We start from the raw sequence: 230,686 nt of genomic DNA, 5'->3' as shown, positions 1-230,686 counted from the left end.
GGCAGCGGCGGCTGCCTTGGCCCCATAGGTGTTGGGAACCAGTGCATACAGTTCTACTCCTTCATCGCCATGTGTTTCCAGTGTCCGGCAGACTACCTCCGCGGCATCCCGCATCTGCGGGATCGCTTTCGGCGAAACGAAAGAGGTCATTTCCATCCGCCGGACGCCGGCTGCCAACAAGTCGTCGATGAGTTTCACCTTGATATCCGCCGGGATATAGTCCTTCACATTCTGAAAGCCGTCCCGCGGACCGACTTCAATAAAATTTACATGCTGTGCCATAGTACCATCTCCTTTTTGCCAAATACGGGTTACCGGAAACAACGCGACGCCGCGTCGATTCGGATGTGGTGTCCGCTGTACACCCCAGTTGGAATGAGCTGCACCTCTTTCTTTGCCAAGGCCAGCACCCGGGGGAAATCAACCCCTGTATCATATCCCATTTCGTTCAGCATATAGACCATGTCTTCGGTTGCCAAATTCCCCGAAGCTCCCGGGGCGAACGGACAACCGCCCAACCCACCGAGCGTAGACTGGATTTTGGTAACACCGGCTTCGATTGCTGCCAGCGAGCAGGCTGCTCCCATATTACGTGTATCATGGATATGCACCTGCAGCTCCAGCTGCGGATAGGCCTGCTGTACGGCCCGCAGTATATCCCGCACCTGTCCGGGATTGGCGATTCCGATCGTATCGCACAGGCAGACTTCACGGATACCCAGATCTACATAGTCCTTTAAGAATTCCACGACCCGGGAGGCCGGGAATTTTCCTTCAAACGGACAACCGAACGTAGTCGCCAAATCGACGATGACATCGAGTTGTGGATAGGTTTCCCGGATTTCCTTCAGCGCCTGATAGGACTGTTCATGGGTCCGGTTAATATTGGCTTTATTATGGCTGGCACTCAAGGATACCACATATGCCACGCGGGTCATACCGACGGCGGCAGCCGTTTCGGCACCGCGCAGGTTCGGTATAAGCGCCATGAAGTCCACGTCCGGATACTGTCGCAGGCAGGATGCCACGATTTCCCTGGCATCCTTCAATTGCGGGATCGCCTTAGGCGATACGAAGGAGGTGACTTCTATATGCCGGATTCCGGCTTGGACCAGGCCGTCGATAATCGCCATTTTTGTTTCGGCCGGAATATATTCCTTGATGTTCTGGAAGCCGTCCCGCGGACCGACTTCATACATATCTATTGTTTTCATTGCTGTGCCTCTCTTTATATGATCTTCTTTTCTTTCAGCGCTTCTATGCCGGCAGCATCCAATCCCAGGAGCCGACCGTATATTTCTTCATTGTCTTGGCCCAGAGTAGGAGCCGGCGTCGACAGGTCGACGGGGGTACCGGACATCTTAAGCGGCGAGCCCGTGATCTTTATATCGCCGGCCTTGGGGTGATGCTGGGTAATGAACATCTGCCGGTCTTCGGCAATATGCGGATCCCGGACTACCTGTTCAATGTTGTTGATCGGTGCCGCCGGTACGCCGGCATCCAGCAAAGTCTTTACGACATCGGCTACCGTACGCTGCTTCGTCCATTCTTCGACGATTACTTTCAGTTCTTCATGGTGTTCGACCCGTTCCGGGGTATCTTTATAGATAGCCAGCTTTTCGATATCTTCATGGCCCGTCGCTTGGCAAAACAGCCCCCACAGCTTATTGTTGCCGACCCCGATAACGCAGCTGCCATCGCTGCAGAGGAAGGAATCATAGGGATAGGTCGATTCGTACCGGTTCCCGATCATTTTCGGAATACGGCCTTCTGTCAAATAGATCATGCTGATATTGGCCATCGTTGCCACCGCCGCATCAATCAGGGCGATGTCGACCTTTTGTCCCTGGCCGGTTACACTGCGTCCCTGAATAGCCCCCAGAATGCCGATGGTCAGCCACAATCCGCCCAGCACATCGCCCAAGGGGGTCCCGGTCCGCGTCGGACCCGTCTGCGGCCAGCCGGTAGTGCTCATGATGCCGCTCATGGCCTGTGCAATGATATCATATCCCGGACGCCGGCTGTACCGGCCGACATGGCCGAAACCGGATACGCTGCCATATATAATGCGGGGGTTCGTCTGTTTCAACACCTCATATCCCAGCCCTAATTTTTCCATGGTGCCGGGCCGGTAATTTTCCATGACGATATCCGCTTTTTTTACCATTTCCAGAAAAATTTGTTTGCCTTCCGGCGCTTTAAGGTTTAAGGTAACCCCTTTTTTATTGCGGTTATTGGTAATATAATAGACACTTTCCTCATTCTGAAATGGTCCCATATGTCGGGCATCATCCCCCTTGACGGGTTGTTCGATCTTAATCACATGGGCCCCCATATCCGCCAAAATCTGGCCGCTGAACGGTCCGGCCAGTACTCTTGTCAAATCCAATACTATAATACCCTCTAAACTACCTTTGCTCATTCTTTCACCTTCCCCTTTCTACAATACCTAATCTTTGCATCTGGGTACCTGTCCCGGATGCGTTATCCTTGAAACTTAGGATATTATATTTCAAGACGGGAGATTAGGCAAATTATATAGTATTTTTACATGGTTTACTTTTGTATTTATTTGTCTATTATTGTATTTTATATAAAGTTTATGTACTATTGATTATTATTAGAATAAGCTGTAATTTTTCATTTAAAAATATAAATTTTCAATAAACATGTCGTATATTGTGTATTTGTGTATTCATATATTTGTATAATTTAGTACACTTTATCTTTTTTACAAAAATATTTTTAAGAATAAAATACTTTCTAAAAAAACAAATGAAAGTCGTTTTATATACTAAAAAAACATAAATAAAAAGCTGTTTTTTTATCAATTACCTAAAAAAACAGCTTGAAGAAATATTGTATATGAACAAAAATAATGACTGCACTTTCTCTATTTATGCGTAATTTTTAACATTTTCTCCGCCGATATCGATTTTATATTGTTTTCCTTGTCTGTAACTGTTTGTTGTACAGGAGTTATCGGTTCCGATTGTACGGTATTTAATTCATATACTAATCGGTCTGTAAGTATTCCATGTAAACGAAATAATATATCCGCATCAGATCCACGAAAATACAACACATTGTTTTTCACAATTCCCTTAACTTGTCCATATGAACTAATTAAAATACCTTTTTCGGCATCCCAAATTAAATCAGATTTCACGGCGGTTGCTACTGCTACCGCCGGCAAATACACACTACCATCTTTACCAATTGCTTTTAAGTTTATACGCTTGCCATTTATTACTAACGTATATGCCTTAGCAATAAATGTAGGCTGTCCATCAGAGTCATTTATTTTTTCAGATATATGTTCATTACTTTCAAAATTGTCAACGCCATAACCGGCTAAAGCTTTTCTGACAGTATATATATCCAACGGTTGTCTTTTATATCCATCAGGATAAATATAATAAGAAATAGTATGATCCACATTACGATCAATTACAATCCGATCATAATAAATTTCAACCGGAGTACCCAGTGAAACTATATCATATAAATTTTCCACATCTTTTTCATACATTCGTATACATCCATTAGAAACATAACCACCAATGGAATCTGGATTATTCGTTCCATGAATACCATAATTTCCAAAAAGTCCAATCCATCGATATCCTAATGGATTTTCTTCTCCTGATTCAATCCGAAAATTTGTATTATCTGGATCAACCCATTCTGGATTCATTTCTTTATCTGTAACTTTATAATATCCAATCGGTGTGGGAGTTGAAATCTTTCCAACTCCCACAGGATACATGAGCACTTTGACATTTCCTTCATATACTGTTAATAATCGGCTTGCTAAGTTAAGTGTAACTTTTTTTCCTCGAAATTGCGAATCCGGCAACAGTATGGATGATACTGAGTTCTCATTCACTATTATAGTTGATTGATTTTTTTCTTCTGTTTGAGGTACCTGCATCATATTAGCTGCAAATATCAGTCCAGTCATCCATATAGTTGAAAAAATGCTTATACCCACTATTTTTAACATAAAATATCCTCATTTCTGTTTATATTTATCAACATTTATACATACAAGTGCTAAAAAATATTATATCATACGTATATTCCTTTTATCTATAATGTGTTGAATTTTCCATTTTCTCTTCTATTATCAATTAATTAGCGCTATACTGTAATAAAGTAAAATTGCCGTAAAAAATAAGAATAAAGGAATTTTTACATATGAAAAATCATAAAAAACTTTCCGAAAATGTAGTTGAAAATATTCTTGCCATGATTACCGTTAATAAACGTTTTACCATAGGTGATCAATTGCCCAATGAATTAGAGTTAGCTCGGGAATTAAATGTAAGCCGTACAACACTGCGAGAAGCTATTCGTATTCTTATTGCGTATGGTGTTCTCGAAGTGCGCCGCGGATGCGGAACCTTTGTCACAAGTGATGCCGCGGACTTAAAACGTAATCTAGAACCGCTTACAGGAATAAACGGAAATAGTGCGGATTTATTCGAAATGCGCCTTATTATTGAACCTGAAGCGGCATACTGGACGGCATTACGAGGCACAGCCGCTGAAATCAAACGGATCGAAGAATTACAAAATATTATTGAAAAAAACCAGAAAAGGCATCATATCCATTTCAAAGATGAATATTTATTCCATCAAACAATTGCACAGGCTTCCCACAATGAATATATGAAGGAAATTATTCCAATTCTTTATCAAGGAGTTTTAAAAGGGTTCAATCTTTTATTTAAGGATAGAAATGTTATTCCCAAAAATAATCAATACCATCGTTTAATCATTGAATTTTTAAAACTCCGTAATGCCGAAGGAGCTCGAAACGCAATGAAATTACATATGCTTCATACAATTGAATGGTATAATCAAAAAAAATAATTTTATAGAATAAAATACTTTAATATTTTTATATAGTTGTATGATGTCTCATTGACAATGAATGACTATCGTTTTATAATAAGGCTGTCAGATGGCATATCTATTCCATTTACAATTGTCAAAAAACCATCACAACAAAAAGCAAACGAATTTAAAATTCGTTTGCTTTTTGTTGTGCTAAATATTTTCATAGTATCTCAATGATCAGTATATGATGGAACTTCATTTTGTTTTACTCGTTCCTCTATTCCAGTAAGACCATGACGAGTTTTCATCTTAAGAAAAATCATAATTAACAAGGCTAACACAAAACACCCCGAAAAAAATTGAAGTGTAACCGCATAACTATTAGTTGTTTCCTTAATAAATGATAAAAGCAACGGACCAGCAACTCCCGCAGCTCCCCAAGCGGTAAGAATACGTCCATGAATTGCACTTAGCTCTTTAGTTCCAAAAAGATCACTGAGATATGCCGGCATACAAGAAAATCCACCACCATAACAAGTAATAATAAGAAGTACTACTAATTGAAAACTAAACGAACTTGTAATAGATGCCAGTTTAAAAAACGCTACTACTTCAATAGCAAAAAATAATATATACGTATTAGAGCGACCAATATAATCAGAAACTGTAGCCCATGCAATACGCCCAGCCCCATTCATAAATCCAATAATGCCAACCATAGATGCGGCCATTATAGGAGACATCTGAACAACTTCCTGTGCCATAGGAGAGGCCACTGCCAAAAGTGCAATCCCGCAAGTAATATTTGTAAAAAATAACCACCAAATCGTATATAGCTGCCATTTTTTCATAGCTTGCTTTACTGTAAACTGCGGCATTGCACCCGCATATTGAACTGCATTTGTTTCACTGGCTTCTTTGAGTATCATATCTGTTGCCGGAACTTCACCTAACTTAGGCGGGGTCAAATACAACGACGAAGCAGTCATAATAGTCATGTATACAATACCAAGAATAATAAAATTTGTAACAAGACCAAAATGTTGCACTAAAATTTGCATTGCGGGTCCAGCAATCATACTGGCAAACCCAAATCCCATAATTGCAAGTCCTGTAGCAAATCCTCGATTATCAGGAAACCATTTTACCAGTGTCGATACCGGTGTGATATATCCGGTGCCAAGACCAATCCCGCCAATAATACCATAAAAAAGATACATAAGAAATAAATTGTGAAAATACAAAGCAACGGCAGTGCCAAACATACCGGTACAAAAGAAACCCATTGACATAAGCCCTGACTTTTTAGGACCTATTTTTTGCACAAAACTTCCTAAAAATCCCGCCGATAACCCTAAAAATAAAATAGCCAAAGAAAATGTCCACGTTGTTTCTCTTAATGTAAAACCCATCGTTTCCATAATGGGTTTCGTTAATACACTCCACGCATATACACTGCCAATGCAAATATGAATACCCATAGCAGATAAAGCAATAAACCAGCGATTTTTTTTCATATGTATATCTCTCCCTATAACTATAAAGGCGAGCCGACACGAAAAAAACCGGCCGACTGGCCAAAGCATATTTATACTTTGCCCAGACGGTCGGCGCTTCTACACACAATACAGTCCACGTGGTTTTTCCACTTAATTCCGTCAGTTCTGTACTGATATATTCTAATGTAGTTAGATTATATCACAATGTAAATTTATGTCAATTAGTTATCCTCACATTTTTACACAAATAACATAACTCATCGTTGCCATCGTATAAGATATTCATGAAGATATATTTTATATTATAATGGATTGTTTACTGCAATTTTTGGCTTACGCGGATACTTTTTCGGACTCGTCCGATCCTTCTTTATATATAATACCGCTCGTTTATCTTCCATCCCAATCAGATGCACCGGCCGAATTTCAATAACAGTTCCGCCTAAAATTGAAATGGCAGACGAGGCTTCTGTAAGTTCTTCTTCATATTGTGCCCCTTTTAATGCTGCAAATACTCCACCTATTCGAACATAAGGCAATGCCCATTCCACCAATATATTCAGTCGGGCAACCGCACGGCTGGTAACAACATCGAAGTGTTCCCTGTATTCCGACCGATGTGCCTCATCTTCTGCACGCCCATGAATAAAAGCAGCATTAGAAATACCAATCTTCGAAACAACTGTTTTAAGAAAAATCAATCTTTTTTGTAAAGAATCAAAAAAAGTAACATGCAAATCCGGCCGTAAAATAGCCAGCGGAATACCGGGAAACCCAGCACCCGTTCCCAAGTCCAAAACAGACGCTCCTTTAGGAAAATACGTCTTATCATAGCAAGATAAACTATCCGCCATATGTTTAACTGCAATTTCTTGCGGCTTAGTGATTGCAGTTAAATTCATAACTTTATTTGTTTCTATTAATAATGCAGTAAATACACAAATTTGTTCATATTGTCGATCCGTTAATAAAATATTAAATGGATCGAGTACCGCTTTAAGGTCACGGTCAAACATACTATTTTCCCTCCCGTTGCCATTGTTCCAACACAATAAGAAGTGCTGTAATATCTGCTGGTGATACACCTGAAATACGGCTAGCTTGTCCCAAAGAATGTGGCCGGATTTGATCGAGTTTTTGCCGAGCTTCTCCTGACAACGTACCGATATCAGCGTATATTATATCTTTCGGCATAAGCTTGCGTTCTAATCTATTCATCTTTTCTACCTGTTCTTGCTGTCTTTGAATATAACCCTCATATTTTATCATAATTTCTATCTCTTCACGTACATCATCATCCAATTTTTCTAAAGAAAATTGAGTCCTCAGCATTTCATAATCTAAATCTGTTCGGCGTAATAAATCATAGGCCCGAAGTCCCGTACGAATAGGAGCTGTCCCTATATTTTTTAATTTTTTTTGATTTTCTTCCGTAGGCGTGATTGAAATAGCTTTCAATTTTTCAATCGCATTTTCTATATCATTTTTTTTCTTTAAAAACACCGTATACCGTTCTTGTGTCACTAACCCCAACTGATATCCTTTTTCTGTTAAACGCAGATCCGCATTATCCTGTCTTAGTATCAATCTATATTCTGACCGACTCGTCATAATACGATACGGTTCGTTGGTTCCTTTTGTAACTAAATCATCAATAAGTACTCCAATATAAGCTTCCGCACGAGTTAAGATAAATGGTTCTTTTTTTTGCACCTTGCGAGCCGCATTAATTCCGGCAATCAATCCCTGCGCTGCCGCTTCTTCATATCCACTTGTCCCATTAGATTGTCCTGCAGAAAATAATCCGCTGATTTTTTTTGTTTCCAAAGATAATGTTAGTTGTGTAGGATCAAGACAATCATATTCAATAGCATATCCTGGTCGCATAATTTTAACATCTTCCAGACCTGGAATAGTTCTTAAAAAATGATATTGTACATCCGTAGGAAGACTTGTACTCATTCCCTGCACATACATTTCTTCCGTCATTTCTCCTTCTGGTTCAATAAACAGCTGATGCCTCTTTTTATCGGCAAAACGGACAATTTTCGATTCAATAGAAGGACAATATCGCGGTCCAATTCCTTGAATAAGGCCATTACACATAGGAGCTCTATCAAGATTATTTCTTATAATACGATGCGTTTCCTCATTTGTAAACGTCAGCCAGCAAGATTGCTTATTGCATTCCGCGCGCTGAGAAAGAAATGAAAACGCATGACCTTTTACATCGCCTTTCTGTTCACTCATTTCACTAAAACGCAATGTACGCCGATCAACACGTGCCGGCGTTCCTGTTTTAAAACGCATTAATTGAATTCCATTTTTAAGCAAAGATCCCGATAAATCTTCCGCTGAACGCTGTCCTATAGGACCACCCGAATAGGCATAATTTCCAATGATAATTTTCCCTTTAAGATAAGTTCCAGTTGCTAAAATAACACACTGTGCCTGATATATCTCACCTAATTCTGTTTCTATACCCTTAATTCTACCACTTTCCACAAGCAGCTTAGTTACCATGATCTGCTTAACATCAAGATTTGTTTGATTTTCCAGCGTTTTTGTCATTGTCGATTGATATAACTTTTTATCAGATTGCGCCCGCAATGAATACACTGCCGGACCTTTTCCGGTATTAAGCATACGCATTTGTAAACAAGTTTTATCTGTATTGATTGCCATTTCACCGCCCAACGCATCTATTTCTCTGACAAGGTGACTCTTACCCGGTCCGCCGACAGCCGGGTTACAAGGCATAAGCGCAATATTATCTAAATTCAATGTTGCCATTAATGTTTTTACCCCCAGCCGCGCACTAGCAAGTGCGGCCTCACAGCCAGCATGACCCGCGCCAACAATAATGACATCATATGTATCTACAACAAACATAAACTTTCCATCCCCTTTTATTTTCCTAAACAAAATCTACTGAATATTTCCGATACAATATCATCATGTATTGTATCTCCCGTAATAGATCCGAGCAATTCCCAGGCTTCACGAATATCAACAATTGCACAATCAACGGGCATGTTGTTTTGTATGGTATCCAAAGCACGATTTATTGCCTCCCCGCTGCGCCGTACAAGATCAATATGTCTGGTATTAGTTAATAATGCACTTTTGCCTTCTATAATGCCTTTATCCAGCACTAAATCTATTATTTTATTCTGCAAGTCCTGTATTCCTGATCCATTGATAGCCGATACGGTGATCATCGGATGCCCATATTCGGATAATATTTTTTTATTCACATGGACAGGTAAATCTTCTTTGTTCATTACAATAATTGCATTTTGATAACGAGACGCTTCCAATATACCCACATCATCAGCCGTAAGTGGGCGAGATCCATCTACCATAACAATGACCATATCTGCTGTATTTAGATATTTTTTCGCCCTGCTGACGCCAATTTGTTCTACTGTATCGGCCGTCTCACGGATTCCTGCCGTATCAATCAAGCAAATCGGTACCCCTTTTAGGGTAATCCATACTTCAATACTATCACGAGTTGTCCCCGGAATTTCGGTAACAATAGCTCGATCTTCCTGAACTAATTGATTAAGCAAACTCGATTTTCCAGCATTAGGAGTCCCCGTAATAGCTATCATGACTCCGTCTCTGATCATTTTTCCACTACGTGACTCTTCAAGTAATATTTGCAATTTTTTCTGAATATTCTGTAAAGCCTCTACAATATCAGGTACTGTAATATCTTCCAAGTCTTCTTCCGGATAATCTACCATAACTTCAAGCCGTGTAATAAGTTCTGTTAAATGAATACGCATTTTCTTTACTAATTCAGATAATTTCCCCTCTAATTGGTTTACCGCATTTGTAAGGCCCGCTTTGCTTTTTGCTTGGATAATATCCATAACTGCTTCGGCCTGTGCAAGATCAATTCTTCCATTGATAAACGCTCTTTCTGTAAATTCACCAGGATTAGCTAATCGAGCCCCCTGACGTAGTATTAGTGCCAATATTTCTTCTAATGACTGGTATCCGCCATGACATTGAATTTCCATAACATCTTCCGCAGTATACGATTTCGGCCCTTTCATCAATAATACCAATACTTCATCAATACTATGTCCCTTTTCATCAATAATATGCCCATATTGTATTGAATGATCCCGGCGTTTTGCTAACGGAAAATTTGATTTACTCCGAAAAATTTTATCACCAACAGCATACGCATCCCGGCCGCTGATACGTATAATGCCAATACCGCTTTCACCGATAGGAGTGGCAATTGCTGCAATTGTATCCACTGTATCGTACATAATTTTAATTCCTCCATATGTCTAAAAAACCCGGCGCCTGCGCACCGGGTTTATTAAACCATCAATTATAATAAATCACGACATGACGATAAGGATCCTGCCCTTCGCTTTCAGTCCGGACATGCTCTTTATTTTGTAAAGCCATATGAATAATTTTTCTTTCATATCCATTCATAGGCTCTAACATAACCTTATCTCCTTCATGTTTTACCCGGCTTGCCAGCCGAACTGCCAATTGTTCTAACGTTTCTTTACGACGCTGACGATAATTTTCAACATCAAGCATAAGGAAATACCGGTTATCTTGTCCTTGATTCGTTGTAAGATTTGTCAAATATTGAAGTGCATCTAACGTTTGTCCATGCTTACCAATCAGTATTCCTAAGTTATTTCCGTGAAGATGAAGGATCACTTTATCACTTTTAATCATTTTTTCAATAAAAACTTCACCTATATCCATTTTTTTCAGGACATCCTGTAAAAACGCTTTTGCTTTTTCAGCTGCTTCTTCTGCGGTAAAACCAGCAGTAGTGACCTCTGCTTCTTTTGAAATAATCTTTTCTTTTACCTGCGTTTTTTCTTCAGCTGGTATTGTAACAGATTCTTGTTCTTCTATGACGGTCAATCGAACCACCGCCATTTTACTTCCAATACCAAGGAATCCATGAGATGGTTCTGTAACAACTTCAATCATCACTTCATCTTCCTTTTTTCCAAGCTGAAAAAGGCCCTTTTGAACCGCATCTTTTATCGTTTTGCCGGTAGATTCTATACTACTCATGCTTTCTCTCCTTTTTTATTACCATGGAACATTACCCATTGCTGTGCCCACTGGAAAACATTAGAAATAATCCAGTAAATAATAAGTCCACTGGGAAAACTCAAGCTGATCCAGCCGATAAACAAAGGCATTGCGACCTGCATAATTTTTTGCTGTTTTGCTTGTGCTTCCGATGTTGCAACAGTCGTACCCGTCATCTGTTTTTGAATTGCAAACGTTGAAACGGCTGATAAAAAAGGCAGAATATACATAGGATCAGGACTTCCTAAACTGGGCAGCCATAAAAAACTTTTAAAAGCTTCTTCATACGGATATTCACGAAGTGCATAAAATATTGCCATCAAAAAAGGCATCTGAATAATAATAGGCAAACATCCTGATAATGGATTGATCCCCATTTCTTTATACAGTTTTCCCATTTCTTCCTGAAGTTTCTTCTGATTCCCTTTATATTTCTGTTGTAATACTTTAATTTTAGGCTGTAATTCCTGCATTCCTTGCATACCATTAATCTGTTTTGCCGTAAGTGGAGCTAAAATCAGCTTAATAATAAGAGTAAGCACGATAATTGCGATACCGTAACTAGGATAGCCTATTACATTTGTAAAATTGTAGCAATATGTTAAAAAGACTTGCATAATGCCGCTTAACACATCCATGATACCACTAAAAAAACTCAATAATCTCAACTCCCGTTCGAATAAAAACAATATTTACCTACCAGACAGCCTTCATTTCATCTACCTGATAATTACGGCAGAGGATCATAACCGCCTTTATGGAAGGGATGGCATTTTAAAATACGCCGGATTGCTAAATAACTCCCTTTCACTGCACCATACTTTTGCAACGCTTCAATCGCATATGCTGAGCATGTGGGATAAAACCGGCAACAAGGCGGTTTTAATGGGGATATGCAAATTTGATAAAAACGTATCATAGCAATGAAAATTTTTTTCATAATGAACGCTTCTTTTTTAATACTTTCGCCCGTCTAAATAATTGTAACATACTTTGTTCCGCTTCTTTATATCCAACATGTTTCAAAAAGCTGCGGCCAATCAAAACTAAATCAAATCCATTTTCAATTTCCTGCTGATGCAATCGATATACTTCCTTCATCAATCTGCGACAGCGATTACGTTCCACTGCACAGCCAATTTTCTTCCCTGTAACAAATCCAATTCGGGTCTGATAACTAGATGATCTTGGTAAAACATGAAGGACCATCAATTTATTTACATAAGATTTACTATTATGATAAACAAATTGGTATTCCCGATTTTTGCGTAACCGTCTATTTTTACTTAACTCATACATACAATTTTATCCTAATAATGCCAGAAAAACAGAAAAATCCCTTGGGAACTTTTCTGTTTATCTCGTAATAATTAAGCAGAAAGTCTTTTTCTGCCTTTCATGCGACGTCTTTTCAAAACCATGCGACCGCCCTTTGTTTTCATTCTTTCACGAAAACCATGTGTTCTTTTTTTCCACAATGTATTTGGTTGATATGTCTGTTTCAAGCTAGACACCTCCTTCATCAATAGCGATAATAATTGAAATTACACCATAACAGTGTAATTATAGACAAAAAGATAGTTACTGTCAATGATTTAAGTTCATTGTAACATAAAATTAATGCACCTTTCCATTGCAATTTTTGAATAAAACAATATGTATTATTTAAAATTATGAAATATACCGTATATAGTTTTTTTTAATTATCTTTTTCTTTTGATGATTTTATTTGTGGATAACTTTTCACTATTGACTGATTTCTCTAAAAAGTATAGCATAAACTGTACACAATTTAGAAAATTTGGTGTAAAATATGTATAGATATTAACGAGTTATCCACAAGTTATAAACAATTTGTGGATAACTCGTTAATACACTCGGCTACAAGTTTTACATACTATATCTCTATTATTATCCACTTTTATTACCCCGTATTATAAACATATACACAAAGATAGGAAGAAACTAACATGGATCCAATGGAAATGGCTACTTTATGGGAGTCAATTTTATCAGAATTAAAAAATTATATCCCGGAAAAATTATATGAAGCTTGGATAAAATCTTCGATTATTCCATATTCATATGAAAATGATATATTGACATTAGATACAATTAATCAATTTGTATGTGGTTTTGTTCAAAAAAAATATTCAACGATTCTAACAAATTCTGCTAGTCATGTTATCGGCCGCCCAACTAAAGTCATATTAATCAGCAGTGAAGCTTCTTTACCTAAAAAACCAATTGTACCGGAAGCAGAAACTATTCAAATTAAAGAAGGAGAAAATGAAACTGATACTGTTACTATCAGTCAAAAACAGCAAAATATCTTATCTGAACAAGAAGTACCTGATTTTCCTATCACCGAAGCTCAACCTTTATTTTCTCAGGAAACGCCTTCTTCAACATCAGAAGAAGCAATAGAAGAACTAAATAGTAATTATACCTTCAATTCTTTTATTGTTGGAAATAGCAACCGCATTGCTCATGCGGCCGCTTTATCTATTGCTGAAGCACCGGCAGTCAAATATAATCCGTTTTTTATTTATGGAGGCAGTGGGTTAGGTAAAACACATTTAATGCATGCTATCGGCCATCGTATACGAGAAAAATTTCCAAATCTTCGATTGCGATGTATCACTAGTGAAGATTTCGCAAATGAATTAATTTCTTCTATTCAAGATAAAAATCCAGAAAGTTTTCGTCAACAATATAGAAATATAGATGTTTTGCTCGTTGACGATATTCAATTTTTAGAAAATAAAGAACATACGCAAGAAGAATTTTTCCATACTTTTAATAAATTATATAAAGATCACAAACAAATGGTATTTACCAGTGACAGACCTCCTCAAGATATAAAAAAAATGGAAGATCGGTTGCGGTCTCGTTTTCAGGGAGGTATGGTGACTAGTATTGATCCTCCGGATTTAGAAACAAGAATGGCAATTCTTCGTAAAAAAGCTGAATTAGAACATGTAGAAATAAAAAAAGACGCTGTTGATTTTATTGCTTCTAATGTAAATGAAAATATCAGGGAATTAGAAGGGGCTTTCGTACGTGTACTTATGCAGGCTTCTGAAGAAAAATCACCTATTACGCTAGAATTGACACAACGAGCTTTAAAAGATCTTGTACAATCGAAAGAAGAAAAAAAATATATTACAATAGATGAAATACAACGTACTGTTTGTCAATTTTATAAAATAAAAATTGATGATCTTTTAGGAAAAAAGAAAACTAAAACAATTGCATTACCACGGCAAATTGCAATGTATCTTTGCCGTGAACTTACTACAAATACTTTTCCTCATATAGGAAAATCATTTGGTGGACGTGATCATACTACAGTAATGCATGCTTGTGACAAAGTTATAAAAATGACAGAAAAAAATGAACAATTTAAAAGCATGATTGATCAATTAAACACTATGATAAAGGGTGTTGATAAATAGAGGTATAAGATGTGTATATCTTGTGGATTTTGTAAATATGTTCGTATGTGAATAACTGAATTTAAGTTATCCACATATTATCAACACCGGTGGATAAGCTAAATATACCTATTCACAGAACATATACACATTTTCACAGTCCCTATGACTATTACTATGATTTTAGTACACAACAACTAAAAATAATCATCATAAAAAGGAGATTTCCTATGAAACTTAAATTTAAAAAAGAAGATCTTACAAAAGGTTTGCAAACAGTTCAAAAAGTAGCTCAAAACAAAAGCAACAATATTTCTTATGAAAATGGACTCCTTATCAAAGCACTTAAGGATGTTATTGAAATACAAGCAAACGACTACGACATGGGTATCAAAGTAATTGTTCCAGGTATTATTGAAGAACCTGGAGAAGTTTTTATATCCAATCCTTTTTTAATTGAATTAACCCGTCGACTTCCTAGTGATGAAATAGAGATGAAAAAACAGGACGCTGATACTAAATTAACCGTTATTGGGGGAAAATCAAAATTTGAATGTCTTACAATGAATCCTGATGATTTTAATGAAGTAACACTTATCGATAGTGGATATAGTAATTTTTCTACCGATAGCATTACATTAAAAAATTTAATAGATAATACATCTTATGCTTGTTCTACTGATGATGCCCGTCCTATTTTTATGGGAACTTTAATGGAAGTTAATAAATCTACCTTAACGATGGTTGCTACAGATACCCATAGACTAGCTTTAAAAAAAGTAATATTAGAACAAGCTATTGAACAGCCGATCAAAGCTATTATTCCCAGTCGTCTTTTAGCAGAAATATCTCGTCAAATGCCGACAGACATGCCTCAAGTTGTAGAAATAACAGCTATTCGTAATAATATTGCTTTTAAATTTGCCAATGTGTATATAAAAACTCGTTTAATCGAAGGAGAATTCCCAAATTATAGACGAGTTATTCCTTCTGAATTTAGCTGTAATGTGATTGTTGAAAGAAGTGAATTTACAGGTTCGGTAGAAAGAACTTCTATTATTGCAAAAGATTCTCAATATGATGTTATAAATTTTATATTTGAAGATAACCAAATTAAACTAACCAGCCAACATCCTGATTATGGCACGGTAGAAGACTATGTTGCTTGTAATATGGAAGGAGAACAACTTAATATATCTTTTAATGGAAAATTTATTTTAGATATTTTAAAACATTGTAAATCAGATGAAATTATATTAAAATCAAAAGCAAATAGTCCTATGCTTGTACAGGAAAAAGGCGAAGATTCGTATATTTATGTGGTAACACCGATGAGGACAAGATAATGGAAAAAAAAATCATTATAAAGACAAAAAAAATACAATTAGACCAATTTTTAAAATGGGCTGATGTTATACAAAGTGGTGGTCAGATTCGAGAATTGCTTGATGAAAAGAAAATTTATATTAATGGTATTCTTTGTCTTGAAAAGCGAAAGCAGCTTCATATAAATGATGTTGTAGAAATAAAAAAAATTGGTATTTTCCGTGTTTCCGGAGAATGAAAAATGATAATTCAGTCACTGCGTTTGCATCAATTTAGAAATTATATTGATGAAGAAATTAATTTTCCTCAATCTATTATTATTCTTTATGGAAAAAACGGACAAGGGAAGACAAATATATTGGAAGCACTGTATCTTGGAGGTATGGGAAAGTCTTATCGTGGGATAGTTGATAGCGATTTAATCCATTTTCAATGTAAGGATGCTAGTATTATTATTTCTTTTATGAGAAATAATGTAGAACAGCAGATAAAAATTATATTGTCAACAATGGATAAAAAAAAATTATGGGTTAATGAAACAAAAGTTACGCAGAGAGAATTAGTAGGCACTCTTAACGAAGTTCTTTTTTCTCCTGAGGATTTACAACTTGTTAAAGGGAGTCCGGCACTGAGAAGGCATTTTATGGATATGGAAATATCACAGGTCAATCCTTCTTATTATCATACTTTAATAAAATATAATAGGGCTGTTTCTCAACGTAATCTTTTGCTAAAATCAATGAAATCTGTAAATAAAAATATACTCGAAGGATGGGATACACAAATTTCCGAGTTTGCTGCTTTTATCGTGAAAAAACGTTTAGAAGCACTCCATAAAATTGGATTTTTGTCTGGAATTATTCATAGACGTTTAACTGAAAACCAGGAAAAATTAGATTTATCATATGACCAATCTTATTTTTTGATGTCGCAGGATACTATACAGGATAGAGTAAGTCCTGCATGGTATTATAAGTTGTTGAAAAAAAAATTAGATCAGGATATATATCATATGTCTACTTCAGTAGGACCTCATCGTGATGATTTATCCTTCTTTATTAATGGGTATAATATAAAAAAATATGGATCTCAAGGTCAGCAGCGAACGGCTGCTCTATCATTGAAACTTTCGGAATTGGAGTATATAAAATCGGAAGTAGGTGAGTATCCGATACTGCTTCTTGACGATGTAATGAGTGAATTAGATGAATTTCGTAAAAAATCATTATTAAATTTTGTTCGTAATCGTATTCAAACCGTGATTACCACAACAAATCCTGATATGTTTAGATCAATTGAAGGATGTTCCTTTATTTGTCTCGAAGGAGGAAGAGTTAAATCCTATGGATAAGCGTATTAGTAGATTGGATAAGGCGGGTATATCAATTCCCGATGTGTTGGAAAAAAATAAACTATTATTTCCCTACAAAATGTATCAGATAAAAACTCATTGGAAATATATTATGGGACCACAGATTGCTAAATATTCCTATATCAGGGAATTTAAAAAAAATACGGTAGTTATTGGTGTATTGAATTCTGTATGGATGAATCATTTATTCCTTTATAAAAAAAAGATAATTGATAATCTTAATAATTATGCAAAGGAAAAAATAGTTCAGGATATTATTTTTTTACGCAGTGGAAAAAAAAATGATCTTCCTGTATATGAAATGGAAGATGGTGTTCAAGAAAAAGTATTTCCTGAAATAAATATAAAAAATATTGTTTTATGTGATGATGTTGTAGAAAAAATAAATCAAGAAACAGAATATTTACCGGATAATTTAAAAGAAAAAATGAGAAAATTACGTTTTTCTCAAGAAAAAAGAAAGACAGCGTATCGTTCAGAAAAATTTATTACATGTCCTAAATGCGGACGTTGGATAAAAGAGGAAGAAAAGCTGTGTTTTTTATGTCGTTTAAAAGAAAAACAGGCAATAAAGAAAGATATATATGATATATTGATGCAAATTCCCTGGCTGTCTTATAAAGATTTGCAAGAACAAATTTCTTGCAGTGAGCTATTGTACAATGAAGTACGACGGGATTGTATTTATCGTCTTATTGATAAAATATGTACAGATAGTGATACTAAGGAAGATGATTTATTTTTAGCATTATTTATAGTAAGAAAAGAACCTTCGGAGTTGACAGAGAAATTTATAAAAAATTTAACGGAGAAATATAGGAGAAATAAGAATGTATCTTCATATCGGTGATAATCAAATGGTAGATATAAAAAAAATTTTAGCTATATTTAAAGTACACCCGAAGAAAACGGAAAAATCTAATCCGTTAGAACATTATTATAAAAAATTGATTATACTTGGCAGTGGAAATATAAAAGATGTTAGATGTTATATTGTGACGGAGGAGTATCTGTATGGTACACCTATTACATTAGAAACTATTATATGCAGGTATAAACAGCTATTCTCTTCATAAAACTATATTAAAATACAGTAAAATATAGTATAATTAATATAATTTCCAGTTAATGGATAGGAGGAATTAATTCATGTCGGAAGACAAAAAAATAGATTATGGTGCGGAACAAATTCAAGTGTTAGAAGGATTAGAAGCTGTACGCAAACGCCCTGGTATGTATATTGGAAGTACTTCTTCCCGGGGTCTTCATCATCTCGTTTATGAAGTTGTTGATAATAGTATAGACGAGGCGTTAGCTGGATACTGCAGTCATATTGAAGTAACAATCGAAGAAGATAATAGTATTACTGTTGTTGATAATGGACGTGGCATACCTGTTGCTATGCATAAAGTTGGAAAACCGGCAGTAGAAGTTGTGTTAACTGTACTTCATGCTGGAGGTAAATTTGGTGGTGAAGGATATCCTATTTCAGGAGGACTTCACGGGGTAGGTATTTCTGTTGTTAATGCTTTAAGTATTTTTACTAATGTAGAAGTAAAAAGGGATGGATATTTATGGAATATTAGTTTTACTAGAGGTATAACGGATTCTCCATTGAAAAAAATACGTTTATTGGAAAAAGATGAAGAAACAGGAACAAAAGTTATGTTTAAACCTGATCATGAAATTTTTCCGGAAACAGTATATGATTTTAATACATTAAAGACAAGACTTCGTGAATTAGCTTTTTTAAATAAAGGGTTGCATATTACATTAACAGATAAACGCGGAGAAGGACGGCAGGAAATATATTGTTATGAAGGCGGCCTTATTTCATTTGTTGAATTTCTAAATCATGAAAAACAGGCTATTAATCCTACTGTAATTAATATTGACGGCGAAAAAGATAAAGTTATTGTTGATGTTGCTATGCAATATAACGATGGATATAGTGAAAATATTCTTTCATTTGTTAATGATATTTTTACAGAAGAAGGTGGAACACATCTAAGTGGGTTCCGTTCAGGACTAACTCGTACTATTAATGATTATGGACGTACAAATGGTATTATTAAGGATAATGAAGAAAACTTGTCCGGCGACGATGTTCGTGAAGGCCTTACAGCTGTTATCAGCGTAAAAGTGAGAGAACCTCAATTTGAAGGACAAACAAAAACAAAATTGGGAAATAGTGAAGTTAAAGGGATTGTTGATACAATTCTTTCCGATGGATTAAAAGAGTATTTGGAGGAACATCCAAATGAAGCTAAGAGAATTATTGAAAAAACAATAGCAGCATCAAGAGCTCGTGAGGCTGCTCGTCGTGCCAGAGAATTAACACGACGAAAAAATGCTTTGGAAATCAGCAGTCTTCCGGGAAAACTTGCTGATTGTTCAGAAAAAAATTCAGATTTTACAGAAATTTATTTAGTAGAAGGTGATTCTGCAGGTGGTAGTGCTAAACAAGGAAGAGATCGTAAATTTCAAGCAATTCTACCACTACGCGGAAAAATTATTAATGTAGAAAAAGCGCGTTTGGATAAAATATTGGCAAATGAAGAAATTCGTTCTATGATTACAGCGTTTGGAACGGGTATTGGTGAAGAATTTGATCTTAGTAAAAGAAGATATGATAAAATTATTATCATGACAGATGCTGATGTTGATGGAGCACATATACGTACATTATTATTAACCTTTTTTTATCGTTTTATGAAACCGCTTATTATAGAGGGACATGTTTATATTGCTCAACCTCCTTTGTATCAGGTTAGAAAAGGTAAATCTGTATGGTATCTTTATAATGATGATGCGTTGCAAGCTAAATTAAATGAATTGGGAAATGATAATAGTATTGTTGTTCAAAGATATAAAGGGTTAGGTGAAATGAATCCAGAGCAATTATGGGAAACAACTATGGATCCAGAATATAGAACAATGTTGAAAGTTCATTTAGAAGATGCTGTGGAAGCTGATCATATTTTCTCCGTTCTTATGGGAGATAAAGTAGAACCACGTCGTAAGTTTATTCAAGATAATGCTAAAAAGGTGCGTAATCTTGACTTATAAAGTTTTTTTATTTGTGACAAAGACGTCAGCTTATAGTAGTGACGTCTTTTTGATTTAAAATTAAAAAGGAGGAGAATAGTATGCCAGAGCTTTCAAAAAAAATTTCATTGTTTACTGATTCTGTTATTAGACGGATGACAAGAATTTCCGAAGAATATCATGCTATTAACTTATCCCAGGGGTTTCCTGATTTTTCACCGCCGCAAGAAATTTTAGATCGATTATCTGAAGTAGCTCAAAAAGGACCACATCAGTATGGTCTCACCTGGGGTGCTGAAAATTTTCGTAGGGCTTTATCTGAATATCATTATTGTTTTACGAAACAAAGAATAGATCCAGAGAAGGAAATTGTAGTTACATGTGGAAGTACAGAAGCAATGATGGCTGCTGTTATGACTGTTACGAATCCAGGTGATAAGATTATTGTTTTTTCTCCTTTTTACGAAAATTATGGTGCTGATACAATTCTTTCAGGTGCGGATCCTATCTATGTTCCTTTACATCCTCCTTTATTTGATTTTAATTATGAAGAGCTAGAAGAAGCATTTAAAAAAAAGCCTAAGGCTCTCATTTTATGTAATCCATCTAATCCTTGCGGTAAAGTATTTACAAAAGAAGAATTAGAATATATTGCTTTTTTAGCAAAAAAATATGATACGTTTGTTATTACTGATGAGGTATATGAACATATTGTATATAAGCCTTACGTACATACTTATTTTTCAACACTTCCGGGAATGTATGAACGGACATTGACTTGTGGTTCTTTGTCAAAAACATACTCTATAACTGGATGGAGATTAGGATATATTATGGCACCTCCTGCTATTATTAATGGGGCTAAGCAAATTCATGATTTTCTTACTGTAGCGGCTGCAAGTCCATTACAGGAAGCTGCTATAGTAGGGTTAAAGTTTGGAAAGTCTTATTATGATGATTTATTATCTATGTACACGCATAAGCGTACTATTATGATGGATGGATTAGATACATTGGGTATTTCTCATACTAATCCACAAGGTGCATATTATATTCTTTTAGATATATCAGAATATGGTTTTGATAATGATTTGGAGTTTTGTGAACTTTTGGCTCGTGATGTTGGTGTAGGTGCAGTTCCTGGTTCTTCTTTTTTTAAGGAACCGGTATATAATTTAATTCGTCTTCATTTTGCTAAGAGTGATCAAACATTATATGAAGCTTTAAATCGATTAGAAAAAATGAAAAAAATTATTCAAAAAAGAAAATAGCTTTTTTAAATATAGAATGATAGAATATCTTGTATTTATTCTATAAAGATATTATTTTGAAATTTTTCTTTTATGAGGTGACTTATTTTGGATATACAAAAGAGAAGACCTATGTGGGTTGAAATAGATTTGGATGCTTTAGATAATAACATGAAGGAAATTCGACGTATTGTTAGTCCTAATACGTTAATTACAGCTGTAGTAAAGGCAGATGCATATGGTGCTGGTGCTGTAGTTGCATCAAAGGAATTATTGTCCAATGGGGCCGATCGACTAGCTGTATCTGTATTAGATGAAGCAGTGGAATTACGACAAGCGGGAATTACAGCTAAAATACTTATTTTGGGTTCTACAACCGGTAAAAGAGCAGAAGAATTAATTAATTTTGGGGTAGATGCCGCTGTATTTCATTATGAAGATGCTCTGGCTTTCTCAAAAGAAGCTGTGCGTCAGAATCGTCCTGTTAGTTTGCATATTGCTGTTGATAGCGGTATGGGACGTATTGGGTATAGACCTACAGAAGAAAGTATCAAAGAAATAAAAAAAATAAGCAAATTACCTAATGTTATTTTAGAAGGAATATTTACACATTTTGCAGTTGCTGATATTCAAAATAAAGCATATACAAGAGAACAATATAAAAAATTTAAATGGATATGCCAACGGTTGAAAGAGGAAGGGGTGTCTATTCATATTCATCATTGTTGTAATAGCGCAGCTATTCTTGATTTGCCAGAATTTCATGATGACATGGTACGAGCTGGAATTATTATGTATGGTTTAGCACCTTCTGATGAAGTAGATATTAAAAGATTTAATCTTAAAACAGTTATGTCATTAAAATGTTGTGTAGATCATATAAAAATTATTGATGCAGGGGAAAGTGTCAGTTATGGTCGAAAATTTATTGCTGAAAAGCCTACGCGCATAGCTTCTCTTCCGGTAGGGTATGCAGATGGCTATACCCGTATGCTTTCAAATAAGGCGGAAGTATTAGTTCATGGAAAAAGAGTTCCTCAGGTAGGTAATATATGTATGGATCAATGTATGATTGATGTCACAACTGTTCCTGATATAAAGATAGATGACGAAGTTGTTTTATTTGGCAAACAAGAGGGGACAGAACTTCCAGTTGAAGAACTTTCAAACATATTGGGAACTATTAATTATGAAATTATTTGCATGTTAGCCAGACGTGTGCCTCGTGTTTATACGAGAAATGGAAAAGTAGTAGCTAATCGAGAATATTTGCAGGATTAATCAAAAATTTTAACATTTTTAATATGCAAGTAATATAAAAAAAAGACAGCAGACTATTAAAAATAGATACTGTCCTTTCTTTATATAGGAGATTGTATGTTATTGATACTATTTATTTTTTAATTTTTCTACAGCAGTTTGTATACGGTAACAAGCAGTTTTTATTTCTTTCATACTGTTTGCAAAAGACATACGGATATAACCGGCACCGTTGGAACCAAATACAGTTCCAGGGACAAGTGCTACATGTGCCGTATGAAGAAAATAACTTGCTGCTTCTTCAGAAGTCATTCCAAGTTTTTTTATATTTAAAAATAAATAAAAAGCACCTTGTGGATTGGTACAACTGATTCCTTCTATTTTATTTAAGTTTTGTACAAGATAGTCTTTTCGCTGTTGGTATGCAGCTACCATTTTTTCAACCTCGTCATGTTCTTCTGTCAGTGCGGTTATGGCAGCATCTTGTACAAATGTAGTGGCACAAGAATTCATATGACCATGCAACTTATTAATGTCCGGCATAATTTCTTTAGGTCCGGCAATGTAACCAAGACGCCATCCGGTCATAGAATATGCTTTTGAAAAACCGTTGAGTGTTAAGGTACGTTCTTTCATATGAGGAAAAGAAGCAATACTATAATGCGTTGCCTTATCAAACAAAATACGTTCATAAATCTCATCAGTAATAACTATTAAATTGTATTGTATTGCAAGTTGTGCTATATGTTGTAAGGAATCATAAGTAAGTATGCTTCCTAATGGATTATTAGGTGAAATAATAACAATAGCTTTTGTTTTTTTAGTGATTTTATTTTCTATTTCAGTTATATCCGGCTGATAGTTGTTTATTTCCAGTAAGGAATAATCTATGGTTTTTGCTCCTAATAAATGAGGAATATTTAAATATGGAGGATATACAGGATTTGGAATAAGAACTTCATCTTCCTTATCAAGTAGTGCAGCATATACAGTAAAAATGCCAGCAGATAAGCCAATGGTAACAACAATTTCATCTGTAGAATAAATAAGATGATTTTCCTTCTCTAATTTTTTTGAGATAGCTTTTCTTAAATCTAATAGACCGGCACCGACTGTATAAAATACATGTCCGTCTTTTATACTTTGAATACATGATTTTTTTATATATTCTGGTGTATCAAAATCAGGCATACCTATTTCCATATGGATAATGTGCTGGCCCTGTGATTCTAATTCTTTTGCCTCCGCTTGTACTTTTCGGATTCCTGATATGGGGAATGCTTTCATTCTTTTAGCTAATTTTTCTTTTAACACATATATACCTCCTTTTTATAAAAAAAACAAAGAAATTGTTATAGAATATCTCTCTTTGTTCATAGTTAAAATATATTATTTTATATAAAACAGTATCATGTTAAAGGATATTAGTCAATAAAAACAGTATGTATTGTATAAAAAATGTTAAAGTTGGTGATTAAAAACAGTAGAAATTAAAATCAAGTATTATATTTTTTATTGAAGGAGGAGTTGCAGGAAGAAGGAAAAAAAGATACTATACTATTAATAAACTATTTATATATCGAATAAGGATGTGATTTATAGTGGAATACTCCCTAGGTGAAGAAATATTGGTTATCTTATTGCTTATTGTTGCCAATGGGGTTTTTGCTATGTCAGAAATGGCTATCGTAAGTTGTCGTAAAACAAGGTTGGAATCTATGGCTGATGAAGGCAGCGGAAGCGCTGCTGTTGTATTGAAATTAAGAGAAAATCCTAATAAAATGTTTTCGACGATTCAATTTGGAATAACGCTTATTAGTCTTTTAACAGGGGTATATGGCGGAACGGCTATGGCTGGTCCTTTATCTCATTATGTAGAAAAAATTACTTTTTTACAAGGGCATGCATATACGATAAGTATGATTATTATTGTAACTGGCATCACATATTTTACTTTGGTTATAGGTGAATTGGTTCCAAAAAGGATTGCTATAGATAATCCAGAGCGTATCGCTTGTATTATTGCTCGTCCTATGTTGTTTTTTTCACGTGTATGTACACCTATTGTTTGGTTTTTATCTGCTTCTACCTCTTTTGTTACTGCTTTTTTGGGAACTAAAAAAGTTAAAGATATACCTGTTACAGAAGATGAGATAAAACTTCTTTTAGAACAAGGAGCAGAATTGGGAGCTTTTGAAAAAGAAGAACCGGAACTTGTTGACCGAGTATTTAGATTAGCGGATATGGATGCTAGTGATATTATGACTAACCGTACACAAGTTGATTGGATTGATATAGAAGATACTGAACAGGTAATTATGAAAGAACTTTTGGATGCTAATCATTTTCGGTTGCCTGTAGGCAGAGGTTCTCTAGATGAATTTCTTGGCTTCGTATCTATTAATGACATGTTTATTACGTATTATGATACGACAAAAGAAAAAAAAATAATACACATACATGCATTATTAGAAAAATGTGTTCATCGACCTATGTTTATTCCTGAATCTATGGATATAATGAAAGTTGTTCATTCATTTAAAGAACAGGGGGTACATGAAGCTGCCGTTCTTGATGAATATGGTAATTTTAGTGGCATATTAACTCTTCATGATGTATTGGAAGAACTTGTTGGCATTATGCCAGCAGGTGAGGAAGAAAAAAGAGAAGAACAAAATCGCATTATTCAGAGAGGACCTAATGAATGGCTGATGGAAGGATTACTTACAGTAGAAGAATTTAAGGATTTTTTTGATATTGATGAAAAATTACCAGAAGAAGATGAAGATCTTTATAAGACTTTGGCTGGATTGGTTACATATGGAATGGGGCGGATACCGAAAGAAACAGATATCTATATTTGGAAAGAGTTTACTTTTGAAGTTATGGATATGGATAATCTTCGGGTTGATAAATTATTAGTTACAAGAAAAGAAAAAGAAGAAGAATAAGAAAAAAAATTTCTCTGGGGACAATCCCAAATTTTGTGTAAACCTTCGTGTGGTGTAAAATAAAATTACATCATACGGAGGTTTTTATTATGGTAAAAAGAAAACGCAGTCTAGAAGAAAGGGAACGTCGTGCCAAAATTCGTGAATTGTTGCAAATGAGCAACATCACCAGCATGGATGATATCCAAAATTTATTCAAAGATACGATTGCTGAATTTATGGAAAACGGATTGGATGCTGAACTGGATGATGAATTAGGGTACAGCAAATATGACTACAAGAACAAGGATACAAGCAACAGTCGCAATGGGCATAGTCCTAAGACACTGCGTACCAGTTTCGGGAATGTGGACATTGCGGTTCCTCGAGACCGCAACGGAGATTTTGATCCGGTGATCCTGAAAAAGAATCAAACCAGTATCAGCCACGACGTAGAAGAAAAGATTATATCGATGTATGCTAAGGGCATGACGACTCGTGATATGGAAACACCTATTCAGAATATTTATGGATTAGAGGTATCGGATACCACCATCAGCCGTATTACGGATAAAATACTTCCCGTTGCCAAAGAATGGCAACAACGGCCATTGGAACCGCTGTATGCCGTTGTATTTTTGGATGCGATTCATTACCCTGTCCGCAGTGAAGGACAAATCATCAAGAAAGCAGTGTATATTGCCATTGGCATCAATCTAGAAGGCCGAAAAGAGGTACTTGGCATGTGGGTGGGTGAAAATGAGAGTGCCAAATTCTGGGCGACCATTCTCAATGGCATCAAACATCGTGGGGTAGACGATATTTTGATTGCGTGTACCGACAACCTGACGGGATTTTCCCAAGCCATCGAAGCCGTTTATCCACAAACAGAAATCCAGAATTGTATTATCCATCAAATTCGGAATTCGACAAAATATGTATCGTACAAAGACATCAAAGCGTTGATGCACGATTTAAAAGCCATTTATGCCGCAGTGGATGAACCGGCAGCGTTAGAAGCGCTGGAGCATTTTTCCGAAACTTGGGATGCTAAATATCCATCCATTACGTTATCTTGGAGGTCAAACTGGGCAAATTTAAGTCCTTATTTTAAGTATCCAGAAGAATTACGCCGACTGATTTATACTACCAATGCCATCGAAGGATTTAACCGGCAGCTGCGAAAAGTAACAAAAGCAAAGTCTGTATTCCCAACAGATGACAGTTTGCTCAAAAGGCTGTATTTAGCCATGATGGATATTACTAAAAAATGGACAGGCCGACGGCCTGATTGGAGCAAGATTCATGCACAACTCGCGGTGTATTTTGCAGATCGGATGCCGAATTGATTGACAGGGGCATGCCCTTGTTGTTATATTGAAAACGAGCCAACGATATAACCGCTGACTCGTACGTTCTTATTATTTTGCACCACTATATGGAGTTTACACAGAATTTGGCGCGCTCTCTTTCTCTGCGGTGTTTTTTACACCGCAGAGAAATTTTTTTCATTTATTCTGATTTAGTAGAACGTAAAAATAATTTTTCTAATTGTCTTCTAGGATCAGTATGATTGTAAATAATTTCATATACGGTCTTGCTGATAGGAAGTTCTACATGATATGTTTCAGAAAGATCCATTAATGCTTGAACAGTATATACCCCTTCAGCTAGTTTATGAAAAGGTTTTCCAAGAATTAAATCTTCACCAAAACGGCGATTATTACTATGTTCAGAAAATAAAGTTGCTTCGTAATCTCCTAGATGACTAAGTCCATAAACAGTCATAGGATTTCCTCCCATTGCTTCAATGAGACAGGATAACTCATGAGTTCCCCGAGCCATAAGAGCTCCTTTTAAACTACTATATCCAATACCATCTAGCATACCGGCAGCTAAACCAATTACATTTTTGGCTGCTGCACCGATTTCAATGCCTAATAAATCTTTTCCATAATAAAAACGAATAAGAGGACTGGAAAAGGCATGTATAAGATATTTTGTAAGAGTAGTATCAAGAGAAGACATAATCATACAATTTGGCATGCCAAATAAAAAATCCTGTACATGTCCTGGGCCAACCCAGACAGCAATGGGAGAGTTCATACCGATTTCTTCACTTAGGACCGTTGTAAGTCTTTTGCCGCTGCCGATTTCCAATCCTTTCATGCAGAGAACAAAAGGTACGGTTGACGTTATATTCGTAGAAGAAATCTGTTTTCCCAAAATTCTTAATTGTTGAGAATTAATAGAAATGACACAAATATCTGCTTCTTTTAAAGCTGTTTTTAAATTATGAGTTAAATGAATATCTGAAGAAAGTGTTAGATATTCATTTTTTCTTGTTTTTTCAAGTTCTTGATAATGGGGAGAATTTTCACGTCCCCAAATTAGTACATCGTGACCGATATGATGTGCATACCAGGCAATAAAGGTACCCCAACGACCACACCCTAATACTGAGATTTTCATAAAAAAAAACTCCTTAATGAAATATAATGATAATAAATGCATATATAGAAGAGTAAGAAAAATTTCAGTGAAAAAGATTTCCTTACTAAAATTTTTTAGATTAATAGAGAATTAACTCATTAATGTCTTTAGCAGTAATCCCATTCATATATTTTCCTATATCAAGCAGTGATAACGTTTCAAACAGATGTTGATCAAGGGGGAGTTCTTGCATAGCTTCTTCTAATTCTGAAAGATCTTCGTTTCCAAAAAAATCACCAAAAAATCGGATCGTTTTGATACGTGCTTTTTCAGATTGAATATAAACACTAACTAATCCTGCAGAAAATTTTTTTTCTTTTTTCATATTATATGAAGGAGACGTTCCATAATTCCATTCCCATGTGATATATTTTTTATTTCTTAATTCTTGTATTTCGTATAATTGCTTTTCTGTAAAAAGTAATGAATGCATAATATTTGCTGCAAAAACTTCACTTTTTAGCAAGTTTTTAAAATTGTCCATTGTAATAGGAGTCGTTGTATTGGCATTGATGCAAGTAACGCGGCTGTGTACAGATTTAATTCCTCTTGATTCATATTTTGCAGGTTTGACACGAAGAGCATCGGCTACATTCGTCAGATTGGAATCTAGCATAATACAGCCATGATGAAGTAATCGTCCTTTTTTTGCATATTGGGAATTACCAGAAAATTTCATACCTTCAATGGTCAGATCATTACGACCAGAAAATTCTGCTTGAATTCCTATTTTTTTCAAAGCATTAATAACCGGAATGACAAATACTTTAAAATTAAAATCCGGTGCTTGGTTTTGGTCTACAATAAACGTGAAATTAAGATTTCCTTTATCATGATATACGGCACCGCCACCGGAGAGACGACGGGCAACATGAATATTATGAGCATCAACAAAAGCTTGGTTTACTTCTTCTGCGGTGTTTTGATGTTTGCCTATGACAATGGTATTGTCATTTTGCCAAAGAATAAAATATTGTTTGTTTTTATCCATTTTTTCAAAAACATATTCTTCCATGGCTAAATTAAAATATGGATCTGTACTGGGTGATTCAATGAAATTCATATAATTAATACCCGCCTTTCTCTATATTCTGCATAAATTACAATTTTGATTATAGCATGTTAATTAAAAAAATAAAATAAATTTAGATGCTTTTTGATTTATGGTATATGGAATTGAGCAATATATTATGAAACCGTATATAGGCCGGTGTCCTCTTATTATACAAACTTCTATATGGGATGTTTTTTATGTAATAAGTAAAATTGTAATAAATATTTTCAATCTAATGGAATAAGTATGGTTATATTTTCGAAACTTATTTTATACGAGAAAATAACCTTTCGTAAAGGAGTATCTGCTCTAATAACAACGGTAGGAGTATTTTTATTGTAGGATTAGGGCAAGTTAATTAGGTTCTTTCATTCTTATTTCTGTTTTTATAAAAAAATACGTTTTAAGCGGATTAGGCTTAAAACGATTTTTTTATTTTAAATGCTCTATAACTGCATCCCTATATTGTTCAGTGGAAGCATTTCCACCTAAGTCAGGTGTTATGTATTGTTTTTCGGAGAGTACTTCGTCTACAGCCATACGAATATGAGCGGCGATATTATTTTTGCCGATATGTTCTAAAAGCATACAGGAAGACCAAAGAAGTGCTGTAGGATTAGCAATATGTTTTCCTGCAATATCAGGAGCGCTGCCATGAACGGCTTCAAACATGGCGTATCCAGTTCCAAGATTACTGGAGGGAAGCAATCCAAGACCACCAATGAGCCCGCTTGTAAGATCGGAGACAATATCACCGTATAAATTAGGCATTACCATGACATCAAACGATTCAGGATGCATTACTAATTGCATACATACGTTATCAACAATTTTATCATCACTTTCAATTTGAGGATATAAGGCAGCCATTTTTTTAAATATAGATAAAAACATGCCATCACTTAATTTAAGAATATTTGCCTTATGTACACAAGTGACTTTATGACGGTCATGGGATAAGGCATATTCAAAAGCATCACGAATAATACGTTCACTTGCCTTACGGGTGATAATTTTAATGGCGTGGACGGTATTTTCATCAATTTGCTTTTCTATGCCGACGTAAAGGTCTTCCGTATTTTCTCGAAAGGTAACAATATCTACATTAGGAAAAGGAGTGGATACAGCGGCATTTGCTTTAGCCGGACGGATATTTGCATAGAGATCATATTTATTGCGCAGCGTAACATTAAGAGAACGAAATCCTTTACCGATAGGAGTGGTGATAGGTGATTTTAAAAGAACTTTATTTTTTTCAAATGAAGTAAATGCCGCTTCTGGAATAAGAGCACCATTTTTTTCATATTCTGCGGCTCCAACATTAAATATTTCATATGTTATACCTGAATGAGCAGCATCTAATATTGTTAGGACAGCATCCGTGATTTCAGGACCTATGCCATCTCCTTTAAATACAGTAATTGTTGTCATAGTTATCGTTCCTCCATAGGAATATAATCCATTAAATCTCCCACATATTTTGTAGCAGGCCGTACGATACGATCATCATAGAGTTTATTTTCAATATTATGAGCCAGCCAGCCTACGAGACGGCTGATTACAAAAAGTGGTGTAAATAGATCACGCGGAATACCCAGCATAGCATACGCAAGACCACTATAATAATCTACATTGCTGCACATATTAGCACCTTTTTCCTCTGAAAGGATTTGGACGGCTATTTTTTCGAAACGTTGATAGAAGTGAAAAATATCTTCCATTTTTTTTTCTTTAGCTACGGTTCCGCAAAAGTGACGAAGAATCTCTGCACGTGGATCGGATAAAGTATATACGGCATGGCCGAATCCATAGACAAGGCCGCTATGATTCTGAAAATCTTTATTCAAAATACGATGAATAACATCGGTAATCTGAGAATCCGTAGCTTTTGTTCCTATCGTATCAATAACTCTTTCCATCATTTCAGATACTTTAACATTAGCGCCGCCATGACGTGGTCCTTTTAGAGCGCCGATAGAACTAGCCATGGTAGAATATAAGTCGGTATCAGTGGATGCTACAACAACATTGGTAAACGTTGAATTTGTACCACCGCCGTGATCGGCATGAAGAAATAACATTACATCGAGAAGACGGGATTCTTTAGCGGTGAATTTACTATCTGGACGAAGCATATAGAGAATGTTTTCTGCTGTAGAATAGTCTTTACGCGGATAATGGATAATCAGACTTTGTCGATTATAATAATGAATTTTCGACATATAAGCATAACAAGCAATAGACGGAAGTTTGCTCATAATATTAAGACCCTTGCGAAGTGTTTGATAAACATCTGTATTATCGGGATCCGGATCATAATTATATAATGTCAACAGTGCATGCTGCAGCTTGTTCATAAGATTTTTTCCGGGATTATGAAGTAAATTAGCTTCTAAAAAATCATCGGGAAGATCATATCCTTCTTGTAAAACAGTACAAAAGTGTTTCAATTCATTCTTTGTTGGCAAATAACCGAAAAGAAGCAAAAAGGATGCTTCCTCATATAAATATCCGTGATCGCGGTCATTTTTAACCAATTCACGGATATCAATGCCACGGTAATATAGTATACCGTCTATATCTACTTTGTGCCCATCTTCTGCACGTTGATATCCGACAACATCGGCAACACGCGTCAAACCGACTAATACGCCGGTATGATCTTCGTTGCGCAGTCCCCGTTTTACGCCATATTTTTTATACCATTGTGAAGGAATATTGGTATAATTTTGAGATTTGCCGTAAAACTGCGCTAAATAGATGTTTTTATCCATTGTACAGATGCCCCTCTCTTGTTATGTAATAAAAAAAATGAAATAGTTTTAATATTCGTGAAAATTCATAAATACTCAATTTAAAAATGTCTTTTCAGAGAAGATTAAAATGTGATGAATATAAGATATTATAGCATAATTTAGGTAAATGTAAAGAAAAATGAAAAAATAAAATCAGAAAATAGGTACAGAAACAGCCAAGTATAATTATGTTGTAATATGAACTTTATTACAATAAATTTCATATTATGAAAATGAATTACTGAAATTCGTAATTAGAAATAGATAATGCTGTTTAACAGTAGGAATATAGAGTATAAAGGACTGTTTTTCTTGCATAACTAAGATGGATTTGATAGACTTTATGGTAAGATATAAATTTATATTAAAGTGATTGATTACTATTTTATAGAGGATATATCAGCTTTTCAGTCTTATGTATATAACGTAATAAATAAATTTTAGTAGGGGGGATATACATGGTGAATTTGTATGAAGGCGGCGCGTATCTGATTAACGGGATTAAAATGATATCAGAGAGGGATACAACTAAGATACAGTCTCTTACAGGAAGAACGGTATCCAAGGAAAAAGCAAAAAAAGGTACAATCACATATTCTTTATTACAAGCGCATAATACATCAGATACTATAGATACGTTGAAAATAAAATTTGATGCAATGGCTTCTCATGACATAACTTTTGTGGGTATTATACAAACAGCAAGAGCTTCAGGGATGGAAAAGTTCCCATTGCCGTATGTATTGACGAATTGCCATAATTCGTTGTGTGCTGTTGGCGGAACTATTAATGAAGATGATCATGTATTTGGTTTATCTGCTGCTAAAAAATATGGCGGTATTTATGTTCCGCCTCATATGGCTGTTATTCATCAGTATATGCGTGAAACGATGGCTGGCTGTGGAAAAATGATCCTTGGTTCTGATAGTCATACACGGTATGGAGCACTCGGTACGATGGCTATGGGGGAAGGCGGCGGTGAGTTAGTAAAACAGCTTCTTGGTGATACGTATGATATTACCTATCCGGAAGTTGTTGCTGTTTATCTTACGGGAAAACCTAATCCTGGCGTGGGTCCTCAGGATATAGCGATTGCTATTATTGGAGCTGTATTTAAAAATGGATATGTAAAAAATAAAGTCATGGAATTTGTAGGTCCTGGAATAGCATCAATGACGACCGATTATCGTAATGGTATTGATGTTATGACAACAGAAACGACATGTCTTTCTTCTATTTGGTGTACGGATACTGATACAAAACAATTTCTTGCAAAGCACGGACGGGTGTCTGATTATCAAGAATTAACACCATCTGAAATAGCGTATTACGATGGGGTTATAGCCATAGATCTTTCTACGATTAAACCAATGATCGCTATGCCGATGCACCCCAGTAATTCTTTTGAAATAGATGAACTTAATGCAAATCTTGAGGATATCATGTATGAAACAGAAAAAAATATTAAATCTCGTTTTTCTAATGCAGATATTCATTTCAGTTTAATGGATAAGATTATTGAAGGTAAACTTCATGTACAACAGGGAATTATTGCTGGTTGTGCCGGCGGTTGTTATACAAATATCATGGAAGCGGCTCATATTCTTAAAAATGCAAATTGTGGAAATGACGTATTTACACTGGACGTATATCCATCGTCGCAGCCTCTTTTTATGGATTTGGTAAAAAAAGGAGCTATTTCTAAACTTATGGCTTCTGGTGCTATTGTTAAAACGGCATTTTGCGGTCCCTGTTTTGGAGCAGGAGATACTCCTGCAAACAATGCATTTAGCATACGCCATACAACCCGAAACTTCCCAAATCGAGAAGGGTCTAAACCTGGATCAGGTCAATTTTCTGCAGTTGCTCTTATGGATGCGCGTTCGATTGCAGCTACAGCAGCTAATGGAGGAGTTCTTACCGCAGCGACTGCATATGCAGACGAGTATAGTGTACCGGAATATGATTTTGATGATAGTTCCTATAAGATTCGTGTATATCAAGGATTTGGCAATGCACAACCACATAGTGAATTGATTTACGGTCCTAATATTAAAGATTGGCCTGAACAGATTCCTTTATCTGATAACATACTTCTCAAGGTTTGCTCAAAAATTATGGATTCTGTTACAACGACAGATGAATTAATTCCTTCTGGAGAAACATCATCGTATCGTTCTAATCCATTAGGTTTGGCAGAATTCACATTATCTCGCCGTGATCCGGATTATGTAAATAAAGCAAAAAAAATTGGTTTTGTGGAAAAAGAACGAAGAGACGGAAAAAATATTTTTGCTGCTGATGTTGACTTACAAAGAATATATACTAAACTTAAAGAAACGTTTGATACTATAGATATTGCTTCCATAGAAATAGGAAGCGTAATTTATTGTGTAAAACCGGGAGATGGCTCTGCTCGGGAACAAGCTGCCAGTTGTCAACGCGTATTAGGAGGCCTCGCTAATATTTGTGAGGAATATGCTACCAAACGATATCGTTCTAATGTGATTAACTGGGGAATGCTTCCTTTTCAGATGAAAGAAAGTCCTTCTTTTGAAGTGGGAGACTATATTTATATTCCGCATATCCGAAAAGCCTTAAATGGTGATATGAAAAGTATTAAAGCGTATAGTATAGGAGATAAAATCAAGGAAATATCATTATATATTACGGAAATGACAGCTGAGGAAAAGAAAATTGTAAAAGCAGGTTGTTTAATTAATTATAATCGGAATAGATAATGTAATATAAAAAATACCGCACTCTTATGTACTGATCCCCATAAGCTAGATTTCTAGGTCTAATTTTATGGGAACACTACAATCTTGAGTGCGGTATTTTTTATATAAAGTATAAGAATAATTCTTACTATTTTTTACATGAATATCCTAGTATATAGCAGTATAATTCCTATTGTTATGTTTCCTATAATTTTTGTTATAATATATATATAATATACATAAAATAGTAGAGGATTGTGCGTTATGAACAGAAAAGCAATATATATTGGCAGTATTATAGTTATAATACTGATACTATTAGGTTTTTGGGGATATTATACAAAACATAATACTATCATTGATTTTAATAAAACAGAAGCCATTCCAGAGTATCAAGTAAAAAATAAAGAAGTACCTTTACGAATTGCGATGGTTTCTGTTTTAAGTCATGCTGATACAGCTAAATATCAAAATCAGTTAGCAGATAGTATTGGTAGATTGCTTAATCGTCCGGTACTGGTACTGCGCCGCAAAAGTTATGCTGAAATTAATCAATTATTAAACAAAGGGGATGCAGATATTGGTTTATTATCAACGGGAGCCTATTGTGTATATGGCAAGAAAGAAGAATTGACACTGTTAGCGATGCAGCAAAGAAATAATTTACCATATTACTACAGTTATATTATTGTTCCAGCTGATAGTACGGATTATACTTTTGAAGATCTGCGGGGAAAAAATTTTGCTTATGTCGATCCGTTGAGTTATTCGGGATTTTTTTCAGTGCAGGCTCGATTGCAAAAAATAGGTATAACACAGGATGTATTTTTCAATTCTTATTCTTTTACCTATAGTCATGATGCATCTATTCGTGCAGTAGCTAAAAAATTTGTTGCAGGGGCAGCTATTGATAGTCTTGCTTATGATTATTTGTTGAAATATCGTCCTCAAATTGCCAGCAAGATACGTATTATTGAAATTCTTCCACCTAGGGGAACGGGACCTATTGTTGCTCGTAAAGGTTTGATCGACGAAAAAAAAATACAGCAGGTTTTGCTGCATATACACGAGGATAAAACTGCAAAAGATGCGTTGGATCATCTTTTGATCGATAAGTTTATTTTACCAGAACCGTCTCTTTATCCTACCATAGATTGGTATGAGAAGGAGGTGGGATAAATGGGATGGTTTGCCAAATTAAATATTGCTAGTAAATTAAGTGTGATGGTAGCAAGTGTTATTTTTGTTTTTAGTCTTTTATCGGGTTTTATTTTATGGAGTTCTTTGTCAGAAGTTATGCGTCAAGATTTAGAAGCTCGCGGAAAATCTATTGCTATGGAAATATCTCAGCTTAGCAGTGAGCCTATACAAATGGGTAATTTATATGCTTTGGAAGAATTAATTTATATGGCGAAAAATAATAATGAATTTGTGGAATATATATTTATTGTAGATCCTAATCAGAAAATTATGGCGCATACTTTTCGAAATGGTATTCCTGAAAAACTTTTTCCGATACATACGTATATTCAAAAAAACAGCACAGAAAATGATATTTTAGAGTTTGAAAGTAATATAGGACAAATTGATGACATCATTTGTCCTATTGAAGATGGTTCGTTAGGATATATAAGATTGGGTGTTAATGAAAAAGCGCTGATTATGATGTTGGCTAAGAATTTCTTTAAACTTGTATGTATTACGTTAGCCGTTGGATTATTGGGTGCTTGGTTTGTTTATAAGCTAGCTCATATTTTTACCCGTCCATTGGAAAAATTGATTCACCGGGCAGAAACTATTTCTGCAGGTGGATTTCCGAGTCATCCGTTAACGGTGCGTTCAGGAGATGAATTCGGACGATTGACGATGGCTATGAATAATATGGCAGGGTCATTACAAGCGGGGGAAATAGAACGTAAAAAATTATTAGGACATTTATTAAATGTTCAGGAAAATGAACGGAAACGAATTTCCATGGAAATTCACGATGAAAGCGGGCAAGCTTTAACTGCGCTGATTCTATCTATTCGGGCTTTGGCAAATCAAGTAGATGATCAAGAGCAGAAGGAATATATATTGGCTGTCCGAGATGAAACCTATCATATTTTACAAAAACTTCGGCACTTAGCCGTTGAACTTCGACCGCCGGCATTGGATGAATTAGGCATTGAAGCAGCTGTTCGAAATTTAATTTCCGGGTATCAAAAATTTAATAATTTAACAGTAACTTTTATTTGTCATTTGCAACAGCAGCCGGACGATATGACTAGCTTGGCCTTGTATAGGATTATTCAGGAATGCTTGACAAATATTATCAAACATTCTCATGCTACAAAAGCATCGGTTTATCTGGAAGGAACACAATGGATACAGTTAATTGTCAAAGATAATGGTATTGGTGTTACAGAAGAAATTATTAAAAAAGCACGGCAGACAAATCATTTAGGAATTTATGGCATGCAGGAACGTATACAGATATTGGGAGGAACGATGCAAATTACATCAGAAAAACCCGAATGGATGACAGTATATCGTATTCAATTAAAAGCTGTAACGAAAGGCAGGGATATGGATGTTTAACGTAATGATAGTAGATGATCATTCATTAATACGTAAAGGAATTCGATTATTATTAAAAAACAACACCGATTTTAACGTAACAATGGAAGCAGCTACAGGAGAAGAAGCTTTGCAGAAATTGTACATGGATAAAGTAGAGATTATGTTATTGGATCTTTCTATGCCTGGTGTTGGAGGATTAGCAATTATTGAACAAGCAAAACGAATGTGTGCCGACTTGCGGATTCTTATATTAAGTATGCATGAAGATGAAAATTATATTCGGCAGGCGATGCTGTTGGGAGCTAGTGGGTATATCCCAAAAGCTTCGGCGGATGATGAATTGTTGGATGCGTTGCGTACGGTAGCTTCCGGTCGTTTTTATCTTAGTAAAAATGCTGAACAATCTCTTCTTACATCTATGTTTTCTGGACTTGATGGAGATGGGCGAGATCCGGTAAAATGCTTGAGTCATCGTGAACTGGAAGTATTTGAATATATGGTGCATGGCTATACTATCACCGAGATTGGAAAGTTGTTGAATCTTAGTGTAAAAACTATTGATACACATAAGACAAAAATTATGGAAAAATTAGGCTGCAAAAAACGAAATGAATTGGTAAAATTGGCCTTGCAGTACAATCTTTTAAAAACAGAATTATAAAATATATATTATTATGAATATGGATAGCTTTAAGAAAAATTCTGATGTATACAGTGAAAAATCTTATGTAAATTGAGAATTACGCTGATAGTGCAATTTTAATAATTTTTTTATAATAAAAAAAGATAGAAAAGCGCGCTTATAAGGAAGTAAATTTTACTGTATATATTATAGTTACTATGAGGTGAGTCTATGTTCAACTTTTTACAACCAAAAAAATCTGCGGTACGAGTACCCGCAGATAAAGTAATGGACGTGTATAAAAAATACAGGCTATTAACTTTGATAGGTATTATTATTGGATATGCCAGTTTTTATGTAGTGCGAAATAATTTTGCGTTGTCTACTCCTTTTTTAAAAGCTGATTTAAATCTTTCAGCTACGAGTATTGGATTGCTGAGTAGTTATATGCTGATTTCATACGGTCTTAGCAAAGGATATATGAGCAGTTTGGCCGACAAGGCAGATCCCAAGAAATTCATGGCTCTCGGCTTAATTTTATGTGCATTAGTTAACGTGTTGATGGGATTTAGTATTAATTTTACGACGTTTACTATATTAGTTGTTATATTAGGGACTTTTCAGGGTATGGGAGTAGGACCTTGTTTTATATCTATGGCTAAATGGTATCCTAAAAAAGAACGAGGAATTGTAGGTGCTTTTTGGAATATATCTCATAATATTGGCGGCGGTATTGTAGCACCTGTTGTTACAGCTGGTTTTTTTATAGTTGGTGAAGATAATTGGCAGGCAGCGAGTTATATTGTTCCAGCTTGTGTAGCTTTAATCGGGGTTGTTGTTGTTTTATACTGTGTAAAAGGATCTCCTGTAAATGAAGGACTTCCTGATTTGCAGCATATTATGCCAGAAGATGACAATATTGAATATTCCATTCCTAAAGTGCAATCTTTCCGAAGTTTTAGTGCACCCCTTTCTAGAAATTTAGTGCATAGCTCCCGAAAATTCAGTGCAGTGCTCCCGGAAGCTATGCAGTCGTAAACCTTTTAATAACTTAATGTTTTTTGTTGTGCAGATTGTTTTAACCCGTGACGTTCGCGCATTGAAACCTGTCCGTCAATAAAGACTTCATAACTGTTGTGTACAATCCTGTCAATAATGGCTTCAGATACGGTGGCATCACTTTCTGTACCAATCCTGTTGTACCAGTCGCCTGGTTCAAATTGTGTGCAGAATATCACAGATCCCTTAACGCTTCTTGCTTCAATAATTTCTAGCAATTCTCTTGCCTGATCACTGGATAAAGGTGTTAACAAGAATTCATCTACGATCAGCAATCCAACTTTTTGGTAAGATTTAATGAGCTTTTCAAATGTTCCTTCACCATGAGCAATTGCCAGTTCATCCAGAAGCTCTGGCAACCTTATATACCGAACCTTTAAGTAGTTTCTGCAGGCAGCATTGCCAAGGGCACAGGCAATATATGTTTTCCCATTTCCAGATGCTCCTTTCAGAATAATATGGTGACTTTCACGAATGTATTGGCAAGTAGCAAACGAATTAATTAGTGCTTTATCAAGGTTCCTGTCAGGCTGGTATTCAATATTTTCAACGCAGGCATCTGGATAACGAAATGCTGCTGTATGAATAAGCTTGTTCATCTTCGTGTTTTGGCGTTTAGTCCATTCTCGATCAATCATCATCCCGATTCTGTCTTCGAAGGAGAGATTGTCGAAATATTTATCATTGCATTGTTCTTCAAAAACAGCGGCCATTTCGGACAAACGCATATCATGTAGTTTATCAACAGTGGATTGTTTTAACATTTTTCTTTACCTCCCCGGAAATATGCTGCACCGCGTGTTATGCCGTGAGATGTATCAGATTGTAAGGACGGGGGCTTTACCTTAACTTTGTCCAGACCGTTTTTAAGAATTGTTGCAATATTTTTAAGGCTGGGACTTGGGGTATATGTTAAAGCGGTACCGCATGCTTGTTCGAGCCTGTTTGTAGAATAGCGGTCTGCTAGTCTCATTAACGAAACACAGGATTTGTAGCCCTGTCTTTCTATCTTATGCATATATAGAAAGTTTTTAATAACAAGCAGCGCGTTATCCCCTATGTTTTCACCCCATTTAAGAAAATTCTCACTGTTGTATGCAAGATACTGCCTGTGGTTTGCCGGCATATGTTCAGGTACATAAATTGGTTCTTGGGAGTATGCTCTACGGATATGCGAAGCAATTCTTTGTCCATGGAAAAACATCTCTATTGTCTTTTCCGTGGTTCGTACCTCAATTTTTTTACCAATAAATTCATATGGCACAGAATACTTGCAATTCCCGACGGGTATGAGATAATCGGGTTGTATGGTGGCTTTCGACCAGATAGCCGTCTCATACGGGGAAGCAGGCAGTGGCATGAGGAAGTCCTTTTCTTCCTCTTCAAATGCTGTGAATCTGCTTCCTTTCTTCTTTTGAAACGGTTTTTTGTTGAATTCTGTAAGCTTTTCAAGGATTACGGCATTTACTTCCGTAAAGGAAAAACACTTCCTGTTGCGAATTGCTGCCAAAATCCAGGTTTCAATAACGCCAACGGTTCGCTCAGCATTAGCTTTATCTCGTGGAGTGAATGGCCTAGCTGGAATTATGGCGGTGCCATAATGTTCTGCCATCTCATGGTAGGAATGGTTTAAAATGAGCTCTGTGCTTGTGTTTTTAATCACTCCTGTTTTGAGATTATCTGGTACAAGAATGCGGGTTACGCCACCAAAGAAAGAGTAAGCATGAACATGGGCTTCAATCCAGTGATTGGACTTCATGTCTGGAAATGCTTCGGCATAACTGTAAAGGCTGCATGGTAGGCATGCCACAAAAACATAAGCTTTTATTTCTTCTCCTGTTGTTTCATCAATAACAGACAATGTATTTCCAACCCAGTCGACCTCCATGATTTCTCCCGGTTTTCTTGTTATCCTAAGGGTTGCCTTCTTTGAAGCAGCGTATGCATGGTACTTGTCACTGAATTGGGAATGCTGATAGGGAATCATTCCTTCATGTCGACATTTCTCACAGTATTCCGACCACAACAGGGAAAGCGTAACTCCTGGTTTCGCCAGCTCTTTGTAAATATACTCATAATCAGGGAGTTTTCGTCCTTGAGACGTGAGTCGTCCAGGGTAGAGAATAGCAGATAGATCCTTATTTGTAAGATTATTTGGAATTGGCCATGTTAACTCTTTGTCTTGAGCTAATTTCCATACTTCGGCGATAGTATTCCGGGAACTTCCACAACTGTTGCCGACACGCAAGTTGCTGTACCCCAGGCTTTTAAGCCTGATGATTTCTCGATAATTTAACATGATTATCGACCTCCAATAATGATAGTCACACGTATGTGTGCCATTTTCATTATATAGGGCATGCACTGTTATCGAAAATGAGTGCACTTAATTATCGGAAAGATACGCACTAAATTGTCGGCAAGACTGCACTATTTTGTTGGAATATACAAATATCGACATGATGGAGAAAAATCAAGATGAAGCTCCAGAAAATATGAGTGCATGGAAGTTATTTAAAACCTATGTTCTCCCAAATAAAAATGCTTGGTTTGTATCTTTTGTTGATACTTTTGTATATACCGTTCGTTTTGGTATGTTAACATGGCTTCCCATTTATTTATTACAAGTTAAAGGGTTTACTAAAGCAGAAATGGCTGTTGCGTTTTTATTTTTTGAATGGGCAGCTATTCCGTCAACGATTTTTGCAGGAGTTATTTCTGATAAATTCTTTAAAGGATATCGGATGCCGCCGGCTATTATTAGTATGATACTTATCTTTTTCTGTATTATTGGCTATTGGAAAAGTGAGTCTTTGGCGACAACCACAATTTTTGCAGCAATTGTGGGTTGTTTGATTTATATTCCTCAATTTTTAGCTTCCGTGCAGACTATGGAAATAGTCCCATCATATGCGGTTGGTTCAGCTGTTGGATTACGTGGTTTTATGAGCTATGTTGTAGGGGCATCTATTGGGACTAGTCTTTTTGGGGTGGCTGTGGATCATATTGGCTGGGATGGTGGTTTCTATATTCTTTTTGCAGCAGTTATTCTTTGCATATTGTTTTGTTTGCTAACGCATCATGGTGCAAAACAATTACATAAAGAAAGTTTAGAACGCCGTAAAGAAAAAGATGCAGTATCTGCCTCTCCTTCATTATCTCATTAATGTAAAAAATATTATATCATAGCAATTTATGTTTTATTCCATTGTCTATTCTGGAAAAAATAAAAGTTGCTATGATTTTTTTATATTGGCGAATTGTCAAGTGAAGTGCGACAGTTCGTGTAAAAAGACTTCAATCGCTTTTTGCATACTAGGAGCAATACGGTCAGACATTTTTAGAACTGTATACAGATAAGTTTTTCGCTCTACAAAAGCAGCAAAGCAACCTTTGTTTTTCCCACGGTTTGAAACCATAGAATCAAGTTCCCAATGTCCAACTATCTGTCGGCCTTTTACCTCTCTTGATCGATCAGAAATTGATAGACCTACTGCAAATTTGCCACGTTTTTCTAGCGAAAAGTGGTGTTTTTCTTTGTGCGGCAATAATTTTTTTGTTAAGGCAAAGCTTTCCTTGATATATCCAGTTATACATAGTTATCAAGATCTTAAAATAAGGGTACTACTATAATAGTTAGTTAAATTATTATATAAAACTAATGTTTAGATATAGAAATTAACTTATGTAATTGTCCGTATAATAAATCATACACTAAATAGGTTAATGCTAATAAATCGGCAGAACCTCCAGGACTTAAATTTAAAGAAATCCATTCTTTATCTAATTGCTGAATCGGATTTTGCCAATTTTCTTTTTCGAAAGTTTTATTATCTAATATATTTTTTGCTTGTTTTTTTACTTTTTTTAAAATATTAATATTAGGTTGTCGACATAATATTGTAGTATCATCAGTTACGCAAATTATAGTAAATAAAGTCTGTATAAGTACCTTATTAATCGGTTCTCCTGATTCCAATTCTTTTTTTAAAGTAGGAAGACCATAATTGAAAATAGCAGGAAATCCTTTTTCTGCTTCACCACGAATTCCTGTTATACCGTATAGTTTATAAAACTTTTCTCCTGAAGTTGAAGGAACTTTATCATTTTTTAATTCGACGGTAATCCCTGCCGATATTTTTTTTATCATAGAAATTATGGTGTATGATGACAACGGTTGATTTTCTTGTAATATTTTTCCAATTGAACCCAACAAAAGTCCCATAGAAAAGATAAGTCCTTTATGCGTATTTACTTGATTTGTTGCAGTATACATAGAATGTTCGGCATTTATTCCTACAATTTTAAGTAATTTAAAAAAAGCTTTAAGTGTTCCCCTATACTGGATACCGGCTTCTACAAAACAACCAAACCAGTCATATAAAGAACAACTGCTATTAATAAAAGTGTAAAAATCCATATCGTGATGCGAACCAGTATGAATGGGATCTACTAGTCCGGGAGAAGGAAAACTGGCTGCCTCATATAAGGCGGCGCGTGTTGCATGCTGTGCAATCAATTTTGCAACAGGAGATAAATTTTTGTAAGAATCTGCTTGAAATTGTAATAACAAGTCATCTACTTTATATAATATATCTTTCATAGTATGATGATGTTCACGCATGCATACAACTGCTTGTTGCTGACAAAGAAGACAACGACGTCCATTTTTTCGTTTTTCAGAAGAAATTTGTTGTTCATTTATATCATATACGTCAATATCCCATAAACGACTATACGTATATTTTTCTTCTAAATACACCGTTTGTTTTTTGACTTCAAGTGCATTAAGAGGAATTGCCATTAATCCATGAGGGCCTGTTTTTTCATAATAGTATGTGGAAGCGGTATGTTGCGGAAAAAGTTTTTGCAAATGAGTCATTGCTGATTGAAAAAATTTACGTAATAAGTCAGAATCTTTTATGGGTCCTGGAATATTTAAAGTTATACTGATAATACATGAATTTGGATATTTATGATGAAATAAATTTCTATGATTGCAACGTTGGTCCTTTGATTCTAATATATCTTGTAAAGTAAGCATTAAAATTCCTTTCTTATAGTAAGCATTTTATATTATTTATATATAAGCTGTGTATTTTTTTGCAGATACTGCAAGGTGTTTGAGGAAACGTAATTTTTGACTACTTGCCAATCCTGTTTTTTCCAAGCGGCACGTACTTTGGATGCACTGATAATGCTTCCATTGATATTTTTTCGTGGGATAAGGTGCAAATTAATATTATTTTTAGGTAATATTTCTTTTAAAGCGTTGTTGTATGCTCTGGTTGTTATATCAAAAGGTTCTTCCCCTATATAACGGTCTGTAATATGAAGTGCAGGTGCAATTTGTTTTGCAAATAATGTGGCATCTAATTGAGTTTCAGCTGATAATGCCTCAGTTTCTTTTAAAAAATATGCAGGGAAAGTAGCATTGGATATAATATATGGACCACTTGGCAAAACTATTACATTTTTTAAATCGGCAAGATCTTTTTTTGCCAAATTAAATCTATTTACAAAAGGAATAAGTGATTTGTTTTCTTCTACAATAAAAATGATAACAGAGCTATGTCTTTTTGCGGCATATTCTGCAAGATAGTAATGGCCAATTGTAAACGGATTACTGTTCATGATAAGGGCGGCATGTGGTTTTCCTGATGGAATTGATTTTTGGATTTGCTTTAACCAATAAAAAAAACCATTCATTCCGTATTCTAATAATGCTGCATAAGGAGGAGCGGTAGCTAAGAGATGAAAACCTATTTCTTTAAATTGTTCTATATAGGTTGGTTTAGTAAATATTAGAAAATAAAAAATATTTTTTGATGCAGCGTAAGATATAATATTGCTGATAAGTATACTGACAAGGCCTTCCCCTTGATAATCAGGACGTACGGCTATATTTCTTATGATAGATTGTTGCAGTGAAGCAGTTGCCATCAGTTCGTTGTGTTCATTATAAGCAGCAACACAATAGTCAATTGGGCCATTATAGGAGAGACCGAAAGATGCAACAAAATCTGCTATATTCTTTCGTTCTCCAGCTAGTTGTATAGGTACTGTCTGAATAAAAAACAATGTATGTCCCCTCCTTATGAACTCTTTTTTATATAAATTATATCAGAATTTATATAAATCATGTACTTACATTACTTACATAAATCTGACAATTATTACTATATATAGTATTATTAAAATAAGAAAAATATTACTGAGTATATAGGGGAATTTTAATGAAACTGCAAACAAAATTGGTATTGTTGGTAAGTGTTATATTACTTTCTTCTTTGTGTATTGCATTTATTTTTTTGAGTTCAAATGCAAACAAAACTGTACAAAATGAAATAGGAAACAGAGCAAAAGCAATATCTTCAATGGTAGCGATTTCTCCTGAAATAATTAATGCGATAAGTAATAAAGAGCAACATGCCTGTGTCCAAAAATTTACGGAAGCATTGCAAAAGGAAACGGGTGTAGAATTTATAGTTGTTATTGATAAACAAGGAAATCGATTATCTCATCCTAATGTTAATTTAATTGGCAAACATATTGTTGGGGGAGATGAAATTGCAGCATTGAAGGGATTTAGTTATACTTCATTAGGAGAGGGAACTTTAGGAAAATCTATTCGGGCATTTTGTCCTATTTATAAAGAGGATAGTGTCATAGGTGCAGTAGTTACGGGTGTATCTATGGATGAAGTTCAGCAAGCAATTTTAAAAAGAAATATACAATTTTTTTTAATTCTTATTGTTGTATTTGCTTGTGGAGTAGGCTTAGCCATTGTTGTTGCACTTCATATTAAACATACTTTGTTGGGGATGGAGCCTTTTGCTATTGCACGTCTTACCGTAGAAAGAAACACCGTTATACAATCGGTACGGGAAGGTGTTATAGTTGTTGACATGGAAGGAAAATTAATTGTTGTCAATGAAGAAGCAAAACGTATATTTCGTCAGGCAGGCATTGTTGGTGAATTAGTAGGAAAAAATGCGGCAGAAGTAATTCCCAATACACGGATGACAGATGTTGTATTTTCTGGTACTGCGGAAATGGATCAAGAACAAAAAATTAACGATGTATATATATTAACTAACAGGCGCCCATTAATTGTTGAAGGAAAGATAATAGGATCTCTTGCTACATTTAGAGACTTAGCGGATGTTAAAAAACTTGCAGAAGAATTGACCGGGGTAAAAAGGTATGTTGAAGCATTACGTTCTCAAACGCATGAGTTTAGAAATAAATTACATATCATAAATGGATTGATTCTTAATGAAAAGTATCAAGAATTGTCGGAATATATTCAGCAGTTATCGACCATGGAAGAGAATGAGATAAAATGGATACAAAAACATGTTGATGATTCTATTATGTCTTCATTCCTTCAGAGTAAACTAAGCCGCAGTCGGGAAATGGGAGTAAATTTAATTTTAGACAGTAAGATCATTATTCCTAAAATTAAGGATAATGATCTTAGAAATGGTTTGGTTACGGTTATTGGCAATTTAATTGATAATGCTATTGATGCAGTACAGTTTACTAAAACAAAAAACGTAAATGTTTTGGTACGACAGGAGGTGGATAAGTGGTTTATACAAATATCTGATACGGGCAGAGGAATTAGTACTCCTGATTTTAGTACTATTTTTCAGAAAGGGTATTCAACAAAAGGGGAAAATCGAGGGTTTGGACTATTTTTAGTGGGAAAAGTAGTAGAGAAATACAGTGGAACTATTAACTTTGATAGTGACGACATGTATAAAACGATTTTTGTTGTTACATTATTTCCGAGAAAGGAAGTATGAGTTTGATTCACGTATTGATCATTGAAGATGACCCTATGGTAGCAGAAATTAATAAAACCTTTTTAATGAAAATTCAAGGTTTTTCATTAGTTGGAAGTGTAAATAATGGTGTTGATGCCATGAGTTTTTTAAAGAAAAAATCCAATAATGTTGATTTGATTTTGTTAGATGTCTTTATGCCTCAAATGGACGGTATTGCTTTTTTGGAAAAAGTAAAAAGGGAATATAATCATATAGATGTTATTATGGTAACGGCAGCTCAATCAGCTAAAGATGTTAAATTTGCGCTTTCGCATGGAGTTGTTGATTATATTATTAAACCTTTTACTTTCGAAAGAATGGCTTTGGCATTAAATACTTATAAAAATAGGATAGAAATATTAAATGCCAGTATATCTATTGAACAATCAACATTAGATAAAAAGATATTTCCTAAAAACCAATCTGCCAATTTCTGTCCAAAGGGAATTGATAAACAGACGCTGTTGTCAGTGAAACAAATCGTAGCATCACAAGAAGGAATGTTTAGTATAAAAAAATTAACAACGCAGACAAGAATATCACGGATATCTCTAAAAAAATATTTAAATTATTTAGAAGAACAAGGTGTTATAAAAGGTACTTTGCAGTATCGTGCTGTAGGAAGACCGGTTTTGATGTACCAATATATGTTCAATAATAAAGAAAAGTAACATAAGTTACAAAAATAAAACATAAATTTCTAATTCTATTCACTTCTCCCATATACATCTATAATGGCGTTGTCAAAGACAGTTGTAAATTCGAGAGGAGTTGTTTTTATGGAAAATATTTCACATCAAACGGTAGTCAGCCAACCTGCAGGAAAGAAGAATCATCCATTGCTTTCTTTTAAAATTGGATCTCTGCCACTTCCTATTTATCTTATTTTGGCAGTTATTATTTTTGGTGCGGCTGTATGGGGAAAACTTCCGGCAGATATGATTGGCGGCATTGCTGTTATGATGATTATGGGAATGTTATTAGGTGATATCGGTTTAAAAGTACCTATTTTGAAAGATATTGGAGGACCTGCCATATTATCTATTTTTGTTCCTTCTTTTATGGTATTTTATAATTTATTAAATCCTGCCGCGATAAAAGCTATTACGGCTTTTACGAAAAATGCTAATTTTTTGTATTTTTATATTTCATGCTTGGTTGTTGGAAGCATTTTAGGAATGGTTCGCAAAGTTCTGATTCAGGGTTTTTTGCGTATGTTTGTTCCGTTGATTATAGGGACCTTTGTAGCTGTTGCTGCCGGTGTAGCGGTTGGAACGGTTATGGGAATAGGTACTTACAAATCTTTTTTTTATGTTGTTATTCCTATTCTTTCTGGTGGTGTTGGGGAAGGTATTCTGCCTTTATCGGTTGCTTATTCTGAAATTTTGGATCAATCGCCCAATAACTTTATTGCAATGTTAGTTCCGGCAGCTATGTTGGGAAATGTATTTGCCATTATGGCAGCGGGTTCTTTAAAAAAAATTGGTGAACGAAAACCTGAATGGACGGGAAATGGTACTTTAGTTAAATCTGGAGATGATATTGAACTTAAAAATCTCCAATCAGAACATCAAACCGTTGACTTGCAATTAATGGGAGCCGGTCTTATTATGGCTTGTTCTTTCTATATTTTTGGTCTTGTTCTTAATTTAGTTATTCCAATTCCAGCACCGATTATTATGATTCTTTCGGCAGCAATTGTAAAAGCGTTGGGGATAATGCCATCGCAGATTGAACAAGGTGCATTTCAGTTATATAAATTTGTATCGGGTAATTTGACATGGGCATTGCTCGTTGGTGTTGGTGTACTATATACACCTTGGAATCAGGTTGTGGAATCTATAACACCGGCATATGTTCTTACCGTATTGGCTACTGTTATAGGAATGATTTCTTCTGGCTTTTTTGTAGGAAAATTAATGAATATGTATCCTGTAGAATCTGCATGTGTTACATGTTGTCATAGTGGATTGGGTGGAACTGGTGATGTTGCCATTCTGTCTTCTTGTGGACGTATGGAGCTAATGCCGTTCTCACAAATTTCTACACGTATTGGTGGGGCTTGTACAGTTGTTGCTGCCGCTATTATTATGAAAATGATTAGCTAATCTAGGAGATGATAAAATGAATAAACAAGGACAAGCAGGAACGCTAGAGTCAAATGATATTCATATTGTAGTAAGCGAGACTATACCGGGAACCGGTATAAAAATAGAATTAACAAGTACCGTTTTATTGCAATATGGAACAGCGATTAAGCGGACAATTGAACAGGTATGTAAACATTTAAATGTAAATGATGTGGTCATTAAAGCTGTCGATAAGGGTGCATTGGACTGCACTATACAGGCCAGAGTAAAAACAGCATTACAGCGTGCCGGTATGACTAAGGAGGCATAAATATGAGAAGAACATTATTGTTTTTACCCGGTAATAATCCAGGTAATGTGCAGTCAGGCGGTGTTTTTGGTGCCGATGGTGTCATTCTTGATTTAGAAGATGCAGTATCACCATTAGAAAAAGATGCAGCCCGCAATTTAGTGGCGCAAGCTTTACAAACTGTGGATTATCATGGTTGTGAAACCGTTGTTAGAGTTAATCCGTTAGTAGCTAAGGGCGCTAAAGATATTAAAGTAATTGTACCCTGTGAGCCAGATGCACTTATGTTGCCTAAAATTGAAAGTGCAGCTGATGTAAAGGAACAAATAGCACTCATTAAATCCGCTGAAAAGCCAGGACAGAAACCCGTTTTAGTTATGCCATTGCTGGAAACACCTATGGGAGTTGCACATGCGTTGGAGATTGCACTCTCGGATGACCGTGTTACTGCCATTTGTTTAGGTGCAGAAGACTATACTGCTGGGCTGGGTACCGCTCGGAGTAAAGAAGGAACAGAGATATTTATGGCCCGTGCCGTTGTTGCCAATGCATCGGCAGCGGCTAACATAGATGGTGTAGATACACCTTTTACAGATGTTCAAGACGAAGCTGGGTTGATTAAAGATACCATGATGGCAAAAAATATGGGATTTAAAGGAAAATTATCTATTAATCCGCGGCAAATAGACGCAATTCACAACGTATATGCACCGACTGGAGCAGAGATTAGTTGGGCATTGCGGGTTTTGCAGGCTATTGAGGAGGGTAAAAATAGAGGGACAGGTGTTATTGCGGTAAATGGTAAAATGATTGATGCGCCAATTGTTTCTCGTGCTAATAGAACAATTGAATTAGCTAAATTGTTGAACTTATTGGAGGTGGAATAAACTATGAAAAATGCAGTTGGCCGAGATATACCAGATATAATTGAAGGATTTGGAAAATTGCAGCCTTATGCCGGGGCCTTTGCTGCTTTGCCGGACATGAAAAGACAAGCACCTCATATTAAGTACGTTAAACCTGGTACAAATAAAGTTATGAAAGATTTAGAGGCTGTTTTTAAAGCAATTCCGATTACAGATGGAATGACAATTAGTTTTCACCATCATTTTAGGAATGGAGATGGACTTCTTTTACAAGTTATAAAAACAGCTGATAAATTGGGAATTAAAAATTTGACGATAGCAGCAAGTGCAATTTTTCCAATTCATGAAGAGTTGATTGAGTATGTAAAAAAAGGCGTTGTAACATCATTAGATACAAATTATGCGTCTGGTCCAGTAGCTAAAGCAATTTCAGAAGGGTTGTTTAAAAAACCTGTCATGTTTAGAACACATGGAGGTCGCCCTCGAGCTATAGAGTGTGGGCAATTACATATTGATGTAGCTTTTGTTGCTTCTCCTACAGCAGATACTTATGGAAATATAAGTGGGAGAGAAGGGGAAACCGCATGTGGATCATTGGGATATGCCTATCCTGATGCAGAATATGCGGATTATGTCATAGCGGTAACAGACCATTTAGTTGAATATCCGGTGACGCCTATTTCTATTAATCAGAGTCGTGTTGATTATGTTGTCAAAATTGATTATATTGGAAATCCTAAAGGAATAGTCTCCGGTACAACAAAAATAACAAAAGATCCCGTACAATTGAAAATTGCTCAATATGCAGCAAAGGCAATTGCAGCTTCTGGGCTTTTAATTGATGGATTTTCTTTTCAGACAGGCGCTGGGGGAGCATCTCTTGCTGTAGCTGCTTACCTTAGCAATATTATGAAAGCGAATAATGTAAAGGGAAGTTTTGTTATGGGGGGGATTACGGGATATCTAGTCAAAATGTTCGAAGAGGGACTATTTACCACCATTTTTGATGTACAAGACTTTGATTTAGATGCTATTGAATCGTTAAGTAAACATGATCACCATATTGAAGTTGATGCTAATTTATATGCAAGCCCATATAACTCAGGGTGTATTGTAAATCAATTGGATTGTGCTGTTTTAGGTGCTACGGAGATGGATAAGCATTTTAATGTCAATGTTATTACGGGGTCTGATGGTACTATTATGGGAGGATCCGGCGGGCATAGTGATGCAGCCGCGGGTGCTAAAATGACGATTATTACGGCAAATCTTACACGTAGTCGCATGCCTATACTTAAAGATGAAATTCAAACTATCACTACACCTGGTGAAACAATTGATGTTTTGGCAACTGAGTATGGATTGGCAGTTAATCCACGGCGCCAAGATTTAGTGGAAAAATTTAAAAAGGTCAAATTACCTTTATTTACGATCGAAGAATTAACTGAAAAGGCTGAAAAAATTTGTGGTAAACCCCAACCTATTCGCGTTAGTAAAGATATTGTAGGAGTTGTGGAATATAGAGATGGCACTATTATTGATGTCGTCCATAAAGTTATAGTATAAAAAATTAGTTTTGTACATAGTTCTATATACATAATTTAAATATATCAAATAAAATTTTTGATGCATTTAAATTATTATATAGAACTTATTTTTTTACAAGTTTTTACATAACTATAGTATCCTTCTGCGGTAGTAATTATAGGCGGAGGAATTCATTATATTGTATCTTGTAAGAAAAACATATTTAATGTATATGCGCCGACAGAAGAAAATTATGCCATAGGAAAGGAGCAGTATCTTAATTGCCAGTAAGATCATTATTTGATTTGCATACCCATACCGTTGCCAGTGGATACGCATATAGCACGTTGAAAGAAAATTTGGCAGCGGCTAAAGCAAAGGGATTCATAGTAATGGGGACATCTGATCATAGTCCGGGAATGTCGGGCAGTGCAGAAAAAAACTTTTTTTTAAAACTATCGTATTCTATTTCCCGTTATTTAGAAAATATGAACGGTGTCTGGATTTAATCTACTATTTTAGGTTTTCCTATATCTCCCTTTGTTCCCTGTCGTGGAGAAGTTCGAAAAAGATTTTTCCAAGCACGATAAAAGGTAGAGTAATTTCGAAAACCACTGTCATAGCAGACTGTTGTAAGGGGAAATCCTTGTTGAATTAGATTGCGGGCAAGGAGAAGTCGTTTGGTAGTAATATAATTTGCCAAAGAATAGCCTGTTTCATTTTTGAACAGATGCATAAGATAGTCGGGACTGATATAAAAAAGAGAAGCAATGTCTGGAATAGAAAGGGTATTTGTCAGATGTGTATTTATATATTCTATAATAGTTTGTATTTTACTATTTTGGTTTCCTGTTTTGACGTAACCGATGTGATGTTCACGGACGTCTCGAGCCAGGAAAAGCATGAACTCCAGAAAAAGAGTTTGCTGTAAAATAGGACTATCTTCTTTTTTTTCATCAAAAGCTTGGCGTATGCGGCATGAAATTCCGTATATATTGCTGACCTCTTGAGGTTGCCGAAGTACATGGGAACGAGCTTCACTAAATATGCAGGATAAATCACAACCTTGCTTGCGGTACACCTCAAAAAACATAGGAGACAAGTAGGCTATTATGCGTTCATAGTTGGCCGTGTTGTGGACAATTGGACGATGCAGCTGCCCTGCTTGTACGAGAACAATATCATAAGGCTGGAGCGAATATGTTTTTCCTTCTATTTCATATTGCACATCGCCTTGAAAAAAAAGAGTAATTTTGTCAAAATCATGATAATGATAAGGAAATTTTTGATCTGTACGATCTGAAATATAAAATAAACGCAATTGTTCAGCAAGATAGCCTATTTTTTGATACATAACAGCCTCCTCAATATGACAGGATTTGCAATAATTATAGCATTATTTTCATATAATTACCAATTTCGGTTATGTATAATAGAAATCGTAAAGAAATTATGTCATAGCTGGTATGGAGGGAAACAGAGTAATGAAATTCGTTAAAATGCATGGCTTAGGCAATGATTTTGTTTTTTTTGAAGATAAAAATGGGTCTGGCAAAGATTTTTCCCAGTTGGCAGTACAGCTTTGTGATCGACATACAGGTATTGGAGCTGATGGTATTATAGTTATTGTACCAAGCGATAAGGCTGATGTACGAATGCGCATTATTAATGCCGATGGCAGTGAAGCTGAAATGTGTGGCAACGGAATTCGGTGTTTTGCTAAATATGTTTATGATCATCAGATTATTGATAAAAAACAATTTACCATAGAAACATTAGCAGGTATCATGAAACCGGAGGTTATTATTGGGAATGACGGAAAAGTTAGCCTTGTCACAATTAATATGGGGAAACCATTTACCGATCGTGCGCTCATTCCAATGAACGGACCTGCGGGTCCGGTTGTGGATGAACCGATTAATATTGATGGAGCAGTCTACAAAATAACCAGTCTCTTGATGGGAGTCCCGCATACGATGACATATGTGCGCAATGTAAAAACTGTTGATTTACCTGTATTAGGACCAAAATTTGAAACAAATCCACTATTTCCACGTAAAACTAATATGAATTTCATTCAAGTAGTTGATAATAAAACAATAAAAGTTCGCACATGGGAACGCGGAGCGGGAGCAACATTGGCGTGTGGTACGGGTTCTTGTGCTTGTGCTGTGGGGTCTTATCTCAATGGATTTACAGGCCGCAGTGTTGATGTAAATTTATACTTGGGGACTCTTCATATTGAATATAACGAAGAAGATGGCAACGTATATATGACCGGTCCGGCGGCAGTTTCTTTTGAAGGGGAATGGATGGATGAATAAATTTTTATCCGACAACCTGAAATATCCATTGGTTTATAAATTGTAGAATTTTCGTTAAGATTGTATCGGGGGAGTACGTTTGTTTTTGAGGGAACAGCTCATTGCCGGTAATAGTGTATGATGTTTCCCGGCCCTGTTCATCCGGAGCGGTACGTATTTTTACGTATAGCTCCGGCTTTTTGTTTTTTGGAATATATACAGCAAATGTTGCCAGTGTCTGAATTGCACGCGGGGTGCTGCCGGTACGCCAGATACTATTATCGGGACCGTCGTGGCGATCCTGGCTGAAAGCGATAAAATCTGACAATGTATAAGGTATTTTTCCTGTTTGGAGAAGTTCTTTGATGCGGGAGTATCGGGTAAAACTTGATTTTCCGATGGTTATATTGGATTTCTGTAAATCGGGGTCAATATAGTGATTGGTATGAGTTAATATATTATTTTTTTGTATGTTTATTTTATAGTTTCCGTTATCGGCAATTTCGATACTTGCTATTTTATCAGCATCTGCCAAAAGAATAAATTTTGGACCTAGAAATAATTCTGTATGAGATAAGGCTTCATCAACATTACTGCATTTTCCCAGCATTACCTTTAAAAGGGACTGTTTGGCATGAAGCATTTGATTTCGTTCTTGCTTTGGGATAGAAGAAGCAGAAGCAGAAAAAACGACAAGTCCTTTTTCATTTATACCCCCGCGGAGAGAACGTTTTTTCATATCACCGGCGAAAATCCCGTAATAACGATAGGGGTTATCTTCGATAATTCTCATTTCTTGCCATTGCGGCTGCCAATCTCGATTTTTAACGATAAGCGTGCCACTGCCCTTTACCCATGAATCACCGGTTGCGGCAAAAAGAGTACAAGCGGAGGCGGATACGGCATTTGCGATACAGATTATAAGACATATACTTGTTTTCCATATCATCTACATCACTCACTTTGCTAGGGGAATATAACAAGCTTATTTATACTATAAACCTTATTTTTATAGTATAAAATATAAGTGAAAAATAAAAAAGAAAATATATTATAAATGTTTAACAACCGCAATTGGTGTATACAATAAAACATATCAATTGCGGTTGTTGTATAAAAAGAAAAATATATTCGCGATTTTATGATATGTAGTATAATAAACGTATTGCAATAAGAACAACATAAAAAGTGTATGAGGGTATGTAAAATATGTTGAATGATATGTAGTATCAGCCGATATTTGACTTCGGGAGCATTTTATGAAATTTACTATGGTGCGATGATGTCAAGAAAAATAGAAAATCTGCTGGGTATTGGAAGACGTATTGCTATCAGTTTTATTTTGGAAACTCCCATACGGATACAACCGACTTGCGAGTATAGGTAAAACTGCAGGCATTGCAGAGGCATAGGTGAAAAAATATACAGGCAGCAGAACGCAGTTATGTAAGAAAAGCATAATAATAAATGTATGTTTATGATGGATATTTTAATAGGTAAGGAGAAGCTTTTATGTATTATGTATGTGTCGATATTGGGGGTACAGCTATTAAATATGGATTAGCAGATGAATCGGGAAAATTTTATGATATACAAAGTATTCCCACAGAAGTTAAAGAAAAAGGTACGGAGCAAATGCTGAAAAAAGTGGTTGATATTGTGTCGATATATCAAGCAGAACATGCTGTTTACGGTATAGCGGTTTCTTCCGCAGGAATTGTACAGCCAGATACGGGAGAAATTATTTATGCAGCAGACCATTTTCCGGGATATACAGGTACTAAATTAAAAACATTGCTTGAAAACATTTTTAATATTCCTTGTAGTGTGGAAAATGACGTCAATGCTGCTGGATTGGGAGAATATTGGTTAGGTGCAGGACGGAATGCTTCTTCCTTATTTTGCCTGATGGTGGGAACTGGTATAGGGGGTTGCATTATTATAAACGGAAAATTGTTCCATGGTGCATCTAACAGTGCCGGGGAAATTGGGTATCTTAAAATAGGCGGTTCGGCAACATTGGAAGCAGACGCATCGGTAACAGCATTGGTAAAGACAGTGGCAGCTGCTAAAAATGTCCCCGTATCGTCTATTGATGGTAAAAAAATATTTCACTTGGCTAAGTCGGGAGATAGTATTGCCAGTACGGCGATAGATCAAATGATAGATCATTTGTCAGCGGGTATTGCCAATATTTGTTATGTTTTGAATCCTGAAAAAATTATTATTGGAGGTGGTATTATGGAACAACGGCGATATATTAAACCGCGTTTAATTGATGCATTGCAGCATAAAATTTTGCCTCCGTTTTTTTCTCATACATATATATCTTTTGCAAGGTTACAGTGGAAAGCAGGTATGACGGGAGCATTATATCATTTTTTACAGCAAAGAAAAGAAGGGGTATTATGAAAAACACTAGTACCCTGTCTCAAGGCCTTTTTGTTGACAGGCTCAACCGGTTTGTTTGTCGTATTAAAATAAATCACGAAATTGTATATTGTCATATGCCGAATCCAGGAAGAATGTGGGAACTGCTGTATCCGGGGGCTGTTGTATATTTACGCAGAGCAGCACAGAAAGAGCGTAAAACAGCATATGATGTGATTGGAATTGAGCGGGATGGAGTCCCAATTTTACTCGATACGCAATATAATAATGATGTAGCAGCACGACTTATTACAGAAAAGTGTATTCCTGGATGGGAAAGATGGAATCTTTTACGACGAGAAGTAACTGTCGGTTCCAGTCGATTTGATTTATTGCTGGAATGCGGGGATGAACATTTTTATTTGGAAGTTAAATCCTGTACGTTATTTGGCAAAACGGCGGCAATGTTTCCTGATGCTGTAACGGAACGAGGGAAACGTCATGTGCTGCATTTGGCACAATTAGCAAAAGAGGGCATTCATGCGGGAATATTATTTATTGTTCAATGGGATAGGGCACAATGGTTTTTGCCGGATTATCATACTGATCCGGATTTTGCCGAGGCATTTTACGAATCGGCGCCGTATCTTGATTGGAAAGCATTATCTTTACACTGGGACAGAACTTTTATAACACCGCAGGTTGTCCGTGTTTTATCATATCCAGAACAAATATTAAAGCAAGAAAATCATGATCAAGGCGACTATATGTTGATTTTACAATTAAAGGAAGATACGGATATTGTTATAGGTGCGCAAGGGGAGCGCCAATTTCTTAAAGGATATTACGTGTATGTTGGCTCGGCTCGGCGCAATTTGTCAAGACGTCTGGCCCGGCATAGACACTTGCGCAAACGAATGCATTGGCATATTGATTATTTGCGGCAAAAAGCATTGGTTACAGCGGTGGTTCCTATTCGTACAGCTGATGATTTGGAACATGATATAGCATATGCGGTAGAAAAGATTGCTGATTGGCGGATTGATCGTTTTGGTAGTACGGATTGTTCTTGTTCGTCGCATTTATTTGGGTTTGCTGATAACCCAGTGCATCGTCCTGATTTTATACAAGTCGTCGAAGATTTTCGAATGAACAGATTGGAGAAAAAAATCTCTTTTTAGACTTAAAATCTTAATATAGTATTGTATAATTTTTATATAATATAAATTTTAAATATGGTATAATAAAATATATCAGATGTAGGGGGAGTTGGTAATGTGGAAAGATCGGAAGCGGTGACACTACTTCAGAAATATAATAAAGAACCGTTTCATATCATGCATGCGTTAACTGTTGAAGGCGTCATGCGCTGGTATGCCCAAAAACTCGGATATGGTGATAATATGGATTTTTGGGGCCTTGTCGGATTGTTGCATGATGTGGATTTTGAACAGTATCCGGAACAGCATTGTAAAAAAGCTCCAGCCCTTCTTGCGGAAATTGGGGCTGACGATGATTTTATTCGTGCTGTTTGTTGTCATGGATATGGTATTTGTGTTGATATTGAACCACAACATCAGATGGAAAAAGTATTGTTTGCAGCAGATGAACTGACAGGCCTTATTTGGGCGTCAGCAAAAATGCGGCCATCTAAGAGTACTAAGGACATGGAAGTAAAGAGTTTAAAAAAGAAATTTAAAGATAAAAGTTTTGCTGCGGGTTGTTCTCGAGATGTTATTACACAGGGAGCCCAACTTCTTGGATGGGAATTGCCGGAATTATTTGAAAAAACGATTCTTGCCATGCGCTCTTGTGAAGATTCTGTGCGTACAGAATGTTTAGTATTAACGGGTCAGAATGAATAAAGAAATGGAAATTAACAAATACTTTGTAATATAAGGAGGGACTTCAAATGAATTTGCGTAGAAAAATAGTAACAATGGCCCTAGCTGGAGTGATGACTTTTGGTGTTTTTGCAGGGGCAATGGCGGCTGGTTTAGGTGTTGTTGATATGGGATATTTGCTTCAGAAACATCCTGGTTTTGCAAAAGCTTCGGCAACTTGGCAGTCTGATGTGAAGAAGGCGAATGCTGACTTTGCTTCCCAAGTTAAAGGACAGGCGACGGATAAGGATAAACAGGAATTGGCCCGAAAGTTCAACATACAATTGAACCAGGATCGCATTAATCTCTTTGGTCCATTGGAAAAAGACATTATCACTAAGACACAGGAAGTTAAAGATGAAAAAGGGTTAGATTATGTTGTACTTAAAGGATCGGTCGTATTCGGTACTGCACAAGATATTACTAATGATGTAGAGGCTAAGTTAAAATAGTCTGGATATATGCAGTCTTGAGAGGGTGGTATGGATGTTAAAAAAAGCGGTATTGGCAGTGACTGCGTTTTCCATTATAGCAGCAGGAACTGCATTTGCGGCGGCAGTTCCGCAAAAAACACCATTTGCAGCAAATGAACAATGTTATAAAGCAGAACAGTTGATTACTTTGGATAAACAAAAAGTTGCAGGTGGACAAGGTACTCTGTATGGAAAATTTGCTTTTATTCGCACAACAGCTGCACCAGAACAAGCTATTAAGGAAATCGGATGGATGACATTAAAACCGGGTGCATCCATTGGGTTACACAAACATTATGTTAATGAAGATACTTATATTATTATATCTGGACAGGGTGTTTTTACCGATGAAAAAGGTGTGAAAACTAAAGTTTCCAAGGGTGATATTACCATTGCCAGGCCCGGTCAATCTCATGCACTTGCCAATAACAGCAAGGAACCGCTTGTATTCCTCGATGTCATTGCACAAAATGATTCTTATCAGCAAAATCATCCCAATGCCCAACCTAAAAAGTAATAAGCTGCCGTATGTGGATGAACGACCGGGATTACAATAAAAGCTCTGCGTATTTGCGCAGAGCTTTTATTGTAATTCCGTCCGTATGAAAATACATATAGTAAAGTAAATATCTGATTATCGTTTTATTAGTATTGATCATCGTCGTCATAATATTTAACTAAAGCTTGTGTTCCTAGATTTCCTTCACCGTCAGCCATAAGTTTTAAATACATATCAAGAACTTCGTTAAGAACATTTAGGTGTAGACCTCGTGAGGAACTTTCTTCATCAGCAATTCGCATATCTTTAATAAAATGTTTAATGTAAAAACCAGGCTGAAAATCTCCCTGTAGAATTCGCGGAGAGAGTGAATCCACCTGGGCGGAACCAGCGGCCCCTTTGCTAACGCCATCAAGTACACGCTGTAAATCTAATCCCGCTTTTTGTGCATAGCAAAGAGCTTCACACATTCCGGCGACAGTACCGGCAATCATAATCTGATTTACCATTTTTGTATGTTGTCCGGCTCCGGCAGGTCCTTCGTAAACAATATTTTTTCCCATGGCTTGAAAAAGGGGCAGACAATCTTTGAATGCCTTTTCATCACCGCCAACAAGAATGGAAAGTGTTCCATTTTTAGCGCCGGTATCACCACCGGTAACCGGAGCATCAAGTGCAAATACATCGCGTTTAGCGGCTTCTGCGTATATTTTTTCCGATAATTTGGGACTTGTTGTCGTCATGTCAATGAGATATGTTCCCCTTTTAACGGTTGTAAAGATTCCGTTTGTTTCAAAATATACCTCTGCTACGTCTTTAGGATACCCAACCATCGTAATTACGATATCTTTGTTTTTTGCGCATTCTGCTGGAGAGTCACACCAAACAGCACCCTCTTCCGTCAAAGGCAGCGCTTTTGAACGAGTTCGATTATATACATATACAGTATATCCATGCTTAATCAGGTTACGGATCATGCCGCATCCCATAATGCCTGTGCCGATAAAACCAATTTTTTTCATATTATAGGGCCTCCTTTTACAGCATCTCCCCAAGTACTTGTTATTTTGTAAATATAGGTAATGTTTTTAAAAAGTAATAAGATGGCAGGCTGGCAAAATTAGATTCTTTTACAGAATCTTCGTTGAAAATTGCAAAAAAATCAGCCTTTATTCCGACTTGGCCGAGTAAGCGGTGGATTGCAATGAAGGTTTCGCCGGTACTGGCTACGTCATCAAGAACTAATACGCGTTTATTTTTCATTAGAGTTGCTTTTTCTTCCGTTAAAAATAAATTTGAGGACTGACTAGATGTCATCGATTTACATTGAACAGACCAATATAAGCCCTTTTCTTCGTAGGTTTTCAAGGCTTTGCGCAACATGACGATTTTGCAGCCGTTCATTAATGCTAAAGCGGTAACTAACGTGATAGATCGGCATTCGGGTGTAACAATAATATCAATATCATTACCGATATTTTTATTGATATATCGATTTGCTTCTACGGATACATCACGCATCATTTGCGGTTGATGTATCAAATCGATAAGAGCAATACCAAAGGTATCGTCTAACTTGTGTATTGGTAATGGATAATCGTTGTGATTAAATGTTACTGTATAAATTTGATCCATAAGAACGGTCCTCCTGTAAAATACATATCTACAGATACTAGTATAATGCCTTTTTAAAAAATAGGATAGCATAAATTTTTAAAAATATGGAATTTCTATGGTATATAGCCTATAATAATGTACAGATATTATTATAGGATTAAGGGAGGAAGTATGAGGAAGAAGGTAATTTTTGGTTTTGATTATACAAACAATGAATATATAAAGTTATCGTTATATCTTGTAGTTGGTGGCTCCGCAGCACTTTTAGAATGGGGACTTTTTTATTTATTCTTAAAAGGATTTTCGGGCATGTTTCTTTTTTCATTGCAGACGGAAACTATTTTGGCGGCCACTACAATGGCATTTGCTTTATCAACATTATATCATTACATTTTGTGTAATGTCTTTGTCTTTGAGAGTGGCAGCCGTCACCAACGGGGAACTGAACTTTCGCTGGTGTTCATTGTTAGTACGATTGGATTATGTTGGAATTTGCTGCTGATGTATTTTTTTACATCACCCGCTTTTTTGGGATTAAACCCGATGATATCTAAAATTATGGCCAGTGCGATTGTTACCGTTTGGAATTATTTATCACGTAAAAAATGGATTTTTAAATAAAATATAGGAGTGAGGGTATGGACAGGGAGAAACGTGTGTTGGAATTATTGCATCAAATGATAGCAATCAATAGTGAAACTGCGACAGAAAAAGAACAAGCAATGGAGGTATATTTGCTACATGTTTTGTCGGGGATAAAGAAAAATGTATGGTGTGGTTCTCTGCCTGTTAGGAATGATTCACTTGGACGTTCAGTCGTATATGGTTTTATTGAAGGGAAAAGAGCGGATACCCTTGTTTTTATGAATCATCATGATGTAGTCGGGTGCGAAGCATATGGCAAACTTGCACCGTATGCATTTTCTCCGGAAATATTGGCAGAAAAGTTACGCCATAGTGAAATTGATTTAGAAACAGAGGCGGATTTAGATAGCTGCGAATGGCTTTTTGGCCGAGGGGCTTGTGATATGAAAGGTGGAATTGCAGCTCAGATGACCGTTTTTGAAGAATATGCGGCACATCCTGGAAATGTGAATTTATTGTTTTTATCGGTACCTGATGAAGAATCTTATTCAGCCGGGATGCGATCAGCACTGCCTTTTTTGCAGCAACTGCAAAAAGAACGAAAGCTGCGATATCGTCTTTTAGTGAATTGTGAACCTAATCATAAAGAGCAAGATAATTTAATCGCGTATACAGGATCTGTAGGAAAAATATTGCCGGTTATTCTTGTGCAGGGAAAAGTGGTTCATATCAGTAAATATGCTGAAGGAATTAATCCATTAGGTATTTTAGCACGTGTTGTTTCGCGAACGGAGGGTAATTGGAATCTGGCAGATCAATGTGAGGGTGAAAGTACACCGCCGCCATCTTGGATGTATCTGCGGGATGCAAAAAAAAATTATGATTTTTCTTTGCCTTGGCGGGCATCGGCCTATGCTAATTTTCTGACTTTTAAAAAGACCCCGGAGGCAGTGCTGCGTATTCTAAAAAAAGAAACACAAACCAGTATAAAATCAGCTCTAGCGCAAGCGAGAGTACAATATGAAGTACCTGTATTGTCTTATGGGGAATTATTAAATAAGGCAAAACATATACCTGGTTTTTTTACATTTTATAATACATTGCAGTATATAGAAACAGAAAAATTGAAACAAGGGGGAAACTATCCTTCCGTTACGATTGATTTAATGGCACAGATTTTGGATTTTATGGAAGAAAGAGAACCGGTTGTTATTATCGGCTTTGCCCCGCCTTATTATCCGGCAGTAGACAGCAGAAGCATGGGGGATAAGAGTTTTTATTCTGTACTGCAGGCAGTAACAACTTGCCTGACCGTACGGTTTGATCAGTATTTTACAGGGGTTTCTGATTGCAGTTATTGTGGATTGGATTCAACTATGGATGGTACTGTTTGTCAAGATAATATGCCTTTATGGGGAACGGCGTATCAATTGGATTGGCAGGCTTTGTCAGATATTCGTGTCCCGTTTATATTATTAGGCCCTTGGGGAAAAGACTTGCACTGTAGGACAGAACGCGTTCATATTTCTAGTGTATCACGGGTATTACCAGGCGTTTTACGGAAAATTTTAGCTTATTTAGAAAAAAATTATTAACCTAATTTTGCGTATATTATAGTTTTAAGTATTTTATTGTGACATAAATAACTTGTTGTGATAATAAAAATATAGTAATATATTAACATATAATTTACATATATTAACGTAATTTATTTAAAATTTTTTTCTTTTAATAAGGAGGAAAGAAAATGGATTTAATTAGAAATTGGCGGATTCATTTATTTGCGTTATGTATCGTTGTTGTGGCAGATTTTGTTGGTATTCAAAAATTTGGGCTTGTTGTTTTTCTGCCGCTGTTTTATGCATTAGTTTTGGGAGGTATTATCAGTTATCCGTCTTTTCATATTATGAGTGATAAAATGATGGAACGTGCTGGTGAATTTATGCCAGTTGCCATGTTATATCTTATTGTAAAAATTGGGTTAGGCATCGGCCCTAACCTGCATATGCTCATGAATTCAGGTATGGCACTTATTATGCAGGAGTTTGGGCATTTTTTTGGAACACTCATTTTTGGTTTGCCGATGGCTTTATTTTTAAAAATGGGCCGTGAAGCGATAGGAGCGTGTTATTCAATTGACCGGGAAGCGAATGTAGCAATCATTGCAGAAAAGTACGGAATATTTTCTCCTGAAGGCCGCGGTGTTATGGGAATGTATATTTGTGGGACCTTGTTTGGTGCATTATGGATCTCTGTTCTGGCAGGAATTATTGCACGTACGGGACTTTTCCATCCATATGCGTTGGCTATGGGAGGCGGTATTGGCAGTGCCAGTATGATGGCAGCTTCCGTGGGTTCGATTGTTGCTGTTTTTCCTGAAGAAGCCCAGAAAATTACTGCTTATGCGGGTGCAGCTAATTTAATGACTTCTGTTTTAGGTATTTATTTTGCTTTGTTCGTTTCTTTGCCTGTTACTGTTAAAGTGTATGATTTTGTAACTGGGCGCAAACGCCAAGAAGAAGTAGGAGAAATAACTGATACCAATGAATTAAATCGGCAGGAGGCATTGGAAAATCAAGTTGTTGATGAAAATGCTGCCAGTGTAACTGAATTAATAGAAGATACGAAAGATAAAGAAAATAAAGTTAAAGAAACATTATTGGATTGTTTGTTTATTCTTTGTGTTACAGGGGTGCTTGGTATTGTGGCAAATGTCGTTGGTTATAAGGGAAATCCAATTGCTGATTTTACAGGATCGGCATTGTTAGTTATCATTGCTTTTATTGGAATCTGTATTGCACATTTACCCGGCTTAAAGAAACTTCCTATTGTTTTCTGGGTATCTATTTTTGCTGTTATTTGTTCTGTTCCAGAAATACCGGGTACCGCTTGGATTGTGGAGCAGACCAATCATATTAATTTCTTGGCTACGACGACACCTATATTAGCGTATGGCGGTCTGTCTCTGGGAAAAGATATTCCTGCTTTCAAGAGATTGTCATGGCGTATTGTTCCGGTTGCCTTGATGGTTGCCTCGGGATCTTTTATTTGTGCAACAATTATGGCAGAAATCATGCTTCACTTGGAAGGTATTTTTTAATTAAAAGAGGTTGATAGTATGACAAAAGAAGAATTAAAGCAACGTATATGTGATGCTGTGGAAAAACGAGCTGATGATATTATGGCTTTTGGTCAGTCTGTTTTTACGGAACCCGAATTAGGATATAAAGAAGTAAAAACGTCGGCTAAAGTACAATCTGCATTTGAAAAACTTAATATTCCGTATACGACAGGATGGGGAATTACAGGTGTAAAGGCACGCTTGAAGGGGAATACTTCTAAGAGAACGGTTGCGGTACTGGGAGAAATGGATTCGATTATTTGCCGGAGTCATCCGTCGGCTGACGAAAATACAGGGGCGGCGCACTGCTGTGGTCATTATGTTCAAATTTCAGATATGCTGGGTGTTGCAATGGCTTTTTGCGATACGGGGGCAATGGCCCAATTAGGCGGTGATGTTGTGTTTTTTGCAGTACCGGCAGAAGAATGTATAGAAATTGAATATCGCAATACATTGCGTGAACGGGGTAAAATAAAATACTTAGGTGGCAAGGAAGAGATTATTCAGCAGGGCGGGTTTGATGACATTGATGCGGCGATGCAGATGCATGTTACTACCACAGCCGATTCATCAGGATCTATCCAGATTGGTGGCTCCAGCAGTGGTTTTATTAGTAAGCTCATAGATTATCATGGCAAAGCGGCTCATGCTGCGGCGGCACCCCATTTAGGCATTAATGCGCTGAATGCTGCGATGCTGGGCATTATGGGAGTCAACGCATTACGAGAAACCTTTCGTGAACAGGATTATGTGCGTTTTCATCCTATTATTAACAGCGGCGGAGATTTAGTCAATGTTGTACCGGATTATGTACGGATGGAAAGTTATGTTAGGGCTGCGTCAGCCGAGGCTATGGTACATTACAATGCACGTATTGATCGTGCATTGAAAGCGGGTGCCGATGCGGTAGGGGCAACTTGCGATATTCATAATTTGCCGGGATATCTGCCATTATTTCAAAATGAAGAAATGACAACGCTACTGGAAAAAAATTGTCATATTATTTTCGGTATGAATCATGTTGAATATCCGCCACATGACGCAGCCAGTACTGATATGGGGGATGTTTCTCAACTCATGCCGGTTATACATCCGTGGGTGGAATGCATTCACGGTGCACTGCACAGTGCCGAGTATGAATTAGTGGATCCACGTACGGCTTATATCAAAGCTACACAGGTAATGGCAATGACACTGATTGATTTGTTATACGATGATGCGCAAGGTGTTGAAGATATTCTTGCTAAATATAAACCGCGCATGACAAAAACCGAGTATATAAAATTTATGGATTCAATACATTAAAATAATTATCTAGTAATGATATCCCTGTTTTTTGGTGCCAGCCTTATATAAGTTTAAGGCTGGCGTTGCTGTTTTCATATGGTAAAAAAGCTTGATATTTTTTTGTTTTTGAGCTATAATTACATAGCTAACTTAACAAGAGTATTGGTGTGTGGTAATCCGCCGGGGCTCGTGCAATAGGAAACTATGAACCTCGTCAGGTCCGAAAGGAAGCAGCGATAAGTAGAAAGTCTTATGTGCCACGAGGGTACCTGGCGGGTTATCATACACGAGTACTTTTTAGTTGGTGGAAAAGCAGCGGTTAGCTGCTTTTTTTGCTATGGAGGAAGAAATATGGCATATATTGCGTTGTATCGTAAATGGCGCCCGGCGCTGTTTGAAGATGTAGTAGGGCAACAACATATTACGGAAACTTTACAAAAAGCTATTGATACAGATAAAGTGGCACATGCCTATCTGTTTTCCGGACCTCGTGGTACAGGTAAGACCAGTACTGCAAAAATTTTTGCTAAAGCGATGAACTGCGTTAAAGGGCCTACTTCACATCCTTGTAATACATGCGAAGTTTGCCGTCATATTACAAATGGAGAGTCATTGGATGTGGTGGAAATTGATGCAGCTTCAAACCGCAGTATTGAAGATATTAGGACACTTCGGGAAACAATCAAGTTTATGCCGGCTGAAGGTCATAAAAAAATATACATTATTGACGAAGTGCATATGTTGACAACGGAAGCTTTTAATGCTCTCTTAAAAACCTTAGAAGAACCGCCGGGACATGTTATTTTTATTTTGGCAACAACAGAACCGGAAAAAATTCCCATGACGATCCTTTCACGATGTCAGAGATATGAATTTCGACGTATTACTAGTCATGACATTGCAGAGCGCCTCATGTACATAGCTGAACAGGAACATGTAATGCTTACAAAAGGGGCTGCACATATTTTAGCAGTTCAGGCAGACGGAGGCATGCGGGATGCGTTGAGTATGTTGGATCAATGCATTAGCAATACATCAGAGTCTATTGATGAAGCATTAGTACGTAATTTGTTGGGATTAATCGGAAAAGATTGGTTGTTTAAGTTAAGTGAAGCAGTGTTTAACGGACAAGGAGACATTATTATCAAAAGTGTGGATGACATCGTCCGCCTCGGTAAAGAGCCAAGGGTTATTTTGATAGAATTGGTTGCTCACTTGCGGGCACTTATGCTATATCAAGCGGCGCCAAAGTCAGATACATTAGCAGCGTATGCAGATTCCATGACAGAATTGGCTGATCAGGCCGCGCAAGTTTCTCCCCGCAAAGTATTTGCTGTGTTGTCGGTATTACAGCAAGCGATGCTTACGGCACGGACATCTCCCACACCTCGTGTGGCGGTAGAAATGGGTCTGCTTATGGCCGGACAGACCGAACAGTCAGGCTGGCAAAGCGATTTAACGGAGAGAGTGGAAACCTTAGAAAAACATGCTTTTCGTGTACCGCAGATTGTATTGGATCGTATTTCAAAATTGGAAAATGTAGTTATAGAGCATCATATATCAACTGCAGATATGTCGGCAAACTCTTCTCATGAGGTACCTGTGCCGGCAGACGAAAATAATATAACAGATATGCATTTATCAGAATCTATTATCAATATTTCATCTAAAAATGACATGACGCAAGAAAAGCCGCCAATATCAGACCATTTGGCAGCAACACTCCATACACCAGAAACATCACCTGAAATCGGGGTATCGCATAGTTCAGCGGAATATGATACAATTTGGAAAGGCGTTTGTGAGGTGCTGGAAAAAGGGAAGAAACGAGCAGTTCTATCTTGTATGCGGCCAGGACGGGTTGTGTATATAGGAGAAGGGCGTGTTATTGTTGTTTTTAAGACAGCATTTATGGCTAAACGTGCTAATAAAAAAGACTATTGTCAATGCGTAGATGAAGCATTAAAATCTGTTACCGGTGATATCCTCCATATGCAGGGTTTTTTGGAGGGAGATAGTGAGCTTGCTGTTTTTGAGAAAAAAAAAACAACATTCTTGAAAAAGGAAACGGATGTTGAAAAAGAAACTGTAGAAAAAAAAGCAGATTCTACAATGCTGCAATCCGTTGCATTGGCGGATATTTCTGAAGAAGCACGAACAGTGCTGGATCCATTGTTGAAAACAATGGGTGACTGTGACATATATATAGAAAATAAATCATAATAACACAGGAGGAATTACTATGTTTGGTGGAAATATGCAGGGAATGATGAAAAAAGTACAAAAAATGCAGAAAGAAATGCAGAAAATGCAGGAAGATTTAAAAACACGGACGGTAGAAGCTACGGTTGGCGGAGGAGTACTTACTATTGTCATGAATGGCGAAAAAAAAGTTGAAAGTGTTCATATTGATCCCAGTATTATTGATCCGGAAGATGTAGATATGCTGGAAGATTTAGTAGTTGCAGCTGTTAATGAGGCTAATCAAAAGGTGGATGATATGATGGCTCAGGAAATGGGAAAAATTACAGGCGGGATGAAACTGCCGGGGATGTTTTGATGGATACGCCTTTGGATAGACTGGCGGAACAGTTTCGCCGCTTGCCTGGCATAGGCATAAAAACTGCTCGTAAGTTAGCCTATTATATGGTTCAGCAGCCGCCGGAAAAGATAGAAGAATTTATTGCTGCCATACGGGATGCAAAGCAAAAGATGTGTTTTTGTTCTATTTGTTTTAATTTGTCATCCCAGAATCCTTGCCCTATATGCAGCGATGACCGCCGGGATCATGGGGTGATATGTGTAGTAGAAACTCCGCAGGATGTGTCAGCTATTGAACGCAGTGGCGATTATCATGGTTTATATCATGTTTTGCAGGGAGCGTTATCACCGTTGGATGGCATCGGGGTGGAAGATTTACGTATTAAAGAACTATTGCAGCGTCTTCAAAACACGGAAGTTCAGGAAATAATTCTGGCTACGGATCCTGATGTCGAAGGAGAGGCTACCGCTTTATATTTAGCGCGGCTTCTTAAGGCTACGGGCATTCGTGTGACCCGTATTGCACGAGGGCTCCCTATGGGAGGAGACATTGAATATGCTGATGAAGCGACACTGGCAGGAGCGGTGGCAAATCGGCAGGAAATGTGAGGTGCCTGATGGATTATATTTGGATAGGTGTAGGTATTGCCGCACTTTGGATTTTAAATAAATTTGTGCTGGCTCCGGTTCGGCATTTGGCTTTCAATGTTATTATTGGGCTCATTGCCTTATACTTTATCAATCAATTCGGTGGTGCTATGGGTTTGCATTATGTACCGATTACTTGGATAACAGGTATTATTATTGGTATTTTTGGCTTACCCGGAGTAGCTGTCTTGATGTTATATTTTACTTTTTTTTGACGTAGAGAAGGGATATTGTGAAAGTAAAAAAATGGACGGTACTTGTTGTAACTGCTTTGGTTGCAGTGTCAGCTCTTTCCGGCTGTGGGAATGGTGTGAAAACTAAGGTGGAGACAGTTACAAAATCAGATCATCCAGTTGCGCTGACGTTGGATGCTAATGTGACGGCTCTTCATATGACAAATATTGTTCCTAAGCTATCAGGTAAATTGATATCTGTCCCATTGACAGTTGGGCAAGATGTTAAGGCGGGGCAGATATTGGTTCAGGTTGATCAAATCCCCTATCAGCAAAGTGTGGCATCTGCTGAATCAGCACTGGTGACAGCATCTATGGGAACAAATCCTTCACGGGATATGTCGGGAGATGCTGATAGTGGTGACAGGCGGGCAAAACTTGATGTTTGGTATCGAATGGGGGCTATTTCTAAAGTTGAATATAATCAAATGATGTCTAAAGAAAATGAGGCGGCTGCTGGTACTGCTGCTACAGCGGCGGGATCATCTGCAGCTCCGGCCATAGACAGGGAACGGATTGCTCAGCTTCAAGCCTCTATTCAGGCCGCACGGGATATGTTAGGAAATACAACGATTTATTCTCCTATAGATGGAAGAATAACAGCAGTTTCTGATAATCCTTCCGTAGCCGTAGCGGGAATGGTTCTGGCTACAGTGCAGCAGATGACGCCGTTAGTAGCGACATTTGCTATTCCTGAGACATATATTCAGGCATTAAATATGGCAAAGCAGAATGGATCTATTAGTGTAGCTGTATTGGCTCCTTCGGGAGAATCGCAAGCAGGCGAACTGACGTATCTGGCAACGGGTAAAGACCCCGCAACAGGCAGTTATATGGCGAAGATTACTTTTAATAATGATAAAAATCTTTTTGTCCCGGGTGAATTTTATCATGTGCGTATATCTACACCGCAGGAAGTATCACAAATTACTATTCCGAAAACGGCGGTTAGGACAAAAGATTCCGGTGATTTTGTTTATATTGTAAATGATAGCGGATTGGCGGATGTTCGATCTATTCTTACTGGTGACGAAGAAGCGGGACGTGTTGTTGTACTTGATGGTCTTAAGGACGGAGACCGTGTTGTTGAAGATCCACCGCAATCTTTGGAAATTGGTATGAAAGTGACGACATAGCGTTTTAAAATGGTATAGCTTTTAGCAAAGCAGGTGAAGGCATTGAAGACGATGGAACCAGAGCAATTAGATCGGCAGAATAGTTTATTAAAGTCATTGGAAAAGAGTCTAGACGTTTTGGATATATTTGTGGAATGTAATACTGGGATGACATTAAAGGAAATTGCGGCTCATACGCACCTAAATACATCTACAGCTTTTCGTATTGTTAATACGCTGGAGCGGCGGCAGTATTTAACGCGTAATGAAACTTCCAAGCAGTATCGTTTAGGACCTAAAGCGTTAGCACTTGGGTATTCTTCTCATTGGACAGAGAATGTTGTTACGTTAGCTAAACCCTATTTGCGGCGATTGCAGCAGCTTTTTAATGAAACTGCCAGTATTTATATTGCAGAAGGGGATAATCGCATTTGTTTAGATCATGTGGAAAGTACGCATTCGCTTCGGCGAGTCATTCCGATTGGGGAATCTTTGCCTATTTATAAGGGGGCGGCAGGAAAGGTATTATTAGCATGGTGTAATAAAGAAGAGCGAAATCGGGTTATTTTGCAATATGGTAATTTATCAGAAGCAGAATTTTCACAAATTCGGCATACCGGATATGCTGTTACACAAGATGAAAGTGAGCATGGTTTATTTGCTCTGGCTGTGCCGGTTTTTAATTTTGAAAGTCAAGTTATAGCCTCTTTGACAGTTGCCGGTCCGTCTATGAGATTTTATGACTCTATACGGCAGAAAATGTTATTTACCATGGGACAGTATGCTTACGAAATTTCATATTCGCTAGGCTACCGTAAGAAATCATGATAGAAAATAAATGGCAACAGCACGCATATGCCGCTGCTGCTCGTGATATAGCTCCGGCTTTGCTGGGACGATATCTTGTCCATAAGATGGGGAAGAAAACACTGGTAGGCCGTATTGTGGAAACCGAAGCGTATGGAGGAGTGTATCGTCGGCAGCGGGATGATGGTTCGCATGCTTTTCATGGTCTTACCTCTCGGACAGAACCTATGTTTTGGGCAGGAGGATGGAGTTATGTTTACTTAATTTATGGCATGTACTGTTGCATGAATATTGTTACGGGATCAAAAGGAGATGCACAGGCGGTACTGATTCGTGCAGTTGAGCCTATTTCCGGGTTGGATGAAATGTTGAAAAATAGAGGAGCATCGTCACTATGTAAAAATTTAACAAATGGTCCCGGCAAATTGTGTCGAGCTTTGGATATTGATTTGCGGCAGAATAAATTGAATCTCTGCGGGGATGAACTTTATGTTATGGAACCAATGAATACAAGTCAAATTTGTACTTGCCGTTCAACACGCATTAACATTAATTATGCTGTTAAAGGAAAATATTTTCCTTGGCGGTTTTATATAAAGGGAAATCCGTATGTTTCGAGATTTTAAATTTTAAGGGGGAGTCCTTATCATAGAATTTAAAGAATTAAGATTGGAAGATAAACCAGTCATCGAGGATTATTTTCATCAGAAGCGATATGAACAGGCTGATTCAACGTTTATGACATTGTTTGCTTGGCAGAAACCGTATGAAATACAATGGACTGAAGAAGATAATGTAATGTATATTCGTTCTGGGCGCGGGAAAAAGCAGTTTTGGCTGCCCCCTTTTGCTCGGAAGGACGGAAGTTTTGTCAAAGGGTTAGACCGCATGAAAGAATGGTTTTCTGAACATGGATATCCTTTTCTTATGAAGGGTGTTGTGCCAGAAGTAGTGCAGCGTATACAGGAACTTTGCCCAGACTGTTACCATATTAAGCCGGATCGGGATAATTATGAATATGTGTATTTGACGCAGGATCTCATTAATTTGTCTGGAAAGAAGTTTAGGCAGAAGAAAAATAATTTGAATCATTTTCGTAATCAATATATGGGATATGAGTATGTTCCCATTACTGAAAATTTGTTTGATGCATGTTTAGAGGCCGAGCGCACCTGGTATGATGAGCATGATGAAGGAGATTCGGAGCTTGATGCGGAAAGATATGCCATCCAGACGGTATTTGACAATTGGAGTATGCTGCAGCCGACAGGCGGAGCCATTTGTGTGTTTAATAAGGTCGTTGCGTTTTCTATCGGAGAAATGCTCAATGATGATACGGCTATTATTCATTTTGAAAAAAGTGATCCGTCTATGCGGGGATTATATCAAGCGATCAACTATGAATTTGTCCGACATGCTTGGAGTCATACGAAATATATTAACCGGGAAGAAGATATGGGAATCCCCGGCCTACGAAAATCAAAGGAGTCTTATAATCCAGTGCGGTTCATCGAAAAATATGATGTTACATTAGCTGACTTATAGCAGAAAGGTATAGTTATGGAATTTCGTTTAGCTGGTCCTGAAGATCGGGAAATTGTAGAAAATTTATGGGCATATTGTTTTGAACCAAAAAATGATCCTTTTTTTCAATGGTATTTTTCTCGTTGTTATAAATCGGATAATGTCTTAATGGGTTTTATGAAAGGGCAGATGGCTTGTTTGACGCATTTAAACCCATATACAGTACGGTTGCGGGGACAAGATATCGCTACCTCATATATTGTGGGGTTGGCAACACATCCGGCGGCAAGGCGCGGTGGAGTAGGAGGGAAATTACTGTTGGCTGCGCTGGAAGAAATGAGGCGGCGTGGTCATTATGTGAATATTTTGATGCCTTCTAAGGCGGGATTTTACCAGCCATATGGCTATGAATTATATTGTCATCAATGGCGGGAGACAATGTTATTAGATATGCTGCGCCCTCTTTCAGATCGTACTGTTCATTATGGTATGGTTACTACTCCGGATCAGTGGGAGTTGTTGGCTGCTGTTTATGATGTATATACCAGCAAATTATCTGGATATGCGGTACGGGATGAATTATCTTGGCGGTGCCATATTGAAGGACAACTGGCTGAAGGTAATATTGCTGTAGTATTTGATGGTACACATCCTATAGGGTATTTGTTTTACCAGTTAGGGGATCCTACTATTCGTTGCGGAGAATTCGTATATACATCCTATAAAGGTAAAAGGGGATTATTAGGATATATGTATAACCATCGCTCTCAGGGTAAAGAAGTCCAGTGGAATGAAGGCATGCAGGATCAGTCATATCGATTGTATCCGGATGGCCGTGCAGGGCATGAAACTATGCCGTTTATGGCGGGACGTATTGTTGATGTTTGCGGTATTTTATCGTCTATATCATATCCAGTTGATATTCAGACTGAAGTTCAGTTTTCCGTAGAGGATCCTCTTGCATCGTGGAATAATGGCATATTTTCTTTACAAGTAGCAAACGGAAAAGGAAAAGCTGTTCCCAGGGAAACAACGGAAGTTTCTATAAAAATGGGAATTGGGGCATTATCTTTACTTGTCTTTGGTACGATGTCAGCAGCGGAACTTGTATATTATGATAAATTATCTGGCAGTGATGCATCAATCCGGCAGTTAGAGAAAATTTTTCCTGTTTGTTCTTGCTATATTAATGAATGGTATTGAAATTTTTTATATTGTAGCATAAAAATCAACGATAGAACTTTTCCTTTATTTGGTATCAGTACCATTGCATAAAAAAGTTAGATACGATACAATCACTATAGATTGAAAATAGTCTAAATGTAATGTATATGTTGTTTTTTTAAACTGGGACAAAAAACGAACCTACCGGAACGAATTATTGCTATGACTATGTTGTGCATGTTTTAAATAAGGAGGCAGATTATGGAAAAATATGTTGCTCTTATTGCTCATGATGCCAAAAAGGATGACATTGTGCGGTTAGCAACAGAGTATTCTCAGGTATTGTCCAAGTATCCGCTTGTAGGAACAGGTACTACGGGAAAACGTATTTGTGATGCCACTGGACTTTCTGTGAAGCGTATGCAATCCGGTCCTATTGGCGGTGATCAGCAAATAGGGGCTATGGTTGCTTCTGATATGGTGTTAGGTGTTATATTTCTACGAGATCCGTTAACGGCACAGCCGCATGAACCCGATGTATCGGCATTCCTGCGCCTTTGTGACGTTCACTCAGTTCCGGTTGCTACTAACGTGACAAGTGCTCGTATATTACTTACTGCGTTGGTGGATAAGCCGGAATTATTCAATAAATGATAAGTGAGGAGATATGCTATGTTGAAAAAGACAAAAATTGTATGTACATTAGGACCAAGTTCTGATAGTCCGGAAATTCTGGATGATATGCTTCGGTCGGGCATGAATGTAGCTCGATTTAATTTTTCTCATGGTTCACATGAAGAACATAAAACAAGAATAGATGGGGTTCGTGCGGCTTCAAAGCGCACCGGAGTTCCGGTGGCACTTATGCTGGATACAAAGGGGCCAGAAATTCGTTTGGGATTTTTTGAAAAAGGATCTATTCAGATGGAAGCAGGGAAAGAATTTATACTTACGGCTAGAGATGTAAAAGGTACAGAAACAATTGCATCCATGTCTTATAAAAATCTTCCCAAAGAGGTAAAAGCGGGAGATCATATCTTGCTGTCTGATGGCTTGGTTAATTTAGAAGTTATCTGTGTTGAAGGTGACGATATACATACAAAGATTTTGAATAAAGGGAAGATGAGTGATCGCAAGCGTGTTGCTGTTCCAGGTGTAGCAATCAATCTCCCCGCGGTATCAGATACAGATGTCAAGGATATCGAATATGGTATTTCCATGGATATGGATTTTATAGCGGCTTCTTTTATTCAACGAGGAGAGGATGTCGTCTCTATTCGTAAAATATTGGAAAAACATGGCAATCATATGCAGATCATATCTAAGATTGAATGTCAGGCGGCTGTACAGAATATAGATGAAATAATTAAAATGTCTGATGGATTAATGGTAGCTCGCGGAGACTTGGGTGTAGAAGTGCCAGCTGAAGAAGTGCCTATGCTGCAAAAAATGCTTATCAATAAATGCCATGCAGCAGGAAAACCAGTAATAACAGCAACGCAGATGCTTGAATCTATGTGTACCAATCCGCGTCCGACTCGAGCGGAAACCAGTGATGTGGCAAATGCTATTATAGATGGAACCGACGCCATCATGTTAAGCGGAGAAACTGCAGGTGGAGCCTATCCGGCAGCTGCTGTTCAAACGATGGAACGAGTGGCATTGTTTACGGAAAGTCATTTTGTGCCACAGGAAACACGACTTGCAGCTTCAGCAGGGGGTACCTCTACGACGGATTCTATTGGCAGAGCAACGGTTACTATTGCAGATAATCTTCACGCAGCCGCAATTATTGCTTCAACCGAAAAAGGCGGCACAGCACAGATTATATCTAAGTATCGTCCTGCATGTCCCATTATTGCTGTATCACCGCACAAGCATATTGTTCGGCGCTTACTGCTGAATTGGGGAATTCAACCCGTTTTAGGAGAAAAAGCGGCTGATTCAGATGAATTGGTAGATAAAGCGATATATGCAGCATTAAATAATGATTTAATAAAAACAGGGGACCTTGTAGTGTTGACGGCAGGAGTTCCCGTGGGTATCGAAGGAACCACTAATATGGTTCGTGTCCAAGTTGTAGGCGATGTCGTATTGCGTGGAACGGGATTGGGTAAAAAAACATCGGTAGGAAAGGTTTGTGTAGCTTCTGATGAAGCAGAAATAGCAGATACGTTTGAAGATGGATGTATTTTGGTGATTAAATCAGCTGAAACGGGATATATGAAATATATAAGCCGTGCAGGTGCACTTATTTCGGAGGAAGAAGGCCTTACCAGTCCGTCAGCAGTAGCTGCATTGACGTTAGGTGTTCCTTGTGTTGTAGGAGCTAAAGACGCCGTATCGAAGTTGAAAAATGGTGAAATTGTTACTGTTGATGGTACGCGTGGTACGATTTACCGCGGAGTCACCAATGCTAGATAGTTTTATGCAAGGGTATGACTTTTATAAAAGATTAATTTAACAAAATACATAACCGGCAGCTAATAAAAATACTAGCTGCCGGTTATGTATTGTTAAAAAATATTTGGTGCATACTTTGTTATTATTTATCCTAGAATTTTTTTCAAATCTTCTTCTGGAGTACTAATAGGTGTAAGATGAAAATTTTCTACAAGATAATTCAATACATTAGGTGATACAAATGCTGGTAATGTGGGGCCAAGGTATATGTTTTGGATACCTAGGTACAGCAATGTCAAAAGGATGCAGACAGCTTTTTGTTCATACCAGGAAAGGACGATAGAAAGTGGTAACTCGTTGACGCTGCAGTCAAATGCTTTGGCGAGTGCAATTGCGACTTTAATTGCACTGTAGGCATCATTGCATTGTCCCATATCCATAATACGGGGTAAACCACCGATAGTACCAAGATCGAGATCATTAAAACGATATTTGCCGCAGGCCAATGTAAGAATTACTGTATCGGCAGGCGTTTTTTTGACAAAATCTGTGTAATAGTTACGTCCGGGACGAGCACCGTCGCAACCGCCGACAAGGAAGAAGTGGCGGATAGTACCCGCTTTCACTGCATTAATAACCGTATCGGCAACAGCAAGAACAGTGCCATGGCCAAATCCAGTCATGACGGTGGCGCCTCCGTTGATACCTGTAAAATGTTGCGCTTCTGCATAACCACCAAGTTCTAATGCTTTTTCAATAACAGGTGTATAATCTTTGGTATCGCCAATGTGAACTATTTCAGGGTAAGACACCACCTCTGTTGTAAATACACGGTCAGCATAACTGCTGCGAACCGGCATAAGACAATTGGTAGTAAAGAGAATAGGGCCAGGAATATTATCAAATTCTTTTTGTTGATTTTGCCAAGCCGTACCAAAGTTACCTTTAAGGTGAGAATATTGCTTAAGCAGTGGATATGCATGAGCCGGTAGCATTTCGCCATGGGTGTAGATATTAATCCCCTTATCTTTTGTTTGTTCCAAAAGAAGTTTTAAGTCGTGAAGATCATGACCGCTGATGACAATAAAGGGACCTTTTTCAATAGTCAAGGGAACAGAGGTTGGTTGCGGGGTACCATACGTTTCGGTGTTGGCTTTGTCAAGTAATTCCATGCAGGCAAAATTTGCTTTTCCTGTTTCCATAACAATAGGAAGCAGTTCATTCATGCCCCAGTTTTCTCCCAAAGCAGTTAATGCTTTTAAGAAGAATGCATCGACTTCTTTATCGGTATAGTCCAGCATAAGAGCATGATAAGCATATGCAGCAATACCGCGGATGCCGAATAAAATAAGAGACTTCAGAGAACGGACGTCTTCATTGTCGTTCCAAATTTGTTCAACATCATAGTTGGCGGCACTATTTGGAGAAATAGCATCTTTTTCTGCGTTTACTTTATCGATCATCAACTGAATAGTTGCTACATCGAAATTTACATTTGTGATAGTGGTGAATAAACCTTCCAAAATAATGCGATTTGTTTTGCTTGTAGGTGCATTGGCTGCAGCGGTACGTGCTAATCCTATGAGGGCACCTGTTAATTCATCTTGCAATTTAGCCGCGGGAGCAGATTTTCCGCATACACCGGCACGTCCAGTACATCCGGTCCCCCCCATTGTCTGTTCACATTGAAAACAAAACATCTGTTTTTCCATTTAGAATACCTCCTATAAATTTTACCTTACGACGGGAACACTACAATTAATATCATTTTAAAATCATCCATAGCATAAACGGCATGGGAAATTTTAGCCGGCATAACCAGTGTTTCCCCGGTATGTACAATATGTTCTTTTTCTCCAACAATAAAACGGCCGGTTCCATTTAGAACAGTAATCATGGCATCACCTGTGGATTCATGCGTACTGATTTCTTCCCCTTGGGCAAAGGCAAACAGAGTAATGCTTACTGCTTTATTTTGTGCTAATGTTCGGCTGACAATCTGGCCGGGAGACACAGTAACCTGATCAGCGAGAGAGAGAACCATTTCATGAGAAAGATTTTTGATATAATTTGTTTCCATTATTTGGCTCCTTTGTTAAATTTCTTCAATTGCTCCGGCAGGACAGCTTGTTAAAGCTTCTTGGGCGGAATCTTCCACTGAGGTTGCGACGTCTCCTTCAACAGCAACAGCGATACCTTCTTCAGTCATAGAAAAAACGTCAGGACAAGTATTGGCGCAAAGGCCGCAGCCAATACAATTTTCATTAACTTTAAATTTCATAGTAAAGACTCCTTTCTTAAAAACAATAGTATATGCGTTGCGGGAATTAATATCCCGCCAATCCTTTTTATGAACTTATTATAGAATGAATTTTTTATTAGGTATGTTGTATATGCAACATAAAGAAAAAATTTTAAAATAGCAAAAGAGTTTAAAAAAAATAAAATATTTAGTATACTGTTACTATGAAGTATATATATAATCTATTATCAATAAAATACGCGATATATATGTATACAATAAAAGGAGGAAATATATATGTCAGAACAAAAGAATGCATTATATGCTGTTTTTCATACGAATAATGGCGATTTTTCAGTGGAGTTATTTCCTGAAGCGGCCCCTGCAACAGTGGAGAACTTTAAAAAATTGGCAGAATCAGGATTTTATAATGGTACAATATTTCATCGCATTATTTCAGAATTTATGATTCAAGGCGGTGATCCCGAAGGAACTGGACGCGGTGGCCCTGGTTATGTCATTGAAGATGAATTTGGATCAGGATTAACTTTTGATGAACCGGGGGTATTGGCGATGGCTAATGCAGGTCCCGATACGGGTGGTTCACAATTTTTTATTACCGTTGTTCCTACTCCTTGGCTTCAAAATCATCATGCTATATTTGGCCAAGTTATTGATAATTATGACATAGTACAGAAATTAAGCAATGTTCCAACGGATCAATTTGACCGTCCCGTAAATAAGGTAGTCATTGAATCATTGGAAATAAAGGATACATTGTAAACAGAGGAAGACGTGCATATGACATATTATACATATATGGTGCGCTGTGCCGACAATACACTTTACACTGGCTGGACACTAGATGTAAAAAGACGTGTGACTGTGCATAACAACGGTATGGGGGCCAAATATACCAGATATCGGCGGCCGGTGCAGCTTGTCTGGTATGAAGCTTTTTCTACTAGGCATGATGCAATGCATTGGGAACAATTAATTAAACAATGGCCGCGAAAGAAAAAAGAGCAATTGTATAAGGATGGTATATGCCGGGTGGAGGAATAAGAATTGGTTTAAGGAGATGGCAACATGAAACGATGTAAAAAGTGGATTGGGACTCTTCTTGTCAGTGTCTCATTGACAACCGTTCCAGTAGGAGCAGTAATGGCGGCTAATTCTTGGCAGATATTGGCATACGGTACAATGGCTATGGTTATTGTAAAACAACAGTTGGTTCAATTGGATGCCGACAGGCAAAATCAAATGCTGGCAGAAACGCAGAAAAAAACAGGGGTGTCTCATGATGAGGCGGCCAATCAGCGATTAGATAATATCCATGCAAATTTGATGAAAACGGGTATGATCAAAAGAGACTATAAGATGTATGTCAACCCTTCACCGGATATGAATGCATTTGAAACTATCGGCGGAGTTATTTCTATTAATCAGGGTATGATGAATGCTCTTAATGATTCTGAATTGGCGTTTACTTTAGGCCATGAAATGGGACATGGTGAGCATCGTCATGCTGTTAACGGCATTCTTAAAGGGATAGCCGTATCGACGGCGGTAGATTTGGCTTTTGGCGGTAATGGAGACTTGCTGGATATTTTAGTTGGCGGTCTTGCAGTAAATTACATTGACAATGAAGTAATTACCATGGATCAGGAAAAAGAAGCGGATGCAACGGGGTTCAATATTTTAAAAAATACACAATACAATGTAGGTGGAGCACCGGCATCCATGGTACTGATTTATGAAAAATACGGGAATCTATATACGGAAGGCTGGAAACGTGCTATCAACCCCAATAATCATCCTAAAATGTCGAATCGTATTGAACGGTTAGGAAACCGGATGACACTGTGGTCTGGCAATCGCGTTCAAGTTGGCGGAGCAACAGTATATGTTAACGCGTTTCCTGTTGTGACTCCCGTTTCTTTTGGAGACTATTCCTCCTGCCGTCGGGCATATCTTGTCGCTGGAAATTTGGCGCGGCTGACACATGAGGTTTATGGCGAAGCGGTGCAAAAGAATGTACCTCAAGTGCGTTCAACTTCTAAAACAGCGGATTGGCAATGGAATATAGCACGGGATGGCAGTGATATTGCTGTTAATGGGACAACCATTATGACTTGTGCTGTGGGAGATGACCAAGCATCCATTATAAAGAATTTAAAATTGGCGTTATCTGCCAAGGCAGATATGCTGAATGAAAATAAAATTTCTTCATTACAAGAAGAATGGCTTAAAACACATGGTTATAAGGAAAAGACAAAAGAAACGTTAAAAAATAAGAATACATCAACACCTGCAGTGGGAATATCTGAGCATGTTGCGGGATGAACAATAAGCCGTTACATAAATGATTTATGGGATCATTTATGTAACGGCTTGTTTAAAAACACTTGACATTAACGTATCTTTACGCTATACAATATATAAGTGCTTTTACTTAAAAAAATTTCTGCAAGGAGGCGGTAAATATGAGAAGAGTTGCATATATTACGATGTTTTTGTTTTGTTTCACCGTAAGTTTTGCATTCCTTTCCTTGGCTCGCCCAGGGGCTGTGCAGCGCCATATTATATCACCGCCGATGGAAAAAGTACGTAAGACCTATGAAGTCAGCAATAAATTAGTGTCATCGGATTTACAGCAGGTAAAACCGCAAGTCATGGCGCAAACTCCGGAAAAAAGTTCTTTGATGCCGCTTTTACGATGGTCCCGCGTTGATACGGCGGTAGCATATGAAGTGGATATTTTGAAAAAAAACGAAGATGAACAGGATTCATATGAACCAATTATGCCAACAAAGCGAGTATATGTGACCGGATATATGTTTTATCTTCCGAAGGATTTTGATGGTGATGTGTTTTATTGGCGTGTTCGGGGAATTGATTTGGATGGTAATGGAGTAAGTGATTATTCTGATGTTGAACCAGTATATGTAAACCGAGCGTTGCCAATAATTGAAAAGCCGGTGCCATTATCTTATTATGATCAAGGAAATGGAACGGTTCTTCTTTACCCTGTCTATGATTGGATACCTATTCCTGAAGCAGATAAGTATGAAATAGAAATTTTGGATGCAGCACCAGAGAATCCTAACGGTACAGAACCATCTGTTCATCGTATAGATTTACTTACTTGTGAAAGTTCAGAACAATACGACCCTAAATCTCGAGTATCAGATACGGTTTTATATTGGCGTGTCCGCGGTATGGATAATTTGGGGCATACTATAGGTGTGTACTCTGATGCAGTTCCTTTTAAGACGAGTCCGGAAGATAATTATGAAGTAGCTACACTGGGGGATAGTATTAGTCATGGCGGCGGCAGTATTTCTTATTCGCCAAGTGATTGGGCGTTCAGTTATCAGTACTATCTTGATTTTCCTACTATCAATTTAGCTCAAAGCGGAGATACAAGCAATATGACAGCGGAACGGTTTGAACGAGATGTTTTACCTTTTCATCCGAAATATCTAATTATTCTTATGGGGTCTAATAGTTTGCGAGCTGGAGAATCGCCCTATTCTGTGATTTACGACATGAAGAAAGTCAAGGAAGCATGCCTGGATCATGATATAAAACCCGTGTTTTTAACGGTACCGCCAATCAATCCTGCCAATATCAAAAAAGCATTTGATCAAGATACGGCAGAAGATTGGCAGCAGCGTGTAGCCATAGTAAATGCTTGGATTCGCACGCAGGTTTATATTGATATTACGCCGGGAATGTCAGATACAGATGGCGATTTATTTACCTACTTAGCGTTGGATGGATTACATCTTGATCCGCAGGGAAAACAGATGATAGCAGGAGCCATTAACGCTGAATGGAAATATATTTTATCTTTGCCAGACGATGCATGGGAAAAGGAGTAATGGTCGTTGACCACTACTCCTTTCCAGGCACCAGAAATCCAGGTGTTGTGAGATAACGATCTCCGGTATCAGGAAGAAGTGCAACTATTGTTTTGCCCGAATTTTCCGGTTTTTTAGCAAGTTCTGTTGCGGCATAGAGTGCTGCGCCAGAAGAAATACCAATGAGAATACCTTCGTGCTTGGCAAAAATATTAGCTGTTTCATAAGCTTGTTCTGTGGTAATTGTAAAAATGTCATCGTAAATAGCGGTGTTTAAGGTTTTGGGAATGAAATTGGCGCCAATACCTTGAATTTTATGAGGACCTGCATGACCTTTGGATAAAAGCGGAGAATCTGCTGGTTCAACCGCAATGATTTGTACAGAAGGTTTTTTATCTTTTAAATACTCACCAATACCCGATAACGTACCGCCAGTGCCAACACCAGCTAAAAAGATATCAACGTCACCCTTTGTATCTTCATATATTTCAGGTCCTGTAGTTGCTTTATGGGCCGCAGGATTGACCGGATTGGTAAATTGTCCTGGAATAAAGCTGTTGGGGATGGTTTTCGCTAATTCTTCTGCTTTATCAACTGCTCCTTGCATTCCTTTAGGACCTTCAGTAAGAACAATTTCTGCACCATAGGCAGACATTAAATTTCGTCGTTCAATACTCATGGTTTCCGGCATGGTAAAGATTGCCCGATAGCCTTTTGCAGCGGCAACGGATGCAAGGCCGATACCAGTATTGCCGCTGGTTGGTTCGATAATAACTGAGTTTTCTTTTAAAATACCTTGTTGTTCAGCTGTTTCAATCATAGCTTTGGCAATACGATCTTTGACAGAGCCTGCTGGATTCAAATATTCTAATTTTACTAATATTTTTGCGGTTATTCCAGATTCTGCATTGTATCGAACTGGTTCTAGCAAGGGAGTATGACCAATTAATTCTACTACATTTTTATAAATTTTTCCCATAATATTCAGATCCTTCCTGGATGGTATCCATTAAAAATAAAATGTTTTTACAATGAGTATCTACTACATCGAAATACCCATAAATATGTAAATATAGGTAACATATAGACCTCCGTATCATAAGTAAAAAGAATACAAAAACAGTGCAGTTTATCCTTGCATTGAACTACTCTGAAATTTCCTTTGTATAAGAAGAACATAAAAAATTATGCTTGTTTATGTAGTGCAAGATGTATAGCAGTAGTATCGTCTATGGCATCAAGACGGTTTTGGAGCAAGGTGACTTGTTGTTTTAGTGCCGTAATTTGATCTTCTATGGGATCAGGAAGCCGATTATGATTTAAATCAATATCTTGTTCTGTATGATGTGCCTGCAGACGTTTTCCTTTTTGAACAACAATGCGTCCGGGGATGCCGACAACTGTCGAATAGGGAGGCACTTCATGAAGAACCACAGATCCAGCTCCAATTTTAGCTCCTTCACCAACGGTAAAAGAGCCAAGAACTTTGGCACCACAAGCAATGACTGCATAATTACCAATAGTAGGATGTCTTTTCCCTTTTTCTTTTCCTGTACCGCCTAGTGTTACTCCTTGATAAAGAGAAACATCTTTGCCGATAATCGTTGTTTCACCGATAACGGTACCCATACCGTGGTCAATAAACAAACCTTCACCGATTTGTGCTCCTGGATGGATTTCTATGCCCGTTATAAAACGGCTGATAGTAGAAATGATGCGAGCGATAACAAACCAATGATGTATATAGAAGAAATGAGCAATACGGTGATTCCAAATAGCATGCAGACCGGAATAGCATAAAATTATTTCTAAACTATTTTTAGCAGCGGGGTCCCGATTTTTGATAACGCGTATATCGTTACGTACTTGTTTTAACATAGATACAACCTCCATTTATATAACAAAAAATCCATCGTCTCTAAACAGAGACGATGGATCGCGGTTCCACTCTGATTGTAGCATATAAATACACTACCCCTCAAATCCGATAACGGTGGTAACCGGAAACAGCCTACTTATATTTTCAGCTGCTCTGCTCTCAAAGGCATTCCACGTATTTCGTCTGGGTGTAAGCTCTCAGCCGGTGGCCTACATTTTCTGTCAAACGGGGGGATTCGTGTACTTGTTTTGATCATTGCATTTTTATATTGATTGATATCATACACTTTAATTTTTTTTTTGTCAATAGAATAATAAAAATATATATCTATAAATTTGTAGGTTTACCATAGATATGTTACAAAAACAGAAAAGAGAGAGCACCATTTTGTGTTATGCTTAAGTTGTCTATACCAAACCACAACAGAAAGGGTGCTCTCTCATGAACAGCATAACACAAGATGTAAAGTATCGTCTATCTATTCTTTCTTACGCCAGAAAATATGGTGTGACTATTGCTGCTATAAAATATCGTACGAATCGCCAGTTTATCTATCGCTTGCAATGGCGCTATGATGGGACCCCGGCATCGTTACAGCCCCGATCCAGACGCCCTCACCATCATCCCAATCAGCACACGTCTCAAGAGATAACGTTTATTCAGAATATGCGACGACGAAATCCGCATGCCGGGCTGGTCGTGTTTTGGATCAAGCTAAGAAAACGGGGATATACACGATCCATCACTGGCCTATATCGCTGTTTAAAGCGTATCGGACTCACACGGGAATCCGTACCGAACCCAAAGTACATCCCCAAGCCCTATCAACAAGCACTGTTCCCTGGAGAAAAAGTGCAGGTAGATGTCAAAGTAGTTCCTTCTGCTTGCATCGTGGGGCAGGCACATGCGCTGGGTGAAAGAATGTACCAATACACGGCTATCGATGAATGTACGCGCGTTCGGTATTTGGAAGCATTCCAAGAACAGAGCACCTATTCTTCCACGATATTTCTCCAACACTTGGTACGAAGATTCTCGTTTCCCATTTGTAAAATCCAAACCGACAATGGCTTTGAATTCACCAACCGATTTGGTCGAAGTAAGACAGCGGAACTCACGCTGTTTGAACGACAATTGGCAGCCTATCACATTATCCATCAAAAAATACGGCCGTATACGCCGCGGCATAACGGAAAGGTAGAGCGCTCTCATCGAAAAGACAACGAGTACTTCTATGCGGAGCATCGTTTTTATTCTTTTGCAGATTTCAAAAAACAGTTAGCAGTACGTAGTAGAGAATACAATAATTTTCCTATGCGTCCTCTGGCTTGGAAATCTCCTAACGAAGTCCTTCGTTCTTTTCTTGCTACTGTGTAACATATGTTTGACAAACCTACAATAATAAAAATATATATCTATAAATTTCTATTATTTTTGTTTATTGTAGGGTGTGTAATATCATAGTCAACATAGAGGGGAATAATTGAAATAAGCAAGGGACTACGGTATAATATAAGAGAATATGAAAAATAAAATTTATATAGATATAATGAAGTTTGTAATTGGAAATGTAAATTTGAACAAAACATATGGCATGGTGGAAATATCTTACAAATTGTTTTTTATCAGGTGGACAGTTTTCGAGGTGGGTAACAAGGATTGGATCGTGCTGCTCGATGAGAAATAAAAGAAAAAATACACGCGCGCCGTTACCTTTGTGCGGAAGAAGCTGTGGAAACAGCTTTTCTGATTGATGAGGAAACGGCTTATTATTATAATAAAGCAGTATTAGTTTTGGCCTTAAGAAAAAATATAATAAAAATGGAAAACATAATTTAAGTAAAATATATTTTTATTTAAAAATCTTTTGATAGAAAGTTTAAAATAAATAAGGAGGAGATGGCAAATGGCGGCAGCATTAAAGTTGAGCTATTTAAATCATAGTGGATTTACCGTAGAAACAGAAAGTAAGGTGCTTGTGTTTGATTATTATCAAGATCCAGCAGGCATTGTTTCGTCATATGCAGTCGGTACAAAACCTTTATGGTTTTTTGTAAGTCATTGGCATGGAGATCATTTTAATAAGCATATTGCTGATTTTGAGCAGCAAACGTCACAATATATTGTAAACAAGGATGTGAAGTTGCAACAAGTTACAGCAGAAAAACTGCATTCTTTGGATATATATGATACAATATCTATCGACGGAGTTAACATTACGCAATACGGTTCAACAGATGAAGGTGGTTCCTTTATGGTGGAAACAGATAACTGCCGTATCTTTCATGCCGGTGATCTAAATTGGTGGCATTGGATGGGAGATACAGATAGTAATAATGCGGAAGCCAAAAAAATGTATGATAAAGAAATGTCTCATCTGGAGGGACAAATTATAGATGTAGCTTTTTTCCCGGTAGATGCGCGATTGGAAGAAGCACGTGAATGGGGCGTTTTGGGTTTTCTTGATAGAGTAAAAATTACAAAATGCCTTGTTCCTATGCATTATTTTGGAACACCGTGGCAGCCATCTATTGATTTTCAAGCTAAACACGATGACGTGCCGCTTTGGATTCCGCGAGAAGGCGGTAATTCTATCACTATTTTGCTTTAAGCATATTGTGTTGATAGATATTAATATCTGGCATATAGCCGGAGGAGGAATACATACATGGATCAATTGGAGATGACAAAACAAAACCGCAGCTATATAGCTAATTATATATTGATTATTGCTGCTGTTGTGTTGCTTTTGGTATATCCGTTCCGAGATTTATTTGCGGGCGGGTTACTGACACATTTGGCAGGAGCGGCTTTAATTGGCGGACTCGCGGATTGGTACGCGGTAACTGCTTTATTTAAGAAGCCGTTGGGAATTTCTTTTAAGACGGCGCTTATTCCGCGAAGTAAGGAAAGAATAGCGGAAACAGCCAGGCATATGATTGAATGTGAAATTTTGACAGTTCCTAATATGTATAATGTGTTAAAAAGTCATCCTGTTCTCGATGCTGTGTTAGATTATCTTCATAGTGAAAAAGGTTTTAAATCGGCTGAACAAATTTTGGGACAAATACTTAATACCTTTCTTTATACCATCGATATGCAGACAGTAGTTCGGAATACCGCCGGTATGGGCCGTCAAACTATTGAAAAAATTGAAATAGCACCGATGTTAAGTGAATCGTTAAAAGTTAGTTTTGCCGGAGTTGCAGGCAAAGACTTTCTGGATTTTTTGCTTATGACATTGGAAACAGCAACAAAAAGTGATACGGCAAAAGTTTATTTAGGTGAAATTTATCGTGAATCGCTGCGTCAATATGAAAAACGAAATTTTGTTTATGCCCTTGTCATCAAGGCAGCGTTATCCAGTGAGCTTTTTAGTCCGGAACATGTTGCTGGAGTATTACAAGGAAAATTTATTGAAGTCTTAGAAGAAACGAAACATACTGACTCAGCTTATCGGCGTAAAGCTATGCAATTTTTGTGGCAACAGGCGGAACGGTTGGAAATGAATAAAGATTGGCAAAGTCGAGTAGAAAGTTATAAGATGATGTTGTTTGATTATACATTATCCCGTCCCGATTTAAGTGAATCTTGGCTGCGGTATATTCAAAATCCATCGCGGCAGTATCGTTTGTGTCATATAGCGGCTGATTATACAGTTGAGCGATTAGAAAAATGGCGTCAAATGGAAACTTCTGTTGAGCAAATAAACCGAGCTGTCCTAGCTATGGCAGTTAAATCGCTGAAGCGTCTTCAGACTTGGTTTGGAGCTACAGCAGAGCAGGAAATTATGAAATATGACAGTCAAGTTTTGGCAATACAACTGCAAGACAAAGTTTGGTATGATCTGCAGATGATTCGCGTGAACGGGTCTCTTGTTGGAGCACTCCTAGGTGCGTGCATATTCCTGGCAATGTATGCTTTGAAAGGAGGCTGGTAATATGAGCTATCGTCAACGTGCCAATAGTATCTTGGTGTTATCTTTTTTTTGTTTTGGCCTTGTGTTTTTTTGGTGGTATACACATGAAAACGGATTTTGGGAAGAACTAGTATTTTTTGTTGTGCAGTCAGCGCTTATTGGCAGTATTGCGGACTGGTTTGCCGTTACTGCATTATTTGATAAACCTCTCGGCGTTCCTTACCATACCGAATTAATCTATAATCATCGAGAACAATTGATCAATGCAATGACTACAGTTGTATCAGAAAAATTATTGAAACCACACATGTGGGAAGAGAAACTTGATAAATTTTCCTTAACATCTAAAATTTCAGCGTGGTTGTCTAGTGAGCATGGTCATAAAAAATTTCGTTCTTTTTTATATGAAATTGCAGAGAAAATTTATAGTTATGCACGAAAAGGGGAAACTCAAAAAGCAATTGCAGAAAATATCCGCAGCTATTTAAAAAAACAACCAATTATGATGTTTATGCAAGATCGAATTATAACTATGCTGGAATCACCTGATGGAAAAATACTGAATGAATTGATTAAAGTGTTTTCTGAATGTGTTCGCAGTAAGGATTTTGAGGATTTTTTGGTGAAAATTTTAGATAGTTGGATGGAAGATACTAAGCGAGGAAATATACTAAATACGGTAACGAAATTTACCGGATTGATGGATAACCGTAAAATAGCAAAAGATATTCAACAAAGTATTGTGACATGGCTGGAACGCTGGCAGCATGCAGATGCTAAAGAACGAGAATGGCTTTGCAGTCGTTTGGAAATTCAGATATATGCAATGAGTGGGCAGCTGACATATACGATTCAAAATGGACAAAATCGCTTTATTGACACACTTCCTATTGAGGCATGGCTAAATGGAATGCTTCGCTCTGGTACCTATTATTTTACGACAGGAGTAGAAGGTAAAGAGAAGTTGACAAACTTCATGGAAGATGAAGTGATGCGGTATGTTCGGTATTGTGGGCAATATCCAGAAGTTAAGGATTGGCTTGATGAACAAATTCGTAAAACTTGTACGGTTATTCTGGAAAATGAACATGCATTAATTGGTGTCGCGGTTCGGCAGGTACTTTCAGGATTTGATAAAAAAAGATTTAATGATTTTTTAGAAAGCAAAGTAGGAGAAGATTTAGCTTGGATTCGGATTAATGGGGCTCTTGTAGGTGCTTCTATCGGGTTTTTGGTATTTCTTTTTCTTAATCTTTTTTATGAACCTTATATGGTACCTTTTATGCGGGGAATATTATCGTAATTATATTGTATGAGAACATGTACTCATAATAAATAAAAAAGACACTGACGTTGATCCGTGTCTTTTTTAGGCTATGTGCCCGGCATGGGTGCAGTCTAACGGGTGAAAGTCCCGAGTGCAGGTTAATAGTGCCAAGCACATATGTATTTGACATGTGGAGGGTAAGAACAAATCCGCAGACACCGTTCGAACGGTATGCAGATGATGCATTATTCACTGCAAAACGGAAATGGAAGCAGAAGCAATATTGGGACAACTTAAACAGCGCCTGGAAAAGTGCAGGCAGGAATTGCATCCGCTGAACCCCAAAATTATTTATTGCCAAGATAAAGATAGGAAAAGGACATATCCAAATACAGAGTTTGACTTTTTGGGTTATACAGTCCGAAGAATGTTCATAAAAAACAGACTTGGAAGATTACAGTTCAAATCAACTACACCGTTACACTGGAAGCAAAATTGAAATGCTGGCGGAACGTATGAATCCGATAGTTCGAGGATGGCTTAATTGCTTTACCAAATATAATCCGTCGGCAGTAAAATGTACAATGAATTGCCTCAAGCGACGATTAGTCAAATGAGCAATGTGCCAATACAAGAGGTTCCGGGGGCATCGAAAAAGAGCCCAATATGTTTCCACATTGGAATCTCGTATTTGTCTAACTAGTGATTGAATGATAGCCCGTATGCATTGAGAGATTCACATATGGTGTTTGTGAGAGCTTACAGGTGAAATTTCTATGGGCGGCTGACGGAGAGGTCGTTCACTCAACTAATGTGTGACCTCCTACTCGATCAGTATAGGACCTTTTTTATACACCAGTTCCGTCAAAAGACGGAATAAACATTTTACTAGCAGAATTTTTTTCTTGGACAAATCCATCTTCAATACCACTGTCAAAAAGATATTGCTCGGCTTTATTATATTCTCTAGCAGTTAAAGACCGGTTAATTTCTGGATATTTATAAGCATTTCCGTAAGGTGTGTATTGCCTCATAAGGCTGAATAATACTTGCCCTTCTTTAAAATGAGAAGCTACCCAATCAATAACACGCTTAGTATTATCCAGACAATTTGGCAAGATTAAGTGACGGATGATAAGTCCTTTTTTTAATATACCTTGCTCATCAAGTTCATAAGGTCCGACTTGTTTATACATCTGCAAAATTGCCTTTTCTGCTATTTCTGGATAGTCACTGACCATACTATATGTCGAGCCGAGAGATGTATCCATATACTTGAAGTCAGGAAGATATATTTGTATTTTACCTTGAAGTGCAGTAATAGTTTCCGTTGTTTCATATCCGCCGCAATTGTAAACAACAGGAACAGGAAGTGGGCTATCAAGACTTTTTATAATTGCTCGTATATAAGGTGTCGGTGTTACTAAATTAATATTATGGGCACCTTGGATAATCAGTTCTTTATAAATTTGCTGTAGGCGCTGTGTTGTAATTTGTTTCCCTTGTTTTCCGGAGCGGCTGATAGCCGTATTTTGACAAAAACAGCAACGTAAATTGCAGCCTGTAAAAAAAATAGTACCCGAACCTTTCGTGCCGCTGATGCAAGGTTCTTCCCAGTAATGTAAGGCAGCTCGAGCAACAATAGGCTGTAAAGGACTATGACAATAACCTGGAATGGTTTTTTCCGACGCATTAGTTTCAGGCCGCACGACATTGCAATGGCGGGGGCAGTCATTACAAGGGGATTGTATATTCATGATTTTCTCCTTTCATGCAATACAAGTTTATTTACAAGTATTATAGCACGGCGGGGAAGAAGAGAAAATGACATAAAAAAGAGAATGGATTTAACCATTCTCTTTTTCCTTATAGATATAGAAAATTATTTTGTTACTAATGTATCTGCTTCAAATTCTTTTACCGTAGCAGCATAATCTCCGCCAGCCGCTTCTTGTTCTTTTAAATGCTGCAATTCTTCAGCTTCATATTCTGCCTGTGTCTTATAATCAGGGGGAACTGTTTTGGAGAGTTCCATACATTTTTTGAGAGAACCGATGCTGACGATAATGACTAAAATTGCCATAACAGCACTTACGGTAAACAGGAGCCATTCTCCTTTTGGCAAGTAAATATTAAACATGTTAAGGTAATCTGCCCAGAAGATAACAACTGTCAGGAAGGCCCATGGAATCGCCGTTACCCAAACGTAGCGGGCTTTACCTATGCTGCAGATGACAACGGATGAGATAGCTAATGTGATAATTGCAAGTAATTGGTTGGATACACCGAATATCGGCCAAATTGTAGATAAATTGCCCTGCAGTACGATATACCCCCATGCACCGGAGATAAGAGCAGAAGCAATGATAGCGCCCGGCATCCAGTGAGCATCACCGAATTTCGGCCATACGCGGCCAATCAATTCCTGCAGCATATAACGACCGACACGGGTACCAGCATCAATGATTGTCATAATAAACAATGCTTCAAACATGATGCAGAAATGATACCAGTAATTCATTAATTGGTCTAAACCAGGAAGATTAGAGAAGATAAATGCCATGCCGACAGCTAAAGAAACAGCACCGCCGGGGCGATGTGCCACATTTTCACCAATCATTGCATTTAATTGAGGTAAATCTACTACAGACATATTTAATGCTTTAAATGCCGCTTCAGAACTATTGATTGCGAAGTAATCGGCAGGTACTAAGCTGGTGGCCGCAATTAAAGCCATCATGGCGACGAAAGATTCTGTTACCATTGCGCCATAACCGACGGGAAGTATAGACCGTTCGTTCATCAGCATTTTAGGAGTCGTACCAGTACTGATCATCGCATGAAAACCGGAAACAGCACCGCAGGCAATAGTAATAAAAACATAGGGAAGAACCGGACCGGTAATAACAGGACCGCCGCCGGATACAAATTGAGTAAGAGCAGGCATCTGAATCATCGGACCAACTATAATAATGCCAATAGCCAAAGCTCCGATAGTACCAATTTTCATATAAGTAGATAGATAATCACGCGGTGCGAGGAGCAACCATACAGGAAGAGCTGCAGCTACAAAGCCGTAGATAATAAGTGCTACACCAATACCCGTAGGTCCAATTGTGAAAAGAGGCGCTATTGTGGGAGATGCTTGAACCGCTGGACCAACAATAACCGCTAATAATGTCAAGGCAACACCTATAATTGTTCCTTCTTTAATTTTTCCCGGGCGCAGATACTGCATGTAAACACCGATGAAAAGAGCAATAGGAATTGTCATTGCAATTGTAAATGTCCCCCAAGCACTATCGTGAAGGGCATTAACGATAACAACAGCCATACCAGCCATAGCAAGAATGTTTAGAAATAGTACGGCAAAACTTGTTGCGAGTCCTACTTTATCACCAATCTGAGACTTAGCAATTTCGGCGATAGATTTGCCGTCATAACGCATTGAGCAGAACAGGATGACCATATCATGAACAGCACCGGCTAATACACCGCCGATGAGAATCCACAAAGCACCTGGCAGATACCCGAACTGGGCAGCTATAACTGGCCCTACGAGAGGACCTGCGCCAGCGATAGCAGCAAAATGATGACCAAATACTACATACTTGTTTGTAGGCACATAATCGTGGCCATCTTCAAAACGAAATGCCGGTGTTACCTTGTATTGGTTGACTGTGAGAACTTTGGCAGCAATGAATGCACCATAGAAACGGTACGCCAATACGAATACTAATGCACTAATAATAACTAAAAACAGACCGTTCATACAAAAACCTCCTTTTCGAAATTTGAAGAATACTAAGCTAGAAATAAGTCCTCTAAATATACCTTGTATAAGCATATAGTATTACATAAAATCGAAAAATTCAAGAAAATAAAAGTAAAATAACATTAGAAAAGCATTAAAAATGATAATGCATGATGCATCTATGCTTAAAATACATAAGTATTACGTTTTACTTAACAAATAATTTCACATTAAGAAATAAATAAAATATAAAATATTGTCAATAAAAATGCAACATATAGATTATTTTTGCTAATTAATAAAAGGAAATGTATTAAAGGCATTTATTGTTATAAAATAAAAAGTAATATAAAGTAATATAGTCAAAAATTATTTTTTCGTAAATATGGGGTGAGAAAATAGGCGAGGTTGATGATTAATGATATAATAAAATCAAATCATAATGTAAAATAATGGGGAGGGACGCACATGCATACGGTGCTGGAAGAACTCGTCGATCGGATTGAGCCGCTGCAGACAGCTGTTATGGCTCAATGCCATACCAAGTTAGAGGCATTGTCAGATAGAACAGACCCGACGTTGTGTTTTTTAGCAGAGCGGATTGCGGGGATTCAGGGGACAATTTGTCCGAAAAAATTAAAGAAAGCTGTAATTGTTTTTGCTGCAGATCATGCGGTAGATGGCAGCGAAAACACGACCAGAGGGAAAAATAGTAAAGCAGAAGCCTTGCAGGTAGCTCAAGGAACTGGAGTTATCAATAAGATTGCACATCGAATTGGAGCGGGTGTTTTATTGGTGGATATGGGATTGCAGCAGAATATTCCCGAAACAGAAGGGGTACAAGTTTGTAAAGTCAGAAATGGGAGTCGTTTTTTTGGCAGCGGAGCAGCTATGAGCACAGATGAAATGACGGAAGCCTTACTTTGCGGGGTGGAATTAGCGCAGCAATTAGCTGATGAAGGATATACGGCAATCGGTCTTGGAAATATAGGAGAACGAGGGTTGCTTACTGCTTTTGTTATAACGGCGGCGTTTTTTCGAGATAAAATGAATGAACTTCCTGAAACGGTAGAGGCTCAGGATAAGATAACTCGATTGGGTGTAATGTTGGATAAACTTGGTTTAAATCGTAAAAAACCAATACAATTATTGCGCTGTGCCGGCAGTCCGGATATTGCTGCAATGGTTGGATTTATTTTATCGGCAGCGCAGCGGCGGTTGCTTATTGTATTTGATAATGCGGTTACCGGTACGGCAGTTTTATTAGCACATACCTTATGTTCCGGTGTGGATGCCTATGTATATCCATCCGCTCGGTATGCAGAACCGGTACACCAGATGCAAATGAGAAAACTAGGACTTACTCCGTTTTTACGGTATGATGTGACGGGAGATCAAGGGATTGGCTCGGCATTGGGGTTATCCGTATTGGATGCAGCAATTGAAATGATAACAGAGAAAGTATCGTAATCTGTATTTAGTTACATAATCAGGAATGGAAGTGGCATATGAAAACATTATACTTAGATTGCTTTTCGGGGATTAGCGGTAATATGTTTATTGGCATGTTGTTACATGCGGGAGTTCCTTTTGAAGACATGCGTTCAATGATGGAAGAGCTGCATTTAGACGGGTATTCACTTATCTGTAAAACTGTATCTAAATTAGGAATCCAGGCAGTATATTATAATGTAGTATTGGCGAATGAACAGGCGCATGAAGAAACAGAACATGATGCACATGAACATCATCATTATAAAAATAACCAGATGGGAATAACGGCTGCCGGGCATCATCATCACGAGCATAGAGGATTGGCAGAAATTACAAAAATCATTCAGGATTCAGCGATTACTGATACGATTAAAGAAAAAAGCTTAGCTGTATTTGCAGTCTTAGCTGCTGCGGAGGCTAAAGTGCACGGTGTACCTGTTGAAGAAATACATTTTCATGAAGTCGGTGCTATTGATTGTATTCTTGATATTGTAGGTACTGTTTGGGCACTGGATTATTTAGGTATTGAGCAGATAGGAGCCTCCCCGCTTCATGTAGGCAGTGGCTTTGTTCAGTGTGCACATGGCGTTATGCCGATTCCGGCACCGGCTTCTGCAGAACTTCTGACTGGTATTCCGTACTATTCTACGGATGTTTGCGGCGAATTAGTTACACCTACGGGGGCGGCATTAATTAAGACACTGGCAACATATATAGGTCCTCGACCCAAATCTTTTGTTCACTCCTGTACAGCATACGGTGCCGGGACTAAGAATTTGTCTATACCGAATGTTGTTCGCGGTTTTATTGGGCAAGCGGAAAAATTTTGAAAAGTGGAAAACGGGTGGAATTTTCCATCTCATTCACGTTAATGTGTTGACATAAGATGTGAGATTTGATATTATATTAAAGCATTCAATTGAGAAGTTGAATTTTTGGTATTGACATCACCATCTATTAATGATAAAATATCTTTTGTCATGCGGAAGTAGCTCAGTGGTAGAGCACCACCTTGCCAAGGTGGGGGTCGCGAGTTCGAGTCTCGTTTTCCGCTCCATATTTTCTTGAAAATATCGGATAACATATTTTCACATTCCTCGATAGCTCAGTCGGTAGAGCAATCGGCTGTTAACCGATTTGTCGTAGGTTCGAGTCCTACTCGGGGAGCCATGTAGGGGTATCGCCAAGCGGTAAGGCAACGGACTCTGACTCCGTCATCGTTGGTTCGAATCCAGCTACCCCTGCCATTTTTTTTATGATCCACTAGCTCAGTCGGTAGAGCACCTGACTTTTAATCAGGGTGTCCCGAGTTCGAATCTCGGGTGGATCACCATATATTTCCATATTTATTATGGCCCCTTGGTCAAGTGGTTAAGACACCGCCCTTTCACGGCGTGAACGTGGGTTCAAATCCCGCAGGGGTCACCATTATATGGGCGATTAGCTCAGCTGGGAGAGCGCCTGCCTTACAAGCAGGATGTCAGCGGTTCAAACCCGTTATCGCCCACCAAAAAAGAATCTGCGTAGGCAGGTTCTTTTTATTTTGAGTCAGTATAGTTATTATAGAGGATGCTTGTTTCTATCCTTATGCTGTCCTGTTATACTTGCTATAAAAGTTTTATTTCAAAATATTGTTTTATTCATAAGAAAAATGTATTATAATAAAAGTTAGCTTAAGTGGAAATATTTCTAAATTTCCTAATATATTTAAGGAGTGGTAATGAATGGGTAGATTTACTGATGATTTGAAAAGTCGTGTTGCTAAAGCTCAGAAGAAAATTGTTCTTCCGGAAACCAACAGCCGTCGTGTCCTGAAAGCCGCAGAACGTGTTTTGGCAGAAGGATTTGCTAAAATTATTCTTGTAGGAAATTTAGAACAGATAAAAAAAGATGCTGCTAAATTCCAAATCGACTTAACTGGGGTTGAAGTTATTGATCCAGCTACATACCCTCGTCTTGACCAATTTGCTGCGTATCTTGCGGAACGTCGCAAGAAAAAAGGAATGACAGTTGAACAGGCAAAGGATATTCTGCTTCATAATAATACTTTTTTTGGTGCTGCTTTAGTAGCGTTTGATGTAGCTGATGGTATGGTTTCCGGTGCAGCTACAACTTCTGCTGAAGTTATTCGTGCAGGGTTACAGGTTATTGGTCCTCGTCCGGGCAATAAAACTGTATCCAGCGCATTTATTTTGATTACAAATACTCCACAATATGGCGATAATGGTATTTTGGTTTTGGGCGATTGTGGTGTTATTCCTGAGCCAACGGCAGAACAACTTGCTGACATTGCTTGCATTTGTGTAGAACGCGCACGTACAACTGTTCAGATTCTTGACCCTAAGGTTGCTTTCTTGTCCTATTCTACAAAGGGCAGCGGTTCTGGAGATTCTGTTGACAAAGTACGTAAAGCTGTAGAAATCTTGAAAGAACGTAATGTTGATTTTGATTTTGACGGTGAAATGCAAGCAGATGCAGCATTAGTTCCCGATGTTGGAGAAGGAAAGGCACCTGGCTCCAAAGTTGCCGGACATGCGAATGTTCTTATTTTCCCGAGTCTTGACGCGGCTAATATTGGATATAAAATGGTTCAGCGGTTTGCTAATGCTACGGCACTGGGACCATTGGTACAAGGCTTGGCGAAACCAATTCTTGATTTATCCCGTGGCTGCTCTTCCGATGATGTTGCTGATGTTGTAGCGGTGTGTTGTAGTGATGCGATTTCGACAGAAATTTTTTATAAAACTCACCAAGAAGATAAATAATATATCTAAATAATAAAAAAATGGGCATCTGTTAATAGATACCCATTTTTTTACGTTACGTTATGCAACTGAAAAATAAAGATTTACCGAAAACGCTGTCGTTTATTTCCTACGACCATATAACGGCTGACGCTTTTGTATACCATATACGTAAAAAAGAAAAAGCCGAAAAGAAATACAAGGGCATATTCTTGTGTAAGCGGTTCATCTTGTACATAATAATAGGCACAGACAAGTGTTAAAATAAGGCTGGCATACATAGAAATAGTGATACAAGCAGTACGTTGTCCGCGGTCGCGCATACTATAAAAATTTCTAAACTTTATATATAATCCAAGAGTAGATAAAATAAGAATTGTTGTGATCCCGCCGATAAGGATCATATCCATTTGCAAATATAAGGCAATCAGGAGAATGACCATAAGCATCATAGTCCAAAGAAAAATAAATTTTTGACGATTTAAGTCCAGTTTGTCTTCCTCAGCAAAAGGGTCATGCCGTTTACGATTTCGTTCTTTTACCATTATGACTCTCCTTTCCGTTAAGCAGATAATACTACATTATTATAGCATATTTTTGATTTGACAAGTTAACTTATTTTGTGATATCCTGAATTAGGATAATTAAATAAGTTAAATCAGCCCAATCGGTATCCCGTTTGGGCTTTTGTTATGGAAAGAGAGGTTCGTTATGAAAGCAATAAAAAATTATGATGTCATTATTATTGGAGCAGGTCCTGCTGGTATTTTTACAGCGTTAGAACTGGCTGATAAGGGACTGGATATTCTTATTGTGGAAAAAGGACAAGATATCCGAGAACGAATCGCTACAAGCCTTAATAAAAATGCGCTGACTAAAGACAAGGTTCGCAATGTTGTATGTGGATGGGGGGGTGCTGGAGCTTTTAGTGATGGCAAACTTACACTAACCACTGAGTATGGCGGAAACTTAGATGACTATATGTCAAAAAACGAATTAATGGAAAAAATTAATTATGTAGATACTATATATGGAAAATTTGGTGGAGCAGATCGTAAGGTATATGGTAATGATAATCTGGAGCGTATCCATCAAATACAACGTAAGGCTGCGGCTGCTGATTTGCGTTTTATTCCTGCACGTATCCGTCATTTGGGTACAGATGTCAATGCTCAAATCCTTACAAATATGCGGGATTATCTGGCAGGCAAAGTGGATATTATGGCGGATACGGATGTACAGCATATTCTCGTGGAGGCGGGAAAGGTAAAAGGTGTTCAAATTAAAGAACAGTTCTATACCTGTAAATATTTAGTCTGTGCACCGGGGCGTGAAGGATCGGAGTGGTTTGTGGATGAAGCTGAAAAATTAGGCCTTTCATTTACTTCTAATGCTGTTGATATTGGTGTTCGGGTGGAAATGCCGGCAGAGGTTATGGAACATATTACAGAAGTTGTGTATGAATCGAAATTAATTTATTTCAGCCGCTCTTTTGACGATCGAATCCGCACATTTTGTATGAATCCATATGGTTTTGTTGTTACGGAAAACAACGATGGACTGCTTACTGTGAATGGACATAGTTATGCTCATAAACGCAGTGAAAATACAAATTTTGCTGTTCTTGTTTCAAAATGTTTTACGGAGCCATTTCATGAACCTATCAAATATGGGAAATATATTGCACGTCTAGCTAATATATTAGGTGGCGGCGTCATTGTACAGCGTTTGGGTGATTTTCTTGACGGCCGTCGGTCGACACCGGAACGTATACGCCGTGGTTTGGTGCGACCGACGATGGCCAGTGCAACACCAGGAGATTTATCTTTGGTTTTACCATATCGCCATTTGCAGGATATTAAAGAAATGATGGAAGCATTGGATGTTATCGCACCGGGAGCTAATTCACGCCATACGTTGTTATATGGTGTAGAAGTTAAATTTTATTCAAGCCGCATGCAGCTTAATAATAAACTGGAAACGAAAATTCCCAATTTTTTTGCTATTGGTGACGGAGCGGGTATAACTCGTGGTCTTGTACAAGCTTCAGCGGCGGGAGTAACTGTTGGGCGTGAGATTCTTGTGCGAGAAGGAAAATAATATTACCATCTACCGAATACAGGGTTGATAGTGTATAATGATATAACTAAGATAAAAAATGCTGTCAAGTGAATACGACAGAGGGTAATTTTTTCAAAAAGGGGAGATTATAGTGATAGAACGCTATACGAAAGAAGAAATGGGTAAGATTTGGGCAGAATTCAATGAATGGGATACACTGAAACAGGTTGAAATACTGTCCAGTGAAGCACAGTCGAAGTTAGGACTTGTACCTGAGGAAGCAGCTAAGGACATTCGTGAAAAAGCAAAGTTTTCTGTAGATCGTATCCATGAAATTGAAGCGGAAACGCATCATGATATTGCTGCTTTCGTATCGAATCTCTCAGAAAACGTCGGGGAATCGGGGAAATATATTCATTTGGGTCTGACTTCTACAGATGTAAAAGACACCGCTATGGGCTATATGCTTAAGCAGGCTTCGGATATTCTCATTAAGGATTTGAAAACATTTCGTGAAGTTTTGCGCCGGCGTGCTGTTGAATTTAAATATACTCCTATGATTGGCCGTACGCATGGTATTCATGCTGAAGCTACGACATTTGGACTTAAACTTTGTGTATGGCTTGCTGAAACAGATAGAAATATCGAACGCATGAAACATGCAAAAAAAGCAATTGCTGTTGGTAAAATTTCGGGCGCTGTCGGGACCTATGCTGATATTGATCCTTTTGTCGAACAATATGTTTGTGAAAAGCTGGGCATTGAACCGGCTCTGATTTCTACACAAACCTTACAGCGTGATCGTCATGCGGAGTTTGTGTCGACACTTGCTGTTATTGCTAGTTCTATTGATAAATTCGCAACAGAAATCCGACACCTCCAACGGACAGAAGTTCGTGAAGCGGAAGAATATTTTAGTCCAAAGCAAAAAGGATCATCTATTATGCCGCATAAACGAAATCCTATTACGTGTGAACGCATGTGTGGTCTTGCGCGTGTAATCCGCGGTAATTCTCAAGCAGCATTGGAAGATGTGGCACTTTGGCATGAACGGGATATTTCTCACTCTTCTGTAGAACGTATTATTCTTCCGGATAGTACGATTGCGCTGGATTATATGCTCCAGACTTTTACAAACGTTATGGACCGCCTTATTGTATATCCAGATAAGATGCTCAAAGATTTAAATCTTACAGGCGGACTTATTTACAGTCCGATCCTGCTTAATACACTTGTGGAAAAAGGTGCTGTTCGCGAACAGGCGTATCGATGGGTACAGCGTAATGCGATGAAACGTTGGCTTGAAGGAGAAGATTTTTTGGAAAATTTAAAAAAAGACGAAGATGTTGCTAATTTTATGACAACGGAAGAAATCGAAAGTTGTTTTGACGTCAATAAGATGCTTCGTCATGTAGATACTATCTTTGCTCGATTTGGCCTATAAAAAATTCAACTAAAAGAGACCTCGAAAGAATACATTTTTTTTGAGGTCTCTTTTAGTTGAGCTTTATCTAGTAACATGATAAAATACAAATGACGGAGACCTATTGTTATAGTTATTGTGAAGGAGCATATGATGGAAGAGAACAAAAAAGAGTACGAAAAAGCCATAGCATATATTCGTTCATTAATTATAAAAAAAAAGATAACAATTGGCAGTCGGATTCCCTCGGAACGAAAAATTGCCGAGACATTGTTTATTAGCCGTAATTCTACACGGGAAGCCTTGAAACGGTTAGAAAATATGGGACTTATTGAGAGTCAGCAGGGACGCGGAAATTATTTAAGTGGTAATATTGCACAAAGCTTTTCTAATGCTATTGAAATGATGATTATCTTACATCAAACTAATGCAGCTGATATCTGCCAATTTAGACGAGGTATTGAAAAAACTATTTATGATTTGGCGTATAAAAAACGAGATGAAAATAAGTATCTTTTTAAAATGACTGAATTATTAGATGTTTTTCCCACTGCCGATTTAGAAATGCAAATTAAGATTGATGAAGAAATTCATTATTTACTAGTTCGTGCAACAAAAAACACGTTGTTGATTACCATGATGAATTCTATTTCTGCTGTGTATAGACAGTGGATTGGTACGGTATTGCGACATGCTTCGCCGGATATTATGAAGCAGTTGCATAATGCTCATATTGCTATTTATAAAAGTTTTGTGCAGGGAAATCCCAAACAGGGAATTCAAGCCATTGATCAGCATTATGATATAATAGATCGCATGTCATTGACGATACATATATAATTTTTAATAAAAATGGGAGCGGCAGTTCCCGAGCAGAGTAAGGTACTTTTTTATAGACTTTTTAGATTAAGTGTGGTATTATAACATCGTAAATTGGTAGTACCAGTGATGGCGGGTGTATTTATCTATTAGTTTTATTGTTGAAGGGAGTTTAGATTATGAAAATTGTACTGCTTGAATCTTTAGGAATTAGTAAAGAACTTCTTGAATCGTATGTTAAACCGTTAAGGGAAAAGGGATATGAATTTGCAGCTTATGAACGCAGTGATGACACGGCTGTTCAAATTGAAGAAGCAAAGGATGCAGATATCCTTATTATTGCGAATATGCCATTGAAGGCAGCTGTTATTAACGCCTGCCCGAAGCTTAAATATATTAATGTTGCTTTTACGGGAGTAGATCATGTTGATCTTGCTGCGGCAAAAGCTAAAGGAATTGCCGTCAGTAACGCTTCCGGGTATTCTACGGTGGCAGTGGCAGAATTGACACTGGCAATGATTTTATCACTTTTGCGTTATGTCCCTCAGGTGGATAGAGCATGCCGTGCTGGGGGTACAAAAACTGGTTTTATTGGCACGGAATTAGAAGGGAAAACAGTTGCACTGATTGGTACTGGCGCGATTGGTAACCGGGTGGCTCAGCTTGTACATGCTTTTGGAGCAAAGATTATTGCATATAATGGTTTTTCACATAAATCAAATACAGATATAATCACTTATCTTCCGATGAAAGAAATAATGGAGCAGGCCGATATTGTATCGTTGCACTGCCCTGTAACAGATAAATCTAAAGGAATTATTAATGCAAAAACTCTTTCTTATATGAAACCGACTGCAATTCTTGTTAATGAAGCCCGGGGACCTGTTGTCGATTCACAGGCTCTTGCAGATGCTCTTAATAAGGGACAAATTGCGGGTGCTGGCATTGACGTTTTTGAAAAGGAACCACCTCTTGATACGAACCATCCGCTTCTCCATGCAAAAAATACTATTGTTACTCCGCATGTTGCTTTTGCTACACAAGAGTCTATGCAAAAACGTGCTGTTATTGTTTTTGATAATATTGACACATATCTTACGGGAAATCAAAGAAACGTTATCTTGTAAAAAATACGTCTGAAGCAGATACATTGTTTTTATTGGTGTATCTGCTTTTTTGTACAAAAAAAAACAACCATTGTCATGGTAAATGGTTGTTTTAAGCAAGAAAAATAAATGGAAAGTCATTTATGTAATATACATATACAACAATAAAATATAAATTATTTCCCCGGTGATGACTGGGCAATAATTTTCTTGCCTTCTAAATAAATTGTTGCAGGGTGAGTAATTTTTTTTTCAATAAGATCAATCAGCAGATGCATACATTGGGCGCCGATCGCACCCATAGGGATATCAATGCGCGATAAGGATGGAACGGCATAATCATTTAATTCAGGCATGTTGATGCCGACTGTAAAGACTTCAAGGTCACGAGGGATAGACACGCCTAATTCATGACAAGCAAAAAGCATTCCGTGAGCTAATACATCTGATTCGCAAAACATTGCTTTAGGAAGGCGCTTTTCTGCATACAATTTTTTACAAACATCAATGGCGCTGGCAGAAGATGTATTGCAAAGTATGATTTTATCCTCTTGCAGCGGATGGCCTGCTTCTGCATATGTATCAAGAAAACCTTTCATCCATTTACGCATAATGGGAAATGTTGTGCCATGTGTGAGTACAGCAGCATCAAAAAGGTTTTTGCTGAGAAAATGATGAGCGACTTGTTTACCCACTTTATAGTTATCCATAGTAACGCTGCTGAATTTATCCATTTCACGATTAAAAAGTACAATTGGAAAAGAAGGTGTCCATGTATTTAAAAATTCTAAATCTTTATCAGACATATTGGCGATGATGATACCGTTGAAAAAAGTGTTCTGTGTAAGCGCCATTTGTTCCTTTAGCTGGTCTACTTTATATGGAACAACGGTTAAATGAATGTGTTTTTTCTGGCACAACATTTCTTCCTGGAGGCCTAATGTAATTCGAGCTAAATAGTTAATACGAAAATCTGTAGCCCAATAAAATGCTACAGCATAGCTGTCTTCCTGCATAGATCGCAACTTTTTTGCGGATTGATTTGGTACGTAATTTAACTTTTTTGCTATTTGATAAATCCGGGTCTGCGTATCCTGAGAGATTTTGCGTTCTTTTCCCTTGCCATTTAATACAATAGATACAGTGGCGATGGATACACCGGCATCTTTGGCGATATCTTTTATTGTAGACATAGTATGCACCTCAATTTCTATTATGTATTGTGACACAAATGTTAGTATTTTTCAATTCATTTTAGTAAAATCAATTATGATTTTACTAAAATGAATGTATGTATAAAGAGAATATATAGATAAGAATAACAAAATATCAAAAAAAAATGCAATATGAGAGTGTTGTGTTATATTGCTGTAAGGTAGAAGTTCTTGCTTATATGAGTTACAATAATAAACAGATGTATTTAATTTAGTGAAAGGATGAATATATATGGCAGAGGTTCGATTGGGTTGTGATGCACATATTTCAGCGGTGCATATGGTATTGGGAAAAGATTTGAATCCACATGATACGTTGTTTGCCGGACAGGCAGCCTCTTACATGATAGAATGTGGTTTTTTAGCCGTACAAAATTTTTTACAGACATCCCATATTGTGTGTGCTGGATTAGAGCGATTATCTTTTCTTCAGCCTGTACATAAAAATGATTCTATTCGTATTGCAAGTACGATTATTTATGCAGGAACAGCTAGTGTAGGAGTTTATATTTGCATGACAATTCTTCCTGTGAAAGAAAAAGCAGCGGAATGTTTTGTGACATTTGCACATATTGATGAAGCGTCCGGGAGGCCTTTGCCGCATTATGTAAAACTGGCTGCGCTGGAAACATCTGCGTTAGAGCGGCAGCAATTATATTGCCGATTGAAGGAGTGCTGCTAGATGAATTTTGCAGAAGAAGTGGAACAACGCATCAATAATATGGCAAAACCCCCAGGCAGTTTAGGTATATGGGAGAAGCAAATCCGTAAAGTGTTTTTGGCATGGGGACATTTTGAAAAAAAACTTAATCCGGTACATCTTATTTTTGCCGCTGATAATGGTGTTGTCCGATCGGGAATTGTTCAGCAGCTTCCTGAGATTACATATATGCAGTCAAAACATATGGTAGAAGGTTCGGCAGCGGTAAGCTGTTTTTGCCGCTGCAATAACATTCCATGGCAGGTTGTTGACGTTGGCATTGACCATGAAGAGGCGGTAGGGATAAATTATAAAGTGGCTCGTGGTACGAAAGATTTTTCTGTAGAGCCGGCGATGACAAAGGAGGAATTGAATAAAGCGTTGAAAGCCGGCCAAAATATGGTATATTGGGCCAAAGAAAAAGGATATAATTTTCTTTCCTTTGGTGAAATGGGAATTGGTAATACAACCACTTCTGCGGCCGTTTTAACGGCAATTGCACCACCTAATGCAGCCTTTCTTGTAGGCTATGGTTCCGCACAGGGGAACTATAGCCAGGTTCTGCAAAAACGTGAAATAGTTAGCAAGGGAGTAAAGCGATATGCACCGCAGATTCATACGGCGGCGGATGCGATCAGATATGTCGGTGGTTTTGATTTGGCTGCCTTGTGTGGTGCGATGCTGGCCTGTAGGGAACACCAGCTGCCGTTTTACATTGATGGCTTTATTACTGCCGTAGCATTAGCATGTGCCGTTCAGCTAAACCCTGAGGTCAAAAACTATTCCTTGCCGTCTCATATGTCGAGAGAATCGGGGATGGGCATGGCATTGCGTATGGCCGGCATTGATGAATATGAGGTGCCTATTCATGCAGAGATGGCTTTGGGGGAAGGAACAGGAGCTGTTTTAGCGACCGTTATTTTGAAGTCGGTGCTGTATGCAGTTACGAATATGGCTACTTTGTCCAGTATTAATCGTGAGGCAGAAGCAGTAGCGCAGGAAAAAACTGTTCCATAATAAATAAGGAGAAATAAAGATGGAAATCAGCATAGAAGAGAAAACACGAATGCAGGCATGTGAAATATTTAAAAAAATGGGAATTACAGAAGAAGAAGCCGTAGTACTGTTTTATGAACGAGTGATAGCCTGTGGAAGGATGCCGTTTGGACGGATAGAATCAAAGAAACAAGATAAGATAAAAAAAACTCGCATGAATGCACGTTTTGCTGAATGGGATGCTTTTTAAGCGATAAGCAGTATATTGTATACATGTAAAACTATATTTTCTTTTATATAATAATAGAGTATAATTAATATGCAATAAAGAGATAGTACCCTGCTGCAGGGTGTATATAGTATGCATTACGATGTACTGTATAAAGTAAGAACCCGGCTAACCAAGCCGGGTTCTTACTTTATACAGTATCGTAAAGGGGAAGAAAATAAGGAGGGATTTTACATGAGTAAGAGCATGGCGGCATCCCACGCAATGGGGAAAAAATTGAGTGATGCTATTTTTGGTGCTAGTGGAGCAGCAGTAGCAGCAGCTAGAGTGCATGGAGCAGAGCATGTGATAAATGCTACTATTGGAGCGTATATGGATGAAGAAGAAACATTAGCATGTATTCCAACCGTAGAAAACGTATTCCGCAAGCTATCAATACAGGATATTATCCAATATGCGCCTATTGCCGGACTCCCGGAATATTTGGAGGATGTTATTAATGTAACCTTTGCGGGACAACGGCCGGAGGGATATATGGAAGCAGTTGCTACTGCCGGAGGTGCTGGCGCAGTTCATCATGCTATTGCTAATTATGCGGAAACAGGCGATCAAGTATTAACTTCTGATTGGTATTGGGGACCGTATAGTGTATTATGCCGGGAAGTGGGTTGCAATTTGACGACATATTCTTTATTTGATAAAGATCGAAATTTTAATACTTGTTCTTTTTCTAATAAAGTTACAGAAATATTAAAAAATCAAAACTCACTGCTTATTATTATTAATACACCGGCACACAATCCAACGGGATATACTCTGTCTAAAGAAGATTGGGCTCAAGTTCTCGAGGTATGCCGTAAATGTGTGGAAAATGGCAAACGTATTTCTATTCTTGTTGATATTGCGTATATTGCATATGCTGGAGAAAAAAATGAAACACGACGTTTTATGAAGTTGTTCAGTCATCTCCCAGACGAACTTTTTATTATGTTTGCCTTCAGTATGTCCAAGGGATATACGTTGTATGGACAACGTATGGGGGCGCTTATTGGCTTGTCTGCTAATAAAGATATCATTAATGAATTTAGAGCTGTGAGCGAATACACAAGCCGGGCTACGTGGTCTAATACTAACCGAGCGGCAATGACAACATTGATACAGATCCAATCAGATCCGATATTGTTAAAAAAGTTTGAGACAGAACGGGAAAGTTTTTATCAAATTATCCGTCAGCGGGCGGCAGTCTTTATGAAAGAAGCAAAAAATTGCGGATTGCCGGCGCTTCCTTATAAAGCGGGATTCTTTTTGTCTATTCCGTCGAAAGATCCAGATGCTGTTTGTCATAAGCTGCATGATGATTTAATATTTGCTGTGCCGCTGAAACTGGGAGTTCGTATTGCTGTCTGTGCTGTTACAACAAGAAAAATGGCAGGACTGGCAGATAAAACGATGAAAGCACTGCAATTTGTGGAAGGGTAAGCTTTAATGGATGAAAGAAAGATCACAGCATTTTTTTGAGTTGATGTTTCGTGCCGCAGTATAAAAATTCTGATAGAAATATTGTTGTTTCTATTAGAATTTTTATACTGCGGTTTTTTTATTATTGATTATTTTGCATATTTTGAATTAGAAAGGGTCAGATACTGATGGGGGCACAATGTGATGGGCAGCGGTAGCTGCGTTAGCACGTTTTTCATGTAATTCAACACGGCGCTGTACCACATGCATCCAGCGTGGTGTGAACATACCGCGGTGGCCAATCGTGATATAATATAATGGAATAGCTGCGATGGCGATAAAACAAGCAAGGTAATAGACACTGGAAAAACCATAAGTAGGTACCAGTTCACCGAGCATGTAAGGGCCAATACCAACACCTAAATCAATTAAAACAAAAAAAGTTGATGTTGCAAGACCTATTTGATTGCTGGGGATACCGTAAATTGCCAGAGCTTGCCCTGCGGAAGTAACCGTGCTGTAACTAAGTCCGAGAAAGATACCACCTAAGATGAAATAAGTAGTTGACGAAGCAAGACCGAGTATAGCCATGCACAGAGCCAGAATGATCAATGTGGGATACATGACGATATTGCCGCCAAAACGGTCGAGCAAGTGACCTGTAATAGGACGGCTGAATAGAGACGTTAATGCATAGGCAAAAAAGAAAAGACTGCCGCCGGCAGCAAGTTCCTGCGCATCCGCATAAGCACCCATAAAGCTAAGTACGGCAGAATATGCTATACCGCAAAGGAACGATATGCACGAAATCGGTAACGCACGAACTGCGAAAAAACTGTTGAAAGAAACTTTACGAAGTGTTGTTTTCTCTTCTGCAGAACAAGTATGTTCTGGAGAATGCAGTAAAAGCGATAGGATTAAAGTGACTATTGCTAATATCATGCAGACGTAGAGATTGAGTGAAAAGTTTCCGCCGCTGCAGAGGGCAATACCTAGGAATGGACCGGCAGCGGAGGCTAATGTATTCCCGAGTGCATAATACCCAATTCCCTCACCTCTTCGGTCAGCCGGGACAATAGCGCCAATTATCGTGCTGGCAGCGGTGGCAGATATGCCATAGGCTATGCCGTGAAAGCATCGTACAGCAAAAAATGAAACAATAGTACTGGCAGAAAAATACAAGGGAATGGCTGTTAAGTATAAGACAGTCCCTATAATTAATAACTTTTTACGCCCTAATATGTCAATAATATGTCCCGTAATAATTCTTGAAAGAAGTGCCCCAATAATAAAAATTCCTGAGGCGAGTCCGGCTTCGCTGATAGAAGAATGCCAGGTGACGATAGAATAATTTGTAGACCATAGCATAAGCTGATAAAAAATAACATATAAAAGAAAATTGATGCTAGTGTCAAGAATAAAATTTCGTGTCCATAATTTACTTTTCATAAACTGGGTTCTCCTTCATTAATACGCGATAGCATTTTTTGTAATTGATGTTGTTCCTCTGCATCCAGCATCTGAAAAAAATCAATTTCAAGTTTTCGGATCTGCAAATTGATTACCGTAAAATGTTGTTGGCCTTTTACGGTAAGAGAAATACGCTTTTCTCTTTGATCGCGGCCCGTTTCTTCACATATCCAGCCTTTTTCCAGAAATTTATTTTTCATGGCGGTAATTGCCGGTTTTTTTATCATGTAGTAGCGGGCAGCAGCAACTAATGGAGTGGCAGTATGATGATGTAAATATACGATAAAAGCCCATTGAGAATAGGTAATACCAAAATTTTTTAATAGTTCATTTTCAGCCTTGATCATTCGTCGTGCGGCATAGGATAATTCTTGAAATAAAGGGTTCATTAGATACTCCTTAGTTTTAAAACAACAAATTAATAGTTAATTAAGTTAACCAAATTACAAGACAATAATATACACTTTTTTTATGAAGAAAGCAAGGAAGATATAAATTTTCATTGTATTATTAATGCAGAGATGAATACGATACATGTTTTATGCTGGTACCCGATTTTCATTACTTTCTATTTTTGCCAGTATAAAGTATAATTATCATAGTGCAATGTGTTGTATTATTTTCTTCATGCAAAGGACGTGATTTTATGCAATTCCGAATCTTGATAGGAGATATAACAAAATGGAAAGCCGATGCAATTGTTAATTCGGCAAATTCGACGTTATTAGGTGTCAGTGGAACGGACAGTGCGATTCATCGGGCTGGGGGTGTATCTTTAACTGCTGCTTGTCGAAACCTTCGCGGCTGTCCGGAAGGAAAAGCCAAAATTACGTATGGCTATCATTTGCCGGCACGGTTTGTAATACATACCGTGGGCCCCTTGTGGACGGGTGGTAAAAAAAACGAGGATAAAATTCTTATTTCCTGCTATCAACAAAGCTTGGCGCTGGCTAAAGAGCGAGAATTGCATCATATTGCCTTTACTTCTATAGCAACTGCGGATAAACGGTATCCTTTGGCAAAAGCAGCGGCTACTGCTGTACCTGTTATCATGACTGATGGTATGGGATTGGACCGGATTGATATGGTGTGCCCTGATAAAATGACACAAGATGCCTATACTAAGGCAACTGTTATATTCTGGTTGGAGTATCTAGCTACAGCTGATAAAAATGAAAAACTGGAGTGTATTGACGAAGCAATGTCGGCCTTAACGTTACTGCATATGAAGGAAAATGAGCCCGATCCGATTCTTTTATCTGAGGGAATACGGCAAATGAAAGGATTTTTACGACCTTTTCTCGATATACGAAAAAAAAATAGTATTATTGATATGGAAAAAGCGGCATTACAAATTATGGAAGCATATTGAAGTAATTTATATGAAGTAATTTATATATAGTAATATAAAGGGGGATAAAAATGACTGCAAAAGATGGAACCCATGCGGTTGAAATTGCAATTACATGTCCAAAATGCCAAGGTGAGGGGAGCTTTAAAACTTGGGATTGCATTGATGCGGATAAGAATCCCGAACTGAGAGAACGGTTGCTGCACGACCCGATGTTGTTTTTTTACTTTTGTCCGAAGTGTTTTTCTAGGATTCGTATTGATGCACCTTGTTTATATATTGATCGGGGCAGGGAATTTATGGTTTGGCTTGTGCCTGATATAAATATGGAAATGAGTCTTGGTGAACTTCGTGATTTTTTCGGAGTGGGCGATTATGAAAGTTACTGTTGCCGCACGGCACGTTCGTGGGGCGAATGGCGGGAAAAAATTATTGAATTGGAAAGTTCCTATGATGATCGCTTGTATGAATTTATAAAATATGGGGCGTTCCATCTTTTGAAAGAGGAAGAAAAAAAACAATTTTATCTTCCTGCGTATCATGTGGAATATGCAGAAGATAATGAGAAAAATGATGAATTAGCATTAATTTTTATGAAAAATGATGAAGATAAATCAACATATTCGTACCCTATTTCAAAAAATATCTTGGAAATCAGCAACGATATTTTCCAACCTCTTATGGATCGAATTCCCGAACTTTCCAGCAGAGGAACCTTTCAACGATATGATTACAATTGGGCAAAAATGGTGGTGGAACATCTTTTGACTACTGTCATGGGAGATGCTGGAAATGATAAAGATAGTTTAAAAAAAATTATTGTTCTTTGGTTTCAAGGCTTGGGAAAAGAAATTTTTGGAGCGGATATTGAACCGCATAAAGATTGACAAGCGGAGTATTTATATGATATACTTGTAAAAGTTAGGTGCTTGACACCTAGCTTTTTTAGTTGTGGAAAAATAATCTTGACTTTGATTGCTTGTTTGTGATAAAGTATTATAGCAATCATGCGCGAGTTAGGCTTGCGATTACTAATTTGATTATTACTGAGAGAGGTGTAAGGGATGCGTACTGCGATTACATTAGCATGCACAGAATGCAAACAGCGTAACTACCGGACAAACAAAAATAAGAAAAATAATCCGGATCGTTTGGAATTAAAGAAGTATTGCCCGTTCTGCAAAAAAGAAACATTACATAAAGAAACGAAATAATTCTGTGTATTAAGTAAGACTATCAAGGTCTAACTTAAGGATGTGAGAGGTCATATGGCAACACCGAGTGCGGCGTCGCAAAAAAAGAAAAAAAAGGGATCGGGCAATTTCCTACGTGAAGTAAAAGTAGAAATGAAAAAGGTAATCTGGCCGACAAAAAAAGAAATGATTACATACACCGTAATGGTGTTTGTTACGATGATTGTTGTTATGGCTGTTATTGCTGTGTCAGATGGTGTTTTTTCTCAATTGTTTAAACTGCTCCGCTTAGTAGTTGGATAGGGGGCCCGAGTATAGATGGAAACAAACAAAAAATGGTATGTCATCCATACGTATTCCGGTTATGAAAATAAAGTAATGGCCAACTTGGAACGCAAGGTCAAATCTATGGGTATGGAAGATATGGTAAGCCGTATACTTGTGCCGATGGAAGATGAAGTGGATATGAAAGACGGACAGAAACGCACGGTTAAACGTAAAGTGTTTCCGGGGTACGTCTTAGTGGAAATGGAAGTTAATGACCGTTCTTGGTATGTCGTTCGCAATACGCCGGGCGTTACCGGTTTCGTCGGTTCAGCTACGAAACCCATTCCGTTAGAACCGGACGAAGTTAAGCGCATTCTTAAATCGCAGGGTATGGATAATGAATCGCGTCCGCATATTTCGGTAGAAGTAGGCGAACAAGTTCGTATTACATCCGGTCCATTTGAAAACTTCATTGCCGTTATTACGGAAATTAATGAAGAAAAAGGAACCTTAAAAGGCCTTATTGATATGTTTGGCCGGGAAACATCGGTAGAAGTCGACTATTCTCAAATAGAGAAGAGTCTGGAATAAATGCTTCTAATGCGGTACTTGTTGCCGCGAGTGGGAGGATATTAAAATCCGTTTAACCACATCTTGTATTGTAAGGAGGTGTAACAACCATGGCAAAAAAAGTAGCAAGAATGGTAAAACTTCAATGCGAAGCTGGCAAAGCAACTCCGGCGCCTCCGATTGGTCCGGCATTAGGCCAGGCTGGTGTCAACATTATGGCATTTGTAAAGGAATTCAATGAACGGACTGCAAAACAGGTCGGCTATATTATTCCTGTTGAAATTACTGTTTATGACGATAGATCCTTTACTTTCATTACGAAGACGCCGCCTGCAGCTGTATTATTAAAGAAAGCAGCAGGTCTTGACAAGGCTTCGGGTGAACCGAATAAGAAAAAAGTTGCAAAATTGGGACGCGACAAAGTCCGTGAAATTGCGGAAACAAAGATGCCTGACTTGAATGCTAACACAGTTGAACAGGCAATGAAGATGATTGAAGGCACTGCACGCAGCATGGGCATTGATATCGTTGATTGATGCGTATCCCGTGGAAGGGGATATCCCCGTCATTACCACATAAGGAGGAAATTAGATGGCAAAAGTAGGCAAGAAATATGCTGAAGCTGCAAAACTGGTTGATAAAGCAAAACTGTATGAACCGGCTGAAGCAATTGATATCTTGAAAAAAATGGATACGGCCAAATTTGACGAAACCGTTGAATTGTCTGTTAATCTGAATGTTGATCCGAAATATGCTGATCAGCAGGTGCGGGGTGCTATTGTATTGCCGCATGGTATCGGTAAATCCAAAACGGTTCTTGTATTTGCTGAAGGCGATAAAGAAAAAGAAGCTCAAGAAGCCGGTGCTGATTTTGTCGGGGCAGAAGAGCTGATTGAAAAAATCAAAGGTGGCTGGACGGATTTTGATGTAGCGATTGCTACACCGAATATGATGGGAAAAGTTGGCCGTTTAGGTAAGATTTTAGGACCTAAAGGGTTGATGCCTAATCCGAAAATTGGTACGGTAACGATGGACGTAGCAAGAGCTGTCGAAGAAAGTAAAGCTGGTAAAGTAGAGTACCGTACGGATAAAGCAGGTATTATTAATTCTCCTATCGGCAAAAAATCGTTTGATGCGAAAAAGTTGATTGAAAATCTGACTACTCTTGTTGATACAATCGTCAAGGTTAAACCGTCAGGTGCAAAAGGTCAATATATCAAGTCTATTACTGTAAGCTCTACAATGGGACCTGGTATCCGTATTAATCAGTTCAGCGTTAAAGGGATTGTAAAAGCTGACGAAAATTAAATATCTTTCTTAGCTGTAGACTGAGGGTATGTATAATGGACGTAAGTCCGCCATCTGAGGCTATGTAACTAGTAGATATATAAATTGAAACTAGTTCGGCCTCATATTATTAATGAGGCCGTTTTTTGTTTGCTAAGACGATATAAATCCCAAATTAAGGAGGTGTATCGAATAATGTCTAATTATGAAAAAAAACCTGTTTCTGCAGAAAAAGCAGCTGTTGTTGCCGATATGAAAGAAAAATTGACAACATCAAAAGGTGCTGTCCTTGTTGGTTTTACAGGACTTACTGTGGCACAGGTAACAAAACTTCGCCGTAAATTCTTAGCAGGTGGTGTGGAATATAAGGTTATTAAAAATACTTTAACCCGCATTGCTGCTAATGAATCTGGATTGGAAGCTTTGGGTGAACACTTAGAAGGTCCGACAGCCTTGGCGTTTTCAACAGAAGATGCAATTGCTCCAGCAAAAATCTTAAAGGAATTCATCAAAGAAACCAAGACGCAGGCTTTAGAAATCAAAGCAGGTTTAGTCGATGGACAGGTAATTGACAGTGTTGCTGTGAATGCGTTGGCAGATTTACCAAGTCGCGAAGAACTTCTTGCAAAATTGGTTGGCAGTATGCAGGCGCCGATTTCCGGCATTGTCAATGTACTGCAGGGCAATATACGCAATATGGTATATGTGCTTAATGCTGTACGAGAACAAAAAGAAGAACAAGCTAGTGCTTAATTTTTAATTCACAAAAAAGATACTTGGAGGTATTTTAAAATGACTAAAGAAGAAATCATGCAAGCCATTGAAAACATGACCGTTTTAGAACTTTCTGAATTGGTAAAAGCTATGGAAGAAAAATTTGGTGTGTCCGCTGCTGCTCCGGTTGCCGTTGCTGCTGCTCCGGCCGCTGCTGCTGCTGAAGAAGAAAAAACTGAATTTGATGTTATTCTTAAAGAAGCCGGTGAAAAGAAAATCGGTGTAATTAAAGTTGTCCGCGAAGTAACAGGCCTTGGCTTAAAAGATGCTAAAGCTCTTGTTGATGGCGCTCCTGCTGCCGTTAAGGAAGGTGCTGCTAAAGCGGATGCTGAAGCTCTTAAAGCTAAATTGGAAGAAGCTGGCGCTACTGTTGAATTGAAATAATAATTTTCATATCAAATAGTGAACTGATATACGATATGCTTATTTTGTGGAACCATGATGAAATGAGGTAATTTACTTCATTTTTATTATGGTTCCATTTTATTTTACAATAAAATGGTTTTGGCGATATGTATGAAGTTCGTTACTGGAACCATTTTTTATTTTTGTGTGTTTTAACAAACTTGGTCAGATTTTGTCGAAATAAGTTTTCTATTTATGAGAGAAAAAAGCGGTATGCTAAATTAGCAGGGAAATGAGTTGTTTAGTAAAATATAGATTATTTTTGTGTAATGCATATGAAAAGTTGTTGTATTTTAAAAATATACAATAGCTTTTCTGTAAGTAGAAAATTCATAATTAAAATTCCTATTTGACTAATATAGGAAAAATATGGGAAAATATAAATATGTTGTAATAGGTATACCTCGTATGTAAAAGAAGGCATTGATATGGCTGATATTTCCCTAAAACTTCAATTAAAACCAAAAATGACGCAGATTCAAAGCTTAACGATCAAAATACTGGGATTACAAACACAAGATTTAACAGAGTTTCTCTATGAGCAGATTACAGATAACCCGCTATTAGATGTCCGCTATCCTGATGTGAAACGAAGCAATACCCATATAGCAGAAAAACCCATTGATAATATTCACAGCCGCGAAGATTCGCTGGAAGAAATGCTTATGAAACAGCTGCGTGTCCTTACTATCCCTAAAAAAATACAAATGGCGGCGGGATTGGTTATTCATTCGCTTGATGAAAAAGGTTTTTTTACAGATAATTTAGATAGTATTGGAATGGATTATGGCATTGCGTTAGCTGAGATGGAGCAAGGGCTGGCTGTTGTGAAAACACTGGATCCCCCGGGGATTGGAGCTTCTGGCATTAATGAAGCATTACTAATTCAGACACGTCGCTGTGAAAAGGTACCAGATCATACCTTGGAATTGCTGCAATACCATTACGAAGACTTTCTTAAAGGAAAATGGCAACGGCTGCGGACAGAAATGAATATTTCTGACACAGAATTGAAATGTATATGCGATTTTTTAAAAAAACTATCATTACAGCCCGCACAGCAGATTATACAAAAAGAAGAATTTGTCCGAGCTGATATGGAAATATATAAGGATGAAAAAGGAGATTTGGCGATACGGATGCTGGAAGACATTCCGGATGTATTTTTTCGGGATGATTTATATGCTTCATACGAAAAAGAGGGAGATCGTAAAACAAAAAAATATATTCATAAAGCACGGCGGGCTTTTATGGACTTACAGTCAGCATTGGCATACCGCAGACGATCGATTTTTGCTGTCGTAACGGCGATGACACAACATCAGAAAAGTTTTTTTTTGCAAGGGGAAGCACTTTGTCCGTTAAATCAAAAGGAATTAGCGGAAGAAACCGGGCTTAGTACGTCTACGGTCAGTCGTGTTTGTCGGGATCGTTATGTTTTGTTTGATCGAAGAATATATGCTATACAGGATTTTTTTGCTCAGTCGTATAGCCGGATTAGTGATAAAAACGAAACAGACTATATTTCAAGCCGGGCTATTATGGGGAAAATTGCTCGTTTTATTAAAGAAGAGGATGTTAAACATCCGTATTCGGATCAGCAAATTGCTGTATATCTACAGGGCCAGGATATATTAATTGCCCGGAGGACTGTTGCTAAATTCAGATTGATTTTAGGAATTGCCAATAGTAATATGCGTCGTCATATGCATGAATGATTTAGTACGATGGACAATAAAGGCGCTTGTAACATACAAATACCCTCCTGATTTTTCCGGAGGGTATTTGTATATACATAAAATTGCTATAAAATATGGCTTAGTCGTCCTATTTACTTTCAAAGAATGCCTTATAGGCCAAATAACCACAATAGGCATCGGTTTTGGCTACAATTTCCAGAGGAGCATGCATGCTCAGCATAGCGACACCGCAATCGACAACTTCACAACCCCAATCAGCCATAATATAAGCGATGGTACCGCCACCTCCTTGATCTACTTTGCCTAATTCACCAGTTTGCCAAGGAACATTGGCCGCATTGAATGTCTGCCGGATTTTTGACACAAATTCGGCATTCGCATCATTGCTTCCCGATTTACCGCGAGCTCCGGTATATTTGCAGATACATATGCCATAGCCAAGTTTAGCTGAGTTTGCTTCTTCATAGGCATCGGCAAATATAGGATCAAGAGCAGCGCTGACATCAGCGGAAAGAACTTCACTATGTCTCAATGTACGCCGCAGTGCAAGATCATCTGTATGCCCTTGCAAAGCAAGTACTTCTGCTAAAAAATCTAGGAAAAATGAAGATTGGACGCCGGTGTTACCAACGGAACCGATTTCTTCTTTGTCTGTAAAAAGTGATACTTGTGTGTGTGATCCTTTTTCCGCATTAAGGATTGCAGTAAGGCTGGCGTATGAGCAGACACGATCATCATGGCCGTAAGACATGATCATTGATCGATCGAGGCCGGCATCACGGCTTTTTTGAGTAGGAACAATTTCTAATTCAGCGCTAGCAAAGTCCTCCTCTTCAATTCCGTATTTTTCTTTTAATAAAGTTAGGATAACCGGTTTTGTTTTTTCTTCTGTGCTGTTGCAACCAAGTATGGGCATAAGCATTTCGCCCTGAATAGCTTCGCTGAGTTTTTTTTCACTTTGATCTTTTGCCAAATGGGGAAGTAAATCATTAATAAATAAAACAGGATCATTTGGATTTTCGCCCAGCGCTATATCTATTTTTTCTCCTGCAGTTGTATAAACAACACCAATGAGACTTAGTGGCATGCAGACCCATTGGTATTTCCGAATACCGCCGTAATAATGGGTTTTTAGATATACTATTTTTTTGTTTTCGACAACGGGGGCTGCTTTTAAATCAAGGCGGGGAGAATCAATATGTGATCCGACAATCTTTAAGCCTGCAGGTAGCGGATTTTCACCGATAACTGCAAGAATAGCTGATTTTCCTTTTTGATTCCAGTAAATTTTGTCGCCAGGAACCAGCGAAGCAACATCCTCTATAGACCGAAAACCGGCGGCTTCCGCCTGACGTATAATTTCCTTTACCGCAAGACGTTCCGTTCTGGCGGTATCAAGGAATTCTTTGTAGGTTTTATTGTATTCCTCTACCTCTATACGTTCTTCTTCAGAAAATCGTGCCCAAGCACTGTTTTCCATGTCATATGCTTTCATTGATAACACTCCCTATGATATAATGAGAAACAACATTAAATTGATATTTATATGTTTATAATAGTATTATAATCTGTTTTAGTAAAAATGGAAGGGGAAAACGAGGGAAAATGGCAGGAGAAGATAAATTGAGGGATCTTGTAAAGGCATATACAGACTGCGTAAGAACATGGCGGCGAAAGATTCATGAAATGCCGGAGTTGTCAGGAGAAGAAGTCAAAACGGCAGCATTAGTAGTCTCTGAATTGCAGGGACTACACGTGGAAGTGACGTCTCCGACAACTGGCGGTAACGGTGTTCTCGTTGTTTTGCATGGCAGCAATCCGGGAAGGACAATAGCGCTGCGGGCCGACATGGATGCGTTGTCGATTGAAGAAAAAACGGGACTTTCTTTTGCGTCACGACATCCGGGGAAGATGCATGCATGTGGACATGATGCACATACGGCAATGTTGTTAGGTGCTGTTCATGTTTTGCATGATATGCGGAATCAATTCGATGGTACAATAAAATTTATTTTTCAACCGGCTGAAGAAAAATCTCCAGATGGTGGTGCTAAAAATATTGTTGCGTCAGGATTTTTAGATGATGTGGATGCTATTTACGGTCTTCATGTCTGGCCGACCTTGCGTACGGGTGAAATAGGGGTTCGTACGGGCCCGGTGATGGCGGCGTCAGATCGCGTCAGTATACAGATTGTAGGAAAACCCAGTCATGCTGCCATGCCGCATAGAGGGATTGATGCTATTGCTGCAGCCGGACAGTGTATTACTGCGGTACAGAATATCATAAGCAGGCAAATTAACCCGCTTCATCCGGCGGTCCTTACTTTTGGGAAAATTACCGGCGGCAGTCGGTACAATATTGTTGCTGACACGGTAGATATTGAGGGAACTTGTCGTACGTATCATAAGGAGACACAAGATGCGGTTGAAATGCATTTAAAGAAAATACTGGAAGGTATTGATGCTGCTTTTGGGACAACCAGCCGCCTTCAGTATGACCGCGGATATGATGCCGTTGTCAACAGTACTGCACAGGCTGCATTAGCGGCCAAGGTAGTGACTGATAGATTCGGGGAAAAGGCTTTGGTAGATGTACCTGAACCGGCCATGACGGCGGAAGATTTTTCTGGATATTTAAAGGTTTGTACCGGTGCTTTTCTTTGGCTGGGAGTCACTGCTGAAGATGCTGAAATCTATCCTCTTCATAATGCGTGTTTTTCCGTGGACGAAAACAGTTTGCCTATAGGCGTAGAACTACTGTCGGCATTGGCATTATCGGCACTTAAACAAAAGTAGCGTATATATGCATATTTTAAATAGTTAAGAGTAAAAATCTCCTACTGCTATCGTGTTGCAGTGGGAGATTTTTTAAAAAAAGCATTGACTTATATTATAAGTATACATATAATATAAGCACGTATAATATAAAAGGAGGAAAATTCAATGACAGAATTAACATTTCAAACAAAAGTGCATGCAACTGCAAAAGAAATTTGGGAAATGTATGTTGATTTTAATAAACGCCGTCAATGGGAAACTGATTTGGAATATATGATACTGCAAGGAAATTTTTCAACAGGAACTTCCGGCAGGATGAAATTGCAGGGACAGCTGGAGATGCCGTATACTCTTACGACGGTTATACCTTATAAGGAATATTGGGATAAAAGCGAAATTCCCGGAATGGGGATTTCGCTTTGCTTTGGACACGAATTTAATGAAATAAATAATGAGACAACCGTGAAAATCAGCGTAAGACTTGAGAAGGAACACGGTGAAATGGCAGACGAAGATATTCAATTTCTGGTTCAAGTATTTTCAGATACGCCACAGGCGGTATTAACTATAAAGAAAGCTGTTGAAAAATAAATGTTTAACTCTCAATTTGAAAACGATTCTTTTGAAAGTCCCGGGTTTCTATTTATCAGAGCATATAATAACTGGCATACTCAAATACAAAAAACGCTGCGTCTTATTAATCTGACACATCCTCAATTTGTTATATTAACCGTTGTTGCGTATTTACAACACGAGGGGCGCAATCCAACGCAGAAAATGGTGGCGGATTATGCTTCTATTGATGTAATGACGACATCCCAGATAATAAGATTACTTGAGAAGAAAAAATATATACAACGGAAGCAGCATCCCCAAGATACGCGGGCAAAAATGATTTTCATATTAGAGGCCGGTTTGAAAAAAGTGAATCAAGGACTGCCGCTGATCGAAGCCATTGATGCAGCATATTTTGGTTCTCTTCGTTCGGATATGCCTTGTTTTATGGATTCATTACGCCGGCTTAGTTCTTTTAATTTTCTCTCAGATATCAATACATAGCACGATATTACTAACTATCATAGATAAAATTATAAAAACTCACTTATAAAAAAGGATTATCCTCATAACATCGCGAATATGTTTAATTAACGTGATTCATAGGAGGCGATTGTTTATGAAAGAGTATGCTAGTGATAAGATTCGCAACGTAGCTGTGCTTAGCCACGACGGTGCTGGAAAAACTGCCGTCGTGGAGTCCTTGTTATTCGTTTGTGGTGCTATCGATGCCGTCGGTACAGGGCAAGATAATAAGCATATTATGGATTTTGAACCGGAAGAAATTAAACGTAATGTTACTATTCAACTCGGAATTGCACCTTGTGAATGGGAAGGGTACAAATTGAACTTCCTTGATACTCCTGGATATTCGGAATTTTGCGGAGAAGTTCGAGCGGCCTTGCGTGCCAGTGATGGAATTCTGTTGGTTGTATCTGCCGAATCAGGTGTGGAAATAGATACGGAACGTGCTTGGGATTATGGGGTAGAGTTACAATTGCCGCGGATGGTTTATATCAATAAAATGGATGCGGAAAAAGCCAATTTTTTTGATACCTTGGAAAAAATGCGGGCAGCATTTGGTAAATCCATTATGCCACTGCAGATTCCTATAGGAGAAGGAACGGATTTTCGTGGGATCATCGATGTTTGCAAAATGATTGCGTGGGAATGGAAAAACGGGAAGCAGGAAGAAATTAAAGTTCCGCCCGAATATATGTCCAAGGCTCGGGAAGTTCGTGAAATGTGTATGGAAGCCGCTGCTGAAGGTGACGATAGTTTGTTGGAAAAATATCTTGAAGGCGAAGAATTGACACTGGAAGAATTGCGGCATGGGTTGCGGCAGGGGATGTTAACCGGTCGCGTTTGCCCGGTTATGTGCGGCAGTGCGATACGTCATATTGGTACGGCGGAATTACTGGGACGCCTCATACGATATATGCCGGATGCTTCACAAAAAATTATGATGGGGACCGATAAAAAAACCGGAGAACCGGTCATGGTATATCCCAATAAACCGTTTACAGGATTTGTTTTTAAAACTCTTATCGATCCTTTTTCTGGAAAATTAAGTTATATTCGCATTTTCTCCGGAGAACTCAAGGAAGGAGATAAACTATATAATGTAACACAGGACAAGGAGGAAAAGTTTGGCAAGATGTTTACTCTGATTGGTAAAAAACAGTTGCCTTTAGCAAAAGCAGTTGCGGGTGATATTATTGTTATTCCTAAGTTATCCAATGCTAGGACAGGAGATACGTTTGCGGCTGCTGAATTCCCTGTCGAATACGATTCTGTCCGTTTTCCTGCACCGCTTCACACGATTGCCATGGTTCCGGAAAAGAAAGGGGAAGATGAAAAACTAATGTCGGCATTATCTCGCATCAGCGAAGAGGACCCAACTTGCCAAGTGGAAAAAGATCCCGAAGGACGACAGCTCCTTGTGCGCTGTATGGGAGACGTGCATCTCGACCACATCATTAATAAAATGGAACGAAAATATGGTGTCACAGCTATTTTGCAAGATGTATATATTCCGTATCGTGAAACGATTCGGGGAAGTATTACCATGGAAGGGAAACATAAAAAACAAAGCGGTGGACATGGTCAGTTTGGACATGTATTCTTAAAAATCGAACCACTTACAGACGGTAACGAATTTGAATTTGTCGATGCTGTTTTTGGTGGTGCTGTTCCCAAACAGTATATCCCGGCTGTTGAAAAAGGAGTCAAAGAAACGCTGCAGAAGGGACTTATTGCAGGGTATCCGATGATTAATGTTAAAGTGACACTTACCGACGGTTCATACCATCCAGTAGATTCATCAGAAATGGCGTTTAAAGTAGCGGCTTCTATTGCTTTGAAAAAAGCGGTTCCTGAAGCAAAGCCAGTTCTTTTAGAACCTATCTATACTGTTGATGTCGTTATTCCGGAAGAGTATATGGGGGATGTCATGGGAGATTTCAGCGGTAGAAGAGGTCGAATTCTCGGAATGGAGCATCATCGCAACCGGGAAGGTATTATTGTTGTCAAAGCCCAAGTACCGCTTTCAGAGATGAAAGGATATGTCACCGCATTGCGTTCCATGACACAAGGTAAAGGAACCTTTAACATGGTGTTTTTTGATTATGAAGAAGTTCCAAAGAAAACGACAGATGAAATTATTTCTGACTATATAACTAGTAAAGAAGAATAAATCCTCCTCACGTTGCTCCCTCCACAAAATGGCGGGAGCATTTTTGTTGCATACATAGACATATAATTTGTATCACCGTATCGTTCTGGCATATAAATTTATACCACGTAGTTACTTGTATATTACGTGTAAAAGTTCTATAATAATAATTGTGAAATACGGAACATAATTATTACAGTAGTGAAAGGATTGGTGGAAACAATGTCTGAATGGACGGATATGTATCGTCAAAAGTTAACAATTCCGGAAGAAGCCGTAAAAGTAGTGAAATCGGGCGATTGGGTAGAATATGGTATGGCAACAACGCAGCCGATTTTGTTAGATGAAGCACTGGCTAACCGCAAAAATGAATTGAAAGATGTGAAAATACGTACATCTTTTTCTTTTGCACCTCGCCAGGTAGTCGAAAAAGATCCAAATCGTGAAGCTTTTACTGTATCTAATTGGCATATGAGTGGGTATGACCGTAAAAAATGTGCACTTGGACAGATGAATTTCTCGCCATTTTGTTATCGTAATGAACCCTCCTTGTATCGGAATATTCTTGATGTGGATGTTGCTATGATTCAAGTTGCACCGATGGATAAACATGGATTTTTTAATTTTGGATTAAATGTTTCTGCAACGGAAGCTATTACCAAAAAAGCGAAAAAAATCATTGTTGAAGTAAATGAATCCATGCCGCGTGCATTAGGCGGTCGTGGTGAATGTATCCATATTAGTGATATTGATGCTATTGTAGAAGCAGGGAATATACCACAGCCTATTATTCCTTTCAGTACAGGTGATGAAATTGATACAAAAATTGCGGAAATGATTGTTAAGGAAATTCCCAATGGGGCTACGCTGCAGCTTGGTGTTGGCGGATTACCCAATACAATTGGAGCTATGATTGCTGATTCGGATTTAAAGGATCTCGGCATGCATACAGAAATGCTTGTAGATGCTTTTTATCTTATGTATAAAAAAGGACGGTTGACTAATAAAGTAAAAGCTTTGGATACAGATAAAGCCGTTTGGTCTTTTGCTTTAGGGTCTAAGGAAATGTATGATTGGGTTGATAATAATCCGTTTTTAGCAGCATATCCGGTTGATTACGTTAATGATCCGTTTGTAATTTCTCAGATGGATAATTTTATTTCTATTAATAACTGTATTGATGTTGATTTATTTGGACAAGTATCTTCTGAATCAGCCGGTACAAAACAAATCAGCGGCAGCGGTGGACAGTTAGACTTTGCGGATGGTGCGTACCGTTCTAAGGGCGGGAAGAGCTTCATTGCTTTCCGTTCTACTTTTGCGAACAAAAAAACAGGTAAAACAGAATCACGTATTTTGCCGACATTAACACCGGGTACGACTGTAACGGATCCGCGTTCTCAGGTTCATTGGCTTGTTACGGAATACGGAATGGTTAATATGATGGGTAAATCCACTTGGGAACGTGCCGAAGGCCTAATCAGCCTGGCTCATCCGGACTTTCGTGAAGGACTGATCAAGGCAGCTGAAGATATGAAAATCTGGCGGTATAGCAATAAGAGATAATGATAATATGACATATCCTCCTCATCAACGGGGAGGATATTTTTATAAGTGCGCCCGGCATGGACGCAGTCTAACGGATAAAAGTCCCGAGTGCGGGAAATAGTGCCAAGTACATAGCGTAAGGCGAGGGTGTCCATGGCGAGGTAGAATCGGAAGGAAGCCGGCGGTAAATCTCCTGTCTGATGAACAGAAACCCATACAAGACAGGAGTAACCGGGTAAGGTTGCTTAACAAATTTAAAGCCCAAAACTATTCGAGGTTAATTCTGTACATATGACAGACAGAGGGAGAGAAAGACTGCGTTTTTACGTTGGGAGGTCTCACAGACGTGAGTAGGTTATCCAAAAATGGAGTATGTTTGCTGTGAGATGTCCGTCGTGGACATAATCCTTGAATTTTGGAGAAGGGCGGAATCATTGTAAATTTTAAATCTTTATAAGAAAAGAAACTAGTACGATGATTACAGAAAACCGAATGGCTGCCCGTAAACGGATAGCATGAAATGTGAAAGATAGGACGGTATATTATATTCGTGCGGTCCAGCAGGAAGTGAAGATATTCCTACGTGGCTGGTTGGGCTGCTATAACATAGCAGATATCAAAACGAACACCGAGGGCTTGGAACTCATGGTTGCGGCGATGAATACGGATGTATATCTGGAAACAGCGTGCAAACAATGGAAGTGCCGTATCCCGAGCGATAGGTACGGTGGTGGGAGAGGTCGATTCCTCAACGAATAGGTGACATCCTACTCGATTAATGTCAAACTTGTCTAGGAAAAAAAATAGTATAGTAGTACAATAAAATTGTCTATTTATCAGCTGCCAATTCTTGCTTATGGAAAAATGCCAATTATACAGAAGAAGGAAGGTATTTATTTATGGAGTTCACATTTATACAGGATATTGGTTTTATTGTGATGGGATATTTTATTGCAGCTTTTGGTACATTAGTTGGTGCGGGCGGAGGCATTTTTTTTGTTCCAATTTTTCTGTATGTTTTTGGTTGGGAACCAACCTTGGTTATTGGTACTTCACTGACCGTTGTCATGTTCAATGCGATGTCTGGATCCTATGCATATATCAAACAGAAGAAGGTATTATATCGAGCTGCTTTTGCTTTTAGTGTTGCTACACTTCCTGGGGCTGTTCTAGGAGCTGTCTGGTCTAATTATTTTACAGGTGTGACCTTTCGTTTTTCCTTTGGTATGCTGCTTTTGTTTATTTCCTTAGTTATTGGTTTCAAAAATTGGAATAAAGGAAAAGGTGATCCGGAAGTAGAAATAGACAAAGAGACATTTCATTTCAACATGGCAGGAGGGATTGCCGTTAGTTTTGTTGTAGGATTTATTTCCAGCATTTTTGGAATTGGCGGTGGCATTATTCATGTTCCGGCAATGGTATATCTGCTTGGGTTTCCGACGCATATTGCAACGGCAACTAGTCATTTTGTTTTGGCAGTTAGTAGCTTAGTGGGGGTTTTATCTCATTTTTTACAACATCATATATTATATGAACCAGCATTTTTTGCAGGAATCGGAGCTGTTTTTGGCGCGCAGCTGGGAGCTAAGTTATCTAAAAAAGTTAAAGCTCGGTTTATTTTAATGCTGCTTTCTTTTGCACTTTTGCTGCTAGCCGTAAGACTTATCGTTACATCTGGCTTTATAACGTTTTAAAATGCGTCTATTTATCCCGCTCAGCGCTTTTTGAGTGGGATTTTGACTTTTTTATCTAAAAACTGTCAAAAAGCTCGAAATTCGCTTGATGTTTTGGTATAATGTATAAGATAGTTATTAAATAGTATTAGTATATATTCTAATTATTTATATTGTTATATGAGGTGACATTGTGGACGAATTTCAATCTGATAAAGTTTTACCGGTTTGTCTGGAAAACGAAATGCAGACATCGTATATTGATTACGCGATGAGCGTTATTATTACACGAGCACTGCCGGATGTGCGTGACGGGATGAAACCTGTACATCGCCGTATTCTCTATGCTATGCACGAAGCGGGTATGACTTCGAATAAACCGTACAAAAAATCGGCGCGTATCGTTGGAGCAGTTTTGGGGAAATATCATCCTCATGGTGATAGTTCGGTGTATGATGCAACAGTCCGGTTGGCACAAGATTTTTCCACGCGCTATCTTCTTGTTGATGGACACGGCAACTTTGGTTCTGTTGATGGTGATTCTGCGGCAGCTATGCGTTATACCGAAGTTCGTATGTCCAAAATTGCCGGTGAAATGCTGGAAGATATTGATAAAGATACGGTAGATTTCATGCCAAACTATGATGGTTCTTTACAAGAACCCGTGGTTCTTCCTTCGAAAATTCCTAATTTATTGGTTAATGGTTCGGCAGGAATTGCTGTAGGTATGGCAACGAATATTCCACCGCATAATTTAGGTGAAGTCATAGACGGATGCGTGCTTCTGATTGATAATCCGGAGGCATCACTGGAAGAAATAATGACTAAAATCAAGGGCCCGGACTTTCCAACAGGAGCGCAGATCATGGGACGGGATGGTATTATTAAAGCATATTCTACTGGCCGTGGCAGTATTAAAATGCGCTCTTGTGCTGAAGTGGAACCAATGGGAAAGGGAAAAAATCGTATTGTTGTAACCGAAATCCCATATCAAGTTAATAAAGCACGTGTTATTGAAAACATAGCGGAATTATCCCGCAATAAAGAAATTGATGGCATTACTGCCTTGCGGGATGAATCAGATCGTAAGGGAATGCGTATTGTTATTGAGCTTCGTGCGGATGTTAATCCCGATATCACATTGAATAAACTGTATAAACATACGCAACTCCAAGAAACTTTTGGTGTTATTATGCTGGCACTGGTGGACGGACATCCCCGGGTTCTTACGCTGAAAGAGGTTCTTGTTTATTATTTGGAACATCAAAAGACGGTTATTACAAGACGCAGTAAATTTGAATTAGACAAGGCTTTGGCCCGCGCACATATTTTGGAAGGCCTGCTTATTGCGTTGGATCATATTGATGAAGTCATCAAGACAATTAGAGCTTCTCAGACGGATGAAATAGCTAAAACAGCGCTGATGGACAACTTTGGCTTAAGTGAAAAGCAGTCTATCGCTATTCTTGATATGCGGTTACGTCGCTTGACGGGTTTGGAACGTGAAAAGATTGAAGCAGAATATAAGGAATTGGAAGAACGGATTGCTTATTTGCGCAGCGTGTTGGCAGATGAACGTAAGGTTATGGAAATTGTAAAAGAAGAATTGCTGGACGCCAAGAAACGTTTTGCCGATAAACGCCGAACACAAATTGTAGGAGCTATATCGGATTTTGAAATTGAAGATATGATTCCCGACGAAAAAATGGTTCTGACACTTACTCGTCGCGGATACATCAAACGTATGAATGCCAATGTGTACCGTACTCAGAATAAGGGCGGCCGGGGAATTAAAGGTATGAGTACAAAGGATGAAGACGCAGTTAATCATTTATTATATACGTCTGCCTTACACACCGTTTTGTTCTTTACCAATTTGGGGCGTGTATACCGTTTGAAAACCTATGAAATTCCGGAGGCCAATACCCGTAACTCTAAAGGAGTAGCAGCGGTAAATCTTTTGCCCCTTGACCACCATGAAAAGGTAAATGCACTGATTGATATAGATCAGGTAGATCCTACTATGAATCTGTTTATGGTTACGGAAAAAGGACTTGTTAAGAGAACGGTACTTCATGAATTCCGTAATGTACGCCGTAATGGGCTGATCGCAATTTCCTTAATGGATGGAGATAAGCTTGCCAAAGTTTTGCTGACCAAGGGCGATCAAAATATTATTCTGGCGACAAAATTGGGTATGGCAATCTGCTTCAAAGAAGAAGATGTTCGACTTATGGGACGAAATACGCGGGGTGTCCGCGGTATTACTTTAGCCAAATCGGATATGGTTATCGGTGCCGATGTACTGGAACCAGGTTGTCAGGCGTTAACCATCAGTGAAGAAGGATTTGGCAAACGCAATAATATTGATGCTTATAAAGTACAACTTCGCGGCGGAAAAGGAGTAAAGAACTTTAAAATTACCCATAAAACAGGGGATATTGTAGGTGTTGAAGTAGTACGGGCGGATCAGGAATTAATACTTATCACAACGAACGGAATTGTTATTCGTACAGACATTGAAAGTATAGGAATCAAAAAGGGCCGTAATACATCCGGTGTAAAGATTCAAAAGCTGGAAGAAAATGATAAAGTAGCAGCCTTGGATACGATTACTGTCGATGGAGCAGAAGACGATACACCGCAGGAAAATTTATTTAAGGAATAATTATAAATAGACAACCTTTTTTAGTAAAAGGTTGTCTATTTTATATCAGTATACACAATCAGGAAAGAAGGGATAGTATATGCAGAATTTTGAATATTACACACCGACAAAAGTTTATTTTGGAAAGGGAGAAGAGAACCGGGCAGGAGAAATACTAACAGCATATGGAGCTACAAAAGTACTTGTTCTATATGGTGGACAAAGTGCCAAAAAGTCAGGAGTGCTGGATCGGGTTGAAAAATCGCTTTGTGAAGCCCGGATTCCATATGTTCTGCAGGGCGGGGTACATCCGAATCCCCGGTTGTCTCACGCACGGGCTGTAATTGAGTTATGCAAAAAAGAACACGTTGATTTTCTTTTGCCTGTCGGTGGCGGCAGTGTGATCGATGAAGCTAAATGTATCGGCATGGGATTGTGTTATGAAGGTGATGTATGGGATATTTACACTCGCAAGGAGCCTGACCATGGCTGTATTCCGCTTGGAACGATTTTGACTATTGCGGCAGCAGGCAGCGAAATGAGCTGGGCCAGCGTTATGACAAATGAGGATGGATGGTTTAAACTGGGGTATCAAAATGATGTACTGCGTCCGGTGTTTACTATTATGAATCCAGAATTGACCTATACGCTGCCGCCCTATCAAACGGCGTGCGGCGTAGTCGATATGATTATGCACATTCTGGAACGTTTTTTTAGTCCGCATGCAGAAGATGATTTGACTGACGAGATTGCTGCGGCTATTATTCGCAATGTCATCAAAAACGGTGAAATTGTTAAAATGACTCCTTGTGATTATAATGCCCGGTTTCAAATTATGTGGGCAGGCAGTTTGGCTCATAATGGGATTTTAGAGGGCGGAAACGGCAAGGGAGATTGGGGAGCGCATCATATTGAGATGGAAATCAGTGCTATTTTTGATGTTGCTCATGGGGCCGGACTGGCAGCTGTTTGGCCAAGCTGGGCTCGGTATGTTTGTAAAAAAGATATTGCACGGTTTGCTAAGTTAGCACGCAGCGTTTTTTCTGTTAACGAAGTGGAAGATGAAAAAGCAGCTTTAGAAGGAATAAACAGAATGGAACAATTTTTCCATTCGATTGATATGCCTACTTCATTAACGGAATTAGGTGTCGTTCCAACGGAAGAGCAGTATTGGGAAATGGCTGGGAAATGTACGCACAATGATACAAAACGCGAAGGGGCATTTGGACAGCTCACTGCAAAAGATATATATAATATATATAAAATGGCACAATAAAAATCAGAAAGCAAGGGTTTGATCTTTAAGAGATAAAATCCTTGCTTTTACTATTATAGTGCATTGACAAGGTGTTTGAATTATGATATCATATACAAGTTGTCCCGTGCGGGACACAATGCTAAACTGTTAGTTTTAAACATTTCGAAAAAATCCTCTTGACGGGATAAACGACTTGTGATAAACTAATCAAGTCGTCGTGATGAGGGCAAGGAAACGAGGCTCCATCAAGGCTGATAAAAAAAGTGTAGGTTTGTCAAACATATGTTACACAGTAGCAAGAAAAGAACGAAGGACTTCGTTAGGAGATTTCCAAGCCAGAGGACGCATAGGAAAATTATTGTATTCTCTACTACGTACTGCTAACTGTTTTTTGAAATCTGCAAAAGAATAAAAACGATGCTCCGCATAGAAGTACTCGTTGTCTTTTCGATGAGAGCGCTCTACCTTTCCGTTATGCCGCGGCGTATACGGCCGTATTTTTTGATGGATAATGTGATAGGCTGCCAATTGTCGTTCAAACAGCGTGAGTTCCGCTGTCTTACTTCGACCAAATCGGTTGGTGAATTCAAAGCCATTGTCGGTTTGGATTTTACAAATGGGAAACGAGAATCTTCGTACCAAGTGTTGGAGAAATATCGTGGAAGAATAGGTGCTCTGTTCTTGGAATGCTTCCAAATACCGAACGCGCGTACATTCATCGATAGCCGTGTATTGGTACATTCTTTCACCCAGCGCATGTGCCTGCCCCACGATGCAAGCAGAAGGAACTACTTTGACATCTACCTGCACTTTTTCTCCAGGGAACAGTGCTTGTTGATAGGGCTTGGGGATGTACTTTGGGTTCGGTACGGATTCCCGTGTGAGTCCGATACGCTTTAAACAGCGATATAGGCCCGTGATGGATCGTGTATATCCCCGTTTTCTTAGCTTGATCCAAAACACGACCAGCCCGGCATGCGGATTTCGTCGTCGCATATTCTGAATAAACGTTATCTCTTGAGACGTGTGCTGATTGGGATGATGGTGAGGGCGTCTGGATCGGGGCTGTAACGATGCCGGGGTCCCATCATAGCGCCATTGCAAGCGATAGATAAACTGGCGATTCGTACGATATTTTATAGCAGCAATAGTCACACCATATTTTCTGGCGTAAGAAAGAATAGATAGACGATACTTTACATCTTGTGTTATGCTGTTCATGAGAGAGCACCCTTTCTGTTGTGGTTTGGTATAGACAACTTAAGCATAACACAAAATGGTGCTCTCTCTTTTCTGTTTTTGTAACATATCTATGGTAAACCTACAGGCTCCATCAAGGCTGATAAAAAAAGTCTCTTGACAAACGGAAGAGATTTTGATATACTAATTAAGCTGTCGGACGACAGCAATGACCTTTGAAAACTGAACAATGTAACGAACAAACAAACGCCAGAGTGCGAGGTCTTGGAAACAAGACGTCAAAACGAGTAAGAAAACGAACCAAAAACAATAGCAAGAAGGAGCCGAATGGCTCTTCATATATCATGGAGAGTTTGATCCTGGCTCAGGACGAACGCTGGCGGCGTGCTTAACACATGCAAGTCGAACGAGGTCTTTCAAGAAGCTTGCTTCTTAAAAGACCGAGTGGCAAACGGGTGAGTAACGCGTAAACAACCTGCCCTCAGGATGGGGACAACAGCTGGAAACGGCTGCTAATACCGAATACGATCAAACGGCCGCATGGCCGGATGATGAAAGGATGGCCTCTATATATAAGCTATCGCCGGAGGAGGGGTTTGCGTCTGATTAGCTGGTTGGAGGGGTAACGGCCCACCAAGGCGACGATCAGTAGCCGGTCTGAGAGGACGAACGGCCACATTGGAACTGAGACACGGTCCAGACTCCTACGGGAGGCAGCAGTGGGGAATCTTCCGCAATGGGCGAAAGCCTGACGGAGCAACGCCGCGTGAGTGAAGACGGCCTTCGGGTCGTAAAGCTCTGTTATATGGGACGAACGTATCTATGGCCAATACCCATAGATAGTGACGGTACCGTAAGAGAAAGCCACGGCTAACTACGTGCCAGCAGCCGCGGTAATACGTAGGTGGCAAGCGTTGTCCGGAATTATTGGGCGTAAAGGGCGCGCAGGCGGCCGGTCAAGTCTGTCTTAAAAGTGCGGGGCTCAACCCCGTGATGGGACGGAAACTGGCAGGCTGGAGTGTCGGAGAGGAAAGCAGAATTCCTAGTGTAGCGGTGAAATGCGTAGATATTAGGAGGAATACCAGTGGCGAAAGCGGCTTTCTGGACGACAACTGACGCTGAGGCGCGAAAGCCAGGGGAGCAAACGGGATTAGATACCCCGGTAGTCCTGGCCGTAAACGATGGGTACTAGGTGTAGGAGGTATCGACCCCTTCTGTGCCGGAGTTAACGCAATAAGTATCCCGCCTGGGGAGTACGGCCGCAAGGCTGAAACTCAAAGGAATTGACGGGGGCCCGCACAAGCGGTGGAGTATGTGGTTTAATTCGACGCAACGCGAAGAACCTTACCAAGCCTTGACATTGATTGAACGAGGCAGAGATGCCTTTTTCCTCTTCGGAGGACAAGAAAACAGGTGGTGCACGGCTGTCGTCAGCTCGTGTCGTGAGATGTTGGGTTAAGTCCCGCAACGAGCGCAACCCCTATCTTCTGTTACCAGCACGTAAGGGTGGGGACTCAGGAGAGACTGCCGCAGACAATGCGGAGGAAGGCGGGGATGACGTCAAGTCATCATGCCCCTTATGGCTTGGGCTACACACGTACTACAATGGCTCTCAATAGAGGGACGCGAAGGAGCGATCCGGAGCAAACCCCAAAAACAGAGTCCCAGTTCGGATTGCAGGCTGCAACCCGCCTGCATGAAGCAGGAATCGCTAGTAATCGCAGGTCAGCATACTGCGGTGAATACGTTCCCGGGCCTTGTACACACCGCCCGTCACACCACGAAAGTCATTCACACCCGAAGCCGGTAAGGTAACCGCAAGGAGCCAGCCGTCGAAGGTGGGGGCGATGATTGGGGTGAAGTCGTAACAAGGTAGCCGTATCGGAAGGTGCGGCTGGATCACCTCCTTTCTAGGGAGACATGGGCAGGACCCCGACGGGGTGCCTGCAGTCATCTTTAGGTCGGCACTTTGGTACATGTACGTTACATTGTTTAGTTTTGAGAGGCCATTTTTGTATGGTATCTCACGCGTATCTTGACAACTGCATAGAAAAGTATTGAATAAGTAAAACCTCTTTAAATAAAGAGAGTCAAACTTAACGAACCGAAGAAACTCAAACATAGTAGGTGGGTACGAACGTACCAAGAGAAAGTCAAGTAAGTAAGGGCGTACGGCGGATGCCTAGGCCATGTCAGCCGAAGAAGGACGCGATAAGCTGCGATAAGCTGCGGGGAGGTGCAAGTAACCAGAGAGCCGCAGATTTCCGAATGGGGAAACCCGGCAGCAGGAGTGCTGCCACTCCACGCAAGTGAGAGAGGGCACCCGGTGAACTGAAACATCTAAGTAGCCGGAGGAAAAGGAATCAACAGAGATACCCCAAGTAGCGGCGAGCGAACGGGGCAGAGCCCAAACCGGGACGGGCAACCGACCCGGGGTTGCGGACTACCAACAAGCGCGCAAGGCGAGCCGAACCAGCTGGGAAGCTGGGCCAGAGACGGTGAAAGCCCGGTAGGCGAAACGGCGCGCGCGGGGTAGGATCCAGAGTACCACGAGACACGAGAAACCTTGTGGGAAGCAGGGGGGACCACCCTCCAAGGCGAAACACTGACATGAACCGATAGCGCATAGTACCGTGAGGGAAAGGTGAAAAGCACCCCGGGAGGGGAGTGAAAGAGAACCTGAAACCGTATGTCTACAAGCAGTCGGAGAGCGTATATATATCAGCTCGACGGCGTGCCTATTGAAGAATGAACCGGCGAGTTACTTCATCCAGCGAGGTTAAGCGGGAAACGTGGAGCCGCAGCGAAAGCGAGTCTGAACAGGGCGACAAGTTGGATGGAGTAGACCCGAAACCACAGTGATCTACCCATGTCCAGGTTGAAGCACAGGTAAAAATGTGTGGAGGACCGAACCAGTGAGCGTTGAAAAGCTTTTGGATGAGATGTGGGTAGGGGTGAAATGCCAATCGAACGTGGAGATAGCTGGTTCTCCCCGAAATAGCTTTAGGGCTAGCCTCATGGCGAGAGTACAGGCGGTAGAGCACTGAACGGGGTAGGGTCCTATCCGGATACTGAACCTAATCAAACTACGAATGGCTGTACTTATACATGGGAGTCAGACTGCGAGTAATAAGGCCCGTAGTCAAAAGGGAAACAGCCCAGACCAACAGCTAAGGTCCCCAATGCCGTACTAAGTGGCGAAGGATGTGGAATTTCGAAAACAACCAGGATGTTGGCTCAGAAGCAGCCACCATTAAAAGAGTGCGTAATAGCTCACTGGTCGAGAGACTCTGCGCCGAAGATGACCGGGGCTAAAGTACGGAACCGAAGCTTTGGCATGTGTCTGAGGACACATGGGTAGGGGAGCGTTCCTGCAGGGAAGAAGCCTGACCGGAAGGACAGGTGGACCGGCAGGAAGAGAGAATGCCGGTATGAGTATCGAAAAGAAAGGTGAGAATCCTTTCCACCGAAAGCCTAAGGTTTCCTGGGCAACGATCGTCGACCCAGGGTAAGTCGGGGCCTAATCCGAGGCGGAGAAGCGTAGGAGATGGACAACAGGTTGAGATTCCTGTACCACGACAGTCTGTTCGAGCGAAGGAGCGACACAAGAAGGAAAGCGCGCATGCGATTGGAAGAGCATGTCCAAGCTGGTAGGTTGGATGAGAGGCAAATCCCTCATCCGGAAGGCCGAGAAGCGATGGGGAGCTTCTGGAGACAGAAGCGAAGGGGCCGGACCTAAATTGTCAAGAAAAACTTCTAGTGAGGACTGTGGTGCCCGTACCGTAAACCGACACAGGTAGGCAGGAAGAGAATTCTAAGGTGCGCGGGAAAACCCTCGTTAAGGAACTCGGCAAAATATATCCGTAACTTCGGGAAAAGGATAGCCCAGAGTAGGTGAAGCGCAGAAGCGCGCGGAGCCGGAATGGGCGGCAGAAGAGAGGCCCAAGCGACTGTTTACCACAAACACAGGCGTCTGCTAAAGGGAAACCTGATGTATAGATGCTGACACCTGCCCGGTGCTGGAAGGTTAAGAGGAAGTGTTAGCGCAAGCGAAGCAGTGAATTGAAGCCCCAGTAAACGGCGGCCGTAACTATAACGGTCCTAAGGTAGCGAAATTCCTTGTCGGGTAAGTTCCGACCCGCACGAAAGGTGTAACGATTTGGGCACTGTCTCAACGAGGGACCCGGTGAAATTGAAGTACCTGTGAAGATGCAGGTTACCCGCGACTGGACAGAAAGACCCCATGGAGCTTTACTGTAACCTGAGATTGAATTTTGGTAAGAGACGTACAGGATAGGTGGGAGGCAGGGAAGTGAGTACGCCAGTATTCACGGAGCCGCTGGTGGGATACCACCCTTGTTTTACCGGAATTCTAACGAAAAGCGTAACAAGCTTGCGGACAGTCTCAGGCGGGCAGTTTGACTGGGGCGGTCGCCTCCAAAAGAGTAACAGAGGCGCCCAAAGGTTCCCTCAGCGCGGACGGAAACCGCGCGCAGAGTGCAAAGGCAGAAGGGAGCTTGACTGCGAGACGGACAGGTCGAGCAGGGACGAAAGTCGGGCTTAGTGATCCGGTGGCATCCGAGTGGAAGGGCCATCGCTCAACGGATAAAAGCTACCCTGGGGATAACAGGCTTATCTCTCCCAAGAGTCCATATCGACGGGGAGGTTTGGCACCTCGATGTCGGCTCATCACATCCTGGGGCTGAAGTAGGTCCCAAGGGTTGGGCTGTTCGCCCATTAAAGTGGTACGCGAGCTGGGTTCAGAACGTCGTGAGACAGTTCGGTCCCTATCCATCGCGGGCGGAAGAAACTTGAAAGGGGCTGCTCCTAGTACGAGAGGACCGGAGTGGACGGACCAATGGTGTACCAGTCATACCGCCAGGTGTGCAGCTGGGTAGCTACGTCCGGGACGGATAAACGCTGAAAGCATCTAAGCGTGAAACCAGCCTAAAGATGAGGTTTCTCATTACGCAAGTAAGTAAGGTCCCACAGAGACGATGTGGTTGATAGGCCGGGAGTGGAAGTACAGTGATGTATGGAGCGGACCGGTACTAATAGACCGAGGACTTGACTTAAGCACGAAACATCCGCTATGTAAGACCTTTAGTTCGCAGATACTTTTCTTTGTGGTTGTCAGGGTATGACCCTGAACGATTCAGTGGCGACAGCTGCGGGGATCCACCTGTTCCCATGCCGAACACAGCAGTTAAGCCCGCAAACGCCGAAAGTACTTGGGTGGAAGCGCCCTGGGAGGATAGGAAGCCGCTGATTGGAAGCCAGCATACTTTACCAGTATGCTGGTCTTTTTGTCGTATTGAGCTTTCTTATTTTTCGTGATATCCTTATATATATATTGTGGAAAGGAGTGGATTAAATGGCGACAAGTGAACTTAAACTAAAACGGGTATATACAGCCTGTGATGAGTGTGATGGGTACCGGATTTTAGTGGATCGGTTATGGCCGCGCGGCATTACCAAAGAACGATTGCATTGTGAAATGTGGGCTAAAAATATTTCACCTTCGCAAGAATTGCGAAAGGCTTTTCATGGAGGAAATCATTTTTTAGGTTTTAAAGAAGCATATGTGCTGGAATTAGAAAAAAATATGGAAGCATCTTCATTTATTGCTTTATGCCGTGAGAAACTTGCCAAAGGAAATGTAACGCTTGTTTATGCTGCAAAAAATGAAATATGTAATAATGCAGTCGTTTTGAAAGAATGGCTGCTAGAAAAAATAAACAAAAATAGTTAAAATTGCTTTAAAAGATTATTCTATCATGATATACTTGATATAAATATAGGTAAACCCGAAGATTCGTCTGACGGTAAACCAACATGGATAAATGCATCGTACTGAATTTGCAAAGGGCTGTCCCTGCGCAGAAAGTCGAGTGAATAGTTTTGTCATACGCTATCCCCGTACTTTCGTACGGGGTTTTAATTTTTTTAAGGAGCGTGTTTTCCTATGGAAACCAGAGTTGCGTTAATTGGAATTATTGTTAGCAGTCCAGAATCGGTCACTAAGTTAAACAGTATTTTGCACGAATATAGCCAATATATTATTGGACGTATGGGGATTCCTTACCAACAGCGGAAGGTATCCGTCATTAGTATTGTTATGGATGCACCGCAGACGGTAATTAGTGCTTTATCCGGAAAATTGGGGATGGTTCCCAATGTAAGTATCAAAACTACATATGCTAAACTGCCTGAATAAAACAGAAGGAGACTATTATGTTAAAAATTGCAATATATGGTAAAGGTGGCATTGGTAAATCAACAATAACGAGTAACTTATCGGCATCTTTTGCCAAATTAGGAAAACGTGTTATTCAAATTGGCTGTGACCCTAAAGCAGATTCTACATTTAACTTGTTAGGGGGAAAACCGGTACAACCTGTCATGAATTATATACGGGAATTTGATGAAGATCCGGAACGCATTGAAGATATTTCAAAAATTGGGTTTGGTGGAGTGTTATGCATTGAAACGGGAGGACCAACGCCAGGATTAGGCTGCGCAGGACGAGGCATTATTGCTACGTTTAGCTTATTGGAGGATTTAGGTCTTTTTGAACAATTTAAACCGGATGTTGTCTTGTATGACGTATTAGGCGATGTGGTTTGTGGTGGTTTTGCTGCACCTCTCCGAGCCGGCTATGCTGATGAAGTTATTATTGTTACTTCAGGAGAAAAAATGGCTTTATATGCTGCTGATAATATTAATACAGCTGTAAACAATTTTGCTGACCGAAGCTACGCCAGAGTACGGGGAATTATATTAAATCGCCGTAATATTGTTGATGAGGAATATAAAGTACGAAATTTTGCCGCAGAGCGCAACTTAGAAATTATTGGAGATATTCCGCGTAATGATGATATAACCCAGTTTGAAGATATGGGAAAAACTGTTATTGAAGGAGATGGCAGTTTGCCTATTAGTAAACGATTTTTACGAATCGCACGGTTATTATGGGAACATGAGGAAACAGAACATGAAGAATAAACCCTACTCTATCACTATAAAAGAATTAGTAGAACGAGGCCGTAACAATATTCCAGAAGAATGTATTTCTTCAACGCACCTTATTTATAATTCACCAGCGGCACTTGCATTTAATTCTCCCGGAGCAGAAGGATTTGGCGTAAAACGAGCAGGGCTAGCTATTCCGGGATCGGTTATGCTTCTTATTGGTCCGGGATGTTGTGGCCGAAATACCACTATACTTAGTGAAATGAGTGGGTATAGTGATCGATTTTTCTTTTATATTATGGATGAAACAGATATTGTGACAGGCCGTCATTTAACGAAAATACCGCAAGCCGTAAAAGAGGTATGTGAAACATTGGAGACGCCGCCAACGGTTGTTATGATTTGTATGACTTGTGTGGATGCCCTATTAGGAACGGATATGGAACGAGTCTGCCGAAAAGCTGCCGTGTGTGTGGGCATACCTGTTGTGCCTTGTTATATGTACGCATTGACACGGGAAGGTCGTAAACCACCTATGATTGCAGTACGTCAAGCTGTGTATTCTCTTTTGGAAAAGAGGGAAAAACAAGCAAACATGGTTAATATTTTAGGATATTTTTCGCCGTTGATGAATGAATGTGAAATATACCCTCTTTTACGGCAAATGGGGATTAAAAAGATAAATGAACTTTCCCGATGCAAAACAATGGAAGAATATAAAAATATGGCAGCGGCTAATTTTAATCTGATTCTTCATCCGGAATCACGCCTTGCGGCCCAAGATTTACAAGAGCGCTTGGAAATTCCCAGTATTGAACTGACACGTATGTATCAGATAGACAAAATTCAGAAACAGTATCATATTCTTGCAAAAACATTAGGAACAATGATTGATGATTCAATTTACGCTGCCGAGGCACGGGATACGGTAACGCAATTTGTACAGTCCCACAAAAATGTGATTTTTGCTGTGGGGGAAATGATGAATGGAAATTCTTTTGAACTAGCGTTAGCGCTTGTCAGATACGGCCTTTGTGTTGCTGAAATATACAGTAATTTAGGGACGGAAGATTATGTATTTCTTAAGCAACTCGCTGCATTGAGTCCAGATACCCGCGTATTTTCTAATATATCGCCATCTATGTTGTATTATAAGGACACAGGCAATCATATTCACGTGACACTGGGCAAGGATGCTGCTTATTATCATCCTCGGGCGATACATGTTTTATGGACAGAAGAAGAACAACCTTTTGGCTATGCTGGGGTAACGAAACTTTTCAAAAAATTGCAAGAAGCATTAGATACAGAAGGAGGAGATTTGCGATGAAAGGACTATGGAAATACATTTCTCCTTTTGCACCGGATCAGGCAGGTGCTTGTTCCGTATTTTATGGATTGGGCGGGATTGTTGTTATTGTGGATGCCGGCGGATGTGCCGGAAATATTTGCGGATTTGATGAGCCGCGCTGGTTTGGAAAAAAAAGTGCGATTTTTAGCGCGGGTTTACGAGATATGGATGCTATTCTTGGTCGGGATACGCTCCTTGTGGAAAAATTGTGTGCAGCAGCGGCGGATATGAAGGCTATGTTTGCGGTTTTCGTAGGTACACCGGTACCGGCTGTTATTGGAACAGATTATCAAGCGCTGCGACGCATGGCAAAAAAAAGACTGGAATTTCCCGTTATGGCGGTTGATACAACGGGTATGAATTTATATGATGTGGGAATGGAAAAAGCCTATCTGGAACTATTTCGTACATTTGCAGTTGAATCTGGACCGATACAATCAGGAACGGTGGGAGTTATTGGCGCCACTCCTCTAGATATGACCTGTTTAGAAGATTCTTTACATATTGAGAACATATTGACCGGACAAGGTTGGTCAAGAGTTCTTATATATGGAAAAAATGGGTTGAGCAATATACAGCAAGCTGGGACTGTGGCCAGAAATTTTGTCATAGCACCGGCTGGCATGGCAACGGCCGTGTATTTGGAAAAAAAATTTGGTACTCCTTATACTGCTGCATATCCACTTTTGAAAAAAAAATGGCGATGTGATTTCACAGGAAAAAAAGTTTTGATCGTTCATCAGCAAATTTTGGCCAATACACTGCGGCAGCAATTGTTAGAAGCGGGAGCGTCTGCTGTCACAGTGGCTTCTTGGTTTATGCTTAAAGAGACATTGAAGGAGGCCTATGATATAGCACTTCGCGAAGAAGATGATTTTATTCAGTTAGCAGATAATCAGACATATGATATCGTCATAGGAGATGATTTGTTCCGAAAGGCGTTAAAGCATTTTACGGGAACATACTTGGAATTGCCGCACTTTGCTGTATCTGGAAGGATGTGAAGAGCTGTGAGGACGACACAAATGATACGTGTTTTTGGTATTGTCCAGGGAGTAGGTTTTCGCCCTTTTGTCAGCCGAACGGCGGCAGCCAATCATATTCGGGGGTGTGTTTGTAATAAGGGTTCTTACGTGGAAATTATGGCACAAGGGGAAAAGAAAGCACTGCAATCTTTTTATGATGAATTGCAGTATAATCCACCGCCGCGCTCTGTAATTTTAAAAATCGATAAAGAAAAAGCAGAAGGGGCTAAGACATATAGTTCTTTTGATATTATAGAAAGTACGAAAGAGAAAGGAGACATTTTTGTTTCACCGGATATTGGTATTTGTGATGCTTGTAAAAAAGAACTTTTTGATAAAAAAAATCGCCGTTATCTGCATCCATTTATCAACTGTACAGCTTGCGGACCGCGGCTTACAATTCTTGACTCTATGCCTTATGATAGGGAACGGACCAGCATGGGAGAGTTTCCCATGTGTGCAGCCTGTACATATGAATATACACATCCGGAAACCCGACGATATGATGCCCAGCCGGTGTGCTGTAAGGAATGCGGCCCTGAAGTATATCTTATGGATCGCTGCGAACGCGGCTCATTTGCTATTACGGAAGCCAGACGCGTTATCAGCAATGGCGGGATTATTGCTATCAAAGGAATCGGTGGCTTTCATCTAAGTTGTGATGCCACAAATGCAGAGGCAGTCTGCCGCTTGCGCAGACTGAAAAAGCGTCCGGTAAAGCCGTTTGCTGTTATGATAAAGAATTTAGATGTTGTCCGGCGTGAATGTGTTATACATGCTGATCAAGAAGCTGTATTGACAGGGCATCAAAAACCTATCATATTATTAGATAAAAAAGCAGGAGGAAAACTTTGTCAGCAAATCGCACCAGGAAATCCCAAGATAGGAGTTATGCTTCCGTATGCACCCTTGCAGCTATTGCTGTTTACCTATGATGATAATATAATTATGCCGGACATTCTTGTTATGACCAGTGCTAACGAATCGGGAGCACCTATTTGTCGAACGGATACAGAAATACGTCATAAAGTATTAAATATGTGTGATCTTGTCATATCACACAATCGTAAAATTCGTCTGGGTGTGGATGATTCCGTAATGGATTTTTATGATGGGAAACCATACATGATTCGCCGGTCCCGCGGATATGCACCGCTGCCGTTTATACTTTCGCATCAGTATGAAGGTCAAGTTCTGGGGATAGGCGGAGAATTGAAAAATACTTTTTGTCTCGGTAAAAACAATTTATTTTACCCATCTTCTTATGTGGGAGATATGGCGGATGTCAGAACAATGAAAGCATTACGTGAATCAATAGTGCGGATGGAGACTTTGCTGGAAGCAAAACCAAGTATAGTAGCCTGTGATATGCATCCTCGTTATAATACGACAATTATTGCCGGGGAGTTAGGCCTTCCCGTATTTCCCGTGCAACACCATTACGCGCATATACTTTCTTGTATGGCTGAAAATAATTATTCGAAACCTGTTATCGGTATAGCCTTTGATGGTACCGGATTTGGTACAGATGGAACTATTTGGGGGGGCGAAATATTAACTGCCGATTATACTGGTTTTATCAGGCGGGGTGCGATAGAACCATTTATGCAGAGAGGCGGTGACATTGCTGTTAAAGAAGGGTGGCGTGTTGCCATATCCATGTTGTACAGCATTTTTGGAAATAGTGAAATTTTTGAGAAAAGTGTACGTCAATTAAATCTTTGTGATGAAAATAATCTTATGGCACAGCATTTCATGGCAGATAATCATATCAATAGTATCGGTTCTACTAGTGCTGGACGTTTATTTGATGCTGTAAGCGCCATCTTAGGTATATGCAGAAGTTCAACTTTTGAAGGGGAAGCTTCCATGGCTTTACAATTTGCGGCAGAGAGATGGAAAAAGAAGCATAAGGAACCGGAACTTCTTCATCGATATGATTTGAAATTGCAGAATGGGATATTTTATTTACCTACCAATGGACTAGTACGGCATATGGTCGAAGGAGTATTGGCCAGATGGCCGGTAGGATGCTTGGCGTATATTTTTCACAGGACATTGGCGGATATGATTATTAAGGCTTGTAAAAAAGTTCGTGCAGATACGGGAATTACAACGGCAGCACTAAGCGGAGGTGTTTTTCAGAACCGGTTGCTGCTGCGGATGTGTGACAAAGGACTGCAGGACTATGAATTTCGCGTTTTGAAGCATAGCCTGCTGCCGCCTAATGATGGAGGGATTTCTTTGGGACAAGCGGTTGCGGCAATGCAGTATATACAGAATATATAAAGGAGACGGGGACTATGTGTGTAGGATTACCAGCTCGTGTAATAAGAATAAAAGACGGAATTGCTTTAGTTGATGCATCGGGTGCCAAGCGGGAGGTTTCAGCGGAACTTCTTGATGAATTAGATCCCGGCGACTACGTTATGGTGCATGCAGGACTGGCTATTGCTAAAATAACCGACAATGATGAGGATGAAACAGATGGTATCATGGAGGAATTATGAAGGATGAAAAAAGGACAGCGCGAGAGATCATAGAAACATATAATGGATCTGCAATTCGTATTATGGAAGTTTGTGGTACGCATACGCATGAAATTTTTAGATTGGGAATACGCAGTCTTTTGCCGGATACGGTAAAGCTCATCTCCGGTCCTGGCTGTCCAGTCTGCGTTACACCTGTAGATTTTATTGATGAAGCTATTTTTTTAGCACAAAAGCGACACGTTACAGTTTGTACATTCGGAGATTTGGTACGAGTGCCAGGTACAGCCGGTAGTCTTGCGAAGGCACGCAGTGAAGGGGCTGGAGTAGAAATTGTATATTCTCCAATGGATGCATGCCTATATGCTGAAAAACACAGAACCGAGCAAGTTGTATTTTTATCAGTAGGTTTTGAAACGACAACACCGGCTAGTTGTCTTGCCGTAAGAAAAGCAAAGCAGGATCATCTTGACAACTTCTCCTTACTGACAGCTAATAAAACAATGCCGCAAGCATACCAGACGTTAAAAGGCAGTGCCGATGCATTTTTATATCCCGGACATGTTCATGCCGTTATGGGTACAACTTCTTGTGAAGAACTGGTAAAAGAAGGAATATCTGGTGTTATTACTGGTTTTACGGCAAAGGAGATATTGACGGCGCTGGCGGTTATTATCATAAAACACCAAGAAGGAAAACCATTTTTTAAAAACTGTTATCCGCGCGTAGTTACCGCTGCAGGGAGCAAAGCGGCACAACAAGTAATGAAAGAGGTTATGGAACCTTGTGATGCGGAATGGCGGGGATTAGGGACTATTCCAAAATCAGGACTTAAGCTGACGGCGGCATATGAAGCGTTTGATGCTAGAATTAAGTATACTATGCCGAAACTTGTGGGACATAGCAATATTGCTTGTCGCTGCGGTGAAGTATTACAGGGAAAATGCTATCCTGACAACTGCAAACTTTTTGGCAAGACCTGTACTCCAGAACATCCGGTAGGAGCCTGTATGGTTTCCCATGAAGGCGCTTGCTCGGCATTCTATCAATATGGAGGTTATACATCATGGATGAAATAATTACACTTGCACACGGCGCCGGCGGCAAAAAAACGGCAGAGTTAATAGAGAAAGTATTTAAAACTCATTTTTCAAATCCTGAATTTACCGGTGATGATGCAGCTGTTTTACAAATAGATGGAAATCAGTTGGCTTTTACTACGGATGGTTTTATTGTGTCGCCGCCTGAATTTCCGGGGGGGAATATTGGAAAATTAAGTGTTTGCGGCACAGTCAACGATCTGTCGTGCATGGGAGCGCAACCATTGTACTTATCTTGTGCTTTTGTTATTGAAGAGGGTTTTTCCTTAGCAAAGGTCGAAGAGTATGCGGTGTCAATGGAAAAAACAGCTAACGAAGCAGGTGTACGGATCGTAGCAGGAGACACGAAAGTAGCTGGAAAAGGACAAGTAGACCATCTTTTTATTACGACAACAGGAATAGGCCGCGTCATGGAAGGCTGCCATACTTCGGGAACCTTTGCTCGTCCGGGTGATGCTGTGATTGTAACAGGCGATGTAGGGCGGCACGGTTGTACTATTCTTCTGGCTCGGGATACCTATAGCATTAAAGCAGATGTAACAAGTGATTGTGCGCCTTTATGGGGAACCGTAAAAGCGATGTTCGATACGACTAAGAATATTCATGTTATTCGTGATGCTACGCGGGGTGGTGTGGGAACCGTGCTTTATGAAATAGCGGAACAAAGTAATGTAGGTATTCACTTGGATGCGGCAGCTATTCCTGTTGATAATGCGGTATCCGGTGTTTGTGGGATGCTGGGTTTGGAACCGCTTTATTTAGCCTGTGAAGGTCGTCTGGTAGTATTTGCGCCTAAAGAAGAGGCAGCGGCATTGTTGAAAACATTACATAAAGGGATATATTCAAAAAATGCAGCTATTATTGGTGAAGTAACGGCAGAAATGTCTGGGCGCGTAATCATGAAAACAGAAATAGGGACAGAGACGATACTTCCTCCACCGGGGGGAGAACTTTTGCCCCGGATTTGTTAAAGTAATCAATTGATGAGGATATAACTATGATAAAAATTGCAATTTATGGCAAGGGTGGCATTGGAAAATCTACGACGGCGTCCAATATAGCAGCAGCCCTTGCTGATAGAGGACTTCAAGTCATGCAGATTGGCTGTGATCCAAAGGCTGATTCTACAAATAGTCTGCATGGACAAGGTGCGATTCCTACGGTTCTTGATTTGATTCGTCATAAAGGGGATGCATTTTCTTTAGAAGATATGACGGTTAGAGGATATAAAGGAGTAGTGTGTGTCGAAGCAGGCGGACCTACTCCGGGGATGGGCTGTGCCGGTCGTGGAATTATTGCGGCGTTAGAAAAGTTAAAAGAAAAAGGAGCGTATGATACATATAGACCGGATATTGTTATGTATGATGTTTTGGGAGATGTAGTATGCGGTGGTTTTTCTATGCCGATGCGTAAAGGATATGCTGATGCCGTGTTCATCGTTACTTCAGGAGAAAATATGTCTATCCATGCGGCTGCTAATATTGCAATGGCGTTAGATAACTTTAAAGATCGCGGCTATGCTAGTTTGGCAGGTATTATTTTAAATCGCCGCAGCGTAAAACTTGAAACGGAAAAGGTCATGGAATTGGCAGCAGATATCCATTCTACAGTCATAGGGAGCTTAGACCGCAGCGCAGTGGTACAGGAAGCAGAAGAACTTCATAAGACTGTTATCGAAGCTTATCCGGAAAGTACCATGGCGGAAGAGTACCGGAAGGTGGCGGCAGCGGTATATAGGGAAGCACAGAAAAGGAGGTAGTCTATGTTAACGCGAATTGGCAAAGCTGTTGATCTGCGGGGAGCTGCGGTTCATATCAAGGAAGCCGCATATCCGAATCCGTTTGAATCTGGATTGGAATATACGCCGCCCGCACGAGGAACATGGAATATTGTTCATACGAATATGCTTGTGCCTGAATCGCATCAAGTTTATATTTGCGCTGCGGGTTGTCTGCGCGGAGTGGTACTTACTGCGGCGGAAATGGGAGCTATGGATCGGTTTTCTTCCATTTTGGTAGAGGAACATAATTTGATGGATGGTTCTATGGAGACCTTGATCGTAGATGGGGTGGGAGATATTTTGGAGCGCCTGCCGCGGCGGCCTAAGGTCATGTTTATATACCCAGCTTGTATTCATCGGTTTATGGGGTGCGATATGCAAGCTGTTTATGTCGAATTACAGCGCCGTTATCCGGATATCGGTTTTGGGGAATGCTGCATGGATCCTATTATGCGAAAAAGCGGACTTACGGCAGAAGCAAGGACTCGCTGGCAGTTATACCATTTTTTGACACCACAAAAGCATGATTTGAACTCTGTTAATATCATCGGTAATAATTTACCTACAAGTGAAGATAGTGAACTTGTCCGTCTTATTAAAGACAATGGATTTATTCTGAGAGATCTGACACTGTGCAGGACTTATGAAGAGTATTTGGAAATGGGAAAGAGTGCTGTAAATGTTTCTTATAATCCTCAGATGATATATGGCGGACGACAGATGGAAAAAGAACTAGGACAAAAGAATATATATATTCCATTAAGTTTTGATTGTTTGGAGATCCGTAATGGGTTATACCGATTAGCCGATCTTTTAGGAGTGGAACGTCCCGATTACAGCCAAAATATGCTGCAGAGTGAACGAAGTCTGGCCAAAGCCAGAGAAATTGTTGGAAATATCGCCATTGCTCTTGATTATACTGCTACTTTCAGACCGTTTAGTTTAGCGAGATTGCTTTTAGAGCATGGTTTTAACGTAACTCGCATGTATGTAGATATGATACCTGGCGAAGATAAAGCTGATTTTGAATATTTGCAGCAATACTATCCGAATCTTATGTTGTATGCTACCGTTCATGCTAAGATGCGAGTCCTGGATCGACATACGGCAGAACCCTTGTTGGCTATAGGGCAGAAAGCGGCATATTTTACAGGGACAAAACACTTTGTTGATATTGCTGAATGCGGCGGATTTTATGGATTTACAGGTATCAGTCATATGGCGACATGTATGGTAGAAGCTTTTTTAGAAGAAAAAGATGCCCGTGATTACATACAAATTAAAGGATGGAGGTGCAGGATATGTCGATGAAACAGACTATAGCGCGTGTGTCATCCTATTCAGCCGATGTTTTCGGTGCTTGCTCGGCTTTATTTGAATTGGGAGGTATGATCGTTATTCATGATCCATCAGGCTGCAACTCAACCTATGCAACGCATGATGAACCTCGCTGGTATGATATGGACAGTCTGTTTTTTATTTCCGGTCTGACAGAAATAGATGCAGTCATGGGAAATGATGACAAACTGATTCATGATATTGTTTCGGCGGCGCAAGACCTATCGCCGCGATTTATTGCAGTTTTGCAAAGTCCGATTCCCTATATGATAGGAACCGATTTAGAAGCTGTGGCGAAACTAGTGCAAAAGAAAACGGGGATTATGACATTTGCACTACAGACGAACAGCATGCATTCGTATGTCAAAGGAGCATCCATGGCCTTTGCGATGTTAGCAGAACATATGATTGAAAATCCCGAAGGAAAAATATTGCCGCCGCTTACTCCCAAACGCTGGAGTTGTAGCTGGCAGGCCGAGTATACTACTGACGGTTCGCTGGTAAAGGATATGCCCGCGGCAGCAGTGCCGCAATCGTTAGGAGTCAATATATTAGGAGTTACCCCCTTGGATTTTTCCTTCAATGGCAGTGATCAATCTATGGTACAAGTGTTGCGGGAGCGTGGCTTTCGCGTAATAAGCATCTGGGCGATGGGAAGTTCTCTTGAAAATATTGTGCAAGCCTCATTGGCAGATGTAAATCTGGTTGTCTCATATGCTGGATTAGAAGCTGCCAGAATCCTGCAGCGCCGCTTTTCGATACCGTATGTTATCGGAGTTCCTTTTGGGTCAGTAATGGCGGCACAAGTAGCATCTGATTTAAAAGAGTCCGCAGCATATAAAACGAATATAATTTCTTACAGAAACCGCAAAGTAGATGAGAGCGGTACCGTCATTGTTGGTGAAAGTATTTACAGTGCTTCTTTGGCATGGGCTATTGCAGAGAACGGTGGACCGGCGGCCTGTGTGTTTTGTCCCTTGGATACGGAAACGGCCTTGTTAGTACCGGAAGATCGGCATGGCATGTCTGAAGGTGAATTAGAAAAATTGCTGTTTTCGCATAATGTAATTATTGCAGATCCTTTGTATCACCCCATTTGTCCGGCAACGGCACGATTTGTTCCGTTGCCTCATGAAGCTTTTTCTGGACGGCTGTTTCGCAAGGAGATACCCAATTTAATTAAAAGCGCTGAAGCATTTGCAAAAAATATAAATGGTTAAGGAGAGATATATATGGGACTAAATGATACTCCTTCAGGTGAACGTATCCACATTGGTTTCTTTGGCCGGCGTAATGCCGGTAAATCCAGTGTAGTCAACGCTGTGACGGGTCAGGATTTAGCAATTGTTTCTGCTGCCAAGGGGACGACTACCGATCCTGTTTATAAAGCAATGGAACTGCTTCCGTTAGGCCCTGTGATGATTGTCGATACTCCCGGATTTGATGATGAAGGAACATTAGGAGAACTTCGTATTCGGAAAACCAGACAAGTACTGAATAAAACAGATATTGCTGTTCTGGTTGTGGATGCATCGGAAGGGATGACCGCCGCGGATGCAGGACTGCTGCAGCTTATTAAAGAAAAAAACATTGCGTATGTACTTGTTTTTAATAAATTGGATTTACTGGAAAATGCGGGTAAACCAGAAAAAGACCAAATATATGTTAGTGCTTTGTATCAGCAGGGGATTTCCGAACTAAAGGAAAGACTAGGTACCTTGATGTCTGATACAGAAGGAAAATTGACGATTGTTGGAGATTTAATTCATCCTTCTGATTTTGTCGTTTTGGTAGTTCCTATTGATAAGGCTGCCCCTAAAGGCCGTTTGATATTGCCGCAGCAGCAGACGATACGGGACATATTGGAAGCGGATGCAGCCGCTATTGTCGTAAAAGAATATGAATTACATGATACGCTGGCCCATCTTGGGAAAAAACCAGCATTAGTTATTACGGACAGTCAGGTATTTGCTAAAGTGTCTGCCGATACACCACCGGATATTCCACTGACATCTTTTTCTATACTTATGGCTCGCCATAAAGGATTGTTAGAATTGGCTGTTCATGGTGTGGCAGCAGTAGAAAAACTTCAAGATGAAGATATAGTTCTTATTGCCGAAGGCTGTACACATCATCGGCAATGTGACGATATTGGGACCGTTAAAATTCCGCGCTGGCTGCGGAATTATACGGGAAAGAATATAAAAATTCATACTGTAAGCGGTGTGGAATTTCCCGATGATTTATCTCCCTATGCGCTGATTGTTCATTGCGGCGGCTGTATGTTGAATGAAAGGGAAGTGCGATATCGTATGAAATGTGCGAGGGATCAGCAGGTACCCATAACAAATTACGGAATTATGATTGCTTACATGCAGGGGATTTTGAAACGGAGTCTGCAGTTATTTCCCTATCTGGCAGATAGTATTGCATAGGAGGATCCGGTACATGCGTATAGAAAAAGACAGTTTAGGAGAAAAACAATTATCTGGGTCAGCTCCTTATGGCATTAATACTTTGCGGGCGATGGAAAATTTTTCTCTCCATCATAAAATAACTAATATGCGGCTTATCTATGCGCTTGTTAAAGTAAAAAAAGCAGCGGCGCTCACTTATTGTTCTTTGCGGGTGCGGGAAAAGGGTATTTATGAAGCAATTGTATTTGCCTGCGATGAAATCCTGAACGGGAAATATGATGATGCTTTTGCAACAGAAGCACTGCAGGGCGGAGCAGGTACTTCAACCAATATGAATGTCAATGAAGTAGTTGCGAATGTGGCACTGAAGAAATTAGGAAAAAACTATGGACAATATGATATTATTCATCCTTTGGATGATGTAAACCGCGGCCAGTCGACAAATGATGTATATCCTACGGCACTGCGCATTGCTGCAATTGAATCATTAAGAAAATTGAGTCAAGCTTGTGCAGAATTGCAGACAGCCCTGCAGGAAAAAGAAAATGCATATGAACACGTTCATAAATTAGGACGAACAGAAATGATGGATGCAGTCCCGGTTACTGTTGGGGAAGAATTTGGTGCGTACGCTCAGGCAATATCTCGGGATCGTTGGCGTTTATATAAAGTGGAAGAGCGGCTGCGGCAGATCAATCTGGGGGGGACAGCAGTGGGAATTGCTACGAATGCTTCGCGGCAATATCGCTTTCGCGTTATTGAAGAATTGCGTCGTATTACGGATATGGGATTGGCCGCAGCAGAATATCCAATGGATATAACGCAAAATAATGATGTATTTGTAGAAGTATCTGGATTGATAAAAGCATTAGCCGTAAATATCATGAAAATTGCGAATGATTTGCGTCTTATGAACTCGGGCCCACAAGGTGGATTGCATGAAATACAATTGCAAGCTTTGCAGCAGGGAAGTACTATTATGCCAGGGAAAGTAAATCCGGTTATTCCGGAAATGGTTATGCAATGTGCCATGAAAGTTATTGCTAATGATACGGCGATTACTATGGCAGCGGCTCATGGAGAATTTGAACTTAATGCATTTTTACCTCTTATTGCCGATTCGCTATTGGAAAGTTTACAGTTGTTAACGGAAACAGTCATTATTTTTCGTACAAAATGTATTTCTCTTCTTACGGTAAATGAAGCGCAGTGTCAGTATTATTTAGATATATCAGCAGCTTTTGGCGCTAATTATATACAACGATTAGGATATGATACAGTTAGTCGGGTTATTAAGGAACAGGTACCGCAGGAAGCTAAACATATATTGGATCGTATGCTGGAGCAAAATAGCAGCAAGATACAAAAAAGGGATAGTGATAAGTAAATTGAGATACGGTGGCAGATACTTATCATATGTGGAAACAATATAAACAGTAGGAAGTAAGAAAGTGTGATACTATGCATAACGGAATTTCAGATAAAACCATAACTTCGATTTTGCAATTTTCAGAAGATCGAGATTGGAAAAAATTTCATAATCCTAAGGATCTTGCATTATCTATCAGTTTAGAGGCCGCAGAATTACTGGAGTGCTTTCAATGGACGGGGCAGGATATAGAGGTAAAAGAAAAACAACGACAGATGAAAGATGAATTGGCAGACGTTCTGATGTATTGTGTTTTGATGGCCGAGGCAATAGACGCGGATATAGAACAGATTATTTGCAATAAAATGCTGCAGAATGGTAAAAAATATCCTGCAGACAAAGCCTATGGCAACGCAAAAAAATATAATGAGTTGAAAAATCAGGGATAATGAACTATATTAAATATCGTTGAACGGAGGAGACATATAATACATGACAATAACACAACACCGGGTGCTTATTGATTTAACCCATTCGATGAAGCCGGGCATGCCTTCTTGGCCGACAGATCCGCCGTATAGACATAAAACCCTGGAGATAGATGGACAAGAAAAATTGTTTATGCATTATGAGATATCATTAGATGAACATAGTGGTACCCATGTAGATGCTCCGCGGCACCGCTATGCGGAAGGAAAATCGATAGATCGTATGCCTTTGCCTCATTTCTATGGACATGCGGTAAAAATAGAGGCGGCACAGATCGAAAACTGCGGATTGCTTACTAAAAAAGATATTGCAGAGTGGGAAGCTGCTTATATGCAAATTCGGTCCGGTGATATTGTATTAGTGCATTTTGGCTGGGACCAATTTTGGGAGGATAAGACAAAATTTTTAAAAAATTGGCCGGGCGTTTCAGAAGAAGCAGCAAGGTATCTGACGGGTAAACAAATCAAGGGAATCGGCACGGATGCATTGTCGATAGATCGATATGGATCTTTTAATTTCCCTGCGCATGAAATTCTGTTGAAGCAAGAAATAACAATTATCGAGAATCTTGCTAATTTGCAAAAATTACCGCCGGAGTTCTTCTTTATGGCATTACCGCTGAAGATAGATGCCGGTTCGGGCTCACCCGTGCGGGCAGTAGGCTGGTATAACGAGTAGAATGAATACGCTGTTTTAGGCAAAAAAAGAGATCCCTCCTGCGGTATAGATGATATACGGCAGCGACGGTTCTCTTTTTTTATTATAAAGGTGTTTGTTTTAATCTTCGTGAACGACTAATTCTAATATATCCGGCCGGGAATAATGCCCGGCCGCGTCAAATTCCATACGGCTCATAGGTACAGTATCCATATCAAGATCCACGTAAATGGTTTCTTCTCTATTCCAGACAGGCTCGTTGATATAATGTCCGCGAGGATCAATAACACAGCTGCCGCCAATGCAGATATTATTTTTTAAGATCGTAATTTCTTCAATACAGTGTAAATCGGTCGGATACATAGCTTTTGTAAAATATTGGTCCACATTGACAACATAACAATGTCCTTCAATCGCGATGTGCTTGATGGTATCCTGCCACTCCGGATTATCATTGGTATTTGGGGCTAAATAAATAGAAACTCCTTTTTGGTACAAGGCAGCACGGGCCAATGGCATGTAATTTTCCCAACAAATAAGACTGCCTACAGGTCCCCAGGGAGTATCTATGACAGGGAAATAGGTATCAGGATCATGGGAATCTCCCCAGATATACCGTTCAGCTCCGGTGGGTTTAATTTTACGGTGTTTAGCGATAAGAACCCCCTCGGGAGAAAAAATAAGATTCGTACAGTATAGTGTGCAGGAAATGGTGTCCCGTTCTGTAATTCCTATGCTGACATAGGCATGTACTGCGGCAGCGGCTTTGCCGATACGTTCAGTGTCGGCACTGGGTACAATAACAGAATTGTCGTAATACCGTTTCCAATCTGCGCGTCCTTCTTCCGTACGGCTGCCAACGGTAAAACCGAACGTCATGCCGTAAGGGTAGCAAGGAATATATGATTCAGGAAAAACGATAAATTGCGCTCCTTTTTTTCCAGCGTCCATAATTTTTTCTATAGTTTTATCTAACGTGGCAGTTTTGTCCAATATAATCGGTGCGGCCTGTATGAGGGCCATCTTACAGTTTTTTACAAGATTTTTCATTATGTCAACCCCTTTTATTAGTATGTAGCGATTTGTGTATATAGTATAAGTATGGAAGAATACCGTTACTTTAGAACTATCGTTTTTGCAGCACTCAGGCAGCTTTTTTTTGTGTGACAATCAGTGTGATTCCTATAAGAATAAGCGACATGCCTAATGTTGTCGTTATTGTCAAGGCTTCTTCCAAAAAGATGATGCCGCAGATGACGCCGACAACGGGAACGGCTAAAATTGCGACAGAGGCTTTGCTTGCTTCCATATGCGAAAGAATATAATTCCAGAGAAAGAAGGCCAATGCCGAAGCAAGGATACCATTATATAAAAGTATGGAGATAGACAGCGGTGTCCATTGTACAATACCTTGATCCGTGAATCCCATATAAATAAAAAGAAGTATCGTACCGGCGATCATCTGCCAAGTAGTATATTGAATAATAGTACAATCCGGTTTGTTTCCGCAGCGGCTACTTTGCTGCATAACTTGGTTTTGCTGCCGCATAATGATATTTGCTACGGCCCAGGCCACCGCACCGGCTAATGTAAGTAAAATGGCGGCGATGTTTCCGACTGTGTTAATATTCATAAGAATAAAAAGACCGGTCATACTAATGACAATCCCCAGGATTTTTCGCAGTGTCAGATGTTCACGAAGGAAAAAGTGTGCAAGAATAGCAACCCAGACGGGCATGCTGTAGTTTAGTACGGCGACCAGACCGGCTCCCAGCGATTGTATGCCAATTTGAGCGGCAACATTATTAACTGCGGTTTGCAATATACCTGTGAGAATGATCCATTTCCAATATTTTCGGGGTGGCGGCGGCAGACGAAGCCATATAGTTACCAGTAATAATATGGCAGCTCCCAAGGCAAAACGGTATGCCACAAATACAATAGGTGGGAAGAACAGATTGGCTTCTTTCATAACGACCCAATTAAAACCCCATATAAAATAAATGGCTCCTAAGGCTTTGATCACAATGAAACCTCCTAATGATAAAAACACTATCTTTATTGTCCATACATTATCAAAAATTGTCAAGATATAATTTTTAATGTATGTATAAAATTATTACAGATGCATTTAAATCATTTAACATAAAATATTTTCTTTTTTAAGTATATAAAAAACTCGCACTGACCGAGGATTGCAATATCCATGGCAGTGCGAGAAGCTGCAGAATCAATGTATGGAAAATTAGTTTTCAGGAGAAGGCATAGGTGACGAATGGTGGAAAAGTTCTTTTAATGTTTCCTTGGAAATTCCTGTTTTATCAGGCAGCTGATTCATAAATGTTTTCCATTTTGCCTGTTCTTTTTGGTGGAAATCATGTATGGCACTTTCTAACTTGTCTCCCTGACCACGCGTGATTTTTCCTTCTTGGACCATCGTATCTATGTGTTGTTTCATCCGCATCGGCGGAGTAGGAAAAACCTTCTGTAACGTTTCTTTGGAGATTCCTGTCTTATCCGGCAACTGCGCCATAAATTCTTTTCGTGCTGTCATCTGTTCTTCTTTCTGGCTTTGATGGAAATCACGAAGTGAAGTTTCTAAAGTATTGGCTTGGTCTTGGGTAAGGGTTCCCTGCTGTACGAGCTGATCCATGTGTTGCTTCATGTGACCGGGATGGTGATGGCCGTGCATGGGAGGAAGGATTTCTTTTAAGACAGCGGCATCAATCCCGGTTTTATCCGGTAATTGTGCCATAAATTTTTGATGATCCGCTTTCATCTGCTGATGAAATTCCTGCATAGCAGCATGGAGACTATCTGCTTGGTCTTGGGTAATTTTTCCTTCCTGGATCATGGCAGCCATGCGGTGCTGCATTGGGTTATGATGGGCAGGTGCAGTTGTGGTAATAGTAGGGGTATCGGAACCGGAAGCCATATCATCATTTGCCGAGACCGGGATAAATGAAGCAGTAGTTAATACGGCAACCGCAGTGCCGGCCAATAAAGTTGTTAAAAGTTTTTGTCGCAAAGCGAGCGTTGTTTTCATACTATTCACTTGTATGATAATTACAGAAGCAAAATTACATACTTTCCTTTCTTTTAATTGTAGGTGTATGTGACTATAATACATTCAGATGTTGTGGACTTTTCATAATTTTCTGTAGTTCAACTACTAAAAGGAGTGTATTGCCGTTTCATTATCTGAATTGTTTATAGTTGGATGTGCCATAGGCTGAAACCAGCGTACGAGTACTCATTTCAATCAAGTCTACGATGATAATCGTGAACGGATATCACATCATCAATAATAAGGAAAGGGGTGCATCCCATGATTTATGTCGGCATTGATATTGCCAAGCTCAATCACTTTGCTTCTGTATTATCTTCTGATGGTAAAGTCCTCGTAGAACCGTTCCAATTCACAAATGACAACGATGGCTTCTGTATGCTGCTCTCTGTCCTGAATCAGTATGACAAAGACAACCTCATCGTTGGTCTTGAGTCAACGGCCCACTACGGCAATAATCTTGTTGAATTCCTTGTTACCCGGCATTTTCCGGTCAGTGTGCTCAACCCTATCCAAACGTCTTGCATGCGGAAAAACAGAATCCGTAAGACCAAGACCGATAAGGTGGACACCGCCATTATTGCCCAAACGCTTATGACGCAGCCTTTCAGACGATTCACGCAGTACGATCTGGATCTGCTACACTTGAAAAACCTGGGCCGATTCCGTCGTAAATTGATGAAGCAGCGTACCCGCAATAAAATCATGCTGACTTCGTACCTGGATCAGGCGTTCCCTGAGCTGCAGTACTTCTTTAACGGAATCCATCATAAGTCTGTCTACGCTATCCTGAAGGAGGCGCCCTCGCCGGATACGATTGCTTCCATGCATATGACTCATCTGGCTCATCTTCTTGCCTCGGCTTCTCATGGCCGTTTCAAGAAAGACAAAGCTCAAGAAGTAAGAGTTCTCGCACGGAAGTCTGTCGGTTCCAGCGACAGTTCTATATCTATTCAGATAACCCAAACCATTGAGCAAATCGAGTTACTGGATAGCCAAATTGAAGATGTTGAATCCAACATGGAAACCATTATTCGTTCCATGGATTCAGTCATCATGACCATTCCCGGCATCAGTTGTTTAGAAGCCGGAATGATTCTGGGTGAAACAGGAGATGTGCATCGCTTTTCAGCACCCGGCAAGTTGCTGGCATTTGCGGGGCTGGATCCTTCCATCCATCAATCGGGAAACTTCAACGCCACTCATACCCGAATGTCCAAAAGAGGATCCCGATACTTACGATATGCCCTAATGTATGCAGCTCACAATGTGGTACGAAATAATGCTGTATTCAAACAGCTGTACGACAAAAAGCGTGATGCTGGTCTAAACCATTATGGGGCTTTAGGACACTGTGCCGGCAAGCTGGTTCGCATTATTTATAAAATGTTAACAGACAACGTCACATTTAATCTGTAAGCAGCTTACGAACATACCGTTGTGAAAAAGTTCCTGTTGGTGAGCTTTATTAAAGTTACCCTATTTTAAGAACCTGTAAACAAATTCATTTTTAGTTCAGAAAGTACTTGACTTTTCATAGTTGGTCTCCTTTATTATTTCTATACTTTAAGTACTATCTGTACTATACACGATAATTATTACAATTCAATGACATCCATGTTACGATTTACTTAATTTAGTATAGCAATTTTGACAAAAATAATATATTTGAAAAATAAAAATCTGATGGTATACTGAAAATATCAAAGGTACGCTATAAGATCATTCTGAGAGTATACCATTTTTAAATCCTTGTAGTAATCACAAAGAAGATGCCTGCGTGAAAAATGTACATGGATGAACATATGTACGTCTTTGGTTATTTGCGGTAAGTGGATGTTTTTAAAGGAGGACAGACATGAATAAAAAATTAGCATTAATCGGTATCATCGTCAATAATCGGGAAAATGTAGATCAATTGAATGAGCTTTTGCATGAATATGGCGATTACATTATGGGACGTATGGGTGTTCCGTATCATGAGCAACAGGTGTCTGTCATCAGTATTGTTATTGATGCACCGCAAGAGGTTATCCGGGAATTATCGGATAAATTAAGCATGCTTTCGTACGTCAGTACTAAGACTATTTACGCAAAAGAATAAAACAACATTTCAGGCTAAAGGTGTATGCACGTGTATGCCTTTCCCGCATATATAGTAAAAAGGAGAGGTTGATGGTGAAATCACAGGAAATTAAATGCATACAGACTGTAGTCGGCAGAAGCGGATGGATACATGTCTTGTTGGTAGGGATTTCCCGTTTTGGATATGTGCTGTATATCCTCTATGGGTTTGTTGAGTGGTTTCGACCAGCACCATTTCGTGAATTGCAGCAACGTCGGCATATATTGCTGTATTGCCTTTTTTCTGTCATCATTGGATCGGGAATTTCTTTTATTATCGGAAAAATATGGCCGCGGCAGCGTCCGTTTGTAAAAGAACCTTCGTTAGGACTTATAGTGCATTCGGATAATGCTTCCTTTCCCAGTAACCATACTGCAAATTCCACTGCAGTGGGGCTTCATTTGCTGTGCCACAGAGCTGTATGGGGACCTACACTGTTTTTTTACAGCATGGTTCTTGGTTTTTCCCGTGTTTATACAGGAGTACATTATATAACGGACGTTTTAGGTGGTATTTTCTTGGGTACTATAAGTCATTTTTTAGTAGCACGAAGCAAATGGGCAATACATTGGGCTGATTTCATATGTTATAGTTATGCTGTAATAGAAACTTTTGTAAAAAAATGGTGGCACCTTAAATGAAATTTATGCAATAAACTATTTAAAATGGGCTGTTGCCGGAATGATTTTTTACTCCGGCAACAACCCATTTCCGATATGATTATGTAAACCTTCCATTTGTTGGAAGGCTAAACTATATTATTTTTCAATCGTATATTTTGTATGCAGCACGTGACCGATAAATGACACGATAACTGCGGCAAATACGGCTAAGCCGATCCAGTCAGCTATGCCGGAAAAGTTTTTCCCGACTAAGGCTAAGGGATCTTCACTGCCGCCGGACGTAACGGAAAAGACAATAATCATAGCAATAATAACACCCATAAGGCTTTCCCCAACAATCAATCCAGAAGCAAAGAGTACGCCATGGTGATTACAAGCTTCCACATCTTCCTTTTCGTAGCCGGGACTGCGTTTAGCAGCGCGTTGACGGAGATACCGCTGAATGCCATAGCCCATCACAGACCCTATGACTAACGGAATTTCTAATGTCGGCGGCAAATAAATTCCCATGCCGACGGCAAGAGGCGGTAACGAAAGACGTTGATTTGTTGCCTTGGTAAGGATTAAGTTAATAATGATTGCGGCAATACCGATGCCGATGCCAAATAAAATAAAATTCCAATCCAGATTGGAACTGAAAATACCTTGTGCAATCGTGGTCATAAGTGTTGCCTGGGGAGCAGCTAAGGCTTGGGTAGGGTCCATGTCAGGTCGGGGCAATGCTCCTGTAAAACCATATGCTTGATAAAGAAGTGTTAAGACGGGAGCAATCGCAAAAGAGCCGATGACACTGCCTAAGATTAAAGCAACCTGCTGTTTCCAGGGGGTTGCGCCGACAAGATAGCCTGTTTTTAAATCCTGCAGGTTATCATTTGATATAGAGGCAATGCTGACAATGACACTGGTAATGAATATAGCTAGTGCAGTAGCAAATTTTGTTCCTTCGGGTGTTATAAAAATATTGTAGGAAGATCCAATTACTAACACGACTAAAGAAGAGACGATAATGCCTAAAATACCAATACCGGAAATAGGACTTGCTGAAGTCCCGATAAGGCCGGCCATATAGCCGCAGGCAGCTGCAACAAAGAAGCCCATTAGGACGGCTACGGCAATTCCAACTATAATATAGATGACCATTAACGAAGTCGGAATGGGTGCAGATGATACGAATGAATAAAAGGTCAAGGCAAGACCGATAAGAATTGCAATAAATACGATGGCAACGGATTTGGGAGTCATATCAATATCCGTATGATGCAGTTCTCGTTTTTCGGCAGAATCGTTGGAACGGATGACGGCCATCGACATTTTGATGCCATCGACAACCGGTTTGGCCAATGTAATCAAGGTCCAGATCGCTGCGATACCGATGCAGCCGGCACCAATAAAACGCACCTTTTGAGCCCAAATCATTTTGGCAAAGGCTGCCGCCGTCTGCCCATCAACCGGGGTCATTACACTGGTCAGATAGGGGACAAAAACAACCCAGGCCAATACAGTACCGACTAAGATGGCAATACCGCTGGTGATGCCAATTAAATAACCGGCTCCGAGAAGGGCCATGGAAAATCCCATGGGGATTTGTGTAATTGATTTTCCTATATGGATCCAGTAACTGAATTCTGCCGACATAACATGAAAGCCATTAGCACATAAACTAATAAATCCGGCTAAGGCCGTACCGCTGACGATATCCTTCATTCCGGAAGCCTGAGCCGTGCGTTTATGACCGGGAGTATTCTCCTCTTTCCGTAAATCACTGCCTACTTTTAATATTTCAGCAGCAGCTCGGCCTTCCGGATAGGGCAGTGTACTGTTGACAACCATAGCGCGCCGCAGCGGAATGGTAAATAGTACACCGAGAGAGCCGCCGCAGGCACATAGCAGAAATGTTTCCCAAAACGGGAAGCTTTGCCAGTAGCCAATCATGAGCAGCCCAGGTAAAATGAAGATAATAGCGGATAAAGTACCTGCCGCAGAGGCTTGTGTCTGTACCATGTTGTTTTCCAAAATATTGGAGTCCTTGAACATGCGCAGAATAGCCATGGAAATGACAGCTGCCGGAATCGACGAAGAAAATGTCAAACCGACTTTCAAACCTAAATATACATTTGATGCCGTAAAAATTACGGTAATCAGCATGCCTAGGAACATGCCGCGAAATGTTAATTCAGGTAATTGGGGGGGTGCTGTCAAATTTTGCATTGGTTTCATATAAAACACCTCCATGTAAATAAAATTAAAAATCCAAATACACTATTACTATTAAGTATATTATATATGATAAACGTTTTACTAATAAAAATCAAATACGATTAAATATCCAAATATAAGGAAGGTATAAACTATGATAACATACCGCGGATAGTTAAAATAGCCACTGCAGATACGAATTATTTGTGCTACAATGATAACGAATGAAAAAGGAGGAATGCAGCGTGAAGACAAATGAAGAGATTATACAAGGTGTATTGGCCGAATTTTCCGAATTGGCAAAATATCCTCGACCGTCACATCATGAAAAGAAAGTCAGTGATTATATTGTTCGCAGACTTCGTGAATTAGGGGTGGAGCCGATTCAAGATGAAGTCAATAACGTTATCGCCGATATTGCGGCGACAGCAGGATATGAGAATGTGCCGCTTACGATTATCCAAGGACATATGGATATGGTCTGTGTTGCGGAAACGGGAGTTGCCTTTAATCCCTTGACAGATCCTATCCGTATTAAAAGAGACGGGAATATTTTATCGGCAGAGGGTACCAGTTTAGGAGCTGACGACGGTATTGCCGTGGCGGTAGCGCTATATCTTTTGACGTGCAGCATTTCTCATGGTCCTTTGCGCTTTATTTTTACTGTGGACGAAGAAACCAGTATGGTGGGAGCAACACACCTCGATCCAGCCTATGTTCGAGATGCTAAGTATATCATTAATTGTGACTCGGAAGCCATTGACGTTCTGGTGGTTGGTTCTGCCGGCAGCCGTCATATTGATTTTTCCCGGATTGCGGCGAAGCAGAAGAATTCTTTTGATGCCGCATTGATACTATCGACAAAAGACTTTCTAGGAGGACACTCCGGAGAGACGATCAATGCAGGGAAAAGTAATGCCATAAAAGAATTGGCGTTACTGTTGCAGCGCCTCGCCGTTCAGGGTATTGCATATACGATTGCCCATATGGACGGAGGCGCAGCGGCTAATGCGATACCTTCTTCCGCACAGGTTGTTATTGCGCTTCATCATAAAGATATAGAAAGTGTAAAAAAAGTTGTGTGCAAGGCAAAACAAAATTGCCAGCTTATTTACGGTGAAATCGAAAAAAAAGCAGATTTTACTGTAGCAGAAACAGAAAATCCGGAATATGTATTTTCTTCTGCAGATACAAAGGCTGTGGTACAGCTTTTGAGCCTTCTTCATTGCGGAGTCTTGGCCATGAATCAGCATTTGCCGAAGCTGCCTGATTTGTCAGCGAATATTGGGACGGTAAGAACCCAAGATAATATAGTGACGATTCAATATTTTCCTCGCTCTTCAGCAGATGCAAGATTGGAAGAATTTATTCTTGCGCTGCCTATCTTGGCTGAGTTGACCGGATTTGAAATAACGATCGGTGGATTGGATCCGGCTTGGACTGAAAATCCGCACAGCACATTACGTCCGTTAATGGCAGATATTTATAAAGAACTAACGGGAAAACCGGCACGTGTAGAAGCTATGCACGGTGGTCTTGAAACGGGTTTTTTCTTTGCGGCAAATCCGGATTTGGATATAGTATCTATCGGGGCAACAACACATGATATACATAGTCCGAAGGAAACCCTGGAATTAGATACCGTCGCAATATTGGTACGTCTTATTGCCGATACGTTGAAACGGATGAAATGATTTAATTTGTATACCTATATTAAAAAAGAAAGCTACTTGAAATAGATGTGGCATTCAAGTGGTTCTAAATATTGTGCCACTCAAAATAAGGTGGATGAATGCGATAATGAAGGCATTTATCCATTTTATTTTTTTTAATAAAATTGTTTTAGCCTTAAAAAAAGTGGTTTTAACTTGCTAATACGTTTTACGTATCATACAATCGAAATAGAAATGTTTATATAACACATGAGAGGTGAAAGATAATGTCAAAAGTTAAAAAAATGTTTAAAACGATGGATGGGAATGAAGCAGCCGCATATGCAGCATATGCCTTTACTGAAATAGCTTCTATATTTCCGATTACACCGTCCTCCCCAATGGCGGAACATGTTGATGAATGGGCTGCCCATGGCCGCAAAAATTTATTTGGTACAACCGTAGAAGTTCAGGAAATGCAGTCTGAAAAAGGAGCTGCCGGTGCTATGCACGGGGCACTGAATACAGGTGCACTGACGACAACTTTTACATCATCCCAAGGTATGATGATTATGCTTTCCAATATGTTCAAAGTGGCAGGAGAACTGCTTCCAGGCGTTTTCCATGTTGCCTCTCGTACGGTTGCAACCAATGGTTACACGATTTTTGCCGGTCATGACGATGTAATGGCGATGCGTGGAACGGGGATCTGTATGATGGCGGAATCCAGCGTTCAGGAAGTAATGGATTTGTCGGCAGTCGTGCATGCTACTGCAATTTCTTGCCGTGTCCCTATTATAAACTTTTTTGATGGATTTCGTACCTCTCATGAATTACAAAAGATTGAAGTTATTCCGTATGAAGAACTTCGTCCCATGCTCGATATGGATGCGGTTGAAGCGTTCCGCAAACGCGGCATGAATCCAGATAATCCGGAAGCTATTGCCTTCTGCGAATCGGCAGAAGTGTATATGCAGCACCGCGAATCTTTGAATACGTTCTATGATAAAGTACCAGAAACAGCAGAATATTATATGGACATGATCCACAAAATCACTGGCCGTCAATATCATTTGTTTAGTTACACAGGGGCTCCTGATGCAGAAACCGTGCTTGTTTTAATGGGTTCCGGAGCACAGACGGTAGAAGAAACTGTTAAGCTGATGGTTGAAAAGGGCGAAAAAGTCGGTTGTATTAATGTACATATGTTCCGTCCGTGGTCTGAAAAGCATTTTCTGGCAGCACTTCCTAAAACGGTTAAACGGATTGCCGTACTGGATCGCACGAAGGAAACCGGCGCTAATGGGGAACCTTTATACCATAGTGTTGCGGCTACGTTTGCCCGCATAGATAATTCTCCGAAGATATACAATGGCCGTTACGGCATTGCTTCCAAGGAATTTTTACCGGCAGACGTCATTGCTGCTTTTGATAACTTGAAGGCTGCTGAACCAAAATATGACTTTACATTAAGCATAAACGATGATGTTACGTATAAATCACTGCCGCGCACTTGTGATCTTCATATTGGTGGCAAAGGGCTTAAAGCTTGCAAGTTTTGGGGTTTTGGTTCTGATGGTACTGTCGGGGCCAATAAAAGTGCAATCAAAATTATTGGGGATAATACCGATATGTATGTACAGGCATATTTTGCCTATGATTCTAAAAAATCCGGCGGGGTCACGGTTTCGCATCTGCGTTTCGGCAATACGCCGATCAAGATGCCATTCCTTATTGACAGTGCTGATTTTATCGCTTGTCACCGTCAATCCTATGTTCATTCCTTTAATCTTTTGAAAGGAATCAAGAGTGGCGGCACATTCTTGCTGAATACGGTTTGGACTCCGGAAGAATTGAGTGAAAAATTGCCGGCATCCCTGAAACGGGATATTGCAAAAAACAATGTACAATTTTATATCATTGATGCAGTAGGCATTGCTCGTAAAATCGGACTTGGCGGCCGTATCAATATGATTATGCAGTCAGCGTTCTTTAAACTTTCTGAAGTTATTCCGTTGGATTTAGCCATTGATAAACTGAAGGAATCTGTTGTTAAATCCTATGGCAAAAAAGGTCAGAAGGTTGTCGATATGAATAATGCCGCTATTGATGAAGGCCTGCAGGCTATTGTCAAAGTAGCAGTTCCGGCGGACTGGGCTGATGCAGCAGATGAACCGATTGATATGTCCGGTCATACAAAGTTCTATACAGAATATGCCGTTCCGACGAATCGTCTCGAAGGCGATGATTTACCTGTTAGTATATATGCCGGCCGTGAAGACGGCAGATGGCCTACGGGTACATGTGCAGAAGAAAAACGTGGGGTAGCCATGTTTGTACCTAGCTGGGATGTTGAAAAATGTATCGGCTGCAATCAGTGCTCTTTTGTTTGTCCCCATTCGGCAATTCGTCCCTTCCTTATGACGCCGGAAGAAGCGGCCAATGCTCCGGAAAGTTATACAAGCAAAGAAATCAAAACAGCACCGGGTTATAAATATAGCATCATTGTTTCTGTTATGGATTGTCTCGGTTGTACCAGTTGCACGAATATTTGTCCGAAACAAGCACTTACGATGAAACCTTTTGATGAAGAACAGCATAAAGCAGCATTATGGGACTATGCGGTAAATATATCTGGTAAAGAAAATCCGATGAGTAAATTTACAGTAATCGGCAGTCAATTCGAGCAGCCCCTCCTTGAATTTACCGGTGCGTGTGCAGGGTGTGCGGAAACACCGTATTGCAAAGTTGTCACACAGCTCTTCGGAGATCGTATGATGATTGCCAATGCTCATGGCTGTTCCAGTGTCTGGGGCGGCAGTGCACCGACTTGCGGCTATACGAAAAATGCCAAGGGACATGGTCCTGCTTGGGCGACATCTCTTTTTGAAGATAATGCCGAATATGGCTTTGGGATGATGCTGGCTGAAAAGTCGGAACGTAAACTATTGGAAAAATATATTCAGGAAGCCATGGATATAGTCAGTCCCGCACTGCAGACTGCTTTTAAAGAATGGGATGACAAGAAACTTGTCGGGGCAGGTTCCCGTGAACGTTCGGATAAAATTATTGCTCTTCTTGAACAAGAAAAAGCGGGTAAACCGGCTCTTGAAAAAGTGTATTCCATGAAACAATTTCTGGTTAAGCGGTCACAATGGATTTTCGGCGGCGACGGTTGGGCGTATGATATCGGGTATGGCGGTTTGGATCATGTATTAGCACAAAACGAAGATATCAATGTTCTCGTATTTGATACAGAAGTGTATTCCAATACGGGCGGACAAGCTTCTAAAGCGACTCCGACCGCAGCGGTTGCACAATTTGCAGCTTCCGGCAAAAAAACGAAGAAGAAGGATTTAGGTTTGATGCAGGCTACCTATGGATATGTGTATGTTGCGCAAGTTGCCATGGGTGCTGATAAGAATCAATTCCTTAAAGCCATTGCGGAAGCCGAAGCGTATCCCGGCCCGTCTTTGGTAATTGGGTATGCTCCTTGTATCAACCATGGGTTGAAAAAAGGACAAGGGTTCAGTCAGGAAGAACAAAAACGTGCGGTTGACTGTGGATATTGGCATTTATTCCGCTACAATCCGGCGTTGAAAGCGGAAGGGAAAAATCCGTTTACTCTTGATTCCAAGGCTCCTCATGAAAACTTCCGAGATTTCCTTATGAGTGAAGTCCGATTCTCTTCGTTATTGAAGACCTTCCCGGAAACAGCAGAAGCGCTGTTTGAAAAAACGGAACAAGATGCAAAAGAACGCTATGAAAGCTATGTTCGTATGCAGGAAGCCATGAAACCGGTAAAATAATTGAGTTTTGATGGTATATACAAAGAGGAGGATTCATGTAGAAGCTGTGAATTCTTCGGGGTCCCTGCATAGGATTGCGCGGATATAAATAGTCGTGTCACTAAACAAAAAAGGGATAAATGCGATATTAATGGCATTTATCCCTTTTGATTTTAGTGTGGGTTGACTGTAAACCTATATGAAAACAATGTGTTTTGCTGAGATACGTTTCCTGTTACACGGCCAAAATAGAACATAGTGAGCATAAGACAGGAACGATAATATGTTGTGAAGGAAAAGATTAAAAAAGATATTTCGTATCGTAACTGAGATCCATATATTGTTCTATAACATCATCATCGAAGCCGTATTGTTCTTCCTTGTTTAATATATGGCCGACACGCATCTTTACTTTTGTGGCAGCACTGACGGGAACTTCATATTCGATACGCAGTCGATGTGCCTCTTCTGCTTTGTCCTCGACATGCTGAAGCATACCGGCCTCAAATGTTAGTTCAAAAACTTTTTTAAATGCATGAGGCAGCTGAAATCCGAAGGGAACAAAATATTTCTGAATAAAATCGTTGGCAATCAAGAGAGAACCGGTATAGTTCAGGGGATGTTCTAATTCATATTTCCATTCTCCGGCAGGAGAGTGGAAGGATATAGGTTTTATACCATCGATTTCGGGCATTTCTTGATTGTTATTGTTAGTAAATAATTTATGCAGGGAAAGCTGTTTTTCATCATTGAAGCCAAATATACAAGAATACCCGCGAAGACAAGATTCATCGAACATAATGGGATGTATACCAAATTTTGCAATATTAAAAAAATCATGGACGTGTTCGATTGCAACGATACTGTATTTATATTTTGCAAAATCAAAGCCATCAAAAAACTGTGCTCTCATAAATTATCTCCTGTTCCTATCTATTACTTGGCCCGGTTGAATACAGGCCTGCCATTTTCGAATTTTTCAATCTGCGCCAGTGCTTCTACTCGGTAACCGGCTTCTTGAAGGCGCTGACGACCCGGCTGAAATGACTTCTCGATGACAATGCCGATGCCGGCAACGTTACATTGTGCTTCTTGGAGAAGGGAGGCAAGACCCAGCGCAGCTTCGCCGCTGGCGAGAAAATCATCAATAATAAGAACCGATTCCCCGGCGGGAAGAAATTGCTTGCTTATTGCCACTTCATAGGTTTCTTCTTTCGTATAGGAATAGACGGATGTATGATAGGTGTTTTCCATAGCGTGTGACGGCATTTTCTTACGGGCAAATACTACCGGGATATTTTTCATAGCCAAGGCGGCAGCATAAGCGACGGCAATACCAGAGGATTCTATGGTTACGATACGATCGACGGGGGTATCTGAAAAACGGCGTGCAAATTCACCTCCGATATGGCAAATCAAAGCCGGATCCAGTTGCTGGTTTAAAAAGCTGTCTACCTTCAATATGCGGTTATCTATTACCATACCATCATGGATAATTCGTTCTTTTAATTCCTTCATACAAGACCTCCTCTTATAATACTAATTCCAGTCTAATACGAAATTTTAGGCAAGTCAACATAAATTCGGCGGCTGACAAACAGTAACCAACAGACCGCTGAAATATATGCCTATGTTCGACAGAAAAATAAGATCAAGTCTGCTGTTTTTTTTTATAAAAAGAGGTGGGTTACCGCCCGGTACCTCTGTCTGCTTAGTATGACAGACGATAAATTTCCTTGTCTTATATCCTTAAAACAGGTATAATAACGTTGTATTTATATAGCATAATTTTTTAAGGAGGGGTCGCTGCATGCAATCTATTCGCCGTTTGTATGTCACCAAGAAAGGTCCTTTTGCCCAAGAAGCTAAAAGGATGTGTACAGATTTAAAGGAAAACCTACTCATCAAGGGGCTGACCCATGTCAAGATTTATCATCGCTATGATGTGACCGGTCTGGATGATGCGGCCTTTGAAGCGGCAAAAAATATGATTTTTTCCGAACCGCCTGTCGATGCGGTTTACGATGAAATACCCGTAACGAAAGAAGACACGGTTCTTGCTATGGAATATCTTCCCGGGCAGTATGACCAGCGTGCTGATTCGGCAATGCAGTGCTTGCAGATGCTGACGATGAAAAACGACAACCTTGTGCGTACAGCACAAGTATTTGTTTTATCGGGAACCTTATCACAGGAAGATCTGGAAGCCATCAAGCACTATTGCATTAACCCGGTCGAAGCGCGCGAAGCATCATTGGAACCTGTTGCCAGTTTGGAAATGGAATGGGAACAGCCGGAAGATGTAGAAGTATTTGACGGCTTTATTGCTATGTCCCGGGAGCAAGTGGATACCTTGCGGTGCCATCTGGGATTAGCCATGAGTCTTGATGATTTGCTGTTTTGTCAAACCTATTTCCGGGATGAAGAAAAACGCGACCCGACAATTACGGAAATACGTGTGATTGATACCTACTGGTCAGATCATTGTCGTCATACGACATTTATGACGGAATTGACGGATGTAACTATTGAAAACGGCACTTATGCGCAGCCTATCATGCGTGCCTATGAAACATATAAAACGACGCGGGAAGCGTTATATACGGTGAAAAAGAAACCGCAGACCTTGATGGATATGGGTACGATTACTGTTAAAGAATTAAAAACAGCCGGCATGCTCCAAAATCTCGATGCTTCGGAGGAAATCAATGCGTGTACTATTATTATTCCTGTTGACGTAGACGGTGTGGAAGAAGAATGGTTGCTCCTCTTTAAAAATGAAACACATAATCATCCTACCGAAATAGAACCTTTTGGGGGAGCCGCAACGTGTCTGGGCGGCTGTATCCGTGATCCCTTGAGCGGTCGTTCCTATGTATATCAAGCAATGCGTGTAACCGGCAGCGGTGATCCGCACCAATCGGTTAAAAACACATTGGCAGGTAAGCTGCCGCAGCGGACGATTACCAAAGGAGCTGCTAAGGGATATAGTTCGTACGGTAATCAAATTGGACTGGCTACCGGTGAAGTCAAAGAATATTATCACCCCGGGTTTGTTGCTAAACGAATGGAAATCGGTGCTGTTGTCGGTGCTGCACCAAGAAGTAATGTGGTTCGTGAGGTTCCTGTCCCCGGAGATGTTATCATCTTACTGGGGGGGAAAACCGGTCGGGATGGCATGGGCGGAGCGACAGGCTCTTCAAAAAAACACACGATTCAATCGTTGGAAACCTGCGGTGCAGAAGTACAGAAGGGCAATGCACTTACGGAACGCAAAATTCAGCGGCTTTTCCGCCGTCATGAAGCAACGGTCCTCATAAAGCGCTGTAATGATTTTGGTGCTGGCGGCGTATCGGTCGCCATTGGTGAGTTGACCGATGGACTGGATGTCGACCTTGACAAAGTACCGAAGAAATATGAAGGCTTAGATGGGACTGAACTGGCTATTTCCGAGTCACAGGAACGGATGGCTGTCGTTGTGCCGGCAGATAAAGCAGAAGAATTTATGAGATATGCGGATGAAGAAAATCTTGAATCGACACTTGTGGCCGTTGCAACAGATACGAACCGCTTAGTGATGCATTGGCGTGGTACCAATGTTGTGGATATTTCTCGTGCTTTTCTTAATACTGATGGAGTGACACAGCATCGGCAGGCGGTTGTTACGGCGCCGGAGGAAAAAGATTTCTTTACGGCAGCTCCGACTGCAGATATTGCAAGAACCTGGCTGGATACAATGGGTAAGCTTAATATCGCTTCTGAACAGGGACTTGCGGAATGTTTTGACAGTACGATTGGCGCTCGTACCGTATTGATGCCGTTTGGCGGCAAATATCAAAAAACGCCGGTAGAAGGCATGGTGGCTAAAATTCCGGTGCTCCACGGGGATACGACGACGGTCAGCATTTTTACTCATGGATATGATCCGGATTTGGCGGTATGGAGTCCGTTTCATGGGGCACTGTATGCCGTAGTACAATCGGTGGCTAAATTGGTGGCACTTGGCGGTGATAGAAAACAAGCGTATTTGACTATGCAGGAGTACTTTCAGAATCTGGGAGTCGATGAAAAAGCTTGGGGCAAACCGGTTAGTGCACTGATGGGAGCGTACACCGCACAACGGGCACTGCAAGTAGCAGCCATCGGTGGGAAAGACAGCATGAGCGGTACTTTTGAAAATCTTACGGTTCCGCCGACACTCGTTTCCTTTGCTATCGTTCCGGAAAAAACGCAGCATATTGTTTCACCGGAATTTAAACAGCCGGGTAATGCAGTACTTCTTTTTGATGTACCGCGGGATACGGAAGGAATTCCTGATTTTGAAATATTCAAGACACATTGTGATTTTCTTCATGAAAAAACAGCAGAAGGAAGCATTAAGTCTATGCATGCTGTCGGTCAGGGCGGAGTTGCGGCAGTTATTGCGCAAATGGCTTTTGGCAACGGCATAGGCGTAGAAATTGATACGACATTTTCCTTTCATGATTTGTTTGATCTTCGGTATGGTTCATTTATTGTGGAAGTTGATACGGATCACGCACTGGATTGGGTACGACGAGATGCTGTCTGCCGGGTCGGACTGACTCGCGGCAATAGCGTCATGCAGCTGGGTGAGACAGTGATTCCTCTTGCGGAGTTGTTGTCGGCCTGGGAAAAACCGATCAACAGTATTTTCCCGATTCAAAGTGAAAGTGAAACAGGGGATCCGGTTTTGCCGCTCTATACGACATATGGACCTTGCCGAAGTGAAAATTTTGGCAAACCGACTGTATTTATCCCAGTTTGCCCGGGGACAAACTGCGAATACGATTCAGCGGCGGCTTTTGCTGCAGCAGGAGCGAATACGGATACCATGGTACTGCGCAACGAATCTCCGGAAGCGTTGACACAATCGATAGAAGAAATGGCGAAACGTATTGCCAATGCACAGATCATCATGTTTCCCGGCGGCTTTAGTGCTGGCGATGAACCGGAAGGATCGGGTAAGTTCATTGCGACGCTGTTCCGCAGTGCGGCATTGTCGGAAGCACTGGAAGAACTTTTATACAAACGAGATGGGTTGGCACTGGGAGTTTGCAATGGGTTCCAGGCACTGATCAAATTGGGACTTTTGCCGTACGGACACGTACAGCCATTAAAAGCGGATAGTCCGACTTTAACATATAATACTATTGGACGACATTTGTCCCGCATGGTCAATACAAAAGTCGTATCCGTTATGTCACCTTGGTTTAGTAATGTAAAACCGGGTGATGTTCATACGATTGCGATTTCTCACGGAGAAGGGCGTTTTATAGCTTCGCCGGAACAAATAAAAGAATTGGCGGCTAAGGGGCAGATTGCAACACAATATGTAGATTTTTCCGGAGCGGCAACATATGATAGTACCTTTAATCCGAATCAATCTATTTTTGCCATTGAAGGCATTACCAGTCCGGATGGCCGGGTTTTTGGCAAAATGGCGCATTCCGAACGGGGAATCGCTCCCAGTGTATTCAAAAACATTTCGGGTAATAAGGTACAGCCGATATTCTCTGCCGGGGTAGCATATTTTGAATAATAAAAAACGGTATTTTACCAGATAATGCAGCAAACTGCTGTAAACTAAAAAAGGGAACTGCCCATTAGGTATTTCCCTTTTTTGGTAAATAGCTTATAAATATAGCAGTACAGCGGGTATCACCCCTTGACCTTTGACAATATAATAGCCGCCATCATCATTAGGCAGCCGGTGCCCTCCTGCAGTGTTACCGGATCATGATAAAACCAAACGGCCATAAAAAAACCAAATACCGATTCCAAAGACATAATTAGGGAAGCATGCGTATCTTTGGTATACTGCTGTGCCAGATTTTGTGCTAAAAATGCAAATGTTGTATTTAAAATAACTAAATATAACATTCCGTAGATTGCCGATACGCGGACTTGCTGCAGGCCGGATATATCTAGAAAAGGCAGTGCCAACAGACCGGTAGTTAAAAATTGAAAGAAAGTCATGCTGAATATATCTGCGTTTTTAACAACGTTTCCTACGTACACAATTTGCAGGGCAAAAAAGACTGCAAACCCAATAGATAATATATCCCCGGCAGCCAGTACGAATGCATCGGAATGCAGGCACAACAGGGCCAGACCGCATAAAGCCAGCAGTGCACACCCTATTTCCCGGGGTTGTATGTGTTTTTTTGTAATAAGCCAGGATAACGCAGGCACAAATATGACATAGGAAGTAACGAGAAAAGATTGTTTTTCTACGGTGGTCGTTTTTAATCCTTCCAACTGGCATATAAAAGCGATATATTGAATGAGACCCAGGAGCATGCCAAAACGAAGTTCTTTTGCTGCAGCACGTCGTATTCTGGGATAAAATAGGAAAAACATGATTAGTGCCGATAATAAAAAACGGGAGGCAAGTATAGTGAAGGAGGACAGGGTAACGAGTGCTTCCTTGGCTGCGATAAAACCGCCGCCCCAAATTGCCGCCGTACATAGCAGTGTGATATCAGCCAAAATCATGTTGGAATTATGCGAATGTAGCCATTTCATTATACATGTCCTTTCCTGTACATAGTCATATGAGTCTGTTATAACATATCATAAAGCATATAAAAAGCGTTGAAATTATAAAAATTTAATGGTATAATATTAAAGCTTGAATAAAATTATATCAAGCTCCTAGCCCTTTTTCGGAAAGGGCCATATGTCCAAAAGAGGAGGTGATTTCGTGAATAAGTACGAAGTCATGTTTATCGCAAAGCCGTTTGAAGAAACAGAAGTAGATCCAATCGTTGAAAAAGTAACGAATTTGATCACTAAAAACAACGGCACTGTCGAAAAGGTTGATCGTTGGGGAAAACGCCATTTAGCTTATCCGGTCAAGAAACAGAACGATGGCTATTATGTTCTGATCAATTTTGAAATAGATCCGACTGCGATCTATGAAATTGACCGCGTTATGAAAATCCAAGATGAGATCCTTAAACACTTGATCGTCAAGAACGACAAATAACCGGAGGCGCAAAGGTATGAATTCAGTACAATTGGTTGGTAATTTAGCCCGGGATCCGGAAATTCGGTTTACGAAAACCGGCAAAGCTATTGCGATGTTTACTGTGGCGGTTACGCGGTCTTATATACCGGCTGGAAACCAGGAAACACGTGAATTAACTGATTTTATTCCTGTTGTAGCATGGGGTAATTTGGCGGAAACCTGTGGCAATAATTTGGCAAAAGGAAGCCGTGTATTTGTGGAAGGGCGTATGTCTGTCCGTTCCTATGAAACGCAGGATGGGCAGAAACGTTATGTGACGGAAGTCGTTGCTAATTTTGTAGCACAGACAATGGGTTCAGAGAAACGTGCTGCTGCGGCAGCTTCGCAGACAAGTGTGCCGACTGCAAAACCGGCTGCTGAAGGCAAAGGTTTTGATAGCTTTGGCAAAGATGCGAATGATGAAGAAATCCCATTTTAATGTCAAAAGGATCCCTTACTAATTTTAAAGGGAGGATATACAATGAGAAGAGAACGTACAAGAAAACCGAGAAGAAAAGTATGCAGCTTCTGTGTTGATAAGGCAGATACGATTGATTATAAGGATATTGCAAAGATTCGTCGGTTTACGACAGAACGCGGCAAGATTTTACCTCGCCGTATCTCCGGTGTTTGTGCAAAACATCAGCGTAAGCTGACTATTGCTATTAAACGGGCCAGAGCAATTGCATTACTTCCGTATACAGCTGAATAATTTTAATACAAAACAGCCATCGTGGGGTACACGATGGCTGTTTTTCTATGAAGCAGGAAAATTTATGTAAACGCATTGTATGGATAAAATAAAAACAAAGATTTATTGTAAAATCAAAATCATAATGATATGCTTAAAAAAAGCAAGTTACAGTGAAAGGAGGATAGAACATAATGGACAGAAAATTAGAACCATATATCCCCATGGTCGATTTTTTAAGTAAGGCCCTGGGAGAATATTATGAAATCGTCCTCCACGACCTTTCCAATCCGAAACATTCTATTATAGCTATTGCGAACGGCTGTTTAAGCGGAAGAACCGTGGGAGATACGGCTTCTGATTTTGTTTTGCGGACAGTAAAATATGACATTGAACAGGATACGGACTGTGTTGTGAATTATAGGATTAACAATGTGAATGGACATTTATTCCGATCTTCCGGTTATTATATTCGTAATGATGAAGGGATTCTGCAGGGCATGTTGTGTATTAATTTCAATATAACTCCATTTGTTGATTTACGAGAAAAATTAACAAAACACATTATTGGCAATGAGTTTTTTTTGGAAAATACATGTAAATCTAAAAATAAAAACAATGAAATTTCCAACGTATTTCAACATTTTCAAGGGAGTATGGAGGATGTTACTCATATGATGATTGAACATGCACTAGCTAAGTATTCTGTTGCTCCGGAACGATTATCCGTGGATGAAAGAATCTCCGTTGTTCATGATTTAAATGATACCGGATTGTTTTTGTTGAAAGGTGGGGTGGCATCACTGGCCGAGTGGCTTGATGTTTCCGAGCCCACTATTTATCGATATCTGGGGAAGATAAAAAGAAAAAACGAGTAAAACTAAAGTGATTTTATTAAGACAGAATATCACAAAAAAGGTAAAGAATCGCGATGCAGGAACTCTTTACCTTTCTGTGATATAGATGTGTGATAGCGCGTAGTGTGAGTGTGAACCGCAGGTGGAAGCTAATAATAAGGACAGGAGGAAATACATATACTGTACTTATATGTCGCTGTCTGCCGGTACATATACCGATAAAAAAGAGGGTAGTATTTGTAACTCAAGAGGAAAATCAGGCCCCGTATCTCCGTCCATATTCGTCGATAAATGGTCATTGTTGAGCAGTTCTATTTTGACATGGTCGACTTGTTCCAAATACATGTATTCGGAACTGACAGGAGTACCGGCTAGCATTTCCGGAGCCAATTTCAATAAATCCAGCGGGGTAATATTTTTGAAGGTTGCCAGCCAAAGTTTACCGTCATTGACGCGGGCCTCCGGCGCTATATTGCGAAAACTGCCGATAGAATTTGTCAGCATAGCAATAATGAGAGGGGAACGGCGTGTTGTCGTCTCCCCATTGATATTCATTTTAAATAAAAAACTTTTATGAGATTGCAACGTTTTTAGGCCAGTTAAAAAATAAGCCAACGGACCCAGGCGGGTCTTTTGCTCGATGGATACCTGACCTACTGCTTCGGGCATGACTCCGGCAGCAATCGTATTGACGAAATACCGGTCATTTGCTTTGCCGATATCGAGAGGAACGGTCTTCGCTTTTTTTAACATGGCAATGGCCTGTTCGGGATGAAGCGGAATCTGTAATGCCCGTGCCAAATCATTGACCGTTCCCAAGGGAATGAAACCGAAATGAATCGGACGGTTTCCCAAAGCTAATCCGTTCACGGTTTCATTTAAGGTGCCGTCTCCACCCATGCAAAATACACTGTCATATCCTTCGAGGGCGGCTTCCTTGGCCCAGGCAGTAGCATCGCCTTTTTTTCCGGTCTGCCGCAAATCGACAGTATCAAAATTATTTTCCAATTGAAGCTTCAGGCTGCCCATAAAATACTTAGCTCGTTCACGCCCGGCTGTCGGATTGACGATCAACAAACACCGTCCCAAAACAACTTCCTCCTTTATATACAAGATTGTATATGAGAATATATATTCTTAGCATCCTTAGTATATAGTTAGTATAGTAAACTATTTATAAAGTGTATATTAATACTATTATAGGTTAAAAATCAACTTTAGTGAAGATGTAACCGGCAATTATTTTATTTTCGAGGAAGAAGGAGATTCAAAAATATGCACATATTTCTTTCATGCAATGTTTTTTTTGTGATATAGTAAATATATAATATATGAACAAAAGGAGGTATTCCTATGTATTTACAATTTGATCCCCATCAGTATCCTTACCCGTCGCGGCGGGAAATTATATATGCCCGAAATGGGATGGTGTGTACTTCACAGACACTTGCGGCCCAAGCGGGACTTGATATGCTTAAACAGGGCGGCAATGCTGTCGATGCGGCACTGGCTACTGCTATCAGCTTAATCGTATTGGAACCGACCAGCAATGGATTGGGAAGTGATGCATTTGCGTTGGTTTGGATAAAGGGGGCGCTTTACGGCCTTAACGGAAGTGGGTATGCTCCTGCGGCGATGTCAAGGGAAGCGTTGCTGGAACACGGCATTTCGACTATGCCTGCCCGCGGCTGGGAACCGGTTACTGTGCCAGGTGCGCCGGCGGCATGGGAGGAACTCCATCGGCGGTTTGGCCGGCTGCCGTTTGAAAAACTTTTTGAACCGGCCCTGTACTATGCCGAACATGGTTATGTCGTTATGCCTACATTAGCGGAATTGTGGAAAGAATCGGAACGGACTTTTGCTAAATTCCGAAATGATCCGGCTTTTGCCGGCTTATTCCCTACTTTTTTTAGTAAGGGGAGCGCTCCGCGTGCCGGTGAAATAGTGACGTTACCTCGACAAGCCCGCGCATTGCGGCAGATTGCTGCAAGTCATAGTCGTGATTTTTATGAAGGCGATATAGCCGATGCTATAGATGCGTTTTCCCAAGCTACCGGTGGATATATTCGCAAGCAGGATCTCATGGAGTATAAACCGCAGTGGGTGGATCCCATCTCTACGAATTACAGGGGATATGATGTTTGGGAAATTCCGCCGAATGGGCATGGTTTGGTCGTGCTTATGGCGATGGCGATTGCCCGGGGATTGGAATTTAAAGAACGAGATACGGTGGATACGTTCCATAAACAAATTGAAGCAATGAAACTGGCATTTACCGATGGACGGAAATATATTGCCGATCCCCGCTATATGCGAACAAAGTTATCGTATTGGCTGTCCGAGGAATATGCAGCGCAGCGGCGGGCACAAATACGTACACAGGCACTTATGCCGTCCCCGGTGGATCCTAATTGCGGCGGGACAGTGTATTTGTGTGCAGCGGATCGAGAAGGAAATATGGTTTCCTATATACAAAGTAACTTTATGGGTTTTGGCTCGGGTATCGTGGTTCCTGAATACGGAATTGCATTGAACAATCGGGGATATAATTTTAGTATGGAGGCAGCCAGCGATAATTGTGTAGCCCCTCGTAAAAAACCATATCATACGATCATTCCGGGGTTTTTGACAAAAGATGGTGTACCCGTTGGTCCGTTTGGCGTTATGGGAGGTTTTATGCAACCACAGGGACATATGCAAGTATTGATGAACACGATTGATTTTCATATGAATCCGCAAGCCGCGCTTGATGCACCGAGATGGCAGTGGCTGGGAAATAAACGGATTGAAATAGAACCGACAGTATCGCAGAATATTATCAGAGGACTTCGGGATCGGGGGCACACTATTATTATTAATCCGGATCGGAATTCCTATGGTCGCGGACAAATTATTTGGCGGGATACGCAAGGTGTTCTTATGGGAGCGACAGAACCTCGTGCAGATGGAATGGTGGCGGCATGGTAGATAAAAACGTATACTAAAAATGAATTAAATCGTATAAAAATGTCCAAAATTACAAAAAATAAGTTGACAAGTTGTTTTGGATTGCATATAATGTATGCAATCCCTAAACGAAGGGAATCATAATGAAATCTGATGATGGGAATAAGTAGTTATCTGGGTAAAACGACAGAGAGCCGGTGGGTGGTGTGAACCGGTGATTACAGGAAAACGAAACTCCTCCTTGAAGAGCGGTGCCGAAGCAGAATTAAGTGCCGACGAATTTTCTACGTTACAGGAAACGCGTATGGTAGTACGTTGCAGAGTGCCTGCTGGCAGTAATACGGCAGGAATCAGGGTGGTATCGCGGAATTGTATCCGTCCCTCTTTTGAGGGGCGGATTTTTTATACTCATTTTTAACCCTTAGAAGCAGCTCTGCGACTACGATATCAGAAAGCAGGAGGTGAAAATAATAAAAAAGTAGTTGACAAGAGAAATAGGTTCGCATATAATGGACGAAACTTCTCTTATGAGAAGCCATGATTGAAATCTGATGACGGGAAAGAGTAATATATCCTTTTAAACAACAGAGAGCCGGTGGGTGGTGTGAACCGGTGTTTACGGATATTTGAAAATCCTCCCTGAAGAGCGGAGCTGAAGCATAATTAGGCGCCGACGAGTTTTCCACGTTACAGGAAACGCGTATGTTAGTACGTTGTAGAGCGCCTGCAGGCAGTAATGCTGCAGGAACCAGGGTGGTATCGCGGAATCACATTCGTCCCTTAGTATATAGGGGGCGTATTTTTTTTACCCCGGACCCTTTCAAGACGGCCCTAAAACTAACAAGACCAAAAACAAAGGAGAGATGTAAGATGGCAAAAGTATTTTATGATCAAGATGTAAATTGGGATGTTATGAAAGGGAAAAAAATAGCTATTATCGGGTATGGCAGCCAGGGGCATGCCCATGCATTGAACCTGATGGAAAGCGGGCTTGATGTGACAGTAGGTTTGTATGAAGGTAGTAAATCAGCAGCAAAAGCACGTGCACAGGGGTTTGTTGTCAAGACTGTTGCCGAAGCTGTTAAAGAAGCAGATATTACCATGGTGTTGATTCCGGATGAAAAACAAGCAGATGTATATAACAGTGAAATTGGGCCTAATTTGAAACCGGACAGTGCGTTGGCATTTGCTCACGGCTTTAACGTTCATTTCAAACAGATTGTTCCGGCGGCAGATATCGATGTGTTTATGGTGGCACCTAAGGGTCCGGGTCATTTGGTACGGCGTACTTTTGTGGAAGGCGGCGGGGTTCCGGATGTATTTGCCGTAGAACAGGATGCTACGGGACACGCGTTTGATTTGGCGCTGGCCTATGCACGGGGAATCGGCGGCACTCGTTCGGGAGTTATACAGACCACTTTCCAGGAAGAAACGGAAACCGACCTTTTCGGAGAACAGGCGGTATTGTGCGGCGGTGTAACACATCTGATTACGGCTGGTTTTGAAACCTTGTGTGAAGCAGGGTATCAGCCGGAAATCGCCTATTTTGAATGCTTTCATGAAATGAAGCTTATCGTGGATCTCATGTATGAAGGCGGGATGGCTAACATGCGCAGCTCCATCAGTGATACTGCTGAATATGGTGATTATAAAATAGGTCCGCGTATTGTAACGGAAAAAACCAAAGCCGAAATGAAGCAAGTGCTGAAGGAAATTCAGGAAGGCACCTTTGCCAAAAACTGGTTGTTGGAAAACAAAGCAGCCGGCCGTGCGGAATTCTTAGCGCTGCGCAAGAAACATGCGGAACACCCTGTTGAAAAAGTCGGAGGTAAACTTCGCAATATGATGTCGTGGCTTAAAGAAGAAAAAGCGGATTAATACAAAAAGCGGAAACGGAGGAAATCGATATGCGGAGTGATATAGTAAAAAAAGGAAGTACCCGGACGGCCCATCGGACGTTGTTCCATGCCATGGGGTATTCGGACGAAGACTTGGAAAAACCGTTGATCGGGATCGTCAATGCATTCAATGAAATTATTCCGGGGCATATGCATCTGCGGGAAATCGCCCAGGCGGTAAAGCTGGGGGTTGCAGCAGCCGGCGGGACGCCGATCGAGTTTCCGGCGATCGGGATCTGTGATGGGATTGCCATGGGCCATGACGGCATGAAATATCCGCTGGCCAGCCGGGAATTGATCTGCGATTCCATCGAAGCCATGGCCAACGGTCACGCTTTCGACGGACTGGTCATGATCCCGAACTGCGATAAAATCGTGCCCGGTATGCTGATGGCGGCAGGCCGGGTAAATATCCCGACGGTGGTAGTCAGCGGCGGACCGATGCAGGCGGGACGCTATAAAGGCAAGGATATCAGTGTCAGTACGATGTTTGAAGCCGCAGGGAAACTGGAATCGGGGCAGATTACGGAAGCGGAAATGGCAGATATGGAAAATAAGGCCTGTCCCGGGTGCGGATCCTGTGCCGGCCTGTTCACGGCCAATACGATGAACTGCATGACCGAAGTATTGGGGATGGGACTGCCGGGGAACGGAACAATCCCGGCCGCCTATTTCGGAGCGCGGCGGATCCTGGCCAAGAAGGCCGGCGCGGTCGTCCTGGATCTGGTGAGACGGGACATCAAACCGCGGGATATCATGACGCAGGAATCCTTTGAAAATGCCATCGCTGTAGATATGGCGATCGGCGGGTCGACGAATACGGTACTGCATCTGCCGGCCATCGCCCATGAAGCAGGAATCGAACTGCCGCTGCAGAAGTTCGATGAAATCAGTAAAAAAGCCGCGTATATCTGCAAGATGAGCCCGGGCGGCAGCTACCATATGCAGGATCTGGGAGAAGCCGGCGGGATCTGTGCGGTCATGAAGGAATTGACCAAGCTGGGAATCATCCATACGGAAGCCCGGACAGTCACGGGCAGCATCGGGGAACGAATTGCCCATGCTGTGATCGAACGGCCGGAGGTGATCCATACGGTGGAAACGGCGTATATGCATAAAGGCGGGATCGCAATCCTGAGCGGGAACCTGGCACCCGATGGGGCCGTGATCAAGGAAAGTGCCGTAGATGCAGATCTGCTGGTCTACACAGGGAGCGCCAAATGCTTCAACTCGGAAGAAGCCGCGATAACGGCGATCATAGACGGACAGATCCATGAAGGCGACGTGGTGGTGATTCGGTATGAAGGGCCCAAAGGCGGTCCGGGGATGCGGGAGATGCTGAACCCGACAGCCGTCATTACCGGGATGGGGCTGAAGGTAGCCCTGCTGACCGATGGACGGTTCAGCGGAGCCAGCCGCGGAGCCTGTATCGGCCATATATCGCCGGAAGCGATGGAAGGCGGGCCGATAGCTCTGATTAAGGACGGCGATACGATCGCCATCGATATCCCGGGGAGAAAGCTGGAACTGTGCGTGAGCGACGAGGAACTGGCGGCGCGCCGGGCAGCATGGAAACAGCCGGAACCGAAGGTCAAGAGCGGGTACCTGTCGCGGTATGCCAAGCTGGTAACGTCAGCCAATACGGGCGCGGTGCTGGAATAAGGAGGGCCTATGGAAACGGCAGAGAAGCTTTGTAAATTCATTACGAAATACTTTACGGTGTGGGTGGTACTGTTTGCCGCCCTGGCGTTCTTTGTACCGGGGCCGTTCATGGGAATGGGCGGCTGGGTGACGTGGCTGCTGTCGCTGATCATGCTGTCGATGGGACTGACGATGACGCCGAAGGACTTCAAGCTGGTGCTGACGCGGCCGAAGGATGTGATCTTCGGGATCGTGCTGCGGTATGCGATCATGCCGTGCGTGGCGTTTGGGGTAGGAAAAGTGCTGGGGCTGGATCCGATGCTGGCAGCCGGACTGATCCTGGTAGGCTGCTGTCCCAGCGGGACGGCGTCGAATGTGATGACGTTCATCGCAAAAGGGGATACGGCGCTGTCCGTAACGATATCGAGCGTCAATACCCTGCTGGCACCGATTTTGACACCGGCCCTGTTTATGGCACTGGCGGGCTCGCTGATCCCGATAGATGCAGCGGCGCTGCTGCTGGATATCTGCAAGGTAGTGCTCGTTCCGATCATCATCGGGATAGGAATCCGGATGGCGGCGTCGCGGGTGGTGGATCACTTGGTGGGGATTATCCCGGTAGTATCGGTGGTGGCGATCGTGATGATCATTACGATCGTGGTAGCACTGAATGCACAGCGGCTGGCTACGGTGGCAGGAATCGCGGCGCTGGCGGTAGTGCTGCATAACTGCCTGGGCCTGAGTCTGGGATACGGCGTATCGCGGAGTCTGGGACGGATGAACCACTATAAGAGCAAGGCCGTGGCGTTTGAGATCGGGATGGAAAATTCGGGGCTGGCCGTGGCGCTGGCACTGGCGCATCTGGATCCGATGGCGGCGATTCCGGGAGCGATTTTCAGTGTATGGCACAATTTTTCAGGGTCGATACTGGCGGGCTATTGGGCCAGCCGCAGTGACGACGGTGACAGTGAGGAAGCAAAATAAGCAAGGTATAGAGGAAGTTATATATATGATAAACAAGGGCGCTGGGGCTCAAGCGTCCTTGTTCAATATAAGGAGGGGATTGTATGGCATATCCTGATTTGCACCTGCTGGTCGCCTGCCGCAGTTTTTTGAAGGAAGATATTTTTCGAACTTTGTTTGATGTGCAGGATGATCCCCGGGATAAAGAAGCGCAGAGTCGATTTGCGGCAGTGTTACTGCAGCAAGCTGAAGAAAAAGGCCTGCAGGGAAATGTCTTTTCAGCATATCTGGTGTATCTCTTGGGAGAAGGAGATACGATTGCGGCCCAGACAATAGAATCCAAAGGCACCTATGGGGCAGGACTTAAGCAAGTTTTGACACAAGACATGAAACTCCTGCTACCGTATGTGAAAAGCAAAGCGTCGGATTTCATAGAAGGGACATTTCTCGATGACTATACGCCGGCTCGGTCGTTGATAGATGAATGCAGTGCTTCTTTAACCAGAAACTTGATGGCTTGTGAAGATGCCGTGTCGGCAGCCGCTGTCCTTTTGGAACAATACAGTCGGTATGGACGCGGTACCTTGGCACGGCATCTTGCCTTTCGTATTGCCCATGATGGAAAATTTATCGGTATTGATGATTTTCCCACCCTTTTTTGGGAAGATCTCATTGGATATGAAACGCAGAAAGAAAAACTTCGGATCAATACCCGCAATTTTGTCCAGGGAAAACAGGCCAACAACGTGCTGCTGACCGGGGCCAGAGGTACAGGTAAATCGACGGCAGTAAAAGCGTTGGCCAATATATACCATACAGAAGGGCTGCGCCTTATTCAAATTACACGGGATCAACTTGTCCAGCTTTCGGCGGTTATGCAAAAACTGAGCAATATTAAAAGCAAAAAATTTATTTTATTTTTTGATGATTTGTCTTTTGATGAAGGTGAATCGGGATATAAATATTTAAAGTCTGCTATTGATGGCAGTGTAATGGCCCAGCCGGAAAACGTTCTCATTTATGCCACCTCCAACCGGCGTCATTTGCTCAAAGAGACATGGCAAGACCGTAAGGAAGAACTGGAAGAGGTATACCGGCATGATAGTGCCAATGAATCTATTTCCCTTTCCGATCGATTTGGCTTGATACTTCATTATGAATCGCCGACACAAGAAGAATATTTGAAAATAATTGATCATGAGCTGAAAAAATCAGGTATCACATTAGCTAAAAGTGAACTTCGTATCCAAGGGATCCGCTGGGAAATGGAGCATTCCGGCAGGAATGGACGCATTGCTGCACAATTTGTCAAATGGTATTTGGGAAATGTATGAGGCGTGGCGGCTATCCGATCAGGTTGTTGTTTTGATCCTTGTCATATCAATAACGGTTCCGTCTGTTTTATAAGCAGTAACGACGAAATCCTTTGGCTCTACGAGAAGTGTAAGATACATGGGCATATCCATTGGATTATAATATACTTCATCAAAGCGTTTGCGGACGGAGGCATCCCAAGTTTCCGTGCCGCTGCGTCCCGTCGTAATATAAATCGTGCCGGCGGCAGCTGTCCGATTGTTTTTTACAGGCGAAGTGCGAGCGTAACAATGCTCATGAGCTGTAAAAACGAGAGGAACATTGTATTTATCGAAAATAGGCATGAAGGTTTTGCCGTTTATATCCAAAACACCGTGATACGGACTGTCCCAAGGAGGACGATGCATGAGTACAATAATCCGCTTTTTATTTTGGGTTGCTTTAGCTAAATCACGATCCAGCCATTGTGCTTCGTTTTCCATCATATTCGGGTGATTTTCATGTATTTCTTCATAATCGGTATTGAGGGAAACGTAATGGACATCGCCGTAATCAAACGAATAAGCCAGCCGGTTCTGATCGCGGGGACCGCCGTAGGGCACAGAGAACAAGGCCTTATAGGTGTAGGGTTCTGCAAATTTCCAATGTAAGCTGTACGCCTCATGATTTCCCAAGACTGGGGCAATGGGAATATGCGAAGTCAGAACATTGGCATTTTCATACCAGCTTTTCCATTGATACCAAGCCTGGCCGTTATCTGTAATATCCCCCATCATAATAAAAAATGCAGCATCGGGACTTTTTTTCCAAGCCGTCTGAGCGGTCTGGCCCCAAACAGAATAATCTACAGACTGAGAATCGCCAAAAACGAGAACTTTATAACGAGCTAACTGTTCCGGCGTTGTCTTGAAAGGAATCCATGCAGTAGCAGTACCATCTGCACGAATACGATATTCATAGGACGTATCAGGCTTTAATTTTTTAATATAGGCTCCGTATGTGTTTGTCGGAGGATTTTGCGGATCATACGCGGGTGGTCGTTTAGGTGCTGTAACATAAGCCGATTGGACATTCGTACTTCCCGGTTGCCGATACTGGACGGTGTAATCCTTGCGAGCCGTATCATTCTGCCAAGATACGGTGAAAGCGGTCGCTGAATTTTCCGACACAACCTGCACTAAATTATCGATAGGCACCTGCGTATCTGCTGCCCATATGGGAAATCCCATACAAGAAATAAGACCGGTAATACACGCTGTTAGTAATTTTTTCATATATGCTCATTTCTTTTCCTATTGTTTTAGTATAACAACAGTATTGTATCATGAATTCCACAGGAAGCAAGAATAAAACTTCTATTTGTAACAATACGTACGAACTACATAAAAATATCAGCTAATAAAACGGACAATACCTGTCAAAAAAAGAAAAAAATCTTGACAAAAACAGCGTAGAAACTATATAATATATGAGTACTCGCCACTTTAGCTCAGCTGGTAGAGCATCTCATTCGTAATGAGAGGGTCGTTGGTTCAAATCCGATAAGTGGCTCCAGTAAACATCAAGGTTTCCGGTTAATCCGGAAGCCTTATTTTTTGTTTTTGATAAAAATGCGCCTTATTTTGCGCCTTAAAAATCGTATTGACCATAATGGCTTTACGAAAAGTGGTACTTAAAGCGCCATATTTATGAGGTATATATCTGTATTTTATGCTACGTAAAATCAATAAAGTGATGCAGTTTATCATTTTTTACTTGTCCGTTTGTCCTGTCTGTCCGCTAAAATAATTAGGGGTATATAGTATGATGAGAATCAGATTGTTTTATATAACGCACTGGACAAGGGACAAATACTTCGTCTTTGTCCTGTTACGTAAGTGGACAAAGCAAAGCAATAAACAGCCATAATATGCATCACTTTTGTAAAAATAGAAGAGGTATAACTATACTGGTTTGTATGCTCTATGATTGAATGATACAAGCGAGACATATTATTGGCACTCACTTGACAAGAGTGCTAATAATATGTATACTATACATGTAAGCAGGAAAAGAAAGAAGTAGCTTACCATAAAAAGTCAAAAGGTCAAATGCAATCCTGCAGATATGATTTTTGATTTGATTGAAGGGAGATTGTTACTATGAAAAATTTATTGCCTGTTAATGTTGATAACTTTTTTTCTCCGGATCCCATATTTGATAATTTTTTCAATCGGTTCTTACAACCAATAAAATTTAGTCAGATGACGCTTCCGAAAGTTGATGTACAAGATACAGACAAAGCTTATATTGTTACCGCTGATTTACCGGGTGTTGCAAAGGAAGATATTACCATTACCTATGATAATGATGTTTTGGCCATTGCTGCACAGCATAATCAGGAAAAAGAAGAACAAGATAAAGATACAAACTACATCCGTAAAGAACGGGTAAGTAGTGCTTTCAGTCGGCAGTTTGTTGTTCACAATATTGAAAAAGATAACATAGAAGCTGCCTTTTCTAATGGCGTCTTAACAATTACATTACCGAAAACAGATTCAGCTGCTGTAGACGCTACACACCGCATCGATATTAAATAATCGGTGCTGAATCATATAGATTTCACTTTATGTTAGCCGTTCCAGAATTTTCTGGAACGGCTTTTAAAATGTGTGAATTTACCTATATACTGTATGATCCATATTTTTCCCAGTGATATTGGGGAATACCGGAAAAACCAAAATCAGTTAAGATTTTATTTATGTCTCGAATCATCGTACAGAAGCTGCTTCGTGTAGACCGAAAGCGTTTACCCGTTAGAAAATCTGTATTATTGGCAATAAAATGGGCATGAAGATGATCGGTATTGATATGCAGGCTATGTACTACTTGGTAATGATTTCCTCCATAGTTAGAAAAATATTGATTGATGCAGGCCATGCATTGGAAAAACTGATTGATTGGATAACCATCTTCGGGAGCTAAACTGATCAAGTATTCGTAAAATGCTTTGCCTTCCAGTGAATCTCTGGGAGATGTTGGAGAAGGGGGAAAACATGTTTTTGCATATATCATTTCCTCATAGGGATAGTGTGTACTGATATACTGTCCATAAATCAATTCTTTTTTTGTTGCCAAAGGGTTCAGTATATAATTTATTCGTTGGGATAACATCACGCAGTCATCCCTGTTTTTTCGATGCACAACTTTAAAAATTGACATTTATTTTACCGTAATCCTTTCTGCAACCTGTTTTAGTTTTGTAGTACGGTTCATGATATCTTGCATCTGTATATGGTTTTGCATAACAAGCATTGTAAGAGAATTAGCAATTTGCTCTCCGTATTCGCTACATAGAAGGGGAGATAATTGAGTAATGTATTGATTTTGCCGGTCGACCTTTTGACTTAAATTTGAAATTTCATTGTCTATTGCTAACATCCCTTGATTTACTTCGTTATGGGTTTTAGCTAGCTGTATTAACATTTCTTTTCCATAGGGTGTGTAGGTTATTTGACCGTCCCGTATCAATTTTCTTAAAAATGCACTGGGTGTTAGTTGTGTTTCCTGCAGCTTTTCCTGCAAGATGGAATTGGTTTCTTCGTCAACGTGAAAATGAATGTCTGTACTATTAGCTTTCTTCATTAGAAATTCCTCCATAAAGTAATATAATTTTCAGCATGATTGTATAACTTGATATAATAGTATATCCATATTTATAATATGTTATATAATTTTTATTAGCCTTATATAATAGATATTGTAGTATTTCGCAATATTGACAAAGATAAGATAGAAGCTGCCTTTTCTAATGGTATCTTAACGATTACATTACCGAAAACAGATCCAGCTGTTGTAGATGCTATTCATCGTATCGATATTAAATAATCGGTGCTGAATCATATAGATTTCACTTTATGTTAGCCGTTCCGGAATTTTCTGGAACGGCTTTTAAAATGTTTGGATTTATCGATATACTTTATGATCCATATTTTTCCCAGTGATATTGGGGAATACCGGAAAAACCAAAATCAGTCAAGATTTTATTTATATCTCGAATCATCGTACAAAAACTACTTCGTGTAGACCGAAAGCGTTTACCCGTCAGAAAATCTGTATTATTGGCAATAAAATGGGCATGAAGATGATCAGTATTGATATGCAGGCTATGTACTACTTGGTAATGATTTTCTCCATAGTTAGAAAAATATTGATTGATACAGACCATGCATTGGAAGAACGGATTGATGGGGTAACCATCTTCGGGGCTAAGCTAACGACGTATTCGTAAAATGCCTTGCCCTGCAGGGGATCTCTGGGAGATGTTGGAGAAGGGGGAAAACATGTTTTTGCATATATCATTTCCTCATAGGGATAGTGTGTGCTGATATACTGTCCATAAATCAACTCTTTTTTTGTTGCCAAAGGGTTCAGTATATAATTTATTCGTTGGGATAACATCACGCAGTCATCCCTGTTTTTTCGATGCACAACTTTAAAAATTGACATTTATTTTACCGTAATCCTTTCTGCAACCTGTTTTAGTTTTGTAGTACGGTTCATGATATCTTGCATCTGTATATGGTTTTGCATAACAAGCATTGTAAGAGAATTAGCAATTTGCTCTCCGTATTCGCTACATAGAAAGGGAGATAATTGAGTAATGTATTGATTTTGTTGGTCGATCTTTTGACTTAAGTTTGAAATTTCATTGTCTATTGCTAACATTCCTTGGTTCACTTCATTATGGGTTTTAGCTAGCTGTATTAACATTTCTTTTCCATAGGGCGTGTAGGTTATTTGACCGTCCCGTATCAATTTTCTTAAAAATGCACTGGGTGTTGTGTTAGTTGTGTTTCCTGCAGCTTTTCCTGCAAGATGGAATTGGTTTCTTCGTCAACGTGAAAATGAATGTCTGTACTATTAGCTTTCTTCATTAGAAATTCCTCCATAAAGTAATATAATTTTCAGCATGATTGTATAACTTGAAATAATAGTATATCCATATTTATGATATATATGTTTTTTATTAGTCTTATATAATAGATATTGTAGTATCAATCATTCTATATCACATATATTGTATATACTATAATGTTATGTAGATAGAGTACAATTAAGTTCGCAAAAGTAAAAAAAAGGAAAAAGCCATCAAAACTCCGAAAAGGTAAGTAGCGATGACATATACACGACTGGGGCAACATTGTATGAATGGATGGGCTACAATAAACTGGACAGTTTTTTTTTAGGAGCTGTTACAATAATAAAAAAAAGGGAAAGAGGCAGCGATATGGAAAAACGGACTAGACAAGAATACACAACAGAATTTAAGCAACAAATGGTAACCTTACATGCCAGTGGTAAACCCGCGAGTGAAATTATTCGCGAATATGAATTAATCGCTTCTACTTTTCATAAATGGGTAAAGCAATTCAATCAAACAGGCTCTTTTAAAGAAGCTGACAACCGGACCCCAGAAGAAAAAGAACTCATTGCCTTACGGAAACAAAATAAGCAGCTATTGATGGAGAATGATATCCTAAAGCAAGCGGCTCTGATAATGGGACGAAAGTAAACGTTATCAGGGCCAATGCATATAAATATCCCGTTTTCAGGATGTGCCAAATTCTCCCTATTTCTCGTAGTACGTACTATGCGTATAATGAAAAAGTAATGAAGAAAGACGAACTTAGCGATACGGTGGTACAATTATTTAATGAAAATCAGCAGGTATATGGGACACGAAAATTGAAAGTAGAATTGGCAAAGAAAAATTACAGGGTATCACGACGGCGTATTGCCAGCATGATGCGCGCTAATGGCTTGGTATCCGTATATACGATAAAAAAATATAGACCACACCCAGGAGCCGTAAATGAGGAAAATCATCCCAATATTTTAAGTCGCCAATTTAATGAAAAAAACGGTATGAAGTTGTCGTAAGTGATTTGACCTATGTGCGAGTTGGCAATCAATGGAATTACATTTGTATGATACTGGATCTTTATAACCGAGAAATTATTGGATATAGTTGTGGAAAGAATAAAACTGCGAAATTGGTTTATGAGGCGTTTGCAAAAGTAAAAACAAATTTAAAAAATATAGGTATGTTTCATACGGATCGCGGAAGTGAATTTAAAAATGACATACTGAAGCCTAAAAACTGTAGTGACCCCATAAAGTTAGACCTAACCGTAGTAGCATTTATTGCTGCTACGGTTTTTATTATGCTGCGACATGACGTAACCGATAGTTTACCGGACTTAACCAGCCAAGCTTTGATTTGATTCTACGGTTGTTATAATAGATGATGTATTTCTCAATTGCTTTTTGTAACTCTTCGAAGCTGTGATATGTACGGCCATAATATAGTTCCTGTTTTAAGAGTCCAAAGAAATTTTCCATCACGCTATTGTCAAGGCAGGTTCCCTTTCGGGACATGCTCTGATAAATCCGTTCTTCTTTTAAGCGACTAACATATCCTCCCATTTGATAGGCCCAACCCTGGTCGGAGTGAAAGGTCCGGCGATAAGGACAGTCGCCGGTTACCTCAATGGCCCGTTCCAAGGCAGACATGATTCCCTGTGATGACGGGCGTTTCGTAAAGCTGAAGCTGATAATCTCACGATTGAATAGATCCAGGAATGGATCAAGGTACGCCTTACGTGTAATGATGGTTCCTTTTGTGTCGATCTCATAATATTTAAATTCTGTCGTATCCGTGGTGATTTTCTGATGTGGGATACAGGTGTCGAATCGTCGGCGCAGACGGTTAGGCGCGACGCGGCCCACGGTTCCTTTGTAGGAATTATACTTACGGTTTTTGTGTATAAATGACGTAACCTGCAGCCCCAGCTTCTGAATCAGTCGTTGTACACGTTTTCGATTGATGAGAAGGCCCTCTTCATGCAGTTTCCCCCAGATACGACGATAACCAAAGTCCTTATCACTTTTACGGATGGCTATAATCTTTGCTTCTATATCTGCATCTGGAGAAGGCAGATCGAAGCGCTTCTGCCAGTACATATACGTTGCCTTGGGAAGCTTGGCAACGGCAAGGATATCTTTTAGTTTGAATGATCCTCGGAGACTGTGGATGATCCTTGCTTGTTTTTCTGCGCCTCTTCCGCTAAACGCAGTCTCCTCACTTCTTTTAAATATGCTACCTCAATTCGTAATTTGAGATTTTCTTCCTCGAGTTGTTTAAGTCTCTCCGTCTGCGCTTCTGGTGATGCTGGGTGGATAGTTGATTTATCTGACACCTTCGATCTCCTGCCTTTCCGTTGCGGTTTGAGGCCATCTACACCAACCGCACGATAACGCTGAACCCAAGAGGTTAGCATACTTGGCGTATGTATACCTAGCGAAAGAGCTAACTCGTTGTAAGATGACTCTGTACTTAGATATAACTCTACCGCATGTTGCTTAAATTGAAAAGAGTATGTTTTCTTCTGGCGTGACCGTTGAAGAGCTTGTGAACCGTTTTCACGATACACGGCAACCCATTCTCTGAGAACTTTGTTGCTAGGAATATGATACTTCTTTGATAATAGCATATAGCCTAATTTTCCTTGCAAATACTCGTTGACAACTTTCATCTTAAATTCAAAACTATATTTTGCCATAAAAAGCTGACCCCCATAAGCTAGATTTCTAGGTCTAACTTATGGGGGTCAGTACAAACAGCACTAGGGTATTTTCCTTCTCCTAAAGGAAGATACCCTAGTGCTGATAAACAAGCCAAAGAGAAGGACTGTAACAAAATGAAGAAAAAAACTTCATTCTGTTACAGCCCCTTTTTGCTGCCTTAGAATGGTAATACGTATTTTTATAGTTCACATATAGTATGATATTGTCAATATCTCTTTACACTTTTTTCTCGAGGATATTGGATCTACGCTGCATCCTTCAATGAGCGGTAATACTGTTGTCTCTTAATCATTGGAGGTAATCCTCCATTGGTGGAGCAGATTCTTCGGTTATTCCAGTAACTAATGAAATATCTCCATATAATTGTTTTCATATGTTCAACAGTTGTTTTTGAAGCATTATATCGATTATAGATTAATTCTTCCTTTAATCTTGCCCACATGCTTTCGCAACGGGCATTATCATGGCATCTGCCACCTGCACTGTTCATACTTTGTACTATTCCGTATTGCTTAATTGCATTACGGTACAGCTCACTGGTATACTGTGTTCCCCTATCACTATGCAGGATACAGCCCCGAATTTCTGGATATGCTTTATATGTATTAATTATTGTTTGTTCACATAACGTGGCTTTCATATTTGTATCCATTGCTAATCCCAGTACTGCAGAATCGAAGCAGTCAAAAACTGCGGATACATACAGTTTTCCATCCAGACACTTTATTTCAGTCATATCTGTTACGCACTTGCTTAACGGTTTATCAGAATAGAAATCACGTTTAATTAAGTCATCAGATTTTCTGGCTTCTTTATCAGCTTTTGTGATTCCATTAGGTTTTCTTTTTGGTCTATGGCTAATACCGATTTCTTCCATAACACGGTATACAGTCCGTTCACTCGGAATCTCAATACCAGCAGGGTTTTTTAGCTCTAAAGCTTGATGCATTCTGATTCGTCCGTAAGTATCATTGCATTCATCTTCAGCACAGATATCTAACATAGCATCTGCAAGAGACTGATATTTCCAAGGCTTATCTTTATATTTAAGATAATTGTGAAATCCCTGTCTGGTTACGCATAGGCTTTTACAATAGAATGAAATTTTACCTTTAATAGTGCCGTCTTCAGTTTTTATTGCAATAAATATCAATCTCTGTTTTTTGTTGACTTCCGACGGCTGGCGGCGAAAAAAGCGCTTGCTTCCTCAAGAAATTCATTCACTTCTTTAAGATGGCGATTCTCTTTGTCCAGTTCTTTAACACGCTTTTTAAGTTCAATAAGTTCCTCGTTAAGAGATAAGGCATTGGAAGGAGTATGAACAGCGTCTTTTGCCTCCAACCTACCTCCTTTGAAGGCTTTAACCCATGTATAGATAGTACTATCAGGAAGCCCCAGTTCCGTTGCGGCTTTGTGTCCACCAATCTCCTGAGCTAATTTTACAGCCTGTGATTTAAATTCTTGGTCATAAGTTTTTATAATTCGTTTTGCCATCTTATTTCTCCTATTCTCTATCAATTATATATCACAATCCTTGAGAATAGGGTGCCAATTTTTATTGTACAACATCAGTATATAAGGAGGAACTCATTATGAAACAAGGACGAACGTTACAAGAAATAGGTGCCGAGTTCACCCGGCAGCGGAAGAGCAGGAAAGATTTTCTGGCCGATACCCGGAATCTGGAGATGGAGACGACAGATTTCGGGTATCGAAATTAGCTATTTTTTTCCACTGCTCGTTAGATTATTTAGCCAGTACAACCCCGCAGACGTATGCAGATATCAAAGATTGACTTCAATATCATATATCGGAGTACGAATTTTTTTGAACATCAAGGAGTGCAGTAGTTCAGCTTCTTCAGAGAATTTAGCATTATCCACATTACGTTGTTTTATGTCGGTTAGTGTATATTCTGTATTTTCCAGAACTGTTTTACGCAATAGAAAAACAATGTTAGCTCGCACCGGTAAGCTGTACTGTTTTTTGCGATTTGTTACATTGTCATATTCTGAAGCTATGAATTTCTCCGTTACCATCAGTTGCCATTTATATTCTGTTGCATTGAAGTCTGTAGTGACCCCATAAAGTTAGACCTAACCGTAGTAGCATTTATTGCTGCTACGGTTTTTATTATGCTGCGACATGACGTAACCGATAGTTTACCGGACTTAACCAGCCAAGCTTTGATTTGATTCTACGGTTGTTATAATAGATGATGTATTTCTCAATTGCTTTTTGTAACTCTTCGAAGCTGTGATATGTACGGCCATAATATAGTTCCTGTTTTAAGAGTCCAAAGAAATTTTCCATCACGCTATTGTCAAGGCAGGTTCCCTTTCGGGACATGCTCTGATAAATCCGTTCTTCTTTTAAGCGACTAACATATCCTCCCATTTGATAGGCCCAACCCTGGTCGGAGTGAAAGGTCCGGCGATAAGGACAGTCGCCGGTTACCTCAATGGCCCGTTCCAAGGCAGACATGATTCCCTGTGATGACGGGCGTTTCGTAAAGCTGAAGCTGATAATCTCACGATTGAATAGATCCAGGAATGGATCAAGGTACGCCTTACGTGTAATGATGGTTCCTTTTGTGTCGATCTCATAATATTTAAATTCTGTCGTATCCGTGGTGATTTTCTGATGTGGGATACAGGTGTCGAATCGTCGGCGCAGACGGTTAGGCGCGACGCGGCCCACGGTTCCTTTGTAGGAATTATACTTACGGTTTTTGTGTATAAATGACGTAACCTGCAGCCCCAGCTTCTGAATCAGTCGTTGTACACGTTTTCGATTGATGAGAAGGCCCTCTTCATGCAGTTTCCCCCAGATACGACGATAACCAAAGTCCTTATCACTTTTACGGATGGCTATAATCTTTGCTTCTATATCTGCATCTGGAGAAGGCAGATCGAAGCGCTTCTGCCAGTACATATACGTTGCCTTGGGAAGCTTGGCAACGGCAAGGATATCTTTTAGTTTGAATGATCCTCGGAGACTGTGGATGATCCTTGCTTGTTTTTCTGCGCCTCTTCCGCTAAACGCAGTCTCCTCACTTCTTTTAAATATGCTACCTCAATTCGTAATTTGAGATTTTCTTCCTCGAGTTGTTTAAGTCTCTCCGTCTGCGCTTCTGGTGATGCTGGGTGGATAGTTGATTTATCTGACACCTTCGATCTCCTGCCTTTCCGTTGCGGTTTGAGGCCATCTACACCAACCGCACGATAACGCTGAACCCAAGAGGTTAGCATACTTGGCGTATGTATACCTAGCGAAAGAGCTAACTCGTTGTAAGATGACTCTGTACTTAGATATAACTCTACCGCATGTTGCTTAAATTGAAAAGAGTATGTTTTCTTCTGGCGTGACCGTTGAAGAGCTTGTGAACCGTTTTCACGATACACGGCAACCCATTCTCTGAGAACTTTGTTGCTAGGAATATGATACTTCTTTGATAATAGCATATAGCCTAATTTTCCTTGCAAATACTCGTTGACAACTTTCATCTTAAATTCAAAACTATATTTTGCCATAAAAAGCTGACCCCCATAAGCTAGATTTCTAGGTCTAACTTATGGGGGTCAGTACAGTCTGTTATTAGTGCTTTTTCTGCAGCAGATACGGATTCCTCGGTATAGGGGATGGATGATCTACCCAAAAGCCAGTCAGCAGATACGCTGAAAAGGTCAACTATGTTGATCAGCATGTCTGCAGAAGGAATATTTTTCTGCGTTTCCCAGTAGTGAATCGTACTTGTACTTTTTAGATGCAGCAGTTTATTGGTTGTTGGAATAGAAAGGGAATACGATGTCCGTAATATTTTGAAATTATTGGAGAAACATTCACGATTGAACATGTTTAATTTTTACCTTGACTTTCTATTAGATAGAACATATAATAAAAGAAAACATAACTTTCTATTAAATAGAAAAAACGAATTTCAGATAATAACAGTATGTTTGAACAAATTATTTTATTATTATCACGAAAAGAATCAAGCGAAGAATTTCACTTTCTTTTCGGGTTATCCGATGTACCCACCAAATAATCCAGCGATACATTAAAATATTCTGCCAAAGCTACCGCAATATCCAAAGTGGGAAGTCTGTCTCCAAGCTCCCAACGGCTGACCGTTTGTTTTCGTACAGCAAATGCTGCACCTAATTGTTTGGCAGTAAGGTTACGAGAGAGCCGTAACTGCCGTAATCGCTGACAAAATATTTCTCTTGAAAACATCATAATACCTCTTGACAGTCACCGCAAGGGTGACATATAATAAAAACCGATAAGTCTCCAATGTGGTGACAACATACATCGTATTTCTGAGAACATTACTAAGGACGATGCGGGTTATCGGACAAACCAAGTAAATAATCGATGGAGACATGGAAATAATCAGCAATACGAACTATTTTTTCGATTGACGGAAGATTTGCCCCATGTGCAAATTGGCTTACAGCAACACGGCTGACACCGATTGCATCCTCTAATGATTGTTGTGATGTTTTGTTATTTTCCATTAACGTATTCAATCGTTTGACAAAATTTTTTTTGTTAAACATCATAATACCTCTTGATCGCAAGTGATGTTTACGACATATGATACGCACGTAAACATTACTTACTATAAAAAAGAAGGTGATGATAAACAATACAATGATGAAACGGTACGCATATGTTATGCGCATCATGGTTTACGTGTAGAACGTAAAGAGAGGTGAGAGATCACAAACTTAAATCAATCTACAGAAATGTGTACGACAACAGCATGCACGCCGCCAAGTATGCACGCTAATAATTTCGTGCGCCCAAAATACAGTTTAGTATACAGGCGCACACGTAATTTTTAACAAGTTTATTATACCGTATTCGCTGTGAAACGTAAATACGGCAGAGAAGAAAGAAAATGAATGGAAAGTATACATCAGAACTAGTTTCAGTGTTAAAAAATAAAAAGATAATTGGAGGTGGCATTCTATTTTGGAACAAGGAGTTGAAGTAATAAATGTGGCAGGAACTAAAGGAGGTAAATGGGCATCTGCCGCAGGTATGACCTTGGCTGAATGGCGAGCCGCTATTAAATTTAACTGGACTGATTTTGGCTGGGTTATTATGTGTATCGGCATGGCCATTGGAGCTGGTATCGTATTTTTGCCAGTACAGGTAGGTCGTGTCGGCTTATGGATTTACTTGTGTTCAGGTCTCATTGGGTATCCTGCATTGTGGCTTTCACAGCGACTATATATTAATACACTGGTCGCATCTGAGAAGTGTGAAAACTATCCGAGCATTATTACAGGGTATTTAGGGAGAAATATGGGCCTTATCTTAGGACTGCTATATTTCCTTATGCTGATCAAAGCAATTTTTGGATATTCAATAGCCAGTACCAATGATAGTGCTTCATTCTTACATTCCTTTGGTATCACGCAAACTGTCTGGTCAAGTAATCCGTTTTATGGATTGGCAGTTATTTGTATCTTAGTTGCGCTGGCATCACGTGGTGAAAAAGCTTTATTCAAGATTTCTACAGGTATGGTTCTTACTAAGCTATGTGTTATTGTATGTTTGGGCTTTGTAATGATTCCGCATTGGAATTTTGCGAATGTAACGAGTTTTCCTGAAATCAATTATCTGATTAAGCAGACAATTATCATGATGCCTTTTACCATTACATCTTTATTATTTTCGCAGTGTTTGAGTCCATTAGTTATTTCTTATCGGACACACAATGAAAACAAAATTGTGGCAAAATATAAGGCCGTGCGTGCTATGAATATTGCATATGCGATTCTATTTGTTGCAATTTTCTTCTATGCAATTTCTTTTAATTTAACGATGAGTCAGGAACAGGCAATTGCTGCATATCATCAGAATATCTCTGCATTGGCGATGGTAGCGCAAGGCGTTCTTGGAAATACAGTTCGTATATTTAGCTTCATCCTCAATATATTTGCGATTATGACAGCTTTCTTTGGTGCTTTTCTTGGTTTCCGTGAGGCGCTTCAGGGGTTAGCTATGAATATTTTACGGCGATTCATGCCGGAAGAAAAAATTAATATGACGTATGTGAAATATGGCATTTTTTCCTTTGCTATCTTGATTCCATGGATTGTTGTATTGATTAACTTTTCTCTCGTACGATTTTTTATTATATTCGGTCCGGTGTATGGTTTGGTTAATTGTTTGATTCCGCTATATTTAGTTTATCGTGTACCACAATTAGCAGAGTTAAAAAGCCGTTCTTTGATTTTGGTATTTGTTGCGGGCGTTATGTTATGTTTGGCCCCTGTTCTTGAATTTTTATTATAGAATCAACTATAATCATTGATTATTTAGGGAGGTTTAGACGATGAAGTATAATTTTGACGAAAAAATTGATAGACAGCATACAAATTGTATGAGTACAGATGGATTTCGTGCATATATTTTTCATGATACAGAAGGAACGATGACATTTCCTTATAAGGATGAGGAATTCATTCGTATGTGGATTGCTGATATGGAATTTGCAACTCCTGATTTTATCTTGAATGCAATTCGGACAAGATTAGATCGTCGGATTTTAGGCTATACAAAAGTTTTTGATCCTGCATATTATGAAGCATTTAAGAATTGGACAGATAAAAAATACGGTTGGCATTGTGAGAAAGAACATTTAGTATCATCACCGGGTATCGTTCCGGCATTGTATTGGTTAGTCGGGTTCCTTACGAAATGTGATGAAAAAGTATTAATCATGACACCTTCATATAAACATTTTATGGGAGCGCCTATGTGGCATAATCGGGAATTGCTTTGTACGGATTTGGTCAATGATGGAACTGGTTATTATACAATTGATTTTGATGATTTTGAGAGAAAGGCAGCAGATCCCAAAACTACATTGTGTCTTTTCTGTAACCCACATAACCCGTCTGGACGTATTTGGACTGAGGAAGAATTAAAACGTGTTGGTGATATTTGTAAAAAACATGGTGTATATATTGTTTCCGATGAAATACATTGCGATTTGATACGTACAGGGTTACAGCATATTCCGATGGCTAAGGTTGTCACTGACTATGATAAGTTAATTACCTGTATGGCTCCAAGCAAAACATTTAATATTGCTGGGATGATGTTCTCGAATGTGATTATTCCTAATGATAAGACTCGGGAATTGTGGTATTCAAAACGTTACATGAATGATAACCCATTAAGTATTGCTGCAGCACAGGCTGCATATGCAATGGGAGAAGATTGGCTGGATCAATTAAAGCTTTATTTAGATGGAAATTTCAAATTTGTTTACGATTATATAGCTGCGCGTTTACCAGAAGCAAAGTTTCGTATACCTGAAGCTACCTATCTTGGGTGGGTTGATGTAAGTGCATATCTGCCTGGAGTTGATGCGCTTCCTAAATTCTTTGCTGAAAACGCAGGTGTTTTGCTTGAAGGTGGCAATATGTTTGTTCAGAATTCCAATGGATTTATTCGTTTGAATGTAGCTTGTCAGCGTGACGTATTAGCCGATGGAATGAAGCGTATTGCTGATGCATTGTTACATAATAGGAAATGAATATGATTTTTTTTTAAATTAAATTGGGTTCGATGTCAAATATTGTGGTGATTTTATAGCAACATGATTTTCAGAGGAACATTCAAACAGGATGTTCCTCTGAAACATTTTATGTACCATTACGTTCTCAAATATGGTTAATTTTCTCTGCTGTTCTACGTATCTTGCGAAATTGGCCGGGTGTGACGGATTTCTGCTTTTTGAAACAGGCTGTGTAGTAGCTTTGGCTGCTGAATCCGACGGCAACAGCGATATCGGATATGTTCCTATTGGTGGATAGGAGCAGTTCTATGCTTTTGTCGATGCGGTATTGCATCAGTTACTGAAACAAGGGCTGCCCCGTCAAACGGTGAAAACACCGGCAGCATTCGTTGCGGCTGAGATGTACGTGGGACGAGATATCATCTAAGGACACGGATTCGCTGTAATGATGGTGGATAAAGAGCAGAATCTGTTTCAGCAGCAGGGAAGGTTTTTCGGAGGGAGGGAGCGCGGCGGATCCCGGAAGCAGGGATAGCATTTCTTTCCATATTGATACGGTCAGGATGTATATGTTCAGGTCGGCATATGTTTCATCTTCGAGGAAGAGAGTACGGATACGGTTTAATAGGGAAAGGATATGCTGTCCTGACATATTGCCGGAAGAAATCGGAAGGATATCCGGAGCGTTTTTCTGCAGCAACGGCGCAATGTAATGACGACGCAGCGTTCCTTCCGGATCTTTTCCGAGAAAGTCCGGGTGTACATCCAGACATATGTAGGCGCCTGTCGTATGGTATCTGTTATGGCATGTGTGGAACAGCGGAAGGATGCATGGAGGATATTCACTGACAGAAAGGAGTTCGGACGATTGCTCCTCATTGCTTTGGCGGGACTGCTGCTTTGCCAATATGCGTATTTGTCGGCTATCCGTTTTTCCAATTCGGGTACCGCTACCGTGCTGCAGAGTTCCTGTGTCGTGATGGTCTTCGTGTTCGTAATACTGAGAAAAAGGATCCGGCCGAAGCCGAAACAAATACTGGCTATCGGCATGGCATTGGCCGGGGTGTTCCTAATCGCGACTAATAGACGGCCGGACATGATGGTATTATCCCCGGAAGCGCTTTTCTGGGGACTGGGGGCAGCGGTAGGAGCTGCTGTTTATTCGCTTCTGTCCCAGTCTGCTGTGCACAAATGGGGGAACCGGAACGTATGACAAGGATGGCTGCACAGATGACGACAGTACTATTTCCTGATACAAAGGTTAAATTGCAGCTTTGGAAGATGGAAGAAGGTACAGCATATTTCCGCTTTATGAATATGGAGACAGGCAAGGCCATACTTAATCGTGGTGTCTTTGAATGGAAATAACCGGTAATAGCAGTTAAATGGCAGCGCTACAGCCGTAAAGCAAGGTGACAATTATATATTGAACGGTTTTAAAATATTCAATACCAATCATCAACGTCCACGCAAAAATGGCATGTGCGATGACACTGATCTCCACAAAGATGAGAAACAGAACAGGAAAAACGATGCAGACAGTCGTTAAAAGGACGGCCATAGGAACCAGTCTGTTTGATTAGCAAATGTGTACGAACTTCTTTGGAGATAGTAGAGGGATCAATTGTTAGGAAAATGTTTGAAGAACTTACTGCTACCTTTAAGCGTACTATGGGTCGCATTTACTTTTTCAATTCAGTTGCAACCGATTATCGTTTTGAAAGTTATAAATATGTAGGTTTGTCAAACATATGTTACACAGTAGCAAGAAAAGAACGAAGGACTTCGTTAGGAGATTTCCAAGCCAGAGGACGCATAGGAAAATTATTGTATTCTCTACTACGTACTGCTAACTGTTTTTTGAAATCTGCAAAAGAATAAAAATGATGTTGTACAATAAAAATTGGCACCCTATTCTCAAGGATTGTGATATATAATTGATAGAGAATAGGAGAAATAAGATGGCAAAACGAATTATAAAAACTTATGACCAAGAATTTAAATCACAGGCTGTAAAATTAGCTCAGGAGATTGGTGGACACAAAGCCGCAACGGAACTGGGGTGTAGTGGTCAAGCATTTTTGTAACACTTGAGTCTACTTTTTTAACGTCTAAATCTGGCCTCAAATGGAGTCATATTGTTGTTGTAAGAATGGGGCCGTACATGGTTATACCAAATATAGGCAAAATCATGGACAGCTTGGTCAAGTTCTTTCTCCGAATGGTAGTAATGTAAGTTGATCTCTTCATTTTTCAGCGTGTTGTAATATCTTTCCATGGGTGCATTATCATAGGGACAGCCTGCTTTACTCATGCTTTGGGTTATTTTTACCGACTTGCAGAAAGAGACAAACTCCTTTGAACTAAATTGTGCCCCCTGATCACTATGAAGGATAAGCGGTTGTTTAACCGCCGCTTGAGAATTCAGCGCCTTTTTCACAGTTCGAATAGCAAGATCACTCGTTAGTTCTTTTCCATTTATACTGGCAACGACACTGCGGTCATAAAGATCCATGATGGCACAATTATAACGCGGGCGGCCATCTGTTAAAAATAAGTACGTAAAATCGGTACACCATTTGCTATTCTTTGATTCAGCAGTAAAGTCTTGATGTAAAAGATTAGAAAATATCTTATGCGCTTTCCCTTTTACATAGCCTGGTTTTTTCCGCCTTACAATGGATTTTAAGCCTAACTGCTTATTCATATATTTATGAATGGTAGTTTTACTTAAATAGATATTTTTTCGTGCTAAAAACACCCGCATTATGCGGTGGCCTATCACGCCATTCATATCGTGATATAACTTGCTAATGACCTTCAGAATCTTTGTTTTCTCAATGTATTTTTGCTTCTTTTTATTTTTGATGAAATTATAATAAGCGTTTGGACTTAACTTGAATTTCCGCAAGAGCCACCGGAGACCAAACTCTGGGTGATATCTTTTGATAAACTGATACCTTTTTATTCGATTTCTTTCGCAAAGAATGCCGCCGCTTTTTTTAGGAAACGATTTTCCTTTTCCACTTCTTCTAGCTGCTTCCTTAGTTTCAGGCTTTCTTTCATATAATCATATTCTGATTGGCTGCTTGCTGTTGTTTGGCATTCTTCGCGATATAACTTAGTCCATTTTGATATAGCGGCTTTTGATACACCATATTCATCGGCTAGCCCTCTTAAGCTCCGTCCTTCTTCTAAATGAAGGCGAATTATTTTCTTCTTAAATTCTTCATCATATTGCTTCATGTTTATCCCTCTTTCTCTGATAGATTCATTGTACTCTATTAGACAGAGGTGTTACAACTTCACTATACCACTACAGGGCTTCCTGATAGTACTATCTATACATGGGTTAAAGCCTTCAAAGGAGGTAGGTTGGAGGCAAAAGACGCTGTTCATACTCCTTCCAATGCCTTATCTCTTAACGAGGAACTTATTGAACTTAAAAAGCGTGTTAAAGAACTGGACAAAGAGAATCGCCATCTTAAAGAAGTGAATGAATTTCTTGAGGAAGCAAGCGCTTTTTTCGCCGCCAGCCGTCGGAAGTCAACAAAAAACAGAGATTGATATTTATTGCAATAAAAACTGAAGACGGCACTATTAAAGGTAAAATTTCATTCTATTGTAAAAGCCTATGCGTAACCAGACAGGGATTTCACAATTATCTTAAATATAAAGATAAGCCTTGGAAATATCAGTCTCTTGCAGATGCTATGTTAGATATCTGTGCTGAAGATGAATGCAATGATACTTACGGACGAATCAGAATGCATCAAGCTTTAGAGCTAAAAAAACCTGCTGGTATTGAGATTCCGAGTGAACGGACTGTATACCGTGTTATGGAAGAAATCGGTATTAGCCATAGACCAAAAAGAAAACCTAATGGAATCACAAAAGCTGATAAAGAAGCCAGAAAATCTGATGACTTAATTAAACGTGATTTCTATTCTGATAAACCGTTAAGCAAGTGCGTAACAGATATGACTGAAATAAAGTGTCTGGATGGAAAACTGTATGTATCCGCAGTTTTTGACTGCTTCGATTCTGCAGTACTGGGATTAGCAATGGATACAAATATGAAAGCCACGTTATGTGAACAAACAATAATTAATACATATAAAGCATATCCAGAAATTCGGGGCTGTATCCTGCATAGTGATAGGGGAACACAGTATACCAGTGAGCTGTACCGTAATGCAATTAAGCAATACGGAATAGTACAAAGTATGAACAGTGCAGGTGGCAGATGCCATGATAATGCCCGTTGCGAAAGCATGTGGGCAAGATTAAAGGAAGAATTAATCTATAATCGATATAATGCTTCAAAAACAACTGTTGAACATATGAAAACAATTATATGGAGATATTTCATTAGTTACTGGAATAACCGAAGAATCTGCTCCACCAATGGAGGATTACCTCCAATGATTAAGAGACAACAGTATTACCGCTCATTGAAGGATGCAGCGTAGATCCAATATCCTCGAGAAAAAAGTGTAAAGAGATATTGACAATATCAGGCTGTCCATAAATTCGGCAATGGTATCTTTGAATATATTCTGGGTATCATCCATGCTGGTGATGTTTCTCATTTGCAATAATTCGCGAATTTTAACGCGACGTCTCGTCTCCTTCCTGCTAGATTGCGTTTTTTTACCATAATGAAAAACCTCCGTATGATGTAATTTTATTTTACACCACACGAAGGTTTACACAAAATTTGGGATTGATTCCTTTTAAGTTATTTTGAGATATTTTTTTACTTTTGTATTAAATAAAAATGGATTAAGGTTGAGGTTGTGAATGAGCTGTTGCATCAATATCTCTGGCTTTTTGACGAATGGCTTCTTCTATGGCAAATACTTTTGGATCATCTTCGTAAAACACATAAAAATGGGGATCTACTTTACCAATTCCCATATATCTGGCTTTATAATCTTTAAGTAACGCCCAAAATTTTTTTCTTAAAATAACAAGACCGAATAAGTTTGTTGCAACGGGAGCGATTAATGTAATATTGACAATTGTCCAGAATAAATCTGGTCCATTGCCGGTATATACAATTGATCCCACAATGATTAAATTGGGAATAGGATAGATGAGTTTAAATATCTTTACCAACTTATCGCGTAAAATTGGACGACTTCTAAATCCATGATTAATCACTGCAACATAAAAACTGAACCATCCACTGGTAACAGTAATACCAAATAAAATAGCGACAATACCTAAGAATATATCTCCACCGAAACCAAAAGCGGTTTCAAAAGCGGCAATACTGAGGGAAGCTCCCTTAATGCCAGAGTTCCAAACTCCCGTAGAGATAACGCAAAGAGCTGTTAGAGAACAAACAATCATTGTGTTGACAAAAACATCAAAAGAAGCCCATAGTGCTTGGCGTACAGGGTGTTCTGTTTGAGCAGAGCCATAAATAAATGGAGAGGAACCTTGACCGGCTTCATTCGCATTGATGGATCTGGCAACACCATCACCAATTACTTTGGAAATAGTGGCCCCTACAAATCCGCCGGTAGCAGCAGTACCTGTAAAGGCATCATGAAAAATTAAATAAAACATATGTGGAATATTTTGATAGTTGAATATTATTAAAAATAAGCATCCTACCAAATACAAAAGACATTTAATTGGTGTAGCATAGCGTTCAAATTTAGCAACACCGGGGATACCATGATAAATAACATAATATAAAAGGATGGTGTAAAGTACAGTTACCAACATCTGGTCGATGCCAAAACTAGTTTTCAGAATTTCTGAAATAGTGTAAACCTGAGATCCGCCTAAGAACTGAGCAATAAATCCAACACCAAATAATACAGCTAAAACAGTACCAAATTTGGCATGATGTAATTCGCGTCCGATACCTTTTTCAAGCATGTAGGTACCGCCACCATAATATTCACCTTTTTCATTACGGCTTCGGTAGAAGCATCCCAATGTTGTTTCTACCATTTTTACCATCATGCCAAAAAATGCCCATAGCCACATCCAAAATACAGCACCGGGGCCGCCCGTTGCAACGGCAGTAGCGACACCACCAATTGTCCCCATGCCAACATTTCCACCGACAGAGATACAAATTGCTTCAAAAGGGGAAACAGTACCCTTTGATTTTTGATGGGCATCTTTTTTAAACATGCTTAAAAATGTGTTATTTAAAATATGACCAAAGTGAATTATTGTAAAAAACTTAGATCCAATCGTGAAATAAGCTCCTACACAAATAACGAAGGTAATAAACGGTATACTCCAAAAAAAATCGTTAATTGAATTTAGTACATGCGCTAACATATACATTCCTCCTGTTAATTAAATTTTCAAGGTACAAATGCATTTGTTCGATGGCATTATCTTAAATCCTATAGTTACAATAGAGTCAACAATAATTTTTGCGAATTTCATTATTGACTCTATTGCAACTATAGAGAATATACTGAAATTACTTTAAATTACAGGAGGTCTAAAAAATGTTCAAATCAACTAGCAAAAAATTTAATTTTGGTACGGATGTACTTTCCAAAGGTATTTATATTAATGAACCTGTTACTAATCCGGAAGCTACACCGATTTACATGACTACGGCTTTTAATGTAGAGGATTTAGATGACTTACAGAAACGGTATGATGAACATGGTTTTTGCTACAACAGAAATAGAAATCCTAACCGTAGCGCGTTAATAGAATTAATGACATATGCCGAAAATGGTGAAGATTCCATTGCTTGCAGTTCGGGTATGGGAGCAATCGCGACTGCCATTATTTCAAATGTAAAAGCAGGAGATCATATTGTATCAGATATGACGTTATATGGCGAAACAATTGATATTTTTACAAAAGTTTTAGCACATTATGGTGTTGAAACAACGTTTGTTGATTTCACTGATTTAGCAAGTATTAAAGCAGCTATCCGTCCCAATACTCGGCTTCTGTATACAGAAACAGTCTCCAATCCTATGATTACAGTTCCTGATTTAAAAGCTATTGCTGACATTTCTCACAATAATAATGCTATATTAGTTGTTGATAATACATTCATGACAGGCGTACAATGTCGTCCGCTGGATTTAGGTGCAGATCTTGTAGTAAATAGCCTGACAAAATTTGCGAATGGTCATAGTGATGCTGTTTGTGGATCCGTAACAGGGTGTGCATCTCTTATAAAAAAAGCATATGAATTGCAAGTTCTTATTGGTACACAAGCGGACCCTTTCTCCAGTTGGCTAGTACAGCGAGGTTTTAGAACCATCACTCTTAGGATTAAACAACAAGCAGAAAATGCAACGGCATTGGCAAAGGCGTTGGATGAAAGTTCATATGTACTAAAAGTAAATCATCCCAGTCTTCCGACACATCCACAACATGCATTAGCTGCAAAACAGTTTAATGGATTTGGTGGAATGCTGAGCATTGAATTACCGGAAAATCGCAGCAAAATGAATGCATTCATGAGAGCATTGAGCTTTGCTCATTATGCAATGACTTTGGGTGGTTATAGAACCACTTTAAGTTATCCGGTCATGTCTTCTCATTATGATGTGCCTAAAGAAGAACGCTTAAAAATGGGTATTACAGATGGTCTTCTTCGTATTTCCTGTGGGATAGAAGATACGAATGATTTAGTAAAAGACTTTTTGGATGCGTTGGAAGTTGCTTATAAGGAGTAACGCAATATTTTGACACTAAGCAGGGTTATGACCAATGCATCATAACCCTGTTGTTTTTTTAAATATAGAAATCGTAGTATTCACTAGTTTGTTTTTTATATTTACAATCTATGCTGAAATAAAACTTTGCACGTTGTGAAAATCTACATATGTATGTTTTTGTACGTTTATTAGGGAATTAAAATCTGAATTTCATAGGGGCAATTCGTATACTCGTATAGATTATTTTCATATTCATTTGCCAATACTAGAGACGGTGTCTTTTTTTCACGTCTGAAAAATTCTATTGCTTCATATGGGTTGCATTCTTCACATAAAATATGTGAAGTTAAACAAAAATAATTACCATCAGGAATTTGTATGATATATTCGGACGCATGCTCTGGCTTATCATTTAGAAACATACCAATATGGGTAGGTCTGTTTATTCCTTTGATAAAATCACTATAGTTAAATAGTAAAGAAAACTGTCTCTTATATACCAATGTTTTTAAGTATCCAGTATTTTTTAAACTTTGCAATCGAACATGATATTTTTCTTTAGATTCATCATGTCTTATTTTTGTTAGTACTAAATATCGCGTATTAAAATGGCTTATATGTGTTTTTTGACTTGTTTGACTCCGAATAAAATAATCATGATACCAGCTAATCATATCTGCTGTTTTTTCTAAGTCAGCGATATTTTTTTCTATTTCATTTTTTTTATTTGCCAACATGATTACTAACTTATTAATATCATTTCTTAACAAGATTGATTTGATTTCTTCTAATGAAAATCCAAATTTTTGTAAATATTTGATACGATCAATAAATGGAAATTGTTCATACGTATAATATCTATATCCCGTTTTTGGACTGATATATTCTGGTTCTACAAGCTTAATATTAGCATAATATCTCAGTGTTTGGACGGAAACCCCCATTATTTTAGAAACTTCTCCAATTGTATAAAATTTTTTCATTTTGATAGCCCCCCAAAAAATAGACTTATTAATAAATGGTCTATTATTATACGATATTTATTATACTATATTTTTGATTCCATATGTATAGTTAAGCAGGATTGTAATGCGTCATGATAAAAAATTCAGATGATTTTATGAAAGCCCTAAGGAATACCTACTTTATCATAAGTAGGCAGTAACGTATGATAAGGATGTTTTACGGACTAAATATCATGGAAAACACTAGAACCATGTATGTTTTGATAAATAATTTTCAGATATTGCTTTACAAAAAGTATCGAATTCTTAATGTTAATCAGTAGGTATAATTGGAAGAGCTTTTGCTTTGCAGATAATTAGGTCCGCTGTATAGCAACTGAATTTTTGCTATGATATTTGGATATTGACTCTATATATAGTAGAGAGTTTATAATAGCTAAATATAGTATATAATAAGGGGATTTTATAAATGTAATTAAGATTGTGGAAAGAAAACACACCAAGTAGAAAATTTTTGCAGGTATTGATGACAAAATTCCGACTCATACTATCAGAAAAATCTATTATATTGAAAACTAAAAGATTTTATATTTTTTATGATACCTTGTTAGCAAATCGGGAAAAATATTTACAGTATTTTGTATAACCAAAGAGAGTTATATTCTTTGAATATATGACATTAAAATGTATACATTGTCTTCTATATGCGAAGTTCGGGTGGAGTAAATTGAAAATGAAAAAACAATTATCGATAGGATGCATGATTATACTGATTTTTTTATTAATAATAGGATGTCTTAATAGAGATACTTCACAATATGAGAGTAAAGGTAAGGTAGTCCATATTGTTACACATGCTAATTGGAAGCCATTTGAATATTTAGAACAAGGAAAAATAGTTGGGTTTGATCTTGACTTAATTAAGGAAATACTTGATAAAACAGGGTATGCGTATGATATTAAAGATGCTGGTTGGGAATCAATGTTTGAACAAGTTAAAAATGGTACTGTTGATGCCGCAATTTCTGGAATTACGCTTACCGATTCACGGAAAGAAACATATGATTTTTCTCAACCTTATTTTGCATCTAGGCAAGCGATGGTTGTTCAGGGAAATAGTAAAATATATTGTGCTGCAGATTTATTGTTAGATGATCGAGCAGTTGCCGTACAAAATGGCTCTACAGGACAGGTATGCATAGAAAAAATAATGGGCAAAAATAATCCTAATATTAAAAAAACTGCATTGAGTTTGCAGATGATATTGAATAATCAAGTTGATGCATTGATTTGTGATGATACACAAGCAAAGCAACTTATTCAGCAGTATCCAAATCAAGACTTAAAAATTATATATGACGATAATGCTTTCCCAATTGAATATTTTTGTATCATGTATCCAAAAAATAGCGTATTTAAAGAAAATTTTGATAAAGCATTGAATGAGATCATTGAAAATGGGACATATGCAGAAATATATCGAAAGTCTTTTCATCAAAATCCTGATATTAGTCAATTAAAAAATGCGATAGTGCAACAGCCGAATTTAAATAATAAAAAAAAGATATTTGATTTTAAATTTTCTATTATTAAAGAATATAGTTATTATTTTTTTCAAGGAACTATACTCACCATTAAATTGTCACTAACTAGCATCATTATTGGGACTATTTTGGGATTACTATTGGCATTGGGCAGATTATCACATATTAGAGGAATATCATATTCTTCAATTTTTTATATTGAAATTTTTCGAGGAACGCCCTTATTATTACAATTGCTAATTATTTATTTTGGAGTAATCCCTTTATTTTTGAACAAGTCTGATGGGATTGCAGCATCTGTTTTAGCATTATCTTTAAATGTTGCAGCTTATATCGCGGAAACATTTAGAGCAGGTATATTATCTGTTCCAAAAGGACAAATGGAAGCCGCTCGTTCTTTGGGAATGAGTTATTATCAGTCTATGCAATATGTTATTCTTCCACAAGCTATGAAAAAGATACTGCCTCCACTAGGGAATTCTTTTATAAGTTTGATTAAAGATTCTTCATTGGCGTCTACTATTGCAACACCTGAATTGATGTATTGGGCTAATGCTGCGAATGCACAATATTTTCGAGTGTGGGAATCTTTTGTTACAACCGGGTTAATTTATTTATTTCTTACACTATTCATTAACTATATTTTAAAAAAAATAGAAAGAAAATTATAAAAGAAGATCCTGCATGGAAAAGGAAAATACCAGCAGGTATGAACGTTATAACATATTTAGTGCATATATTTTAACAGTTTCCCGACTTCTAATTTATTTGCTAAATCTTATATAACTTGATATGATGTAAATAAAAAAGGGTGATGATTAGCGTGGAAAAAGTAAATCTTGATTGGACATCGATTGGCTTTAATTATCGGAAAACGCCGCAGCGCTATGTCGCAAATTATAGAAATGGCAAATGGGAGGCCGGTTATCTGACAGCTGATGAAACCGTTGTTTTACATGAATCTGCGGGTATTTTGCAATATTGCCAAGAGGTTTTTGAAGGATTAAAGGCATATACGACGCAAGATGGACATATAGTTGCATTCAGACCGGATTTGAATGCGGAGCGAATGATAGATTCTGCTAAACGGCTGGAAATGCCGCCGTATCCAAAAGAGATATTTTTACAAGCTGTAGAGTGTGTCGTAAAAGCCAATGCTGCATGGGTACCTCCGTATGGAACAGGTGCTTCTTTATATTTGCGCCCCTATATGTTTGCTTCCGGTCCGGTTATTGGGGTAAAACCTTCCGATGAATATCAATTCCGTGTATTTGGCACACCCGTAGGTCCTTACTTCAAAGGAGGAGCTAAGCCGCTTACTCTTTGTGTTAGTGATTTTGACCGTGCGGCACCTAAGGGTACAGGAAATGTAAAAGCAGGTCTGAATTATGCCATGAGTTTATATCCCTATGTTTTGGCCCATCAAAATGGTTTTGATGAAAATATGTTTCTTGATTCAACTACCAGAACCTATGTAGAAGAGACTGGCGGGGCTAATATTTTATTTATAACGAAGGATAATGAACTTGTAACGCCTAAGTCAGATTCCATTTTACCGTCTATTACACGGCGTTCTATGCTTTATATTGCAGAACACTACTTGGGACTTAAGGTTATGCAGCGCCCCGTTAAACTTACAGAAGTAGAAGAGTTTGCGGAATGTGGTTTGTGCGGGACCGCAGCCGTTATTTCACCGGTTGGCAAAGTGGTAGATCACGGAACGGAAATTTGTTTTCCGAGCGGCATGGAAAAAATGGGACCTATTACCCAGAAACTATATGATACATTGACAGGAATTCAGCAGGGACTCATTGAAGCTCCGAAGGGCTGGATAAAAGTTATAGAATAAATACAGTTGTAAACTGTAGGTTTTGTAATAAACTGGGTATTGGTTCGAATACGATATACAATTTCAGTTAAAGATAGCGGCTTCCTTTTTTTTGGAAGCCGCTATCTTTAATGTTTAAGGAAAATTATTTTGTTTTTTGGTGCAAGTGAATGGCTAATCCATGTACTTCTTTTTTTAAATATATTATATTTGTTTTTCCTGTTTCATCTTTTATACACCGTTCTCGATCGAACTCTACTCCCCGGCGTTTATAATAGGCAATGGCTCTTTCTATATCTCGTGTATCGATACAGATATACCCGGTGGATCCCGGTATAGAACGATCATAGACTTCGATGGCAGAACCAACAAAACAACGATCGCCCTTGATACATTTATTTTGCAGCATGAGAGTACATAGGTCATTTGTGATGATTTCAGCATGATTGTGTGTATCGGCATGCAGTCCGATATGTCCTAATTCAAAACGGAGCAGGTGCTTGAATACTTTTTTACATAGTGCTGTAATTTCACCCCAGTTTTTGTTTTTTATTATATCCGAGGGTGTCATGAATTTTCCGGCGACAGCTGCGACATTAGGAAGGTCCAGATAATCGTTCATGACAGTTCTGTCAATGCCGCCCATCGGTATAAATTTTATATCTTCGAACAGGTCGAACAAAGTTTTTAATGCTGCGATGCCACCGGAGATTGCTGGAAAAAAATTATATACTGTAAGTCCAATATCCCGGGCTCTTTCGATATCAGCGAGAGATGTAATGCCCGGGATAATCTCCACCGTGTTTGCGGTATTTGCAAGACACCATCTTGTAACGGCGGGGTTAAAGGAAGGTGTAATAATAAATTGGACACCTGCTTTTACTGCACTGCGAGCTTGATCTACCGTACGGATCATTCCGGCACCGACGATTATATCTGGCACTTGTTTAGATAATGTTTGGATTACTTTTAAAGAGGTATCTTGGTCAAGCGCAACTTCTGCAATGGGAATACCGCCTTTTACTAAAGCACGGCCTAACGGCTCGGCGTCCGCTGGATCATTAAGAGAAATTTGCGGAATAAGTCCAATGTCGGCAATCATTTTCATGGTTTTACTCATGATATATCGTTATTCCTCCAAGCTGTTTTTACGTTCTTTTTTATTCATACCCATTGCATAATATATTCCAAGAAGTACACCTATCCATATTACAGTAGAGATAATTCCAATACGTGTATTTGAATTAAAAAATGCTGAGAAAAGAACAACGCCAAAGAAAGCTAAGACGCACCAATTTGCATAGGGATAAAAGGGCATTTTAAATTTTAAATTTTTGACTTGTTCCGGAGATAATTGTTTACGGAAATTCATTTGGCATACAATAATAATTCCCCATGTTAGTATTCCTGCGAATGCGCTGACGCTGGTAATGATTTCAAATACAGAGGCAGGTACAAAATAGTTTAAAGCTACTCCGATAAGCATAAAAAGTACAGATATTTGAATGGCTCGTGCAGGTACTTTGCGTTTATTGACTTTTCCGAAACATTTAGGCGCTTTCCCCTGCAAGGATAAATTATACAGCATGCGGCCTGTGCTATAAATACCGGAGTTACAGGATGACAGTGCGGCAGTAACGACAACAAAGTTGATAATATTTGCAGCACCACTGATGCCCACTTTTTCAAAAACTAAAACGAAAGGACTTCCTGCATGTCCAATTTGGTCCCAGGGATAAATGGACATAATAACGAGTAAAGCACAAATATAAAATAATAAAATTCGATAGATTACTTTATTAATAGCTGAAGGTAACGTATGTTCCGGATTTTGAGCTTCTCCGGCAGTGATTCCTATGACTTCTATGCCGACGTAGGCAAACATGATCATCAGCAAGGTGTCAAAAACTCCGGTAAAGCCGTATGGCATAAACCCTCCATGAGAAAAAAGATTGCTGATGCCGATAGCGACTCCGCCGTTGCTGAATCCAAAGAAAATCATAGCACAACCAATAACAATCAGAAAAATAATTGTTACAACTTTTATCAAAGCAAACCAAAATTCAAATTCTCCGTATGCTTCTACAGCAATCATATTTACACATGTCATAATAGCTAATGCAGCTAGGGCAGATATCCATTGCGGCATATCTGGCAACCAGAAATGAATATAAATTCCGACGGCTGTGACTTCAGCCATACAGGTAACAATCCATACGTACCAGTAATTCCAGCCGGTGATGTAACCCATTAAAGGGCTTAAAAATTTAGATGCATGAGCGCTAAACGATCCGGATACAGGATATTCGAGAGTTAACTCTCCCATGGCACGCATAACGAAAAAAATTGCAATACCGCCAATCAGATACGCTAGTGTAACAGCTGGTCCTGCCTTTTCAATACTCGAGGCAGATCCTAAAAACAAACCAACGCCAATAGCACCCCCTAAAGCAATTAATTGAATATGCCGTTCTTGAAGACCTCGGTGCAGATCTTCATGCATTGCATCCACTTTGGGCTGACTATTTTGATCCATGTTTGTTCAACTCCTTATGTATAAAATTATATCGAAAAATTTCAATATATTGTCTTGACCGATACGTTTTCCCCTTTTGTTATTTATCAAGATGGAAATTGTGATTTTGTTTGAATTTGTGTGATTTTGACATACATAGTAACCCGACAAGATACTATACAAATAGTATATATTTAATCCTTTAAATATTCACGGCATGTTGTTATCGTTCCGTTGCGCATATATACACGAGGTACTCGCCTGGCAAGCATGCAAATAATTTCATAATTGATGGTACCTACTGTATTTGCCAGTTCTTCCACGGGTAGTTCTGCACCTTCTTGCTTTCCAAATAATACTACTTCATCACCTATTTTGACATTGGGAATATTTGTTACATCGATCATGCACTGATCCATACAAATAGAACCGACTTGTTTTGCCCGTTTTCCGTGTACTAAAACATCGGTTTTATTAGATAACATTCGTGTATATCCGTCGGCATACCCAATCGGAAGAGAGGCGATACGTGTTGGCCCGGCCGCGATAAATTTTCTCCCGTAGCTTACACTGTCCCCTTTTTCAATGGTTTTTATATGATCAATACGGCATTTTAACGATATCACTTTCTTTAGATTAAACCGGGTAATATCCACTTCTGATGAGGGAGCTAGTCCATACATAATGATGCCGGCACGTACCATTTGGTCATGATATTCCGGTAAGTCCAATATGGCGGCACTGTTACAGCAGTGTCGGATTCGGATGGATACTTGTTCTTCTTGGAGACGGTTACACACACTTTTAAATTTTTTATATTGTTTTCTTGTAAATGATTTGTCTTTTGTATCAGCAGATGCAAAATGTGTAAATATGCCTTCCAAAATAATATTAGGTAATTTACTGATTTTTATTATTTCTTGGATGCTTTCTTCTGTAGGTTTATATCCAATGCGTCCCATGCCGCTGTCGATTGCGATGTGAAGACTGACTGGTTTGTTTTGCCGTACTGCTTCATCAGAAAATGCTACAGCGTCTTCATAGTGGAAAATAGGAGCATCAATTCCGAAATTGATTAGTTCCTCGGCTCGGGAACCGGACGTAGGGCCGAGAACCAGTATTTTAGCTGTAATGCCGGATTGCCGTAATTCTACGGCTTCATCAAGCACAGCTACTGCTAACCTGTCAGCTCCGTTATCCAGCAGTTCTTTTGAAACAACAGCAGCACCGGTACCGTAAGCATCTGCTTTTACCACGGCGGTTACTAATGTGTCGGAGGAGACGATACGACGTATTTCCCGCATATTACTGTCTAAAGCGTTTAAATCAATTTCGGCCCACATAGGCCGCCTTTTTCTCATATCCAGCATAATTTACCTCCATCAATCATAAAACCAGTTGGAATAGTCTATGTCGTTGAAGATTGCCAAAAAAGCTGAAAACATGATTCACTGGTATCTTTTGTTTTCAGCTTTTCAGCACCTGCGACAATTGTATTACAGTATTTGTTCTACTGGTGTATAAGCCAGACCGAGTGCATCGGATACAGCTTTGAACGTTACTTTTCCTGCAACAGTATTAAGACCTTTTGCTAATCCCGCATCATCCTGTAATGCTTTTTTCCAGCCTTTATTCGCAATGCTCAATGCATATGGCAATGTGGAATTTGTCAGGGCGATAGTTGATGTACGGGGGACGGCACCGGGGATATTGGCTACGGCATAATGAATGACGCCGTGTTTAACATAAATAGGATCGGTATGTGTTGTGATTTTATCACAGGTTTCTACACCACCGCCCTGGTCAATAGCTACGTCTACAATTACAGAACCAGGTTCCATTGTTTTTACCATAGCTTCTGTAACAACTTTAGGGGTCATAGCACCCGGAATTAATATGCAGCTGACGAGTAGGTCTGCTTTTTTTACCCATTGTGCCGTGATGTAGGAGTTAGATACAACAGTTTCTATTCTACCGCCAAACATATCATCTAAATAGGCTAACCGTTCTGGATTCATATCAAGAACAGCAACTCTGGCACCCAAACCAACCGCCATTTTGGCTGCATTTGTTCCTACTGTGCCACCACCAATAATGACTACTTGACCCGCTTCCGTACCAGGAACTCCGCCTAGGACAATACCTTTGCCACCGTATTGTTTTTCTAGATATTGGGCACCTAGTTGTACAGCCATTCTACCAGCTACACGGCTCATTGGGGAGAGTAACGGTAGCGTGTTGCTTTTATCACGAATCGTTTCATAGGCGATACCTACAACCTGGTGATCTAATAACGCTTTTGTTAATGCCGGTTCGGGAGCAAGGTGTAAATAGGTAAAGAGTATTTGGCCTGAATGGAACATGTCATATTCCGGTGGTAGCGGTTCTTTTACTTTGACAATCATGTCGGACTGATCAAATACTTCGCGTTTAGAAAGAAGTTTTGCGCCGGCTTCTTTGTAAATGGCATCTGAAAAACCGCTGCCTTCTCCAGCACCTTTTTCAACTAATACAGTATGTCCTGCAGCTTTTAGTGCATGGCATCCTGCGGGAGTTAATCCAATTCGAAATTCGTTGTCTTTAATTTCTTTTACTGTACCTACGATCATATGAATCCCTCCAATAATATAATAAAGTTCAGTGAATACATACCGTTCCACCTGTATAAATATATGAAATAATTATGCCAAATAAGAAAGCCCATAATTACAGGTTTTACAATATAGATTGGACATAAAAGTTTCCAATAGATGGAAACTTTTATGTCCAATGGTATCTAATCATTCCACTAAATCATTTTTTTGAGAACTTTAAGTTATATTTGTGCATTTTCTTTATAATGGCTGTATGAGACATTCCTAACGCATGTCCCAGACTGCGGGAACTATGGTAGTGTTTCATTGCATGGACTAATATATCATATTCTAAATGAGATATAGCTTCTGACATTGTAGAATGAGCGCGTTGTGCAAAAAGTTGTGAAGTATCACGTTTAAAATCGGAGTCAAAGACAATGTGTTCTTGCAAAATGATGGTACCGGTAACTAAATTTACAGCTCTTTCCATGACGTTTTCCAGTTCCCGGACATTACCCGGCCAGTCATATTGCATTAATTTTGACATAGCGGTTTCACTGATCGTACATACGCTTTTTTGCAATCTAATAGAAAAATGCTGTAAAAAATTCTGTGTTAGCAGTGAGATGTCTGCACGACGTTCTCGCAAAGGCGGAACGTATAGCGGGATAACATTTAAACGGTAATATAGATCCTCTCGAAACTTGCCGGTATCAATCATTTTTTTTATATTCTGGTTCGTAGCGGCAATGATTCTGACATCAATAGGATGTTCTTCTAAACTTCCGATTCGTCTAACTGTCCGTTCTTGCAGTACCCGTAGTAGTTTGGCTTGTAATGCCATAGGCATTTCACTGATTTCGTCTAAAAAAAGTGTGCCGCCATCAGTAAATTCAAATAATCCAGGTTTGCCATTTTTGTCGGCACCTGTAAAAGCACCTTTGGCGTATCCGAACAATTCGCTTTCTAGCAGTGATTCCGGGATAGCAGCACAATTAATGGGCACAAATTTTTCTTGTGCTCGCGAGGAAGACATGTGGATTGCCCGTGCAACAAGTTCTTTCCCAGTTCCTGTTTCTCCTTGGATAAATACGGTAGAGGTACCGGCGGCAATTGTATTGATAGTATCCACAACCTGCTGAATTGCGTTGCTTTGATATACGATATCATGAAAAACATGTGGTTTGCTGCTAGTAAAGGAAGCAACTAATTTGCGGACTTCGCCGATATCCTTAAGAAGCGCCACGGCACCGTTTATGTTTCCTTCAGTATCTACAATAGGCCGCCCGCTTGTTAAATAATGACTGCTTGTTTGTTTTAGAATTATTTCCCTGTTATCATATGTTGTTCCCTGTTTTAAGGTTTCCAATAACGGAAGGTCGGCAGGAAATATCTCTGTGAATTGATGCCCAATAACCGTGTGATATGGCGAGCGAACGATTTTTTCAGCTACCGGATTATATTGTGTAATACGTTGATTGCTATCAATAGCTATAATACCATCACTTATAGAAGAAAGAATAGCATGTAGCTGTTGAGTTAGTTGTTGGCGAGGCATGTAATGTACTTTTTGTACAGCAATGATACCGGGAATGTTTTTCAGTTTATTGAGTACTAATTTCATTTTATCAGCGGGTAATTGTTCGATTTCTATATATAATGAATTAAATTGAGCTTCCATAGATACAATATTAATATGATGAAACGCCAATATTTTTGATATGTCTTGTGCTAACCCGATTCGATCTACATTAGGGAGTTTAAAGCATATTGTTTCCATGATATATTACCTCCTCATAGGATTTGTGTTTTTTTTTGATGAAAGCATTGAATTAGATTAAATAAACAGAGTAAGCATTTAAAAAAAGTAGTACAATTAATGAAAAGAATGAATAATTATAGGTATGATAAGAGTATATGCAAGTATGCTAACAATAATAAAGATAAGCAGGTATATAAAAGAGTCTGAATAATACACTGGATATTTTTATATTTGGTGAAAATATAAAAGATTTGATGGTAATATAAGTGGAGAATCTTTGTATGTATGAGTCCAATCTCAATTATACGGATCGGTAGGCTGTTTGACGTTATTTCCGATATTATAATGATTAACTAAATATATGCAATTATTGTGCCAGTAATTGGGAAGTGAAGGTAGTGCTGAAATAATTATGTAAACCTTTGATCTGATATTAGGTAAAATAAAATTAGAATAAGAGATATTTCCTTATGGTAAGTAATGAAAATGGTGTTAAAGACATGAATGATGTCCACGGTTTTGTCAAAATGCATTGATACGTAAATTAATTTATATAACCCATGTGATTAAAAATTTCAACCATCAATTGTGAAAAGTATCCAAAACAAAAAGTATGTTTGTTTTGGATACTGATTTGATAAAATTATTGTATTTAACAACAATGAGCATCATTGTATAGGGGCAATGACTATTCTGATGGTGGTACGCTACACAAAAATTTCCACATTCTCGAAATGAATTAGTAAAGATATTTTTAATATGATTGGAAACTTATGTGTCCAATCATATCCGTTTATTCCAGCAATGCATATTGGAATAAACGGATGTTTGATGACTATATTCTTGATAGATGCTTTTTGTATAATAGCAATTTGTTTCATAATATGATATAACAATAAAATTATTAGTTTACACTAAAGAAAGGGGATCTATATGAAAGCATACCAAGTAAAAATTGAAATCAAGAATTCGCATCCACCTATTTGGCGCAGATGTGTTATTCCTTCTAACTTTACGTTTTCTCAATTATCTGTTGTATTAAATATGATAATGGGGTGGAGTGGAAGCCATTTATCTGATTATGAATTTCGTAAACAACGCATATCTATTTCCGAAGAGAAGGAGGATGCCGACTTTATTTGGGGGGGATATCAACAATTTCAGTCACAAGACACATACCTTCGCGATTTTATAGAAGGGGAAGAATGGTTTACGTATACCTATGATTTTGGTGATCAGTGGGAGCATCGTATCACGTTAGAAAAAGTAGTGATTGATTATGATAAGCCGTATCCTTGCGTATTGAAATATAAAGGAAACTGTCCACCGGAAGATTGTGGAGGTATTGATGGATATTATACAGTATTGCAATCTAACAATACAGAAGAACAATTGGAAGATAATACGATAGATTATAATATGGACGATGTAAATGAAGAACTAGAAGAAACTTGCTTCCTAAGGCCCGAGAAAGTAGAAAAGCGGGATGAGCAGTCTATATATAGGGATTTTGATAATGGAACGTTGGGACTTTTTTCTAAGATAAGTCATAAAAAAAGAAGTCATCAACCAAGATGTGCATCAAAAACACTTGATCAATTAGTAAAGTTTTTGGAAAAAGAATCATGGACAGAAACATTACGAGGACAAAATACGTTAGAAGAAAATTTGCGGCAATATGATAAGGAAAGTTTGAAGTGTATTGCTGATGACAAAAAAATTATTATAAAATCTCATGATACAAAAGAGGGTATAGTACAGAAAATTATCAAAGTCATGATGAATCCAAAGGTCATAGAAACATATTTATTATGTATGAAGGATGACGAGGTAAGGAATGTGCAAAAAGCAGCTGTTAAGAAGACACTGTTTGTGAATATGAAGGAAGACGATTTTCCCGTATTATATGCAGGAGCATATGCCGCTTATGCTGATGGATGGGGAATTGCAATACCTGTAGAGATTACCAATCGACTTAACCAGATGTATACGCAGACTTTTGTACAGCGGAGAATACGGTGCTGCTGGTTATTGGATTGTATGAAAGTTGCAACAGTATTATATGGTATTGTGCCGATACGAATTTTGATGACGTTATTTAATCAACATAAAAAGTATCGGACGACTAGTAACGCGCTGATCGAAGAAATAAAGAAGATTCCGCAAGATATTTTCCCTTTTGTGTTGGAGGGTACTACTATTTATACAATTATGGCTGGTATAGACGATGACGTATTGTTGAATGCGCAAGACGACAAACCTTTTTATATTCCGTCCATTAAAGAGATTGAAGATTTAAGCTGTTCGTACATCCCTGATTCACCTTACATACGTAATTTGGAGCATTGTTTCTTACAAGTGTTTCATTACCCAGAGGATGGTTTACTGGATTTAGTTAGTCATATTTACACGATGTCCCTATATGATGACTCTCTTAAGACGATGTTGGATTTCTTGGAGGAAGAAGGTATCATACTAACGGATGATACAGGATTAGAAGTATTAACACGGGCACTTGTGGATCTTTCCAATCATACACGAAAACTGGTAAATCGTGGATTTATGCCTGTGGAATTATCAAACTATCATATGAATGATAAAAATTCCAGTCCTCATCCATCTAATATTATTTATGTTAATGACTGGAAACATGGTAAATAAATTTTTTAGAAATTTTCAAGAAGATTAATTACTGGTAATGAATATAAAATAGAACAATAAAAACAGCTATCATAACGGATATTTGTTGATGATGGCTGCTTTTTTGTTAATTTGGAACTGCGTTAATTAAGGTATATAGTGAAATAAAACGGTTTCTTATAGGTGAATATCCTTTGCTGGAATCCGAAATAAAATTGGAAATGGATGTTAGCATCGTGCTTTCTTGTTTAGTATTAATAGTTTTTTGCAGGACGTGGACTGCTTTGACTAAACTTTCCACGGCAGTATATTCTTCCGGGCAATGACTTTTCCCGTTCCTGCTGGGGATAAAAAGCATGGCGGTTGGTACTTTATGTGAAATGGGCTGCGCATCATGACCGGCACCGCTGCTTATTGTCATATAGATATAATTGGTTTTCGATATGCCGATTGTAAATATTTTTGCAGCTGCTGTTAGTGGGTCATGACGCATGAGTATTGGCGTTGTACTGGCACGATTGATCCGATTACATAGTATTATTTGATAGTAATGAAGTATGAAAATACAATCGACAATTCCCAAATCACATTTTTTTGATCCAGTATGGAATCTTGTTCGATAGGTACTTCTAAAAACAACGTATTTCATCATATCTTGCAGCATTTTTTCCAGATTATGACTGACTATTGTGTTGGTTATACTAGAATCTTCCCCTAAAACAAAGATGTAATTATTATATTTGCTGAGAGGTATTGTTGTCATGTGAATATGGTAATTTGGCATTTGAAAATATGTTTTTTGACAGATGACGAAAGGCTTCTCCTATAGCTGGAGTGTATGTGGACGTTTGTTTTTTCTAATTCAATAGCCGCAGCGCAATCATTACGCCCATGCCGATTGCTAGTGTAATCATGATGTTTTTGCTTTTATAGGCGGCAACGGCAGCGGCTATCCCGGCGATAAGGTAATGATTTTGCAGAGAAAAATCTACCTTTCCCTGCGGCAAGAGTAATGCAGGCACAATTAATGTGGTTAAAATAGCAGTGGGGATATGCTTCAGCCATCGTGCCAAGGAGGAGGGCAGGCCTTTTTGATTTACTATGGCGATACAACTGAAGCGGGTGATAAAAGTTACAGCTGCCATGGCAATGATGATATAGAATATTTCACTTCGCATATTTTTTTGCTCCTTCCAACAGACTCGCAACTAATACGGAACCTAGACAAGATGCTATCATATATAATTTTCCGGGAAGATAAACAGCACCTATGACTGCCAATATGGCAGCGGTAATACTGACGGTAATACTAACAAAATCTTTCAGACGGGGGAGCAGCAGGACTAAAAAGGTTGCCGGCATGGCAAAATCAAGACCCCAAGACAGGGGATCGAGAATGTAACTTCCCGCTAGGACACCTGCCAAAGTAGAAAGATTCCATATGATATAAAAACAAAGGCTTGTTCCCAGTTGATAGGAGAAACTGTAACTATGCCGGTATGTATGGCTGATTGTTATAGCATAAGATTCATCGGTCATTAGAAAAGATAGAAGTAATTGCTGCGGGCGTGTTTGATTGCTCATGTAAGGCGCCAAGGAGGCACCCATCAACATATGCCGTGCATTGACTAACAGCGTCGTTAATGTAATAAGGCCGATCCCGGTCAAACCTGTACCCAGCATAGTAATTGCGATGAATTGAGCAGCTCCTGCAAAAACAAGTAAAGACATGAAAAGTGTTTCAGATGGAGTAAGTCCGGCAGTAAGTCCTATGATTCCGCACGTAATTCCGAAAGGAATTATGCCTAATAGAAGTGGGCATCCATCTAGGATTCCTTGCTGAAAATCTGCATCAAAGAATCGGAGATTGGACAAAAATATAGTGCGTTTACTATGCATGAACATATCTCTCCTTACGTAAATTAATGTAGTAGCTCATAGTATAACATTGTCATTTTATACACACAATGTTATAATTGTGTGCAATACAATTTGGAAGGGTGAATGGGTGTATGCCAATCAATTCTTTTGATGATTATCCTATGAGTTGGAAACCTGATATTGAAAAGCGTATGGGACCTCTTTATAAAACAATTGCGCAACAATTGGAAGATGATGTCCGGGAAGGGATTTTGACTCCGGGTACACGATTACCACCGCAGCGGGAATTGGCGGATTTTTTGGATATCAATGTAAGCACTGTTTCCAGAGCATTTAAATTATGTGAACAAAAAGGTATTATTTGTTCGACTGTCGGCAATGGTACTTTTGTTGCTTCCGATGCGGCGGCTGATCCGTTTTTATTGTCTGAAAAAAAATTGTCTGATATTATTGAAATGGGTCCAGTTTTTCCCTCGAAGAATAGTAACGAGATTATTGCTGCACAGATGGAAAAGATGATTACAAAACCAGATTTTCCAGAACTTTTCCAATATGGACGAATTAACGGAACGCTGTGGCAAAAGGAGACAGCAGCAAAATTAATATGCCGGGCTGGCTATGATGTACAATCATCCCAAGTATTGCTTGCCAATGGAGCACAAAATGCTATTATGGCTGTGTTAGCGGGTCTTTTCCATGCAGGAGATACGATCGGTACTTGTGAATTTACATATCCGGGTATAAAAACGGCGGCTAACATGCTGGAAATACGTTTATATCCTATCCCGTCGTGTGATGATGAGGAAATAACTGCTGAAAACTTGTTGTATGCTTGTAAGAATGGCAATATAAAGGGACTGTACGTTATACCGGATATGAATAATCCTACGACACATACCTTGTCGGAAGCCAGTAGAAACGCAATTGCTGATATTGCCAGGAAGGAACATTTGATTGTAATTGAAGATGCTATTCACAGCCTTTTGTATGATACGCCGCGTATACCGATTGCAGTGCGTGCTCCTGAACGAACCGTATATATATCAAGCCTTTCTAAAGTTATTTCACCAGGGCTGCGGATGGCATTTTTGGCTGTTCCTGAAAGCTTCAGGCAGAAATTAACGGAAGCGTTATACAATATGAATATTTCCGTACCTCCTATGATGGCGGAGCTGGTGTGCCAGATAATCGTATCGGAAGATGCAGGAAAAATCATAGAAGAGCATCGTAATGAAAACAGACAGCGAAATAACATTGTAGACCGATATTTGAAAAATTATGATGTTCGCGGCGTACCAGAAGGAATCATGCGTTGGCTTATTCTGCCATCACATATTACAGGAGAAGCTTTTGCAGCAAGTGCATATCAGCAAGGCGTGCATGTTTATGGGGCTGAGTGTTTTGCTGTAGGAAATGCGAAATCTGTAAATGCTGTAAGATTGGCTGTAGCGGCACCGGGAACACGTGAACAGCTGGCTGACGGAGTGCAACTCATTAAAAAAATGTTGGATGAAACATGTGCAGATTATTAATCAAGAAACTGTACATACGTCTATAAAGAGCTGAGCATGCAATTAAATTATTAAAGCAGCATATATATTTTTGATAATACTATGGCAGATAGTGGTATGATATAATAATGATGTAATTAAAATTGAGGTGAAACAGGAATGACGGATACTATATATGGAGAATATGTCCCGGCACTGGAAGCCGTGTTGAAGGATCTAGTAAGACGTATCCAAGAATATAATGAAGAAGAGAAAGAACAAAACGGAGAAGCAGCATATGAACATTTGATTTACCGTCTTAAATCACAGGAAAGCATGATGGATAAATGCCGACGCAAAGGATTGCCGCAAGTTCCGCATTCGGCTGTACATGATATACGGGATGCAATCGGACTCCGGATTGTCTGTCGGTTTATTGATGATATTTATGTTAATGTAAATCATATTAAAGCGTTTACAGAATGCCGTGTTGTTCAAGAGAAAGATTATATCAAACAGGTTAAGCCGAATGGATATCGCAGCTATCACATGATTATCGAACTGACAGAGCCATATAAGGATGTAGACGGGGAAAATCCGGGACGTTTTTTTGCAGAAATACAAATCAGGACGATTGCTATGGATTCGTGGGCCAGCTTGGAACATCAAATGAAATATAAGCATGATATCCAGAATCCCGAAATGATAGTACGGGAATTGAAACGATGTGCAGATGAACTGGCTGCTTGTGATGTATCTATGCAAACTATACGAAATTTGATTCATACGGGGCAGTAGAACTAGAGGAGTGTGAATAGGATGAGAATATTGCTGGCAGAAGACGAACACGATATGTCGGCAGCGTTAACGGCTATATTGCGTCATTCCGGATATGAAGTAGATGCTGTATATGATGGCGCGGCAGCAGTAAATAAAGCACAGGAAAATACATATGATTGTATGGTTTTTGATATTATGATGCCTAAGATGGATGGTGTTGAAGCGTTGAAGCACTTACGAGGCAACGGGGATGTAACTCCGGTCATTATGTTGACAGCTAAGGCTGAAATTGATGATCGAATCAGTGGTCTTGATGCAGGTGCAGATGATTATTTGACAAAACCGTTTGCTATGGGTGAATTATTGGCACGTATCCGATCCATGACGCGCCGCCTTAGTTCTTTTACGCCGACGAAACTTTCTGTAGGTGCCGTTGCTTTGGATGTGGAAGAACAGGAATTATCTTGTAAAAATTCTATCCGTCTGGCTAATAAAGAAACGAAACTTATGAAATTTTTTATGCTGAACGCTGGAAAAGAACTTTCAACAGAATTGATTTTTTCGCATGTTTGGAAAAATGAAACGGACGTAAATAAGACTATCGTTTGGATATATGTATCCTATCTGCGGGAAAAATTGGAATCCATTGATGCTGATATTCAGATTGTGGGGGAGAAGGGCAAAAAATTTTTACTGATAGAAAGATGAAAGTCAAACTACATGTAAAGGCAGGCGGCACTAATCATGAATATGATAAAAGATCTGCGGAAAAAATTTGTTTTAGTTGCTACGGCAGCCGTCGTTATTATTGTTGTCGGAGCACTGGGAATGATCAATACGATTGCGTATATGCGCATGCATGCCCAAGTGGAATCGGTTCTTTCCTATATCTCACAAAATGGTGGGAATGTGCTGCCTAAAAAAATACCTCCTGATAGCAGCTGGTTTGGTGATTCTAATTGGTCAGATGATACCCCGGAGTTTTCCTATCAAACTCGTTTTTTCAGTGTACTGGTCGATCCCGATGGGTATGTAAAGGAAATTGATCTTAAGCATATTGCCGCCTTTACGGAGAATGAAGCGATTCAATATGCGCGGACTACTGTGCAAGAAGGAAAAAATAAAGGATTCTTCAAAAAAGACAGAGCCAGTTATGCGTACATGATTACCAAAAACAAAGATGGAGATTTCCTTATCGTGATTATGGATTGCACTCGTGACGTAGGTGCGGTGGAAGCCTTTGTCCGCTATTCTGTAATGCTTGGCTTTATTTGCATTTTACTGTACGTGTTTATTCTGGCGGCATTATGCAATTTGGCCATTAAGCCGTTTGTACGCAATATGGAAAATCAGAAACGGTTCATCACCAATGCGGGACATGAACTGAAAACACCGATTGCTATTATTTCTACTAATACAGAAGCAATAGAACTTATTAATGGAAAGAATGAATGGACTGGCAATATTTTAAAACAGGTCAAGAGATTGTCCAATTTAATTGATGATTTGATTATGTTATCCAAAATGGGAGAACGCTCTTATGTGGATCTTACTATCACGAAAATGGATTTATCTGAAACGGTTACCACTGTGACAGAATCATTTCAACAAATGGTAAAGGATCAGGGGAAGCAACTGAATTGCCGTATTGTTTCTCCTGTCTATGTGCGGTCTGATGCGAAATGTGTATATGAACTGATAAATATCCTTGTTGATAATGCTGTCAAATATTGTGATGATAAGGGCGTCATTGATGTTGTTCTTGCAAAGGAAAAGAGAAAAAAGGCGGTCATTACCATTTCTAATACCTACGCTGAGGGAGCTGCTATTGATTATTCTAAATTTTTTGAACGATTTTATCGCGGGGATGTATCTCATAATAGTCAAAAAAACGGATATGGCATTGGTTTATCCATGGCAGAAGAATTAACACAGCTTATCAAGGGGAAAATTCAGGTGTCTTATGAGAATGGAAAAATTACATTTGTTGTCAAGATGAGTACGATCGTATGATTTTTTGCATATAAGTTTTTAACATTATATTTATATTTTATAAAGAGGACTGACATTTATTTTTTATGTCAGTCCTTTTTTTGTAACAAAAATGTAACTTATACGTAACTACTACTTGATATACTTTCATTACTTAAATAGATGTATTTTATTAATAAATGTAATGATATGGATGAGAACATTATAATTTATGCAAAAAGGATGTTATCTAGTATAAGGGAGGAGCTGCCTGTGTTTATAAAAATTAACAATATACAACTAAATTATGAATCGAAAGGAAGGGGAACGCCTTTAGTTTTTATTCATGGATTGGGAGAGTGCATGCAATCATGGAGCCATCAGGTTACCTGCTTGAGTCGAAAATATAGAATAATCAATCTTGACTTGCGGGCTCATGGACAAAGCAGCAATGATGATGCAGAAATCATTACAATATCTCTTTTTGCAAAGGATATTATTGAATTATTAAATAAACTTGGCATTGAAAAAACGGTTTTTATAGGTCATTCCATGGGAGGATTAATTTGTCAGGAAATTGCGGTCCACTATCCGGAAAGAGCGATTGCTTTTGTGTTAAGCGATGCTGCTGGATTTTATCCACCGCCGTTTAGTACGGATGGATTGAGAGAGCGATTAGCATATCTCGAAACAGCTGCTATGGAAGATTTGGCGGAAATGGTTGCCGAAAGATGTTGTGCTCCTCAGACATCGCGGGAGGTGCGGCAGGAAATTAAAAAATTATTTTTGCATAATGAATCGGAATCGTATAAACAAGCAACTATTGCTACCTTTAAGGCAGATTACCGGGCATATCACAAGCAAATGAATTTCCCTTTTTTGCTGCTTGTAGGAGAATTCGATCAGACGACACCGTTAGCCTATGCGGAATATTTAGAAAAAAATCTTCCAACGGCACAGCTTGCTGTTATTCCGGCGGCTGCACATATGTCTAAAGTGGAAAACCCACAGGAATATAATCGACTGCTATCTCAGTTTCTTGAACAATTACCTGATGTAGTATATAAAAATTTTTTAGAAAGGAGGAAAAAGTATGCCGTTTCTAAATCTGCCGAAATGGAGAATGTATTATGAAGAATATGGAACCGGACCGAATACGATTGTGGCTGTTCATGGTAATTTAGCATCTTCATTGTGGTGGAAGTTTTTATTCCCCCATATTCCCGATTCGTATCGTTTTATTGCAATGGATCTTCGCGGTTGCGGTAAAAGTACGCATACAAGCAGTGGATATGAAATTTTACAGTTTGTTGATGATATAAAAACATTGGCAGAAAAATTAGAGTTAAAACAATTTCATGGGACATTCCATGGGGGGACAAATATCTAATGATTCATACGATAGGTGTGATGCAAGAGGCACGTGTGGTTTTGTTGGAGAAATGCGGACACTCTCCGTTTATTGAACAGCCAGAATGTGCGGCAGGAGAATTTTTGGATTTTTAAAAACATACGGATATTAAAAAGAGAAGGGATGTGGAGACGTTGATTGACTGTAAAAAAAAAATAAAAATAATTTTGTTGATGTCAGGATTGTGTTTTTTTAGTTTAGCTCCGAGTTTTTTAACAAATGCTATGTCTACCTATATTACGGGTGCACATAGTGTCAATGTAGTACAATATGCCGATTTAACTACCAATAATCCGGACATAGGTAAATTAGCGGAAGGACGCCGCATTGCGCTGGCAGTAAGTGATTGGTCAACGGGGAAGCCGCAGCGCCCTGATTGGTATGCGCCCAAAATAAAGATCTCTGGTAAAGAAATAAGCGGATATTTTGATGATTGTAATTTTGTTATTCGTGTTCCTGATAAATGGAATGGTCGATTGGTTATTGTAGGAGCACCTGGCTTCGGTGATTCTCGTTCGACGGATGCACTTATCAGTGATTATGTTCTTACAAAAGTCGATAAAAATGGTGCCAGTTATGCGTATGCTGTTTGTGATAAAGGGACGACGGGAGAACAAATACCCGCTCCGGACGGTGTTATTTATCCTTGGGCGAAGGCGATGAATGCTTTTAGCAATAAAGAAGATTCCTTGAGTGAATGGAATCAGCGTTTCTATCAACTGACGATGGCATCACGGGAAGTTTTGAAGAAACTGTACAATAAAGAGCCGGCGTACACTTATTTGTTGGGATACTCTAATGGTGGGTATGTAACCCGTTATGCGATGGAACATCATCCGGAATTATACAGCGGCATGATCGATTGGGAAGGTGTTTTATGGAGAGGGCATGAAGAAAATCTTATTTCCAGTCTTTCGACAGCAGTTAATGCATGGCAAATTTTAAAAGATCAAACAGCATCGCCACAGGCAAAGAAACTAGCGGGAGCATCTTTGGAAAAAATGGGTTTGCCTGAACAGTCTAGTATGTTATGGCCGATATACGGTACGTTATATTGGCTGCCGACGTTAAATCTTCACCGAGTCAAATATGATCCGGAATATAAAAATCGTAATTGGTGGGAATTTTTAGGCCATCCTGAAGATTATAAAAATTATGATTGGTTTAAGCGGCCGGAAGCGATGAAACGTATTGCAACTATTGAAAATACAGGGAAAATTACAAAACCGACAATTACTATTCATGGAACTTGGGATGCACTGCTATTCCCCACCGTTCATGCGGCGGCGTATGAAAAACTTGTGGAAAAAAATGGTGATATCCGTATGTACCGATTATATATGGTCGAACACGGCAATCATTTTGACTCCTTTGTGAGTAATCCTAAAGTAGATCCTCAAAATACATTACAGCCGCTTATGCCATATGTACATCAGGCTTTTGATGCGTTGGTGAATTGGGTGGAAAATGGCGTTCCGGCACCACAAAGTATGACTATCGGTGTTCCTGAATCAACGAATAAAGTTTTCAGTATTTGGGATCACAGTGAAATTGATATGTACTAAAAGAGGTAACGTATGATGAAAACGCTTCATTATTTTCGTTCTGGAAACGGGATGGAAAAAATACTATTTATTCATGGTAATTTAGCCTCCTCCCATTGGTGGAGGCCGGCCATGATCCGTCTTGACGATTCTTTCGACATGCTGGCAGTTGATTTGAGGGGATGTGGTCGATCGGAACGCGAAAAAACAGATATAACGATAGAACAGCATGCTGAAGATATTATGGAGATTCTCCGGCAACAGAATTTTTTTCCTTGTACTGTCGCGGGACATTCTCTTGGCGGAGCAGTAGCCATGCAGCTGGCGGTGGATATGCCGAGTTATTTGAAGGCTATGATTCTTGTAGATTCAGCCTATATCGGAGGCATGGGCCCATTTGATTATTCTTTGCTGGAAACAGTAGTGAAAGACGAACAAATATTACTGGCTTCTTTGAAAGCAACTTTGGCTGTAGAGGTATCTCCGGCACTTATGGAAGGTTTGCTCGCAGATTGTCTTTTGGCTAAAGACGTGTTTATTCCTAATTCCCGGGCGCTGACTACTGTAGATTTTTCTGAAAAAGCGTCTTTCTTTATGAAACCGGTTCTAGTCATGCAAGGAGAGAAAGACGCAGTTGTTCCTTTGTCGGAAGCACAAAAAACAGCACAACTGTATCCTCATGCATCCTTAGTTATTTTGCCGGCGTCCGGACATAATCCGCAAATAGAAGTACCTGATTTGTTTGCAGAAACAGTACGACAATTTATTGCATCATTATAATGTCCATAACTGTATGAGGCATGATGTAAGCTAAACACTATTGAAGGAGGGAAAGAACGTGAAAAAAAGAATGTCAAAAAATGTTTTGGCAGTGATGACGTTTATAATGGCTGTGGGTGTAACTATTTCAGGGTTTGCCGCCCCTTCGGCCATTTTTTATGATGTTCCTGTGAATGACTGGTCTTATAGTGCAATTAAACAATTAACCCAAGAAGGTGTCGTATCAGGAGATGTGACACGCTTTGATGGGAAACGGACGGTGACACGGTATGAAATGTCTATTTTGGTAGCTAACGCAATGACCAAAATAGATGAAGCAACACCGGAACAAAAACGTGTCATTGAAAAGTTAGCTGTAGAATATGCGCAGGATTTGGAGAAAATTGGTGCGGTTCAATCGACGCAATCAGCTCCGGCAGCGGTAAAGTTGACAGCTAAGCCTAATGTGAATTTCTTTTTTGATAATCGTATTGAATATACACATAATAGCTTAGGCAATAACAGTGGAGGGGCCTGGGTTACGGGGAAAAATATTAAGAATTCCGATCAGTTAATGGAACGTATCCGGGTATATATGAGTGCGGACGTAGGGGATAGATGGACATGGAATTCGCGCTTAGTGCAGGCGAAGTGGAATTGGCAGTCAAATACGTCTGAAACGGTTCGCTTTGATCGATTCTGGATGACAGGAAAAAATATGCTTGGCGGTACGCTTGAAATTGGTAAAATGCAATTATATCCGGGGAAAGGCGCTTTCTTTGGCAATACAGGTGATACGGAAGGAGTATACTATACTCGTAAGCAAGATAAATGGACTTTCCGAGGCGGCTTAGCTAATAGTTCTTATTTAATATCATCGGGACAACGCGTTAAATTTATGGAAGCGCAGTATAAGCCGAATGGTAAAATGGATATCGGTGCGTATGCATTACGTCAAAGCTATTCTGATACAGTTGACGATTTGGATTTGCGCGTCATTAACGGTGCTATTGAAATTACACCAAAATTGGCACTATCCTTTGAATATGCACATAATAATGCTAATCCCAGCAATTATGCTTACGGACATGCCTCTGGCAAACAAAATGGTTATTTTATTGCTCTTCAATCTAAATACAAGGCAACAAATTATATGCCGGCCTTATACACGAATATGGTCAATCCGTTTAAACAAGGAGATTGGGGATGGGGAATTTCCTATCGACATTTGCCAAGCGGTGTAGCCGGTTTGTGGAATCGAGGTGCTTTTAGTTGGGTTCCGCTTACGACGGATGTGGATGGTAATTGGCAAAATGCACTGGACGGTATCAATGCATGGCGGGCT

212 protein-coding genes, 7 tRNA genes, 3 rRNA genes, 1 other RNA gene, 2 pseudogenes, 1 riboswitch and 3 other annotated features (2 of these 229 running past the window's edge) are annotated in these 230,686 nt (G+C 39.4%); of the genes and pseudogenes, 153 read left to right on the top strand and 72 right to left on the bottom strand.

Annotated features, from left to right (window positions below; translation table 11 throughout):
- The 4 genes from NXG62_RS09705 to NXG62_RS09690 form a co-directional block, all read right to left on the bottom strand.
- Positions 1-282 carry the 5' portion of a hydroxymethylglutaryl-CoA lyase gene (locus NXG62_RS09705; RefSeq protein WP_322351517.1) on the bottom strand. 618 nt of this gene lie to the left of the window's left edge, so only the first 282 of its 900 coding nucleotides appear in the window; the start codon lies at positions 280-282; the stop codon falls past the left edge of the window.
- A 29-nt stretch (positions 283-311) separates the two neighbouring features.
- Positions 312-1,214, bottom strand: coding sequence for a hydroxymethylglutaryl-CoA lyase (locus tag NXG62_RS09700; protein WP_427112214.1), 903 nt, complete (start codon positions 1,212-1,214; stop codon positions 312-314).
- Between the two features lie 14 nt (positions 1,215-1,228).
- A complete protein-coding gene (locus NXG62_RS09695) occupies positions 1,229-2,422 on the bottom strand; it encodes a CaiB/BaiF CoA transferase family protein (protein WP_427112213.1) in 1,194 nt (397 codons plus the stop codon).
- A 471-nt stretch (positions 2,423-2,893) separates the two neighbouring features.
- Complete coding sequence (locus NXG62_RS09690; RefSeq protein ID WP_427112212.1) at positions 2,894-4,006, bottom strand: L,D-transpeptidase; 1,113 nt, start codon at positions 4,004-4,006, stop codon at positions 2,894-2,896.
- Between the two features lie 194 nt (positions 4,007-4,200).
- Here NXG62_RS09690 and NXG62_RS09685 point away from each other — a divergent pair, with 194 nt between their 5' ends.
- Entirely contained in the window at positions 4,201-4,878 is a 678-nt protein-coding gene (locus tag NXG62_RS09685) for a FadR/GntR family transcriptional regulator (RefSeq protein WP_427112211.1), read from the top strand.
- 197 nt (positions 4,879-5,075) lie between these two features.
- Here the strand turns inward: NXG62_RS09685 and NXG62_RS09680 are convergent, their stop codons facing one another.
- The 9 genes from NXG62_RS09680 to rpmH all read right to left on the bottom strand — a co-directional run bounded on the left by NXG62_RS09680 (position 5,076) and on the right by rpmH (position 12,940).
- Positions 5,076-6,362, bottom strand: coding sequence for an L-lactate MFS transporter (locus NXG62_RS09680; RefSeq protein WP_427112210.1), 1,287 nt, complete (start codon positions 6,360-6,362; stop codon positions 5,076-5,078).
- A gap of 73 nt (positions 6,363-6,435) precedes the next feature.
- Positions 6,436-6,521: riboswitch (ZMP/ZTP riboswitch) on the bottom strand.
- 125 nt (positions 6,522-6,646) lie between these two features.
- Positions 6,647-7,360: a 16S rRNA (guanine(527)-N(7))-methyltransferase RsmG gene (rsmG, locus tag NXG62_RS09675; RefSeq protein ID WP_427112209.1), complete on the bottom strand. Its 714-nt coding sequence runs from the start codon at positions 7,358-7,360 to the stop codon at positions 6,647-6,649.
- A 1-nt stretch (position 7,361) separates the two neighbouring features.
- Positions 7,362-9,236: a tRNA uridine-5-carboxymethylaminomethyl(34) synthesis enzyme MnmG gene (gene mnmG, locus NXG62_RS09670; protein WP_427112208.1), complete on the bottom strand. Its 1,875-nt coding sequence runs from the start codon at positions 9,234-9,236 to the stop codon at positions 7,362-7,364.
- A gap of 17 nt (positions 9,237-9,253) precedes the next feature.
- Positions 9,254-10,633, bottom strand: coding sequence for a tRNA uridine-5-carboxymethylaminomethyl(34) synthesis GTPase MnmE (gene mnmE, locus NXG62_RS09665; RefSeq protein ID WP_427112207.1), 1,380 nt, complete (start codon positions 10,631-10,633; stop codon positions 9,254-9,256).
- A 61-nt stretch (positions 10,634-10,694) separates the two neighbouring features.
- On the bottom strand, positions 10,695-11,414 hold the full coding sequence (jag, locus tag NXG62_RS09660) for an RNA-binding cell elongation regulator Jag/EloR (protein WP_427112206.1): 720 nt from the start codon (positions 11,412-11,414) through the stop codon (positions 10,695-10,697).
- Positions 11,411-12,094, bottom strand: coding sequence for a YidC/Oxa1 family membrane protein insertase (locus tag NXG62_RS09655; protein WP_427112205.1), 684 nt, complete (start codon positions 12,092-12,094; stop codon positions 11,411-11,413). The genes jag and NXG62_RS09655 overlap by 4 nt, the downstream gene beginning before the upstream one ends.
- Positions 12,095-12,165: 71 nt before the next feature.
- Positions 12,166-12,375 (bottom strand): membrane protein insertion efficiency factor YidD, encoded by a 210-nt coding sequence (gene yidD, locus NXG62_RS09650; RefSeq protein WP_427112204.1) that lies wholly within the window; start codon positions 12,373-12,375, stop codon positions 12,166-12,168.
- Entirely contained in the window at positions 12,372-12,734 is a 363-nt protein-coding gene (gene rnpA, locus NXG62_RS09645; protein WP_427112203.1) for a ribonuclease P protein component, read from the bottom strand. Before rnpA ends, yidD begins: the two co-directional genes overlap by 4 nt.
- Positions 12,735-12,805: 71 nt before the next feature.
- Positions 12,806-12,940, bottom strand: coding sequence for a 50S ribosomal protein L34 (gene rpmH / locus NXG62_RS09640; RefSeq protein WP_427112202.1), 135 nt, complete (start codon positions 12,938-12,940; stop codon positions 12,806-12,808).
- A 465-nt stretch (positions 12,941-13,405) separates the two neighbouring features.
- On the opposite strand from rpmH, the gene dnaA reads away from it, so the two are divergent.
- From dnaA to alr (NXG62_RS09595), 9 genes are all read left to right on the top strand, one after another.
- The gene (gene dnaA, locus NXG62_RS09635; protein WP_427112201.1) at positions 13,406-14,893 is read left to right on the top strand and encodes a chromosomal replication initiator protein DnaA; all 1,488 of its coding nucleotides are present in this window, start codon (positions 13,406-13,408) and stop codon (positions 14,891-14,893) included.
- Between the two features lie 209 nt (positions 14,894-15,102).
- On the top strand, positions 15,103-16,218 hold the full coding sequence (dnaN, locus tag NXG62_RS09630; protein WP_427112200.1) for a DNA polymerase III subunit beta: 1,116 nt from the start codon (positions 15,103-15,105) through the stop codon (positions 16,216-16,218).
- Positions 16,218-16,436 (top strand): RNA-binding S4 domain-containing protein, encoded by a 219-nt coding sequence (locus NXG62_RS09625; protein ID WP_322351516.1) that lies wholly within the window; start codon positions 16,218-16,220, stop codon positions 16,434-16,436. Before dnaN ends, NXG62_RS09625 begins: the two co-directional genes overlap by 1 nt.
- A 3-nt stretch (positions 16,437-16,439) precedes the next feature.
- Positions 16,440-17,549 carry a DNA replication/repair protein RecF gene (gene recF / locus NXG62_RS09620; RefSeq protein ID WP_427112199.1) on the top strand — a complete coding sequence of 370 codons (1,110 nt, stop codon included), beginning with the start codon at positions 16,440-16,442 and terminating at the stop codon, positions 17,547-17,549.
- Positions 17,542-18,420, top strand: a complete 879-nt coding sequence (locus tag NXG62_RS09615) for a DUF721 domain-containing protein (RefSeq protein ID WP_427112198.1) — start codon at positions 17,542-17,544, stop codon at positions 18,418-18,420. Before recF ends, NXG62_RS09615 begins: the two co-directional genes overlap by 8 nt.
- Complete coding sequence (locus tag NXG62_RS09610; protein WP_322351515.1) at positions 18,401-18,646, top strand: hypothetical protein; 246 nt, start codon at positions 18,401-18,403, stop codon at positions 18,644-18,646. The genes NXG62_RS09615 and NXG62_RS09610 overlap by 20 nt, the downstream gene beginning before the upstream one ends.
- 73 nt (positions 18,647-18,719) lie before the next feature.
- Positions 18,720-20,639 carry a DNA topoisomerase (ATP-hydrolyzing) subunit B gene (gene gyrB, locus NXG62_RS09605; RefSeq protein ID WP_427112197.1) on the top strand — a complete coding sequence of 640 codons (1,920 nt, stop codon included), beginning with the start codon at positions 18,720-18,722 and terminating at the stop codon, positions 20,637-20,639.
- 80 nt (positions 20,640-20,719) lie between these two features.
- Positions 20,720-21,889: a pyridoxal phosphate-dependent aminotransferase gene (locus NXG62_RS09600; RefSeq protein ID WP_427112196.1), complete on the top strand. Its 1,170-nt coding sequence runs from the start codon at positions 20,720-20,722 to the stop codon at positions 21,887-21,889.
- 111 nt (positions 21,890-22,000) lie between these two features.
- Complete coding sequence (alr, locus tag NXG62_RS09595) at positions 22,001-23,149, top strand: alanine racemase (protein WP_427112195.1); 1,149 nt, start codon at positions 22,001-22,003, stop codon at positions 23,147-23,149.
- A 108-nt stretch (positions 23,150-23,257) separates the two neighbouring features.
- Here alr (NXG62_RS09595) and NXG62_RS09590 read toward each other — a convergent pair whose 3' ends face one another.
- A complete protein-coding gene (locus tag NXG62_RS09590; RefSeq protein ID WP_427112194.1) occupies positions 23,258-24,442 on the bottom strand; it encodes a pyridoxal phosphate-dependent aminotransferase in 1,185 nt (394 codons plus the stop codon).
- A 287-nt stretch (positions 24,443-24,729) separates the two neighbouring features.
- Between NXG62_RS09590 and NXG62_RS09585 the strand changes: the two genes are divergently transcribed.
- Both NXG62_RS09585 and NXG62_RS09580 read left to right on the top strand, forming a co-directional pair.
- A complete protein-coding gene (locus NXG62_RS09585; RefSeq protein ID WP_427112193.1) occupies positions 24,730-26,079 on the top strand; it encodes a hemolysin family protein in 1,350 nt (449 codons plus the stop codon).
- Positions 26,080-26,168: 89 nt separating this feature from the next.
- Positions 26,169-27,407: an IS256 family transposase gene (locus NXG62_RS09580; protein WP_427112192.1), complete on the top strand. Its 1,239-nt coding sequence runs from the start codon at positions 26,169-26,171 to the stop codon at positions 27,405-27,407.
- Positions 27,408-27,570: 163 nt separating this feature from the next.
- Here the strand turns inward: NXG62_RS09580 and NXG62_RS09575 are convergent, their stop codons facing one another.
- From NXG62_RS09575 to NXG62_RS09560, 4 genes are all read right to left on the bottom strand, one after another.
- A complete protein-coding gene (locus tag NXG62_RS09575) occupies positions 27,571-28,530 on the bottom strand; it encodes an NAD(P)H-dependent glycerol-3-phosphate dehydrogenase (RefSeq protein ID WP_427112191.1) in 960 nt (319 codons plus the stop codon).
- A gap of 100 nt (positions 28,531-28,630) precedes the next feature.
- Positions 28,631-29,614: a lipoate--protein ligase gene (locus tag NXG62_RS09570; RefSeq protein WP_427112189.1), complete on the bottom strand. Its 984-nt coding sequence runs from the start codon at positions 29,612-29,614 to the stop codon at positions 28,631-28,633.
- Between the two features lie 423 nt (positions 29,615-30,037).
- Positions 30,038-31,036, bottom strand: a complete 999-nt coding sequence (locus tag NXG62_RS09565; protein ID WP_322351514.1) for an isocitrate/isopropylmalate family dehydrogenase — start codon at positions 31,034-31,036, stop codon at positions 30,038-30,040.
- Between the two features lie 2 nt (positions 31,037-31,038).
- Complete coding sequence (locus NXG62_RS09560) at positions 31,039-32,379, bottom strand: citrate synthase (RefSeq protein ID WP_322351513.1); 1,341 nt, start codon at positions 32,377-32,379, stop codon at positions 31,039-31,041.
- A 479-nt stretch (positions 32,380-32,858) separates the two neighbouring features.
- Here NXG62_RS09560 and NXG62_RS09555 point away from each other — a divergent pair, with 479 nt between their 5' ends.
- The 5 genes from NXG62_RS09555 to NXG62_RS09535 all read left to right on the top strand — a co-directional run bounded on the left by NXG62_RS09555 (position 32,859) and on the right by NXG62_RS09535 (position 39,342).
- Complete coding sequence (locus NXG62_RS09555) at positions 32,859-35,141, top strand: hydratase (RefSeq protein ID WP_427112188.1); 2,283 nt, start codon at positions 32,859-32,861, stop codon at positions 35,139-35,141.
- A 243-nt stretch (positions 35,142-35,384) separates the two neighbouring features.
- Positions 35,385-36,299: a PhnD/SsuA/transferrin family substrate-binding protein gene (locus NXG62_RS09550; protein WP_322351588.1), complete on the top strand. Its 915-nt coding sequence runs from the start codon at positions 35,385-35,387 to the stop codon at positions 36,297-36,299.
- Entirely contained in the window at positions 36,300-37,700 is a 1,401-nt protein-coding gene (locus NXG62_RS09545) for an ATP-binding protein (RefSeq protein WP_427112187.1), read from the top strand.
- Between the two features lie 4 nt (positions 37,701-37,704).
- Positions 37,705-38,343 (top strand): response regulator, encoded by a 639-nt coding sequence (locus tag NXG62_RS09540; protein ID WP_427112186.1) that lies wholly within the window; start codon positions 37,705-37,707, stop codon positions 38,341-38,343.
- Between the two features lie 192 nt (positions 38,344-38,535).
- The gene (locus NXG62_RS09535; protein WP_427112185.1) at positions 38,536-39,342 is read left to right on the top strand and encodes an MFS transporter; all 807 of its coding nucleotides are present in this window, start codon (positions 38,536-38,538) and stop codon (positions 39,340-39,342) included.
- A gap of 5 nt (positions 39,343-39,347) precedes the next feature.
- On the opposite strand, the gene istB is transcribed toward NXG62_RS09535, so the two are convergent.
- The gene (istB, locus tag NXG62_RS09530; RefSeq protein WP_427112184.1) at positions 39,348-40,127 is read right to left on the bottom strand and encodes an IS21-like element helper ATPase IstB; all 780 of its coding nucleotides are present in this window, start codon (positions 40,125-40,127) and stop codon (positions 39,348-39,350) included.
- Positions 40,121-41,662, bottom strand: a complete 1,542-nt coding sequence (gene istA / locus NXG62_RS09525) for an IS21 family transposase (protein WP_427112183.1) — start codon at positions 41,660-41,662, stop codon at positions 40,121-40,123. Before istA ends, istB begins: the two co-directional genes overlap by 7 nt.
- A 136-nt stretch (positions 41,663-41,798) precedes the next feature.
- Here istA and NXG62_RS09520 point away from each other — a divergent pair, with 136 nt between their 5' ends.
- Positions 41,799-42,530: an MFS transporter gene (locus tag NXG62_RS09520; RefSeq protein ID WP_427112181.1), complete on the top strand. Its 732-nt coding sequence runs from the start codon at positions 41,799-41,801 to the stop codon at positions 42,528-42,530.
- A 491-nt stretch (positions 42,531-43,021) separates the two neighbouring features.
- On the opposite strand, the gene citG is transcribed toward NXG62_RS09520, so the two are convergent.
- Together citG and citC are read right to left on the bottom strand one after the other, a co-directional pair.
- Complete coding sequence (gene citG / locus NXG62_RS09515) at positions 43,022-44,407, bottom strand: triphosphoribosyl-dephospho-CoA synthase CitG (RefSeq protein WP_427112180.1); 1,386 nt, start codon at positions 44,405-44,407, stop codon at positions 43,022-43,024.
- 32 nt (positions 44,408-44,439) lie between these two features.
- Positions 44,440-45,444 (bottom strand): [citrate (pro-3S)-lyase] ligase, encoded by a 1,005-nt coding sequence (gene citC, locus NXG62_RS09510; protein ID WP_427112179.1) that lies wholly within the window; start codon positions 45,442-45,444, stop codon positions 44,440-44,442.
- A 155-nt stretch (positions 45,445-45,599) separates the two neighbouring features.
- Here citC and dcuS point away from each other — a divergent pair, with 155 nt between their 5' ends.
- The 7 genes from dcuS to NXG62_RS09475 all read left to right on the top strand — a co-directional run bounded on the left by dcuS (position 45,600) and on the right by NXG62_RS09475 (position 52,476).
- Entirely contained in the window at positions 45,600-47,174 is a 1,575-nt protein-coding gene (dcuS, locus tag NXG62_RS09505; protein WP_427112178.1) for a DcuS/MalK family sensor histidine kinase, read from the top strand.
- A gap of 2 nt (positions 47,175-47,176) precedes the next feature.
- Complete coding sequence (locus NXG62_RS09500; RefSeq protein WP_427112177.1) at positions 47,177-47,866, top strand: response regulator; 690 nt, start codon at positions 47,177-47,179, stop codon at positions 47,864-47,866.
- Positions 47,867-47,974: 108 nt separating this feature from the next.
- Positions 47,975-49,303, top strand: a complete 1,329-nt coding sequence (locus NXG62_RS09495) for a 2-hydroxycarboxylate transporter family protein (protein ID WP_427112176.1) — start codon at positions 47,975-47,977, stop codon at positions 49,301-49,303.
- Positions 49,304-49,319: 16 nt separating this feature from the next.
- Positions 49,320-49,595: a citrate lyase acyl carrier protein gene (citD, locus tag NXG62_RS09490; protein WP_427112175.1), complete on the top strand. Its 276-nt coding sequence runs from the start codon at positions 49,320-49,322 to the stop codon at positions 49,593-49,595.
- Between the two features lie 2 nt (positions 49,596-49,597).
- Complete coding sequence (locus NXG62_RS09485; protein WP_427112173.1) at positions 49,598-50,461, top strand: HpcH/HpaI aldolase/citrate lyase family protein; 864 nt, start codon at positions 49,598-49,600, stop codon at positions 50,459-50,461.
- Between the two features lie 3 nt (positions 50,462-50,464).
- Positions 50,465-52,006, top strand: coding sequence for a citrate lyase subunit alpha (gene citF / locus NXG62_RS09480; RefSeq protein ID WP_427112172.1), 1,542 nt, complete (start codon positions 50,465-50,467; stop codon positions 52,004-52,006).
- 242 nt (positions 52,007-52,248) lie between these two features.
- Positions 52,249-52,476 carry a hypothetical protein gene (locus NXG62_RS09475; protein WP_427112171.1) on the top strand — a complete coding sequence of 76 codons (228 nt, stop codon included), beginning with the start codon at positions 52,249-52,251 and terminating at the stop codon, positions 52,474-52,476.
- Here the strand turns inward: NXG62_RS09475 and NXG62_RS09470 are convergent.
- Positions 52,473-53,321 (bottom strand): helix-turn-helix domain-containing protein, encoded by an 849-nt coding sequence (locus tag NXG62_RS09470; RefSeq protein WP_427112170.1) that lies wholly within the window; start codon positions 53,319-53,321, stop codon positions 52,473-52,475. The genes NXG62_RS09475 and NXG62_RS09470 overlap by 4 nt on opposite strands.
- A gap of 130 nt (positions 53,322-53,451) precedes the next feature.
- On the opposite strand from NXG62_RS09470, the gene dapF reads away from it, so the two are divergent.
- Complete coding sequence (gene dapF, locus NXG62_RS09465) at positions 53,452-54,291, top strand: diaminopimelate epimerase (protein WP_427112169.1); 840 nt, start codon at positions 53,452-53,454, stop codon at positions 54,289-54,291.
- Between the two features lie 4 nt (positions 54,292-54,295).
- Here dapF and NXG62_RS09460 read toward each other — a convergent pair whose 3' ends face one another.
- Positions 54,296-55,219, bottom strand: a complete 924-nt coding sequence (locus tag NXG62_RS09460) for a carcinine hydrolase/isopenicillin-N N-acyltransferase family protein (RefSeq protein ID WP_427112168.1) — start codon at positions 55,217-55,219, stop codon at positions 54,296-54,298.
- Between the two features lie 563 nt (positions 55,220-55,782).
- Between NXG62_RS09460 and NXG62_RS09455 the strand changes: the two genes are divergently transcribed.
- The 5 genes from NXG62_RS09455 to NXG62_RS09435 all read left to right on the top strand — a co-directional run bounded on the left by NXG62_RS09455 (position 55,783) and on the right by NXG62_RS09435 (position 59,513).
- Positions 55,783-56,682, top strand: a complete 900-nt coding sequence (locus NXG62_RS09455) for an ROK family protein (RefSeq protein WP_427112167.1) — start codon at positions 55,783-55,785, stop codon at positions 56,680-56,682.
- A complete protein-coding gene (gene sfsA / locus NXG62_RS09450) occupies positions 56,679-57,821 on the top strand; it encodes a DNA/RNA nuclease SfsA (RefSeq protein WP_427112166.1) in 1,143 nt (380 codons plus the stop codon). Before NXG62_RS09455 ends, sfsA begins: the two co-directional genes overlap by 4 nt.
- A gap of 96 nt (positions 57,822-57,917) precedes the next feature.
- A complete protein-coding gene (locus NXG62_RS09445) occupies positions 57,918-58,505 on the top strand; it encodes a hydrolase (protein WP_427112165.1) in 588 nt (195 codons plus the stop codon).
- 47 nt (positions 58,506-58,552) lie between these two features.
- Positions 58,553-58,975: an OmpH family outer membrane protein gene (locus tag NXG62_RS09440; RefSeq protein ID WP_427112164.1), complete on the top strand. Its 423-nt coding sequence runs from the start codon at positions 58,553-58,555 to the stop codon at positions 58,973-58,975.
- Between the two features lie 34 nt (positions 58,976-59,009).
- On the top strand, positions 59,010-59,513 hold the full coding sequence (locus NXG62_RS09435; RefSeq protein ID WP_427112163.1) for a cupin domain-containing protein: 504 nt from the start codon (positions 59,010-59,012) through the stop codon (positions 59,511-59,513).
- Positions 59,514-59,641: 128 nt separating this feature from the next.
- Here NXG62_RS09435 and NXG62_RS09430 read toward each other — a convergent pair whose 3' ends face one another.
- Both NXG62_RS09430 and NXG62_RS09425 read right to left on the bottom strand, forming a co-directional pair.
- Positions 59,642-60,517, bottom strand: coding sequence for an NAD(P)-dependent oxidoreductase (locus NXG62_RS09430; protein WP_427112162.1), 876 nt, complete (start codon positions 60,515-60,517; stop codon positions 59,642-59,644).
- A gap of 40 nt (positions 60,518-60,557) precedes the next feature.
- On the bottom strand, positions 60,558-61,130 hold the full coding sequence (locus NXG62_RS09425) for a phosphoribosyltransferase family protein (protein WP_427112160.1): 573 nt from the start codon (positions 61,128-61,130) through the stop codon (positions 60,558-60,560).
- A gap of 153 nt (positions 61,131-61,283) precedes the next feature.
- On the opposite strand from NXG62_RS09425, the gene NXG62_RS09420 reads away from it, so the two are divergent.
- The 16 genes from NXG62_RS09420 (at position 61,284) to pyk (ending at position 76,561) form a co-directional block, all read left to right on the top strand.
- Complete coding sequence (locus tag NXG62_RS09420; protein WP_427112159.1) at positions 61,284-61,733, top strand: GtrA family protein; 450 nt, start codon at positions 61,284-61,286, stop codon at positions 61,731-61,733.
- 17 nt (positions 61,734-61,750) lie between these two features.
- Positions 61,751-63,292: a M20/M25/M40 family metallo-hydrolase gene (locus NXG62_RS09415; protein WP_427112158.1), complete on the top strand. Its 1,542-nt coding sequence runs from the start codon at positions 61,751-61,753 to the stop codon at positions 63,290-63,292.
- Positions 63,293-63,444: 152 nt separating this feature from the next.
- On the top strand, positions 63,445-64,797 hold the full coding sequence (locus NXG62_RS09410) for a DUF3100 domain-containing protein (RefSeq protein WP_427112157.1): 1,353 nt from the start codon (positions 63,445-63,447) through the stop codon (positions 64,795-64,797).
- An 18-nt stretch (positions 64,798-64,815) separates the two neighbouring features.
- On the top strand, positions 64,816-66,123 hold the full coding sequence (locus NXG62_RS09405) for an amidohydrolase (RefSeq protein WP_427112156.1): 1,308 nt from the start codon (positions 64,816-64,818) through the stop codon (positions 66,121-66,123).
- A gap of 68 nt (positions 66,124-66,191) precedes the next feature.
- An RNA gene (gene ffs, locus NXG62_RS09400) (signal recognition particle sRNA large type) lies at positions 66,192-66,421 on the top strand.
- A gap of 35 nt (positions 66,422-66,456) precedes the next feature.
- The gene (gene dnaX / locus NXG62_RS09395; protein ID WP_427112155.1) at positions 66,457-68,328 is read left to right on the top strand and encodes a DNA polymerase III subunit gamma/tau; all 1,872 of its coding nucleotides are present in this window, start codon (positions 66,457-66,459) and stop codon (positions 68,326-68,328) included.
- Between the two features lie 19 nt (positions 68,329-68,347).
- Positions 68,348-68,665 (top strand): YbaB/EbfC family nucleoid-associated protein, encoded by a 318-nt coding sequence (locus NXG62_RS09390; protein ID WP_091650952.1) that lies wholly within the window; start codon positions 68,348-68,350, stop codon positions 68,663-68,665.
- The gene (gene recR, locus NXG62_RS09385; RefSeq protein WP_427112154.1) at positions 68,665-69,255 is read left to right on the top strand and encodes a recombination mediator RecR; all 591 of its coding nucleotides are present in this window, start codon (positions 68,665-68,667) and stop codon (positions 69,253-69,255) included. The genes NXG62_RS09390 and recR overlap by 1 nt, the downstream gene beginning before the upstream one ends.
- Before the next feature lie 8 nt (positions 69,256-69,263).
- On the top strand, positions 69,264-69,509 hold the full coding sequence (locus NXG62_RS09380) for a pro-sigmaK processing inhibitor BofA family protein (RefSeq protein WP_427112153.1): 246 nt from the start codon (positions 69,264-69,266) through the stop codon (positions 69,507-69,509).
- A gap of 17 nt (positions 69,510-69,526) precedes the next feature.
- Complete coding sequence (locus tag NXG62_RS09375) at positions 69,527-70,663, top strand: efflux RND transporter periplasmic adaptor subunit (protein ID WP_427112152.1); 1,137 nt, start codon at positions 69,527-69,529, stop codon at positions 70,661-70,663.
- Between the two features lie 51 nt (positions 70,664-70,714).
- On the top strand, positions 70,715-71,470 hold the full coding sequence (locus tag NXG62_RS09370; protein ID WP_427114272.1) for an IclR family transcriptional regulator: 756 nt from the start codon (positions 70,715-70,717) through the stop codon (positions 71,468-71,470).
- Positions 71,467-72,075: a DNA-3-methyladenine glycosylase gene (locus NXG62_RS09365; RefSeq protein WP_427112151.1), complete on the top strand. Its 609-nt coding sequence runs from the start codon at positions 71,467-71,469 to the stop codon at positions 72,073-72,075. Before NXG62_RS09370 ends, NXG62_RS09365 begins: the two co-directional genes overlap by 4 nt.
- A 43-nt stretch (positions 72,076-72,118) precedes the next feature.
- Complete coding sequence (locus tag NXG62_RS09360) at positions 72,119-72,994, top strand: DUF2156 domain-containing protein (protein ID WP_427112150.1); 876 nt, start codon at positions 72,119-72,121, stop codon at positions 72,992-72,994.
- Positions 72,995-73,009: 15 nt separating this feature from the next.
- Positions 73,010-74,176: a GNAT family N-acetyltransferase gene (locus NXG62_RS09355; RefSeq protein ID WP_427112149.1), complete on the top strand. Its 1,167-nt coding sequence runs from the start codon at positions 73,010-73,012 to the stop codon at positions 74,174-74,176.
- A gap of 222 nt (positions 74,177-74,398) precedes the next feature.
- A complete protein-coding gene (gene mgsA, locus NXG62_RS09350) occupies positions 74,399-74,791 on the top strand; it encodes a methylglyoxal synthase (RefSeq protein ID WP_322351512.1) in 393 nt (130 codons plus the stop codon).
- Between the two features lie 18 nt (positions 74,792-74,809).
- Positions 74,810-76,561 carry a pyruvate kinase gene (pyk, locus tag NXG62_RS09345; protein WP_427112148.1) on the top strand — a complete coding sequence of 584 codons (1,752 nt, stop codon included), beginning with the start codon at positions 74,810-74,812 and terminating at the stop codon, positions 76,559-76,561.
- A gap of 125 nt (positions 76,562-76,686) precedes the next feature.
- On the opposite strand, the gene hcp is transcribed toward pyk, so the two are convergent.
- Genes hcp through NXG62_RS09330 form a run of 3 tightly spaced genes read right to left on the bottom strand, consistent with a single transcriptional unit; the run spans position 76,687 to position 78,821 of the window.
- The gene (gene hcp / locus NXG62_RS09340; RefSeq protein WP_427112147.1) at positions 76,687-78,252 is read right to left on the bottom strand and encodes a hydroxylamine reductase; all 1,566 of its coding nucleotides are present in this window, start codon (positions 78,250-78,252) and stop codon (positions 76,687-76,689) included.
- A 26-nt stretch (positions 78,253-78,278) separates the two neighbouring features.
- Entirely contained in the window at positions 78,279-78,620 is a 342-nt protein-coding gene (locus NXG62_RS09335; protein WP_427112146.1) for a cupin domain-containing protein, read from the bottom strand.
- Positions 78,621-78,635: 15 nt separating this feature from the next.
- A complete protein-coding gene (locus NXG62_RS09330) occupies positions 78,636-78,821 on the bottom strand; it encodes a ferredoxin (protein WP_427112145.1) in 186 nt (61 codons plus the stop codon).
- 258 nt (positions 78,822-79,079) lie between these two features.
- Here NXG62_RS09330 and NXG62_RS09325 point away from each other — a divergent pair, with 258 nt between their 5' ends.
- From NXG62_RS09325 to NXG62_RS09310, 4 genes are all read left to right on the top strand, one after another.
- Positions 79,080-79,565 carry a peptidylprolyl isomerase gene (locus NXG62_RS09325; RefSeq protein ID WP_427112144.1) on the top strand — a complete coding sequence of 162 codons (486 nt, stop codon included), beginning with the start codon at positions 79,080-79,082 and terminating at the stop codon, positions 79,563-79,565.
- Positions 79,566-79,583: 18 nt separating this feature from the next.
- Entirely contained in the window at positions 79,584-79,847 is a 264-nt protein-coding gene (locus NXG62_RS09320) for a GIY-YIG nuclease family protein (RefSeq protein ID WP_322351511.1), read from the top strand.
- A 24-nt stretch (positions 79,848-79,871) separates the two neighbouring features.
- Entirely contained in the window at positions 79,872-81,128 is a 1,257-nt protein-coding gene (locus NXG62_RS09315; protein WP_427112143.1) for a M48 family metallopeptidase, read from the top strand.
- 140 nt (positions 81,129-81,268) lie between these two features.
- Positions 81,269-82,669 (top strand): SGNH/GDSL hydrolase family protein, encoded by a 1,401-nt coding sequence (locus NXG62_RS09310; protein ID WP_427112142.1) that lies wholly within the window; start codon positions 81,269-81,271, stop codon positions 82,667-82,669.
- A gap of 13 nt (positions 82,670-82,682) precedes the next feature.
- Here the strand turns inward: NXG62_RS09310 and cysK are convergent, their stop codons facing one another.
- Together cysK and cysE are read right to left on the bottom strand one after the other, a co-directional pair.
- Positions 82,683-83,627: a cysteine synthase A gene (gene cysK, locus NXG62_RS09305; RefSeq protein ID WP_427112141.1), complete on the bottom strand. Its 945-nt coding sequence runs from the start codon at positions 83,625-83,627 to the stop codon at positions 82,683-82,685.
- A 206-nt stretch (positions 83,628-83,833) separates the two neighbouring features.
- On the bottom strand, positions 83,834-84,526 hold the full coding sequence (gene cysE, locus NXG62_RS09300; protein ID WP_427112140.1) for a serine O-acetyltransferase: 693 nt from the start codon (positions 84,524-84,526) through the stop codon (positions 83,834-83,836).
- 43 nt (positions 84,527-84,569) lie between these two features.
- Positions 84,570-84,792, bottom strand: a binding site (T-box leader).
- A gap of 176 nt (positions 84,793-84,968) precedes the next feature.
- On the opposite strand from cysE, the gene NXG62_RS09295 reads away from it, so the two are divergent.
- The 5 genes from NXG62_RS09295 to NXG62_RS09275 all read left to right on the top strand — a co-directional run bounded on the left by NXG62_RS09295 (position 84,969) and on the right by NXG62_RS09275 (position 90,330).
- A complete protein-coding gene (locus tag NXG62_RS09295; RefSeq protein WP_427089594.1) occupies positions 84,969-85,904 on the top strand; it encodes a DDE-type integrase/transposase/recombinase in 936 nt (311 codons plus the stop codon).
- Positions 85,905-86,433: 529 nt separating this feature from the next.
- A complete protein-coding gene (locus NXG62_RS09290) occupies positions 86,434-87,138 on the top strand; it encodes an MBL fold metallo-hydrolase (RefSeq protein ID WP_427112139.1) in 705 nt (234 codons plus the stop codon).
- A gap of 57 nt (positions 87,139-87,195) precedes the next feature.
- Positions 87,196-88,467, top strand: a complete 1,272-nt coding sequence (locus NXG62_RS09285) for a DUF445 family protein (RefSeq protein WP_427112138.1) — start codon at positions 87,196-87,198, stop codon at positions 88,465-88,467.
- 1 nt (position 88,468) lies between these two features.
- Positions 88,469-89,749 carry a DUF445 family protein gene (locus NXG62_RS09280; RefSeq protein WP_322351510.1) on the top strand — a complete coding sequence of 427 codons (1,281 nt, stop codon included), beginning with the start codon at positions 88,469-88,471 and terminating at the stop codon, positions 89,747-89,749.
- Between the two features lie 410 nt (positions 89,750-90,159).
- Complete coding sequence (locus tag NXG62_RS09275) at positions 90,160-90,330, top strand: group II intron maturase-specific domain-containing protein (RefSeq protein ID WP_427112137.1); 171 nt, start codon at positions 90,160-90,162, stop codon at positions 90,328-90,330.
- Positions 90,331-90,561: 231 nt separating this feature from the next.
- Here NXG62_RS09275 and NXG62_RS09270 read toward each other — a convergent pair whose 3' ends face one another.
- Together NXG62_RS09270 and NXG62_RS09265 are read right to left on the bottom strand one after the other, a co-directional pair.
- Positions 90,562-91,470, bottom strand: a complete 909-nt coding sequence (locus NXG62_RS09270) for a radical SAM protein (RefSeq protein WP_427112136.1) — start codon at positions 91,468-91,470, stop codon at positions 90,562-90,564.
- A 125-nt stretch (positions 91,471-91,595) separates the two neighbouring features.
- Positions 91,596-93,485, bottom strand: a complete 1,890-nt coding sequence (locus NXG62_RS09265) for a carbon starvation CstA family protein (RefSeq protein ID WP_427112135.1) — start codon at positions 93,483-93,485, stop codon at positions 91,596-91,598.
- Between the two features lie 450 nt (positions 93,486-93,935).
- Here NXG62_RS09265 and NXG62_RS09260 point away from each other — a divergent pair, with 450 nt between their 5' ends.
- The 9 genes from NXG62_RS09260 to pta all read left to right on the top strand — a co-directional run bounded on the left by NXG62_RS09260 (position 93,936) and on the right by pta (position 97,726).
- Positions 93,936-94,937: a nicotinate-nucleotide--dimethylbenzimidazole phosphoribosyltransferase gene (locus NXG62_RS09260; RefSeq protein WP_322351509.1), complete on the top strand. Its 1,002-nt coding sequence runs from the start codon at positions 93,936-93,938 to the stop codon at positions 94,935-94,937.
- A gap of 38 nt (positions 94,938-94,975) precedes the next feature.
- Positions 94,976-95,791: a LarC family nickel insertion protein gene (locus NXG62_RS09255; protein WP_427112134.1), complete on the top strand. Its 816-nt coding sequence runs from the start codon at positions 94,976-94,978 to the stop codon at positions 95,789-95,791.
- Positions 95,792-95,943: 152 nt separating this feature from the next.
- Positions 95,944-96,018: transfer RNA gene (locus tag NXG62_RS09250), tRNA-Gly, on the top strand.
- A gap of 37 nt (positions 96,019-96,055) precedes the next feature.
- Positions 96,056-96,131, top strand: a tRNA-Asn gene (locus NXG62_RS09245).
- Positions 96,132-96,134: 3 nt separating this feature from the next.
- A tRNA-Gln gene (locus NXG62_RS09240) sits at positions 96,135-96,208 on the top strand.
- A gap of 10 nt (positions 96,209-96,218) precedes the next feature.
- A tRNA-Lys gene (locus tag NXG62_RS09235) sits at positions 96,219-96,294 on the top strand.
- Between the two features lie 20 nt (positions 96,295-96,314).
- A tRNA-Glu gene (locus tag NXG62_RS09230) sits at positions 96,315-96,389 on the top strand.
- Between the two features lie 6 nt (positions 96,390-96,395).
- Positions 96,396-96,471, top strand: a tRNA-Val gene (locus tag NXG62_RS09225).
- A gap of 214 nt (positions 96,472-96,685) precedes the next feature.
- Complete coding sequence (pta, locus tag NXG62_RS09220; protein ID WP_427112133.1) at positions 96,686-97,726, top strand: phosphate acetyltransferase; 1,041 nt, start codon at positions 96,686-96,688, stop codon at positions 97,724-97,726.
- Positions 97,727-97,809: 83 nt separating this feature from the next.
- Here the strand turns inward: pta and NXG62_RS09215 are convergent, their stop codons facing one another.
- Entirely contained in the window at positions 97,810-98,250 is a 441-nt protein-coding gene (locus NXG62_RS09215; RefSeq protein ID WP_427112132.1) for a hypothetical protein, read from the bottom strand.
- Positions 98,251-98,416: 166 nt separating this feature from the next.
- On the opposite strand from NXG62_RS09215, the gene NXG62_RS09210 reads away from it, so the two are divergent.
- From NXG62_RS09210 to NXG62_RS09195, 4 genes are all read left to right on the top strand, one after another.
- Positions 98,417-99,805 (top strand): NAD(P)/FAD-dependent oxidoreductase, encoded by a 1,389-nt coding sequence (locus tag NXG62_RS09210; protein ID WP_427112131.1) that lies wholly within the window; start codon positions 98,417-98,419, stop codon positions 99,803-99,805.
- 112 nt (positions 99,806-99,917) lie between these two features.
- A complete protein-coding gene (gene purB, locus NXG62_RS09205) occupies positions 99,918-101,210 on the top strand; it encodes an adenylosuccinate lyase (protein ID WP_427112130.1) in 1,293 nt (430 codons plus the stop codon).
- A gap of 129 nt (positions 101,211-101,339) precedes the next feature.
- Entirely contained in the window at positions 101,340-102,029 is a 690-nt protein-coding gene (locus tag NXG62_RS09200; RefSeq protein WP_427112129.1) for a FadR/GntR family transcriptional regulator, read from the top strand.
- A 158-nt stretch (positions 102,030-102,187) separates the two neighbouring features.
- Positions 102,188-103,135: a 2-hydroxyacid dehydrogenase gene (locus NXG62_RS09195; RefSeq protein WP_427112128.1), complete on the top strand. Its 948-nt coding sequence runs from the start codon at positions 102,188-102,190 to the stop codon at positions 103,133-103,135.
- Positions 103,136-103,290: 155 nt separating this feature from the next.
- On the opposite strand, the gene NXG62_RS09190 is transcribed toward NXG62_RS09195, so the two are convergent.
- Positions 103,291-104,307: a substrate-binding domain-containing protein gene (locus NXG62_RS09190; RefSeq protein WP_322351508.1), complete on the bottom strand. Its 1,017-nt coding sequence runs from the start codon at positions 104,305-104,307 to the stop codon at positions 103,291-103,293.
- Positions 104,308-104,560: 253 nt separating this feature from the next.
- On the opposite strand from NXG62_RS09190, the gene NXG62_RS09185 reads away from it, so the two are divergent.
- From NXG62_RS09185 to NXG62_RS09170, 4 genes are all read left to right on the top strand, one after another.
- A complete protein-coding gene (locus tag NXG62_RS09185; protein ID WP_427112127.1) occupies positions 104,561-105,010 on the top strand; it encodes an acyl-CoA thioesterase in 450 nt (149 codons plus the stop codon).
- Entirely contained in the window at positions 105,011-106,045 is a 1,035-nt protein-coding gene (locus NXG62_RS09180) for a nicotinate-nucleotide--dimethylbenzimidazole phosphoribosyltransferase (protein ID WP_427112126.1), read from the top strand.
- A gap of 19 nt (positions 106,046-106,064) precedes the next feature.
- Complete coding sequence (locus NXG62_RS09175) at positions 106,065-106,274, top strand: type II toxin-antitoxin system RelB/DinJ family antitoxin (protein ID WP_427112125.1); 210 nt, start codon at positions 106,065-106,067, stop codon at positions 106,272-106,274.
- Between the two features lie 213 nt (positions 106,275-106,487).
- Positions 106,488-107,732 (top strand): aminotransferase class I/II-fold pyridoxal phosphate-dependent enzyme, encoded by a 1,245-nt coding sequence (locus NXG62_RS09170; protein WP_427112124.1) that lies wholly within the window; start codon positions 106,488-106,490, stop codon positions 107,730-107,732.
- Between the two features lie 147 nt (positions 107,733-107,879).
- Here the strand turns inward: NXG62_RS09170 and NXG62_RS09165 are convergent, their stop codons facing one another.
- Positions 107,880-109,160: an MFS transporter gene (locus NXG62_RS09165; RefSeq protein WP_427112123.1), complete on the bottom strand. Its 1,281-nt coding sequence runs from the start codon at positions 109,158-109,160 to the stop codon at positions 107,880-107,882.
- Positions 109,157-109,570: a MarR family winged helix-turn-helix transcriptional regulator gene (locus NXG62_RS09160; protein ID WP_427112122.1), complete on the bottom strand. Its 414-nt coding sequence runs from the start codon at positions 109,568-109,570 to the stop codon at positions 109,157-109,159. The genes NXG62_RS09165 and NXG62_RS09160 overlap by 4 nt, the downstream gene beginning before the upstream one ends.
- A gap of 257 nt (positions 109,571-109,827) precedes the next feature.
- Here NXG62_RS09160 and NXG62_RS09155 point away from each other — a divergent pair, with 257 nt between their 5' ends.
- The 10 genes from NXG62_RS09155 to rpoN all read left to right on the top strand — a co-directional run bounded on the left by NXG62_RS09155 (position 109,828) and on the right by rpoN (position 116,746).
- Positions 109,828-110,553 (top strand): macro domain-containing protein, encoded by a 726-nt coding sequence (locus tag NXG62_RS09155; RefSeq protein WP_427112121.1) that lies wholly within the window; start codon positions 109,828-109,830, stop codon positions 110,551-110,553.
- A 50-nt stretch (positions 110,554-110,603) separates the two neighbouring features.
- Entirely contained in the window at positions 110,604-111,419 is an 816-nt protein-coding gene (locus tag NXG62_RS09150; protein WP_427112120.1) for a CpXC domain-containing protein, read from the top strand.
- A 177-nt stretch (positions 111,420-111,596) separates the two neighbouring features.
- Complete coding sequence (rpmG, locus tag NXG62_RS09145; protein ID WP_014015374.1) at positions 111,597-111,746, top strand: 50S ribosomal protein L33; 150 nt, start codon at positions 111,597-111,599, stop codon at positions 111,744-111,746.
- A 54-nt stretch (positions 111,747-111,800) separates the two neighbouring features.
- The gene (gene secE / locus NXG62_RS09140) at positions 111,801-112,028 is read left to right on the top strand and encodes a preprotein translocase subunit SecE (protein WP_091652891.1); all 228 of its coding nucleotides are present in this window, start codon (positions 111,801-111,803) and stop codon (positions 112,026-112,028) included.
- 15 nt (positions 112,029-112,043) lie between these two features.
- Entirely contained in the window at positions 112,044-112,583 is a 540-nt protein-coding gene (gene nusG, locus NXG62_RS09135) for a transcription termination/antitermination protein NusG (protein WP_091652888.1), read from the top strand.
- 89 nt (positions 112,584-112,672) lie between these two features.
- A complete protein-coding gene (gene rplK, locus NXG62_RS09130; RefSeq protein ID WP_091652886.1) occupies positions 112,673-113,098 on the top strand; it encodes a 50S ribosomal protein L11 in 426 nt (141 codons plus the stop codon).
- 55 nt (positions 113,099-113,153) lie between these two features.
- Entirely contained in the window at positions 113,154-113,870 is a 717-nt protein-coding gene (gene rplA / locus NXG62_RS09125) for a 50S ribosomal protein L1 (protein WP_427112119.1), read from the top strand.
- A gap of 174 nt (positions 113,871-114,044) precedes the next feature.
- A complete protein-coding gene (rplJ, locus tag NXG62_RS09120; RefSeq protein ID WP_427112118.1) occupies positions 114,045-114,602 on the top strand; it encodes a 50S ribosomal protein L10 in 558 nt (185 codons plus the stop codon).
- 39 nt (positions 114,603-114,641) lie between these two features.
- Positions 114,642-115,007, top strand: coding sequence for a 50S ribosomal protein L7/L12 (gene rplL, locus NXG62_RS09115; RefSeq protein ID WP_427112117.1), 366 nt, complete (start codon positions 114,642-114,644; stop codon positions 115,005-115,007).
- Between the two features lie 449 nt (positions 115,008-115,456).
- Complete coding sequence (rpoN, locus tag NXG62_RS09110) at positions 115,457-116,746, top strand: RNA polymerase factor sigma-54 (RefSeq protein WP_427112116.1); 1,290 nt, start codon at positions 115,457-115,459, stop codon at positions 116,744-116,746.
- Between the two features lie 109 nt (positions 116,747-116,855).
- On the opposite strand, the gene NXG62_RS09105 is transcribed toward rpoN, so the two are convergent.
- A complete protein-coding gene (locus NXG62_RS09105) occupies positions 116,856-118,223 on the bottom strand; it encodes an aminopeptidase (protein ID WP_427112115.1) in 1,368 nt (455 codons plus the stop codon).
- 110 nt (positions 118,224-118,333) lie between these two features.
- Between NXG62_RS09105 and NXG62_RS09100 the strand changes: the two genes are divergently transcribed.
- From NXG62_RS09100 to NXG62_RS09060, 9 genes are all read left to right on the top strand, one after another.
- A complete protein-coding gene (locus NXG62_RS09100; RefSeq protein WP_427112114.1) occupies positions 118,334-119,524 on the top strand; it encodes a M20 metallopeptidase family protein in 1,191 nt (396 codons plus the stop codon).
- A 147-nt stretch (positions 119,525-119,671) separates the two neighbouring features.
- On the top strand, positions 119,672-120,097 hold the full coding sequence (locus NXG62_RS09095) for a hypothetical protein (protein WP_427112113.1): 426 nt from the start codon (positions 119,672-119,674) through the stop codon (positions 120,095-120,097).
- Positions 120,098-120,565: a MarR family winged helix-turn-helix transcriptional regulator gene (locus NXG62_RS09090; RefSeq protein WP_427112112.1), complete on the top strand. Its 468-nt coding sequence runs from the start codon at positions 120,098-120,100 to the stop codon at positions 120,563-120,565.
- 115 nt (positions 120,566-120,680) lie between these two features.
- Positions 120,681-122,756 carry an elongation factor G gene (gene fusA, locus NXG62_RS09085; RefSeq protein WP_427112111.1) on the top strand — a complete coding sequence of 692 codons (2,076 nt, stop codon included), beginning with the start codon at positions 120,681-120,683 and terminating at the stop codon, positions 122,754-122,756.
- A gap of 201 nt (positions 122,757-122,957) precedes the next feature.
- Positions 122,958-124,301, top strand: coding sequence for an acetyl-CoA hydrolase/transferase family protein (locus NXG62_RS09080; RefSeq protein ID WP_427112110.1), 1,344 nt, complete (start codon positions 122,958-122,960; stop codon positions 124,299-124,301).
- A 504-nt stretch (positions 124,302-124,805) separates the two neighbouring features.
- Positions 124,806-125,042 carry a hypothetical protein gene (locus NXG62_RS09075; RefSeq protein ID WP_427112109.1) on the top strand — a complete coding sequence of 79 codons (237 nt, stop codon included), beginning with the start codon at positions 124,806-124,808 and terminating at the stop codon, positions 125,040-125,042.
- A gap of 140 nt (positions 125,043-125,182) precedes the next feature.
- The gene (locus NXG62_RS09070; protein ID WP_427112108.1) at positions 125,183-125,977 is read left to right on the top strand and encodes a sulfite exporter TauE/SafE family protein; all 795 of its coding nucleotides are present in this window, start codon (positions 125,183-125,185) and stop codon (positions 125,975-125,977) included.
- Positions 125,978-126,149: 172 nt separating this feature from the next.
- Positions 126,150-128,624, top strand: a complete 2,475-nt coding sequence (gene gyrA / locus NXG62_RS09065) for a DNA gyrase subunit A (protein WP_427112107.1) — start codon at positions 126,150-126,152, stop codon at positions 128,622-128,624.
- 79 nt (positions 128,625-128,703) lie between these two features.
- Entirely contained in the window at positions 128,704-129,879 is a 1,176-nt protein-coding gene (locus tag NXG62_RS09060; protein WP_427112106.1) for an iron-containing alcohol dehydrogenase, read from the top strand.
- 267 nt (positions 129,880-130,146) lie between these two features.
- Here NXG62_RS09060 and NXG62_RS09055 read toward each other — a convergent pair whose 3' ends face one another.
- Positions 130,147-131,082, bottom strand: a complete 936-nt coding sequence (locus tag NXG62_RS09055) for a DDE-type integrase/transposase/recombinase (protein WP_427089594.1) — start codon at positions 131,080-131,082, stop codon at positions 130,147-130,149.
- Between the two features lie 320 nt (positions 131,083-131,402).
- Between NXG62_RS09055 and NXG62_RS09050 the strand changes: the two genes are divergently transcribed.
- The 19 genes from NXG62_RS09050 to NXG62_RS08960 all read left to right on the top strand — a co-directional run bounded on the left by NXG62_RS09050 (position 131,403) and on the right by NXG62_RS08960 (position 152,069).
- A 16S ribosomal RNA gene (locus NXG62_RS09050) occupies positions 131,403-132,971 on the top strand.
- Between the two features lie 241 nt (positions 132,972-133,212).
- Positions 133,213-136,136 (top strand): 23S ribosomal RNA (locus tag NXG62_RS09045).
- Between the two features lie 79 nt (positions 136,137-136,215).
- Positions 136,216-136,332 (top strand): 5S ribosomal RNA (gene rrf, locus NXG62_RS09040).
- The 16S, 23S and 5S rRNA genes sit together here, the layout of an rRNA operon.
- A 103-nt stretch (positions 136,333-136,435) precedes the next feature.
- The gene (locus NXG62_RS09035) at positions 136,436-136,813 is read left to right on the top strand and encodes a DUF488 domain-containing protein (protein ID WP_427112105.1); all 378 of its coding nucleotides are present in this window, start codon (positions 136,436-136,438) and stop codon (positions 136,811-136,813) included.
- 213 nt (positions 136,814-137,026) lie between these two features.
- Positions 137,027-137,278 (top strand): TM1266 family iron-only hydrogenase system putative regulator, encoded by a 252-nt coding sequence (locus NXG62_RS09030; protein ID WP_427112104.1) that lies wholly within the window; start codon positions 137,027-137,029, stop codon positions 137,276-137,278.
- A gap of 17 nt (positions 137,279-137,295) precedes the next feature.
- A complete protein-coding gene (locus tag NXG62_RS09025; RefSeq protein WP_427112103.1) occupies positions 137,296-138,066 on the top strand; it encodes an AAA family ATPase in 771 nt (256 codons plus the stop codon).
- The gene (locus NXG62_RS09020) at positions 138,056-139,363 is read left to right on the top strand and encodes a nitrogenase component 1 (protein WP_427112101.1); all 1,308 of its coding nucleotides are present in this window, start codon (positions 138,056-138,058) and stop codon (positions 139,361-139,363) included. Before NXG62_RS09025 ends, NXG62_RS09020 begins: the two co-directional genes overlap by 11 nt.
- Positions 139,360-140,388 (top strand): nitrogenase component 1, encoded by a 1,029-nt coding sequence (locus tag NXG62_RS09015; protein ID WP_427112100.1) that lies wholly within the window; start codon positions 139,360-139,362, stop codon positions 140,386-140,388. Before NXG62_RS09020 ends, NXG62_RS09015 begins: the two co-directional genes overlap by 4 nt.
- A gap of 21 nt (positions 140,389-140,409) precedes the next feature.
- A complete protein-coding gene (gene hypF, locus NXG62_RS09010) occupies positions 140,410-142,698 on the top strand; it encodes a carbamoyltransferase HypF (RefSeq protein WP_427112099.1) in 2,289 nt (762 codons plus the stop codon).
- Between the two features lie 14 nt (positions 142,699-142,712).
- Entirely contained in the window at positions 142,713-142,919 is a 207-nt protein-coding gene (locus NXG62_RS09005; RefSeq protein WP_322351650.1) for a HypC/HybG/HupF family hydrogenase formation chaperone, read from the top strand.
- Positions 142,916-143,977 (top strand): hydrogenase formation protein HypD, encoded by a 1,062-nt coding sequence (gene hypD, locus NXG62_RS09000; RefSeq protein WP_427112098.1) that lies wholly within the window; start codon positions 142,916-142,918, stop codon positions 143,975-143,977. Before NXG62_RS09005 ends, hypD begins: the two co-directional genes overlap by 4 nt.
- On the top strand, positions 143,965-144,969 hold the full coding sequence (hypE, locus tag NXG62_RS08995) for a hydrogenase expression/formation protein HypE (protein WP_427112097.1): 1,005 nt from the start codon (positions 143,965-143,967) through the stop codon (positions 144,967-144,969). The genes hypD and hypE overlap by 13 nt, the downstream gene beginning before the upstream one ends.
- Positions 144,970-144,995: 26 nt before the next feature.
- Positions 144,996-145,757 carry an AAA family ATPase gene (locus tag NXG62_RS08990; protein WP_427112096.1) on the top strand — a complete coding sequence of 254 codons (762 nt, stop codon included), beginning with the start codon at positions 144,996-144,998 and terminating at the stop codon, positions 145,755-145,757.
- A 3-nt stretch (positions 145,758-145,760) separates the two neighbouring features.
- Positions 145,761-147,089 (top strand): nitrogenase component 1, encoded by a 1,329-nt coding sequence (locus NXG62_RS08985; protein WP_322351651.1) that lies wholly within the window; start codon positions 145,761-145,763, stop codon positions 147,087-147,089.
- Positions 147,080-148,336 carry a nitrogenase component 1 gene (locus NXG62_RS08980; protein WP_427112094.1) on the top strand — a complete coding sequence of 419 codons (1,257 nt, stop codon included), beginning with the start codon at positions 147,080-147,082 and terminating at the stop codon, positions 148,334-148,336. Before NXG62_RS08985 ends, NXG62_RS08980 begins: the two co-directional genes overlap by 10 nt.
- A 12-nt stretch (positions 148,337-148,348) precedes the next feature.
- Positions 148,349-149,551: a [FeFe] hydrogenase H-cluster maturation GTPase HydF gene (hydF, locus tag NXG62_RS08975; RefSeq protein ID WP_427112093.1), complete on the top strand. Its 1,203-nt coding sequence runs from the start codon at positions 148,349-148,351 to the stop codon at positions 149,549-149,551.
- 13 nt (positions 149,552-149,564) lie between these two features.
- On the top strand, positions 149,565-150,920 hold the full coding sequence (locus NXG62_RS08970; protein ID WP_427112091.1) for an aspartate ammonia-lyase: 1,356 nt from the start codon (positions 149,565-149,567) through the stop codon (positions 150,918-150,920).
- Positions 150,921-150,994: 74 nt separating this feature from the next.
- Positions 150,995-151,351 (top strand): nucleotide pyrophosphohydrolase, encoded by a 357-nt coding sequence (locus tag NXG62_RS08965; RefSeq protein ID WP_427112089.1) that lies wholly within the window; start codon positions 150,995-150,997, stop codon positions 151,349-151,351.
- Between the two features lie 43 nt (positions 151,352-151,394).
- Entirely contained in the window at positions 151,395-152,069 is a 675-nt protein-coding gene (locus tag NXG62_RS08960) for a cyclase family protein (protein ID WP_427112088.1), read from the top strand.
- Positions 152,070-152,168: 99 nt separating this feature from the next.
- On the opposite strand, the gene NXG62_RS08955 is transcribed toward NXG62_RS08960, so the two are convergent.
- From NXG62_RS08955 to NXG62_RS08945, 3 genes are all read right to left on the bottom strand, one after another.
- A complete protein-coding gene (locus NXG62_RS08955) occupies positions 152,169-153,098 on the bottom strand; it encodes a carbon-nitrogen hydrolase family protein (protein WP_427112087.1) in 930 nt (309 codons plus the stop codon).
- A 94-nt stretch (positions 153,099-153,192) separates the two neighbouring features.
- Complete coding sequence (locus tag NXG62_RS08950; protein ID WP_427112086.1) at positions 153,193-154,074, bottom strand: DMT family transporter; 882 nt, start codon at positions 154,072-154,074, stop codon at positions 153,193-153,195.
- Positions 154,075-154,293: 219 nt separating this feature from the next.
- Positions 154,294-155,094 (bottom strand): hypothetical protein, encoded by an 801-nt coding sequence (locus tag NXG62_RS08945; RefSeq protein ID WP_427112085.1) that lies wholly within the window; start codon positions 155,092-155,094, stop codon positions 154,294-154,296.
- 282 nt (positions 155,095-155,376) lie between these two features.
- On the opposite strand from NXG62_RS08945, the gene NXG62_RS08940 reads away from it, so the two are divergent.
- The 3 genes from NXG62_RS08940 to NXG62_RS08930 all read left to right on the top strand — a co-directional run bounded on the left by NXG62_RS08940 (position 155,377) and on the right by NXG62_RS08930 (position 157,881).
- Positions 155,377-156,534: an IS110 family transposase gene (locus tag NXG62_RS08940; protein WP_427112084.1), complete on the top strand. Its 1,158-nt coding sequence runs from the start codon at positions 155,377-155,379 to the stop codon at positions 156,532-156,534.
- Positions 156,535-156,973: 439 nt separating this feature from the next.
- Positions 156,974-157,219, top strand: coding sequence for a TM1266 family iron-only hydrogenase system putative regulator (locus NXG62_RS08935; protein ID WP_427112083.1), 246 nt, complete (start codon positions 156,974-156,976; stop codon positions 157,217-157,219).
- Between the two features lie 71 nt (positions 157,220-157,290).
- Positions 157,291-157,881, top strand: a complete 591-nt coding sequence (locus NXG62_RS08930; protein WP_322351570.1) for a phosphatase PAP2 family protein — start codon at positions 157,291-157,293, stop codon at positions 157,879-157,881.
- A gap of 117 nt (positions 157,882-157,998) precedes the next feature.
- Here NXG62_RS08930 and NXG62_RS08925 read toward each other — a convergent pair whose 3' ends face one another.
- Positions 157,999-160,080: an OPT family oligopeptide transporter gene (locus NXG62_RS08925; protein ID WP_427112082.1), complete on the bottom strand. Its 2,082-nt coding sequence runs from the start codon at positions 160,078-160,080 to the stop codon at positions 157,999-158,001.
- 224 nt (positions 160,081-160,304) lie between these two features.
- Between NXG62_RS08925 and pepD the strand changes: the two genes are divergently transcribed.
- The gene (gene pepD, locus NXG62_RS08920) at positions 160,305-161,753 is read left to right on the top strand and encodes a beta-Ala-His dipeptidase (protein ID WP_427112081.1); all 1,449 of its coding nucleotides are present in this window, start codon (positions 160,305-160,307) and stop codon (positions 161,751-161,753) included.
- A 245-nt stretch (positions 161,754-161,998) separates the two neighbouring features.
- Complete coding sequence (nifJ, locus tag NXG62_RS08915; RefSeq protein ID WP_427112080.1) at positions 161,999-165,520, top strand: pyruvate:ferredoxin (flavodoxin) oxidoreductase; 3,522 nt, start codon at positions 161,999-162,001, stop codon at positions 165,518-165,520.
- Positions 165,521-165,800: 280 nt separating this feature from the next.
- Here nifJ and NXG62_RS08910 read toward each other — a convergent pair whose 3' ends face one another.
- Complete coding sequence (locus tag NXG62_RS08910) at positions 165,801-166,412, bottom strand: hypothetical protein (RefSeq protein WP_427112079.1); 612 nt, start codon at positions 166,410-166,412, stop codon at positions 165,801-165,803.
- 23 nt (positions 166,413-166,435) lie between these two features.
- Positions 166,436-167,017, bottom strand: a complete 582-nt coding sequence (locus tag NXG62_RS08905; RefSeq protein WP_427112078.1) for a xanthine phosphoribosyltransferase — start codon at positions 167,015-167,017, stop codon at positions 166,436-166,438.
- Positions 167,018-167,309: 292 nt separating this feature from the next.
- Between NXG62_RS08905 and NXG62_RS08900 the strand changes: the two genes are divergently transcribed.
- On the top strand, positions 167,310-171,059 hold the full coding sequence (locus NXG62_RS08900; protein ID WP_427112077.1) for a phosphoribosylformylglycinamidine synthase: 3,750 nt from the start codon (positions 167,310-167,312) through the stop codon (positions 171,057-171,059).
- A gap of 119 nt (positions 171,060-171,178) precedes the next feature.
- Here the strand turns inward: NXG62_RS08900 and NXG62_RS08895 are convergent, their stop codons facing one another.
- Positions 171,179-172,045 (bottom strand): DMT family transporter, encoded by an 867-nt coding sequence (locus NXG62_RS08895; RefSeq protein ID WP_427112076.1) that lies wholly within the window; start codon positions 172,043-172,045, stop codon positions 171,179-171,181.
- Between the two features lie 178 nt (positions 172,046-172,223).
- Between NXG62_RS08895 and rpsF the strand changes: the two genes are divergently transcribed.
- The 4 genes from rpsF (at position 172,224) to NXG62_RS08875 (ending at position 174,098) form a co-directional block, all read left to right on the top strand.
- Positions 172,224-172,508, top strand: a complete 285-nt coding sequence (gene rpsF, locus NXG62_RS08890; RefSeq protein WP_427112075.1) for a 30S ribosomal protein S6 — start codon at positions 172,224-172,226, stop codon at positions 172,506-172,508.
- 16 nt (positions 172,509-172,524) lie between these two features.
- Positions 172,525-172,968 carry a single-stranded DNA-binding protein gene (locus tag NXG62_RS08885; RefSeq protein ID WP_427112074.1) on the top strand — a complete coding sequence of 148 codons (444 nt, stop codon included), beginning with the start codon at positions 172,525-172,527 and terminating at the stop codon, positions 172,966-172,968.
- Positions 172,969-173,010: 42 nt separating this feature from the next.
- Entirely contained in the window at positions 173,011-173,241 is a 231-nt protein-coding gene (rpsR, locus tag NXG62_RS08880; protein ID WP_091652194.1) for a 30S ribosomal protein S18, read from the top strand.
- A gap of 173 nt (positions 173,242-173,414) precedes the next feature.
- Entirely contained in the window at positions 173,415-174,098 is a 684-nt protein-coding gene (locus tag NXG62_RS08875) for a helix-turn-helix transcriptional regulator (protein ID WP_427112073.1), read from the top strand.
- Positions 174,099-174,263: 165 nt separating this feature from the next.
- Here the strand turns inward: NXG62_RS08875 and NXG62_RS08870 are convergent, their stop codons facing one another.
- Positions 174,264-175,166 carry a YegS/Rv2252/BmrU family lipid kinase gene (locus NXG62_RS08870; RefSeq protein ID WP_322351569.1) on the bottom strand — a complete coding sequence of 301 codons (903 nt, stop codon included), beginning with the start codon at positions 175,164-175,166 and terminating at the stop codon, positions 174,264-174,266.
- 264 nt (positions 175,167-175,430) lie between these two features.
- On the opposite strand from NXG62_RS08870, the gene NXG62_RS08865 reads away from it, so the two are divergent.
- The 5 genes from NXG62_RS08865 (at position 175,431) to NXG62_RS08845 (ending at position 182,859) form a co-directional block, all read left to right on the top strand.
- Positions 175,431-177,044, top strand: a complete 1,614-nt coding sequence (locus NXG62_RS08865) for a gamma-glutamyltransferase family protein (RefSeq protein WP_427112072.1) — start codon at positions 175,431-175,433, stop codon at positions 177,042-177,044.
- Between the two features lie 123 nt (positions 177,045-177,167).
- Positions 177,168-177,409 (top strand) — a binding site (T-box leader).
- Positions 177,410-177,565: 156 nt separating this feature from the next.
- Positions 177,566-177,807: a binding site (T-box leader), on the top strand.
- A gap of 86 nt (positions 177,808-177,893) precedes the next feature.
- Positions 177,894-178,901, top strand: coding sequence for a ketol-acid reductoisomerase (ilvC, locus tag NXG62_RS08860; protein ID WP_427112071.1), 1,008 nt, complete (start codon positions 177,894-177,896; stop codon positions 178,899-178,901).
- A gap of 29 nt (positions 178,902-178,930) precedes the next feature.
- Positions 178,931-180,583 (top strand): dihydroxy-acid dehydratase, encoded by a 1,653-nt coding sequence (gene ilvD, locus NXG62_RS08855; protein WP_427112070.1) that lies wholly within the window; start codon positions 178,931-178,933, stop codon positions 180,581-180,583.
- A 9-nt stretch (positions 180,584-180,592) separates the two neighbouring features.
- Positions 180,593-181,546, top strand: a complete 954-nt coding sequence (locus NXG62_RS08850) for a bile acid:sodium symporter family protein (RefSeq protein WP_427112068.1) — start codon at positions 180,593-180,595, stop codon at positions 181,544-181,546.
- A gap of 83 nt (positions 181,547-181,629) precedes the next feature.
- Complete coding sequence (locus NXG62_RS08845) at positions 181,630-182,859, top strand: ATP-binding protein (RefSeq protein ID WP_427112067.1); 1,230 nt, start codon at positions 181,630-181,632, stop codon at positions 182,857-182,859.
- 18 nt (positions 182,860-182,877) lie between these two features.
- Here the strand turns inward: NXG62_RS08845 and NXG62_RS08840 are convergent, their stop codons facing one another.
- Positions 182,878-184,113: a purple acid phosphatase family protein gene (locus NXG62_RS08840; RefSeq protein WP_427112066.1), complete on the bottom strand. Its 1,236-nt coding sequence runs from the start codon at positions 184,111-184,113 to the stop codon at positions 182,878-182,880.
- 204 nt (positions 184,114-184,317) lie between these two features.
- On the opposite strand from NXG62_RS08840, the gene NXG62_RS08835 reads away from it, so the two are divergent.
- Together NXG62_RS08835 and NXG62_RS08830 are read left to right on the top strand one after the other, a co-directional pair.
- Positions 184,318-184,393: transfer RNA gene (locus NXG62_RS08835), tRNA-Thr, on the top strand.
- Between the two features lie 587 nt (positions 184,394-184,980).
- Positions 184,981-185,418: an Hsp20/alpha crystallin family protein gene (locus tag NXG62_RS08830; RefSeq protein ID WP_427112065.1), complete on the top strand. Its 438-nt coding sequence runs from the start codon at positions 184,981-184,983 to the stop codon at positions 185,416-185,418.
- 82 nt (positions 185,419-185,500) lie between these two features.
- On the opposite strand, the gene NXG62_RS08825 is transcribed toward NXG62_RS08830, so the two are convergent.
- Positions 185,501-185,992: a relaxase/mobilization nuclease domain-containing protein gene (locus NXG62_RS08825; protein ID WP_427112064.1), complete on the bottom strand. Its 492-nt coding sequence runs from the start codon at positions 185,990-185,992 to the stop codon at positions 185,501-185,503.
- A gap of 48 nt (positions 185,993-186,040) precedes the next feature.
- Positions 186,041-186,463: a hypothetical protein gene (locus NXG62_RS08820; RefSeq protein WP_427112063.1), complete on the bottom strand. Its 423-nt coding sequence runs from the start codon at positions 186,461-186,463 to the stop codon at positions 186,041-186,043.
- 105 nt (positions 186,464-186,568) lie between these two features.
- Here NXG62_RS08820 and NXG62_RS08815 point away from each other — a divergent pair, with 105 nt between their 5' ends.
- Complete coding sequence (locus NXG62_RS08815; RefSeq protein WP_427114270.1) at positions 186,569-186,706, top strand: Hsp20 family protein; 138 nt, start codon at positions 186,569-186,571, stop codon at positions 186,704-186,706.
- 91 nt (positions 186,707-186,797) lie between these two features.
- Here the strand turns inward: NXG62_RS08815 and NXG62_RS08810 are convergent, their stop codons facing one another.
- Positions 186,798-187,037: a relaxase/mobilization nuclease domain-containing protein gene (locus NXG62_RS08810; protein ID WP_427114268.1), complete on the bottom strand. Its 240-nt coding sequence runs from the start codon at positions 187,035-187,037 to the stop codon at positions 186,798-186,800.
- Between the two features lie 290 nt (positions 187,038-187,327).
- A complete protein-coding gene (locus NXG62_RS08805) occupies positions 187,328-187,591 on the bottom strand; it encodes a hypothetical protein (protein WP_427112062.1) in 264 nt (87 codons plus the stop codon).
- Positions 187,592-188,033: 442 nt separating this feature from the next.
- Here NXG62_RS08805 and NXG62_RS08800 point away from each other — a divergent pair.
- The 3 genes and pseudogenes from NXG62_RS08800 to NXG62_RS08790 all read left to right on the top strand — a co-directional run.
- Positions 188,034-188,474: pseudogene (locus NXG62_RS08800) on the top strand (transposase); the annotation flags it as partial.
- A 17-nt stretch (positions 188,475-188,491) separates the two neighbouring features.
- Complete coding sequence (locus NXG62_RS08795; RefSeq protein ID WP_427114267.1) at positions 188,492-188,761, top strand: IS3 family transposase; 270 nt, start codon at positions 188,492-188,494, stop codon at positions 188,759-188,761.
- Positions 188,746-188,970, top strand: a pseudogene (locus NXG62_RS08790) (DDE-type integrase/transposase/recombinase); the annotation flags it as partial. The gene NXG62_RS08795 and the pseudogene NXG62_RS08790, both read left to right, overlap by 16 nt.
- Before the next feature lie 73 nt (positions 188,971-189,043).
- Here the strand turns inward: NXG62_RS08790 and NXG62_RS08785 are convergent.
- From NXG62_RS08785 to NXG62_RS08775, 3 genes are all read right to left on the bottom strand, one after another.
- Positions 189,044-190,443 (bottom strand): IS3 family transposase gene (locus NXG62_RS08785; protein ID WP_427111916.1). Its coding sequence is split into 2 segments (ribosomal slippage): positions 189,044-189,949 and positions 189,952-190,443, totalling 1,398 coding nucleotides; the frame shifts between segments, so codons are not numbered across the junction.
- 269 nt (positions 190,444-190,712) lie between these two features.
- Positions 190,713-191,621 carry an IS3 family transposase gene (locus NXG62_RS08780; RefSeq protein ID WP_427111882.1) on the bottom strand — a complete coding sequence of 303 codons (909 nt, stop codon included), beginning with the start codon at positions 191,619-191,621 and terminating at the stop codon, positions 190,713-190,715.
- A complete protein-coding gene (locus NXG62_RS08775; RefSeq protein WP_427111881.1) occupies positions 191,618-191,962 on the bottom strand; it encodes a transposase in 345 nt (114 codons plus the stop codon). The genes NXG62_RS08780 and NXG62_RS08775 overlap by 4 nt, the downstream gene beginning before the upstream one ends.
- A 98-nt stretch (positions 191,963-192,060) precedes the next feature.
- Between NXG62_RS08775 and NXG62_RS08770 the strand changes: the two genes are divergently transcribed.
- Positions 192,061-192,189 (top strand): hypothetical protein, encoded by a 129-nt coding sequence (locus NXG62_RS08770; protein WP_427112061.1) that lies wholly within the window; start codon positions 192,061-192,063, stop codon positions 192,187-192,189.
- Positions 192,190-192,252: 63 nt separating this feature from the next.
- Here NXG62_RS08770 and NXG62_RS08765 read toward each other — a convergent pair whose 3' ends face one another.
- The 5 genes from NXG62_RS08765 to NXG62_RS08745 all read right to left on the bottom strand — a co-directional run bounded on the left by NXG62_RS08765 (position 192,253) and on the right by NXG62_RS08745 (position 195,033).
- Positions 192,253-192,507, bottom strand: a complete 255-nt coding sequence (locus NXG62_RS08765; RefSeq protein ID WP_427112060.1) for a hypothetical protein — start codon at positions 192,505-192,507, stop codon at positions 192,253-192,255.
- A gap of 94 nt (positions 192,508-192,601) precedes the next feature.
- Positions 192,602-194,001, bottom strand: a protein-coding gene (locus NXG62_RS08760) for an IS3 family transposase (RefSeq protein WP_427111916.1) whose coding sequence is annotated in 2 segments (ribosomal slippage) — positions 192,602-193,507 and positions 193,510-194,001 — 1,398 coding nt in all. Because the reading frame shifts where the segments join, the coding sequence is not laid out codon by codon here.
- Positions 194,002-194,021: 20 nt separating this feature from the next.
- Positions 194,022-194,324 carry a helix-turn-helix domain-containing protein gene (locus NXG62_RS08755; RefSeq protein ID WP_427112059.1) on the bottom strand — a complete coding sequence of 101 codons (303 nt, stop codon included), beginning with the start codon at positions 194,322-194,324 and terminating at the stop codon, positions 194,022-194,024.
- Positions 194,325-194,476: 152 nt separating this feature from the next.
- Positions 194,477-194,707 (bottom strand): helix-turn-helix domain-containing protein, encoded by a 231-nt coding sequence (locus tag NXG62_RS08750; protein WP_427112058.1) that lies wholly within the window; start codon positions 194,705-194,707, stop codon positions 194,477-194,479.
- Between the two features lie 95 nt (positions 194,708-194,802).
- A complete protein-coding gene (locus tag NXG62_RS08745) occupies positions 194,803-195,033 on the bottom strand; it encodes a helix-turn-helix domain-containing protein (RefSeq protein WP_427112057.1) in 231 nt (76 codons plus the stop codon).
- 484 nt (positions 195,034-195,517) lie between these two features.
- Here NXG62_RS08745 and NXG62_RS08740 point away from each other — a divergent pair, with 484 nt between their 5' ends.
- Both NXG62_RS08740 and NXG62_RS08735 read left to right on the top strand, forming a co-directional pair.
- Entirely contained in the window at positions 195,518-196,780 is a 1,263-nt protein-coding gene (locus NXG62_RS08740; protein ID WP_427114266.1) for an aromatic amino acid transport family protein, read from the top strand.
- Between the two features lie 40 nt (positions 196,781-196,820).
- Positions 196,821-198,029, top strand: coding sequence for a MalY/PatB family protein (locus NXG62_RS08735; RefSeq protein ID WP_427112056.1), 1,209 nt, complete (start codon positions 196,821-196,823; stop codon positions 198,027-198,029).
- Between the two features lie 127 nt (positions 198,030-198,156).
- Here the strand turns inward: NXG62_RS08735 and NXG62_RS08730 are convergent, their stop codons facing one another.
- Positions 198,157-198,345, bottom strand: coding sequence for a helix-turn-helix domain-containing protein (locus NXG62_RS08730; protein ID WP_427112055.1), 189 nt, complete (start codon positions 198,343-198,345; stop codon positions 198,157-198,159).
- 456 nt (positions 198,346-198,801) lie between these two features.
- On the opposite strand from NXG62_RS08730, the gene NXG62_RS08725 reads away from it, so the two are divergent.
- From NXG62_RS08725 to NXG62_RS08715, 3 genes are all read left to right on the top strand, one after another.
- On the top strand, positions 198,802-199,224 hold the full coding sequence (locus tag NXG62_RS08725; RefSeq protein ID WP_427112054.1) for an EamA family transporter: 423 nt from the start codon (positions 198,802-198,804) through the stop codon (positions 199,222-199,224).
- On the top strand, positions 199,221-199,379 hold the full coding sequence (locus tag NXG62_RS08720; protein WP_427112053.1) for a hypothetical protein: 159 nt from the start codon (positions 199,221-199,223) through the stop codon (positions 199,377-199,379). Before NXG62_RS08725 ends, NXG62_RS08720 begins: the two co-directional genes overlap by 4 nt.
- 593 nt (positions 199,380-199,972) lie before the next feature.
- Positions 199,973-200,098 carry a hypothetical protein gene (locus tag NXG62_RS08715; RefSeq protein ID WP_427112052.1) on the top strand — a complete coding sequence of 42 codons (126 nt, stop codon included), beginning with the start codon at positions 199,973-199,975 and terminating at the stop codon, positions 200,096-200,098.
- Between the two features lie 17 nt (positions 200,099-200,115).
- Here the strand turns inward: NXG62_RS08715 and NXG62_RS08710 are convergent.
- Positions 200,116-201,257, bottom strand: a protein-coding gene (locus tag NXG62_RS08710; RefSeq protein WP_427112051.1) for an IS3 family transposase whose coding sequence is annotated in 2 segments (ribosomal slippage) — positions 200,116-201,005 and positions 201,005-201,257 — 1,143 coding nt in all. Because the reading frame shifts where the segments join, the coding sequence is not laid out codon by codon here.
- Between the two features lie 129 nt (positions 201,258-201,386).
- Between NXG62_RS08710 and NXG62_RS08705 the strand changes: the two genes are divergently transcribed.
- Together NXG62_RS08705 and NXG62_RS08700 are read left to right on the top strand one after the other, a co-directional pair.
- Complete coding sequence (locus tag NXG62_RS08705) at positions 201,387-201,578, top strand: hypothetical protein (RefSeq protein ID WP_427112050.1); 192 nt, start codon at positions 201,387-201,389, stop codon at positions 201,576-201,578.
- Positions 201,575-202,483, top strand: a complete 909-nt coding sequence (locus tag NXG62_RS08700; protein ID WP_427112048.1) for an IS3 family transposase — start codon at positions 201,575-201,577, stop codon at positions 202,481-202,483. Before NXG62_RS08705 ends, NXG62_RS08700 begins: the two co-directional genes overlap by 4 nt.
- A gap of 313 nt (positions 202,484-202,796) precedes the next feature.
- On the opposite strand, the gene NXG62_RS08695 is transcribed toward NXG62_RS08700, so the two are convergent.
- Entirely contained in the window at positions 202,797-204,320 is a 1,524-nt protein-coding gene (locus NXG62_RS08695) for an alanine/glycine:cation symporter family protein (protein ID WP_427112047.1), read from the bottom strand.
- 176 nt (positions 204,321-204,496) lie between these two features.
- Between NXG62_RS08695 and NXG62_RS08690 the strand changes: the two genes are divergently transcribed.
- Complete coding sequence (locus NXG62_RS08690) at positions 204,497-205,693, top strand: trans-sulfuration enzyme family protein (RefSeq protein ID WP_427112046.1); 1,197 nt, start codon at positions 204,497-204,499, stop codon at positions 205,691-205,693.
- 170 nt (positions 205,694-205,863) lie between these two features.
- Here NXG62_RS08690 and NXG62_RS08685 read toward each other — a convergent pair whose 3' ends face one another.
- On the bottom strand, positions 205,864-206,658 hold the full coding sequence (locus NXG62_RS08685) for a MerR family transcriptional regulator (RefSeq protein ID WP_427112045.1): 795 nt from the start codon (positions 206,656-206,658) through the stop codon (positions 205,864-205,866).
- 715 nt (positions 206,659-207,373) lie between these two features.
- Here NXG62_RS08685 and NXG62_RS08680 point away from each other — a divergent pair.
- Together NXG62_RS08680 and NXG62_RS08675 are read left to right on the top strand one after the other, a co-directional pair.
- A complete protein-coding gene (locus NXG62_RS08680) occupies positions 207,374-208,855 on the top strand; it encodes an ABC transporter substrate-binding protein/permease (RefSeq protein WP_427112044.1) in 1,482 nt (493 codons plus the stop codon).
- Positions 208,856-208,998: 143 nt separating this feature from the next.
- Positions 208,999-210,033 carry a branched-chain amino acid aminotransferase gene (locus NXG62_RS08675; RefSeq protein WP_427112043.1) on the top strand — a complete coding sequence of 345 codons (1,035 nt, stop codon included), beginning with the start codon at positions 208,999-209,001 and terminating at the stop codon, positions 210,031-210,033.
- 124 nt (positions 210,034-210,157) lie between these two features.
- On the opposite strand, the gene eda is transcribed toward NXG62_RS08675, so the two are convergent.
- From eda to NXG62_RS08650, 5 genes are all read right to left on the bottom strand, one after another.
- The gene (eda, locus tag NXG62_RS08670) at positions 210,158-211,132 is read right to left on the bottom strand and encodes a bifunctional 4-hydroxy-2-oxoglutarate aldolase/2-dehydro-3-deoxy-phosphogluconate aldolase (RefSeq protein WP_427112042.1); all 975 of its coding nucleotides are present in this window, start codon (positions 211,130-211,132) and stop codon (positions 210,158-210,160) included.
- Between the two features lie 9 nt (positions 211,133-211,141).
- On the bottom strand, positions 211,142-212,548 hold the full coding sequence (locus NXG62_RS08665) for an amino acid permease (protein ID WP_427112041.1): 1,407 nt from the start codon (positions 212,546-212,548) through the stop codon (positions 211,142-211,144).
- Between the two features lie 173 nt (positions 212,549-212,721).
- A complete protein-coding gene (gene alr / locus NXG62_RS08660) occupies positions 212,722-213,897 on the bottom strand; it encodes an alanine racemase (protein ID WP_427112040.1) in 1,176 nt (391 codons plus the stop codon).
- Between the two features lie 126 nt (positions 213,898-214,023).
- The gene (gene ald, locus NXG62_RS08655) at positions 214,024-215,136 is read right to left on the bottom strand and encodes an alanine dehydrogenase (RefSeq protein WP_427112039.1); all 1,113 of its coding nucleotides are present in this window, start codon (positions 215,134-215,136) and stop codon (positions 214,024-214,026) included.
- Positions 215,137-215,320: 184 nt separating this feature from the next.
- Positions 215,321-216,883, bottom strand: coding sequence for a sigma 54-interacting transcriptional regulator (locus NXG62_RS08650; protein ID WP_427112038.1), 1,563 nt, complete (start codon positions 216,881-216,883; stop codon positions 215,321-215,323).
- A gap of 915 nt (positions 216,884-217,798) precedes the next feature.
- Here NXG62_RS08650 and NXG62_RS08645 point away from each other — a divergent pair.
- Positions 217,799-219,526 carry a plasmid pRiA4b ORF-3 family protein gene (locus tag NXG62_RS08645; RefSeq protein ID WP_427112037.1) on the top strand — a complete coding sequence of 576 codons (1,728 nt, stop codon included), beginning with the start codon at positions 217,799-217,801 and terminating at the stop codon, positions 219,524-219,526.
- Positions 219,527-219,632: 106 nt separating this feature from the next.
- Here NXG62_RS08645 and NXG62_RS08640 read toward each other — a convergent pair whose 3' ends face one another.
- The 3 genes from NXG62_RS08640 to NXG62_RS08630 all read right to left on the bottom strand — a co-directional run bounded on the left by NXG62_RS08640 (position 219,633) and on the right by NXG62_RS08630 (position 221,404).
- Positions 219,633-220,157 (bottom strand): M20/M25/M40 family metallo-hydrolase, encoded by a 525-nt coding sequence (locus NXG62_RS08640; RefSeq protein WP_427112036.1) that lies wholly within the window; start codon positions 220,155-220,157, stop codon positions 219,633-219,635.
- 205 nt (positions 220,158-220,362) lie between these two features.
- On the bottom strand, positions 220,363-220,683 hold the full coding sequence (locus tag NXG62_RS08635) for an AzlD domain-containing protein (protein ID WP_427112035.1): 321 nt from the start codon (positions 220,681-220,683) through the stop codon (positions 220,363-220,365).
- Positions 220,673-221,404, bottom strand: coding sequence for an AzlC family ABC transporter permease (locus NXG62_RS08630; RefSeq protein WP_427112034.1), 732 nt, complete (start codon positions 221,402-221,404; stop codon positions 220,673-220,675). Before NXG62_RS08630 ends, NXG62_RS08635 begins: the two co-directional genes overlap by 11 nt.
- A 113-nt stretch (positions 221,405-221,517) precedes the next feature.
- Between NXG62_RS08630 and NXG62_RS08625 the strand changes: the two genes are divergently transcribed.
- From NXG62_RS08625 to NXG62_RS08585, 9 genes are all read left to right on the top strand, one after another.
- Positions 221,518-222,918 carry a PLP-dependent aminotransferase family protein gene (locus NXG62_RS08625; protein ID WP_427112033.1) on the top strand — a complete coding sequence of 467 codons (1,401 nt, stop codon included), beginning with the start codon at positions 221,518-221,520 and terminating at the stop codon, positions 222,916-222,918.
- 138 nt (positions 222,919-223,056) lie between these two features.
- Positions 223,057-223,674: a GTP pyrophosphokinase gene (locus NXG62_RS08620; protein ID WP_427112032.1), complete on the top strand. Its 618-nt coding sequence runs from the start codon at positions 223,057-223,059 to the stop codon at positions 223,672-223,674.
- Between the two features lie 21 nt (positions 223,675-223,695).
- Positions 223,696-224,364 carry a response regulator transcription factor gene (locus NXG62_RS08615; protein ID WP_427112031.1) on the top strand — a complete coding sequence of 223 codons (669 nt, stop codon included), beginning with the start codon at positions 223,696-223,698 and terminating at the stop codon, positions 224,362-224,364.
- Between the two features lie 36 nt (positions 224,365-224,400).
- The gene (locus tag NXG62_RS08610; RefSeq protein WP_427112030.1) at positions 224,401-225,669 is read left to right on the top strand and encodes a sensor histidine kinase; all 1,269 of its coding nucleotides are present in this window, start codon (positions 224,401-224,403) and stop codon (positions 225,667-225,669) included.
- A 231-nt stretch (positions 225,670-225,900) separates the two neighbouring features.
- Positions 225,901-226,761 (top strand): alpha/beta fold hydrolase, encoded by an 861-nt coding sequence (locus NXG62_RS08605; RefSeq protein ID WP_427112029.1) that lies wholly within the window; start codon positions 225,901-225,903, stop codon positions 226,759-226,761.
- Positions 226,721-227,017 (top strand): alpha/beta fold hydrolase, encoded by a 297-nt coding sequence (locus NXG62_RS08600; RefSeq protein WP_427112028.1) that lies wholly within the window; start codon positions 226,721-226,723, stop codon positions 227,015-227,017. The genes NXG62_RS08605 and NXG62_RS08600 overlap by 41 nt, the downstream gene beginning before the upstream one ends.
- A 146-nt stretch (positions 227,018-227,163) precedes the next feature.
- The gene (locus NXG62_RS08595) at positions 227,164-228,603 is read left to right on the top strand and encodes a tannase/feruloyl esterase family alpha/beta hydrolase (protein ID WP_427112027.1); all 1,440 of its coding nucleotides are present in this window, start codon (positions 227,164-227,166) and stop codon (positions 228,601-228,603) included.
- A 12-nt stretch (positions 228,604-228,615) separates the two neighbouring features.
- Positions 228,616-229,362 carry an alpha/beta fold hydrolase gene (locus NXG62_RS08590; protein ID WP_427112026.1) on the top strand — a complete coding sequence of 249 codons (747 nt, stop codon included), beginning with the start codon at positions 228,616-228,618 and terminating at the stop codon, positions 229,360-229,362.
- A 58-nt stretch (positions 229,363-229,420) separates the two neighbouring features.
- On the top strand, positions 229,421-230,686 hold the 5' portion of the coding sequence (locus NXG62_RS08585) for an S-layer homology domain-containing protein (protein ID WP_427112025.1). The gene runs 120 nt beyond the window's last position; the window shows 1,266 of its 1,386 coding nt (coding positions 1-1,266); it begins with the start codon at positions 229,421-229,423; the stop codon falls past the right edge of the window.

Source organism: Megasphaera sueciensis (assembly GCF_050219315.1).
Lineage (GTDB): Bacteria > Bacillota > Negativicutes > Veillonellales > Megasphaeraceae > Megasphaera_A > Megasphaera_A sueciensis.
The sequence above is the reverse complement of the archived record's forward strand: the minus strand, read 5'-3'. Positions and strand labels throughout refer to the sequence as shown.

Excerpts from the sequence above, each read along its gene's own strand:
- NXG62_RS09700 (WP_427112214.1), bottom strand. The coding sequence starts at position 1,214 with ATGAAAACAATAGATATGTATGAAGTCGGTCCGCGGGACGGCTTCCAG.
- NXG62_RS09695 (WP_427112213.1), bottom strand. The coding sequence starts at position 2,422 with ATGAGCAAAGGTAGTTTAGAGGGTATTATAGTATTGGATTTGACAAGA.
- NXG62_RS09690 (WP_427112212.1), bottom strand. The coding sequence starts at position 4,006 with ATGTTAAAAATAGTGGGTATAAGCATTTTTTCAACTATATGGATGACT.
- NXG62_RS09685 (WP_427112211.1), top strand. The coding sequence starts at position 4,201 with ATGAAAAATCATAAAAAACTTTCCGAAAATGTAGTTGAAAATATTCTT.
- NXG62_RS09680 (WP_427112210.1), bottom strand. The coding sequence starts at position 6,362 with ATGAAAAAAAATCGCTGGTTTATTGCTTTATCTGCTATGGGTATTCAT.
- rsmG (WP_427112209.1), bottom strand. The coding sequence starts at position 7,360 with ATGTTTGACCGTGACCTTAAAGCGGTACTCGATCCATTTAATATTTTA.
- mnmG (WP_427112208.1), bottom strand. The coding sequence starts at position 9,236 with ATGTTTGTTGTAGATACATATGATGTCATTATTGTTGGCGCGGGTCAT.
- mnmE (WP_427112207.1), bottom strand. The coding sequence starts at position 10,633 with ATGTACGATACAGTGGATACAATTGCAGCAATTGCCACTCCTATCGGT.
- jag (WP_427112206.1), bottom strand. The coding sequence starts at position 11,414 with ATGAGTAGTATAGAATCTACCGGCAAAACGATAAAAGATGCGGTTCAA.
- yidD (WP_427112204.1), bottom strand. The coding sequence starts at position 12,375 with ATGAAAAAAATTTTCATTGCTATGATACGTTTTTATCAAATTTGCATA.
- rnpA (WP_427112203.1), bottom strand. The coding sequence starts at position 12,734 with ATGTATGAGTTAAGTAAAAATAGACGGTTACGCAAAAATCGGGAATAC.
- dnaA (WP_427112201.1), top strand. The coding sequence starts at position 13,406 with ATGGATCCAATGGAAATGGCTACTTTATGGGAGTCAATTTTATCAGAA.
- dnaN (WP_427112200.1), top strand. The coding sequence starts at position 15,103 with ATGAAACTTAAATTTAAAAAAGAAGATCTTACAAAAGGTTTGCAAACA.
- NXG62_RS09625 (WP_322351516.1), top strand. The coding sequence starts at position 16,218 with ATGGAAAAAAAAATCATTATAAAGACAAAAAAAATACAATTAGACCAA.
- recF (WP_427112199.1), top strand. The coding sequence starts at position 16,440 with ATGATAATTCAGTCACTGCGTTTGCATCAATTTAGAAATTATATTGAT.
- NXG62_RS09615 (WP_427112198.1), top strand. The coding sequence starts at position 17,542 with ATGGATAAGCGTATTAGTAGATTGGATAAGGCGGGTATATCAATTCCC.
- NXG62_RS09610 (WP_322351515.1), top strand. The coding sequence starts at position 18,401 with ATGTATCTTCATATCGGTGATAATCAAATGGTAGATATAAAAAAAATT.
- gyrB (WP_427112197.1), top strand. The coding sequence starts at position 18,720 with ATGTCGGAAGACAAAAAAATAGATTATGGTGCGGAACAAATTCAAGTG.
- NXG62_RS09600 (WP_427112196.1), top strand. The coding sequence starts at position 20,720 with ATGCCAGAGCTTTCAAAAAAAATTTCATTGTTTACTGATTCTGTTATT.
- alr (WP_427112195.1), top strand. The coding sequence starts at position 22,001 with ATGTGGGTTGAAATAGATTTGGATGCTTTAGATAATAACATGAAGGAA.
- NXG62_RS09580 (WP_427112192.1), top strand. The coding sequence starts at position 26,169 with ATGGTAAAAAGAAAACGCAGTCTAGAAGAAAGGGAACGTCGTGCCAAA.
- NXG62_RS09575 (WP_427112191.1), bottom strand. The coding sequence starts at position 28,530 with ATGAAAATCTCAGTATTAGGGTGTGGTCGTTGGGGTACCTTTATTGCC.
- NXG62_RS09570 (WP_427112189.1), bottom strand. The coding sequence starts at position 29,614 with ATGAATTTCATTGAATCACCCAGTACAGATCCATATTTTAATTTAGCC.
- NXG62_RS09565 (WP_322351514.1), bottom strand. The coding sequence starts at position 31,036 with ATGACAACAATTACTGTATTTAAAGGAGATGGCATAGGTCCTGAAATC.
- NXG62_RS09560 (WP_322351513.1), bottom strand. The coding sequence starts at position 32,379 with ATGGATAAAAACATCTATTTAGCGCAGTTTTACGGCAAATCTCAAAAT.
- NXG62_RS09555 (WP_427112188.1), top strand. The coding sequence starts at position 32,859 with ATGGTGAATTTGTATGAAGGCGGCGCGTATCTGATTAACGGGATTAAA.
- NXG62_RS09550 (WP_322351588.1), top strand. The coding sequence starts at position 35,385 with ATGAACAGAAAAGCAATATATATTGGCAGTATTATAGTTATAATACTG.
- NXG62_RS09545 (WP_427112187.1), top strand. The coding sequence starts at position 36,300 with ATGGGATGGTTTGCCAAATTAAATATTGCTAGTAAATTAAGTGTGATG.
- NXG62_RS09540 (WP_427112186.1), top strand. The coding sequence starts at position 37,705 with ATGATAGTAGATGATCATTCATTAATACGTAAAGGAATTCGATTATTA.
- NXG62_RS09535 (WP_427112185.1), top strand. The coding sequence starts at position 38,536 with ATGTTCAACTTTTTACAACCAAAAAAATCTGCGGTACGAGTACCCGCA.
- istB (WP_427112184.1), bottom strand. The coding sequence starts at position 40,127 with ATGTTAAAACAATCCACTGTTGATAAACTACATGATATGCGTTTGTCC.
- istA (WP_427112183.1), bottom strand. The coding sequence starts at position 41,662 with ATGTTAAATTATCGAGAAATCATCAGGCTTAAAAGCCTGGGGTACAGC.
- citG (WP_427112180.1), bottom strand. The coding sequence starts at position 44,407 with ATGCTTACTTTACAAGATATATTAGAATCAAAGGACCAACGTTGCAAT.
- dcuS (WP_427112178.1), top strand. The coding sequence starts at position 45,600 with ATGAAACTGCAAACAAAATTGGTATTGTTGGTAAGTGTTATATTACTT.
- NXG62_RS09495 (WP_427112176.1), top strand. The coding sequence starts at position 47,975 with ATGGAAAATATTTCACATCAAACGGTAGTCAGCCAACCTGCAGGAAAG.
- citD (WP_427112175.1), top strand. The coding sequence starts at position 49,320 with ATGAATAAACAAGGACAAGCAGGAACGCTAGAGTCAAATGATATTCAT.
- NXG62_RS09485 (WP_427112173.1), top strand. The coding sequence starts at position 49,598 with ATGAGAAGAACATTATTGTTTTTACCCGGTAATAATCCAGGTAATGTG.
- citF (WP_427112172.1), top strand. The coding sequence starts at position 50,465 with ATGAAAAATGCAGTTGGCCGAGATATACCAGATATAATTGAAGGATTT.
- NXG62_RS09470 (WP_427112170.1), bottom strand. The coding sequence starts at position 53,321 with ATGTATCAAAAAATAGGCTATCTTGCTGAACAATTGCGTTTATTTTAT.
- dapF (WP_427112169.1), top strand. The coding sequence starts at position 53,452 with ATGAAATTCGTTAAAATGCATGGCTTAGGCAATGATTTTGTTTTTTTT.
- NXG62_RS09460 (WP_427112168.1), bottom strand. The coding sequence starts at position 55,219 with ATGATATGGAAAACAAGTATATGTCTTATAATCTGTATCGCAAATGCC.
- NXG62_RS09455 (WP_427112167.1), top strand. The coding sequence starts at position 55,783 with ATGTATTATGTATGTGTCGATATTGGGGGTACAGCTATTAAATATGGA.
- sfsA (WP_427112166.1), top strand. The coding sequence starts at position 56,679 with ATGAAAAACACTAGTACCCTGTCTCAAGGCCTTTTTGTTGACAGGCTC.
- NXG62_RS09440 (WP_427112164.1), top strand. The coding sequence starts at position 58,553 with ATGAATTTGCGTAGAAAAATAGTAACAATGGCCCTAGCTGGAGTGATG.
- NXG62_RS09435 (WP_427112163.1), top strand. The coding sequence starts at position 59,010 with ATGTTAAAAAAAGCGGTATTGGCAGTGACTGCGTTTTCCATTATAGCA.
- NXG62_RS09430 (WP_427112162.1), bottom strand. The coding sequence starts at position 60,517 with ATGAAAAAAATTGGTTTTATCGGCACAGGCATTATGGGATGCGGCATG.
- NXG62_RS09425 (WP_427112160.1), bottom strand. The coding sequence starts at position 61,130 with ATGGATCAAATTTATACAGTAACATTTAATCACAACGATTATCCATTA.
- NXG62_RS09420 (WP_427112159.1), top strand. The coding sequence starts at position 61,284 with ATGAGGAAGAAGGTAATTTTTGGTTTTGATTATACAAACAATGAATAT.
- NXG62_RS09415 (WP_427112158.1), top strand. The coding sequence starts at position 61,751 with ATGGACAGGGAGAAACGTGTGTTGGAATTATTGCATCAAATGATAGCA.
- NXG62_RS09410 (WP_427112157.1), top strand. The coding sequence starts at position 63,445 with ATGGATTTAATTAGAAATTGGCGGATTCATTTATTTGCGTTATGTATC.
- NXG62_RS09405 (WP_427112156.1), top strand. The coding sequence starts at position 64,816 with ATGACAAAAGAAGAATTAAAGCAACGTATATGTGATGCTGTGGAAAAA.
- dnaX (WP_427112155.1), top strand. The coding sequence starts at position 66,457 with ATGGCATATATTGCGTTGTATCGTAAATGGCGCCCGGCGCTGTTTGAA.
- NXG62_RS09390 (WP_091650952.1), top strand. The coding sequence starts at position 68,348 with ATGTTTGGTGGAAATATGCAGGGAATGATGAAAAAAGTACAAAAAATG.
- recR (WP_427112154.1), top strand. The coding sequence starts at position 68,665 with ATGGATACGCCTTTGGATAGACTGGCGGAACAGTTTCGCCGCTTGCCT.
- NXG62_RS09380 (WP_427112153.1), top strand. The coding sequence starts at position 69,264 with ATGGATTATATTTGGATAGGTGTAGGTATTGCCGCACTTTGGATTTTA.
- NXG62_RS09370 (WP_427114272.1), top strand. The coding sequence starts at position 70,715 with ATGGAACCAGAGCAATTAGATCGGCAGAATAGTTTATTAAAGTCATTG.
- NXG62_RS09365 (WP_427112151.1), top strand. The coding sequence starts at position 71,467 with ATGATAGAAAATAAATGGCAACAGCACGCATATGCCGCTGCTGCTCGT.
- NXG62_RS09355 (WP_427112149.1), top strand. The coding sequence starts at position 73,010 with ATGGAATTTCGTTTAGCTGGTCCTGAAGATCGGGAAATTGTAGAAAAT.
- mgsA (WP_322351512.1), top strand. The coding sequence starts at position 74,399 with ATGGAAAAATATGTTGCTCTTATTGCTCATGATGCCAAAAAGGATGAC.
- pyk (WP_427112148.1), top strand. The coding sequence starts at position 74,810 with ATGTTGAAAAAGACAAAAATTGTATGTACATTAGGACCAAGTTCTGAT.
- hcp (WP_427112147.1), bottom strand. The coding sequence starts at position 78,252 with ATGGAAAAACAGATGTTTTGTTTTCAATGTGAACAGACAATGGGGGGG.
- NXG62_RS09335 (WP_427112146.1), bottom strand. The coding sequence starts at position 78,620 with ATGGAAACAAATTATATCAAAAATCTTTCTCATGAAATGGTTCTCTCT.
- NXG62_RS09330 (WP_427112145.1), bottom strand. The coding sequence starts at position 78,821 with ATGAAATTTAAAGTTAATGAAAATTGTATTGGCTGCGGCCTTTGCGCC.
- NXG62_RS09325 (WP_427112144.1), top strand. The coding sequence starts at position 79,080 with ATGTCAGAACAAAAGAATGCATTATATGCTGTTTTTCATACGAATAAT.
- NXG62_RS09320 (WP_322351511.1), top strand. The coding sequence starts at position 79,584 with ATGACATATTATACATATATGGTGCGCTGTGCCGACAATACACTTTAC.
- NXG62_RS09315 (WP_427112143.1), top strand. The coding sequence starts at position 79,872 with ATGAAACGATGTAAAAAGTGGATTGGGACTCTTCTTGTCAGTGTCTCA.
- NXG62_RS09310 (WP_427112142.1), top strand. The coding sequence starts at position 81,269 with ATGAGAAGAGTTGCATATATTACGATGTTTTTGTTTTGTTTCACCGTA.
- cysK (WP_427112141.1), bottom strand. The coding sequence starts at position 83,627 with ATGGGAAAAATTTATAAAAATGTAGTAGAATTAATTGGTCATACTCCC.
- cysE (WP_427112140.1), bottom strand. The coding sequence starts at position 84,526 with ATGTTAAAACAAGTACGTAACGATATACGCGTTATCAAAAATCGGGAC.
- NXG62_RS09295 (WP_427089594.1), top strand. The coding sequence starts at position 84,969 with ATGAACAGCATAACACAAGATGTAAAGTATCGTCTATCTATTCTTTCT.
- NXG62_RS09290 (WP_427112139.1), top strand. The coding sequence starts at position 86,434 with ATGGCGGCAGCATTAAAGTTGAGCTATTTAAATCATAGTGGATTTACC.
- NXG62_RS09285 (WP_427112138.1), top strand. The coding sequence starts at position 87,196 with ATGGATCAATTGGAGATGACAAAACAAAACCGCAGCTATATAGCTAAT.
- NXG62_RS09280 (WP_322351510.1), top strand. The coding sequence starts at position 88,469 with ATGAGCTATCGTCAACGTGCCAATAGTATCTTGGTGTTATCTTTTTTT.
- NXG62_RS09270 (WP_427112136.1), bottom strand. The coding sequence starts at position 91,470 with ATGAATATACAATCCCCTTGTAATGACTGCCCCCGCCATTGCAATGTC.
- NXG62_RS09265 (WP_427112135.1), bottom strand. The coding sequence starts at position 93,485 with ATGAACGGTCTGTTTTTAGTTATTATTAGTGCATTAGTATTCGTATTG.
- NXG62_RS09260 (WP_322351509.1), top strand. The coding sequence starts at position 93,936 with ATGCATACGGTGCTGGAAGAACTCGTCGATCGGATTGAGCCGCTGCAG.
- NXG62_RS09255 (WP_427112134.1), top strand. The coding sequence starts at position 94,976 with ATGAAAACATTATACTTAGATTGCTTTTCGGGGATTAGCGGTAATATG.
- pta (WP_427112133.1), top strand. The coding sequence starts at position 96,686 with ATGGGTAGATTTACTGATGATTTGAAAAGTCGTGTTGCTAAAGCTCAG.
- NXG62_RS09215 (WP_427112132.1), bottom strand. The coding sequence starts at position 98,250 with ATGGTAAAAGAACGAAATCGTAAACGGCATGACCCTTTTGCTGAGGAA.
- NXG62_RS09210 (WP_427112131.1), top strand. The coding sequence starts at position 98,417 with ATGAAAGCAATAAAAAATTATGATGTCATTATTATTGGAGCAGGTCCT.
- NXG62_RS09200 (WP_427112129.1), top strand. The coding sequence starts at position 101,340 with ATGATGGAAGAGAACAAAAAAGAGTACGAAAAAGCCATAGCATATATT.
- NXG62_RS09195 (WP_427112128.1), top strand. The coding sequence starts at position 102,188 with ATGAAAATTGTACTGCTTGAATCTTTAGGAATTAGTAAAGAACTTCTT.
- NXG62_RS09190 (WP_322351508.1), bottom strand. The coding sequence starts at position 104,307 with ATGTCTACAATAAAAGATATCGCCAAAGATGCCGGTGTATCCATCGCC.
- NXG62_RS09185 (WP_427112127.1), top strand. The coding sequence starts at position 104,561 with ATGGCAGAGGTTCGATTGGGTTGTGATGCACATATTTCAGCGGTGCAT.
- NXG62_RS09180 (WP_427112126.1), top strand. The coding sequence starts at position 105,011 with ATGAATTTTGCAGAAGAAGTGGAACAACGCATCAATAATATGGCAAAA.
- NXG62_RS09175 (WP_427112125.1), top strand. The coding sequence starts at position 106,065 with ATGGAAATCAGCATAGAAGAGAAAACACGAATGCAGGCATGTGAAATA.
- NXG62_RS09170 (WP_427112124.1), top strand. The coding sequence starts at position 106,488 with ATGAGTAAGAGCATGGCGGCATCCCACGCAATGGGGAAAAAATTGAGT.
- NXG62_RS09165 (WP_427112123.1), bottom strand. The coding sequence starts at position 109,160 with ATGAAAAGTAAATTATGGACACGAAATTTTATTCTTGACACTAGCATC.
- NXG62_RS09160 (WP_427112122.1), bottom strand. The coding sequence starts at position 109,570 with ATGAACCCTTTATTTCAAGAATTATCCTATGCCGCACGACGAATGATC.
- NXG62_RS09155 (WP_427112121.1), top strand. The coding sequence starts at position 109,828 with ATGCAATTCCGAATCTTGATAGGAGATATAACAAAATGGAAAGCCGAT.
- NXG62_RS09150 (WP_427112120.1), top strand. The coding sequence starts at position 110,604 with ATGACTGCAAAAGATGGAACCCATGCGGTTGAAATTGCAATTACATGT.
- rpmG (WP_014015374.1), top strand. The coding sequence starts at position 111,597 with ATGCGTACTGCGATTACATTAGCATGCACAGAATGCAAACAGCGTAAC.
- secE (WP_091652891.1), top strand. The coding sequence starts at position 111,801 with ATGGCAACACCGAGTGCGGCGTCGCAAAAAAAGAAAAAAAAGGGATCG.
- nusG (WP_091652888.1), top strand. The coding sequence starts at position 112,044 with ATGGAAACAAACAAAAAATGGTATGTCATCCATACGTATTCCGGTTAT.
- rplK (WP_091652886.1), top strand. The coding sequence starts at position 112,673 with ATGGCAAAAAAAGTAGCAAGAATGGTAAAACTTCAATGCGAAGCTGGC.
- rplA (WP_427112119.1), top strand. The coding sequence starts at position 113,154 with ATGGCAAAAGTAGGCAAGAAATATGCTGAAGCTGCAAAACTGGTTGAT.
- rplJ (WP_427112118.1), top strand. The coding sequence starts at position 114,045 with ATGTCTAATTATGAAAAAAAACCTGTTTCTGCAGAAAAAGCAGCTGTT.
- rplL (WP_427112117.1), top strand. The coding sequence starts at position 114,642 with ATGACTAAAGAAGAAATCATGCAAGCCATTGAAAACATGACCGTTTTA.
- rpoN (WP_427112116.1), top strand. The coding sequence starts at position 115,457 with ATGGCTGATATTTCCCTAAAACTTCAATTAAAACCAAAAATGACGCAG.
- NXG62_RS09105 (WP_427112115.1), bottom strand. The coding sequence starts at position 118,223 with ATGAAAGCATATGACATGGAAAACAGTGCTTGGGCACGATTTTCTGAA.
- NXG62_RS09100 (WP_427112114.1), top strand. The coding sequence starts at position 118,334 with ATGGCAGGAGAAGATAAATTGAGGGATCTTGTAAAGGCATATACAGAC.
- NXG62_RS09095 (WP_427112113.1), top strand. The coding sequence starts at position 119,672 with ATGACAGAATTAACATTTCAAACAAAAGTGCATGCAACTGCAAAAGAA.
- NXG62_RS09090 (WP_427112112.1), top strand. The coding sequence starts at position 120,098 with ATGTTTAACTCTCAATTTGAAAACGATTCTTTTGAAAGTCCCGGGTTT.
- fusA (WP_427112111.1), top strand. The coding sequence starts at position 120,681 with ATGAAAGAGTATGCTAGTGATAAGATTCGCAACGTAGCTGTGCTTAGC.
- NXG62_RS09080 (WP_427112110.1), top strand. The coding sequence starts at position 122,958 with ATGTCTGAATGGACGGATATGTATCGTCAAAAGTTAACAATTCCGGAA.
- NXG62_RS09070 (WP_427112108.1), top strand. The coding sequence starts at position 125,183 with ATGGAGTTCACATTTATACAGGATATTGGTTTTATTGTGATGGGATAT.
- NXG62_RS09060 (WP_427112106.1), top strand. The coding sequence starts at position 128,704 with ATGCAGAATTTTGAATATTACACACCGACAAAAGTTTATTTTGGAAAG.
- NXG62_RS09055 (WP_427089594.1), bottom strand. The coding sequence starts at position 131,082 with ATGAACAGCATAACACAAGATGTAAAGTATCGTCTATCTATTCTTTCT.
- NXG62_RS09035 (WP_427112105.1), top strand. The coding sequence starts at position 136,436 with ATGGCGACAAGTGAACTTAAACTAAAACGGGTATATACAGCCTGTGAT.
- NXG62_RS09030 (WP_427112104.1), top strand. The coding sequence starts at position 137,027 with ATGGAAACCAGAGTTGCGTTAATTGGAATTATTGTTAGCAGTCCAGAA.
- NXG62_RS09025 (WP_427112103.1), top strand. The coding sequence starts at position 137,296 with ATGTTAAAAATTGCAATATATGGTAAAGGTGGCATTGGTAAATCAACA.
- NXG62_RS09020 (WP_427112101.1), top strand. The coding sequence starts at position 138,056 with ATGAAGAATAAACCCTACTCTATCACTATAAAAGAATTAGTAGAACGA.
- NXG62_RS09015 (WP_427112100.1), top strand. The coding sequence starts at position 139,360 with ATGAAAGGACTATGGAAATACATTTCTCCTTTTGCACCGGATCAGGCA.
- hypF (WP_427112099.1), top strand. The coding sequence starts at position 140,410 with ATGATACGTGTTTTTGGTATTGTCCAGGGAGTAGGTTTTCGCCCTTTT.
- NXG62_RS09005 (WP_322351650.1), top strand. The coding sequence starts at position 142,713 with ATGTGTGTAGGATTACCAGCTCGTGTAATAAGAATAAAAGACGGAATT.
- hypD (WP_427112098.1), top strand. The coding sequence starts at position 142,916 with ATGAAGGATGAAAAAAGGACAGCGCGAGAGATCATAGAAACATATAAT.
- hypE (WP_427112097.1), top strand. The coding sequence starts at position 143,965 with ATGGATGAAATAATTACACTTGCACACGGCGCCGGCGGCAAAAAAACG.
- NXG62_RS08990 (WP_427112096.1), top strand. The coding sequence starts at position 144,996 with ATGATAAAAATTGCAATTTATGGCAAGGGTGGCATTGGAAAATCTACG.
- NXG62_RS08985 (WP_322351651.1), top strand. The coding sequence starts at position 145,761 with ATGTTAACGCGAATTGGCAAAGCTGTTGATCTGCGGGGAGCTGCGGTT.
- NXG62_RS08980 (WP_427112094.1), top strand. The coding sequence starts at position 147,080 with ATGTCGATGAAACAGACTATAGCGCGTGTGTCATCCTATTCAGCCGAT.
- hydF (WP_427112093.1), top strand. The coding sequence starts at position 148,349 with ATGGGACTAAATGATACTCCTTCAGGTGAACGTATCCACATTGGTTTC.
- NXG62_RS08970 (WP_427112091.1), top strand. The coding sequence starts at position 149,565 with ATGCGTATAGAAAAAGACAGTTTAGGAGAAAAACAATTATCTGGGTCA.
- NXG62_RS08965 (WP_427112089.1), top strand. The coding sequence starts at position 150,995 with ATGCATAACGGAATTTCAGATAAAACCATAACTTCGATTTTGCAATTT.
- NXG62_RS08960 (WP_427112088.1), top strand. The coding sequence starts at position 151,395 with ATGACAATAACACAACACCGGGTGCTTATTGATTTAACCCATTCGATG.
- NXG62_RS08955 (WP_427112087.1), bottom strand. The coding sequence starts at position 153,098 with ATGAAAAATCTTGTAAAAAACTGTAAGATGGCCCTCATACAGGCCGCA.
- NXG62_RS08945 (WP_427112085.1), bottom strand. The coding sequence starts at position 155,094 with ATGAAAACAACGCTCGCTTTGCGACAAAAACTTTTAACAACTTTATTG.
- NXG62_RS08940 (WP_427112084.1), top strand. The coding sequence starts at position 155,377 with ATGATTTATGTCGGCATTGATATTGCCAAGCTCAATCACTTTGCTTCT.
- NXG62_RS08935 (WP_427112083.1), top strand. The coding sequence starts at position 156,974 with ATGAATAAAAAATTAGCATTAATCGGTATCATCGTCAATAATCGGGAA.
- NXG62_RS08930 (WP_322351570.1), top strand. The coding sequence starts at position 157,291 with ATGGTGAAATCACAGGAAATTAAATGCATACAGACTGTAGTCGGCAGA.
- NXG62_RS08925 (WP_427112082.1), bottom strand. The coding sequence starts at position 160,080 with ATGAAACCAATGCAAAATTTGACAGCACCCCCCCAATTACCTGAATTA.
- nifJ (WP_427112080.1), top strand. The coding sequence starts at position 161,999 with ATGTCAAAAGTTAAAAAAATGTTTAAAACGATGGATGGGAATGAAGCA.
- NXG62_RS08910 (WP_427112079.1), bottom strand. The coding sequence starts at position 166,412 with ATGAGAGCACAGTTTTTTGATGGCTTTGATTTTGCAAAATATAAATAC.
- NXG62_RS08905 (WP_427112078.1), bottom strand. The coding sequence starts at position 167,017 with ATGAAGGAATTAAAAGAACGAATTATCCATGATGGTATGGTAATAGAT.
- NXG62_RS08900 (WP_427112077.1), top strand. The coding sequence starts at position 167,310 with ATGCAATCTATTCGCCGTTTGTATGTCACCAAGAAAGGTCCTTTTGCC.
- NXG62_RS08895 (WP_427112076.1), bottom strand. The coding sequence starts at position 172,045 with ATGAAATGGCTACATTCGCATAATTCCAACATGATTTTGGCTGATATC.
- NXG62_RS08885 (WP_427112074.1), top strand. The coding sequence starts at position 172,525 with ATGAATTCAGTACAATTGGTTGGTAATTTAGCCCGGGATCCGGAAATT.
- rpsR (WP_091652194.1), top strand. The coding sequence starts at position 173,011 with ATGAGAAGAGAACGTACAAGAAAACCGAGAAGAAAAGTATGCAGCTTC.
- NXG62_RS08875 (WP_427112073.1), top strand. The coding sequence starts at position 173,415 with ATGGACAGAAAATTAGAACCATATATCCCCATGGTCGATTTTTTAAGT.
- NXG62_RS08865 (WP_427112072.1), top strand. The coding sequence starts at position 175,431 with ATGTATTTACAATTTGATCCCCATCAGTATCCTTACCCGTCGCGGCGG.
- ilvC (WP_427112071.1), top strand. The coding sequence starts at position 177,894 with ATGGCAAAAGTATTTTATGATCAAGATGTAAATTGGGATGTTATGAAA.
- ilvD (WP_427112070.1), top strand. The coding sequence starts at position 178,931 with ATGCGGAGTGATATAGTAAAAAAAGGAAGTACCCGGACGGCCCATCGG.
- NXG62_RS08850 (WP_427112068.1), top strand. The coding sequence starts at position 180,593 with ATGGAAACGGCAGAGAAGCTTTGTAAATTCATTACGAAATACTTTACG.
- NXG62_RS08845 (WP_427112067.1), top strand. The coding sequence starts at position 181,630 with ATGGCATATCCTGATTTGCACCTGCTGGTCGCCTGCCGCAGTTTTTTG.
- NXG62_RS08840 (WP_427112066.1), bottom strand. The coding sequence starts at position 184,113 with ATGAAAAAATTACTAACAGCGTGTATTACCGGTCTTATTTCTTGTATG.
- NXG62_RS08830 (WP_427112065.1), top strand. The coding sequence starts at position 184,981 with ATGAAAAATTTATTGCCTGTTAATGTTGATAACTTTTTTTCTCCGGAT.
- NXG62_RS08825 (WP_427112064.1), bottom strand. The coding sequence starts at position 185,992 with ATGTTATCCCAACGAATAAATTATATACTGAACCCTTTGGCAACAAAA.
- NXG62_RS08820 (WP_427112063.1), bottom strand. The coding sequence starts at position 186,463 with ATGAAGAAAGCTAATAGTACAGACATTCATTTTCACGTTGACGAAGAA.
- NXG62_RS08805 (WP_427112062.1), bottom strand. The coding sequence starts at position 187,591 with ATGTTAATACAGCTAGCTAAAACCCATAATGAAGTGAACCAAGGAATG.
- NXG62_RS08795 (WP_427114267.1), top strand. The coding sequence starts at position 188,492 with ATGAAGAAAGACGAACTTAGCGATACGGTGGTACAATTATTTAATGAA.
- NXG62_RS08775 (WP_427111881.1), bottom strand. The coding sequence starts at position 191,962 with ATGGCAAAACGAATTATAAAAACTTATGACCAAGAATTTAAATCACAG.
- NXG62_RS08770 (WP_427112061.1), top strand. The coding sequence starts at position 192,061 with ATGAAACAAGGACGAACGTTACAAGAAATAGGTGCCGAGTTCACCCGG.
- NXG62_RS08765 (WP_427112060.1), bottom strand. The coding sequence starts at position 192,507 with ATGGTAACGGAGAAATTCATAGCTTCAGAATATGACAATGTAACAAAT.
- NXG62_RS08755 (WP_427112059.1), bottom strand. The coding sequence starts at position 194,324 with ATGTTCAATCGTGAATGTTTCTCCAATAATTTCAAAATATTACGGACA.
- NXG62_RS08750 (WP_427112058.1), bottom strand. The coding sequence starts at position 194,707 with ATGATGTTTTCAAGAGAAATATTTTGTCAGCGATTACGGCAGTTACGG.
- NXG62_RS08745 (WP_427112057.1), bottom strand. The coding sequence starts at position 195,033 with ATGATGTTTAACAAAAAAAATTTTGTCAAACGATTGAATACGTTAATG.
- NXG62_RS08740 (WP_427114266.1), top strand. The coding sequence starts at position 195,518 with ATGACCTTGGCTGAATGGCGAGCCGCTATTAAATTTAACTGGACTGAT.
- NXG62_RS08735 (WP_427112056.1), top strand. The coding sequence starts at position 196,821 with ATGAAGTATAATTTTGACGAAAAAATTGATAGACAGCATACAAATTGT.
- NXG62_RS08730 (WP_427112055.1), bottom strand. The coding sequence starts at position 198,345 with ATGCAATACCGCATCGACAAAAGCATAGAACTGCTCCTATCCACCAAT.
- NXG62_RS08725 (WP_427112054.1), top strand. The coding sequence starts at position 198,802 with ATGGTATCTGTTATGGCATGTGTGGAACAGCGGAAGGATGCATGGAGG.
- NXG62_RS08720 (WP_427112053.1), top strand. The coding sequence starts at position 199,221 with ATGACAAGGATGGCTGCACAGATGACGACAGTACTATTTCCTGATACA.
- NXG62_RS08715 (WP_427112052.1), top strand. The coding sequence starts at position 199,973 with ATGGCAAAACGAATTATAAAAACTTATGACCAAGAATTTAAATCACAG.
- NXG62_RS08695 (WP_427112047.1), bottom strand. The coding sequence starts at position 204,320 with ATGTTAGCGCATGTACTAAATTCAATTAACGATTTTTTTTGGAGTATA.
- NXG62_RS08690 (WP_427112046.1), top strand. The coding sequence starts at position 204,497 with ATGTTCAAATCAACTAGCAAAAAATTTAATTTTGGTACGGATGTACTT.
- NXG62_RS08685 (WP_427112045.1), bottom strand. The coding sequence starts at position 206,658 with ATGAAAAAATTTTATACAATTGGAGAAGTTTCTAAAATAATGGGGGTT.
- NXG62_RS08680 (WP_427112044.1), top strand. The coding sequence starts at position 207,374 with ATGAAAAAACAATTATCGATAGGATGCATGATTATACTGATTTTTTTA.
- NXG62_RS08675 (WP_427112043.1), top strand. The coding sequence starts at position 208,999 with ATGATTAGCGTGGAAAAAGTAAATCTTGATTGGACATCGATTGGCTTT.
- eda (WP_427112042.1), bottom strand. The coding sequence starts at position 211,132 with ATGAGTAAAACCATGAAAATGATTGCCGACATTGGACTTATTCCGCAA.
- NXG62_RS08665 (WP_427112041.1), bottom strand. The coding sequence starts at position 212,548 with ATGGATCAAAATAGTCAGCCCAAAGTGGATGCAATGCATGAAGATCTG.
- alr (WP_427112040.1), bottom strand. The coding sequence starts at position 213,897 with ATGCTGGATATGAGAAAAAGGCGGCCTATGTGGGCCGAAATTGATTTA.
- ald (WP_427112039.1), bottom strand. The coding sequence starts at position 215,136 with ATGATCGTAGGTACAGTAAAAGAAATTAAAGACAACGAATTTCGAATT.
- NXG62_RS08650 (WP_427112038.1), bottom strand. The coding sequence starts at position 216,883 with ATGGAAACAATATGCTTTAAACTCCCTAATGTAGATCGAATCGGGTTA.
- NXG62_RS08645 (WP_427112037.1), top strand. The coding sequence starts at position 217,799 with ATGAAAGCATACCAAGTAAAAATTGAAATCAAGAATTCGCATCCACCT.
- NXG62_RS08640 (WP_427112036.1), bottom strand. The coding sequence starts at position 220,157 with ATGATGAAATACGTTGTTTTTAGAAGTACCTATCGAACAAGATTCCAT.
- NXG62_RS08635 (WP_427112035.1), bottom strand. The coding sequence starts at position 220,683 with ATGCGAAGTGAAATATTCTATATCATCATTGCCATGGCAGCTGTAACT.
- NXG62_RS08630 (WP_427112034.1), bottom strand. The coding sequence starts at position 221,404 with ATGCATAGTAAACGCACTATATTTTTGTCCAATCTCCGATTCTTTGAT.
- NXG62_RS08625 (WP_427112033.1), top strand. The coding sequence starts at position 221,518 with ATGCCAATCAATTCTTTTGATGATTATCCTATGAGTTGGAAACCTGAT.
- NXG62_RS08620 (WP_427112032.1), top strand. The coding sequence starts at position 223,057 with ATGACGGATACTATATATGGAGAATATGTCCCGGCACTGGAAGCCGTG.
- NXG62_RS08615 (WP_427112031.1), top strand. The coding sequence starts at position 223,696 with ATGAGAATATTGCTGGCAGAAGACGAACACGATATGTCGGCAGCGTTA.
- NXG62_RS08610 (WP_427112030.1), top strand. The coding sequence starts at position 224,401 with ATGAATATGATAAAAGATCTGCGGAAAAAATTTGTTTTAGTTGCTACG.
- NXG62_RS08600 (WP_427112028.1), top strand. The coding sequence starts at position 226,721 with ATGCCGTTTCTAAATCTGCCGAAATGGAGAATGTATTATGAAGAATAT.
- NXG62_RS08590 (WP_427112026.1), top strand. The coding sequence starts at position 228,616 with ATGATGAAAACGCTTCATTATTTTCGTTCTGGAAACGGGATGGAAAAA.